General features: G+C 68.8%; 212 protein-coding genes, 4 tRNA genes and 2 pseudogenes (2 of these 218 only partly in view). 133 read left to right on the top strand and 85 right to left on the bottom strand.

The window, feature by feature from the left end; genetic code table 11:
- The 8 genes from ACQUQF_RS12300 to ACQUQF_RS12265 form a co-directional block, all read left to right on the top strand.
- Positions 1–721, top strand: partial view of a type II/IV secretion system ATPase subunit gene (locus ACQUQF_RS12300; RefSeq protein WP_435179189.1) — the final stretch only. 938 nt of this gene lie to the left of the window's left edge; the window shows 721 of its 1659 coding nt (coding positions 939–1659); the start codon falls outside the window, past its left edge; the stop codon is at positions 719–721.
- Positions 721–2862 carry a type II secretion system F family protein gene (locus ACQUQF_RS12295; protein ID WP_435179187.1) on the top strand — a complete coding sequence of 714 codons (2142 nt, stop codon included), beginning with the start codon at positions 721–723 and terminating at the stop codon, positions 2860–2862. The genes ACQUQF_RS12300 and ACQUQF_RS12295 overlap by 1 nt, the downstream gene beginning before the upstream one ends.
- A 441-nt stretch (positions 2863–3303) precedes the next feature.
- Entirely contained in the window at positions 3304–3993 is a 690-nt protein-coding gene (locus tag ACQUQF_RS12290; protein WP_435179185.1) for a class I SAM-dependent methyltransferase, read from the top strand.
- A gap of 158 nt (positions 3994–4151) precedes the next feature.
- Positions 4152–4222, top strand: a tRNA-Gly gene (locus tag ACQUQF_RS12285).
- Positions 4223–4558: 336 nt separating this feature from the next.
- Entirely contained in the window at positions 4559–5107 is a 549-nt protein-coding gene (locus ACQUQF_RS12280; protein ID WP_435179183.1) for an iron transporter, read from the top strand.
- A 172-nt stretch (positions 5108–5279) separates the two neighbouring features.
- On the top strand, positions 5280–8306 hold the full coding sequence (locus tag ACQUQF_RS12275; RefSeq protein ID WP_435179181.1) for a PAS domain S-box protein: 3027 nt from the start codon (positions 5280–5282) through the stop codon (positions 8304–8306).
- Positions 8307–8467: 161 nt separating this feature from the next.
- Positions 8468–8758 (top strand): HalOD1 output domain-containing protein, encoded by a 291-nt coding sequence (locus tag ACQUQF_RS12270; RefSeq protein ID WP_435179179.1) that lies wholly within the window; start codon positions 8468–8470, stop codon positions 8756–8758.
- Between the two features lie 110 nt (positions 8759–8868).
- Complete coding sequence (locus tag ACQUQF_RS12265; RefSeq protein ID WP_435179177.1) at positions 8869–9027, top strand: DUF7576 family protein; 159 nt, start codon at positions 8869–8871, stop codon at positions 9025–9027.
- A gap of 148 nt (positions 9028–9175) precedes the next feature.
- On the opposite strand, the gene ACQUQF_RS12260 is transcribed toward ACQUQF_RS12265, so the two are convergent.
- Positions 9176–11554 carry a DUF2298 domain-containing protein gene (locus ACQUQF_RS12260; RefSeq protein ID WP_435179175.1) on the bottom strand — a complete coding sequence of 793 codons (2379 nt, stop codon included), beginning with the start codon at positions 11552–11554 and terminating at the stop codon, positions 9176–9178.
- 290 nt (positions 11555–11844) lie between these two features.
- Here ACQUQF_RS12260 and ACQUQF_RS12255 point away from each other — a divergent pair.
- From ACQUQF_RS12255 to ACQUQF_RS12190, 14 genes are all read left to right on the top strand, one after another.
- A tRNA-Met gene (locus ACQUQF_RS12255) sits at positions 11845–11919 on the top strand.
- A 332-nt stretch (positions 11920–12251) separates the two neighbouring features.
- Positions 12252–12947 carry a type 1 glutamine amidotransferase domain-containing protein gene (locus ACQUQF_RS12250; RefSeq protein WP_435179173.1) on the top strand — a complete coding sequence of 232 codons (696 nt, stop codon included), beginning with the start codon at positions 12252–12254 and terminating at the stop codon, positions 12945–12947.
- A gap of 236 nt (positions 12948–13183) precedes the next feature.
- Positions 13184–15097 carry an ABC transporter substrate-binding protein gene (locus ACQUQF_RS12245; RefSeq protein WP_435179170.1) on the top strand — a complete coding sequence of 638 codons (1914 nt, stop codon included), beginning with the start codon at positions 13184–13186 and terminating at the stop codon, positions 15095–15097.
- A 58-nt stretch (positions 15098–15155) separates the two neighbouring features.
- Positions 15156–16130 (top strand): ABC transporter permease, encoded by a 975-nt coding sequence (locus tag ACQUQF_RS12240; protein ID WP_435179168.1) that lies wholly within the window; start codon positions 15156–15158, stop codon positions 16128–16130.
- Positions 16130–17323, top strand: a complete 1194-nt coding sequence (locus ACQUQF_RS12235; RefSeq protein WP_435179166.1) for an ABC transporter permease — start codon at positions 16130–16132, stop codon at positions 17321–17323. The genes ACQUQF_RS12240 and ACQUQF_RS12235 overlap by 1 nt, the downstream gene beginning before the upstream one ends.
- A gap of 2 nt (positions 17324–17325) precedes the next feature.
- Positions 17326–18375, top strand: coding sequence for an ABC transporter ATP-binding protein (locus tag ACQUQF_RS12230; protein WP_435179164.1), 1050 nt, complete (start codon positions 17326–17328; stop codon positions 18373–18375).
- Positions 18368–19735 carry an ABC transporter ATP-binding protein gene (locus tag ACQUQF_RS12225; protein WP_435179162.1) on the top strand — a complete coding sequence of 456 codons (1368 nt, stop codon included), beginning with the start codon at positions 18368–18370 and terminating at the stop codon, positions 19733–19735. The genes ACQUQF_RS12230 and ACQUQF_RS12225 overlap by 8 nt, the downstream gene beginning before the upstream one ends.
- Positions 19736–20093: 358 nt before the next feature.
- A complete protein-coding gene (locus ACQUQF_RS12220; RefSeq protein ID WP_435179160.1) occupies positions 20094–24344 on the top strand; it encodes an ATPase, T2SS/T4P/T4SS family in 4251 nt (1416 codons plus the stop codon).
- Positions 24341–26365 (top strand): type II secretion system F family protein, encoded by a 2025-nt coding sequence (locus ACQUQF_RS12215; protein ID WP_435179158.1) that lies wholly within the window; start codon positions 24341–24343, stop codon positions 26363–26365. Before ACQUQF_RS12220 ends, ACQUQF_RS12215 begins: the two co-directional genes overlap by 4 nt.
- 2 nt (positions 26366–26367) lie before the next feature.
- Entirely contained in the window at positions 26368–26907 is a 540-nt protein-coding gene (locus tag ACQUQF_RS12210) for a DUF7287 family protein (protein ID WP_435179156.1), read from the top strand.
- Positions 26904–27512, top strand: coding sequence for a DUF7288 family protein (locus tag ACQUQF_RS12205; RefSeq protein ID WP_435179154.1), 609 nt, complete (start codon positions 26904–26906; stop codon positions 27510–27512). The genes ACQUQF_RS12210 and ACQUQF_RS12205 overlap by 4 nt, the downstream gene beginning before the upstream one ends.
- Positions 27500–28891: a DUF7261 family protein gene (locus tag ACQUQF_RS12200; protein WP_435179152.1), complete on the top strand. Its 1392-nt coding sequence runs from the start codon at positions 27500–27502 to the stop codon at positions 28889–28891. Before ACQUQF_RS12205 ends, ACQUQF_RS12200 begins: the two co-directional genes overlap by 13 nt.
- Positions 28888–29391, top strand: coding sequence for a DUF7266 family protein (locus tag ACQUQF_RS12195; RefSeq protein WP_435179150.1), 504 nt, complete (start codon positions 28888–28890; stop codon positions 29389–29391). The genes ACQUQF_RS12200 and ACQUQF_RS12195 overlap by 4 nt, the downstream gene beginning before the upstream one ends.
- Positions 29384–30187 (top strand): DUF7289 family protein, encoded by an 804-nt coding sequence (locus ACQUQF_RS12190; protein WP_435179148.1) that lies wholly within the window; start codon positions 29384–29386, stop codon positions 30185–30187. Before ACQUQF_RS12195 ends, ACQUQF_RS12190 begins: the two co-directional genes overlap by 8 nt.
- A 218-nt stretch (positions 30188–30405) precedes the next feature.
- Here ACQUQF_RS12190 and ACQUQF_RS12185 read toward each other — a convergent pair whose 3' ends face one another.
- The gene (locus tag ACQUQF_RS12185) at positions 30406–31950 is read right to left on the bottom strand and encodes a DUF7289 family protein (RefSeq protein WP_435179146.1); all 1545 of its coding nucleotides are present in this window, start codon (positions 31948–31950) and stop codon (positions 30406–30408) included.
- Between the two features lie 267 nt (positions 31951–32217).
- Here ACQUQF_RS12185 and ACQUQF_RS12180 point away from each other — a divergent pair, with 267 nt between their 5' ends.
- Both ACQUQF_RS12180 and ACQUQF_RS12175 read left to right on the top strand, forming a co-directional pair.
- Positions 32218–32547 (top strand): HalOD1 output domain-containing protein, encoded by a 330-nt coding sequence (locus ACQUQF_RS12180; RefSeq protein ID WP_435179144.1) that lies wholly within the window; start codon positions 32218–32220, stop codon positions 32545–32547.
- A gap of 57 nt (positions 32548–32604) precedes the next feature.
- Positions 32605–32793 (top strand): hypothetical protein, encoded by a 189-nt coding sequence (locus tag ACQUQF_RS12175; RefSeq protein WP_435179142.1) that lies wholly within the window; start codon positions 32605–32607, stop codon positions 32791–32793.
- Positions 32794–32859: 66 nt separating this feature from the next.
- Here the strand turns inward: ACQUQF_RS12175 and ACQUQF_RS12170 are convergent, their stop codons facing one another.
- Positions 32860–34011, bottom strand: coding sequence for an FAD binding domain-containing protein (locus ACQUQF_RS12170; protein ID WP_435179140.1), 1152 nt, complete (start codon positions 34009–34011; stop codon positions 32860–32862).
- A gap of 117 nt (positions 34012–34128) precedes the next feature.
- Between ACQUQF_RS12170 and eif1A the strand changes: the two genes are divergently transcribed.
- The 10 genes from eif1A to ACQUQF_RS12120 all read left to right on the top strand — a co-directional run bounded on the left by eif1A (position 34129) and on the right by ACQUQF_RS12120 (position 44707).
- Positions 34129–34416, top strand: coding sequence for a translation initiation factor eIF-1A (gene eif1A / locus ACQUQF_RS12165; RefSeq protein WP_115795556.1), 288 nt, complete (start codon positions 34129–34131; stop codon positions 34414–34416).
- A 289-nt stretch (positions 34417–34705) separates the two neighbouring features.
- Entirely contained in the window at positions 34706–35545 is an 840-nt protein-coding gene (cobA, locus tag ACQUQF_RS12160; protein WP_435179137.1) for a uroporphyrinogen-III C-methyltransferase, read from the top strand.
- A gap of 406 nt (positions 35546–35951) precedes the next feature.
- Positions 35952–37718 (top strand): nitrite/sulfite reductase, encoded by a 1767-nt coding sequence (locus ACQUQF_RS12155; protein WP_435179135.1) that lies wholly within the window; start codon positions 35952–35954, stop codon positions 37716–37718.
- Between the two features lie 2 nt (positions 37719–37720).
- Positions 37721–38017 carry a DUF6360 family protein gene (locus tag ACQUQF_RS12150; RefSeq protein ID WP_435179133.1) on the top strand — a complete coding sequence of 99 codons (297 nt, stop codon included), beginning with the start codon at positions 37721–37723 and terminating at the stop codon, positions 38015–38017.
- Between the two features lie 114 nt (positions 38018–38131).
- The gene (gene nasA, locus ACQUQF_RS12145; protein WP_435179131.1) at positions 38132–40222 is read left to right on the top strand and encodes an assimilatory nitrate reductase NasA; all 2091 of its coding nucleotides are present in this window, start codon (positions 38132–38134) and stop codon (positions 40220–40222) included.
- Complete coding sequence (locus ACQUQF_RS12140) at positions 40219–41556, top strand: MFS transporter (RefSeq protein WP_435179129.1); 1338 nt, start codon at positions 40219–40221, stop codon at positions 41554–41556. Before nasA ends, ACQUQF_RS12140 begins: the two co-directional genes overlap by 4 nt.
- Positions 41556–41684, top strand: coding sequence for a hypothetical protein (locus ACQUQF_RS12135; RefSeq protein ID WP_435179127.1), 129 nt, complete (start codon positions 41556–41558; stop codon positions 41682–41684). Before ACQUQF_RS12140 ends, ACQUQF_RS12135 begins: the two co-directional genes overlap by 1 nt.
- A gap of 43 nt (positions 41685–41727) precedes the next feature.
- Positions 41728–42369 carry a molybdenum cofactor guanylyltransferase gene (locus ACQUQF_RS12130; RefSeq protein ID WP_435179125.1) on the top strand — a complete coding sequence of 214 codons (642 nt, stop codon included), beginning with the start codon at positions 41728–41730 and terminating at the stop codon, positions 42367–42369.
- Positions 42370–42553: 184 nt separating this feature from the next.
- Positions 42554–44092 carry an FAD-dependent oxidoreductase gene (locus ACQUQF_RS12125; protein ID WP_435179123.1) on the top strand — a complete coding sequence of 513 codons (1539 nt, stop codon included), beginning with the start codon at positions 42554–42556 and terminating at the stop codon, positions 44090–44092.
- A 150-nt stretch (positions 44093–44242) separates the two neighbouring features.
- Positions 44243–44707, top strand: coding sequence for a DUF3592 domain-containing protein (locus ACQUQF_RS12120; protein WP_435179121.1), 465 nt, complete (start codon positions 44243–44245; stop codon positions 44705–44707).
- 108 nt (positions 44708–44815) lie between these two features.
- On the opposite strand, the gene ACQUQF_RS12115 is transcribed toward ACQUQF_RS12120, so the two are convergent.
- Positions 44816–44887: transfer RNA gene (locus ACQUQF_RS12115), tRNA-Ala, on the bottom strand.
- Between the two features lie 315 nt (positions 44888–45202).
- Between ACQUQF_RS12115 and ACQUQF_RS12110 the strand changes: the two genes are divergently transcribed.
- Genes ACQUQF_RS12110 through ACQUQF_RS12095 form a run of 4 tightly spaced genes read left to right on the top strand, consistent with a single transcriptional unit; the run spans position 45203 to position 47861 of the window.
- Positions 45203–45667 (top strand): 30S ribosomal protein S15, encoded by a 465-nt coding sequence (locus tag ACQUQF_RS12110; protein ID WP_435179119.1) that lies wholly within the window; start codon positions 45203–45205, stop codon positions 45665–45667.
- Positions 45668–46918: an exonuclease RecJ gene (locus tag ACQUQF_RS12105; RefSeq protein ID WP_435179117.1), complete on the top strand. Its 1251-nt coding sequence runs from the start codon at positions 45668–45670 to the stop codon at positions 46916–46918. It abuts the gene before it with no gap.
- Positions 46915–47229, top strand: a complete 315-nt coding sequence (locus ACQUQF_RS12100) for a KEOPS complex subunit Pcc1 (RefSeq protein WP_435179116.1) — start codon at positions 46915–46917, stop codon at positions 47227–47229. The genes ACQUQF_RS12105 and ACQUQF_RS12100 overlap by 4 nt, the downstream gene beginning before the upstream one ends.
- A complete protein-coding gene (locus ACQUQF_RS12095; protein ID WP_435179114.1) occupies positions 47226–47861 on the top strand; it encodes a 30S ribosomal protein S3ae in 636 nt (211 codons plus the stop codon). Before ACQUQF_RS12100 ends, ACQUQF_RS12095 begins: the two co-directional genes overlap by 4 nt.
- 99 nt (positions 47862–47960) lie before the next feature.
- On the opposite strand, the gene ACQUQF_RS12090 is transcribed toward ACQUQF_RS12095, so the two are convergent.
- Positions 47961–48386, bottom strand: coding sequence for a plastocyanin/azurin family copper-binding protein (locus tag ACQUQF_RS12090; protein WP_435179112.1), 426 nt, complete (start codon positions 48384–48386; stop codon positions 47961–47963).
- Positions 48387–48526: 140 nt separating this feature from the next.
- Here ACQUQF_RS12090 and ACQUQF_RS12085 point away from each other — a divergent pair, with 140 nt between their 5' ends.
- From ACQUQF_RS12085 to ACQUQF_RS12075, 3 genes are all read left to right on the top strand, one after another.
- On the top strand, positions 48527–49273 hold the full coding sequence (locus ACQUQF_RS12085) for a protein sorting system archaetidylserine synthase (RefSeq protein ID WP_435179110.1): 747 nt from the start codon (positions 48527–48529) through the stop codon (positions 49271–49273).
- Between the two features lie 57 nt (positions 49274–49330).
- Positions 49331–50617 carry a HEAT repeat domain-containing protein gene (locus tag ACQUQF_RS12080; RefSeq protein WP_435179108.1) on the top strand — a complete coding sequence of 429 codons (1287 nt, stop codon included), beginning with the start codon at positions 49331–49333 and terminating at the stop codon, positions 50615–50617.
- A 136-nt stretch (positions 50618–50753) separates the two neighbouring features.
- Positions 50754–50906 (top strand): hypothetical protein, encoded by a 153-nt coding sequence (locus ACQUQF_RS12075; RefSeq protein WP_162829376.1) that lies wholly within the window; start codon positions 50754–50756, stop codon positions 50904–50906.
- Here the strand turns inward: ACQUQF_RS12075 and ACQUQF_RS12070 are convergent.
- The gene (locus ACQUQF_RS12070) at positions 50895–51137 is read right to left on the bottom strand and encodes a hypothetical protein (protein WP_435179106.1); all 243 of its coding nucleotides are present in this window, start codon (positions 51135–51137) and stop codon (positions 50895–50897) included. The two genes, ACQUQF_RS12075 and ACQUQF_RS12070, sit on opposite strands and share 12 nt — an antisense overlap.
- Before the next feature lie 79 nt (positions 51138–51216).
- Here ACQUQF_RS12070 and ACQUQF_RS12065 point away from each other — a divergent pair, with 79 nt between their 5' ends.
- Positions 51217–53052 carry a phospholipase D-like domain-containing protein gene (locus ACQUQF_RS12065; protein ID WP_435179105.1) on the top strand — a complete coding sequence of 612 codons (1836 nt, stop codon included), beginning with the start codon at positions 51217–51219 and terminating at the stop codon, positions 53050–53052.
- Positions 53053–53084: 32 nt separating this feature from the next.
- Here ACQUQF_RS12065 and ACQUQF_RS12060 read toward each other — a convergent pair whose 3' ends face one another.
- Positions 53085–55028 carry a DHH family phosphoesterase gene (locus ACQUQF_RS12060; RefSeq protein ID WP_435179103.1) on the bottom strand — a complete coding sequence of 648 codons (1944 nt, stop codon included), beginning with the start codon at positions 55026–55028 and terminating at the stop codon, positions 53085–53087.
- Positions 55029–55631: 603 nt separating this feature from the next.
- On the opposite strand from ACQUQF_RS12060, the gene ACQUQF_RS12055 reads away from it, so the two are divergent.
- The 3 genes from ACQUQF_RS12055 (at position 55632) to ACQUQF_RS12045 (ending at position 57208) form a co-directional block, all read left to right on the top strand.
- Positions 55632–56138, top strand: a complete 507-nt coding sequence (locus ACQUQF_RS12055) for a Mov34/MPN/PAD-1 family protein (protein ID WP_435179101.1) — start codon at positions 55632–55634, stop codon at positions 56136–56138.
- A 63-nt stretch (positions 56139–56201) separates the two neighbouring features.
- The gene (locus tag ACQUQF_RS12050) at positions 56202–56636 is read left to right on the top strand and encodes an adenylyltransferase/cytidyltransferase family protein (RefSeq protein ID WP_435179099.1); all 435 of its coding nucleotides are present in this window, start codon (positions 56202–56204) and stop codon (positions 56634–56636) included.
- Positions 56637–56818: 182 nt separating this feature from the next.
- A complete protein-coding gene (locus ACQUQF_RS12045; protein ID WP_435179097.1) occupies positions 56819–57208 on the top strand; it encodes a DUF4383 domain-containing protein in 390 nt (129 codons plus the stop codon).
- A gap of 177 nt (positions 57209–57385) precedes the next feature.
- On the opposite strand, the gene ACQUQF_RS12040 is transcribed toward ACQUQF_RS12045, so the two are convergent.
- From ACQUQF_RS12040 to ACQUQF_RS12030, 3 genes are all read right to left on the bottom strand, one after another.
- The gene (locus ACQUQF_RS12040) at positions 57386–58012 is read right to left on the bottom strand and encodes a trimeric intracellular cation channel family protein (RefSeq protein WP_435179528.1); all 627 of its coding nucleotides are present in this window, start codon (positions 58010–58012) and stop codon (positions 57386–57388) included.
- Positions 58013–58264: 252 nt separating this feature from the next.
- Positions 58265–59434 carry an NAD(P)/FAD-dependent oxidoreductase gene (locus ACQUQF_RS12035; protein ID WP_435179095.1) on the bottom strand — a complete coding sequence of 390 codons (1170 nt, stop codon included), beginning with the start codon at positions 59432–59434 and terminating at the stop codon, positions 58265–58267.
- 171 nt (positions 59435–59605) lie between these two features.
- Entirely contained in the window at positions 59606–60139 is a 534-nt protein-coding gene (locus ACQUQF_RS12030) for an Rrf2 family transcriptional regulator (RefSeq protein WP_435179093.1), read from the bottom strand.
- Positions 60140–60328: 189 nt separating this feature from the next.
- Between ACQUQF_RS12030 and ACQUQF_RS12025 the strand changes: the two genes are divergently transcribed.
- The 3 genes and pseudogenes from ACQUQF_RS12025 (at position 60329) to ACQUQF_RS12015 (ending at position 63211) form a co-directional block, all read left to right on the top strand.
- Entirely contained in the window at positions 60329–61249 is a 921-nt protein-coding gene (locus ACQUQF_RS12025; RefSeq protein ID WP_435179091.1) for an NAD-dependent epimerase/dehydratase family protein, read from the top strand.
- 136 nt (positions 61250–61385) lie between these two features.
- On the top strand, positions 61386–62309 hold the full coding sequence (gene rocF, locus ACQUQF_RS12020) for an arginase (RefSeq protein ID WP_435179088.1): 924 nt from the start codon (positions 61386–61388) through the stop codon (positions 62307–62309).
- A gap of 237 nt (positions 62310–62546) precedes the next feature.
- A pseudogene (locus tag ACQUQF_RS12015) lies at positions 62547–63211 on the top strand (HAD family hydrolase).
- 66 nt (positions 63212–63277) lie between these two features.
- On the opposite strand, the gene gyrA reads toward ACQUQF_RS12015, so the two are convergent.
- Both gyrA and gyrB read right to left on the bottom strand, forming a co-directional pair.
- Entirely contained in the window at positions 63278–65767 is a 2490-nt protein-coding gene (gyrA, locus tag ACQUQF_RS12010) for a DNA gyrase subunit A (protein ID WP_435179086.1), read from the bottom strand.
- 1 nt (position 65768) lies between these two features.
- Entirely contained in the window at positions 65769–67685 is a 1917-nt protein-coding gene (gene gyrB / locus ACQUQF_RS12005) for a DNA topoisomerase (ATP-hydrolyzing) subunit B (RefSeq protein WP_435179084.1), read from the bottom strand.
- A 438-nt stretch (positions 67686–68123) separates the two neighbouring features.
- Here gyrB and ACQUQF_RS12000 point away from each other — a divergent pair, with 438 nt between their 5' ends.
- Positions 68124–69104 (top strand): twin-arginine translocation signal domain-containing protein, encoded by a 981-nt coding sequence (locus tag ACQUQF_RS12000; RefSeq protein WP_435179082.1) that lies wholly within the window; start codon positions 68124–68126, stop codon positions 69102–69104.
- A gap of 1 nt (position 69105) precedes the next feature.
- On the top strand, positions 69106–71202 hold the full coding sequence (locus ACQUQF_RS11995) for a PQQ-binding-like beta-propeller repeat protein (protein WP_435179080.1): 2097 nt from the start codon (positions 69106–69108) through the stop codon (positions 71200–71202).
- A 77-nt stretch (positions 71203–71279) separates the two neighbouring features.
- Here ACQUQF_RS11995 and ACQUQF_RS11990 read toward each other — a convergent pair whose 3' ends face one another.
- Positions 71280–72089 (bottom strand): hypothetical protein, encoded by an 810-nt coding sequence (locus tag ACQUQF_RS11990; RefSeq protein WP_435179078.1) that lies wholly within the window; start codon positions 72087–72089, stop codon positions 71280–71282.
- Between the two features lie 269 nt (positions 72090–72358).
- Between ACQUQF_RS11990 and ACQUQF_RS11985 the strand changes: the two genes are divergently transcribed.
- From ACQUQF_RS11985 to ACQUQF_RS11975, 3 genes are all read left to right on the top strand, one after another.
- Positions 72359–73420: a hypothetical protein gene (locus ACQUQF_RS11985; protein WP_435179076.1), complete on the top strand. Its 1062-nt coding sequence runs from the start codon at positions 72359–72361 to the stop codon at positions 73418–73420.
- Between the two features lie 135 nt (positions 73421–73555).
- Complete coding sequence (locus ACQUQF_RS11980) at positions 73556–74752, top strand: ABC transporter substrate-binding protein (RefSeq protein WP_435179074.1); 1197 nt, start codon at positions 73556–73558, stop codon at positions 74750–74752.
- A complete protein-coding gene (locus ACQUQF_RS11975; RefSeq protein ID WP_435179072.1) occupies positions 74752–75612 on the top strand; it encodes an ABC transporter permease in 861 nt (286 codons plus the stop codon). The genes ACQUQF_RS11980 and ACQUQF_RS11975 overlap by 1 nt, the downstream gene beginning before the upstream one ends.
- Positions 75613–75637: 25 nt before the next feature.
- Here ACQUQF_RS11975 and ACQUQF_RS11970 read toward each other — a convergent pair whose 3' ends face one another.
- Both ACQUQF_RS11970 and ACQUQF_RS11965 read right to left on the bottom strand, forming a co-directional pair.
- Positions 75638–76393 carry an ABC transporter permease gene (locus ACQUQF_RS11970; RefSeq protein ID WP_435179070.1) on the bottom strand — a complete coding sequence of 252 codons (756 nt, stop codon included), beginning with the start codon at positions 76391–76393 and terminating at the stop codon, positions 75638–75640.
- A gap of 43 nt (positions 76394–76436) precedes the next feature.
- Positions 76437–77249 carry an ABC transporter ATP-binding protein gene (locus ACQUQF_RS11965; protein ID WP_435179068.1) on the bottom strand — a complete coding sequence of 271 codons (813 nt, stop codon included), beginning with the start codon at positions 77247–77249 and terminating at the stop codon, positions 76437–76439.
- A gap of 395 nt (positions 77250–77644) precedes the next feature.
- Between ACQUQF_RS11965 and ACQUQF_RS11960 the strand changes: the two genes are divergently transcribed.
- Positions 77645–78343, top strand: coding sequence for a DJ-1/PfpI family protein (locus ACQUQF_RS11960; protein ID WP_435179066.1), 699 nt, complete (start codon positions 77645–77647; stop codon positions 78341–78343).
- A 36-nt stretch (positions 78344–78379) separates the two neighbouring features.
- Here the strand turns inward: ACQUQF_RS11960 and ACQUQF_RS11955 are convergent, their stop codons facing one another.
- Entirely contained in the window at positions 78380–79117 is a 738-nt protein-coding gene (locus tag ACQUQF_RS11955; protein ID WP_435179064.1) for a YqjF family protein, read from the bottom strand.
- 5 nt (positions 79118–79122) lie between these two features.
- Positions 79123–79344 (bottom strand): hypothetical protein, encoded by a 222-nt coding sequence (locus tag ACQUQF_RS11950; RefSeq protein WP_435179062.1) that lies wholly within the window; start codon positions 79342–79344, stop codon positions 79123–79125.
- Positions 79345–79779: 435 nt separating this feature from the next.
- On the opposite strand from ACQUQF_RS11950, the gene ACQUQF_RS11945 reads away from it, so the two are divergent.
- The 3 genes from ACQUQF_RS11945 to ACQUQF_RS11935 all read left to right on the top strand — a co-directional run bounded on the left by ACQUQF_RS11945 (position 79780) and on the right by ACQUQF_RS11935 (position 83596).
- The gene (locus tag ACQUQF_RS11945; protein WP_435179060.1) at positions 79780–82188 is read left to right on the top strand and encodes a DNA topoisomerase VI subunit B; all 2409 of its coding nucleotides are present in this window, start codon (positions 79780–79782) and stop codon (positions 82186–82188) included.
- Positions 82185–83276 (top strand): DNA topoisomerase IV subunit A, encoded by a 1092-nt coding sequence (locus ACQUQF_RS11940; RefSeq protein ID WP_435179058.1) that lies wholly within the window; start codon positions 82185–82187, stop codon positions 83274–83276. Before ACQUQF_RS11945 ends, ACQUQF_RS11940 begins: the two co-directional genes overlap by 4 nt.
- Positions 83277–83386: 110 nt before the next feature.
- Positions 83387–83596 carry a TOBE domain-containing protein gene (locus ACQUQF_RS11935; RefSeq protein WP_435179056.1) on the top strand — a complete coding sequence of 70 codons (210 nt, stop codon included), beginning with the start codon at positions 83387–83389 and terminating at the stop codon, positions 83594–83596.
- A gap of 77 nt (positions 83597–83673) precedes the next feature.
- Here ACQUQF_RS11935 and ACQUQF_RS11930 read toward each other — a convergent pair whose 3' ends face one another.
- The 5 genes from ACQUQF_RS11930 to ACQUQF_RS11910 form a co-directional block, all read right to left on the bottom strand.
- Complete coding sequence (locus ACQUQF_RS11930) at positions 83674–84717, bottom strand: zinc ribbon domain-containing protein (RefSeq protein ID WP_435179054.1); 1044 nt, start codon at positions 84715–84717, stop codon at positions 83674–83676.
- Positions 84718–84862: 145 nt separating this feature from the next.
- Positions 84863–85309, bottom strand: coding sequence for a hypothetical protein (locus ACQUQF_RS11925; protein ID WP_435179052.1), 447 nt, complete (start codon positions 85307–85309; stop codon positions 84863–84865).
- Positions 85310–85379: 70 nt separating this feature from the next.
- Positions 85380–85718: a hypothetical protein gene (locus tag ACQUQF_RS11920; protein ID WP_435179049.1), complete on the bottom strand. Its 339-nt coding sequence runs from the start codon at positions 85716–85718 to the stop codon at positions 85380–85382.
- 64 nt (positions 85719–85782) lie between these two features.
- Entirely contained in the window at positions 85783–86544 is a 762-nt protein-coding gene (locus ACQUQF_RS11915) for an MBL fold metallo-hydrolase (RefSeq protein WP_435179047.1), read from the bottom strand.
- Positions 86545–86668: 124 nt separating this feature from the next.
- On the bottom strand, positions 86669–87463 hold the full coding sequence (locus tag ACQUQF_RS11910) for a methyltransferase domain-containing protein (RefSeq protein WP_435179045.1): 795 nt from the start codon (positions 87461–87463) through the stop codon (positions 86669–86671).
- Between the two features lie 90 nt (positions 87464–87553).
- Between ACQUQF_RS11910 and ACQUQF_RS11905 the strand changes: the two genes are divergently transcribed.
- Complete coding sequence (locus tag ACQUQF_RS11905) at positions 87554–88630, top strand: sodium:calcium antiporter (protein ID WP_435179043.1); 1077 nt, start codon at positions 87554–87556, stop codon at positions 88628–88630.
- A gap of 25 nt (positions 88631–88655) precedes the next feature.
- On the opposite strand, the gene ACQUQF_RS11900 is transcribed toward ACQUQF_RS11905, so the two are convergent.
- Both ACQUQF_RS11900 and ligA read right to left on the bottom strand, forming a co-directional pair.
- On the bottom strand, positions 88656–89255 hold the full coding sequence (locus tag ACQUQF_RS11900) for a hypothetical protein (protein ID WP_435179041.1): 600 nt from the start codon (positions 89253–89255) through the stop codon (positions 88656–88658).
- An 89-nt stretch (positions 89256–89344) separates the two neighbouring features.
- Positions 89345–91123 (bottom strand): ATP-dependent DNA ligase LigA, encoded by a 1779-nt coding sequence (gene ligA / locus ACQUQF_RS11895; RefSeq protein WP_435179039.1) that lies wholly within the window; start codon positions 91121–91123, stop codon positions 89345–89347.
- A 382-nt stretch (positions 91124–91505) separates the two neighbouring features.
- On the opposite strand from ligA, the gene ACQUQF_RS11890 reads away from it, so the two are divergent.
- The 5 genes from ACQUQF_RS11890 to ACQUQF_RS11870 all read left to right on the top strand — a co-directional run bounded on the left by ACQUQF_RS11890 (position 91506) and on the right by ACQUQF_RS11870 (position 96284).
- Positions 91506–92462 (top strand): hypothetical protein, encoded by a 957-nt coding sequence (locus ACQUQF_RS11890; RefSeq protein WP_435179038.1) that lies wholly within the window; start codon positions 91506–91508, stop codon positions 92460–92462.
- Positions 92463–92609, top strand: coding sequence for a hypothetical protein (locus ACQUQF_RS11885; RefSeq protein ID WP_435179036.1), 147 nt, complete (start codon positions 92463–92465; stop codon positions 92607–92609).
- Between the two features lie 49 nt (positions 92610–92658).
- Positions 92659–94206 (top strand): hypothetical protein, encoded by a 1548-nt coding sequence (locus ACQUQF_RS11880; protein WP_435179034.1) that lies wholly within the window; start codon positions 92659–92661, stop codon positions 94204–94206.
- A 69-nt stretch (positions 94207–94275) separates the two neighbouring features.
- Positions 94276–95520: a PQQ-binding-like beta-propeller repeat protein gene (locus ACQUQF_RS11875; RefSeq protein ID WP_435179032.1), complete on the top strand. Its 1245-nt coding sequence runs from the start codon at positions 94276–94278 to the stop codon at positions 95518–95520.
- A complete protein-coding gene (locus tag ACQUQF_RS11870; RefSeq protein WP_435179030.1) occupies positions 95517–96284 on the top strand; it encodes a hypothetical protein in 768 nt (255 codons plus the stop codon). The genes ACQUQF_RS11875 and ACQUQF_RS11870 overlap by 4 nt, the downstream gene beginning before the upstream one ends.
- Positions 96285–96443: 159 nt before the next feature.
- Here ACQUQF_RS11870 and psmB read toward each other — a convergent pair whose 3' ends face one another.
- The gene (gene psmB / locus ACQUQF_RS11865) at positions 96444–97160 is read right to left on the bottom strand and encodes an archaeal proteasome endopeptidase complex subunit beta (RefSeq protein ID WP_435179028.1); all 717 of its coding nucleotides are present in this window, start codon (positions 97158–97160) and stop codon (positions 96444–96446) included.
- Between the two features lie 117 nt (positions 97161–97277).
- Complete coding sequence (locus ACQUQF_RS11860) at positions 97278–97445, bottom strand: hypothetical protein (protein WP_435179026.1); 168 nt, start codon at positions 97443–97445, stop codon at positions 97278–97280.
- A 373-nt stretch (positions 97446–97818) separates the two neighbouring features.
- Between ACQUQF_RS11860 and ACQUQF_RS11855 the strand changes: the two genes are divergently transcribed.
- Together ACQUQF_RS11855 and ACQUQF_RS11850 are read left to right on the top strand one after the other, a co-directional pair.
- Positions 97819–98196, top strand: a complete 378-nt coding sequence (locus tag ACQUQF_RS11855) for a DUF555 domain-containing protein (protein WP_435179024.1) — start codon at positions 97819–97821, stop codon at positions 98194–98196.
- A 38-nt stretch (positions 98197–98234) separates the two neighbouring features.
- The gene (locus ACQUQF_RS11850) at positions 98235–98774 is read left to right on the top strand and encodes a CBS domain-containing protein (protein WP_435179022.1); all 540 of its coding nucleotides are present in this window, start codon (positions 98235–98237) and stop codon (positions 98772–98774) included.
- Between the two features lie 176 nt (positions 98775–98950).
- Here the strand turns inward: ACQUQF_RS11850 and ACQUQF_RS11845 are convergent, their stop codons facing one another.
- Positions 98951–99937: a calcium/sodium antiporter gene (locus ACQUQF_RS11845; protein WP_435179020.1), complete on the bottom strand. Its 987-nt coding sequence runs from the start codon at positions 99935–99937 to the stop codon at positions 98951–98953.
- A gap of 271 nt (positions 99938–100208) precedes the next feature.
- Between ACQUQF_RS11845 and ACQUQF_RS11840 the strand changes: the two genes are divergently transcribed.
- The 5 genes from ACQUQF_RS11840 (at position 100209) to ACQUQF_RS11820 (ending at position 105350) form a co-directional block, all read left to right on the top strand.
- Complete coding sequence (locus ACQUQF_RS11840; protein WP_435179018.1) at positions 100209–101330, top strand: pyridoxal phosphate-dependent aminotransferase; 1122 nt, start codon at positions 100209–100211, stop codon at positions 101328–101330.
- Positions 101331–101498: 168 nt separating this feature from the next.
- Positions 101499–102350 (top strand): UbiA family prenyltransferase, encoded by an 852-nt coding sequence (locus tag ACQUQF_RS11835; RefSeq protein WP_435179016.1) that lies wholly within the window; start codon positions 101499–101501, stop codon positions 102348–102350.
- A gap of 200 nt (positions 102351–102550) precedes the next feature.
- Entirely contained in the window at positions 102551–103333 is a 783-nt protein-coding gene (locus ACQUQF_RS11830; RefSeq protein ID WP_435179014.1) for a class I SAM-dependent methyltransferase, read from the top strand.
- 239 nt (positions 103334–103572) lie between these two features.
- Positions 103573–104289 carry a DUF7282 domain-containing protein gene (locus ACQUQF_RS11825; protein WP_435179013.1) on the top strand — a complete coding sequence of 239 codons (717 nt, stop codon included), beginning with the start codon at positions 103573–103575 and terminating at the stop codon, positions 104287–104289.
- Between the two features lie 116 nt (positions 104290–104405).
- Complete coding sequence (locus ACQUQF_RS11820) at positions 104406–105350, top strand: alpha/beta fold hydrolase (RefSeq protein ID WP_435179010.1); 945 nt, start codon at positions 104406–104408, stop codon at positions 105348–105350.
- A gap of 37 nt (positions 105351–105387) precedes the next feature.
- On the opposite strand, the gene ACQUQF_RS11815 is transcribed toward ACQUQF_RS11820, so the two are convergent.
- The 3 genes from ACQUQF_RS11815 to ACQUQF_RS11805 form a co-directional block, all read right to left on the bottom strand.
- A complete protein-coding gene (locus ACQUQF_RS11815) occupies positions 105388–105933 on the bottom strand; it encodes a hypothetical protein (RefSeq protein WP_435179008.1) in 546 nt (181 codons plus the stop codon).
- A 121-nt stretch (positions 105934–106054) separates the two neighbouring features.
- Positions 106055–106972 (bottom strand): M48 family metallopeptidase, encoded by a 918-nt coding sequence (locus ACQUQF_RS11810; protein ID WP_435179006.1) that lies wholly within the window; start codon positions 106970–106972, stop codon positions 106055–106057.
- A gap of 139 nt (positions 106973–107111) precedes the next feature.
- The gene (locus tag ACQUQF_RS11805; protein ID WP_435179004.1) at positions 107112–108293 is read right to left on the bottom strand and encodes a redox-regulated ATPase YchF; all 1182 of its coding nucleotides are present in this window, start codon (positions 108291–108293) and stop codon (positions 107112–107114) included.
- Positions 108294–108459: 166 nt separating this feature from the next.
- On the opposite strand from ACQUQF_RS11805, the gene ACQUQF_RS11800 reads away from it, so the two are divergent.
- Positions 108460–108684: a dodecin family protein gene (locus ACQUQF_RS11800; protein WP_435179002.1), complete on the top strand. Its 225-nt coding sequence runs from the start codon at positions 108460–108462 to the stop codon at positions 108682–108684.
- Between the two features lie 156 nt (positions 108685–108840).
- Here ACQUQF_RS11800 and ACQUQF_RS11795 read toward each other — a convergent pair whose 3' ends face one another.
- From ACQUQF_RS11795 to ACQUQF_RS11785, 3 genes are all read right to left on the bottom strand, one after another.
- Positions 108841–111084, bottom strand: a complete 2244-nt coding sequence (locus ACQUQF_RS11795) for an alkaline phosphatase PhoX (protein ID WP_435179000.1) — start codon at positions 111082–111084, stop codon at positions 108841–108843.
- A 114-nt stretch (positions 111085–111198) separates the two neighbouring features.
- Positions 111199–111624: a hypothetical protein gene (locus tag ACQUQF_RS11790; protein WP_435178998.1), complete on the bottom strand. Its 426-nt coding sequence runs from the start codon at positions 111622–111624 to the stop codon at positions 111199–111201.
- 95 nt (positions 111625–111719) lie between these two features.
- Positions 111720–112451 carry a GNAT family N-acetyltransferase gene (locus ACQUQF_RS11785; RefSeq protein ID WP_435178996.1) on the bottom strand — a complete coding sequence of 244 codons (732 nt, stop codon included), beginning with the start codon at positions 112449–112451 and terminating at the stop codon, positions 111720–111722.
- A 133-nt stretch (positions 112452–112584) separates the two neighbouring features.
- On the opposite strand from ACQUQF_RS11785, the gene ACQUQF_RS11780 reads away from it, so the two are divergent.
- Positions 112585–113010 carry a DUF2267 domain-containing protein gene (locus ACQUQF_RS11780; protein WP_435178994.1) on the top strand — a complete coding sequence of 142 codons (426 nt, stop codon included), beginning with the start codon at positions 112585–112587 and terminating at the stop codon, positions 113008–113010.
- A 46-nt stretch (positions 113011–113056) separates the two neighbouring features.
- Here the strand turns inward: ACQUQF_RS11780 and ACQUQF_RS11775 are convergent, their stop codons facing one another.
- The 5 genes from ACQUQF_RS11775 to ACQUQF_RS11755 all read right to left on the bottom strand — a co-directional run bounded on the left by ACQUQF_RS11775 (position 113057) and on the right by ACQUQF_RS11755 (position 119055).
- Positions 113057–113437: a hypothetical protein gene (locus ACQUQF_RS11775; protein ID WP_435178992.1), complete on the bottom strand. Its 381-nt coding sequence runs from the start codon at positions 113435–113437 to the stop codon at positions 113057–113059.
- Between the two features lie 41 nt (positions 113438–113478).
- On the bottom strand, positions 113479–115146 hold the full coding sequence (locus ACQUQF_RS11770) for an FAD-dependent oxidoreductase (RefSeq protein ID WP_435178990.1): 1668 nt from the start codon (positions 115144–115146) through the stop codon (positions 113479–113481).
- Positions 115147–115196: 50 nt separating this feature from the next.
- Positions 115197–116780 carry an FAD-binding protein gene (locus tag ACQUQF_RS11765; RefSeq protein WP_435178988.1) on the bottom strand — a complete coding sequence of 528 codons (1584 nt, stop codon included), beginning with the start codon at positions 116778–116780 and terminating at the stop codon, positions 115197–115199.
- Between the two features lie 2 nt (positions 116781–116782).
- Positions 116783–117634 (bottom strand): electron transfer flavoprotein subunit beta/FixA family protein, encoded by an 852-nt coding sequence (locus ACQUQF_RS11760; protein WP_435178986.1) that lies wholly within the window; start codon positions 117632–117634, stop codon positions 116783–116785.
- A 215-nt stretch (positions 117635–117849) separates the two neighbouring features.
- Positions 117850–119055, bottom strand: a complete 1206-nt coding sequence (locus ACQUQF_RS11755; RefSeq protein ID WP_435178984.1) for a polymer-forming cytoskeletal protein — start codon at positions 119053–119055, stop codon at positions 117850–117852.
- A gap of 114 nt (positions 119056–119169) precedes the next feature.
- Here ACQUQF_RS11755 and ACQUQF_RS11750 point away from each other — a divergent pair, with 114 nt between their 5' ends.
- The 4 genes from ACQUQF_RS11750 to ACQUQF_RS11735 all read left to right on the top strand — a co-directional run bounded on the left by ACQUQF_RS11750 (position 119170) and on the right by ACQUQF_RS11735 (position 122058).
- Positions 119170–119367 (top strand): DUF5800 family protein, encoded by a 198-nt coding sequence (locus ACQUQF_RS11750; protein ID WP_435178982.1) that lies wholly within the window; start codon positions 119170–119172, stop codon positions 119365–119367.
- 70 nt (positions 119368–119437) lie between these two features.
- Positions 119438–119578, top strand: a complete 141-nt coding sequence (locus tag ACQUQF_RS11745; RefSeq protein WP_435178980.1) for a hypothetical protein — start codon at positions 119438–119440, stop codon at positions 119576–119578.
- 66 nt (positions 119579–119644) lie between these two features.
- Positions 119645–120889 carry a lamin tail domain-containing protein gene (locus tag ACQUQF_RS11740; protein WP_435178978.1) on the top strand — a complete coding sequence of 415 codons (1245 nt, stop codon included), beginning with the start codon at positions 119645–119647 and terminating at the stop codon, positions 120887–120889.
- A 164-nt stretch (positions 120890–121053) separates the two neighbouring features.
- Positions 121054–122058, top strand: coding sequence for a bile acid:sodium symporter family protein (locus ACQUQF_RS11735; RefSeq protein ID WP_435178976.1), 1005 nt, complete (start codon positions 121054–121056; stop codon positions 122056–122058).
- Between the two features lie 146 nt (positions 122059–122204).
- On the opposite strand, the gene pan1 is transcribed toward ACQUQF_RS11735, so the two are convergent.
- On the bottom strand, positions 122205–123419 hold the full coding sequence (gene pan1 / locus ACQUQF_RS11730; protein WP_435178974.1) for a proteasome-activating nucleotidase Pan1: 1215 nt from the start codon (positions 123417–123419) through the stop codon (positions 122205–122207).
- 171 nt (positions 123420–123590) lie between these two features.
- Between pan1 and ACQUQF_RS11725 the strand changes: the two genes are divergently transcribed.
- The gene (locus ACQUQF_RS11725; protein ID WP_435178972.1) at positions 123591–123866 is read left to right on the top strand and encodes a MarR family transcriptional regulator; all 276 of its coding nucleotides are present in this window, start codon (positions 123591–123593) and stop codon (positions 123864–123866) included.
- A gap of 214 nt (positions 123867–124080) precedes the next feature.
- On the opposite strand, the gene ACQUQF_RS11720 is transcribed toward ACQUQF_RS11725, so the two are convergent.
- The gene (locus ACQUQF_RS11720; protein WP_435178970.1) at positions 124081–124524 is read right to left on the bottom strand and encodes a hypothetical protein; all 444 of its coding nucleotides are present in this window, start codon (positions 124522–124524) and stop codon (positions 124081–124083) included.
- A gap of 121 nt (positions 124525–124645) precedes the next feature.
- On the opposite strand from ACQUQF_RS11720, the gene ACQUQF_RS11715 reads away from it, so the two are divergent.
- The 4 genes from ACQUQF_RS11715 to ACQUQF_RS11700 all read left to right on the top strand — a co-directional run bounded on the left by ACQUQF_RS11715 (position 124646) and on the right by ACQUQF_RS11700 (position 125968).
- Positions 124646–124942 (top strand): hypothetical protein, encoded by a 297-nt coding sequence (locus ACQUQF_RS11715; RefSeq protein ID WP_435178968.1) that lies wholly within the window; start codon positions 124646–124648, stop codon positions 124940–124942.
- Positions 124943–125062: 120 nt separating this feature from the next.
- Positions 125063–125422, top strand: a complete 360-nt coding sequence (locus tag ACQUQF_RS11710) for a HalOD1 output domain-containing protein (RefSeq protein WP_435178966.1) — start codon at positions 125063–125065, stop codon at positions 125420–125422.
- Positions 125419–125613, top strand: a complete 195-nt coding sequence (locus ACQUQF_RS11705) for a hypothetical protein (RefSeq protein ID WP_435178964.1) — start codon at positions 125419–125421, stop codon at positions 125611–125613. The genes ACQUQF_RS11710 and ACQUQF_RS11705 overlap by 4 nt, the downstream gene beginning before the upstream one ends.
- A gap of 100 nt (positions 125614–125713) precedes the next feature.
- Positions 125714–125968 carry a BolA family protein gene (locus ACQUQF_RS11700; protein ID WP_435178962.1) on the top strand — a complete coding sequence of 85 codons (255 nt, stop codon included), beginning with the start codon at positions 125714–125716 and terminating at the stop codon, positions 125966–125968.
- Here ACQUQF_RS11700 and ACQUQF_RS11695 read toward each other — a convergent pair.
- Complete coding sequence (locus ACQUQF_RS11695) at positions 125932–127164, bottom strand: AGE family epimerase/isomerase (protein WP_435178960.1); 1233 nt, start codon at positions 127162–127164, stop codon at positions 125932–125934. The genes ACQUQF_RS11700 and ACQUQF_RS11695 overlap by 37 nt on opposite strands.
- 398 nt (positions 127165–127562) lie before the next feature.
- Here ACQUQF_RS11695 and ACQUQF_RS11690 point away from each other — a divergent pair, with 398 nt between their 5' ends.
- From ACQUQF_RS11690 to ACQUQF_RS11665, 6 genes are all read left to right on the top strand, one after another.
- Entirely contained in the window at positions 127563–128468 is a 906-nt protein-coding gene (locus ACQUQF_RS11690) for a DUF4129 domain-containing protein (RefSeq protein ID WP_435178958.1), read from the top strand.
- A complete protein-coding gene (locus tag ACQUQF_RS11685; protein ID WP_435178956.1) occupies positions 128465–129088 on the top strand; it encodes a DUF7269 family protein in 624 nt (207 codons plus the stop codon). Before ACQUQF_RS11690 ends, ACQUQF_RS11685 begins: the two co-directional genes overlap by 4 nt.
- A complete protein-coding gene (locus ACQUQF_RS11680) occupies positions 129085–130347 on the top strand; it encodes a DUF58 domain-containing protein (RefSeq protein ID WP_435178954.1) in 1263 nt (420 codons plus the stop codon). The genes ACQUQF_RS11685 and ACQUQF_RS11680 overlap by 4 nt, the downstream gene beginning before the upstream one ends.
- Entirely contained in the window at positions 130347–131177 is an 831-nt protein-coding gene (locus tag ACQUQF_RS11675) for a DUF7519 family protein (RefSeq protein WP_435178952.1), read from the top strand. The genes ACQUQF_RS11680 and ACQUQF_RS11675 overlap by 1 nt, the downstream gene beginning before the upstream one ends.
- 116 nt (positions 131178–131293) lie before the next feature.
- Positions 131294–134554 carry a right-handed parallel beta-helix repeat-containing protein gene (locus ACQUQF_RS11670; protein WP_435178950.1) on the top strand — a complete coding sequence of 1087 codons (3261 nt, stop codon included), beginning with the start codon at positions 131294–131296 and terminating at the stop codon, positions 134552–134554.
- A gap of 241 nt (positions 134555–134795) precedes the next feature.
- Entirely contained in the window at positions 134796–135344 is a 549-nt protein-coding gene (locus tag ACQUQF_RS11665) for a hypothetical protein (protein ID WP_435178948.1), read from the top strand.
- 38 nt (positions 135345–135382) lie between these two features.
- Here ACQUQF_RS11665 and ACQUQF_RS11660 read toward each other — a convergent pair whose 3' ends face one another.
- The 5 genes from ACQUQF_RS11660 to ACQUQF_RS11640 all read right to left on the bottom strand — a co-directional run bounded on the left by ACQUQF_RS11660 (position 135383) and on the right by ACQUQF_RS11640 (position 141326).
- Positions 135383–136564, bottom strand: coding sequence for a carbon-nitrogen hydrolase family protein (locus tag ACQUQF_RS11660; protein WP_435178946.1), 1182 nt, complete (start codon positions 136562–136564; stop codon positions 135383–135385).
- Between the two features lie 125 nt (positions 136565–136689).
- A complete protein-coding gene (locus ACQUQF_RS11655; protein WP_435178944.1) occupies positions 136690–137853 on the bottom strand; it encodes an ABC transporter ATP-binding protein in 1164 nt (387 codons plus the stop codon).
- Positions 137854–137902: 49 nt separating this feature from the next.
- Positions 137903–138841, bottom strand: coding sequence for a carbohydrate ABC transporter permease (locus ACQUQF_RS11650; RefSeq protein WP_435178942.1), 939 nt, complete (start codon positions 138839–138841; stop codon positions 137903–137905).
- Between the two features lie 28 nt (positions 138842–138869).
- Positions 138870–139916, bottom strand: a complete 1047-nt coding sequence (locus ACQUQF_RS11645; RefSeq protein WP_435178940.1) for a carbohydrate ABC transporter permease — start codon at positions 139914–139916, stop codon at positions 138870–138872.
- A 27-nt stretch (positions 139917–139943) separates the two neighbouring features.
- Positions 139944–141326 carry an ABC transporter substrate-binding protein gene (locus tag ACQUQF_RS11640; protein ID WP_435178938.1) on the bottom strand — a complete coding sequence of 461 codons (1383 nt, stop codon included), beginning with the start codon at positions 141324–141326 and terminating at the stop codon, positions 139944–139946.
- 313 nt (positions 141327–141639) lie between these two features.
- Between ACQUQF_RS11640 and ACQUQF_RS11635 the strand changes: the two genes are divergently transcribed.
- Both ACQUQF_RS11635 and ACQUQF_RS11630 read left to right on the top strand, forming a co-directional pair.
- On the top strand, positions 141640–143055 hold the full coding sequence (locus ACQUQF_RS11635) for a class II fumarate hydratase (RefSeq protein ID WP_435178934.1): 1416 nt from the start codon (positions 141640–141642) through the stop codon (positions 143053–143055).
- A 247-nt stretch (positions 143056–143302) separates the two neighbouring features.
- Positions 143303–143701: a hypothetical protein gene (locus ACQUQF_RS11630; RefSeq protein WP_435178932.1), complete on the top strand. Its 399-nt coding sequence runs from the start codon at positions 143303–143305 to the stop codon at positions 143699–143701.
- A 22-nt stretch (positions 143702–143723) separates the two neighbouring features.
- Here the strand turns inward: ACQUQF_RS11630 and ACQUQF_RS11625 are convergent, their stop codons facing one another.
- Both ACQUQF_RS11625 and ACQUQF_RS11620 read right to left on the bottom strand, forming a co-directional pair.
- The gene (locus ACQUQF_RS11625; protein WP_435178930.1) at positions 143724–144425 is read right to left on the bottom strand and encodes a TMEM165/GDT1 family protein; all 702 of its coding nucleotides are present in this window, start codon (positions 144423–144425) and stop codon (positions 143724–143726) included.
- A gap of 165 nt (positions 144426–144590) precedes the next feature.
- Complete coding sequence (locus tag ACQUQF_RS11620; RefSeq protein WP_435178928.1) at positions 144591–145652, bottom strand: hypothetical protein; 1062 nt, start codon at positions 145650–145652, stop codon at positions 144591–144593.
- Between the two features lie 263 nt (positions 145653–145915).
- Here ACQUQF_RS11620 and ACQUQF_RS11615 point away from each other — a divergent pair, with 263 nt between their 5' ends.
- The 7 genes from ACQUQF_RS11615 (at position 145916) to fdhF (ending at position 156060) form a co-directional block, all read left to right on the top strand.
- Positions 145916–146380 carry a PH domain-containing protein gene (locus tag ACQUQF_RS11615; RefSeq protein ID WP_435178926.1) on the top strand — a complete coding sequence of 155 codons (465 nt, stop codon included), beginning with the start codon at positions 145916–145918 and terminating at the stop codon, positions 146378–146380.
- Complete coding sequence (locus tag ACQUQF_RS11610; RefSeq protein WP_435178924.1) at positions 146377–148038, top strand: PH domain-containing protein; 1662 nt, start codon at positions 146377–146379, stop codon at positions 148036–148038. The genes ACQUQF_RS11615 and ACQUQF_RS11610 overlap by 4 nt, the downstream gene beginning before the upstream one ends.
- 36 nt (positions 148039–148074) lie before the next feature.
- Entirely contained in the window at positions 148075–149952 is a 1878-nt protein-coding gene (gene gatE / locus ACQUQF_RS11605) for a Glu-tRNA(Gln) amidotransferase subunit GatE (RefSeq protein WP_435178922.1), read from the top strand.
- 87 nt (positions 149953–150039) lie between these two features.
- Positions 150040–150657 (top strand): TorD/DmsD family molecular chaperone, encoded by a 618-nt coding sequence (locus ACQUQF_RS11600; protein WP_435178920.1) that lies wholly within the window; start codon positions 150040–150042, stop codon positions 150655–150657.
- 64 nt (positions 150658–150721) lie between these two features.
- The gene (locus ACQUQF_RS11595; protein ID WP_435178918.1) at positions 150722–151021 is read left to right on the top strand and encodes a hypothetical protein; all 300 of its coding nucleotides are present in this window, start codon (positions 150722–150724) and stop codon (positions 151019–151021) included.
- Positions 151022–151132: 111 nt separating this feature from the next.
- Positions 151133–152728: an NADH-ubiquinone oxidoreductase-F iron-sulfur binding region domain-containing protein gene (locus ACQUQF_RS11590; RefSeq protein WP_435178916.1), complete on the top strand. Its 1596-nt coding sequence runs from the start codon at positions 151133–151135 to the stop codon at positions 152726–152728.
- Positions 152728–156060 (top strand): formate dehydrogenase subunit alpha, encoded by a 3333-nt coding sequence (gene fdhF, locus ACQUQF_RS11585; protein ID WP_435178914.1) that lies wholly within the window; start codon positions 152728–152730, stop codon positions 156058–156060. The genes ACQUQF_RS11590 and fdhF overlap by 1 nt, the downstream gene beginning before the upstream one ends.
- 55 nt (positions 156061–156115) lie before the next feature.
- Here fdhF and ACQUQF_RS11580 read toward each other — a convergent pair whose 3' ends face one another.
- The 5 genes from ACQUQF_RS11580 to ACQUQF_RS11560 all read right to left on the bottom strand — a co-directional run bounded on the left by ACQUQF_RS11580 (position 156116) and on the right by ACQUQF_RS11560 (position 161168).
- Positions 156116–156523 (bottom strand): hypothetical protein, encoded by a 408-nt coding sequence (locus tag ACQUQF_RS11580; RefSeq protein WP_435178912.1) that lies wholly within the window; start codon positions 156521–156523, stop codon positions 156116–156118.
- Positions 156524–156602: 79 nt separating this feature from the next.
- A complete protein-coding gene (locus tag ACQUQF_RS11575) occupies positions 156603–157424 on the bottom strand; it encodes a phosphatase PAP2 family protein (protein WP_435178910.1) in 822 nt (273 codons plus the stop codon).
- Between the two features lie 207 nt (positions 157425–157631).
- Positions 157632–158357, bottom strand: coding sequence for an RNA methyltransferase (locus ACQUQF_RS11570; RefSeq protein WP_435178908.1), 726 nt, complete (start codon positions 158355–158357; stop codon positions 157632–157634).
- Positions 158354–158941 (bottom strand): hypothetical protein, encoded by a 588-nt coding sequence (locus tag ACQUQF_RS11565; protein ID WP_435178906.1) that lies wholly within the window; start codon positions 158939–158941, stop codon positions 158354–158356. Before ACQUQF_RS11565 ends, ACQUQF_RS11570 begins: the two co-directional genes overlap by 4 nt.
- 82 nt (positions 158942–159023) lie before the next feature.
- Positions 159024–161168, bottom strand: coding sequence for an NERD domain-containing protein (locus tag ACQUQF_RS11560; RefSeq protein WP_435178904.1), 2145 nt, complete (start codon positions 161166–161168; stop codon positions 159024–159026).
- 299 nt (positions 161169–161467) lie between these two features.
- Between ACQUQF_RS11560 and ACQUQF_RS11555 the strand changes: the two genes are divergently transcribed.
- The 3 genes from ACQUQF_RS11555 to ACQUQF_RS11545 all read left to right on the top strand — a co-directional run bounded on the left by ACQUQF_RS11555 (position 161468) and on the right by ACQUQF_RS11545 (position 164010).
- Complete coding sequence (locus ACQUQF_RS11555) at positions 161468–162022, top strand: hypothetical protein (RefSeq protein ID WP_435178902.1); 555 nt, start codon at positions 161468–161470, stop codon at positions 162020–162022.
- 50 nt (positions 162023–162072) lie between these two features.
- Entirely contained in the window at positions 162073–163215 is a 1143-nt protein-coding gene (gene folP / locus ACQUQF_RS11550; RefSeq protein WP_435178900.1) for a dihydropteroate synthase, read from the top strand.
- A gap of 102 nt (positions 163216–163317) precedes the next feature.
- Positions 163318–164010 (top strand): 6-hydroxymethylpterin diphosphokinase MptE-like protein, encoded by a 693-nt coding sequence (locus tag ACQUQF_RS11545; protein ID WP_435178898.1) that lies wholly within the window; start codon positions 163318–163320, stop codon positions 164008–164010.
- Positions 164011–164040: 30 nt separating this feature from the next.
- Here the strand turns inward: ACQUQF_RS11545 and ACQUQF_RS11540 are convergent, their stop codons facing one another.
- The 5 genes from ACQUQF_RS11540 to ACQUQF_RS11520 form a co-directional block, all read right to left on the bottom strand.
- On the bottom strand, positions 164041–165012 hold the full coding sequence (locus ACQUQF_RS11540; protein ID WP_435178896.1) for a quinone oxidoreductase family protein: 972 nt from the start codon (positions 165010–165012) through the stop codon (positions 164041–164043).
- A 100-nt stretch (positions 165013–165112) separates the two neighbouring features.
- On the bottom strand, positions 165113–165694 hold the full coding sequence (locus tag ACQUQF_RS11535) for a metal-dependent hydrolase (RefSeq protein WP_435178894.1): 582 nt from the start codon (positions 165692–165694) through the stop codon (positions 165113–165115).
- A gap of 58 nt (positions 165695–165752) precedes the next feature.
- The gene (locus ACQUQF_RS11530; RefSeq protein ID WP_435178892.1) at positions 165753–166232 is read right to left on the bottom strand and encodes a VOC family protein; all 480 of its coding nucleotides are present in this window, start codon (positions 166230–166232) and stop codon (positions 165753–165755) included.
- 84 nt (positions 166233–166316) lie between these two features.
- Positions 166317–166502: an HVO_2922 family protein gene (locus ACQUQF_RS11525; RefSeq protein ID WP_435178890.1), complete on the bottom strand. Its 186-nt coding sequence runs from the start codon at positions 166500–166502 to the stop codon at positions 166317–166319.
- 123 nt (positions 166503–166625) lie between these two features.
- Positions 166626–167630, bottom strand: a complete 1005-nt coding sequence (locus tag ACQUQF_RS11520) for a TIGR04024 family LLM class F420-dependent oxidoreductase (RefSeq protein WP_435178888.1) — start codon at positions 167628–167630, stop codon at positions 166626–166628.
- Between the two features lie 217 nt (positions 167631–167847).
- Here ACQUQF_RS11520 and ACQUQF_RS11515 point away from each other — a divergent pair, with 217 nt between their 5' ends.
- From ACQUQF_RS11515 to ACQUQF_RS11505, 3 genes are all read left to right on the top strand, one after another.
- Complete coding sequence (locus tag ACQUQF_RS11515; RefSeq protein ID WP_435178886.1) at positions 167848–168483, top strand: S26 family signal peptidase; 636 nt, start codon at positions 167848–167850, stop codon at positions 168481–168483.
- Positions 168484–168583: 100 nt separating this feature from the next.
- Positions 168584–169717: a putative sulfate/molybdate transporter gene (locus tag ACQUQF_RS11510; protein ID WP_435178884.1), complete on the top strand. Its 1134-nt coding sequence runs from the start codon at positions 168584–168586 to the stop codon at positions 169715–169717.
- 54 nt (positions 169718–169771) lie between these two features.
- Positions 169772–170998 (top strand): alpha-hydroxy-acid oxidizing protein, encoded by a 1227-nt coding sequence (locus ACQUQF_RS11505; protein ID WP_435178882.1) that lies wholly within the window; start codon positions 169772–169774, stop codon positions 170996–170998.
- A gap of 12 nt (positions 170999–171010) precedes the next feature.
- Here the strand turns inward: ACQUQF_RS11505 and ACQUQF_RS11500 are convergent, their stop codons facing one another.
- Positions 171011–171139, bottom strand: coding sequence for a hypothetical protein (locus ACQUQF_RS11500; RefSeq protein WP_435178880.1), 129 nt, complete (start codon positions 171137–171139; stop codon positions 171011–171013).
- A gap of 305 nt (positions 171140–171444) precedes the next feature.
- On the opposite strand from ACQUQF_RS11500, the gene ACQUQF_RS11495 reads away from it, so the two are divergent.
- The 3 genes from ACQUQF_RS11495 to ACQUQF_RS11485 are packed head-to-tail and all read left to right on the top strand — an operon-like array spanning position 171445 to position 174625.
- Entirely contained in the window at positions 171445–172035 is a 591-nt protein-coding gene (locus ACQUQF_RS11495) for a hypothetical protein (protein WP_435178878.1), read from the top strand.
- Positions 172036–172055: 20 nt separating this feature from the next.
- Positions 172056–173843, top strand: coding sequence for an ABC transporter ATP-binding protein (locus tag ACQUQF_RS11490; RefSeq protein WP_435178876.1), 1788 nt, complete (start codon positions 172056–172058; stop codon positions 173841–173843).
- Positions 173840–174625: an energy-coupling factor transporter transmembrane component T family protein gene (locus ACQUQF_RS11485; RefSeq protein WP_435178874.1), complete on the top strand. Its 786-nt coding sequence runs from the start codon at positions 173840–173842 to the stop codon at positions 174623–174625. The genes ACQUQF_RS11490 and ACQUQF_RS11485 overlap by 4 nt, the downstream gene beginning before the upstream one ends.
- A gap of 32 nt (positions 174626–174657) precedes the next feature.
- Here the strand turns inward: ACQUQF_RS11485 and ACQUQF_RS11480 are convergent, their stop codons facing one another.
- On the bottom strand, positions 174658–175068 hold the full coding sequence (locus ACQUQF_RS11480) for a hypothetical protein (protein ID WP_435178872.1): 411 nt from the start codon (positions 175066–175068) through the stop codon (positions 174658–174660).
- 103 nt (positions 175069–175171) lie between these two features.
- On the opposite strand from ACQUQF_RS11480, the gene ACQUQF_RS11475 reads away from it, so the two are divergent.
- A complete protein-coding gene (locus tag ACQUQF_RS11475) occupies positions 175172–176632 on the top strand; it encodes a cryptochrome/photolyase family protein (protein WP_435178870.1) in 1461 nt (486 codons plus the stop codon).
- Between the two features lie 15 nt (positions 176633–176647).
- Here ACQUQF_RS11475 and ACQUQF_RS11470 read toward each other — a convergent pair whose 3' ends face one another.
- Positions 176648–177034: a cupin domain-containing protein gene (locus ACQUQF_RS11470; RefSeq protein ID WP_435178868.1), complete on the bottom strand. Its 387-nt coding sequence runs from the start codon at positions 177032–177034 to the stop codon at positions 176648–176650.
- A gap of 238 nt (positions 177035–177272) precedes the next feature.
- Positions 177273–177755 carry a peroxiredoxin family protein gene (locus ACQUQF_RS11465; RefSeq protein ID WP_435178866.1) on the bottom strand — a complete coding sequence of 161 codons (483 nt, stop codon included), beginning with the start codon at positions 177753–177755 and terminating at the stop codon, positions 177273–177275.
- A 165-nt stretch (positions 177756–177920) separates the two neighbouring features.
- Here ACQUQF_RS11465 and ACQUQF_RS11460 point away from each other — a divergent pair, with 165 nt between their 5' ends.
- From ACQUQF_RS11460 to ACQUQF_RS11450, 3 genes are all read left to right on the top strand, one after another.
- The gene (locus tag ACQUQF_RS11460) at positions 177921–178553 is read left to right on the top strand and encodes a superoxide dismutase (protein WP_435178864.1); all 633 of its coding nucleotides are present in this window, start codon (positions 177921–177923) and stop codon (positions 178551–178553) included.
- A gap of 188 nt (positions 178554–178741) precedes the next feature.
- Positions 178742–179353 (top strand): superoxide dismutase, encoded by a 612-nt coding sequence (sod, locus tag ACQUQF_RS11455; RefSeq protein ID WP_435178862.1) that lies wholly within the window; start codon positions 178742–178744, stop codon positions 179351–179353.
- A 309-nt stretch (positions 179354–179662) separates the two neighbouring features.
- Positions 179663–180757 (top strand): PstS family phosphate ABC transporter substrate-binding protein, encoded by a 1095-nt coding sequence (locus tag ACQUQF_RS11450; RefSeq protein ID WP_435178859.1) that lies wholly within the window; start codon positions 179663–179665, stop codon positions 180755–180757.
- A 96-nt stretch (positions 180758–180853) separates the two neighbouring features.
- On the opposite strand, the gene ACQUQF_RS11445 is transcribed toward ACQUQF_RS11450, so the two are convergent.
- Positions 180854–181285, bottom strand: a complete 432-nt coding sequence (locus ACQUQF_RS11445; protein ID WP_435178857.1) for a DUF7522 family protein — start codon at positions 181283–181285, stop codon at positions 180854–180856.
- A 170-nt stretch (positions 181286–181455) separates the two neighbouring features.
- Between ACQUQF_RS11445 and ACQUQF_RS11440 the strand changes: the two genes are divergently transcribed.
- Both ACQUQF_RS11440 and ACQUQF_RS11435 read left to right on the top strand, forming a co-directional pair.
- Positions 181456–181734, top strand: a complete 279-nt coding sequence (locus tag ACQUQF_RS11440; protein WP_435178855.1) for a DUF5827 family protein — start codon at positions 181456–181458, stop codon at positions 181732–181734.
- A complete protein-coding gene (locus ACQUQF_RS11435) occupies positions 181731–182549 on the top strand; it encodes an ATPase (protein ID WP_435178853.1) in 819 nt (272 codons plus the stop codon). Before ACQUQF_RS11440 ends, ACQUQF_RS11435 begins: the two co-directional genes overlap by 4 nt.
- 3 nt (positions 182550–182552) lie before the next feature.
- Here ACQUQF_RS11435 and ACQUQF_RS11430 read toward each other — a convergent pair whose 3' ends face one another.
- A complete protein-coding gene (locus ACQUQF_RS11430) occupies positions 182553–183113 on the bottom strand; it encodes a Rieske (2Fe-2S) protein (RefSeq protein WP_435178851.1) in 561 nt (186 codons plus the stop codon).
- A gap of 60 nt (positions 183114–183173) precedes the next feature.
- The gene (locus ACQUQF_RS11425; protein ID WP_435178849.1) at positions 183174–183752 is read right to left on the bottom strand and encodes an MBL fold metallo-hydrolase; all 579 of its coding nucleotides are present in this window, start codon (positions 183750–183752) and stop codon (positions 183174–183176) included.
- Positions 183753–183844: 92 nt separating this feature from the next.
- Between ACQUQF_RS11425 and ACQUQF_RS11420 the strand changes: the two genes are divergently transcribed.
- The 3 genes from ACQUQF_RS11420 to ACQUQF_RS11410 are packed head-to-tail and all read left to right on the top strand — an operon-like array spanning position 183845 to position 186156.
- Entirely contained in the window at positions 183845–184609 is a 765-nt protein-coding gene (locus ACQUQF_RS11420) for a hypothetical protein (protein ID WP_435178847.1), read from the top strand.
- Between the two features lie 5 nt (positions 184610–184614).
- Positions 184615–185358 carry an FAD-dependent thymidylate synthase gene (gene thyX, locus ACQUQF_RS11415; protein WP_435178844.1) on the top strand — a complete coding sequence of 248 codons (744 nt, stop codon included), beginning with the start codon at positions 184615–184617 and terminating at the stop codon, positions 185356–185358.
- Positions 185359–185409: 51 nt separating this feature from the next.
- A complete protein-coding gene (locus ACQUQF_RS11410; RefSeq protein WP_435178842.1) occupies positions 185410–186156 on the top strand; it encodes a hypothetical protein in 747 nt (248 codons plus the stop codon).
- A gap of 17 nt (positions 186157–186173) precedes the next feature.
- Here ACQUQF_RS11410 and ACQUQF_RS11405 read toward each other — a convergent pair whose 3' ends face one another.
- Positions 186174–186659, bottom strand: a complete 486-nt coding sequence (locus ACQUQF_RS11405; protein ID WP_435178839.1) for an Lrp/AsnC family transcriptional regulator — start codon at positions 186657–186659, stop codon at positions 186174–186176.
- Positions 186660–186919: 260 nt separating this feature from the next.
- Here ACQUQF_RS11405 and ACQUQF_RS11400 point away from each other — a divergent pair, with 260 nt between their 5' ends.
- Both ACQUQF_RS11400 and ACQUQF_RS11395 read left to right on the top strand, forming a co-directional pair.
- Positions 186920–187939 (top strand): DMT family transporter, encoded by a 1020-nt coding sequence (locus ACQUQF_RS11400; protein ID WP_435178837.1) that lies wholly within the window; start codon positions 186920–186922, stop codon positions 187937–187939.
- A 112-nt stretch (positions 187940–188051) separates the two neighbouring features.
- On the top strand, positions 188052–191222 hold the full coding sequence (locus ACQUQF_RS11395; RefSeq protein ID WP_435178835.1) for an FAD-binding and (Fe-S)-binding domain-containing protein: 3171 nt from the start codon (positions 188052–188054) through the stop codon (positions 191220–191222).
- Here the strand turns inward: ACQUQF_RS11395 and ACQUQF_RS11390 are convergent.
- Complete coding sequence (locus ACQUQF_RS11390) at positions 191197–192099, bottom strand: hypothetical protein (protein WP_435179532.1); 903 nt, start codon at positions 192097–192099, stop codon at positions 191197–191199. The two genes, ACQUQF_RS11395 and ACQUQF_RS11390, sit on opposite strands and share 26 nt — an antisense overlap.
- Positions 192100–192274: 175 nt before the next feature.
- Positions 192275–193243, bottom strand: a complete 969-nt coding sequence (locus ACQUQF_RS11385; RefSeq protein ID WP_435178833.1) for a cupredoxin domain-containing protein — start codon at positions 193241–193243, stop codon at positions 192275–192277.
- Between the two features lie 42 nt (positions 193244–193285).
- Here ACQUQF_RS11385 and ACQUQF_RS11380 point away from each other — a divergent pair, with 42 nt between their 5' ends.
- Positions 193286–193660 (top strand): winged helix-turn-helix transcriptional regulator, encoded by a 375-nt coding sequence (locus tag ACQUQF_RS11380; RefSeq protein ID WP_435178831.1) that lies wholly within the window; start codon positions 193286–193288, stop codon positions 193658–193660.
- Between the two features lie 2 nt (positions 193661–193662).
- On the opposite strand, the gene ACQUQF_RS11375 is transcribed toward ACQUQF_RS11380, so the two are convergent.
- The 3 genes from ACQUQF_RS11375 to ACQUQF_RS11365 form a co-directional block, all read right to left on the bottom strand.
- Complete coding sequence (locus ACQUQF_RS11375) at positions 193663–193938, bottom strand: hypothetical protein (protein WP_435178829.1); 276 nt, start codon at positions 193936–193938, stop codon at positions 193663–193665.
- 178 nt (positions 193939–194116) lie between these two features.
- Positions 194117–194968, bottom strand: a complete 852-nt coding sequence (locus ACQUQF_RS11370; RefSeq protein ID WP_435178827.1) for an alpha/beta fold hydrolase — start codon at positions 194966–194968, stop codon at positions 194117–194119.
- 71 nt (positions 194969–195039) lie between these two features.
- Positions 195040–195780: an SDR family oxidoreductase gene (locus ACQUQF_RS11365; protein WP_435178824.1), complete on the bottom strand. Its 741-nt coding sequence runs from the start codon at positions 195778–195780 to the stop codon at positions 195040–195042.
- Positions 195781–196076: 296 nt separating this feature from the next.
- On the opposite strand from ACQUQF_RS11365, the gene ACQUQF_RS11360 reads away from it, so the two are divergent.
- From ACQUQF_RS11360 to ACQUQF_RS11350, 3 genes are all read left to right on the top strand, one after another.
- Entirely contained in the window at positions 196077–197231 is a 1155-nt protein-coding gene (locus ACQUQF_RS11360; protein ID WP_435178822.1) for an amidohydrolase family protein, read from the top strand.
- 51 nt (positions 197232–197282) lie between these two features.
- Positions 197283–198539, top strand: coding sequence for a helix-turn-helix transcriptional regulator (locus ACQUQF_RS11355; protein WP_435178820.1), 1257 nt, complete (start codon positions 197283–197285; stop codon positions 198537–198539).
- Between the two features lie 363 nt (positions 198540–198902).
- Positions 198903–198977: transfer RNA gene (locus ACQUQF_RS11350), tRNA-Glu, on the top strand.
- 86 nt (positions 198978–199063) lie between these two features.
- On the opposite strand, the gene ACQUQF_RS11345 is transcribed toward ACQUQF_RS11350, so the two are convergent.
- Positions 199064–199507 carry an HNH endonuclease gene (locus ACQUQF_RS11345; protein WP_435179527.1) on the bottom strand — a complete coding sequence of 148 codons (444 nt, stop codon included), beginning with the start codon at positions 199505–199507 and terminating at the stop codon, positions 199064–199066.
- A 1536-nt stretch (positions 199508–201043) separates the two neighbouring features.
- Here ACQUQF_RS11345 and ACQUQF_RS11340 point away from each other — a divergent pair.
- Positions 201044–201774: pseudogene (locus tag ACQUQF_RS11340) on the top strand (NAD(P)H-hydrate epimerase).
- A 46-nt stretch (positions 201775–201820) separates the two neighbouring features.
- Here the strand turns inward: ACQUQF_RS11340 and ACQUQF_RS11335 are convergent.
- Positions 201821–202894, bottom strand: coding sequence for a hypothetical protein (locus tag ACQUQF_RS11335; protein ID WP_435178818.1), 1074 nt, complete (start codon positions 202892–202894; stop codon positions 201821–201823).
- 334 nt (positions 202895–203228) lie between these two features.
- Positions 203229–203717, bottom strand: a complete 489-nt coding sequence (locus ACQUQF_RS11330; protein ID WP_435178816.1) for a histidine kinase — start codon at positions 203715–203717, stop codon at positions 203229–203231.
- 203 nt (positions 203718–203920) lie between these two features.
- Between ACQUQF_RS11330 and ACQUQF_RS11325 the strand changes: the two genes are divergently transcribed.
- Positions 203921–204982, top strand: coding sequence for a DUF3179 domain-containing protein (locus ACQUQF_RS11325; protein WP_435178814.1), 1062 nt, complete (start codon positions 203921–203923; stop codon positions 204980–204982).
- 124 nt (positions 204983–205106) lie between these two features.
- Positions 205107–205592 carry a hypothetical protein gene (locus ACQUQF_RS11320; protein ID WP_435178812.1) on the top strand — a complete coding sequence of 162 codons (486 nt, stop codon included), beginning with the start codon at positions 205107–205109 and terminating at the stop codon, positions 205590–205592.
- A gap of 272 nt (positions 205593–205864) precedes the next feature.
- Here the strand turns inward: ACQUQF_RS11320 and ACQUQF_RS11315 are convergent, their stop codons facing one another.
- Positions 205865–206887 (bottom strand): succinylglutamate desuccinylase/aspartoacylase family protein, encoded by a 1023-nt coding sequence (locus ACQUQF_RS11315; protein WP_435178810.1) that lies wholly within the window; start codon positions 206885–206887, stop codon positions 205865–205867.
- A 172-nt stretch (positions 206888–207059) separates the two neighbouring features.
- On the opposite strand from ACQUQF_RS11315, the gene ACQUQF_RS11310 reads away from it, so the two are divergent.
- The 3 genes from ACQUQF_RS11310 (at position 207060) to ACQUQF_RS11300 (ending at position 209454) form a co-directional block, all read left to right on the top strand.
- Positions 207060–208388, top strand: coding sequence for a RimK/LysX family protein (locus tag ACQUQF_RS11310; protein ID WP_435178808.1), 1329 nt, complete (start codon positions 207060–207062; stop codon positions 208386–208388).
- 138 nt (positions 208389–208526) lie between these two features.
- Positions 208527–208799 (top strand): hypothetical protein, encoded by a 273-nt coding sequence (locus ACQUQF_RS11305; RefSeq protein ID WP_435178806.1) that lies wholly within the window; start codon positions 208527–208529, stop codon positions 208797–208799.
- Positions 208800–208857: 58 nt separating this feature from the next.
- The gene (locus ACQUQF_RS11300) at positions 208858–209454 is read left to right on the top strand and encodes a helix-turn-helix domain-containing protein (protein WP_435178804.1); all 597 of its coding nucleotides are present in this window, start codon (positions 208858–208860) and stop codon (positions 209452–209454) included.
- A 27-nt stretch (positions 209455–209481) separates the two neighbouring features.
- Here ACQUQF_RS11300 and ACQUQF_RS11295 read toward each other — a convergent pair whose 3' ends face one another.
- The 3 genes from ACQUQF_RS11295 to ACQUQF_RS11285 all read right to left on the bottom strand — a co-directional run bounded on the left by ACQUQF_RS11295 (position 209482) and on the right by ACQUQF_RS11285 (position 212623).
- A complete protein-coding gene (locus ACQUQF_RS11295) occupies positions 209482–210891 on the bottom strand; it encodes an FAD-dependent oxidoreductase (RefSeq protein WP_435178802.1) in 1410 nt (469 codons plus the stop codon).
- A gap of 258 nt (positions 210892–211149) precedes the next feature.
- Positions 211150–212139 carry a sulfite exporter TauE/SafE family protein gene (locus ACQUQF_RS11290; protein WP_435178800.1) on the bottom strand — a complete coding sequence of 330 codons (990 nt, stop codon included), beginning with the start codon at positions 212137–212139 and terminating at the stop codon, positions 211150–211152.
- A gap of 58 nt (positions 212140–212197) precedes the next feature.
- A complete protein-coding gene (locus ACQUQF_RS11285) occupies positions 212198–212623 on the bottom strand; it encodes a hypothetical protein (protein ID WP_435178798.1) in 426 nt (141 codons plus the stop codon).
- A gap of 183 nt (positions 212624–212806) precedes the next feature.
- Between ACQUQF_RS11285 and ACQUQF_RS11280 the strand changes: the two genes are divergently transcribed.
- Complete coding sequence (locus tag ACQUQF_RS11280; protein ID WP_435178796.1) at positions 212807–213829, top strand: NAD(P)/FAD-dependent oxidoreductase; 1023 nt, start codon at positions 212807–212809, stop codon at positions 213827–213829.
- A gap of 100 nt (positions 213830–213929) precedes the next feature.
- On the opposite strand, the gene ACQUQF_RS11275 is transcribed toward ACQUQF_RS11280, so the two are convergent.
- A complete protein-coding gene (locus ACQUQF_RS11275; RefSeq protein ID WP_435178795.1) occupies positions 213930–214445 on the bottom strand; it encodes a redoxin domain-containing protein in 516 nt (171 codons plus the stop codon).
- 103 nt (positions 214446–214548) lie between these two features.
- Here ACQUQF_RS11275 and ACQUQF_RS11270 point away from each other — a divergent pair, with 103 nt between their 5' ends.
- Positions 214549–215301, top strand: coding sequence for a proteasome assembly chaperone family protein (locus tag ACQUQF_RS11270; protein WP_435178793.1), 753 nt, complete (start codon positions 214549–214551; stop codon positions 215299–215301).
- 85 nt (positions 215302–215386) lie between these two features.
- Here ACQUQF_RS11270 and ACQUQF_RS11265 read toward each other — a convergent pair whose 3' ends face one another.
- Complete coding sequence (locus ACQUQF_RS11265) at positions 215387–215884, bottom strand: hypothetical protein (RefSeq protein WP_435178791.1); 498 nt, start codon at positions 215882–215884, stop codon at positions 215387–215389.
- 361 nt (positions 215885–216245) lie between these two features.
- Here ACQUQF_RS11265 and ACQUQF_RS11260 point away from each other — a divergent pair, with 361 nt between their 5' ends.
- Together ACQUQF_RS11260 and ACQUQF_RS11255 are read left to right on the top strand one after the other, a co-directional pair.
- On the top strand, positions 216246–218234 hold the full coding sequence (locus ACQUQF_RS11260; protein WP_435178789.1) for a cupredoxin domain-containing protein: 1989 nt from the start codon (positions 216246–216248) through the stop codon (positions 218232–218234).
- Between the two features lie 66 nt (positions 218235–218300).
- Entirely contained in the window at positions 218301–218810 is a 510-nt protein-coding gene (locus ACQUQF_RS11255; protein WP_435178787.1) for a cupin domain-containing protein, read from the top strand.
- Positions 218811–219275: 465 nt separating this feature from the next.
- Here ACQUQF_RS11255 and ACQUQF_RS11250 read toward each other — a convergent pair whose 3' ends face one another.
- The 3 genes from ACQUQF_RS11250 to ACQUQF_RS11240 form a co-directional block, all read right to left on the bottom strand.
- Entirely contained in the window at positions 219276–219482 is a 207-nt protein-coding gene (locus ACQUQF_RS11250; RefSeq protein WP_435178785.1) for a hypothetical protein, read from the bottom strand.
- A 177-nt stretch (positions 219483–219659) separates the two neighbouring features.
- Complete coding sequence (locus ACQUQF_RS11245; RefSeq protein WP_435178783.1) at positions 219660–221531, bottom strand: glycoside hydrolase family 15 protein; 1872 nt, start codon at positions 221529–221531, stop codon at positions 219660–219662.
- Positions 221532–221535: 4 nt separating this feature from the next.
- The gene (locus tag ACQUQF_RS11240) at positions 221536–222906 is read right to left on the bottom strand and encodes a dihydrolipoyl dehydrogenase (RefSeq protein WP_435178781.1); all 1371 of its coding nucleotides are present in this window, start codon (positions 222904–222906) and stop codon (positions 221536–221538) included.
- A gap of 109 nt (positions 222907–223015) precedes the next feature.
- On the opposite strand from ACQUQF_RS11240, the gene ACQUQF_RS11235 reads away from it, so the two are divergent.
- From ACQUQF_RS11235 to ACQUQF_RS11225, 3 genes are all read left to right on the top strand, one after another.
- Complete coding sequence (locus tag ACQUQF_RS11235) at positions 223016–223114, top strand: C2H2-type zinc finger protein (RefSeq protein WP_254270522.1); 99 nt, start codon at positions 223016–223018, stop codon at positions 223112–223114.
- A gap of 158 nt (positions 223115–223272) precedes the next feature.
- Complete coding sequence (locus ACQUQF_RS11230) at positions 223273–223419, top strand: hypothetical protein (RefSeq protein WP_435178779.1); 147 nt, start codon at positions 223273–223275, stop codon at positions 223417–223419.
- Positions 223420–223443: 24 nt separating this feature from the next.
- Entirely contained in the window at positions 223444–223707 is a 264-nt protein-coding gene (locus ACQUQF_RS11225) for a hypothetical protein (RefSeq protein ID WP_435178777.1), read from the top strand.
- A gap of 156 nt (positions 223708–223863) precedes the next feature.
- Here the strand turns inward: ACQUQF_RS11225 and ACQUQF_RS11220 are convergent, their stop codons facing one another.
- Both ACQUQF_RS11220 and ACQUQF_RS11215 read right to left on the bottom strand, forming a co-directional pair.
- On the bottom strand, positions 223864–225606 hold the full coding sequence (locus ACQUQF_RS11220) for a pyrroloquinoline quinone-dependent dehydrogenase (protein ID WP_435178775.1): 1743 nt from the start codon (positions 225604–225606) through the stop codon (positions 223864–223866).
- On the bottom strand, positions 225603–226255 hold the 3' portion of the coding sequence (locus tag ACQUQF_RS11215) for a hypothetical protein (protein ID WP_435178773.1). 295 nt of this gene lie beyond the right edge of the window; only the last 653 of its 948 coding nucleotides appear in the window; the start codon falls outside the window, past its right edge; the stop codon is at positions 225603–225605. Before ACQUQF_RS11215 ends, ACQUQF_RS11220 begins: the two co-directional genes overlap by 4 nt.

Raw genomic sequence — 226255 nt, 5'->3', positions numbered from 1 at the left:
CATCTCGATGTTCATCCCGCCGCGCTCGAAGGTGCTGACCATCGAGGACACCCGCGAGCTGGCGCTGTACCACGACAACTGGCTGTCGTCGGTCACCCGCGAGCGGCGGGGCGAGGGCGCCGACATCACGATGTACGACCTGCTGCGGTCGGCGCTGCGCCACCGGCCCGAGTACATCGTGGTCGGGGAGGTCCGCGGCGAGGAGGCGATGACGCTGTTCCAGGCGATGAACACGGGCCACACCACCTACTCGACGATGCACGCCGACTCGGTCCAGACGGTCATCAACCGGCTGGAGAACGACCCCATCAACGTCCCGCGCGCGATGATCCAGAGCCTGGACATCCTCTCGGTCCAGACGCTGACCTACGTCGGCGACGAGCGGGTCCGCCGGAACCGGGTGCTGGCCGAGATCGAGGGCATCGACCAGCGGACCGGCGACCTCGACTACTCGACCGCGTTCTCGTGGAACGCCGGCGACGACAGCTTCCGGCGGAACGACAGCGGCGTCCTCGACGAGATCCAGGACGAGCGGGGCTGGTCGCGGAGCGAGCTCCTCCGGGAGCTGCGGGACCGCGCCCGCGTCCTCCAGTACCTCCGCGAGCGGGACGTCTCGGACTACCGGCGGTTCACCGCGATGATAAACGAGTACTACGCCCACCCGGACCGCGTGCTGGACGCAATCGACCTCGACGCCGAGGTCTCGACCGGCTTCGAGTGATGCTCGGGTTCCTGCCGCTCACGCTGGTCGTCGGCCTGGTCGCGCCGTTCGCGGCCGCCCCGGTCTCGCGGCGGGTCGACCGGGCGGTCGCCCGCCTCGCGCTGGCGGCGTTCGGCGACTGGGTCGGCGACCGCGGCCGGCGGCGCGCGCGCCGGCGGCGACTGCTCCAGGCGGTCCACGTCGGCGAGACCTACCGGACCTACGCCGCGAAGGGCCTGCTGTACGCCGGCGTCGCGGGGCTCGCCGGCAGCGTCCTGGGCGTCTACCTCGCGGCGGGCGGGCTGGCGGTCCTCCGCGTCTCCCCCGCGGCGATGCGTGCCTCGCTGCCGGCCCGACTGGACTTCCTGGCGGGGCTGCTGGCCCTCCCGGCCCTGTCGCTCGGCCAGCTGTTCGCGCTGCTGCTGGCCAGCAGCGCGACCGTCGGCGTGGCGTCGGGCGGCCTGACCTACTGGCTCCGGTGGGAGACCCTCTCGTACCGGGCCAACGCCCGCGAGCGCAGGATCGACGAGAGCCTCCCCCGGACCGTGGCGTTCGTCTACGCGCTCTCCCGGAGCGGGATGGCGTTCCCGGAGATCCTGCGGACGCTCGCCCGGAACCGGGCGGTGTACGGCGAGGCCGCCGAGGAGTTCGGCGTCGCGGTCAAGGCGATGGACTACGCGGGCCTCGACGTGCTGACCGCCATCGAGCGCCTCGCCGACCAGACACCGAGTCAGAAGTTCGGCGAGTTCGCCGACAACCTCGCCAGCGTGCTCCGGAGCGGCCAGAAGGTCTCGGGCTACCTCGACGACCAGTACCGGCGCTACCGGGAGGACGCCGAGGCCCAGCAGGAGTCGTTCCTCGAACTGCTCGCCACGCTCGCGGAGGCGTACGTCTCGGTGTTCGTGGTCGCGCCGCTGCTGTTCGTCACCATCCTCGTCATCATGGGGCTGATGGCGCTGGGCGAGACACTCCCGGTGCTCCGGTTCCTGATCTACGCCGCGGTTCCGCTCGCGAACGCCGGGTTCGTGGTGTACCTCGACAGCATCACCGAGTCGCTCCGGGCGAGCCGGGAGGCCCGGGAGGTCGACCTCTCGTCGGCGGCGCTCGCCGGCGTCCGGCGCACGGACGACCCCACCGCCGAGCGGACCGGCGTCGAGCGACCGGACCGCGATGGCGACGGCGTCGCCGCGACCGGGGCGGTGCGCAGCGACGGCGGCCAACCCGGCGACGCCGTGATCCCGAATTTCGAGCGCCTCCGGGCCTTCGAGGACGTGCGCCGGCTCCGGGAGGCGCTGGCCGACCCGGTCGCGACGCTCCGGGACGACCCGACGGTCGCGCTGTACGCCGGGGTGCCGCTGGGCCTGCTGTCGGTCCTGCTCCGGTCCTGGCCACACCTCGCCGCCGGGACGCTCACGCTCCGGGTCGTCGACGACTTCGTCGTCCAGGCCGCGCTGGTCGTCGTCGCCGCCTTCGCCGTCGTCCAGGAGCTCCACCGCCGGCGGATCGCGGCCATCGAGGCCGCGGTGCCCGACTTCCTCGACCGGCTCGCCAGCGTCAACGAGGCGGGGATGTCGGTGGTCGAGGGCCTCGAACGGGTCGCGCGGAGCGACCTCGGCGCGCTCGACGCGGAGGTCCGCCGGCTCTGGACCGACATCGAGTGGGGCGTCGACGCCGAGACCGCCCTCTACCGGTTCGAGGACCGGGTGGACGCGCCGACCATCACCCGGGTCGTCTCGCTCGTCGCCAACGCGATGGCCGCCAGCGGCGACGTCGCGCGGGTGCTCCGGATCGCGGCCGACGACGCCCAGGCCACCCGCCGGCTCAAGCGCCAGCGCCGCCAGGAGATGGTGACCTACGTGGTCATCATCTACCTCTCGTTCGCGGTGTTCCTGGTCATCGTGGCCGCGCTCGACGCCATCCTGATCCCGAACCTGCCGACCGACGCGGCCGCCGCGACCGGCGGGTCGGTCGGCGGGCCGCTCTCGGACATCACCAGCGTCGACACCGACGCCTACACCCTGCTGTTCTTCCACGCCGCGCTGGTCCAGGCGGTCTGCTCGGGGCTGGTCGCCGGTCAGATGGGCGAGGGGAGCGTCCGGAACGGCGCCAAGCACGCCGCGGTCATGCTCGCCGTCGCCTACGGTGCGTTCCTGGTGCTCTGAGGGCTGACGTACTTCGGGTCTGACCCACGACGTTCGGCCAATTACCGGTCGGCGCGCGCTGGCGCGGCCACCGTGCCGCGCCAAGCGTGTGAGGTCTGCGTGAGCGAAGCGAACGTAGGCTCGTCAGAGCGTGCTCTGACGGTGGAGGCGGCCGGATCTGCGCAAGCGAAGTGCGAGCAGGCTCGTCGGACGCGGTTCGTCCGACGGCGTTCGGGCGGCCGCCGAGGTTGGGGAGGTGTGAGGTCCTCGGTCGCAGTGCGGTTGCGGGACATATGTGACGGCAGGAGCTTGCCTCTCACTCGCCGTCGAGGCTGTAGTACTGCCCGCCACCGATCACCCCCACTGAATCGAGCGACCGTAAACGCCCGCGGCGAGGATACCCAGGGGTTCACTTCTCGCCGTTTCGGAGCCGTTTTCACGCCCTGTCACCCACGGAGCCACATGGACGAGGCGGACCGCGACCCCGACGACGCCACCGGTCCGAACCCGCGCGCCGAGGTCCGGGCGACTTACGACTACATCGCCGACCACTTCGCGGAGACCCGCGAGTACGCCTGGCCGGAGGTCGAGGCGTTCGTCGCCGAGCTCGACGACCCCGGAACGGCGCTCGACCTCGGCTGCGGCAACGGGCGCCACGCCGAACTCCTGGCGGAGCGCGCCGACCGCGTGATCGGCGCGGACGCCAGCCGTGGGCTGCTCGACACCGCCAGTGAGCGCGCGACCGACCGGGGGTTCGACGTCGACCTGGTTCAGGCCGACGCCGCCCGCCTCCCGCTCCGCGACGGAACCGTCGACGCGGCGGTGTACGTCGCCACGCTCCACCACCTCCCGACCCGCGCGGCCCGAATCGCCAGTCTGGACGAGCTCGCCCGCGTCCTCGCGCCCGGGGGACGCGCGCTCGTCAGCGCGTGGAGCACCGCCCACGACCGATTCGACCGGCCCGACGCCGAGACGGGGTTCGACACCACCGTCGACTGGACCCTGCCGGGCGGCGAGACTGTCGAGCGGTTCTACCACATCTACGCGCCGGCGGAGTTCCGGGCCGACGTGGCCGAGAGCGCCCTGGGACTGGTCGCGTTCGAGATGTCGAGCGGGAACTGCTACGGCGTCGTCAGCGCGCCGAAACAGTAAGGCCCTTATTGCCGGGTGGCGAATTTCGAGACGCCACGACGCGCGCCGGCGGTCAGGCGGACCTCGTCCGTCGATGCTCGGCGCGCGCGAGCGCCGGTGGTGAGCAAATCCGGAGGATTTGCGAACCTCGGCGCACAAGTGAGCGAAGCGAACGCCGTGCGCCGGTGGTCTAGTGGTATGACTATGGCCTTCCAAGCCATCGACCCGGGTTCAAGTCCCGGCCGGCGCATCTTCTGTCGAGCGAAGCGAGACGAAACTCGCCAGCGGGAGTTGAACTACGCGAGGTGAGCGGAGCGAGCCTCGCCATCGAGTTCACGTCCCGGCCGGCGCAGTCCTGCGGTGACCACGTCGACGAGCAGTCACCCGCTCGTCAGTCACGGACTGCCGCATCACCTGTCACTCGTAAGCCGTCGGATGGATCGCCACCCGTGAGCCGACCGATTCACCGTTACCCGAGCTGGCGAATCACCCGTCACCCCTGCGCTGTCGGGCGATCCGACGGGGCAGGGCGTCACTCCCCGCCACAACCCTTAATCGCGTACTTGTTGTGTCTCTTACGATTGCTATGCCCGACAATCCAGGCAAGCAGACGAGCGAGGAGGTAGACCAGCAACAGCTCGACCTCGCCCAGAAGGCGGGCGACGCCTACCAGGAGGCGCTCGAGTACATGGCCAACGAGGTCGCCGAGGCCGGCGGCAAGCGGGAGGTCGGCGAGTACGTCGTCGGGTTCGCCCAGGAGAAGGCCGAGGGGATGTACGTCCTGCAGGACGAGGGGCAGTTCGCGTGGGTGGAGCCCGGCGACGAGAACTGCCACCTCGAGGTGGCGGTCTGCGACGCCGAGGACGGTCGGCTCGTCCCGGAGTGCACCGTCATCGCCTCGCTGGTCGACGAGAGCGGCGAGTGGGTCGGCCCGACCCGGCTCCCGCTGCTCTGGCACCCGGGGCTCTACCACTACGGGAAGAACCTCGCGGTGCCCGGCGAGGGGACCTACGACATCGAGGTGCGGGTCGAGCCGCCGGAGTTCAAGCGCCACGACGAGAAGAACGGCGACCGGTACGGCGAGTCGGTCACCGTGACGTTCGAGGGCGTCGAGATCAAGACGGGGCAGGGGTAGTTGTCGCCGCGGGGTCTCGTCCGAACCGGTCCCGTCAGAACCGGTCTCGTCCGGCCGAGGGACTTTTTTGGATCTGGCCCCTTGGTTTCTGCGTCAGAGTCACACCTGTGGACGTACGCGTACTCGCAGTGAAACAAACCCGACGCCGACCGGGGAGGGAGGCCTCCGAGCGATGACCGGTCGGCGACCGCACGCGGAACGGGCCGCCGACCCGGCCCGGATTCCGCTCGCGGCCGGCGTCGAGTCGACCGGCGAGGCCGTCGCCGACGGCGGCGTCGGGGGCGAGCACTTCCGGGCGCTCGCCGAGGAGCTGTCGGACGCGGTGCTCGTCATCGACACCGACAGCGTCGTCCGCTACGCCAACTCCGCGGTCGAGGAGCTGTTCGGCTACGCGCCCGACGAGCTCGTCGGCGAGCCCCTGACGACGCTCATGTCGCCGGAGCTGGCCGAGCGCCACCGCGAGGGCGTCCGGCGCTACCTGCGGGAGGGCGAGCGCCACGTCGACTGGCGCTACGTCGAACTCCCCGGGCGCCGCCGGGACGGCACCGAGATCCCACTGGGCGTCTCGTTCAGCGAGTTCGTCTCCGACGGGGAGCGCCGGTTCACCGGCATCGTCCGGGACATCTCCGAGCGCAAGCGCCGGGAGTCCGAGCTGCGCGACAGGGTCGCCCAGCAGGAGGCGCTCGCGGCGTTCTCCCGGCGCGCGCTCGGCGACGAGTCGCTGACCGACCTGATGGACCTGGCGGTCGAACTCGTCGCCGACGTGCTCGACAACGACTACTGCAAGGTGCTGGAGCTCCGGCCCGAACGCGACGACCTGCTGCTCCGGGCGGGCGTCGGCTGGCGGGAGGGGCTGGTCGGCTCGGCGACCGTCGGCACCGAGTGCGACTCCCAGGCGGGGTACACGCTGCTGTCGGCCGAGCCGGTCGTGGTCGCGGACCTCGAGACCGAGGACCGGTTCTCCGGACCGGCGCTGCTCACGTCCCACGGCGTACGCAGCGGCGTCTCGACGGTCATCGGCTCGCCCGACGACCCCTGGGGAATCCTAGGCACCCACGACACCGCGCCCGGGTCCTACGACGACCACGAGGTGCAGTTCGTCCAGAGCGTGGCCCACATCCTCGCGACGGTCGTCCAGCGCCGCGAGCGCGAGCGCCGGCTGGAGCGGTCCGAGGCGATGCTCGACGCGGTCGGCGACGGGGTGTACGCGCTCGACGCCGACTCCCGGTTCGTCGCCGTCAACGACGCCTACGTCGAGCTCACGGGGTACGACCGCGAGGAGCTGCTCGGGGCGCCCGCGTCGATGGTCATCGGCGACGACCTCGTCGCGGAGAGCAGGCGCGTGCAGGCGACCCTCGAGCGGGACGGCGGCGTGGTGTCGATGGAGGGAGACCTGCCAACCGCCGACGGGGAGACGGTCCCCGTGGAGGCCCGGATCGCGCCCCTCGACCTCGGCGACGAACTGGGTCGGGTCGGCGTCGTCCGGGACGTCTCCGACCGCAAGCGCCGCGAGGAGAAGCTCGCCTCGCTCAACGAGATGCTGCAGTCGCTGGCCGAGGCCGAGGGCCGGACCGACATCTGCGACCTCGGCGTCGACGCGGCGGTCGAGGTGCTGGGGTTCCCGAACGCCGCGGTGGCGCTGTACGACGGCGACGGCGGCAACCTCTCGTCTACGGTGCAGCGGTGGAACGGCGACGTCGACGACGCGCTCCTCGGGGACCCCGGCGGCGTCGCGTGGCGGGCGTTCGTCGAGAGCGAGACGAAGTCGTTCGACGACCTCCCCGCGGCGGTCGACGGCGACGCCGAGACGGGGAGCGCGCTGGTCGTCCCGCTCGGCAGGTACGGCGTGTTCGCGGCTGGGTCGCCCGACCGCGCGGCGTTCGACGCGACCGACCGGTCGCTGGCCGACGTGCTGTGCTCGAACGTCCGGTCCGCGCTCGACCGGGCCGACCGGGAGGCCACGCTGCGCGAGCAGCGCAACGACCTCCGCACCAAGAACCGCGAGCTTGAGCGGGTCAACCGACTCAACAGCGTGATCCGCGAGATAATCAAGGCGCTGACCCGGGCGTCGTCCCGGGAGGACGTGATGCAGGCGGTCTGCGACCGGCTGACCGACGCCGGCCCCTACCGGTTCGCGTGGTTCGGGACCCACGACAGGGCCACCGGCAGCGTCACGCCCGAGGCGTCGGCGGGGGTCGAGGACGGCTACCTCGACGCCGTCACCGTGAACGCCGATTCCAGGGACGCCCACGGCCGGGGCCCCTCCGGTCGGGCGGTCCGGACCGAGGAGGTCCAGGTCCAGAACGACCTGCTGGGCGACCCGCCGTTCGACCCCTGGCGCGAGGAGGCGCTCAAGCGGGGCTACCGGTCGAGCGCGTCGGTGCCGGTCGTCTACGGCGGGACGCTCCGGGGCGTCCTCAACCTCTACGCCGGCGAGACCGACGTGTTCGACGACCTCGAGCGGACGGTGCTGTCGGAGCTGGGCGAGACCATCGGCTACGCGCTCAACGCCATCGAACAGAGGCAGGCGCTGGTGAGCGAGCGGTCGGTCGAGCTCGACTTCCGCATCCGCGGCACCGGCAACCCCGTCCTGGCGTTCGTGGCCGAGACCGGCGCCGAGTTCGAGTTCGAGAACGTCGTCCAGCGGTCCGACGGCCGCCTCCACGCCTACTTCACCGTCCGGGAGGCGCCGCCCGACCGGGCGCTCGGGTTCGCCGAGGACGTGTCGTGGGTCGAGGACGTCCGGCTGATCGCAGAGCGCGACGGCGACTTCCTCTTCGAGGCCGTGCTGACCGACGAGTCGTTCCTCCGGTCGCTGATCGACCGCGGCGCGATGCCCCGGAACATCACGGCCACGCCCGACGAGGGTCGGTTCGTCGTCCGGATCCCCCGGAGCGCGAACGTCCGGACGTTCGTGGACCTGTTTGAGGAGTACTACGACGAGGCCCAACTGGTCGCCCGTCGCGAGCGCGACGAGCCGGTGATGACCCAACAGGACTTCGAGTCGGAGGTGGCCGCCCGGCTCACCGAGCGACAGGCCGAGGTGCTCCGGACGGCGTACTTCGGCGGCTTCTTCGAGTGGCCCCGCGAGAGCACGGCCCAGGAGATCGCCGACGCGCTCGGGGTGTCACAGCCGACCGTCAGCCGACACGTCCGCGGCGCCGAGCGGACGCTGTTCGGCCTGCTGTTCGAGGACTGAGACCGCGTGGGCGCACCGAGGGACGTGCACCGCTGCCATTCGGAGGGGCGTCAGCATCGCACGGCGGCGATTTAGATACATAACCTCGCCGGGGCCGGCGCGCGTATGCATCTATCGTCAAGTGCTATCCCTCTATCGCGCTATAGAACCGTGTATAGAACATGAGTCAGAGCATCAGCGGGGACACCTTCGGAAAGCAGTCGATAAGCCAGCGCGTCATCGACGCCGTCGCCGAGGAGACCGACAGCGACGCGACCGAGGTCGGACCGCTCTACCACGTCATCGACCCGGACGCGCTCGACCGGCTGTTCTCCGCGACCGGCGCGGGCGCCCGGAACCGGGGCCGCGTCGAGTTCGCGTTCGCCGGCTGCGACGTCGTCGTCCGCGGCAGCGGCGACGTGGAGGTGACCGAGCGCTCGGTCGCGACCGAGCTCGCCGACGAGACCCGGTGAGCACGCCGAGGCGATGACGACTACCCGACACCGCCGACGGAGGACCGGTGCTGCGTAGCCGTGACCCGGCCCAGCACGCGGCAGGCGACGGAACGAGGAACGGCCGCGCCATGACCGACGAGTGCGCGCGATGCGGGGCCGCGGTGCCGGCCGACGAGTGGCACCCCGTCGCGACCGTCCGCGACGACGACGGTACGGTCGAGATCTACGACTTCTGCTCGGAGGCGTGCCGCTCGGCGTGGGTCGGCCGCGAGGACGCCGACGACTGACAGGGTCGCGGAGGCTTCGCGCGGCAGAACAGTTCGCGGTTCGGCCGATTCCACAGCTCTTCTACTACTCGCGCGACGAAGTGGCCGCGGCGAACTCTGCGTTCGTCCGGCCGTCTCGCTGCGCCACTGTCCCGAAGCCGACACCGGTTCAGAGCTTCGACTGGTCGACGCGGTAGATGACGACGTCGCCCTCGTCGAAGACGGGCTCTATGCCGGGGTACTGGCCGAACTGGAGGTTCTCTGCGGCGTACCGGTCGCGGGCCCGCGGGCCGACGTAGATGTACTGCACGTCGTACTTCTGGAGCAGTTCGGCCCGGTCGGCCCACGTCCCCGTGTAGATGAGGTCGACCTCCTCGGCCCGGAACTCCGCGGTGTCGTGACCGCGGTAGATGCCCTCGTGGTACACCCAGCCGATGACCGTCGGCACGCCGGTCAGCGACGAGGCGGGACTGGTCCACGAGTACACCTGGCGGCCGGGCGGCGAGACGATGTGGGGCTGGCCCTCCCTGGCGTCGAGCCACGCGATGGCGGGCGCCTCGCCCGGGTGGCGGTCCTCGACGAACGCCTTGCCGGCCAGCGTGGGGTTCTCCGTGCGGTGGCCCTCCGCGGTGAAGTGACCGCTCAGCGCCAGTCCGCCGTAGAGCGCGGTCGAGACCACCAGCACCGCGGCGAACCCGCCCATGACCGTCGACCGGTCGACCCCGACCCGGGGCAGCGTCCAGTCGGTCGGGCCGGCCGAGCCGACCAGCGACGCCAGCGCGGCGCCCGCGGCGGTCGCCCAGAGCACCCACACCTGCATGTACACCTTGAACACGGTGTTGAACCGGCCGCCCGCGGCGCTGTCCTTCACGTAGACGAACTCCACCAGCGTGACGAGGCCGGCGCCCGCGACCAGCAGCACCGTCTCGTAGCCGACGCCGCCCGAACCGAGGGCGTCGCCGGTCGCCCGGAGCAGCAGCCAGCCGACCGCGAGCAGCGGAACGACCAGCACCAGCACCGGGTAGTTCACGACCCAGGCCCACCCGACCAGCGCCGCGGCCAGCAGTCCGAACCGGACGGGGTCGACGTCGAACGCCACCGTCGCCCGCGGCCAGAGGTACGCCGCGAACACCGCGAGGAACGCGCCGTGGACCAGCAGCAGGCCGACCGCGCTCGACTGCTCGGGCAGGAACGCGATGCTCCGGTTACCGGTCGAGCGCAGCAGGATGCCGAACACGAACGGGGCGACCCACGCGACGGCGGCGACCGCCACCGCCGCGGTGGCGGCGAACGCGGCGCCGACCCGGCGCGCCTCCGCGAGCAGCGCGAGGTCGACTCCGCTCGCCGCCCCGTCACCTGCGTTCGCGCCCGCACCGCCGTCGGTGACCGGCTCGGCGGCCTCGTCGGCGGCAACGCCGGGGAACAGCGTCAGCGGGTCGGCGGGCGCGAACACGACCGCGAGCCACACCACGCCGAGGCCGGTCGGGAAGCTCCAGACGTTGACGAGGCCGAGCAGCCCAACCACGACCGGGAGGGCGCCGAACGCGAGCGCCTGTCGGCGCCGGAGCGCGCCGGGCCGGGTCCGGTAGTAGGCGAACCCGAGCGCGGCGACCAACAGCAGGAAGGGCGTGCTGACCATGTGGGCGTGGAGGTCGCCGTTGAGGAACGAGAACAGCGGGAACTCGTTGATGGTGCCGGGGATCACCCGGCTCGGCGCCCAGTAGCCGAACGAGTCCAGCCCGCCGGTCACGAGACCGCTCGACGACGAGTCGCCGAGGGGCTCGGCGAGCCAGCCGGCTACCTTCCGCGCCGTCGGGTCGGGAAGCAGCCAGACGAGCCCGGTGACCGCAGTCACCAGGTTGGCCGCGAAGCCGACGAAGAACGCGCCGAACGCGCCCGCGGTCCGCCGTGGAGCGCCCCGGGCGTCGGCCAGCGCGGCCGCCAGGCCGTAGGCCGCCGTGACCAGCGTCGCGTAGAACCCCGAGAGCGCGAGGTTGTAGGCGAACTCCCCCTCGGTGCCCGTGAGCTGGGCGAGCAGGGCGGCCATGAGGTGGCCGCCGTAGTAGTAGAGGACGTGCTCGCCGGCCCACCACATGTCCTGGGGCGGCAAGACGTCGGCCCGCAGCAGCGACTTCATGATGCCGAAGTCGAGGAACTTCTCGCCGCCGCCGGGGTGGATCGACGGGTCGACGGCCCGGACGGCAACCAGGAGCGCGAACGCGACGCCGAAGACGATTACAGTTTCACCGTACGCGCGCACGTCTACCGGCGGGACGGCGTCCTCCCCGGATCTGAGCGACCGGTCGCTCCACAGAACGACCCCCGAGAGCGCGGCGACGGCGCCGACGCCGAGGAACGCGGTCCACCGACCGAACGCGAGGTGGCCGACCCAGTAGGCGACGACGGTCGCGACGACCAGCGCCACCGGGAGGGCGAACGCCGCGCCCCGGTCGGGGAAGCCGGGGAACACCCGGGCGGCGAGCGGCAGCGCGACGAACGCGAGCGCCTGGAAGGCGACGAACCACAGCAGGACGAGCGCGTACTCCATTCGGTACGTAGTCGTGCGACCGAGCGATAAACGTCTTGGGGTTCGTCTCACGGGCGCTGCGGCCGTTCGCGCCGGCAGGCCGGCCGTAACCCGTCGAGGAACGCTCGGTGCGGGTGGCGCGTCTGAATCCATATCGGACCATCTCGCGGACGTATCGAACCGGGCCGTGCCCCCTCGCGGTCGCCAGCGGCGATGGTCACCGCGGTCGCCCGGGGCGGCGCCACCGGCAAAAATTCGCATACGACGACCGAATCACAATCCTTATCTGTCGGTCGGCGCTACGAAATGGTAGCGGGATGGGATAGCCAGGAGATTCCGGCGGGCTCATAACCCGCAGATCGGTAGTTCAAATCTACCTCCCGCTATGTTTTTGCCGAACTCACACCGCGAGGCCCCTCATCGCCGATTTGATCCGGAGTTCGGAACCCGTGCACGGAGTAGATTCGAATAAGGCAGCACGCGCAACGAAGTGAGCACGTCCTGGCGTAGTTCAAATCTACCTCCCGCTACTTTCTCAGCGAACTCACACCGCGAAGCGTTTCATCGCTAGCCGAGGCTGGGTCCGGATTCAGACCTGTTCTGTACGGCAAGCACGCCGAACTATCGCCGCCGAGACGTCCGGCGTAACCCGCCGAAGGGCCGGCCACGACGGCCGGTAAGCCACGTTTTATTGGTCGCCAGCCACTACGACCACCCGATGACATCCGTACTGTTCGTCGTGAGCGAGGAGGGGTACTGGGGCGAAGAGTGCGTCGACCCGCTGGAGACGCTCTCGGAGACCGAGGCCAGCATCGACGTCGCGACGCCGACCGGCGGCAAGCCGGTGGTCGACGACCGCTCAGTCGACCCGGAGAACGTCGGCGAGGAGACCGCCGAGCGGGTCAAGGAGGTCCACGAGTCCGACGAGCGCCTCCAGAACCCGATGCCCCTCGCCGCCGCGGACGCCGACCAGTACGACGCGGTGGTGTTCCCCGGCGGCCACGGGACCGAGTGGGACGTCAATCAGGACAAGCACGCCCGACAGCTGCTGCGCGAGACGGTCGAGGGCGACGACGACCGGAAGGCGCTGGTCGTCTGTCACGCGGTCGGGCTGCTCGCGTTCACCCGCGACAGCGACGGCGGGTTCCTCGTCGAGGGCCGGGACGTGACCGGCTTCCCCAACGAGTGGGAGGAGAACATCGTCGACGACCACGACCTGATGCCCGACGGCCGCAAGCTCCCCTACTGGGTCGAGGACGAGGTCGAGGCCGCCGGCGGCAACTGGGACGCCGAACTCGACGCCGACGAGAGCGTCACCGTCGACGGCGACCTCATCACGGCCCGGGGGCCGGAGTCCTCGCACGCCGCAGCGACGGCGCTCATCGAGGCGCTCGGCGTGACCCGACCGGCGTAACCTGCCGGTCCGCGGCCGAGCGTCTCGGCGCTCTTTCTACTTCATAATCCTGTGGGCCGTATCTGTGCCCATTATTGATCACATTCGTCCATTTTGGGATTCGCGCAGGGAACGGTTTACGTTCCCCGTAAAATATCCACTGAGAGAGCACGTTCATGGGAAGAACGCACCCGGTGGAATCGGAACGAATCGAACGAACCGACACATATATAGGTAGCTAGCATTAGGTAAAGGATATGCCATCTGGCAACAACGGCTTTGATACCACAGACCACGGCAGTCCCGGGATGAACCGGCGGAAATGGCTCGCGGCGCTCGGCATGGCCGGTACCGCCGGTCTCGCCGGTTGCCAGGGGTCGGACAGCCCGCAGGACAGCACCACCGCAACGACGACCGACGACGTCAACTTCGGTGAGGGAACCACCCAGGGGACGACCACCGAGGGCGGCGAACTCCCCGAAGTCGGCGGGACCTACACGCAGGCGGTCTCCTCCAGCTTCGACTCCCTCAACCTGATCTACAACACGGAGGACACCACGGGGAACCACATCATGTACACGCTGGACTCCTCGTACACCTTCAAGCCGGGACAGAAGATGTTCCCGCGGTGGCTCGAGCTCACCACCGACGACAAGCGGGTCTACACGGCGAAGCTCCGGGAGAACCTCCACTGGAGCGAGCCCTACGGCCAACTGACCGCCGAGGACTACGTCTACCTGATCAAGAAGGTCCACCAGACCGACTGGGCCGGCAGCGCGGACAAGTCCTACTGGCACACCGACGACGGCAAGCCGATTCCGGTCGAGAAGACCGGCAAGTACTCCTTCGAGATCCGGCTTCCCGAGGTCGACCCCGCGTACCCCAAGCGGCCGAACATGTGGGCGACGCTGACCGCCCCGAAGAAGCTCATCAAGCCCTACGTCGACAAGCAGGACGCCAAGGGGCTGAAGCAGGACAAGGAGCTGAACAACCTGTCGTTCACCGGGAACCTCGGTCCGTACAAGCTCAAGGAGTGGCAGCGCCAGAAGAAGATGGTCTTCGAGCGGAACGACGAGTACTACCTGCGCGAGGCCGACGACGTCAAGGACGCCTTCTCGAAGGCCCCGTACTTCGACACCCTCGAGACCCAGATCATCAAGGAGAGCAGTTCGCGGCTCTCCGCCCTCAAGACGGGCGAGATCGACGACGCCCAGATCCCGCCGAACAAGGCGTCGAACTTCAAGCAGCAGAAGGACGTCTACCTCAACGTCTCGCCCCAGCCGTACAACGTCCCGCTGTTCTACAACCAGCGCGCCAACGGCTGGAAGCCGTTCCGCAAACAGGGCGTCCGGCAGGCGCTGGGCTGCGCCATCGACAAGAAGAAGTTCGTGAAGGGCGTGTTCCGGAACTACGCCGAGCCCGAGTTCACCTGGCAGCCCAAGTGGTCGCCGTGGTACGACGACAGCAAGGTCGTCAAGTACGGCGTCGGCGACCTCTACGGGCCGGAGGCGACCCGTTCGCGGATGGAGAAGGCGCTCAAGGACACCGAGTACAGCTACGACGGCGACACGCTGGTCGACGGCAACGGCGAACAGGTCGAGCTGACGCTGATGTACCAGTCGAGTCAGCAGACCGAGGTCGCGACCGCCCAGTTCGTCAAGCAGGAGTTCGCGAAGAACGCCGGCATCAAGGTCAAGCTCAACGGCGTCGGCGCCACCAAGTTCGTCCGCGACTACTGGCAGAACCAGGTGCCGGAGAACGCCGACCAGTTCGAGTGGAGCCACGGCGCGTACAACGCCGGCCCGCGCGACAAGGCGACCAGCAAGAAGGGCTGGGACATGGCCCGCGTCTACGGGCTCAACACCTACCCGATGACGCCGACCACGAACGAGGTCTTCTTCAAGAAGGACGGCACGTACAACCCGTACGGCTACTACCCGACCTACGACTTCGGGAAGCTGTTCAACGAGGCCAAGAAGGAGACCGACCCGAAGAAGCGCAAGGAGATCCTCAGCGAGATCTTCGGCAAGCTGTCGAAGGACCAGCCGATGGGCATGCTGGCGCTCAACTCGGACATCTACGGTTACCGCAACGGCATCGAGGGCCCCATCGAGAACTTCTTCAACGAGTGGGACTTCTCGACGTGGCATCGTAGCTCCGACAGCCAGTAAGCGCGTCGCCGACCGAACTCCCTTCCGATTTCAGTACTTCGATACGAGACTACCAACAATGGGCATGAGATGGTACGTGGCTCGCAGGTTGATGTGGACGTTCGTGGTGGCGTTTATCATCATCTCCATCACCTGGGGGCTGCTCGCGGCAGCACCGGACAAGGACATCATCGAGGCAAAGCAGAAAGCCGCACAGCAGGGACAGAGCGGCGAAGCGGCGGCCGAGCGACTCAAGAAGCTGCGCGGCTACGACCGGCCGCTCTGGCAGCGGTACACCGACTACATGGTCGACACGTTCACCCTACAGTGGGGGTGGTCGTCCAGCAGGGGCCAACCCGTGACGGACGCGATACTGACGTCGCTGTACTACACGGCGCAGTACTCCATCCCGTGGACGATACTGACCATGCTCATCGGCGCGGGCGTCGGGCTGTACTCGGCGGTCAACCAGTACACGAAGAAGGACCACATCGCGACCTTCTTCGCGTTCTTCGGGATGTCGATCCCGAACTTCTGGTTCGGCATCATGCTGCTGCTGGTGTTCGCGGTCCACCTCGGCTGGGTGCCCGTGATCTACAACAGCGACGTCCCCGTGTTCAGCTGGGCGAACGTCAGGCAGCTCATCCTGCCGGTGTTCGTGCTGGTGACCGGCTCGATCGGCACGTACATGCGGGTCACCCGCAACGAGGCGGCGGAGTATCTCAACACCGACTTCGTCAAGACCGCGCGCGCGAAGGGCGCCGACAACACCCGCATCCTGACGCGGCACATCCTCCGGCCCGCGTCGGTGCCGATGTCGACCACGTTCGTGGGGTCGATGATCGCGCTGTTCATCGGCTCGTCGTACCTGGTCGAGGTGGTGTTCGGCATCCCCGGGCTCGGCCTGCTGACGATCGAGGCGATCCGGTCCCAGGACACCGCGCTGGTGATCGGGACCTCGTTCATCGGCATCTTCGCCTCGGTCGTCGGCAACCTCCTGCAGGACATCGTGTACACGCTGCTCGACCCCAGAATCGGGTACGGTGATCGGTGATGGCGACCCAGAACACTCCGAACGACACGTTCGAGGACGTCGACTGGGACGAGGAGACGAGCGGCGGCGGACTCTCGCTGTCGACCTCCGACAAAGGCCTGGTGGCCGTACTCGCGGTGCTTACCGGGCTGTTCCTGTACGACGCGTTCGTGGTTCCCGACGGGGAGCCCACGTTCGGCGCCGTCGGCTGGTCGTACAGCGTCTCCCAACTCGACTGGCTGTTCGCGCTCACCCTGGTCGCGCTGTTCTTCTACGGGGTCGTCCCGATGTACCAGAACCCGCGGATGACGCGGTACTACTGGGACGAGTTCAAGAAGAACCGGCCGGCCATGGTGAGCCTGGGCTACCTCATCGCCATCTTCGTGATCGGCATCGTCGGGCCGCTGTTCATCAGCAAGCCCGAGCTGTCGCTGCTGAACAAGTACCAGCCGCCGGCGTTCACGGCGGTCGACTCGTCGTACGTCATTCAGTGCGCCGGCCAGGTGTCGAACGGGATGTGCCACGGCACGCTGAAGTACCCGCTGGGCACGACCGGCAACGGCAAGAGCATCTTCAAGATCGTCGTCTACGGGATGCAGGTCAGCATGAAGATCGGGCTCATCTCCGCGCTGCTGGTGATGGTCATCGGCAGCGTCGTCGGCACCGTCGCGGCGTACGCCGGCGGCCTGGTCGACGAGGTGCTGATGCGGTACGTCGACATCCAGATGGTCTTCCCGACCTTCATCGCGTACCTGCTCATCACCTACATGTACGAGCCGAGCCTCTTCCTGTTCGTGCTGATGTTCGGCGGCCTCACCTGGGGCAACAACGCGCGGTACGTGCGCTCGAACGCACTCCAGAAGACCGAGGAGGAGTACATCAAGGCCGCCAAGACCAGCGGCGCGAGCACGTGGCACATCATCCGTCGCCACCTCATCCCGAACACCGCCAGCAGCATCATCACCGACCTGACGCTGCTCATCCCGACGTTCATCCTGTTCGAGGCGTCGCTGTCGTTCCTCGGCCTGGGCGACCCGACGGTCCCGTCGTGGGGCCAGGTCATCGCGGCCGGGCGGAGCGACCTCTCGTTCGCGTGGTGGATCTCGACGATCCCGGGGGTCTTCCTGTTCTTCACGATCCTCGCGTACAACTTCCTCGGCGACGCGCTGCTGGACGCGCTCAACCCGCAGGCCGACTCGGAGTCCGACACGTAACCATGACTGGAACCGAACCACTACTCTCAGTTCGCGACCTCACGACGACGTTCACGACCGACGAGGGCGTCGTCCGGGCGGTCGACGGTATCGACTTCGACATCCACGAGGGCGAGACGGTCTGCATCGTCGGCGAGTCCGGCTCCGGCAAGACCGTCGCCAGCGAGTCCATCACCAGGATCATCAACACGCCGCCGGGCGAGATCGACGGCGAGATCCGGTTCAAGGGCCGGGACATCAACGAGATGGGCGACGAGGAACTCCGGGAGGTCCGGGGCAGCAACATCGCCCACATCTTCCAGAACCCGCAGGACGCGCTCAACCACTGCTACACGGTCGGCTGGCAGATCGTCGAGGCCATCCAGCTCCACGACGACCTCTCGAAGGCCGAGGCCCGCGAGAAGGCCATCGACCTGCTCGACCAGGTCGGCATCCCGGAGGCGACCGCGCGGTTCGACGACTACCCCCACCAGTTCTCCGGCGGGATGAAACAGCGGGTCATGATCGCGATGGCGCTGGCGACCGAGCCCGACCTGCTCATCGCCGACGAGCCCACCACCGCGCTCGACGTCACCATCCAGGCCCAGATCCTCCGGCTGCTCAACGACCTCCAGGACGAGCTCGGGATGAGCATCCTGCTCATCACCCACGACCTGGGCGTCGTGGCCGAGGTCGCCGACCGGGTCATCGTGATGTACTCCGGCAAGGTGATGGAGACCGGCGACGTCTACGACCTGTTCGAGAACCCGGCCCACCCCTACACCCAGGCGCTCATGGAGTGTCTGCCGGGCCGGGGCGACGAGACCACCGGGATTCCGGGGTCGCTGCCCGACCCCACGAACCCGCCGGACGGCTGTCGGTTCGCCGAGCGGTGTCCCCACGCGATCGACGACTGCCGGGAGGGCGACCAGCCGCCGCTGGTGGCGACCGACGCCGAGGACCACCGCGCCTCGTGCATCTACTACCAGCCGACGTACGACGAGTCGGTGGTCTCCGGGACCGACGCGAGCGACGCATCGGCCGGCTTCAAGGGAGGTGCCGACGATGACTGACGGCGAGCCCCTGCTGTCGGTCCGCAACCTCAAGAAGCACTACCCCATCACCGAGGGCATCCTCTCGCGGGAGGTCGGCCGGGTCCGGGCGGTCGACGGCATCAGCTTCGACATCGCGCGCGGCGAGACGCTGGGACTGGTCGGCGAGTCGGGCTGCGGCAAGTCGACCGCGGCCTCCTCGATCATCCAGCTCGAGGAGCCCACCGAGGGCGAGGTCATCTTCAACAGCGAGAAGTACGACCCCGTGACCGACCCCGACGCCGACCCGCACCCCAACGACGTCACGGAGTTCGACGACCGCCAGCTCAAGGAGTTCCGCCGCCAGGCCCAGATGATCTACCAGGACCCCTCCTCGAGCTTCGACCCGCGGATGACCATCGGCGAGTCGGTCGCCGAGCCGCTGCGGGTCCACGGCCTCGACGACAAGGAGCGCCGGCGGGCCATCGTGCAGGACCTGCTCGAGCGAGTCGGACTCTCGGCCGACGACTACCACCGGTACCCCCACGAGTTCTCCGGCGGACAGAAGCAGCGCGTCGGGCTCGCGCGGGCGCTGGTGCTGAACCCGGAGCTCATCATCGCCGACGAGCCGGTCTCGGCGCTCGACGTGAGCGTGCAGGCCGAGGTGCTCTCGCTGATGAACGACATCAAGGAGGAGTTCGGGCTGTCGATGCTGTTCATCAGCCACGACCTCGGCGTCGTCCGGGAGGTGTGCGACCGGGTGGCCGTGATGTACCTCGGCGAGATCGTCGAGCTCGGTCCGACCGAGCAGCTGTTCGAGGACCCCCAGCACCCCTACACCCAGGCGCTGCTGTCGTCGATCCCGGTGCCCGACCCCCGCCAGCGCGGGATGGGCGTCGAGCTGTCGGGCGACGTCCCGTCGCCGTCGGACCCGCCGAGCGGCTGTCGCTTCCACACCCGGTGTCCCAAGGTCATCCAGCCCGAGGGCTACGACTTCGAGCAGGAGCACTGGCGGTCGGTGATGGATCTCCGGGAGCGGGTCGGCAAGCGCTCGATCGACGTCGACGCGGTCCGGGAGTACGTCGTCGCCGAACGCGACGGCGAGATCGACGAGGAGGCGGTGACGACCGACCAGATGGACGCGGTCATCCGCGAGGAGTTCGACGTCCCCGACCCGCTGCCCGACGCCGACGCGGAGGCCGTCCTCGCCGAGGCGCTCGAGTACGTCGCGCGGGGCGACTTCGAGAGCGCCGACGACCTGCTCTCGACCGAGTTCGAGACGGTTTGCGAGACCCGGAAGCCGACGTACACCGAGACCCGGCCCGGTCACAAGGCGAGCTGTCTGCTCCACGAGACCGAGGCCGGCGACGAGTTCGAGCGCTCGGCCTCGCTGTCGGACTGACCTCGCCGCCCGCCTTCCGACCGCGTCGACGTGACGGTCGCAAGCGGGTACGGGGTCACAGGCATCGCTCTCACGTGCGACGAGAGGCGCACCGAACGAATCTATTGTACTGCAGACAACACGTAACTCAGCAGTCCGGATTCCGACGTCGGCTACTGTAATCTCTGTACCACTTTAGCGAGCGCGTCGGTGGCAGCTGGACGTGTCCGTCCGGAAATCGCGCGTCTCCAAGTATCAATTCAGCGTCCACTCGGCCACAATTTTCATTACCCCTGCCTTGAGCATATATCGTAAGTATGAGGACGTATCTCTTCTCTGTTACGAGGACTTTTGCGGTCTCAGTCGAGGGGAACAGCCAATGAGCGACGAACGGGACGCGGACGACGAGGACCGTCGCCGGCGAGGCGACCCGTCGACCGACGACACAGACGCCGACGCGGGCAGGAGCGACGGAGACGGACCCGACGAGCGCGAGACGGACGCCGAGCCGACGCCGGCGGAGACCGGGTCCGACTCGGATTCGGACGACGCCGAGGTATCGTTCCGGGCCGGCTCGGACGACGATGCGCGTGAAGACTCGGGCGACGACGAGATCTCGTTCCCCTCCAGCGCGGACGAGAGAGACGAAGGTACGGACGAGAGAGGTGAAGGCGCGGACGACGGCACCGGGGACGCGGACGATTCGAACGAGCGTGCGACCGGGACCGATGCGGACCGCGGCGAGACGGACGAGTCCGCGGACGGAGACACTGATAGCTCGTCCGAGCACGAGGGGAACGCGGCCGAGACCGATCCCGATTCGGTCGGGACCGACGGTGAGCACGACGAGGACTCGTCGTCGGACGAGGAGACCGCGCCGGGGGACGAGGAGGCCCAGTCGGCGGGCGACACTGACCCGTCCGAGGGCGACGACGGTTCGCTCGAGGAGGACGAGGGCTCCCCGGAGAGCGACGCCGGTCCGGGACCGCTCGACATCAGCGACGACGAGCTGGCCAGCGCGGCGGTCACCGTCGGCGAGTACGACTGGGAGGCGTTCAAGGAGGAGTTCTTCTACGAGGACGGGAGCCCCCCGACCAACTGGCGGGGCAAGCCCTACCCCTTCGAGCCCGAGGAGCACCTGGGTCACGACCCCGACGAGACCGGCGACCGGGTCGCGGACGCCGCCGAGACCGCGGCGGGGCTGAGCGCCTACTTCGAGGACTTCCTCGACCCCGAGGCGACGCCGGTGTCGCTCGGGGAGTACCTCTGGGAGCACTTCCGGTACGAGTACTACTACGACGAGGACGACGACGGGGTCGCGCGTCCGCGGGACGACGACGGCGAGGTGATCCCGTTCGACCGCAGCGAGTGGACCGGCCACGACGACGTCCCCGACAGCGTCTTCGAGGGGGGCGCGGCGGTCACCGACCTCAGCGCGTCGTTCGAGGAGTGGCTCGACCCCGCGACCACGCCCGTCACCAAGGGCGAGTACTACTGGGAGCACTTCAAGTACGAGTACTACTACGAGGACACGAGCGTCACCGCGCCGGAGCGTCCCCGCGACGAGGCGGGCGAGATCGAGCGCTTCGAGAAGGAGGAGTGGCTCGGCTTCCCCGAGGAGGACCTCGAGGAGCTGCTGGCCGAGGGCGCCCACGACGCCCGGAAGCTCCGAAAGATCGAGGACGAGCGCACGCTCGACGTCCCCGAGGAGCTCGACGAGGACGCGTTCTTCTCGACGGTCGAGGGCCACACCACGGTGGTCAACCGCTACGACCTCGAGAAGGAGGTCGACCTGCCGAAGAAGCAGCACTTCCGGGAGGTCGACCGCTACTGGGTCAACAAGCCCTACTCGTTCGTGGTCGTCTTCCACAGCGAGAAGGAGAACGAGACCAAGTACTACCTGGTCGAGCCGTACTGCACCCCCATCGAGGACGACCTCACCGAGTTCCTGACCGGGAAGCTCCGCTCCTCGATCAAGTACTCCAGCGAGGACGTGGTGGTCGAGGCCGAGGAGGAGGAGCGCGAGGAGGTCATCGAGCGCGAGACCCTCCGACTGCTGGCCCGCTACGACCTCTACGCCGAGAACACCGGCGAGCGCGCCCGCCAGCTCCGGGAGCTGCTCGACCGCTACGACGACGCCAGGGACGCGGTCTCGGCGTACGTCGACCGGCTCCGCGAGGAGACCGACGCCGCGGTCGAACCCCTCCGGGAGGCCATCGAGGAGCGCCGTCAGCGAAGCGCGACCGAGGCCGAGGACGATGGCGACGTCGACGGCGAAGCGGACGTCGACGAGGACGCAGTGTCCGAAGTCGAAGCCGACACCGAATCCGAACCGACGCCGGACGCCGACGGAGAGACGGACGAGGTCGTCGCGGACGGCGGAGCGGTGGGCGACGACTCGTCCGTGGACGCTGATACCCCGGCAGATGCAGTCGAGGAACCGGAGTCGCCCGAGTCACCTGGCGCGTCCGCAGACGCCGAGGAAGGCGAAGACGCCGACCTGCCGGCCGCGCGGGACGACGCCGACCTCCCCGAGACGGACGACGACGCCGACGGACCCCGAATCCGGCTCGACGAGTACCTCGACCTCGACTTCGAGGCCGACGGGTCGCTGCGCGAGCAGGTCCGGGCCGCGGTCGAGGCCAAGATCGAGGCGCTCGAACCCGACGACGAGGGCGGCCTCGACGGGATCATGGTCCGGCCCGAGCCGGTGCTCATCGAGGAGGACGACGAGACCCTCTCGGAGTACCAGGCCGAGAAGCTGCTGTACTACCTCCGGCGGGACTTCATCGGCTACGAGCGCATCGACGGCATCAAGCACGACATCAACGTCGAGGACATCTCGGTCGACGGGTACAACTCCCCGGTGTTCGTCTACCACACCGACTACGAGCAGGTCATCACCAACGTCTACCACGGCGAGGACGAACTCGACGACTTCGTGGTCAAGATGGCCCAGCGGTCGGGCAAGGGCATCTCGAAGCGCCAGCCCCAGGTCGACGCCACGCTGCCCGACGGCTCCCGGGCCCAGCTCACGCTCGGCCGCGAGGTGAGCGACCACGGCACCAACTACACCATCCGGCAGTTCAAGGACGTCCCGTTCACGCCGGTCGACCTGGTGAACTGGAACACCTTCTCGCTGGAGGAGATGGCGTTCATGTGGCTCGCCATCGAGAACCACAAGTCGCTCATCTTCGCCGGGGGCACCGCGTCCGGGAAGACCACCAGCCTGAACGCGGTGTCGCTGTTCATCCCGAGCAACTCGAAGATCGTCTCCATCGAGGACACACGGGAGGTCGAGCTTCCCCAGCGCAACTGGATCGCCAGCGTCACCCGCCCGTCGTTCTCGGACGACGACAAGGGCGACGTCGACGAGTTCGACCTGCTGGAGGCCGCGCTCCGCCAGCGGCCCGACTACATCGTGATGGGCGAGATCCGCGGCGAGGAGGGCCGCACGCTGTTCCAGGTCATGTCGACCGGCCACACGACCTACACCACCTTCCACGCCGACACGGTCGGCGAGGTGCTCAAGCGGTTCACCACCGAGCCCATCAACGTCAGCAAGACCCTGTTCACCGCGCTCGACCTCGTCTCGATCCAGACCCAGACCCGGGTCCAGGGCAGCAAGGTGCGCCGGAACAAGTCGCTCACCGAGATCAACGAGTACAACGCCGAGAACGACGAGATCAACGTCCAGGACATCTTCCAGTGGCGCGCCGAGGACGACGAGTTCATGCGCCTGTCGGGTTCGAACACCATGGAGGAGATCATGTTCGATCGCGGGTGGGACCGCGACCAGCTCGAGCGCGAGATCCTCAAGCGCCGGGTCATCCTGGCGTACCTCATCAAGAACGGGCTCAACGAGTACACCCAGGTCGCCGCCACCGTCCAGGCGTTCATCAACGACCCCGACACCATCCTGACCCTCGTCGCCAACGGGAAGCTGGAGGAGAGCCTCGAGGACCTCCGGGAGATGGAGAGCGTCTCGATCGACGTCGACCCCAAGAAGGAGGAGATGGTCCCCAGACCCGACCCCAGCCGGGAGACCTACGAGCTCTCGAAGGGCATCCTCGCGGAGGCCGAGGACCGGCTGCTCGACGACTACCGCGGCGCCGACGCCGACGTCGAGGGGCTGGCGGTCGCGCTCGCGGAGTCGGCCGAGCCCACCGACGCGCCCGCCGAGATCGAGGCCGAACCCGGCGCGGGCGACGGACCGTCTCCGGACGAGCCGTCGGACGCGTCGACGAACGACGCCGACGCGCCGTTCGGCGGGGACCTGCTGAACTCCGAGCCGGGCGACGGCGGGCGGTTTCAGGACACCGAGTCGGTCGGCCCCGAGGACAGCGTCCGGAACGTCAACGACGCCGGCGAGCTCGGGAAGTTCCCCGAGGTCTACAACGAGGCCGACGAGGAGGTCGAGGACGCCGACGGCGGTGACGGTCCGCTGGGCGATACCGACGGCGGCGACGGCCCGCTGGACGACACCGACGACGGCGCCGACGCGTTCGGCGACTTCGAGGCCGCCTTCGACGACACCGGGGAGAGCAGTTCCGACGACGGCGAGGAGCCCGGCTCGACGAGCGACTCCCGCTCCGCAGGCGACGCCGACGACGGGGAGGCCGGTCGATGAGCACCGGGAGCGCCGCCTCCCCGGACCGGTCGGCCGACTCGCTGGCCGACGCGTTCTACCCGCTGTTCGACTACCTGTTCGACGCCGACGGGGACTTCGTCGACGACGTCGAGACCAAGCTCGCCGAGGCGCGGATGCCCGACACCGCCGAGCTCTACCTCTCGCGGGGGCTGGCGGTCGGCGTGCTCGCCGGGGTCGTGCTCTGGCTGCTCGGCACGTTCGTCGGCTACGTCCTCTTCGTGACAGGCGTGGTCGAGGTGGGCGTGCTCATCGGCGTGCCGGTCCCGAACCAGTACGTCGCCTGGATCATCAAGACGTTCAAGATCCCGTCGCTGGTCGCGGTCAGCGGCCTCGTCTTCGGGGCCATCGGCTTCGGTATCGGGTTCGGCATCATCGTCGGCATCCCCTACATGCGGGCCAGCGAGCGCGAGCGGGAGATCAACATGCTGCTGCCCGACGCCATCTCGTTCATGTACGCGCTGTCGGTCGGCGGGCTCAACCAGCTCGAGATCCTGGAGGCGATGGCGAAGGCCGACGACACCTACGGCGAGGTCTCCCGGGAGTTCCAGTCGATCGTCCAGGAGACCGAGTACTTCGACACCGACTATCGGACCGCCATCCGCAAGCGGTCGCTGGAGACCCCCAGCGACGAGCTGGGGCAGTTCCTGACCGACATGCTCTCGATCGTCAACTCCGGCGGGGACATGAGCGACTTCCTCGACGACAAGAAGGACAAGCACATGCGGACCGCCAAGCAGCAACAGGAGATGACATTAGAGACCCTCGAACTGTTCGGCGAGATGTACATGACCCTCTCGCTGTTCCCGCTGCTGCTCATCATCATCCTGGTCATCATGTCGATGCTCGGCCAGGCCCAGAAGTCGATGCTGTACGCGACGGTGTACGGGCTGATCCCCCTGACCGGTGTCGGCTTCCTCGTATTGGTCTCGACGGTCAAGCAGGACGACCCCGGCGACGGCTACCTCAACCCCGCGGACGGCGGCGACCGGCTCGAGGCCACGACCGGCGCGGGGCTGCTCCACCTCGGGCTTGTCGAGCAGTACGTCGGGGAGTTCTCGGTGTTCGACCGGATCAAGAGCCGCGAGGGGACGTTCGAGACCATCTCGCTGCTGAAGCGGCCCCACGTCTTCTTCCGGGAGCACCCCCTGTTCGTCCTCGGGCTCACGATCCCGGCGTCGCTGGTGCTGGTCGGCAACGCGGTCTGGACCGGCGTCGCTCCGCGGAGCCTCGACGGGATGATCGCCAACCCGGTCTGGGGGACGTTCATCTACGTGTACGTCCCGGTGTACGTCAACTTCCTCCCGCTGGCGATCTTCCACACCTGGAACGTCCGGTCCCGCAACAGGGTCGTCGACAAGCTCTCGGACAACCTCCGGAAGCTGTCGTCGGCCAACGACACCGGCCTCACGCTGCTGGAGTCGATCCGGACGGTCGCCGACACCTCCTCCGGGAAGCTGGCCGACGAGTTCGACGTCATCCACGCCAAGGTCGAGTACGGGATGAGCCTGAAGGCCGCGCTCATCGAGTTCAACAACCGGTACCACATCCCGCGGCTCGCCCGGACGGTCAAGCTGGTCTCGAAGGCCCAGGAGGCATCCAGCCAGATCAGCGCGGTGCTCTCGACCGCGGCCCAGGCCAGCGAGAACCAGGACGACATCGCCCGCGAGCGCAAGTCCCGGTCCCGGATGCAGGTCGTCATCATCATCATGACCTACCTCACCCTGCTGGCGGTGATGGCCATCCTGAAGGTGAAGTTCCTCGACGTGATGGCCGGCCTGGCCGGCCAGGCCGCCTCGTCGGGCGGCGGGTCGGGCGCGACCCAGTTCGGGGGCGGCATCGACACCAACCTGCTGTCGATGCTGTTCTTCCACGCGGTGACCCTCCAGGCGGTGCTGTCGGGGTTCATCGCGGGCTACATCCGGGACGCCTCGCTGCTGTCGGGCGTGAAGTTCGCCGTCGTGCTGCCGACCGTCGCGCTCGTCGTCTTCTCGTTCATCTAACCATGCGCGCACAGACCACCCTGGACTTCGCCGTCGGGATGAGCGTCTTCCTGCTGACGGTCGCGTTCGTCGTCAGCTTCCTCCCGTCGATGTTCCAGCCGTTCGAGGGCGGCGACGGCCCCGAGGTCGTCGCCGCCGACCGGGTCGCCGACCAGCTCGCCCGCCGACTGCTGATCGCGGGCGCCGAGCCGTTCGTCCTCGACGCGCCGTGCACCGCCGAGTTCTTCGGCGGGCCGGACGTCGGCTGCGGGTTCGCCGGCGATCCTCTCCGTGAAGACGTGGGGCTGTCGGCCGACGCGAACGTCAACGTCCGTCTCCTGGGCGAGGACGCCGACGGCGACGGCGACCCCGACCTGCTCTGCTCGGACGGGGACGCCGACGGCGACGGCGACATCGTCGTCGACGAGGAGAGCCAGCAGTCCTGTGCCACCACGTTCGCGGCGGGCGAGACCCCGCCCGACGACACCGGGTCGGTCGTGGTCGCCCGCAGGACCGTCTCGATACAGCACCGCGACGCGACGCTGCTCGTGAGGATGTGGTGACCGTGCGGGCCCAGGCTCACACCCTCGAAGGCGTCGTCGCGGGCATCCTGCTGATCAGCGCGCTGGTGTTCGCCTACCAGGTGACGGCGGTCACCCCGCTGTCGGGGAGCACGTCGAGCCAGCACATCGAGAACCAGCAGCGGGCCACCGCCGAGGGCGTCCTCCGAACCGCCGAGGAGTCCGGCGCGCTCCGGAGCGCCGTCCTCTTCTGGGACGCGACCGATATGAAGTTCCGCGGCGCGGACAACGGCCAGCACTACACCAACACCGAGACGCCGCCCAACCGGTTCCTCGACGTCCTGTCCCGGGCGTTCGAGGACCGCGGGGTCTCGGTCAACGTCCACGTCGTGTACGTCGACGAGAACGGCCGGCGCCAGCGCCAGCGGATGGTCTACCGGGGCGAGCCCAGCGACAACGCGGCGACCGCCACGACCGCGCTGACGCTGTACGACGACGACGTGCTCCGGGACGACCCGGACGGCGACGGCGTCGCCGACCCGACCGGGAGCGAACTGGCGAGCAGCTCGTTCTACGCGCCGGACGCGGGGACGAGCAGCGGCGTCTACAACGTCGTCGTGGTGGAGGTGACCGTATGGCGCCAGTGACCGACCCCGCCGGACGCGACCGGGCTCAGATCGTGCTGATCGGCGCGCTCACGCTCGCGGTGTCGCTCGTCGCGGTGGCGGTCGTGCTCAACTCCGCCATCTACACCGAGAACCTGGCCAGCCGGAGCGGCGACGCTGGCGTCGGCGCGGGGGTCGACGCCAGGGAGAGCGTCCGCGACGGCGTCGGCGGCCTGACCGACCGCGTGAACGAGAACCACGCGGGCGACGACTACGCCGCCCTCTACGGGACCGGGCTCCCGACCGCGCTCGCCGACTGGCGACCGATGGCGGTCCGCCACCAGGTGGTCGCCGGCCGGACGTTCCGGGTGACCCGCGCGGGCGGGATGGAGGGGACCAGGATCGCCCAGGACGGCGTCGGGGAGTTCACGCCGCGGACGTCGGGGGCGAACCCGCTGGGCTACGGCGCCCCCAACTGGCTGGTGGCTGCGCCGGTCGAGGTCCGCCAGTTCCGGCTGGCCGACGTCTCGGCGGCGGACCTCACGGGGACGACCCCGGTTTCGGACCCGACGGCGACCGCCGACGTGTTCGTCGTCGACGTCAGGGACGCGGCCGATTCGGACCGGTGGCAGGTCGGCGTGTACCGCAACACCAACGACGGCGACATCGAACTGACCGTCTGGGACGCCGACTCCGGTTCCCACGTCGGGTCGTGCGCGACGTCCGACTCGACCGCCTCCGTGGACCTCACCGGCGCCACCCTCGACGGCGAGCACTGCGACGCGCTCGGCTTCCTCGGGGAGCTCGACGGGCCGGCCCGGATATTCTACGCGAACGGCGACGCGATCCGGGGCACGTACGAGCTCACCGTCGACCGGGCAGGCCACCGGACCGACGCCCCGCTGAAGGACCGCGTCGACGCGGTCAACTACGGCCGCCACTGCGCGGGGCCGACCTACGCCGACGGCCCGGGGAGCGAGCCCTACGCCGCGGCGGCCGTCTACTCGGCGACGGTGGAGTTCCGGTACGTCAGCGAGTCGGTGACCTACGAGACCGACGTGCGGGCCGCGCGCGGCGAACCCGGGCCCGGGGCGACCCGTCCGGTCGTCACCGACTTCGAGGTGTCCGACCCGACCGCGGACGACGGCGCGTTCACCGTCGACTGGGCGGTCGCCGACCCGAACGGCGACCTGGCCAGCCTGGAGATCGAGCTTCTCGACACCGGGGGCGACGTCGTGGCGTCGGCGACCCAGAGCCTGAGCGGCGCCGAGGCCGGCCCCGGTTCCGCGACGCTCACCGACACGGGCAGCGTCGACGCGACCTACGACGTGCGCATCACGGTCACCGACGCGGCCGGCCACGAGCGCGGAGCGACCGAACGCCACGACGACGACGGCGACGAGTCGGGGTGTCCGCCGTGAGGGGGAGCGCACTCGACCGGTTCGGCCGGGACGACCGCGGCGTCTCCACGGCGCTGGGCTACGTGCTGAACCTCACCGTGGCGACGCTGGTCGTCACCGGGCTGCTGGTCGCCAGCGGCGGCGTGGTCGAGGACCAGCGACAGCAGACGGTCCGCTCGGAGCTGCGGGTCGTCGGCCAGCAGTTCGCGGCCGACCTCGCGGCGGCCGACGAGCTCGCGGCGACCGCGGAACCCGGCGACACCGTCCGGATCGAGAGACAGCTCCCGCGGGAGGTCGCCGGCCGGACGTACACCGTCGACCTGGTCGAACCGGCGGACCAGCCCTGCCCGGGCGAGGCGTGCCTGGTGCTGTCGGCGACCGGCTCGGACGTGACCGTCCAGGTGGCGCTCGCGCTGGAGACGCCGGTCGCGGCGTCGTCGGTCAACGGCGGTCCGGTCCGTGTCCGGTACGCCGACCCCGACGGCGACTCGACCTACGAGCTGGAGGTGACGGATGGCTGAGCGCGGGGTCAGCGACGTGGTCGGGTTCGTGCTGGTGTTCGCGCTGGTCACCTCGACCGCGGCCATCGTCTACACCGTCGGGTTCTCGGGCCTCCAGGACACCAGGGAGGAGGAGCGGCTCTCGAACGCCGAGCGGGTGTTCGACATCCTGGCGGACAACGTCGCCGACCTCCACTACCGCGGCGCGCCCAGCCGGGCGACCGAGATCAAGCTCGCGGACGCGACGCTGGGGTTCGGCCAGGAGACGTCGCTACGCGTCGAGGTCACCAACATGCCCTCCTCGTCGCCGAGCTACGGGACGAACCTGGACCCCATCGTGTACGCTCCCACCGGCTCGCCGGTGCAGCTGGTCTACGAGAACGGGGCCGTCCTCCGCGAGCGGCGGAACGCGGGCAGCGTCCTCACCGAGCGGCCGGACGCGGTGTTCCGCGTCGACGGGACGACGAAGACCGCGGTGATCCCGTTCGTCCAGACCCGCCGGACCCGGTCGTCGGGCGTCGGCGGCTCCTCGACCGTCCGCATCCGGACCGAGCGGTCGGGCTCGGAGGTGCTCGGCGTGCTCGCGTCGCCCTCGGACGCCGACTCGGACCCCGACGGCGACGGCAGCGACGAGTACCGGGTCGTCTACGCGGTCGAGACGACCGAGAACCGTGCGCCGCGCTGGGAGGCGTCGCTGGAGGAACAGATCTCCTGGCGCTCGGACGCCTGCTCGGTCTCGGGCGGCACCGTCACCTGCGCCTTCGGCGTCGAGCGGCTCTACGTGACCGCGACCCGCGTCGACGTCTCGTTCAGCTAGTCGGGCGCCAGAACCGGCCCGTCGGTTCGACCGGTCCGTCGGTTCGACCGGTCCGTCGACTCGACCGGTCCGTCGACTCGACCGGTCCGTCGACCGGGCTGGCTTCCCGACCCGGTCGACCCGATCTCTCGGCCGATTCTATCGTCTCGGTCCATCTGATTGTCACGGACAGCTCGTTCGCCCGGCAGAGCTGGACGTCGACACCGCGACCCCGCGCGTTATCCGTCCGTTTCGACGCGGATGTCGTTCTCCGTGACGTGGAGGTAGGTGATGTACTTCCCGCCGCCGCCGTACTCGATGGAGCCGTAGGAGGCGCCCTCGTTGACGGTGTTGCTGTTCTTGTCGTCGACGGTGAGGTCGAACCCGCCCATCTCCGAGCCGTAGTGGTTGACGACCCGGTCGAGCGTCTCCCGGTCGCCGCTGCCCTGTTGGTAGTCCTTCGGCTCCCAGCTCACCGACCCGGCGTGACCGTCCAGAGACACCGGGTCCGGCACGCTCCCGTCGGGCTTGAACGACATTAGCTGGCTGTTCGAGAGGTCGACGTACTCCAGCTCCGGGTCGGTGGACTCGGCGTCGTGGACGCTGCCGTCGCCGTCGTCGTCGTCCACGAAGCCGGCCACCAGCCGAATCTCGTCGTCGCCGTCGCCGTCGAAGTCGCCGCACTCGGTCTCGAAGGCGTCGGCGTCGTACCACCCGTGCTCGGTGGCGCCGTCGTCAGGCGAGTAGTACACCGTCGCCGAGACCACGGCGTCACAGCCGCTCCCGCCGCTCTGTCGGAGGTGGAGCTCGAACTCGGTGGTCCCCCTGTCGACGTACATCGACCACTTGAGGTTCGCGAAGTTCGCGCTGTCGGTGTCGTCGGGCCGGAGGCTGACCTCGAAGTCGGTCATGCCGTGGCCCGCGATGCCCCGGACGCCGACCGAGCTGTCCTCGCCCGGCATCTCGAACCGGCCCGTGTTGCCGGTGCTGATGAGCTCCACGGTCACCTTCTCGGCGGCGTCGTCCACCACGACGTTGGCGTTCGTCCGCTCGCGGAAGTAGGCGGCCCACCCCTCGTAGTACTCGCTCTCGACGACCACCTCGACCCGCCCGTGCTCGGAGGGGTTCTCGTAGGGCTTGTCGGAGGGCTCGTCGTCGTTGGCGTCGCCGTCGCCGTCGTCGTCGACCCCGTCGTCGTAGCGCTCGTCGGCGTCGGGGAAGACGTGTTCGAGGTCGCCGGACGAGGTCACCCGGACCTTCGACCCCGTCGCGCCGCCGCCGGAACCGGTCACCCGCACGAGCGGGAGCGTCAGGGTCGACCCGAGGTAGTGGAACTCCGGCGGCGAGACCATCGACACCCCGCCGTTGGCGTCGCGTCGCCAGACGCCCCCGCCCTGGTAGACCAGCCGGGTGTCGCCGCTCTCGTAGACCAGCGACCCCAGGGTGTTCTGGTAGATGATCTCGTCGTCGCCGCTCCCGTCGTAGTTGATGTGCCGGATGGTGATGCGCCCCTCGCCGGGCTCGGCGTGGACGGTGCCGGTCGTCCCCCCGAAGTCGACCGTCTGGACGTCGGAGTCGCCGAGCGCCACCTTGGCGGCCCGCGAGTCGAAGACGGTCATGGCGAGTTCGGCCTGCCGGACCTCGGCCGACGAGCGGGTGTCCTCGAGCGTGGTCCCGCCGTACCCGAGGATGAGGCCGGTCCCGGCGAGGGTGATGGCGAGCAGCAGCACCACCCCGAGCGTCTCCGTCTGGCCCCGCTCCGACCCACCGCCGACTCGCGACATGTTTCCGGTTCGTTTCGAGGCGGATAGCTTAAATCTGATGGGCAAACGCGCGTAGAATCCGCCGGCAGACGCCCGTCCGATCCCCTTCGGATTCCCAGCATCCGTCTCCAGCGGACGGGTGGCGACGCCCGCGTCCCGACCGGCCCGCGGACCCCTTCCGACCGCCCACCGCGACGACCGCGCGAACGGATTATCCCGGCGCAGTCGCGCGTTTTGGACTATCGGTAGACCTTTGTACGACCCACCCTGAGAGGGTATAGCTATCGAATGAGTATGTCGAGAAACAACATCGAACCCGTGGAGATCGAGTCCGCATCTGAGGACGGCGGCGTCACGTCCACCTTCGTGCTGGACATCAGCGATCACATGCTCGCGGGTGAAGTGTGCACCGGTCTGGCGATGGCGCTCTCCGAGATCCTGGAGCGCGACCCGGCCCGGATGACGCCCCTGAGTTCGGTCGTGGACTGCGACGCCCTCCAGATGCTCTTCCACACTCGGCGGTACGGCGATCTGCGCGACGACGTCTCGGTGTCGTTCCCGTACGACATCTACGAGGTCACCGTCTACTCCAGCGGTCGCGTCGTCGTCCGGGGGTAGGTCGCCCGCCGCGCGGACCGCCAACAGTGATGTGGCCGGGTCGCGTACTCCCGACGGATGCGCCACCTGCTCGGCCCGACCTACCGCAACCTCGCCGCGCTGGCGGTCCTCGCCGCGGTGCTCGGCGTCGCGTACCTCGTCGCGGACCCGCTGGTCCGGTACGGCGCCGGCCTGGTCGCGTTCGCGGTGTGGATGGCGTGGTTCGTGACCGTCGCCCGCGAGTGGATCTCCCGGGCCGACTTCTGAGCTACCCGGGCAGGACTGTCACCTGAACTCCGGTCCGGACCGGCTTCACAGCTTCATCCGGCCCGGCTACCCGAGTCCGAGCCGCCGCTCGCCCATCTCTCTGCCGCGCTCGACGAGCCGCCGCCCGGCGTCGAGCCTGGTCGCCTCCCACTCCCGGAGGGCGGTCTGCACGCCGTCGTTCGCCCGGAGCGAGTCCGCGAGCGCGGCGGCGTCGGCGGCGGCCTTCGCGGTGCCCGCCGCGGTGTGGGGCCGCGCCGCGAAGGCGGCGTCGCCGAGCAGCGCGGTCCGGTCGAACGCCATCTGCGGGACCGAGAGGTCGTAGATCGCCTGGACGAACGGCCGGTCGGTGGCGGCCACGACCCGGGAGAAGACGTCCGGGAGCGCGTCGTCGGCCCGGGTCCGCTGTCGCCGCTCGATCGGCTCGCGGACCGCGCCCGGCGGGACGGTGACCGTCCGCTCGACGCCGTCCGCGTCGGTCAAAAGCGCCGAGCGCGACGGGTCGTCGCCGACCGCGTCGTACCAGACCCAGTTGAGCCGCCGGTCGCCCGGGTCGGTCCCGCCGTCGGGCCCGGGGATCAGGTAGCCCAGTATCAGGAGGTCCGGACCCTGGTAGAACGTGAACGCCGCCTCGAACTGGTCGCGGATCGCGCCGGGGACCTCTCGCTCGCGGACGACGCCCCGCCAGGCGACGTAGTCGGCGAACTCCGGGGCGACGTCGGGGAGCAACTGCTCGCGGGTCGCCGACCGCCCGCCCTCGGCGACAGCCGCGAGGTCCGGCCGGACCGTCGACCCGTCGGCGAACTCGACCGCGGGGGCCTCCGGGTCGGGCCGCACGCCGGTCACCTCCCGGCCCTCGCGGTAGCGGTCGTCCGGGAACGCCGACCGGAGGTTGCGGTACACCGCGTCCCACGCGGTGAACGCCATCGACTCGGGCCGGCTCGCGTCGACGCTACCGTCGCGGGCGAGGTACTCCCGGCGGTCGACGATGGTGACGATCCGCTCGGGGTCGACGATCCCGTGGCGGTCGAGGAAGCGCCGGACGGCCGACTGGGCGACGATGCCGGCCCCGCGGCTCTCGAGGTCGCCGGTCGACCGCTCGTAGACGGTCGGGTCGTGGCCCGCCCGGTCGAGGCCGACGCCGGCGAACAGGCCGGCCATCGACCCGCCGGAGACGGTCACGTCGAGCGCGTCGTGGGTCTCGGGCTCCGAATCGCTCACGTCGGCACGAGGGGCGCCAGCCTTGAAGGTCGCACGGGCGGGCGATTCGGGCCCCGTGACCTCGTCACGTGGTCGCACGATGGAACCATTTAAACACCCTCGCCACCTATCACGGTTGTGAGTGAAGAATCTGGGCGACGGAACCTCCGCATGCCCGACGACGACGAGCAGTTCGCCATCGTGACCGAGATGCTCGGCAAGAACCGCGTGCGCCTGCGCTGCAACGACGGCGTCGAGCGCATGGGCCGGATTCCGGGCCGGATGCGCAAGCGCATCTGGATCCGGCGCGACGACATCGTGCTGTGCGAGCCGTGGGACTGGCAGGACGAGAAGGCCGACATCGAGTGGCGCTACGACGGCTCCGCGCAGGACCAGCTCCGGCGCGAAGGTCACATCAACGTCTGATACGACTGTCTTCTGCTGACCTCTGCGAGAGACCGAGTAGCCGATAGCTTCGGTCGAACTCACGTCGCCTCTCGGCCGGATGGCCAGGATACCAAATGTCCAAGTTCACAACGTCTTTGGACAATACATGGATTATAATCGTCTAAAATGTGTATCGTGAAGCACCAGAAGGCGATATAACTGCACGTACACGAAATCTTTTACTGCTGCTCAGTGATGCCAGGACGATGACTACCCCAGCACGCCTTCACAGCGCCACGGCGACCGACGGACCCGCGGAGGGAGCGAGGTGAGCCGCGCGAGCGACGGCACGGTGTACCTCGTCGGCGCGGGACCGGGCGACCCCGAACTGCTGACCGTCAGGGCCCGGCGCCTGCTCGACGCGGCCGACGTCGTCCTCCACGACAGGCTGGTGAGCGACGACATCCTCGACGCGTGTCCCGATTCGGCGGCCGTCGTCGACGTGGGCAAGCGGCCCGGACCAGACGGCGAGCGGACCACCCAGGAGGAGATCGACGCCCTGCTGGTCCGGGAGGCCCGGGCCGGCCGCGACGTCGTCCGGCTCAAGGGCGGCGACCCCACCGTGTTCGGCCGCGGCGGCGAGGAGAGCGAGCACCTCGCGGCCGCCGGCGTCGACTTCGAGGTGGTCCCCGGGGTCACGAGCGCGGTCGCCGCACCGGCGGTGGCGGGCATCCCGCCGACCCACCGCGACCGCGCGTCGAGCCTGACCGTGGTCACGGGTCACGAGGACCCGACCAAGGCCGAGAGCGCGCTCGACTGGGCGTCGCTGGCGGGCAACGTCGCGGCCGGGGGCACGCTGGTCGTCCTGATGGGCGTCGGCCGGCTCCCGGACAACGTCGCGGCGCTGCGCGGGCACGGGCTGGACGCCGACACGCCGGCGGCGATGGTCGAGAACGCGACTCGCGAGGCGGAGTACACCGTCACCGGGACCCTCGACACCATCGTCGAGCGCGCCCGCCGGGTCGGCATCGACCCGCCCGCGGTCGCGGTGGTCGGCGACGTGGTCGAGGTGCGCGACCGGGTCGCGGAGTACCTGCGCGGGGCGGGAGCGACCGGCGCCGTCGGCGGGTCGGAGCGTCGCGTCTCCGACAACCGGGGCGTCGAGTGACGGGCCACGGCGACGGCGGCGACTCGGCGCGCTTGACCTGCTCCGGCGCGAACCGGGCCGGGCGCGAGCCGGCGGGTGGAGAACGCCGGTACAGGAGCGGGTAGCACCTGCTCCGTGGCGGTCCTCGGCTGGAGGTTCGAATCGGAAGAACGCCGTCCGGCGAGGGGTGCCAGTGCGACAGCGGGGCAAGGAGCAAACCATATTCTGAAATAATACGCCTATTTCTACCGCGGCTATCAACTACGACCGTTTCTTCGTATTCACTCTTCACGTGAGAAAGGAGAATATTAGGACGTAATAGCAGTAGCCTTTAGGAAGCGTTCGTTTTTGTCCTTGATCGTGAATACGTGGACATTCGAACAGTCGAAAGCACAGCACCCGGACGATTGTAGCATGGGGGCCGGATATGACTCATAAAAAGGAAGAGTACAAGAGCGAGCTGTACGGCGACGAGGTCCGGGAGAAGATCGAGGAGTTCGCCGAGCGGGGCTGGGACGCCATCCCGGAGGACGAGAAGGACGCGTGGTTCTCCCGGTTCAAGTTCTGGGGCGTCTTCCACCAGCGCGGCGGCCAGGAGAGCTACTTCATGATGCGGCTGACCAACTGCGGCGGGGTGCTCGAACCCGGACAGCTCCGCGCCATCGGCGAGGTGGCCCGCGAGTACGCCGCCGGTCCCGTGGAGAACCCCGAGTTCGGCGACGCGTGGATCGACCTCACCACGCGCCAGTCGATCCAGCTCCACTGGATCAAGCTGGAGGACGTCCCCGCCATCTGGAAGCGGCTGGAGGCGGTCGGCGTGAGTTCGCGGTCGGCCGGCGGCGACACCATGCGCAACATCTCGGGCTGCCCGGTCGCGGGCAAGGCCGAGGAGTACGTCGAGACCCGCGACCTGCTCGACGAGATCCAGGAGGGAATCCGGGGCGACGACGCGCTCTGCAACATGCCCCGGAAGTTCAACATCTCGGTGACGGGGTGTCGCCAGGGCTGCGCCCAGGACTCGATCAACGACGTCGGGCTCGAACCCGCCCACAAGTTCGTCGAGGGAGAGGAGGTCAAGGGGTTCAACGTCCGGGTCGGCGGCGGCCTCGGCGGGCGCGAGCCCCGCCGGGCGCGGTCGCTCGACCTGTTCGTCCGACCCGAGAGAGCCTACGAGACGGTCCGGGCGTTCGTCGAGCTCTACCACGACGAGGGGAACCGCCAGAACCGCTCGAAGAACCGGGCGCGGTTCTTCGTCGACGAGCGGGGCACCGACGCGATCCGCGAGGCGCTCGCCGACCGCCTCGACTTCGAACTGGAGCGGGCCGGCACCGACTTCCGCGGCGAGTACACCTACAACGCCGGCCGGCCCGCCGAGCGGGGCGCCCACGACCACGTCGGCGTCTACGACCAGACGGACGGGCGCAACTACGTCGGCCTCTCGGTGCCCGTGGGTCGACTGCCGGCAGAGGAGGCCATCGAGCTCGCGGACCTCGCCGACGCGTACGGCTCCGGGGAGGTGCGGCTGACCCGGCGCCAGAACCCCCTCATCGTGGACGTGCCCGACGGGAACCTCGCGAACCTGCTGAACGAGCCGCTGCTGGAGAAGTACAGGCCGGAACCGAACCCCTTCACCCGCGGCGCGATGGCCTGCACCGGCACGGAGTTCTGCTCGCTCGCGCTGACCGAGACCAAGGCCCGGATGGCCCGGACCCTGCGGTGGCTCCGGGACAACGTCGACCTCCCGGCCGACGTCGACCGCATCAAAATGCACTACTCGGGCTGCACCGCCGACTGCGGCCAGGCGATGACCGCCGACATCGGCATCCAGGGGATGCGGGGCCGGAAGGACGGCGAGATGGTCGAGGCGCTCGACGTCGGCGTCGGCGGCGGCATCGGCGCGGAGCCGACGTTCATCGAGTGGGTCCGCCAGCGCGTCCCCGCCGACGAGGTGCCGGGGATGATCCGCAACCTGGTCGAGGCGTTCGCCGCGCTCCGCGAGGAGGGCCAGACCTTCCGGGAGTGGGTCGACGCCACCGGCCACGAGACCATCGTCGAACTCGCCGAGCCCGAGGAGGTCTCCGGGTACGAGGACCCGTGCCTCCACGACGCCAAGCAGTCGTGGTACCCGTTCGACGACGGCGCGAGCCCCGCGCCCACCGCGCCCGACGGGACGCCCGTCGAGGGAGGCGACTGACGATGGCCGGACGCGTCCTCGACGTGACCGCGTACACCACCCTCGACCTCGTCGAGGCGGCGACCCGCGGCGACGGCTGGCGCGAGGAGGGGTGCGCCGTCCTCGACGTGCGGTCGCTGGCGGACGACCCCGACACCGTGGTCCTCGACTTCGAGCCCGACCCGACGTCGGTCGACCGGGTCGAACCCCACGCCCACAGCGTCTCGCTCACCGCCGACCAGGCCCGGTCCCTCGTCGAAGCGCTCGAAGACGCGATCGAGGCCGAGGGGAGCGACCGCCCCCGCCGGCTGCGGAGCTGACCGGAGGAGACGAATGACGACACCACAGTACCCGACTCTGACAGCGGCCGGTGGACGGCCCCCTTCACGGGCCAGTGGGGACCGACTACACTCCGCTCGGGAGGTCGTCCGGGCGTGACCGAGTGGACCTCCACGACCTGCATGCGCTGCGCCGTCGGGTGCGGCCACGTCCAGCGCGGCGTCGACGTCGGCTACGGCCTCGACGCGGTCCGGGGCGACCCGGCCCACCCGGTGAACCGCGGGCTGGCCTGCCGGCGGGGCGTGCGCGAGACCGCCGACCCCGACGGCGAGTGGCTCACCCAGCCCCTCGTCCGGCGGGACGGCGAGCTCCGGAAGACCACCTGGGACCTCGCGCTGGCCCGCATCGTCGAGCGGTTCGGCCGGATCCTGGAGCGCGACCGGGACGGAATCGCCGTGCTCGGCAGCGGCCAGCAGACCAACGAGGCCGCCTACGCGCTGGGCAAGCTGGCGCGGGGTGGCCTGGGCACCCGGTACTACGACGCTAACACCACCCTCTGCATGGCGAGCGCGGTGACCGCCTACTACGACGCGTTCGGCAGCGACGCCCCGCCGCCGACCTACGACGACGTCCCCGAGGCCGACCGTCACGTCGTCTGGGGCGCGAACCCGGCGGTCGCACACCCCGTCATGTTCCGGTGGATCGACGACAGCGCCGACCAGGACGGCGGCGAACTGATCGTCGTCGACCCCGTCGAGACCGAGACTGCGGCGGTCGCCGACGCCCACGTCTCCCTCGAACCCGGCGGCGACCTCGACCTGGCACGCGCGGTCCTCGCCCGCGTCGTCGAGACCGGCCGCGTCGACGAGGCGTTCGTCGACGAGGCCACCGTCGGTTTCGAAGAGCTGCGTGCCGGCCTGCCCGACCCGGAGGCGGCGGCCGAGCGCGCGGGGGTCGACTCCGCGGCGGTCGAGACGCTGGCGGCCGCCTTCGAGGAGCCGGCGCTTGTCTACTGGGGGATGGGCGTCAACCAGAGCACCCGGGGCACCGACACCGCCGGCGCGCTGATCGACCTCTGCCTCGCGACCGGGAACCTCGGGCCGGGCAGCGGCCCGTTCTCGCTGACCGGGCAGGCCAACTCCATGGGAACGCGGGTCTGCTCATCGAAGGGGACCTGGCCCGGTCACCGGGACTTCGGCGACCCCGGGGCCAGGGAGGCCGTCGCGGCCACCTGGGGCGTCCCGGTCGAGCGCCTGCCCGACTCGTCGGGCCCGGGCCCCGTCGGCACCCTCGACGCCGTCGATGACGGCCCGGTCGAGGCGGTGTACGCCGTGGCGACGAACCCCGTCGCGGGCATGCCCGACGCCTCGGCCGCGGCGGCGAAGCTCGACGACGCCTTCCTGGTGGTCCAGGACGCGTTCCGGACCGAGACCACCGAACTCGCGGACGTCGTTCTGCCGGCCGCGACCTGGGGCGAGTCCGACGGGACCGCGATGAACATGGAGCGGACCGTCTCGCGGGTCCGGCCCGCGACCGACCTCCCGAGCGGCGTCCGGACCGACCTCGACGTCATCGCGACGGTCGGGAACGCGCTGGCCGACGGGCTGTTCGACGCGGACCCCGACCCCGGATCGGTGTTCGAGGAGTTCGCCGCCCTGACCGCGGGGACGCCCGCGGACTGCTCGGGCATCGACTACGACCGGCTGGACGCCGAACTCGCGGTCCGGTGGCCCGCGCCCGACTCGGAGACGAGCGCGGGCTACCGCTACCGCGACGGCGGCGGGTGGTCGTTCCCGACGCCCTCCGGGAGGGCGCGGTTCGCGGGCGGTACCGGTCGGGCGCTCCCCGAGCCGCCCGACGAGGCGTACCCGCTCACCCTCACGACCGCGCGAGAGGCCGACGGCTACAACACGGGCGTCCGGAGCCGGGAGTCGCCCGACGACCCCGGACCGCCGGTCGCCCGGATCCACCCCGAGACGGTGAGAGAGCACCTCGACGGGGCCGACGGGGACGAGGCCGTCAGCATCGAATCCCGGCGCGGGAGTGTCCGGGCCCGGATCGAGGCCGACGACGCGGTCCGGCCCGGTCTGGTCTGGCTGCCCGTCCACCACCCGTCGACGAACGAGCTGACGGTGCCGGCGACCGACCCGCGGTCCGACGAGCCGAACTTCAAGCAGTGCGCGGTGCGGCTGGTCGCCGCCCGCGATGCGGCCGCGGTCGAGACCGCCGGGAGTGAGCTCGCGTGACGAACAAGATCGAGCAGCTGGTGATCGCGACGGTCGGGTTCTTCTGGGCGTTCCTGCTGTGGTTCTCGACCGCCGCCTTCAGTCCGAGCATCGGCGCGTTCTACGGTCTGACCACCGGCCAGCTCGCGCTGCTGGCGAGCTCCGCGATCTGGCTCGCGCCGCCGGGCCGGGTGTTCGCCGGATGGGCGGCCGACCGGCTCGGCGCTCACAACGTCTTCGCGGTCATTCTGGCGTACTCCGGGCTGATGAGCATCGCCTCGTCGTTCGCGACCTCCTACGAGGTGCTGTTCGTCGAGCGCCTCGTCGTCGCGTCGGCGGGCGTCGGCTTCGTCGTCGGCATCCAGCACGTCGCCCAGTGGTTCGACGAGCACGAGATCGGCACCGCCGAGGGGCTGTACGCCGGCACCGGCAACGCCGGAGCGGGCGTCGGCGCCCTGGTGCTGCCCCGGGTGTACGGGACCAACTTCTCGGACGCGTTCCTCCACCTGGGCGTCGTGGCGCTGCTCATCGCGGTCGTCTACAAGTGGCGGGGCGAGCCCGCCCGCGACGCCGAGACCGCCGCGACCGCCAGGCGGAACGCCTCGCTGGGCGACACGCTGTTCGTCTGGACGCGCTACGCCGCCATCGGGCTGATGCTGGCCTACGCGATGTCGTTCGGCCTGGAGATCGCGATGAACTCCTGGCTGCCGAGCTACTACGCCGAGGGCTTCGACGGCGCGATCGGCGACCTCGGGTTCGCCGGGACCGCGGCCGTCCAGACCGCGGCCGGCACCTTCGCGGCGGTCCAGTCGTTCAACGCCTCGCTGTTCCGTCCGTTCTCGGGCTACGTCTCGGACCTCTGGCAGCGCAAGGGGTGGACGCCGTACCCGTTCCTCGCGACGGAACGGGCGTACTCCCCGCGGGTCCACTGGCTGCTGACCGCGCTGGTGCTCATCGTGCTCGCGATGGCGTCGCTGACCCTCGCGGGCCTGGCGGGGGTGTTGCCGGTCTCGGTCGTCGTGCTCGCGGCCTTCGGCATCACCGTCAGCTTCGGGACCGGCGGCGTCTTCGCCATCGTCCCCGTGCTGTTCGACGAGCGGCCCGGCACCGCCTCCGGGTTCATCGGCGGCGTCTCGACCAGCGGCGGCATCGTCTACCCGCTGGTGTACGGCTACGTCCCGAACATCCACACCGGCTACGCGGTGGTCGCCGCGGTCTTCTTCGTCCCGTTCGTCCTGTTCTTCGTCTGGGCGATGCGCCGCGAGGGCGACCCCCGCGAGCACGGCATCGGCTCGGCCAGCCGGTGGCTCTCGGACGACGGCCAGTCGCCGTCGCCCGCGGGAGGTGACGACTGATGGCCGAGCACGGCGACTGGTACCGGTGGGGCAAGGCGGTGCTCTACGCCGAGATGGTCCTCGCGATCCTGCTCACGGTGTTCGCCCTCTACATGGCGTTCACCGGGCGCGCGGGGTTCCTGACGTGACCGCGCCGACCGGCGACCCGACGACGCGGGCGGCGGTGTCGCGATGACGGCGCGCTCGGGCGTGGTGGTCGCCGGCGGCCGGTCGACGCGGTTCGGCGACCGCGAGAAGGCCCTCGCGGAGTTCGAGGGCGACCCGCTGCTGCGCCGGGTCGCCGACCGGGTGGTCCGGGTCGTCGACGAACTCGTCGTGAACTGCCGGGCAGACCAGGTCGGCCCCTTCCGGCGCGCCCTGGCGGACGCTCCCTGCGAGCCGCGCTTCGCGGTCGACGAGGCGCCCGACCGCGGCCCGGTGGCCGGGCTGCTGACTGGCCTCCGGGCGGCGGACGCGCCCGTCGCGGTCGCGACGGCCTGCGACATGCCGACGCTCGATCCGGGGTTGCTGGACTCGCTGTTCGCCGACGCCCGCGGCGAGACGGGCGCCGTGCCGACGTTCGACGGCCGCCCGCAGCCGCTCGCGGCGGTCTACCGGGTCGAGCCGGCCGTCGCGGCGTGCGCCGCGGCGCTCGACCCGGACGCCGACGAGGCCTGCGGGTTCGGCGGCGTTCTGGACCGCCTCGATCCGGTTGTGCTTCCGGAGCGGACGGTCCGGGAGCGCGCGGACGCCGCCGCGTTCCGGAACGTGAACGCGCCCGGCGACCTCCGTGCGGGCGAGGCGTCGGAGGCGTGTGGGTCACACCTCCCGTAGGGTCCCGGGCCGCACTAAAGCGGGGCGGTCCCCGGCGAGTCCGGCGGTCGATCGGAGCCCGGCCCCGCGGTCGACGTCCGGAACGGGTCGGCGGGGACCGCCGTCGCGGCGCCGCCCGCCGTGGAGGCCGTTCTGCCCACCCGTCGAAGGTATTATTGCCCGGGGATGCCCCACTCTGGTAACAATGAACGCGACGGTAGACGACGTGACCATCGTCGGCGGAGGTGACGTCGGGTTACTGACGGCGCTGGCCGTCCGGCGGCTGAACCCGTCCGTGGACGTGTCGGTGGTCGACGACTTCCAGCAGGAGATTCCCCAGGTCGGCAAGAGCACCTACCGGGAGATACAGACCATCCTCCACGGGTCGCTCGGCATCGACGAACCGCGGTTCGTCTCCGAGGTCAAGCCCATCTGGAAGGCGTCGGTGTACTTCCGGGACTGGTGTGACTCCCCCGCGTTCCAGTACCCGTTCGACCCGCCGGACAAGTACCCCGACGCCGACACCCCGAACGCGGTCGAGCACTACTACCACCACTACGCCGAGCTCTACGACAGCCCCGACCACCTGACGAAGTGCGAGCAGCTGGTCGCGCAGGGCAAGTCGCCGTGGTACTACGGGCCGAACGGCGACCTCGACCGCTACGACAAGGTCGCCTACCACCTCGACACCCAGCGGTTCAACGCCTTCCTGCGGGAGCTCTGCCGGGAGCGGGGCGTCTCGCTGATCGACGACGAGATCGTCGCGGTCGAGACCACCGGGTCGCGCGTCGACCGCGTGCGGAGCAAGCAGCAGTCCTACGAGGCCGACCTGTTCGTCGACGCGACCGGGTTCAACCGCGTGCTCCGGCGCGAGCAGGACGCGGCGTTCCGGGACTTCGGGTTCCCGCTGGACGCGGCGCTCAACGTCCGGGTCCCGCTGTCGCTCGACGACGTCGTGCCGGCGACCGTCATCGAGACCGGCGACCACGGGTGGTTCTGGCAGATCGACACCTACGACGACCGCGACCTGGGGTACGTCTTCGGCTCGGAGTACGCCGACGACGAGGCGGCGCTCGCGGAGTTCCGCGAGTTCGTCGCCTCGGTGGCACCGGACGGCGTCGACCCGGACGTCTCCGCCGAAGACGTCGACCGGTACGAGTTCTCGTCGGGCTACTACGAGCGGGCCTGGGTCGACAACTGCCTGGCCATCGGGAACGCCCAGGGGTTCGTCGAACCGCTCCAGTCGACCGCGCTCACCGCCAACGCCTCGCTGGCGGTCCAGTTCGCCAACCTGCTGTCCTCGCACGGCCGCGTCGCCGACGACGCGCTCCGCGACGCGTTCAACGCGTCGGTCGCCCGCACCTGGGAGTCCATCCACGACTTCGTCGGCGTCCACTACGAGTACGCCTCGGGCGACACCGCGTTCTGGGAGGACGTCCAGTCGGCGGTGGGCAGCCCCCGGACCGCCCGGATCGCCGACGAGTTCGACCGGTACGGGTACGACTGGACCGTCGACACCGCGGACGCCTCCGACCTGGCGGCGCTCAAGATCTTCGCGCTGCCGGACTTCTACACGGTCATGCGGAACATGGGTGCCACCTCGGAGTTCTACGAGTCCCACGACTTCGACGTGAGCGAGGAGGTCGTGCGGGAGCGCGACGAGTTCTACGAGAACGTCCGGGAGGACGTCGAGCGGAACCACCTGACGGTGAAGCAACTGTACAGGGGCGTCATGGACTTCTGAGGCGCCACCCGGAGTCCTGGGTTCCGCTTCCCGCGGGCTCCTGTTCGACCGGGGTCGGGGCCGGACCCTCGGTGTCGGCGCTTCGCGACCGGCGAGTGTTGAATATCCTGAATGTCCAACCTATATAAGACGCACATATGTAGGGCCCGTATGGAAGTCAACGGTCCCTCGGGAACCCTCCAGATCGCCCTGACGATACTCGTCGGGCTCGCGACGATCGGATACGGTGCGTACAGCTACAGCGAACAGTCCTCGGCGCTGGACTCCGCGGTGGAGGTCGACGCCACCATCACCGCCACGTCGGTCACGGAGGATTCGGCCGGGAAGGGTGTCCACTACGAGGCGCACGCGACGTTCAACTACACCTACGAGGGGGAGACCTATACCTCCTCGAACGTCTACCCCGGGACGCTCCCGAGGGAGTTCGACACCCGAGAGGAGGCCAAATCGCAACTGGAGGGGTACGAACCGGGCGACACCGTGACGGCCTACGTTCCCCCGGACTCGCCCGGCAACGCGTACCTCAAGCACGAGAGCAGCAACAAGCCGTTCTTCGTGATCGGGTTCGGCGCCCTGTTCGTCTTGGTTGGGGTTCGCTCGGCTTTCAAGGACTAACGGGACTCGCTAATTGGTCAAAATTGACTCGCCGGGACTGAGCGAACGCTTCGCGTTCGCGAAGGTCGGCGAGTCCGCTGACTGACCGAGTGAAACGAGGGAAGGAAGTGGACTCGCCGGGATTTGAACCCGGGGCCTCTCCCATGCCAAGGGAGTGATCTACCGCTGATCTACGAGCCCTCGAACGCATCTCTACGTTGTCCGGGGGTATTGATAAACCTCTCGGAATCCGGCCACCCGGGCAGGGTGTCCCACCCACGGCAGAATCTTACCATTTAACTACCTGCGCCAACTTCGTACTCGATACGGGAACAGCACAGCCGCAAATCTGACTCGCCGGAGGCTCGCGGGCGTCACCCGCTCGCGACCGAGGCGCTTGGCGCCTCGCTATTGCCCGGCTCGGGATTGCGGACGTGCGCCGCGTCTCACCGACGCATCAGCGCGCAACTCTCTGCGTCAGCGACGAGCGGCCTGTGCAGTTCCAATCCGACAACCATGGCACGAATGCACACCCGCCGCCGCGGGTCGTCCGACTCGGACAAGCCCGTGGCAGACGAACCGCCGGAGTGGAGCGACGTAGACGAGGACGCCATCGAGGACCGCGTGGTCGAGCTGGCCGAGCAGGGCCACAGCCCGAGCGAGATCGGCCTGAAGCTGCGCGACGAGGGCGTGAAGGGCACGCCGGTCCCCGACGTGAAGCTGGCGACCGGCAAGAAGGTCACCGAGATCTTAGAGGAGAACGACGCCGACGGCGAGCTGCCGGAGGACCTCCGCAACCTGATGGAGCGGGCCGTCCGCCTGCGCGAGCACATGGACGAGCACCCCCAGGACGCCCAGAACAAGCGGGCGCTCCAGAACACCCAGTCGAAGGTCCGCCGGCTCGTCGACTACTACCGCGGCGACGAGCTCGACGCGGACTTCACGTACTCCTACGAGACCGCCAAGGAACTCTTAGAGTAGATGTCCACCTCGGGTCGACGCGGAACCGACGGGCCAGCCCCCTCCGCCGGCGACGTGGCCGCGGGCCTGCGCGAGGCCGACTTCGCGCGGGTCCTCGCCCGCGCCGACGGCGACTGCCTCGCGGCAGCGGGGCTGCTGGCTGACGCCCTCGCCGAGCGCGGCGTCCCCTACCAGATCCGGGTCGGTCGCTTCGGCGAGACGCTGGCCCGGCCCGGCGAGGACGGTGCGGGCGAGCAGAGCGACGACCCCGGCGGAGTCACCGACCCCAACGCCGACGCCGGCGACACCACGGTCGGTATCGGACTCGACGACGCCGCTGACGTCCGGCTGCCCGGCGAGGCGACGCCGGCGAGCGTGACCGCGTTCGACGCGGCCCGCGAACTCGGCGCGTCGCCCGACCCCGCGCTGGCGCTGGCCGGCGCGGTCGCGGCGGGCCGTCCCGCAGGGGCAGGCGGGAGCGCCCACGTCCTCGAACAGGCGAGCGAGTCCCGGATCGAGCGCCGGCCCGGCGTCGGCGTGCCGACCGACGACCTCGCCGACGGCCTGGCCCACTCGACGCTCGCGCACGCCGACTACTCGGGCGACCGCGAGGCCGCCCAGGCCGCGCTGGCCGAGCTCGGCCTGCCCGCCGAACTCGACGACTCGGCTCACCGCCGGGTCGCCTCCGAGTACGCGCTGGCGGCCGCCGGCGCCGAGGACGCGACCGACCGCGCCGCGGAGGCGGTCGAGCGCGCGCTCCGCCCCCACGCCATCGCGGGTGACGGGTCCGACGACCGAGGCCCCGACGCCCCGTTCGCGACGGTCGAGGGCTACGCCGACGTGCTCGACGCGGTCGCCCGGGAGCGCCCGGGCACCGGCGTCGCGCTGGCGCTGGGCCACGACGCGCGGCCCGACGCGCTCGACGCGTGGCGCGACCACGCCGCGCGAGCACACCGGGTCCTCCGCGAGGGGACGACCGGCCGGTACGACGGCCTGTTCGCGCTCCGGACGGAGGAGGCTCCGGTCGAGACGGTCGCCCGTCTCCTCCGGAACTTCCGGTCGCCCGAACCCGTCGCGCTCGTCGTGAGCGACCGCGAGGCCGCGGCGGCCGCCATCGAGGACGCGAACGCGGCCGTCGGTGCGGCGATGACCGAGGCGGCGCGCGCGGTCGGCGGCACCGGCGGCGGGACGTCCACGCGCGGCTACGCCCGCTTCGACCCCGAGACGGACGCCACCGAGTTCCTGACCGCGTTCCGGGAGGCCCGACCGTGACCGGTCGGCAAGCCGATTCCGAGGCGTCTGCCGGCCGACTCGACGCCGACGGCCAGACGGGTCGCTCGGCGACGATCCGGACCGAACTCGACGACGCCGCGGTGCTGGCGGCGTCGGTCCGGCCGGACAACACGCCCCAGATCGACACCCACGCGACGGACGGCGTCGTCGAGACGACCGTCGAGCGCGGGACGACCGGCGGCCTCCGGACCACGGTCGACGACTACGTCGTGAACCTCGCGGTGGCGCAGGAAGTCGTACAGGCAGCGAAACGATTCGACGCAGACCACACAGACGAAACCCAATCATGAGCGAACGATCCGTATCCAAGCAGAAGCAGGAGAAGCGGTGGTACACCATCCACGCTCCCCAGCAGTTCGACCGACAGGAGCTCGGTGGCACCCCCGCCGACGAACCGGAGAAGGTGCTCGGCCGCAACGTCGAGACCACGCTGGGCGAGCTCCAGGGCGACGCCAGCGAGAACAACACCAAGCTCACGTTCAAGATCAACGACGTGGGCAGCGACGCGGCGTACACCGAGTTCATCAAGCACGAGCTCACCCGCGACTACCTGCGGAGCCTCGTGCGCCGCGGCGCCTCGAAGATCGAGGCGTACGTCACGGTCCTGACGACCGACGACTACCGCGTCCAGGTCCAGCCGGTCGCGTTCACGACCAAGGACGCCGACGCGAGCCAGGAGAAGGCCATCCGCGAGACGATGGTCGACATCGTCGAGGACGCCGCCGAGGACCGCACCTTCGAGGACCTCATCGACAGCGTGGTCGAGGGGCGGCTCTCGTCGGCCATCTACGGCGAGGCCAAGACCATCTACCCGCTGCGCCGCGTCGAGATCCAGAAGGCGACGCTCGAAGCGCGTCCCGAGGAGGTCGCCGCCGAGGAGGAGACCTCCGTCGACGTCGACGAGGAAGAGGTCGAGGTCTGAGCGCGGACGTCCGGACCCGATTCCGAACCCGCACGCCGACGCGATCCGATTCTCGTTTTATCCGACCGCCGAGTCGCGACGCCGTCGCACCGGCGGGGCCTACTCCGTCACCACGACCGTCCCGACCATCCCGGTCGGCTCGTGGGGGATGCAGAAGTAGTGGTACTCGCCGGGCACCTCGAACGTGTGCTCGAAGGTCGCGCCCGCGTTGATGCGGCCCTCGAACCCGTCCATCCAGCCGTCGCGGGCGGCCTGCTCCGAATCGAAGCCGCCGGAGGCGAAGTACGCCGCCTCCTCGGGGATCTGGTTCTCGTAGGCCGTGACGGTGTGGCGCCGGTTGCCCGTGTTCGCCCAGACGACCGTCTCGCCCGCTTTCACTTCGAGCTTCGAGGGGCGGAAGAACGCCGCCCCCATGCCGACGTCGTAGTCGCTCGGCGCGTCGGCCCCGCTCCCGAGGGCGGTGCAGCCGGCCAGCCCCAGCGACCCGACGCTCGCGGCCCCGGCGAGGAACGTTCGGCGGTCCATGCCCGACACTCCGGACGCGAGCGATTTAGGTCATGCGGAACCCGCCGCCGGACGAGACAGCCGGGCCGTCGGACCTGTCCGCCGGCCGAGAGTCGGCCGGATATAAAGACGTATGAACGGCCGTCGCACACGCGACACGTATGGAACCCCGGTTCGTGGGTCGGCTCGGACTCGCCGACGCGGTGACGGTCGCCAACGCGGCGGTCGGCTTCCTCGCGGCCGCCGTCGCGACCGTCGACCCGGGGCTGGCGGCCCAGCTCGTGCTGCTGGCGGCGGTCGCCGACGGCCTCGACGGCGTGGTCGCCCGGAAGGTGGGCTCGACCCCCGCGGGCGAGTACCTCGACTCGCTGGCCGACGTCGCGTCGTTCGGCGTCGCGCCCGCCATGGTGGTGTTCGAGGTCGCCCGCGGGCGGTGGGGGCTGGCCGACCCCTCGCCGCTGGCGGTCGCGGCGTTCTGCGTGCCCGCCGTCTTCGTGGCGATGGCGGTGGTCCGCCTGGGGCTGTACACCGCCTACGACGTGGGCAACGGCCACACCGAGGGCGTGCCGAGCACCCTCGCCGCGACCGTGCTGTCGGCCGCGGTGCTGTCGGGCGTCGCCGACGCGGCGATTCTGGTCGCGGCGATGGCCGTCTTCGCGTACCTGATGGTGACCCGCGTGACCTACCCGGACCTGTTCGCCCGCGACGCGGTCGCGATGGGCGGGGTGCAGGCGCTGGCCATCCTCGCGCCCGCCGCGTTCGACCGGGCCTTCCCCAGGCTGTTGCTCGCCGCCGCGCTGGCGTACCTGCTGCTCGGCCCGCGGTACTACTGGCGTGACGTCGGCCCCGATACGGACCTGGGGGAACGCGAGGTCGGGACCCGCGAAGTGGAAGGGAAACGCTCTTGAGGTGTACGCACCCAGTTTCCACCATATGAGTCCGGTAAGCCTTGCGGGGTGGGTCGAATGAGCGACGAGGAAGCCGAGAACGGGGCCGAGGAACCGGAAACCGAGGAGACGGCAGTCGAGCCGACGATCGGCGAGGAGGAGCTGGAGGCGGAACTGGACGCGGCCGAGGAGGACCTCGAGGCCGCCGAGACCGAGGCGGACCTCGACGCTGTCGAGGCCGAACTCGACGACATCGAGGCCGACCTCGAGCGGGCCGACCTCCCCGAACCCGACGAGGACGACGAGGACGCGGAGGACCCCCGCGAGCGGTTCGAGGACCGCCTGGCCGACCTCCGCAGCGACCTCGAGGAGGCCCGTGGCCCCTACGCCGAGGACGTCGTCGAGGACGTCACCGCGGCGGGCACCACCGTCGAGGACACCGAGTGGACCGACACCGGCCGCGAGGAGCTGGCCGACGTCGTCGACGAGTTCCTGGTCGCCGTCGAGGAGATCCTCGGCACCGACGTCGACGCGACCGTCTCGCCCGCGGTCGAGGACCTGGTGGACGCGCTCGAGGAGGCCGCGGTCGTCGTCGGCGAGGCCGGACTTGACCCCGACGACGACGCCGAGACCATCGCAGAACTGGTCGAGGCCGCGGCCGACCTGGAGGCGGGCGTCGAGGACGCCGAGGAGTGGGACGACCTCGAGACCCGCGAGAAGCTCCAGGCCCAGGGGTTCTACGAGGCGCTCGAGCACCGCAAGGACTACCCGCCGGAGTGGCACGCGCTGAAGGTCTGGGAGAAGCGCGGCCGGGCCGACATGATCCTGCTCGGCCTCGAGAACTTCCAGTCGAACTTCATGGAGGAGCACTGCCTGGAGGCGCTCGAGCGGATGGGCCACCCCGACGCGCTCGACGCCATGGTCGAGCGCGCCGGCCGCCGCGACGAGGCGGCCATCCGCATCCTCGGCAAGATCGGCAGCGAGGAGGGCCTCGACGCGGTGCTCGACTACGTCGACTCCGACCCCGGACTGGCCAAGCCCGCGCTGAAGGCGGCCGGCGAGATCGGCAGCGAGGAGGCGACCCAGCCCGTGGCCGACCGGCTCGCGGCCGACGACGCCTCGGTCCGGAGCCAGGCCGCCCGGGCGCTCGGCCTCATCGGCGACACCCGGGCCATCGACCCGCTGGCGGACGTCCTCGCGGACGACGAGGCCGACGAGGTCCGGGCCAGCGCGGCCTGGGCGCTCAACCAGATCGGCACCGAGCGCGCGCTCGAGGCGGTCCGGCCCTACGCCGACGACCGGGCGTACCTCGTGCAGGTCGAGGCCGAGAAGGCGGCCGACGGCCGGTCCGAGACCCCCGCGTAATCGCACCGTACCGCGTTTTCAGTACTACATTACTCGCCGCGTTCGCGGCGTAGTACGACGATACCGCTTCTCACCGCCCAGTAGCCACACCATAACAAAGCCACCCCTTTTCGTCGTATTACGTAGGCGAACTATGGTGTTCGATACGCAAACGCTCGGACTCTGCCCGAACTGCGGTGAAGCCATCACCAGCGACTACCTCCTCATCGAGTACGAGTCCGAGGGCCGGCCCGCACGCTTCGCGGAGTGTCCCGACTGCCGGGACGTGGTCCACCCGTCAGCCGAGTAGCACGGCGACGAACTGAACCGCGAACGCGACGATGAGCAGGAACGCGCCGATGCGACCGATCCAGGTGTGCTCGGTCACCTCCATCGGCGAGATGTCGACGCTGTAGTCGTTGTACTCCTCGCTGTACTCGACGTAGCTCGGCAACTGGAAGAACTCGAAGAAGAGCAGCGCCGCGCCGAGCGCTCCCAGCGCGTACCCCGACAGTTCGAGTGCCGACACGAGGTCCACCATACCCACACCGCCGAACCTGTCGAGCAAAAAGCCACCGGTCGCCGAGGGTTTAAGTCCGAAGCCGAGACGAACCCCGGCCGTGTCCCTCCCCGAGTCCGAGTGGCCGGTGGTCGCCGCCGTGCTGCTCGCTGTCGTCGCGCCGACGACGGTCGCGTCGGCAGTCGCCGCAGGCCCGACCCCGGCCGTGGCCCCGGTTCCGACCCCGGGCGTAGACGGGAGCGCGACGACCCCGGGGGTCACCCCGACCGCCGCAACCCGGCCCGGCGCCACGACGCCCGCCATCGTCGCGGTCTACCCCAACCCCGCGACCGACGGGGATACCGGGGAGTTCGTCGTCCTGCGAGTCAGCGGCCGGACGAACCTCGCGAACTGGTCGCTCGCCGACGGCGAATCGGCGGTCGGACTGCCGAACCGGACCGTCTCCGGGCGAGTCGCCGTCTCGGCCGACCCCGACGCCGCCCGGAACCTGACCGAGGCGCCGGTGCTCGCTCCGGCTGGTGACCTCTCGCTGGCGAACGACGGCGAGACCGTCCGGCTGGTCAGGAACCGATCGACCGCAGAAGCGTCTGACAGCCGCGTAAACGCGACTCTCGCCGCGTCGGTCACCTACGAGGACGCGCCCGAGGGCGAGCGCTGGCACCGCATCGAAGACCCGAAACCTGCACCGGGACGCCAGGCCGACGGTACTGGACGCCCGGCCAATCGAACCGGGTCCGACGCCGACTGGCGGTGGACGCCCCTGGGCGCGACCGATTTCGAGGTCCTCAGGACCGGCCGGACCGCGGCCCGCGCGTTCGTCCTCCCCGACTCGCCGGGCGTCCCGGTCGAGACCCTTCGGCGGGCCGACCGGCGCATCCTGCTGGCGGGCTACACCGTCACCTCCCGACGGATCGCCGACGCCCTCGCCGCAGCGAGTCGGCGGGGCGCGACGGTCCGGGTGCTCGTGGACGCCGCACCCGTCGGCGGGCTACCGCGACGCGAGGCCCGGCTCCTCGACTCGCTGGTCGCCAGGGGCGTCGCCGTCCGGGTGCTCGGCGGGTCGCGGGCCCGCTACGACTTCCACCACGCGAAGTACGCCGTCGCCGACGACCGGGCGCTCGTCACGACCGAGAACTGGAAGCCCGCCGGCACCGGCGGCCGCTCCAGCCGGGGCTGGGGCGCGGTCGTCCGCAGCGAAGTGGTCGCCGGACGCCTGGCGGCGGTGTTCGAGGCCGACGCCGGGTGGCGCGGCGCGACGCCCTGGTCGGAGTTCCGGCGGGGGACGGTCTTCGACCCCGCGGAGGCCGGACCGGCGGACGGGACGTACCCGTCCCGGATCGCGCCGACCGTCGTGAACACCTCGTCGACCAGCGTGCTCGTCGCGCCGGACAACGCGGAGGCGGCTCTCCTCGACCTGCTCGGCGACGCGGACGAGTCGATCAGGGTCCAGCAGGTCTCGCTCGGCGGCCGACGCCACTCGCTGCTGCGAGCGACGCTCAGGGCGGCACGGCGAGGCGTCGAGGTCCGGATCCTCCTGAGCAGCGCGTGGTACGTCGAGGAGGACAACCGGGCGCTGGTCGAATGGCTCAACCGGCGCGCGGAAGCCGAGGATCTCCCGTTGAAGGCCCGGATGGCGAAGCCCCGCGGTCGATACGAGAAGATCCACGCCAAGGGCGTCGTCGTGGACGGCAGGGCCGCCGTCGTCGGCAGCTTGAACTGGAACAACCACTCTGCGCGGGCGAACCGTGAGGTGGCGGTCGTATTACGCGGCCGGGAGGCGGGCGGCTTCTACGCCGACGCGTTCGACGCCGACTGGCGGGCGAGCGCCGGCGGTCGCGGGAGCGGCCGGGTGCCGGTCGGCCTGCTCGCTGCGGTGGCTGTCGGGGCGCTGGTCGCGATACTCTACGCGAGACGGGAGGTGTCGTTCGAGAAGTAGTCGCCGTGCGGGCGCGGTTGTCTCTGACCGCCTCAGTCGTCCTGCTCGTGGCCGACGGTCGTGCTCTGGAGCTCCTCGTCGATCTCGGCGTCGGCCATCTTCTCGACCAGTGCGTCGAGCACCTCCTCGCGCATGCCGGGGACGAACTTGATGGAGCCGACGACGAGGTGGCCGCCGCCCGAGACGCCGCCGCCGACGACCTCCTCGTTGAGCTCCGAGACCATCTCGGGGATGTCGAGCCGGACGCCGTCCGAGCGCAGGACCGCGAAGTCGGGCCCGTAACCGATGGTGATGACCGGCTCGCCGGTCTCCTCGACCTTCCGGTCGTGGATCTCGCCGGTGGTCTTGCCCGGCGCGGGGTAGGTGAACCGGTGGGCGTGGTTCTCGACGTCGATGCGGTAGAGGTGGGCGTCGCTGTCGAGGCGCTCGTGCTCGACGTGGGGCATGGCGGCGTCGAGCTGGTCGTCGACCTCCGCCTCGGCGGTCTCCGAGAGGAACGAGACGAGCTCGCGGTGGCGCTCGTCGGCCTCGTCGGACGACGACCCGTCGCTCGCCGCGGTCGGCTGGACGGTGTTGCCCACGTTCAGCACGTCGTTGATGAGGTTGCGGCCCGCGTCGTACTTGAGCCAGTGGGCCTCGTAGTCGAGCGCCTCGCCGATCTCCCGGAGGAACGACTCCTCGTAGCCCTCCTCCTCGGCGAGCTCGACGTAGTCGGTCATCGCGTCGGCCTTCGACCGGTCGCAGACGCCCGCGACGGCCGGGACGTGGCGGAGCTCGTCGGTGATCGGCGGCCAGATCATCCGGGCGAGCTCGACGCACATCATCCCGGTCGTGATGCGGTAGTCCTCGTCGTAGAGGTACGGGTTGACGTGGTTGTCGACGTAGGGCTCGACCGCCTCGGGGTCGGGGTGGTGGTGGTCGACCACGACGATGGGGATGTCGTAGTGCGCGAGGTTCTTGTAGGCGGGGACGTCCTCGGCGGTGCTCCCGTTGTCGAGCATCAGCAGCAGCGGGAGCTTCTGGCCGTGGCGGGCCTGGTCCTCCAGCGCGAAGTTGAGGTCGCGGGTGACGTCCTCCATCTCGTAGAACGGCGCCTTGCTCGGCAGGCGCTTGAACAGGTGGCGCTTGGCCTCGGGGTCCTGGTGGGTCTCCTCGATGAACCGCTCGAGGGCGTACTGGACCGGGATCGAGGCGCACATCCCGTCGCCGTCGGCGTGGTGGCGCACCCGGATCGGCCGGCTCTCGAGGACGGTCCGGCGGAGCCGCTTGGCGACCGCCTCGAGGTCGGGGAACATCTGGGTGAGCGCCGGCCACTCGACGAGGGGCTCGGTCTCGTGGGGCTCGGCCCGCTCCTCGAGGGCGGCCTCGAGGCGCTCGCGGACGTCGGCGGCGTCCTCGTCGGTCAGCACGTCGAGGTTGTCGACCTCGACCTGGAGGGAGTTGTCCCGCTCCTCGACCAGCCCGGTGATGCGGACCACGTCGTCGATCTCGACGTCGGGGTAGGCCCGGACGCCGGCCTCCTCGAACGCGGCGCAGGGGACGACGCCGGTCTCGTCGCTGACGTGGAAGATGGTCGGGCCGCCGGTCTGCTTGATCTGGACGACCTCGCCCTCGAGGTGGACGGTGTCGCCGACGGCGCCGCCGAGCTCGCCCGCGTCGGAGATGTCGTAGTCGTGGTCGACCGCGACGGTCTCGTACTCGTCGAGCTCGACCGGGTCGAAGCTCAGGTCGCCGTTCTCCAGGATCTCGGTCAGCTCGACCACGAGGTCGTCGCCGACCTCGTAGCTGCCCTCGTAGCTGGACTCGTGGGCGAGCCCGGAGACCGATTCGGAGAGGTCGACGAACACGCCGTAGTCGACCACGCCGTTGACGGTGGCGTGGTAGTAGTTACCCTCTTCGACGTCCTCGAGGGTGCAGTCCGGGTCGAGGTCGTAGACGACGGGGTCGGCCTCGCCGGAGGTGTCGGTAGATGCCATTCTTGGGCGTGGTTTCGGTTCGGCCGATTTTAAGGGTTTGCAACTACGTCTCCGAGGGGGCGAAATCAACTCGGAGGCGACTAGCGTTGATTTCGGAGATGGCGTCCTTCTCGTAACCGACGACCGAATCGCCACGGAGTCGTCCTCGAAAGCCCCGCCCGGCGGTGGTCGTTCGTTCGGTCGGCGCTCGGTGGACGTTCCACTAGGCGCGCGCTGGCGCGACCTCGTGTCGCGCCCTCATTGTGCGAGGGACGAGCGGGCACAGCGAGCGAGGAGGCTGGGGAGGAGTGAGGCCCGCGGTCGCGGTGGCGGTGCTGTGGTCGGACTGGAAGGGCCTGTCCGGTCGCGTTCACGTGGTCGTCTGGTCGGGCAACTATTCGCGGCGGGCTGTGCGGAGAGCCGCGAATATCCCGTCCAGCGACCGCGACCGGAGAGGGGCTTCCGAGGAGAACACCACCCCGATTCCGGATTCGACCCCGGCAGCAGTTCGAGCCGACCGAACGGGACATCCCGAAGCAGGGACACCGCCCCGGCATAAGCAGTACGACCCCCGTCGCCCACCGGTTCGCAACCTTTAGAACGCGCCCGCCCGGAGTCTCCACCATGCGGTTGTTCCGGTCGAGCGAGATACTCGGCATCGCCGAGGACGCCCTCCAGTTCGCCCTGGCGGCGTCCGAGGACGCCCACCCCCACGAGTACATGGGCTTCCTCCGGGGCGAGGACGCCCGGTCGCTCGGGCTCGAACGGAAGGGGACGGTCATCACCGACGTGCTGGTCATCCCCGGCACCGAGTCCAACCCCGTCAGCGCCACGGTCAAGACCAGCATGATCCCCAACGACTTCAACTCGGTCGGGTCGGTCCACTCACACCCGAACGGCGTGCTGAAGCCGAGCAAGGAGGACCTCGCCACGTTCGGCAAGGGGAAGGTCCACGTCATCATCGGCTACCCCTACGGCGACGACGACTGGCGGGCGTTCGACCGGGAGGGCGAGCCCACGGACCTGGACGTCCTCGACGTCTCGCTGCCCGAGGGCGAGTCGTTCTTCGACTTCACCCAGGCCGACATCGACGCCGAACTCGACTACGACCTCTACGAGGACTCCGAATGACCCGGCCCGGTTCCCGACCCGGAACGACCGACCAGACCACAGCATGACCGACGAGGACTCACCATGACGCACGTCATCGCACAGGGCACCTTCGACCTCCTCCACCCCGGCCACGTCCACTACCTCCGGGACGCCGCCGCGTTCGGCGACCGGCTCACCGTCATCGTCGCCCGACGGGAGAACGTCACCCACAAGGAGCCGCCGATCCTGCCGAACCGCCAGCGCCGGGACGTCGTCGCCGCGGTCGACGCGGTCGACGACGCCATCGTGGGCCACCCCGAGGACATCTTCGCGCCCATCGAGGAGCTCGACCCCGACGTCATCGTGCTGGGCCACGACCAGCACCACGACGAGGCCGCCATCGAGGACGAGCTCGCCCGCCGGGGCGTCGACTGCGAGGTCCGGCGCGCCAGCCCCCGCGAGCCCGAGTACGACGGCGAACTGCTCTCGACCGGCCGCATCATCGACCGGATTCTGGAGGAACGGGGCGACCGCTGACTGCGGGGACGCGACTGCGCTCCTCGGCGTCGAACTGCACCGACCGACGAGCGACGCCTGCGACGCGGCCCACAGACACTCCCGTCTCCACGACCGACGTCCACAGCATGGCACAGACTCGAACTCGATCCGGCGAAGACCCACAGACTGAAACGGGGCAGTCGCCGACCGCGGCGGGCTCGGTGCGGCGCTTCGCCGTCGTCTACGTGGTCGCCGGCCTGCTCGGACTCGTCGGTCCCCTCGTGTGGGGCAACGACGACGACGGCCTCGTCAACACCGAGTCCGGACTGTTCCTGGGCGAGATCGCGGTCAACGGCCCCCACGCGCTGTTCCACGTGGTGTGGGGGCTGCTCGCGCTGGGCGCCAGCGACGACGAGGCGTCGGCCCGGCGTCACGCGGGGCTGAGCGCAGCCGTCTTCGGCGCCCTCGCCGCGGTCGGTTTTCGGCGGTTCGGCTTCGAGCGCGGCGTCCACCGCATCGGCGCGTTCGCGGTCGACGGCTGGGGCAACCTCGGGCACGCCGTCGTCTCGGCGCTGGGGCTGCGCACCGTGCTGCGGTCGCGCAGACGGTAGTTCCCGCACGTCGTGGTCGTTACGGTCCCGCGGTCGTCGCTGCCGACGGCAGTTTCGTCACCGTGTTTGATACGGTTTCGTCACCGCGGCTGGTACGCAGTTCCCCGTTCAGGACGGTGCACGGCGAGAGAACAGCGGATTCGGTAGGGCCGTCGTGCGAACCGCACGCGGGTCCGTCTACTGTCTGCTATCCGGACGGTCGCTCAGTCGGCCGAGGTTCTGTACCGTCGGGAGGCTCCAGTCGTAAGTGACCGCGGCTAACCGAGTCGCGACGGTCACTGCCGCACACGCCGCCGCTGCCGTACTCCCGGCGACCCCGACCGCCCCCGCGACCAAGTACGCGCTCGCCCCCAGGACCGCACAGCTCGCGTAGAAGTCCTCGAAGAGGATGAACGGGGCCCGGTCGAGGAGGATGTCGGCGAACGCACCGCCGCCGACGGCGTTGATCGTCGCGATCGCGACCACTCCGAACACTGATACACCCGCCTCAGTCGCGACGATGGCACCAGTCGTAGTGAAGGCGGCGAGCCCGATAGCGTCCGAGAGGAGAGCGACGGGATGTGTCTCCGGAGACGGCAGAACGACGCTCAGCGCGATCGCCAGGCCGACTCCGAGGAGTCCGAGACCGACCTCGATCGGCGACTGGAGCGCCAACGGGACTCGCACAACGAGGAGGTCGCGCGTCGCGCCACCCACGAACGCCATCGCCAGTCCGACGATGGTGATCCCGAACAGGTCGAACTCCTCACGGATCGCCTTCGATGCGCCGACGAGTGCGAACGCGACCAGTCCGATCGTGTTCATGACGGCGAACGGATCGCCGAACAGCCCTCCGATGACGTTCTGACTCACTGTCTCCGGCTATGGGGGTGAATCTCTTGAGTGCTGCGTATCAACTAGTCTCTCGCTTCTGCTCACGCCGATCGCCGAGGAGGAGACGCGGTAACTGTGTCCGGTGCTCGGCGTAGATTCCTGCGCGGTCCCGGGTAAAGGAGTCCCGCTGTCACTACTGATACCGGGAGGAACGGAATCGCAGTAACGCGTGCGGCGCCGACTCTACAGCGAGTCCCACGCCTTCAGCGCGCGGGGGACCGACGTGAGGTCGGCGATCCAGCGGGCCGCGACGGCCTTCTTGAGGAACTGGGCGGGGTAGGAGTTGAACGTCCGGACCGGGACCGACACGCCGCCGGCCTTCACGTCGTGGGCGACCGCCTTCTCGCCGATGGAGATGAGCGTCCCCTTGTCCTCGTAGGTCCAGGTCTCGAGCGGCTGGTCGTTGATGGCCCGAGCGACGTTCTGACCCGCGACCTCGGCGGCCTGCCAGGCGGCCTGGGCGGTCGGCGGCGCGGGGTCGTCGCCCTGGTCGACGATGGCCGAGTCGCCGATGGCGAACACCCGGTCGTCGCTGGTCCGGAAGTCCGACTCGCAGGTGACCCGGTTGTGCTCGTTGTCGAGGTTACAGCCGTCGAGCGCGTCCTGGCCGGTGATGCCGCCGGTCCAGACGAACACGTCGTGGTCCAGCGGGTCGCCCTCGTCGAAGTGGATGGCGTCCTCGGTGGCCTCGGTGATGGGGTCGTCGGTCATGATCTCGACGTCGGCCTCCTCGAGGTGGCGCCGGACCGTCCCCTGGAGCTCGGAGTCCTGGCCGGGCATGATCTCCTCTAAGGCCTCCACGAGGTAGATGTCGATCGGCGCGCGGTGCTCGTCGCGGAACTCCGCGACCTCGCCCGCGCTCTGGATGCCCGACAGGCCGGCGCCGCCGATGACGACCTGGGCGGGGTCGTTGCGCGAGGCCGTCGAGGCGGCCTCCTTCACCTGCTCGTGGATCTCGTGGGCGTCGTCGAGGCTCTTGAGGGTCAGCGCGTGGTCCTCCATCCCGGGGATGCCGTAGTAGGCGGTCTGGCTCCCGAGCGCGACGAGCAGGTAGTCGTAGTCGACCGTCTCGTCGGTGTCGAGTTCGACGGTCCGCTCGTCGGTGTCGACGCCCTCGACGCGGGCCTGCACGAACTCGGTGCTCGGGGCGGCGATGTCGCCGACCGGGATGGTGATGTCGTCCTCGACGCTCGGGTCGCTGATGACCCGGTGGGCCTCGTGGAGGACGAGGTGGTAGTTGTGCTCCGATATCCACGTCAGCTCGGCGTCCGCGTGCTCGAGTTCGTCTTCGAGTCGTTGGACTGCGCCGGCACCGGCGTAACCCGCGCCGAGCACGACGACCTTCTCAGTCATATCGAAACCTGCGAAGTCCTCGGATACAAAGGCTTTGAAAGAGGATACCGGATGAGTGTTAGTGTCTCCCAATAGCGGCGGGAGGGCGGCGGGAGCCGAGACGGACGGCGAAGAGAGCGCGATCCAGTGGGTAGAGCGGGTCCAGACGGCTGTCCGGTGTCCGACCGCGAGCTAGTGCTCCGGCTCCTCGGCGGGCGCCTCCATCGAGTCGATCTTCAGGATGACGATGTTGTTGGTGTCGTCCTTGCCGTCGACCGTCCCGTCGACGACGAGCTTCGACAGCGGCGTGGGCCCGACCCGGACCGAGTCGCCCTCGTGGAACTCCCGGACCGACCCGCGGACGTGGATCTCCGCGCGGCAGAGCTCGGGGTGGTGGACGCTCGCGAGGTCGATCTCCTCGACGTTTGCCTCGTCGACCTCCTCGCCCTCGAGGAACAGCGGCACCTCGGCCTCCTGGTCCATGTCCTGGACGCCGAGCGCGTCGAAGGCGTTGGCGGTCGGCTTGTACCCCCCTTTCGGGCCCGGCACGCCCTCGACCAACTGGAGGGCCTTCAGGCTCTGCATCTGGTTCCGGATGGTGCCGGGGTTGCGGTCGACCTCCTCGGCGATGTCCTCGCCCTTGACGGCGTCCTCGGTCTCCCGGTGGAGGTCTACGAGCGCGCGGAGAATCTTCTTCTGGCTCGCGGTCAGTTCGATTGACGACATTGATTAAAGGTTGGCAACTGACCGCCTTAAATGCGGCGGACCGGATGAAACAGCCGCCCGAACGTACAGTTCCGGTGTCCTCCAGTTGACGCTTCTCAACTCACCGACGGGGCGAAACCGGGTCGGCCGCGACCCCGACCGCGCCGACGGAGCGATACCGATTTGACGGTGGCGCCGGTGGGACGACGTATGCAGGACAAACGCGTCCTCGTGACCGGCGGCGCAGGATTCATCGGGTCCAACCTGGCGAACCACCTCGCCGCGGACAACGACGTGATCGCGGTCGACGACCTCTACCTCGGCACGCCGGAGAACCTGGACGACGCGGTCGAGTTCCGCGACGTCAGCGTGCTCGACGACGACCTCCCGACCGAGGGCGTCGACGTCCTCTTCCACCTCGCGGCGCTGTCGTCGTACCCGATGCACGAGGAGGACCCCGCCAAGGGCGCGCGGGTCAACGTCGAGGGGTTCGTGAACACGGTCGAGCAGGTCCGGAACGACGGCTGCGACACGGTCGTGTACGCCTCGACGTCGTCGATCTACGGCGACAGGACCGAGCCCTCGCCCGAGGACATGGACGTGACGGCCCGCACGGGCTACGAAGCGTCGAAGCTCTCCCGCGAGCGCTACGGTGAGTACTTCTCGTATCACTACGACATGTCGGTGGCGGGGATGCGCTTCTTCAGCGTCTACGAGGGCTTCGGCGGGGCGGAGGAGCACAAGGACGAGTTCGCGAACCTCATCGCGCAGTTCGCCGACGACATCGCCAACGGCGAGTCGCCGGTCATCTACGGCGACGGCACTCAGACCCGGGACTTCACCCACGTCGACGACGTCGTCCGCGGCCTCGAACTCGCTGCCGACCACGAGCTCGACGACATCTACAACCTCGGCACGGGCGAGAGCTACAGCCTCAACACGCTCGTCGAGCGGCTGAACGAGGAGCTCGGCGCCGACGTGGAACCGGAGTACGTCGAGAACCCCATCCCGGAGAAGGTGTACGTCCACGACACGATGGCCGACTCCTCGAAGATGCGGGAGGCCACCGGCTGGGAGCCCGAGATCAGCTTCGAGGAGGGTCTGAAGGAGGTCTGTTCGTACTACCAGTAACCGTCCGTCGGCGGGCGAGCCGAGGTCTCGGCTCGCTCCGTCCCCTCGCCCGGTGTCGCGACCGGTCCCCACCTCGCAAATCTCGCGCCGAACCGAAATCACGCCTTCTTTACCGTCGGTCGCAGAACGTCCGCCCATGAACCGACAGGTGCGGATCATCGGCGCGCCGATGGACCTCGGCGCGAACCGACGCGGCGTCGACATGGGACCGTCGGCCATCCGGTACGCGGGCCTCGCGGCCGAACTCGACGCGGCGAGCGTGGCGGGGACGACCGACGCGGGCGACCTGCCGGTCCCGCGCGCCGAGGAGCGGGACCCGGACGCCGAGCAGCCCAGCGAGGGGTCGGCCAAGTTCCTGCGCGAGACCGCCGACGTCTGCGACCGGCTCGCCGACGAGGTGGCCGACGCGCTCGACGCCGGCGCCTTCCCGCTGGTGCTGGGCGGGGACCACTCCATCGCCATCGGGACGGTCCGCGGGGCGGCCCGCGACGCCGACCTCGGGACGGTCTGGTTCGACGCCCACGGCGACTTCAACACGCCCAAGACCTCGCCGTCGGGCAACGTCCACGGGATGCCCCTGGCGGCGGTGCTGGGCATCGGCGACTTCGCGGACACCGAGTGGGCCAACGCCCCGAACCTCCGGGAGGAGAACGTCGCCATCGTCGGCCTCCGGAGCCTCGACGGCGCCGAGCGCGAGGCCATCCGGGAGAGCGAGGTGACCGCGTTCACCATGTCGGACATCGACGAGCGCGGGGTCGCCCCGGTGGTCGAGGACGCGCTCGACGTCGCGACCGACGGCACCGACGGCATCCACGTCAGCCTCGACATGGACTGGCTCGACCCCAAGGAGGCGCCCGGCGTCGGGACGCCGGTCCGGGGCGGCGTCTCCTACCGGGAGGCCCACACCGCGCTGGAGATGGTCGGCGAGCGCGACGCGACCGAGGACGTCCTCCGGTCGCTGGAGGTCGTGGAGGTGAACCCGATCCTGGACGAGCACAACGTGACCGCCGAACTGGCGACCGAACTCGCGGCCAGCGGGCTGGGGAAGCGCATTCTGTAAAACCACCTTTTTACGCCTCGGGTATCCTCACGCCCTCGCTTCGCTCGGGCGTTGCGGGTACCGCTCGGCGTAAAAATCCGGACCAAAAAGACCCGCTCGCTCGTCACTTCGTTCCTCGCTCGCGGTGAAACAGCGCTCTGCGCCGTATGCTGGTGGTCGGTAGAACGCTGGTGGAGCGCGAGCCGAACTCCCGCCGAACCGACACGCCGAAGTTCCCGCCCTGCGCGCGTCCCGGTGATGACCGAGTACGACGCGGTGCTGTTCGACAACGACGGCATGCTGGTCGAACCGCCCTCCGACGAGGCCCTGCGGGCCGCGGCCGAGTCCGCCTTCGCGGCGGTCGGGGTCGAGCGTCCCGACGAGGACCACCTCGCCGAGATCATCCGGGGCGTCACCCCCGACAGCCTGCGAGAGGTCTGTTCGGTCTACGACCCGACCCCCACGAGTTCTGGGCGGCCCGCGACCGCCACGCCTCGGAGGCCCAGGTCGCGGAGTTCCGGGACGGCGACCGCGACCGCTACCCCGACGTGGCGGCCATCGAGGCGCTTCCCCACGACTTCGGCGTCGTGAGCTCGAACCAGCACGAGACCGTCGAGTTCATCCTCGACTTCTACGAGATGGGCGAGTGGTTCGACACCTACTACGGCCGCGGACTGGGCGTCGAGGACCTCGAACGCAAGAAGCCCGACCCCCACTTCCTCGACCGGGCGCTCGACGACCTCGGGGCCGAGACCGCGCTGTTCGTCGGCGACAGCGAGAGCGACGTCGCGGCCGCCCGGAACGCGGGGCTCGACTCGGTGTTCGTCCGGCGCGACCACTGCGCGGACGTCGAGCTGTCGGTCGAACCGGACTACGAGGTCACCGACCTCCACGGCCTCGCCGAAATCGCGCGAACAAGGTAGCGACCGTTGACGGTCGGCGTCTCAGCGTACTCGAAACAACGGAAAACCGCAGAACGGTGCGTTCGGCTACTCCTCGGCGGGTTCGTCGCCGGTCGCGTCCTCGGGTTCGCGGCCCGGGATCACGTCGACGCTGGCGACGGTGTCGGGGGCCTCGACCTCCATCACGGTCACGCCCATCGTGTTCCGGCCGACCGCCGAGATGTCGGCCGCCCGGATGCGCATGATCTGGCCGCCGTCGCTCATGATGATGAGCTCGTCGTCGGGACCGACCGCCTTGACCGACGTGACCGGGCCGTTCCGGTCGCCGGTCTTGATGTCGACCAGCCCCTTGCCGTTGCGCGACTGCTTGCGGTACTCCGAGAGCGGCGTGCGCTTGCCGTAGCCGTTCTCGGTCACGGTCAGCAGGTCCTGCTCGGCGTCGTCGGTGACCGCGACCATCCCGGCGACCTCGTCGTCGCCCTCGAGCTCGATGCCGCGGACGCCGCGGGCGTTCCGGCCCATCTCGCGGGCCTCGTCCTCGTCGAACCGGATGGCCATGCCGTCGCGAGTCGCGACCAGCAGGTCGGTCTCGCCGTCGGTCACCTTCACGTCCACGAGCTCGTCGCCGTCCTCGAGCTTGGCGGCGATGATGCCGGTCGAGAGGATGTTGTCGAACTCGGTGGCCGCGGTCCGCTTGACGTAGCCGTCGCGGGTGACCATGCTGAGACACTCGTCGTCCTCGAAGTCGTCGGTGTTGACGACCGCGGTGATCTCCTCGCCCTCGTCTAAGTCGAGGAGGTTGACTGCCGACTTGCCCCGGGCGGTCCGGGACATCTCGGGGATCTCGTAGGCCTTCAGCCGGTAGACCTGCCCCTGGTTGGTAAAGCACAGCAGGTAGTCGTGGGTGTTCGCCCGGAACACCTTCGACACCCGGTCGCCCTCCTTGATGTCGCCGCCGATGATGCCCTTGCCGCCGCGGTTCTGGGCGTCGAACTGGGCGACGGGCATCCGCTTGACGTAGTCCTGCTCGGTCACGACCACGACCACGTCCTCCTCGGCGATGAGGTCCTCGCGGGTCACCTCGTCGGTGTCCTCGATGAACGAGGTCCGGCGCTCGTCGGCGTACTCGTCCTTCACTTCCAGCAGCTCCTCCTTGATGACGGAGAGGAGTTCGGACTCGTTACCCAGAATCGTCTCGAGCCGCTCGATGCGGGCCTGGACGTCCTCGTACTCGTCCTCGATCTCGGCGGCCTCCATCGAGGTGAGGCTGCCAAGCTGCATCCGGACGATGTGGTCGACCTGCTCGTCCGAGAAGTCGTACGCGGCCTGGAGGTCGGCCTTGGCCTCGTCGCGGTCCTCGGCGTCCTGGATGATGTCGACCACGTCGTCGGCGTGCTCGAGCGCGGTGAGCCGGCCCTCGAGGATGTGGGCACGGTCCTCCTTCTCGTCGAGCTCGTACTGGCTCCGGCGCCGGACGACCTCCTTGCGGTGGTCGAGGTAGTGCTCCAGCGTCTCCTTGAGCGACAGCACCTTGGGCTCGCCGTCGACAAGCGCGAGGTTGATGACGCCGAACGTCTTCTCGAGGAAGCTCTCGAGCAGCTGGTTCTTGACGACCTCCACCATCGCGTTCTGCTTGAGTTCGACCACGATGCGGATGCCGTCACGGTCCGACTCGTCGCGGAGGTCACGGATGCCCTCGATGGAGCCGTCGTTGACGGCGTCGGCGATCTTCTCGACCATCCGGGCCTTGTTGGTCTGGAACGGGAGCTCGGTGATGACGATGCGGTCGCTGCCGTTCTCGCGCTCCTCGACCTCGTACTCGGCCCGGACCCGGATGCGGCCCCGGCCGGACTCGTAGGCCGCGTGGACCGCGTTGCGGCCCACGATGTTGGCGCCGGTCGGGAAGTCCGGTCCCTTGACGTGCTCCATCAGGTCCTCGACGGTCGCGCCGGGGTTCTCGATGAGCTCGACCGTCGCGTCGATGACCTCGCCGAGGTTGTGCGGCGGGATGTTGGTGCTCATCCCGACCGCGATGCCCGACGAGCCGTTGACCAGCAGGTTCGGGAACGCCGAGGGCAGCACCTCGGGCTCCTGGAGCCGGTCGTCGTAGTTCGAGTCCCAGTCGACCGTGTCCATGTCGATGTCGGCTAAAAGCTCCTCTGCGATGGGGGCCATCCGGGCCTCGGTGTACCGCATCGCGGCCGGCGGGTCGCCGTCCACCGACCCGAAGTTGCCCTGGCCGTCGATGAGGGGGTACCGCATCGAGAAGTCCTGGGCCATCCGGGCCAGCGCGTCGTAGATCGACTGGTCGCCGTGGGGGTGGAAGTCGCCCATCGTGTCCCCGACGATGTTCGAGGACTTCCGGTGGCTCGCGCCGCTGGTGACGCCGGCCCGGTGCATCGCGTAGAGGATGCGGCGGTGGACGGGCTTGAGCCCGTCCCGGACGTCGGGCAGCGCCCGGCCCGCGATGACCGACATCGCGTAGTCGATGTAGCTCTGCTCCATCTCGTCCTCGACGCGGACGTTCCGTACTCGCTCTGCGACCTCGTTGGGGAGGTCAGATGCGTCCGAACTCATGTCAGATGTCAACCCAGTCTGCTTCCGTGGCGTGTTCCTTGATGAACTGCTTGCGGGGTTCGACGGTGTCGCCCATCAGCACCGAGAACATCTTGTCCGCCGCGGCGGCGTCCTCGATGGTGATCTGCTTCAGGATGCGGTTCTCGGGGTTCATGGTGGTGTCCCACAGCTGCTCGGGGTTCATCTCGCCGAGCCCCTTGAACCGCTGGACCTGCGAGGGCTCGCCGCCGCACTGCTCCTCGATGATGCGGTCGCGCTCCTCCTCGGTCATCGCGTCGTACGTCTCGCCGCGGTGGCGGATGCGGTACAGCGGGGGCTGGGCGGCGTAGACGTAGCCGGCCTCCAGCAGCGGCCGCATGTAGCGGTAGAGCAGCGTGAGGTAGAGGGTCCGGATGTGGGCCCCGTCGACGTCGGCGTCGGTCATGATGATGATCTTCTCGTAGCGCGCGTCGTCGATGTCGAACTCCTCGCCGACGCCCGTGCCGACCGCCGTGATGAAGTGCCGTATCTTGTCGTTCTCCAGCACCCGGTCGAGCCGGTGCTTCTCGACGTTGAGCACCTTGCCGAACAGCGGGAGGATTGCCTGGAACTCCCGGTCGCGGGCCTGCTTGGCCGACCCGCCCGCGGAGTCGCCCTCAACGACGAACAGCTCGGCCTCGCTGGGGTCGCGGGTCTGGCAGTCGGCCAACTTGCCGGGGAGCGCGGTCGATTCGAGCGCGTTCTTCCGGCGGGTGAGCTCCTCGGCCTTCTTGGCGGCCTTGCGGGCCTTCGCGGCCTCGACCGCCTTCGAGACGAGCGCCTCGGCGGTGTCGGGGTGCTCCTCGAAGTAGGTGGCGAGCCCCTCGTGCATCGCCGACTCGACGATGCCCCGGACCTCGCTGTTGCCCAGCTTGGTCTTGGTCTGGCCCTCGAACTGGGGGTCGGGGTGCTTGACCGAGATGACCGCGGTCAGCCCCTCGCGGACGTCCTCGCCCTTGAGGTTCTCGTCCAGGTCGGCCAGCAGGTTGTTCTCGTTGGCGTAGTCGTTGACCACCCGGGTCAGGGCGGTCTTGAACCCGGTGAGGTGGGTGCCGCCCTCGCGGGTGTTGATGTTGTTGGCGAACGCGTGGATCGAGCCCTGGAGCTCGTCGGTGGCCTGCATCGCCACCTCGACCTGGATGTCCTCGGCCTCGTCCTCGAAGTAGATGACCTCCTGGTGGAGCGGCGTCTTGGTCTCGTTGAGGTACTCGACGAACTCCCGGATGCCGCCCTCGTACTCGAACCGGTCCGAGCGGTCCGCCTCGCGCTCGTCGGTCAGCGAGATGTAGACCCCGGAGTTGAGGAAGGCGAGCTCGCGCAGCCGGCTCTCCAGCGTCGAGTAGGCGAACTCGGTGGTCTCGAAGATGTCGCCGTCGGGCCAGAACCGGATCTCGGTGCCCGTCTCCTCGTCGGCATCGAGGCCGCGGACCCGCTCGAGCGAGGTGGTGGGCTCGCCGCGCTCGAACTCCTGGCGCCAGAGCGCGCCGTCGCGCTTGACCTCGACTTGGAAGCGCTCGGAGAGGGCGTTGACGACCGAGACGCCGACGCCGTGGAGGCCGCCGGAGACCTGGTAGGACTTGTTGTCGAACTTGCCGCCGGCGTGGAGGACGGTCAGGATGACCTCGACGGCGGGCTTGTCGTACTCCTCGTGGGTGTCCACGGGGATGCCCCGGCCGTCGTCGGCGATGGCGACCGAGCCGTCGTCGCGGATGCTCACGTCAATCGAGTCACAGTAACCGGCGAGCGCCTCGTCGATAGAGTTGTCAACGACTTCGAACACGAGGTGGTGCAACCCTCGCGCGTCGGTAGAACCGATGTACATCGCCGGGCGTTTCCGCACCGCTTGGAGGCCTTCGAGGACCTGAATCTGCCCGGCCCCGTATTCGCTTTCCTGACTCATAAAACCTGATTCAGGGTAGCCGCTCCGTCCTGATAAATCCCTCGCACGCGCGCGCGTGTTCCGCCTCAGTTATCCGAGACGTCCGGCGGAATCGTGACCGATTTCCGGTTGCACGTCCGCCGACAGGACCGGCGCCGACCGCCGTGGCGAGTCGGTCCGGCGCGAGCGATTCCGACCGCTCGGGTCGGCCGAGACCGGCGGGAGAGCCCGGAAATGCGTTCCGGCCGAAACGGCCGATTACCGCCGGCCGAGCCACCTGCCGTGCCGCAGCGGTCCCGGCGGCTCCGCCGGAGCCGGCCGTAGGGACGAGCTAACGCGCTCCGGCCGAATCCCGCCGGCGGAGAATCGGCCGCGCCCCGCCGAACGAGAGCTTGAAGCCTGCAATCGTGGGCAACGGAATCGGCCCCTTATCCCCGTCGGACCCGCCAGTTGCGACGCATGGTACACGGACATCGCGAGCGGAGTATCTCCGACGAGCAGCGCCGGGAGTTCCTCAAGGCGCTCGGCGTCGGCGGCGCGGTCGCCGCCGGGGGTGCGACGCTGGACGACGTGCGCGAGGCGGTCGGCACCGGAGCGTCAGACGAACTCGCGTCGGTGGGCGAGGCGATACGGAGCGACCTCGCCGGCGAACTCGACGCGGACCTGCTGGCGAGCGGCCACGAGGACGTCGCGGCCGCGGCGTCCGGCCTCACCGCGGTCCCCGACCGGGGCCTCCCCGGAATGGACGAGGGGCCCCGCGAGGAGTTCGCCGCGGTCGCCGAGGCGGCCCGGCCCGTCTACGACCACCTCGCCGAGGTCGGCTTCTTCGAGAGCACGACCGAGCGGCTGCCGGAGTTCACGCCGTCGTACATCGAGGACAGCGTCCGGCGGTTCGTCGTGAGCGAGGGGCTGGCCGGCTCGCTGTCGGACCTCGGGTTCGACCAGGCGGAGCTGGTCGACCTGCTGGCTACGACGGTCGCCCACCGCGAGCGCATCGGCGACCGCCACTGGGTCTCGACCGACGAGCTGCCACGCGAGCAGATGGAGTTCGCCGAGTACGTCCCGCCGATGACGAGGGCCGCGGCGGGCGGCGTCCTGCTGTGGCTCGAGGACCTGGACGAGCACGTCTGGACGAACGCGGTCCTCATCACCGACGACATCCTGGCCGACGCGACGTGGGACGCCCGCGCCATGGCGGCCGGGTTCGACCTGATGGTCGACGGCGCCCGCCGGGTCGCGGAGAGCGAGGCGCAGGGCGCCGCGGCGAGCCGAGCGGAAGGTCCGCGGGGCGAGGCGACGAGCGACGACGAGCTCGCCGGCCTGCTGTCCAGCGGGTTCGCCCTGCAGGCCATCGCGCAGAACCTGCTGCCCGAGGACGCCTACTGGATCGACGAGGAGGCCCGCGCGGAGCGCGACAACGACCTGGAGATCCCCAACTGACATGTCCGCCGATATCGACCCCGAGACCGAGGAGATCGAACCGGAGGAGCGACCACACTACATCGACACCGGGCCGGAGGCCCGCGGCGAGGACGAACACGTCAACTACATGCAGGAGTACGACACCGAGTTCGTGTTCGGCGGCGGCATCTCCGGCTGGCACGCCCGACAGCCCCAGCGGATCCAGGGCAAGACAAACCCCACCCTGAACCTGGAGGCGGGCAACCGCTACCGGGTCCGGTGGGAGAACATCGACGGCGCGCCCCACAACTTCGTCATCCAGGACGCCGACGGTAACCGCGTCGTCGGGACCGAGGTGTACTCCTCCCAGGGCGCGACGGCCACCCTGGTGTTCACGGCGACCGAGGAGATGGCCCAGTACATCTGCACCATCCACCCGAACTCGATGGTGGGCGACATCAAGGTCGCGGGCGAAGGGCCGAGCCCCGGGGACCAGCAGCCGATCCAGCAGCCGCCCGGGCCGGGCGCCGCGGAGGGCGACATCCCCAAGATGTCGGTGACGACGAACATGCTCCGGGAGGACGGCGAGCGCCGCGACTCGTGGCTGGTCTACGACAAGGGGCTTGGCCAGCGCGGCTACACGCCCGTCGACCGGCTCGACGCCGACAACGTCGCCAGCCTCGAGCAGGAGTACACCATCCCGACCGACAGCGCGGGCCTCGAGACGAACCCGATAATCGTCCCGACCGACCCGCCGGTGATGTACTACACCACGAGCAACCTCTCGGTCGTCGCCGCGAACGCCAGGAACGGGAAGAAGTACTGGAAGTTCAAGTACGCGCTGCCCGAGGACGCGGTCGGCCAGACCGGCCGCAACCGGGGCGTGGCGGTCTGGAAGGACAAGGTGTACTTCGCCACGACCGACTCGTACCTGGTGGCGCTCGACCGGTACACCGGCGAGAAGGAGTGGGAGACCAACATGCTGACCGAGCGCCAGCAGCGCGAGATGGAGTACCCCAAGCGGATGTCCATCAGCCAGGCCCCCATCGCCTACGACGGCCGGATACTCGTGGGCATGAGCGGCGACTTCGGCGGCTGGTGCGTCGCCTCCTCGGTCGACGCCGAGTCGGGTGACGTCCAGTGGACGGTCAACATGGCGCCCCAGGACGCCTGGGTCGAGGACAGCTGGCGGTTCGCCAGCGACGCCCCGTGGATGAGCCCCGCGGTCGACCCCGAGACGAACACGGTCTTCTACGCGGTCGGCAACCCGTGCCCGATGATGAACGGGCTCGTCCGGCCCGGGCCGAACCACCACTCCAACTCCATCGTCGCGGTCGACCTCGACTCGGGGAACATCAACTGGGCCAGCCAGCAGATCCCCCACGAGCTCTGGGACTACGACAGCCACGCCACCCCGACCGTCTTCGACCTGGAGGTCGACGGCGAGACCCGGCGGGCGGTCTCGACCGACCAGAAGGCCGGGTGGACCTACGTCTACGACGCCGAGACCGGCCGGCTGCTGGAGCGCACCGCGCCCTGGACCAAGCAGGACCACGAGTGGGCCGAGCACTTCCTCGCGCTCCCGCCGCGGGGCAAGGAGAACGCCGCGACCGCCTGGCCGGGCACCATCGGCGCGACCGAGTGGCCGCCGTGCGCCTACGACCCCGACACCGGCATGCGGTACGTCGCCGCGGTCGAGGCGGCCCAGCGGGTGTCCTACGACCCCGACTGGGAGTACGTGACCGAGGGCGACATCACGCTCGCGGAGGGCGGCTCGCGGCTCGCCTCCGATGACACCACCCACAACGCGTACGTCCAGGCGGTCGACCCCGCCAGCGGCGACCTCGCGTGGCGGACCGAGCTCCCGGACGTCAGCCCCGAGTGGTCCCACTGGCGCATCTGGCCGGGCGGCACGACCGCCACCGCGGGCGGCGTGCTGTTCGTCGCCTCGTCGGGCGGGCACCTCTACGCGCTCGACGCCGAGACCGGCGAGCGCGTCTGGAGCGCCCCGACCGACGCCGACCGCATCACCCCCGCACCGGTGGTGTGGGAGGACCCGACCGAGCAGACCCAGTACGTCGCCGTCGCGGCCGACGACGAGATAACGGTCTGGTCGTCGGGCGGATTCGAGGAGTAACGTCGCGCGGCGCTCTTCTCCGCTTCCGGCGTCTCGACGCCGACTTCAGAATTTCGCGACGGGAGTGCGCCGACGAGTTACGCCGATCCCGCGGTCGTCTCGGCGCCCGTCCCCGTCGGCGCGGTCGCTGCGGTGGTCGCGGTCGCGTTCGCCCCGTCCGTTCGGTCTGTCGCGTTGCCGGCGGGCCGCTCGGCGAGCGAGACCCGGAACGCCCGGACCTCGCTCACGGTCGCGTTACCGACCGTGATCGCCGGCGAGGAGACGTTCACCGCGGCGTCGCCCCCGACGTTCGCCGGGTTCGAGAGATTGATCCCGGCGACCGACCGCACCGTCACGCTCTCGATGACGACGCCCTCGACCGTCCGATTCCGGATGCTCACGCGCTCGACCGACCGGTTCGTCACGTTGAACCCGCCGCCGAAGGGGACGCCGAACGCCGAGAGCAGCTTCCGGCTCCGGATTCTGCCGTCGTGGATACGGACCCCCGAGAGGTTGGCCCGCGCGACGGCGATACGTTCGAGCGACACGTTCGCGAGCGTCACGTTCCGGCGCTGGCCCATCTCCCGGACCGTCAGGTTCCGCACCACCACGTCGGTGGCCGTGACGTTGCGGAGCACCACCGTCTCGGCCGAGAGGTTCCGCACGCCGACACCCTGCCCGGCCTGGGTCCGCGCGCCGGGGGCGTCGACCGCCGGCACGGTCGCCGAGGGGGCACCGCGTGGCGTCTCGCCGGGCGACTCGCGGTGCGGGGCGTCCTGGCTCGCGGGCGGTGGCGACCGGTCGTGCGGCGCGGCCGGGACGGCGACCCCGGCGCCGGCCGCGACCGGCGCGACGACTGCCAGCGCGATAGCCGCGACTACAAACTCGGGACACTCGGTGTCGAACATCCACGGGTAACCCCACGCAGACGCCCTTAAATCGCCGCCATCGTTGCGTCGGTCCGGTCCCGGCGGGCCGGCGGTAGTGAGTCGTTCCCCGGCGACCGGGGACTCGCCCTCGCGGCCCGCCCGAGGGCGGTCGAGGCCGTTAACCCCGGTGTAACGACCCGCCCCGAATCGAAACGCGGCTGTAATTCGAAACAGTGCGGAAAGCCAGTGTCCGGTCGCCAGAACGGTCTCGGTCGTTTATCCGGGGGCTCGGCGTACCGGGTCGCGGAATGAACGACACACTGGCGATACTGGTAGCACTGGTGCTCGCGCTCACCGGCGGGGTGGCCGGGTTCCTCGGCGGTGCCGGCCCCGCCCAGTCGGGAGCGGGAACCGGCGACGCGGCCCTGCAGGAGACGACCACACAGGCGGAGACGACTGCGTCGGAGACCGAGACCACGAAGGCCGAGGCCCGCAGCGGGGCGACCGACGAGGGCACGGCCACCGCGGCCCGGCAGACGCCGGCAGCGAACGGGACCCAGCAGGCCCGGGGCGCGAACGAAACCCAGGCCCAGGGGGCGAATGCGACCCAGCAGGCCGCCGACGGGACGCAGGGGACCGGGGCCCACGTGGAGGCCCGGAACGTCACCGTCGAGCAGCTCACGCTGCGCAACGTCACGGTGCTGAACGCCCGGTTCGACCGGCTGACGCTGGTGAACGCGTCGGGCGAGAACGCGACCAACCGGACCTACAGCGACGTGGCGGTCCGGCGCATCGCGGCGACCGGGTTCGTGACCGACCTGACGGTCGAGAACGTCACCATCCGGAACGACTCGCTCGCGCGGGCGCTCATCGAGGAGAGCGGCCGCGTCCGCATCGAGACCCGGCTCGTGATCGACGAGGCGGTGCTCCGGAACCGCACGATCAACGGTCTCAGCGTCCAGAACGCGACCGTCCACGTCGGCGCGGCGGAGAGCGTCGCGGTCTCGCGGGACGGCGCGAACGCGACCGGCGGGGCGGCCGAGTCGGGCGACCGGCCCGCGCTGGCGGCCGAGACCGCGGTGGTCCAGAACTACACGCTGACCCGGGTCCGGCTGTCGGGGCTGTCGCTCGGTCGGAACGGGACCGCCGAGACGACGGCCGCGGCCGGGCAGACCGGCGACGCGGCGGACCGGGAGACGACGACCCAGCGGACGGCGGCGGCCCAGCAGACGACCGCGACCGGCGAGGCCCAGACCACGGCCGCCGGGCAGACCACCGGCCCGGCCGAGACCACGAAGGCGGAGGCCCGCAGCGGCGCGACCGACGAGGGGACGACCACCGCGGCCGAGGGGACCCAGACCGGGGGATGACGAGTCGCTGACTGGACTCGCCGGCGCGTGCCGGCGCAGTTCAGGCCGCGACGACAGCGGGGGTCGCCGGGCGCGCCGGCCCGTCGACCGCCCGAACCATTATACGGCTGATAGCCGAACCCCCTGTGGGACAACATGGGGGAGACACGACGACAGTTCCTTCGAGCGACGGGTGCTTCGGCGGTCGGACTGGCGGGCGCGGTCGGCGGGGCGGCCGGCCAGTCGGACGGCGTCAGCCTGCTGCTGAACTGGAAGCCGAACGGGCTCCACGTCCCCTACTACGCCGCGAAGGCGCGGGGGTACTACGAGGAGCAGGGCGTCAACCTGACCCAGATCAAGAGCGGGCAGGGGTCGGACTTCGCGGCCAAGCAGGTCGGCCTCGGCAACGCCCCGCTGGCGGTCACCAGCGCCGACCAGATACTCAACGTCAACACGCGGGGGCTCTCCCCGCAGTCGGTCGCGGTCGTGATGCAGCGCAGCCCGGTCGTGGTGTTCACGACCGGCGACACCTTCGGCGGGGAGCTGACGAGCGTCGACCAGCTCGCGGGCAAGACGGTCGGCACCGGCCCGGGGATGGTCCGGATACTGACGAAGCTCCTCCTGGAGCGCAAGGGCGTGCTCTCGGAGGTCGAACTCGTCGACACCGGGTTCGACACGGTCCAGCAGCTGCTCGGCGGGAAGATCGACGCCGCCGGCGGCGTGTTCGCCGACGCGGTGGTCGCCCGCCAGAAGGCCGGGTCGGTCTCGTCGATCCCGGTCGCGGAGACCATCCCCTCGTACGGTCACGTGATCGGCGCGAACCCCGAGTTCGCCGGCAGCAACCCCGAGGCGGTACGGGGCTTCCTGCGGGCGACCGCCCGGGGCGCGGCGTGGGCGACCGACAATCCCCGGAAGGCCACCCGGCACCTGGTCGAGGCGAACCCGGCCATCTCCCAGACCGCCGACACCCAGCGCGCCAAGTGGGTCGAGATGGCCAGCGACTACGTGCTCTCGGAGACGGTCCACCGGCGCGGGTGGGGGTGGAGCAGCGAGACGCCGTGGCAGACCATGTACGAGGCGCTCCGCGACGGCGACCTCCTCGGCGGCCAGACCGATCCGGCCGGAGTCTGGACGAACGACTACCTCGACACCGACTACGGGTACATCGGGCAGTACGCCTCGCGGGTCACGCCGCCGGCGTCGACCGCCACCGGCGGGACGACCACAGACGGCGGGGCGTCCGGAACAACCGGAACCGCCTCGGGCGCGTCCGGCACGACCACCGGTAGCGCCGCCGGACCGACGCCGACCGGCACCTCCGAGCCGACGACCGCCGCGACCCACTCGAACTGATGGGCGGATCGGGGCCGCGGGCGTCCGGGTCGCGCTCGTCCGCGCCGGGGACGGCCACTTCCGGCGCGCAGTCGCCTCGCTCCGACGCGCGAGCCCGGGCGTCCGTCACCGCCCGGGCCTCGGCGCTCGCCGCCCGCGCCGCCCCGCCGGTCGCCGTGGCCGCGCTCGCGGTGGTCGCGTGGTGGGCCGCCGCCCGGACCGCCGCGGTGCCCGACGTCGTCTTTCCGGGCCCGGTCGACGTGGGCGCGGCGCTCGCGGCCCACTGGCGGACGCTGCTCGAGGCCGCGGCCGTCACGGCGCTCACCGCGGGCCTGGGCGTCGTCGCCGGGGCGCTCGCTGGCGGGGCGCTCGCCGTGGCGATGGCGGCCTCCGAGACGACCCGGGCGGTGGTCCGGCCCTACGTGGTCGCGCTCCGGGTCGTCCCGCTGGTCGCGGTCGCGCCGCTGCTGTTCCGGTGGTTCGGCGACGGCGTGGGGGCCCGGGCCGCGCTGGCGGCAACGCTGGCGGTGTTCCCGGTGACCATCGCGACCTACCAGGGGCTGGCCGCGACGCCCGACGAGTTCGTGGCGCTCGCGCGGTCGGTCGGCGCCTCGCCCGCGACCCGGTACCTCCGGGTCCGGCTCCCGGCGGCCGCCCCGCAGGCGTTCGCCGGCCTGAAGGTCGCGGCCGCCGCGAGCGTGGTCGGCGCGGTGGTCGCGGAGTTCCTGACCCTGACCGCGGGCGTCGGCTACCGGGTGTTCCGGGCGTCGACCCGGCTCCAGACCGCCCGGATGCTCGCCGCGCTCGGGGTGCTGGCGCTGCTCGGCGTGGGGTTCTACCTGGTGCCGGCGCTGGTCGAGCGCCGCCTCGACTGGGGGTAGCGGGTTCGGCGTTGCGGCCCGACACTCACCGCCAGTCGACCCGGCGCTCGACCGCCACCACCGCGCCGTACACCGCCATCCCCTCGGCGAAGAGGACGACCACCGCGGCCAGCACCACGTCGGTCTGGACGTTCTCGGCGCCGACGAGGACGAGGTAGCCCAGCCCCTCGTCGGTCAGGATCCACTCGGCGACCACCGCGCCGACCGTCGCGAGCGCGGCCGACTGCTTGAGGCCCGCGAACACCGAGGGGAGCGCGGCCGGCACCCGGACGAACAGGAACGACCGGACCGGGCCGGCGTCGACCGACCGGAGCAGGTCGAGGTACTCCTCGGGGGTCCCGTCGAGCCCCGACGCCGAGCTCACGTACGTCGGGAAGAAGGCGATGAGCGCGACGAACCAGAGCGCGGTACCGGGGCCGGTCCCCAGGTAGACCAGCAGCAGCGGCGCGACCGCGATCTTCGGCAGCACGCGGGCGGTGACCAGGTAGGGGTAGAGCGCCCGCCGGAGCAGCGTCGAGTGGACCGTCACCGCGGCCGCGCCGAACCCCGCGAGCACGCCGGCCGCACCGCCCGTCAGAACGGTCCGGAGCGTGACGAGTCCGTTGCGCGCGTAGAGGCCGGGCCGGGAGACGAGCCGGTCGGCGACCGCGACCGGCGAGGGCAGCAGGTACGCCGGCACCCCGAGCAGCGAGACGACCGCCCACCAGACCAGGACGCCGACGGCCAGCCCGCCCGCCGGCAGCGAGACCCGCGCGGCCGGAATCCGGTCGGCGTAGCTCATCGGCGGGCGCACCTCCCGGTCCCCGCCGTCGGCGCCACGGCCGTCATCGGAGCTCGTACCCCTCGTGGAGCGCGGTCCGGACCCGCGCGACCTGCTCCTGGAACGCCGCGGTGCCGTACACCGACTCGTCGCGGGGCCGGGGCAGTTCGACGTCGAACACCCCCGCGATCTCGCCGGGCTGGTCGCTCATCACGACGCACCGGTCGGCGAGGAACACCGCCTCGGGCACGCTGTGGGTGACGAACAGCACCGTCTTGCGCTCCTCGCGCCACACCCGCCGGACCTCGACGCCCATCTCCTCGCGGGTGAGCTCGTCGAGTTCGCCGAACGGCTCGTCCATCAGCAGCACCGAGGCCCCCAGGTGGAGCGCCCGGGCGATGGCGACCCGCTGGCGCATCCCGCCCGAGAGCTCGGCCGGCCGGGCGTCCTCGAACCCCGAGAGCCCGACCGTCTCCAGCAGGTCGCGGGCCCGGTCGCGGTCGGCCGACTCGCCGGCCATCCGCCGGAGGAAGGTCACGTTGTCGAGCGCCGACTTCCAGGGCAGCAAGGCGTGGCGCTGGAAGACGAAGCCGAACTCCCCCGCCTCGCGGGCGGCGTCGGGCGGCCGGCCGGCCACCCTGACCTCGCCCGCGGTGGGCTCCTGGAGGCCGCCGACCGTCCGGAGCAGCGTGGTCTTGCCGCAGCCCGACGGGCCGATGACCGTGACGAACTCCCCCTCGCCCACCCGGAGGTCGACGTCCGCCAGGGCGCGCACGGCGTCGAACTTGACCGTCACGCCGTCGAGCCGGATGACGTCGTCGCCTCGCTTCCCGGTCGCCTCGCCCGCCGCGCGCACGCCGGTCTCGTCGTCCACCATCGAGTTCAGGGAACGTAACGGCGCCGAGACATAGGTGGTTTTCGCCCGGCCGGGTCGCCCGCGGTGACGGGGACGACGGTCGGACCGTCGACTCGAACCCTCCGGACAGACGTGTACGGTCCGGATCACGTCCGGTATCGACGCACCGCCACCACCGCGGCCGTCCCGGGTGCGAGTCCGCCGGGCGGCTGCGGTCAGGTGTGAGCGCCCAGTACCGGCCGGTCGACGGCCATCGCGAGCGGTATCAGGGCGAGCGGTCGGAACCGCCGGTTCGCCACCCGGCGGCGTTTAAGTACCGATAGCGACGCAATTCGCTCTCCGCCGGCCGACTTCCCAAGACAGTATATAAGTCGATTGCCAAAGCGGGTTTACGTGGGACGCCCCAACCTCTCACCGTGCCTTCTGCACTGTTCGTCGTGAGCGAGGAGGGGTACTGGGGAGAGGAGTGCGTCGAGCCGCTGCAGACCCTCGACGGTGAGGGGTTCGACATCACGGTCGCCACGCCGAGCGGGTCGCCGCCGGTCATCGACCCGACCTCGACCGACCCGGACGCGTCGTTCGTCGACGAGGAGACCGCCGAGCGGGTCCGCGACGCCCACGAGAACGACGACCGACTCAACAACCCGGCGCCGGTCGCGACGCAGGACGCCGCCGACTACGACGTCGTGGTGTTCCCCGGCGGCCACGGGACCGAGTGGGACGTCAACCAGGACAAGCACGCCCGACAGCTCCTCCGAGAGACCGTCTCGGGGGACGACGGCAAGGCGCTGGTGCTCTGTCACGCGGTCGCGCTGCTCGCCTTCGCCCGGAACGAGGACGGCGAGCCCGTCGCGGCGGGCCGGGACGTGACCGGGTTCCCGAACGAGTGGGACGAGGACATCGTCGACGACAACGACGTGCTGCCCGACGGTCGCAAGATGCCCTACTGGGTCGAGGACGAGGTCAGAGCCGCAGGCGGCAACTGGGACGCCGAGGTCGATTCGGACACGAGCGTGACCGTGGACGGCGACCTCGTGACGGCCAGGGGTCCGGAGTCCTCGCGCGACGCCGCGGCGACGCTGCTCGACGAACTCGGCGTCGAGACCTCGGCCTGAGGAAGCCGCCCGCGGCGTCACGGCTCGGCGGCCGCCTCAGCGCTCGGCGTCGAGCCGCCGACTCGGCGAGGCCGTCACGTCCACGCCCGAACTGTAGTAGCAGACCGGGTCGCTCTCGGGGTGGGCGAACCCGTCGGCACGGAACAGCGTGTTCTCCGCGACGTCCATCTTTGCCTCCGCGAGCGGCCAGCTCGGGTGGTCGACCGCGGTGTACCGGAGCGCGCCCGACCGATCCTCGGTGTACAGCCGGTAGCGCTCGGTCAGGAACGCCGCCAGCGAGTCGGGGTCGGACCGGAACGGCTCGCCGGTCGGCCCGTAGGTCGCCGCGAAGCGGGCCGGTCGCGCGCCGGGATGACGCCGGCGGCTCCGGAACCGGACCGCGTCGCCCGAGGCGGTGCAGTCGACGTCGGCGAGGTAGTACGGCAGGGCGTGGAGCAGCCGCCCGCCCAGCACCGCGGCCGGGCCGACGCCGGGCAGACCGCCGGCGTCGAGGTTGAAGAAGTAGACGCCGGGCGTCCGGTCGTCGAACCGCGACGCGTCGGGCCGGACGTACGTCCTGAGGTTGAGTTCGGGGAGACGGAACCCGAGCCCCTCGGGGACGAACCCGGGACGCACGTCCACGTTGACGAACGGGATCACCGAGAGGTAGGCCCGGCCGTCGCGGGTGTCAACCTCGAGCGACTCGGGGATCCGCGGTTCGACGAGCGCCGGGTCGACCGGCCAGTTGGCGAACAGCACGTCGCGCCACCCTATCGCGAGCGGGACCGAGAGCATGCGCGTCACACGCTCCCCGCAGTGGATTTCGCCGGTCCGGCGTCGGCCGCGGTCGCCCGGCGGTCGTCCGGCTCGGCGACGCCGGAGGCGACCCAGCTCGCGACGCCGGCGACGGTTACCGGTCCCGCCCGGAGGCCTGTCAAGCGGTCGCGCGTCCTGGACTCGACGAGGGACGCGACGGCGAACGAACTCAGCCGGCTCGGGACCGCGCTCGCGGCTCTGCTCATGCGGATACTTCGGGAGGGACGGCCAAAAGGGTACTTCTCGCCCGTGTGGGGTCTCGGTCAGCGTCTCCCTGCGGCGTCACCGCCGACCCGGTTTCCGTCCTGACACCCCCGGGGTTCGACCCGGCGGAGGGCGCTCCACGCACTTGACGCCCCCTCGGCGTCGATGGGCCGGACCGGTCGCGTGAGCCAACTGCTAGCGGCCGGCATCGCTCGCGGCGGGGTCTGCAGTACCGCGTCCGTTTGTGGGATTACTGTTCTCGCCCTTCAAACGCCATCTCCGGCCGTCAAAGGCCGCCTCGCGGCGGAGTAGACGTGTTACCTGTGCGGCCGAACCGGGATAATTTCGTATATCCAAAGGCGGTTTGTTAACGGTTTTTACTTCCGCTCTGGCACCGAGAAGCCTTTAACATCCACGCGGCTACGGGGAACCACAGAATGCCATCTATCCAGTCGACGCTCGGCGAGGAGGAGGGGATCGCCGAGGAACTGGCCGAGAGCCAGCGCCAGATCTCCATCGCCGAGTTCTTCGAGAAGAACAAGCACATGCTCGGGTTCGACAGCGGGGCCCGGGCACTGGTTACCGCAGTGAAGGAGGCGGTGGACAACGCGCTGGACGCGACCGAGGAGGCCGGCATCAAGCCCGACATCTACATCGAGATCGACGACACGGGCGACTACTACACGCTCGTCGTCGAGGACAACGGGCCCGGCATCACCAAGGAACAGGTCCCCAAGGTGTTCGGGAAGCTGCTGTACGGGTCGCGGTTCCACGCCCGCGAGCAGTCCCGTGGTCAGCAGGGTATCGGCATCTCGGCGGCGGTCCTCTACTCGCAGCTCACCTCCGGCAAGCCCGCCAAGATCACGAGCAAGACCGAAGGGGGGTCCGAGCAGTACTTCGAGCTCATCATCGACACCGACGAGAACGAGCCCGAGATAAAGGACGAGTCGGACACCCCGCCCGCGGGCAAGCACGTCAACGACACCCACGGGACCCGCATCGAACTCGAGATGGAGGCCAACATGCGGGCCCGCCAGCAGCTCCAGCGGTACGTCAAGCACACCGCGGTCGTCAACCCCCACGCCCGCATCGAGTACCGCGAACCCGGCATGGACGAGCCCCAGCAGTTCCGGCGGGCCGAGGGCGCCGAGCTCCCGGCCGAGACCGAGGAGATCCGCCCGCACCCCCACGGGGTGGAGCTCGGGACGGTGCTGAAGATGCTGGCGAGCACCGACTCCCACAGCGTCTCGGGGTTCGTCCAGGAGGAGTTCACCCGCGTGGGTCGCAAGACCGCCGACTCCATCCTCGACAACTTCCGTGATCTCCACTTCGGCCGGGAGGCGTCGTGGCGCCCGCCCCAGAGCCACGAGAAGTCCGACCTGGCCCGTGCGGTGGCGGACGCGGTCTCGAACAAGGGCAAGGACGCGACCGCGGCGTTCGGCGACGCGGTGGCCGAGGCGGTCGTCGCCCGCGACCGGGTCGCCCACCACGAGCTCGTCGAGATCGTGGCCGAGACGGCCGACGAGGTCGGCGCGGACCGCGGCGCGACGTTCGGCGACACGGTCCAGGAGAAGGCCGTCGCGGCCGCGTGGGCCGAGCTCACCGACGACCGGACCAGCGACCTCTACCGGCTGGTCGACAGGGCGACCAGCACCCGGAAGGACGACGAGACCGTCCACGGCCTGGCCGAGCGGCTGGCGAAGCGGTTCGAGAAGGGCCGCGAGCGCGACCGGGCGACCCACGACGAGCTCCGCGAGTACGTCGACCGGGCGGCCGACCAGACAGAGGAGTACGACGACGCGACCGTCGGCGACACCGCCCGCGAGAACGTCGTGATGGAGGTCTGGAACACGATGGTCACGGTCCCGGACGCCGTCCCGAAGGTCCGGGAGTTCGTCGACGACCGCGACATGGCCAGCGACCTGCTGGCGGCGATGACCGAGACCGACATCATCGCGCCGCCGACCAACTGCCTGTCGCCCATCACCGACGAGCTCGTCGAGGCCGGGCTCCGGAAGGAGTACGACGCCGACTTCTACGCGGCCTCGACCCGGGACGCCGACGTCCACGGCGGCGACCCCTTCATCGTGGAGGCCGGCATCGCCTACGGCGGCGAGCTCGAGGCCGACGGTCAGGCCGAGGTGCTCCGGTTCGCCAACCGGGTCCCGTTGGTGTACCAGCGCGGGGCCTGCGCGACCACCGACGTCGTGAAGTCCATCGGCTGGCGCAACTACAACCTCGACCAGCCCGGCGGCTCGGGCATCCCGAACGGGCCGGCGGTCATCATGGTCCACGTCGCCTCCACGAACGTCCCGTTCACCAGCGAGAGCAAGGACGCGGTGGCAAACGTCCCCGCTATCGAGGACGAGATCGAGCTGGCCATCCGGGAGGCGGCCCGCGAGCTGAAGTCGTACCTCAACAAGCGCAAGTCGCTCCAGAAGCGCAAGAAGAAGCAGAACGTCATCGCCGCCATCCTGCCGGAGATGGCCGAGAAGCTCTCGGACGTGACCGGTCAGGAGACGCCCACCTACGAGGACGCGCTGGCCCGCATCATGAACAACGTCCTCGTCGAGCGCGAAGTGGAGAACGGCACGGTCCGGCTCACGGTCGAGAACAACTCCGGGACGAACGAGTCGCCGGAGATCACCGATATCGTCACCGCCGAGCCGCGCAACCTCTCGGACGGCGCGACCGCGGTGGACATGGACGGCGAGTGGTTCGTCAAGTGGTCGCCGACCGTCGACAGCGGCGACGAGGCGACGCTCGAGTACGAAGTCGACGACGAGGCAGAGTTCGACGTCAGCGTCGAAGGAATCGAGGACCCCAAACTCACCATCAACCAATGAGCGCAGACAACGAAGCGGAAGCCCAGGAGAAGCTCGTCGACCTCGCATCGGAGTTCTACGACCAGTTCGAGCGGGGCGAGATCCCCAGCATGTCCGTCCCCACGCGGACCAAGAGCAACATCGTCTTCGACGAGGACGAGAACGTGTGGGTGTACGGCGACCGAGAGAGCACCCGGAGCGCCAACAGCGTCCGGGGCGCCCGTAAACTGCTGAAGGCGATATACACTATCGACTTCCTGTCCGAGCAGCTCGACCAGGACCGGTCGTCGACCCTGCGTGAGCTCTACTACCTCAGCGAGAGCTGGGACGCCGAGGAGGCCCAGTTCTCCTCGCAGGACGAGTCGAACCAGCTGGTCGAGGACTTAGAGATCGTCTCGGAGGTCACCCGCGAGGACTTCCACATGCGCCCCGAGGAGTCGGGCGCGACCATCATGGGGCCGCTGCACCTCCGGGAGCAGACCCGTCGCGGCGAGCGGGACATCCACTGCCAGGAGGACGTCGGCGAGGGCGGCTACCAGATCCCCAACAACCCCGACACCATCGAGTTCCTCGACAACGACGCCGACTTCATCCTCGCGGTGGAGACCGGCGGCATGCGCGACCGGCTGGTCGAGAACGGGTTCGACGAGGAGTACAACGCCCTCATCGTCCACCTCAAGGGCCAGCCCGCCCGGGCGACCCGGCGGATCACCAAGCGGCTCCACGACGAGCTCGGTCTGCCGGTCACGGTGTTCACCGACGGCGACCCGTGGTCGTACCGCATCTTCGGGTCGGTGTCGTACGGGTCGATCAAGTCGGCCCACCTCAGCGAGTACCTCGCGACCCCGGAGGCCCGGTTCATCGGCATCCAGCCCGAGGACATCGTGGAGTACGACCTGCCGACCGACCCCCTGAGCGACTCCGACGTCAACGCGCTCGAATCGGAGCTGGAGGACCCCCGCTTCCAGACCGACTACTGGGAGGAGCAGATCGAGATCCAGCTCGACATCGAGAAGAAGTCCGAGCAGCAGTCGCTGGCCTCCCACGGCCTGGACTTCGTGACCGAGACGTACCTCCCCGAGCGCCTCGACGAGATGGGCGTCCTCTAGGCGCGCATCGAGACGGTGTTCGGGTCGATGCCGCCCGAGCGCCCCGACGGGATGGGCGTACTGCAAACGCGGCCGCGACTCTTTTCTGCCGGTTCGTCGTACCCCGCCCGATGGCACTCAGCGCGCGCAACCGGCTCGCGGGGACGGTCGAATCGGTCGAGAAGGAGGGCCTGATGGCTGAGGTCGCGATCGAGGTCGCGGACGGCCAGACGGTCACGGCGGTCATCACCAGCAACTCCGCCGAGCGCCTGGGACTGGAGGAGGGCGCGGAGGTCGACGCGGTCGTCAAGGCGACCGAGGTGATGGTCGAGAACCAGTAGATCGCGACCGGATTCGACTTCTACCTCCTGGCTCGCCGCCGGTTCGAGGCTCGCCCCTAGTAGAGGGGCCGGCGCCCTTACAGCTCTCGCTCGACTTCGTCGGTCGCACTGCCGCCGCGGGACTCCTCGAACGCGAAGTCGTCGGTGAAGGGGTCGCCCTGCGCGCACGACCGGCAGTAGCAGTTCTCCCCCTGCTCGTCGACCGCGACGGGCACGCCCGCCACGAACAGCTTCTCCGAGAACGTCCGCCTGACGCCGGTCCCGACCGGGCGGGAGCAGGCCGTGCACGGCACGTCGGGCGCGTCGACGACCGCCTCGTCGGTCGTGCGGACCCGGCCGAACGTGGTGACCGACTTCCGGTCCGCCAGACGCTTCCGGACCGGCGGCAGCACGAGCAGCGCCCCCGCGAGCAGCGCGAGGCCGACGAGGAAGCCCGCGATCCCCTCCGCGTCGCCCATGAGCCCGATTCCCATGAGCCCGAAGACGACGCTGGCCACGAGGACGCCGGGGTTCGCCGTGAGCGAGTCGTCGGACCGGCTGTCACCGGTGGCCGTCGCCCGGTAGTACGCGTCGTCGGCGCCCGCGTCGCGACCAGGGTCCCAGTTCACGTCGAAGCGCCGCTCGTCCGACACGTACCGGGCGGTACCGTCGTCGCGCAGCTCGACGCGGTCGGCGCCCGGCGAGTAGTTGTACCAGGCGTAGACGGCGTTGCCGAACCCCCACGTGAGGAACAGCAGCACCGCGTGGACGCCGAACGACCCGAACCCGCGGTCGACCATCACGACCCGGTCGCCGTAGTCGCGCTCGAGCTCCCAGCCCTCGACGGCCATCTCCTCGATGCGGCGCTGGAACGCCGAGCGGCTCCGGCCGGCGGACGGACCGCCGACCGAGCCGGTACGGTGGGACGGCCCGGTCGTCCCGGCGGTCCGGTCGGTCGCTCCCGCGGCGGAGTCAGCTTCTCCGTCGGACCGCCCGGTCGCCCCGGCGGTGGCACCCCCTCTCGCGGCGCCGGTCGCCGTCGCGTCACCGACGGCCGCGCCGCATTGCGAGCAGAACGCGTCGTCGGGCGACAGCGACGACCCGCACTGCGGACAGAAGTTCGGAGCTGTGCGAGGACCCATACTGGAACCTACGTCGCGGAGGCCAAGTAGGTTGTGCCGAGCGGGAGACCCCGCGGGTCGAGGCCTCGCCGTCGGCCGGATTCCCCGGCAGACGCGCGCTTCCCGGGCAGTCCGGGAACCGGCTACCGCCAGATCGCGTCCGACCTCACCCGTCGGCGAACCACGCGTCGAGCAGCGACTCGACCGCCTCGTCCTGGGAGCGGACGTGCTCGCGCTCGGGGTCGCTCCGGAACTCCAGCGGGCGGAGGTCCCGGACCGCCGCGCGCTCGGCGTCGAGCCGCGCGGCCGCCGCGACCTTCTCGTCGTCAAGCGCGAACGGTCGGCCCGGTTCGCCGCGGCCCTCGTGCGCCACGAGCGTTCGGGCGTCCTCCAGGGCGTCGACGCCGTCCTCCCAGCAGTCCCGGCAGCACCGGAACGCGAGGGTGCCGGTCCGGTCGCCGACTTCGGACGGCGCGGGCCCGCCGCGCATCGCCGCGCCCCAGACCAGGCCCAGCGAGTCGACCACGACCGACCGGTCGTCGTCGCTTCCGCAGGCCGCGCAGACGGAGGGCTCGTCGGCGTAGGGCCAGTCGTCGGGCGGTTCGACGTCCATGGGTGACGGTTCCGGCCGACGTGATGAAAAAGCTACCTGTCCCGCGCGTCGTGCCCGGCCGGCGGCTCGGTCACCCCAGCAGCACCGCGAGTCCGGCCAGCGGCCAGACGACCAGGCCGAGCCCGTAGAACAGCAGCTTCGCCCGGAGCGAGTAGTTCGACCCCGACCCGGGCACGAGCTGCATCCCCTCGGCCGTGGTTCCCACGTCGGCGTCCTCGGCCGCCTCGACGCCCGCGGCAGGGGCCGCGCCGGCCTCGCCGGCCCCGAGCACGACCAGGAGGACGCCCGCGCCCGCCAGCAGGAGCAGGGTGAGTCCGGAACTGAAGGCGAGGTACGCCGCGCCGACGGTCAGCACCGCACCGAGGAGGGTGTACCGGAGGAGCGGAGCGGCCAGGGCGTGCCAGTCCATGCACTCACCTTCACTGCAGGTGACACATAAAGGTTCGCGTCGGAGGAGCGCGGCCGGGCAGAACCTACTCGTCCAGCACGACCGGCACGCCGCGACCGGCGACGTCGGCGGCGAACGCGCCCGAATCGGCCTCCAGCGCCTCGAAGGTGTTGTAGTGGATCGGCAGCACGAGGTCGGGGTCCATCGCCGCGGCCAGGTCGGCGGCCTCCCGGCGGTCCATCGTGAACGACCCGCCGATGGGCGGGCAGAACAGCGAGACGTCGAGTTCGGCGTGGCCCTCGAGCGCGTCGGAGTCGCCGGGCCAGAACACCGTCACGTCCCCGGCGTTCCGGCCCGGGAGCGTGAGGTGGTAGCCGACGCCGGACCCCTCGGGGTGGTACGGGTCGCCGGTCGCGTCGGTGTGGGGGCCGTCGGGTTCGTTGTAGGCCGGAATCGAGCGGACGATCGCGTCGCCGAACAGCCGGTCGTCGTCCTCGCCGACCCGGACGACCTCGTACGGGAGGTCGTCTAAGTCCTCGACGTCGCGGTCGATCTCCGGCGGGTACACCGCCTCGTAGACCACCAGCGTGGCCGCCTCCCCGGCCACGCGCCGGACGCCGTCGGAGTCGTAGTGGTGGTCGTGGGTCACCAGCACCAGGTCGCCGTCCTCGGGCCGGTAGTCCCGCGCCTCGGGGTGGCCGACGCCGGGCGAGTCGGGACGCCACTCGCCGGTGAGGGTGCCGTACCGGCCGGGGTCGACGTAGACCACGGTGCCGTCAGGCGATTCGAGCCGGAGCCCGGCGTAGCCGAGCCACTCGACGCGGAGCCCGTCGTGTCGGATGGTCATACTCCGGGGTAGACCACCCCCTGTCCTAAACGGTTCGGCTTCGGGCGCGAGGTGGTCCGGAGCGGCGCGGGGGCGGGTGGTGGGGCGCGAGGCGGGGACGTTCGACCGCGGAAGCGCGGGTCGGTCAGTCCTCGCGGCGGAACGCCCGGACCGTGTCGCGCTCGGTCGCCCGGCGCTCGACCTCCGCGAACCCCCGCTCGGTGAAGATGCGGTTCCAGTTCCGGTAGTACAGCGGGAACTCGCCGTGGACGTAGTTGACGCCCCGGCGGGCCGCGGGTTCGTCGCGGTCCTCGTCCCCGTCGGCGGGGTGTCCACCCTCCGTGTCCGGGTCGCCGTCGGGCGGCGAACCGGTCGGGTCGGGGGAGTCGGTCGTATCGGGCGAGTCGGTCGAATCGGGCGAGTCGGCCTGGTCCGCCGAATCGTCTCGGTCGGCCGGCGCGGGCGAGCCGGTCGGCTCCCCGTCCCGGTCCTCGTTCTCGACGGTTACCAGCAGGTCGTCGGTGATGCGGGCGAGCTCGCCGAACACCGCCGCGGAGTCGGGGTGGACGTGCTGGAGCGTCTCGACCGAGAACACCGCGTCGAACCGGCCGTCCTCGAACTCCCCGACGACCTCCTCGATGGCGGCGTGGTGGAAGGTCCCGGTCGCCGCGAGCTCGGGGTAGGCGTCGGCCATCACGTCGAAGGCCTCGGCGTTGATCTCGACGCCGTGGAGGTCCTCGTAGCCGCGGTCGCGGAGGTGCGCGAGGTGTCGCCCCGAACTGCAGCCCAGCTCCAGCACGGTCGCGTCCGGCCCGACGTACGAGTCGAGCAGCTCCGCGAGCAGGTCGCTGGTCTCGTCCGGGCCGTAGTAGGCGTAGTAGCGCGGCGAGTAGGCGCCCGACCGGTCGGCCCACCGTCGACGGACTTCGTCAGAATTCACTGGTGTCGAGACGAACCCCGCACCTAAAGGTCCACTGGCCTCGGCCGCGGCCGGGACCGGGCCAACAGGGACCGGGGAGCGAACCCGGCGGTGACCGCGCACGGCGCTCCGGGCGTCGTCGGACGAACGGTCGCGAGCCCGGCCCCGACGACCACCGGTCTTATCACCGTCGCCGTCGAATTCCAGCGGGACATGGTCGCCTCGCCGCTGATTCCGGTGGTGGTGTTCCTGGTCGGCATCGGGCTGGTGGTCTGGAGCGTCGAGGAGTTCGTCGAGCACGTCGCCGAGGCGGCGACCGGCATCGGGGTCTCGACCTTCCTGCTGACCGTGCTGCTCGCGGGCATCGACCTGGAGAACGCGGTGCTCGGCATCGCGGCCGCCGCGGGCGACCTGCCCGACGTGGCGCTGGGCACCGTCTTCGGCGAGGCGCTGTTCATCCTCGGCGCGGCGGTCGGCCTCGCGGGCGTGCTGGTCCCCTTCGAGGAGGCGACGCCTCGGGAGTACCTCGCGCTGACCGCGGTCTCGCCCGTACTGCTCGGCGCGCTCTCGCTCGACGGGCGGCTCTCGCGGGTCGACGGGCTCGTCCTGCTGGTCGGCTTCGCGCCGCTGCTCTGGGCGGTCTACCGGTGGGAGGCCGACCGGTCGACCCGGTACCTGGAGGCCGAGGACGCCGACGAGATCCAGGCGGAGGCCGCGGAGCCGGCCGGCGACGACGAGGACGACCGCGACCTGGTCGAGCTGGGCCTCGTGCTGCTCGCGGTGGTCGGCATGACCGCGGGGTCGGAGCTGGCGGTGATGGGCGCCCGGGACGTGCTCGACGCCTTCGACCTCCGGGGACTCGCGTTCGGCGCGACCGTGATGAGCTTCATCGCGAGCTTGGAGGAGATACTGCTTACGGTCGAGCCGGTCCGCGAGGGCCGGCCCGCGGTCGGCATCGGCAACGTCGTCGGGAGCATGCTGTTCTTCGTCACGGCCAACGCGGGCGTCGTCGCGCTGGTCCACCCGGTGTCCCTCTCCGGGGCGGTGTTCGCGGTCCACTGGCCGTTCTTCCTCGCGGCGCTGGCGCTGGTGCTCGCGTTCCTGCTCCGCGGGTCGGTGGGTCGCGCCGAGGGCGCGGTCCTGCTCGCGGTGTACGCCGGCTACTGGGCGGCCATCTACGCGTGGTGACCGGGCGCACCGAGCGCACCCCGCGCTACCATTCCGGGACGCTCGCCCCGTCGTCGACGGTCTCGACCGGCACGCCGCGCTCCCGGAGGAGCCGCGTCGCGGCCTCGAACTCCCGGTCGGCGTAGGAGAGCGCCCGCGAGGGCATGAGGACGTACCGGCGCTTGACGGTGCCGCCCCGCCGGTAGCGGACGACGAGCCGCGGCGGCGAGAACCGGCGCTCGCCCGGGTAGGCCTCGACCGCCTCGACGTCGTACAGCGGGATTCTGTTCTCTCGGGTGATGCCCCGGCGGTCCTTGAACCTCCGCCCGGCGATCAGCACCGCCGCGACCGCGACCGCTCCGAACGCGAGCGCGTCCCAGTCGCCCCGGGCGAGCACCCGGCCGGCGCCGACCGCCAGCGCGGCGTAGAGCGCGAGGTAGGCCGCGAGCAGCGGGCGGTTGCCCTCCCAGTAGCGCCGGCCGTGACCGACCGGCCCCGACTCGACGCGGAGCTCCCCGTCGGTCAGCACGCACCGGCCGCGCCGCGTCCGGAAGCTCGTCGCCGGGCCGGGGCCGTCGTCCGGGGCCCGGCCGACTCCGCCCGGGGCTTCCGGGCCTCCATCGGCGGGGTCGGGGCGTCCGTCCACGGTCTCGTGACCTCCACGGCGACCGTGGATCCGGCGGGTGAAGAACCCTCTGCCGGCGCCGGTCCCCGCGACTCGGCCGGACGAACAGCTTACTGCTGCTCCGCCAGGCGCTCGACGCGGGCCAGCGAGTCGGCGTCCTCGGGGTCCTTGTCCTCCCGGACGCCGAGGAACCGGGGGAACCGCAGCGCGTAGCCCGACGAGTAGGTCGGCGACCGCTGGATCTCCTCGTAGCCCACCTCGAAGACGACCGACGGCGCGATGTCGACCTCCTGGCCGTCCTGGGCCCGGACGTGGGGTTCGAGCAGTTCGGTCAGCTCCGCGAGCTCCTCGTCGGTGATGCCGGTCGCGACCTTGCCGAGCGTCTCGAACTCGTCGGCGTCCGACCCCTCGTCGTCGACGCGGGCCGACAGCAGGAACGTCCCGAGGAAGCTCGCCCGCCGGCCCTCGCCCCACTCGGCGCCGGTGACCACCAGGTCGAGGGTCTCGACGTCGGGCTTGCGCTTGAGCCAGTGCTTGCCCCGGCGGCCGGGCGAGTAGGTCGACTCGGGGTCCTTGAGCATGATGCCCTCGTGGCCGGCTTCGAGCGCCTCGGCCTCGATCTCGGCGATCTCCTCGGCGTCGCCGGTGACCCAGAGCGACGAGACGCCGTCTTCGAGCACCGATTCCAGCCGCTCGTGGCGCTCGGTCAGGGGCGACTGGAGCAGGTCGTCGCCCTCGGCGTGGAGGCAGTCGAACGCGAACAGGTCGAGGGCGACCTCCTCGCGGGCGGCCTCGACGTCGTGCTTCCGGCGGAACCGCCGCAGCACCTCCTGGAACGGCAGGGGCTCGCCGTCCTCGGTGGCGACCACCTCGCCGTCGAGGATCGCGGGCGCGTCGAGGTGGGTCTCGACGTGCTCGACGACCTCGGGGAGCGCGTCGGTCACGTCCTCCATGTTGCGCGAGAAGACGGCGACCTCGCGGGCGTCGCTGTCGTCGCCGGCGGTGTCGGCGGCCGCCGACTGTCCGCCCGTCCCCGCGGTCGCCTCGCCGCCGGCCCAGGCGAGGCCGTCGGGGTCGTGGTGGATCTGGACCCGAGCGCCGTCGTACTTCCACTCGACGGCGACCCGGTCCCAGTCGTCGAGCGCGTCGCTCACGGTGCCGGCCTGGGCGAGCATCGCCTGGACCGGCCGGCCGAGTTCGAGGTCCATCGCGTCCAGGCCAGCCTCGCCCTCGTCGCGGGCGACCCGGGCGACCTCGCCGTAGTCGTTCGACACCTGGAGCGCGCGCTCGACCGACTCGACCGGCACGTCGAACGCCTTCGCGGTGGCGTCCCTGACGGTGCCCTCGCCGACGCCGATGCGCATCTCCGAGAGGACCAGGCGGGCGAGGTACCGGGCCTCCTCCCCGCTCGCGCGGTTGAACAGGGCGAACAGGATGTCGATCTTCTTGTCCTGGCTGCCCGAGCCCTCGGCGGCCGCCAGCGCGTCGAGCTCGTCGGCGACCTCGGCGACGGTGAGGTCGTTCCCGCCGCCTGCTCCGCCGTCTCCGCCTCCGCCGCCGGTGAACGCGCCGAGCCCCTGCTGGCCGCCGAAGTCGTAGCTCGCGGCCACCTCGCCGATGTCGCCCACGTCGGCCAGGCGGGCCTCCACGTCGTCGGCCGAGACGTTGGTCCCGGCGGCCCGCGCGATGGCCTCGTAGCAGTAGCTCGGCCCGATGTCGAGCGTCCGGGAGGACCACGCCGGGAACACCCGGCCCTGGACGAACCGGGCCAGCACGGGGAGGTCGTCGTTGGCGTTCTCGAGGAGCGTCGTCACTCGCTCGACGATGTCGGTGTCGGCGCTCAGCTCCTCGATCTCGGCGGCCGCGTCGGCGAACTCCCCGAACTCCATCGGGCGAAGGTAGTCGACACCCCGAATTAAACGGTTCGGGTTGGAGTGACAGGTCCGGCACGCGGGATTCACGCGAATCTGTGACCGTCAAGGGGTTCGGGGAGTTGAGAACAGGAAGATCACCGAAGACCCGAGCACGGTTAGACCCGGCGAGCAGCTAGCTACAGCCGTCACCTCTGTCACCGCAACCGCACAGCACCGCACCGCGACAGCCTCACGCCTCCCCAGCCTCCTCGTTCACGCGTCCCTCGCGCGCCTGACGGACCACGAGGGTCCGCCAGCACGCGCCGACGAACCTCAATCCGGGAGAGCACAGAGACGTCCCCGCCAGAGTTCTCCGGAGGACAACACTTTTCGCGCCGGCGTGAGCCAGTCACGGGCGATGCCCTCCCCAACCGACGCGCCCGAGACCCCGCGGAACTCCCGGTCGTTCGGCACCCGGCTCCAGGTCGCCTGGGAGCGGGCGACCGACAACCTCCCGCTGGCGCTCGTCCCGCTGCTGTCGAGCCTGCTCGCGCCCGACGACGTCCGTCGGGTGCTGGCGGCCGAGGACCTGAACTTCGGCATCGCGTTCAGGTTCCCGGCGGCGCTGCCCGACCTCTGGTCGTTCGTGAGCCTGCCGAGCCAGCCGGCCGGCGTGCACGTCTCGCCGACGCTCTGGCTGCTTCCCGTCGCGGTGCTGGTCCGCGCCGGGCTGGTCGCCGGCCTGCTCGGGAGCGCCTGGGAGGCGGTCGAGACCGGCCGGTACGACTTCGCCGCGAACGCCCGGCAGCACTTCGTCCCCGTGCTGGTCTTCGTCGCGCTCGTCCGCGTCGTCGGGGTCGGAGCGGTCGCGCTCGCCGCGACCGCGCCCCTCCTCGTCCTCCTCGCCGTCCCGCTCTTCCTGCTGCTGTCGTACCTCTTCTACGCGACGCCGTACCTGCTGGTGGTCGCCGAGGACTCGGTGGGCGAGGCGCTGGCCCGGAGCTACGACTGGGCGGTCGGTGGCGGCCCGTACCTCTCCTACGCCGGCGGCTACCTGCTCGCGGTCGTCGCCGTCTCCGTGTTCGTCTCGGCGTTCGTCGTGAACCTCGGCGTCGTCGGCGTCGCGGTCGGCGCCGCGGTCACCGCGCCGGTCGCGCTGGCGCTGACGTTCGCCACCACCGAGTTCGTCGCGGACCTCGCCGGCGAGCGCGGGGCCGGCGCAGGCGACCCTCGCGGTCCCGGTGCCGGAGGTCGGGGCCCGGTCGCCGAGGACCGCCGGAGCGCCGACGCGGACCCCGGCGAGGACTTCGACTCTGCCGCCGATTCCGACGAGCGCGGCGACGCCGACTACCGTGACCGCCGGGAGGACGTGTAGGTGCTGGCGGTCCGCCTGCTCCACGTGCTCGCGATGGGGCTTGCGCTCGGCGGCGCAGCCCTCGACCTCGCGCTGTTCCGACTCGCGCGGGCCGTCTCGACCGGCGTCGCGTCCCCGGATTCCGGCAGTCCCGACGACGCGACCTGACGGTCGTCGAGCCCGTGGATTCAAGGGATTCCCGTGTGTCGTTCCCCGTATGCCCGAGTCGGACCTCGCCGCGCAGGTCGACGACGTGCTGTCGGTCGACCCCGACGAGTTCCAGTCGCAGGTGGAAGCCGACGCCGAGGTCATCGTCGAGGAGGTCGACGACGGAACCTTCGACAACCCGCAGGCCATCATCGGCTTCGAGTACGAGTTCTACGCGGTCGACGCCGAGACGACCGCGCTCCGGCGGGTTCCCCGGCGGCTGCTCGAGCTCATCGGCTTCGAGAAGGAACTGGGGCTGCACAACGCCGAGATGTCGACCAGCCCGCAGCCGCTGAACCCCCACGGGCTCGCGGCCCAGGAGGCCGAGGTCAAGGCCCGGCTCTCGGCCGCGGAGGACCGGACCGCCGCCGAGGGGATGCGGCTGGTCAGCGACGCGATGTGGACCATCCCGCCGGAGGGCGAGTCGGCCCGGGAGTACCTCACCGACAGCGTCGAGGACCGCGGAGTCCGGATCGCGTCGAACATGAGCGACTCGGTGCGGTACCACGCGATGGCCAACTCGCCGGCGAGCGCCGGGATGAGGCTCGAGGCCCCGCACGTCGATCTGGAGGCCGACACGGTGATGCCCGAGAGCCTCATCACCTCCATCCAGCCCCACTACCAGGTGCCCCACGCCAGGGACCTGCCGACCTACTTCCAGTACGCCGTCCGCGTCGCCGGCCCGCTGCTGGCGCTCGGGGTCAACTCCCCGTTCTTCCCGCCGGACCTCTACGAGGACGGCGCCGACCCCGAGGCCATCCTGGCCGACGGCTGGGACGAGCACCGCATCAGCGTCTTCGAGACGGTGCTCAACCGCGACGCCGACGACCCCGACAAGGTGCGGTTCCCCCGCGACCTCGGGAGCGTCGAGGAGGCGGTCGAGCGGATCGCCGAGGACCGCACCATCGTCCCGATGCCGGTCGAGACCAGCGACCGGTTCGACGACGAGTTCGCCCACTTCCGGCTGAAGCACGGCACTTTCTGGCGGTGGGTCCGGCCGGTGTTCGGCGGGGCCACCAGGTCGGACGCCAACGCCCGCATCGAGTTCCGGCCGATCGCGGCCCAGCCCACGGTCAGAGACTCCATCGCGTTCCAGGCCGCGTTCGCCGGCCTCGTCGAGTCGATGTTCCGGCGCGAGCACCCGGTCCGGCACCTCGACTGGGTCATCGCCAGGGACAACTTCTACGACGCGATGCGCGAGGGGCTCGACGCCGACCTCTACTGGATCACCAACGCCGGCGAGGAGACAACCGACTACGAGGCGGTGTACGAGGACCTGTTCGCCCACGCGAAGGACGGCCTCCAGTCCCGCGGGCTCAGCGACGAGCAGGCCGCCAAGTACCTCTACCCGCTCCGCCAGCGCGCCCGCCACCGGCTGACGCCCGCGAGCTGGAAGCGCGAGCGGGTCCGCGAGCGCCTCGACGACGGCGAGTCGTTCGCCGACGCGGTCCACGGGATGCAGGCCGAGTACGTCGAACGCCAGGCCGAGACGCTCATCGACGGGACGTTCGCCGACTGGGTCGGCCGCGGCGACACCGAGCTCGAGCGCGAGGAGTGAGTCCGGTCCGGGGACACCGACCCCCGGACGAAGCGGGAGTTTCTTGTCGGCCAGCTACCACTCGACGGTATGGTCTCCGACTCCGCCAGGCGGTCCGCCCTCCGCGGCCTGGGCTGCGGACTCGTCGGTCTCGGGTCCGGCGTCGTCGCGTCGGGCGCCTCGCGCCTCGGCGCCGCTGCGGGCGCACAGCCCCCGGACGCCGACGACGCCGGCGCCGCCGGCCCCGACTGGCCGATGGCGCGGTACGACGCGGCCGGCACCGGTTACAACCCGCGGGCGTCCGGTCCGAAGGACGCCGTCCGCGAGAGATGGGTCCGGGAGCCGGACGGCTTCTCGGGCGGCACCGGGTCGCCGATCCTGCTGGACGGGACGCTCTCCGCGACCGGGCAGGTCCTGCTCGCGCTCGACGCCGCCACGGGCGAGACCCGGTTCGCCCACGAGGGGTCGTACCGGTCGAGTCCGGCCAGGGCCGCGGCCGAGGCGTACGCGACCGACACGCTGGCGGTCACCGCGCCGGCGGGCGTCTCCGGCCTGAACGCGGGTGGGGGTCTCAGTCTCCTCGGTCGACAGTTCGGCGTCGAGCGGTGGCACGGTCCGGGCGGCGAACCCGACGTCAGCGTGTTCGGAGCGCCGACCGCCACCCCGCCGGTGGCGGTCGACGGGACGGTGTACGCGGCGATCCCCCGCACCGAGCACGTCGTCGCGCTCGACGCAAGCAGCGGCCGGGAGCGCTGGCGCGCCTCGCCGGGCGACGAGCTCCACCGGCCGGCGGTCCGGGACGGCCGGCTGTACGCGGTCAACTGGCCCCACCGGGCGACCGCCTACGACGCCGGAGACGGCGGTCAGCTCTGGCAGACCGACCTCGTCGACCAGATGGTGCTCCCGCCGACCGCGACCCCGGGCGGCGTCGTGGTCCCCCAGCGGACCGGCATCAGCGCCCTCGACGCCGAAGACGGGAGCGTCCGGTGGCGGTTCGACCACGACGGGAACGCGACCGAGGGCGCCGCCGCGGTCGCCGAGGGGACGGTGTACGTCCAGTCGGACCGCGAGGACGGGACCCTCCACGCGCTCGACCTCGAAACCGGCGACGAGCGCTGGTCGGCCCCGATCTCCGGTGACGCGACACCAGTGGTCGCCGACGGGGTCGTCTACGCCCGTGCCTACAGCGACCTCGTCGCGGTCGACGCGAGCGACGGGACGGTCCGCTGGCGGTACGACTCGAAGCTGCCGCTCTCGACGCCCGCGGTCGGCGACGGGGTGGTGTACGCCGTGTCGCACGGACGGGTTCTCGCGCTGGCGGAGGGCGAGCGATGAGCGCGGACGCGCCCGCCGAGAACGTCGACCGCGACCGGCTTCCGGGCACGTCGGTGGCCGGCGTCCTCCGGGAGTCGGTCGACCGCATCGGCGCCGACCCGGCGCTCGTGTTCCCGTTCGCCGTCGCGGGACTCATGCTCTCGGCGGTGGACCGGCTCAGGCTCCGCGATCCGGTTCCGACGACGACAGCCCCGCAGATCGGGGACGTGACCGTCCGTATCGCCTACCAGTTCTATCCCGCGGGGGTCCGCGGGACGGGCACCCGACCCGCCGCGCTGGTGGACCTCGAACTCCCGTACCTCGCGCGGACGGTCGGGACGGAGCTCGCGGCGTTCCTCGCGGTGGCCGTCGCGGGCTGGGTCGTCGTCTCGCGGGCGCTCGACGCCGAGCGCACCCCCGGCTCGCTGGCCCGGTATCTCGGATTCGCGGTCGGCGCCCACCTCCTGCTCGGCCTGTTCGCGCTGTTCGACGGGCTCGGCTGGCTGGCGCTGCTCGCGCTGGTGGCGTACCTCTCGGTGGCGGTCAGGCTGTTCGCCGCGCCGGCGCTGGTGGTCGCCGGGCGCGACCTCCGGACCGCGGTCCGCGAGAGCGTCCGCCGTTCCCGGGGCGAGACGGCGACGGTGGTCGGACTGGTCGTCCTCGTCGGGCTCGCGGCGTGGCTGCTCGGGAGCGTCCCGGTCGTCGGGGCGCTGCTGAGCACCGCGCTCGTCGCGCCGGTTCACGCGGTGGCCGTCGTCGCGTTCGCCGAATCGACGGCGGGGTGACGGGGCCGACAGCAACGTTCGCGGGGCTGTCGCGTCCGAACGCGGTCGGTCCGGCGGCTGGTCCCGAACGCGAGCGGTCGCTGGCGAGTCGAAAACGCGGGCGCGGAGCGCCCGAGGAATCTGCGAGAAGCGGGGTGCGTCTCGATCGACTGCGGCCGTCTACAGCGCCTCGTCGTAGTCCTCGTAGTCCGAGATCTCGACGCCCTCGGCGTCGATCTCGGCGAGCCACATGCCGTTGCCCGAGGCGGTGTCGCGCTCGACCGCGCTCTTGAGCGCGCGGACCGCGACCTCGCGGGCCTCGTCCTGGCCCATGTCCTCGTGGTAGTCCTGCTCGAGGACGCCGAGCGCGAACTGCGACCCGGACCCGGAGACGCTGTAGGTCTCCTCGGTCACGCCGCCGAGCGCGTCGTAGGAGTAGATGTGGCCGCCCTCCTCGTCGACGCCGCCGAGCACCGGCACCACGATGAGGAACGCGCCCGAGCGCAGGAGGTTGCTGGTCAGCGTCGAGAGCGCCTCCATGCTCATGTCCTCGCCGCGACGGGTCTCGTAGAGGTTGGTCTCGATCTCGAGCGTCTGGATGAGCGACTGGGCCGCCGAGACCGAACCCGCGATGGTGAGCGCGCCGGTCGGGTGGACCTCCTCTACCTTCTGGGCGGTCTTCGAGGAGACCATGTTGCCGAGGCTGGCCCGCTTGTCGGTGACCATCACGACGCCGTCGGCGGTCGTCAGGCCGATGGTCGTCGTCCCGGTCTTGAGCTCCTCGACGTCGGAGGTGTCGACCGTCCGGTCCGGGAGGGAGCCGAGTTCGGGCTCGTAGGGGTTCGTGCGGTCGGGTTCGAGACGGGCGGCTGTCTGGGAGAATTCGGAACCGTGCATTGGGTTACGCATTACCCGTCCGTAGTTCGCCTGCACTGATAAAACCAACTCTTCAGGCGAGCGCGCGACGGTACCGACCCCGGGAGACGTCCCGGGGACGAAGGAAGGCGTTCGTCGTTACGACGTCATCTCGTAGGCCCGCTCCAGCCGCTTGACGAGCCGGTGGGCGGGCAGCGTCAGACCGACCTGTCGGGTGAGGACTGCGAGCGGCAGCAGCAGGATGCTGGCCGCGACGCTGAGCTGGTACAGGGCGAACAGTGTGGCGCGGTGTAGCCGTGTGGCCATCGGAGTTCGTACCTCAGGCGAGGCTCGGCCGACCGCTTATAAAAAGCTTGCTGAAATCGACATTTCATAACGATTTATAATTCCGAAGGAGGTCGCCGCCGTCTTGCGATACAACTCCAGTTGGGTTACGTCCAACGCCGTCGAGATCCCGGGCCGCGCAGGCGTAGGCGGGGGCTTGGCGACGGCGGGCGTACGCATAACTTATGAGGATAATGCGGTTCACGTGCGCGGTCGGCGCGCGGTCGACCGGAGCCACAGCGCTTCGCCGGTCGTGTCGCGGGTGGCGTCACACCGGCCGAGCGGCCGTGGCGACCCGGCGCCCCGCCCGTTCGAAAACCGAAAGACACGAACCATCAGGGCACGACTCCCCGGTATGAGCAACTATCTCGTTGCGATGGAGGCGGCGTGGCTGGTCCGCGACGTGGAGGACATCGACGACGCCATCGGCGTCGCGGTCAGCGAGGCCGGCAAGCGACTCAACGACCAGAGCATGGACTACGTCGAGGTCGAGGTCGGCGCGACGACCTGCCCGGCCTGCGGCGAGCCGTTCGACTCGGCGTTCATCGCGGCCGGCACCGCGCTCGTGGGGCTGCTGCTGGAGATGAAGGTGTTCAACGCCGACAGCGAGGAGCACGCCCAGCGCATCGCCAAGAGCGAGGTCGGCGGCGCGCTCCGGGACGTCCCGCTGGAGGTCGTCGAGACCATCGAGTACGAGGAGGACGAGGAGATCCAGCTCGGCACCGACGAGTAGACCGAACCTTTATCTATAACCCGTAGTTATCACCCCACATGGAACTCCCGACGCCCCAGGACCTCCGGGAGCGCCGAACCGAACTCGGCCTGACCCAGAGCGAGCTGGCCGACCGCGCGGGCGTCTCCCAGCCGCTCATCGCCCGCATCGAGGGGGGCGACGTCGACCCGCGGCTCTCGACGCTCCGCCACATCGTCGACGCGCTGGAGGAGTCCGAGGGCGACATCGTCCGCGCGGGCGACCTGATGCACAGGGACGTCGTCAGCGTCGGCCCCGACGACCCGGTGAGCACGGCGGTCTCGCGCATGCAGGAGGAGGGGTTCTCGCAACTGCCCGTCATCGAGGACGGCGTCCCGGTCGGCTCCATCAGCTTCGAGGACCTGATGAACGTCGGCGAGGCCGACCGCGACCGGCCGGTCTCCGAGTTCATGGGCGAGAGCTTCCCCACCAAGTCGAAGAACGCGACGCTCGACGAACTCAGCACCGACCTCGGCCACAACAAGGCGGTCGTCGTGACCGAGCGCGGCAACACGGTCGGCATCATCACCGAGGCCGACATCGCGGCGCGGCTTTCGTAGTCGTCGGTACGCGGTTCTCTCTGCGGAGGAAAGCACGAACCCCCGTAGAATCCTCTGCGAACCGATCGCGGAATGTCCTCTCCGTTACTGGTAGTGCCGTGGATCGTGTGACGTATCGGGAGTGGCTCCGTCGGCGTAGAAATCGTAGTTCGCTCTCTGAGCCGGGCCGACACGGCTTATCCGCCGACTCCGAGAATACCCAGAACCCAGCGAACCAGCTCCGAGACGGCGAACACGCCCCCTTCTATCCGGGAGAGCACGCGTCCCGTCCACAGGGCAGCGACCATCAGCAGGGAGATTCCGGCCAGCCACGCCAGCGACTCTATCGCGGTGCCACTCATCGCGAGTGGACGCAGGACCGCTGCAAGCCCCAGGATCCCGGTAATATTGTAGATGTTGCTCCCGACGACGTTCCCGACAGAGACCCCGAGGCTCCCTCGCCGGACGGCGACCAGCGAGACGGCGAACTCCGGCGTCGAGGTCCCGGCCGCGACGATCGTCCCCCCGATGACCCACTCCGAGATGCCGACACCGCGGGCCAGCTCCGAGGCGGCCACGACCATGTAGTCGCCGCTCACAAGTACCAACGCCAGGCCCCCGACGAGGAACGCGGCGTCTCGACCGCGGAAGGCCGCTCGCTCGGTCACCGGGCGGACGACGGCCTCGTCGGTCGGTGATCGCTCGGTGTTCGGCTCCGGTTCCGTCCGGCTCGCCCGGAGCAGCGAGGCGGTATACGCGACGAACGACCCCGCCAGGAGGAGCCCTTCGAGTCTCGTGAGCCGAAGGTCGAGGATGGCGATGCCGCCGAGGAGCGTGCTCGCCAACAGCGCGAGGCCGTCGCGCCGAACGAGCGATTCGGCGATCGGGATCACCTTCAACAGCGAGATCACTCCCAGGATGAAGGCCAGGTTGTAGATGTTCGACCCGAGGACGTTCGCGACCGCGATATCGCCCAGTCCCTTGAGCGCGGCGTCGATCGACACCGTGAGCTCCGGCGTGGACGTCCCCATCGCCACGACCGTCAGTCCGATGGTCAGGTCGGAGAGCCCGAACCGCCGAGCCAGTCGGACGACGGCATCGACCAGGAGTCGGGCACCGATCCACAGCCCTACCACGGAGAGGATGATCACGCCGATCTGAACGACGGGGCCACCTCGAACCATCGTTCGGAGCGACAGTCGGCTGGTCAATCAATGTTCGTCCCGCGCCGTCTCCGAGCGGTCGCTCTTCGCCGCCGCAACCGACGCGCGCCTCTAACCGCCACGGTGTTAATGTCGGAAATAGGAGAGTAGGCGACGCCGGTGCAAGAAGTACGCACCGAATCCCTGCGTTCGCAGAGCCGGTACTGGAAGCGGGGACCCGAACGGTGCCTGCCGGGAGCGCGGTCCCACGAGACCACCAACAATTATCGTCCGCGGTGACACAGGGGGACACATGACGGACTTCTCCGAGCGAGTCGAGCAGGTGTCGATCAGCGGCATCCGCGAGGTGTTCGAGGCGGCGGGCGACGACGCCATCAACCTCGGGCTGGGCCAGCCCGACTTCCCGACGCCCGAGCACGCCCGGCGGGCCGCGGTCGAGGCCATCGAGGCCGGCGAGGTCGACGCCTACACCTCCAACAAGGGGACCCTCGAGCTCCGGGAGGCCATCAGCGCGAAGCACGACCGGGACAACGAGTTCTCGGTCCCGCCGGAGAACCTCATCGCCACCTCCGGCGGCAGCGAGGCGCTCCACGTCGCGATCGAGGCCCACGTCGACCCCGGCGAGGAGGTGATCTTCCCCGACCCCGGGTTCGTCTCCTACGACGCGCTGACCCGCATCGCCGGCGGCGAGCCGAGGCCGGTCGCGCTGCGCGAGGACCTGACCCTGGACCCCGCGGCGGTCGAGGACGCGATCACCGACGACACCGCGGCGTTCGTCGTCAACAGCCCCTCGAATCCCACCGGCGCGGTCCAGAGCGAAGAGGACGTGCGGGAGTTCGCCCGCATCGCCGACGAGCACGACGTGCTGTGCATCTCCGACGAGGTGTACGAACACATCGTCTTCGACGAGGAGCACCACTCGCCGATGGCGTACGCCGAGTCTGACAACGTGGTCGTGGTCAACGCCTGCTCGAAGACCTACTCGATGACCGGCTGGCGGCTGGGCTGGGTCGCCGCCAGCGAGCGCCGCATCGAGCGGATGCTCCGGGTCCACCAGTACGCCCAGGCCTGCGCCAGCGCCCCGGCGCAGTTCGCGGCCGAGGCCGCGCTCACCGGCCCGCAGGACCCGGTCGAGGAGATGGTCGCCGCCTTCGAGGAGCGCCGCGACGTCCTGCTCGACGGGCTGGCCGACATGGGCCTGGAGACCCCGACGCCCCGCGGCGCGTTCTACGCCATGCCGGAGGTGCCCGACGGCTGGGTCGACGCGGTGCTCGACCGCGGCGTCGTGGTCGTGCCCGGCGGCGCCTTCGGCGAGCACGGCAAGGGCTACGCCCGCATCTCCTACGCGACCGACACGGAGACGCTGAAGGAGGCCATCGAGGTCATGCGCGAGGCGACGAACGCGGTCCAGTGACGACCGGCGAGGTATCCCCTCGTTTCTTCGATTCACAACCCCCTTTCACGCGGCTCGCGTGTCTACTCCGGTGGACCCGTCGGACCGCGACCTCGGCGCGCCGGCCCCGCGCTACAAGTCCTCGTTACGCCTGAGATTTTATGCGTCTCGCTCACGTGTGCTGGTACCATGCCCGTATCGCGCCGGGAGTCCGGCGTCGTCCCCGCGGTCCGCGCGCTCGCGTCGCAGGTCCACCCCGTGTTCATGCTCCCGCCGGTGTCGTGCTCGCTGTTCGGCGGCGTGCTGGCGGGCGCCTTCGACCCGTCGGCCGGGGCGCTCCACGCGACGGCCGTCTTCGCGGCGGTGTACACCGCCCACGTCAAGGACGGCTACGTCGACTTCTACGTCCGCGACGAGGACGACGACCACCCCCTCTCGGAGCGGGGATGCAGGGCGGCGCTCGCGGGGTCGACCGCGCTGTTCTTCGCCTGCCTGGTGGGGCTGTGGGCCGTCGCCGGCGTCGGGACGGCACTGCTGACCCTGCCGACGTGGCTCATCGCCTACCACCACGCCCCGCAGCTCGACACCAACCCCGTGACCGCGACGACCGGCTACCCCCTCGGCATCGCGCTCGCCATCCTCGGGGGCTACCACGCCCAGGCCGGGACGCTGACGGCGGTGCCGATCGCGTTCGCGGCGGTGTTCCTCGTGCTGCTCTCGGGCGTGAAGGTCATCGACGACGCCCAGGACTTCGACTACGATCGGTCCATCCGGAAGCGCACGGTCGCGGTGACGGTCGGCCCCGAGCGGGCCCGGACCGCGGCGTACGCGCTGATGGCGACCGCGCTCCTGCTGGTGGTCGCGCTCGCGGCCCTGGCGGTGTTCCCGCCGAGCAGCGTCGCCGCGGTCGCCGGGTTCGGCGCGGTGGCCGGGATCGCCCGCCGGGCCGACCCGGAGATAGCGACGATGCTGCTGGTCCGCGGGTCGTACGTCTTCCTCGCGCTGCTGCTCGTGGCGGTGTGGTTCCGACCGCTGGGATGAGTTACTTGGACAACTGACCGCCTCGCCAGCGCCGGCGGTGGGACTACGATGGCTTCGAAAGCCCCCGCGGCGGCCCCGTTCAGTCCCGCCCGACGTGGTTTGGCCGAGGTCTCGCGCGGTGATGGACCGGATGAGCGCGCACCGATTCGGATCCGCTTGCGCCCTGAACAGTTTTGCCTCGGGCCTCCGATACCGACGGCATGGCCGACTGGCTCGAAGACGCCGACGTCCTCGCCGAGCAGTACGCCGACGCGGAGAACCTCAACGACCGCATCGCCCTCCACGAGCGATACAGCGTCGCCGAGCGCGACTTCCGGGCGTGGCAGTTCGACCAGTTCGACCTCCCGGCGGACGCCCGGGTGCTGGGCGTGGGCGTCGGCCCGGCCGAGCTCTGGGTCGCGAACCGCGACCGGGTGCCCGACGGCTGGGACGTGGTCCTCACCGACTTCTCGCCGGGGATGGCCGCGGAGGCGCGGCGGAATCTGGGTGACGCGGGGTCCGGCGACCGGTTCGACTTCGGCGTGGCTGACGCGGCCTCGCTGCCCTTCGCCGACGACTCGTTCGACGCCGCGACCGCACACCACATGCTCTACCACGTCCCGGACCGGGAGGCGGCGCTGGCCGAGTTTCGGCGGGTCCTGCGACCCGGCGGGCGCCTCTACGCCACCACGAACGGGGAGGACAACATGGCTGCGGTCTACGACGTGCTGGAGTCCGTGACCGGCGAGCGACCCGGCCGCGGCACCGGGTTCCGGCTGGAGAACGGCCGCGAGCAGCTGGCGGCGGTGTTCGACGACGCGACGCTCCGGGAGTACGACGACGCCCTGGAGGTGACCGACCCCGACGCGCTGGTCGCCTACGCGCTCTCCCGCGACGACGTCGACGAGTCGCTGGCGCCCGAACTGCGCGAGGCGTTCGCCGACCGGTTCGAGGACGGGTCGCTCCGCGTCGAGAAGTCGGTGGGGATGTTCGTCGCCCGGTGACGCCGAGCGACCCGCGCGCGGAAAGCAGCGTTTTCGGGGACGAGGCCGCGACGCGTCGCGGTCGTCGCCGCGCGATACGATCCCCGCACGACCCGTCCGTCGGCGGTTGCGCCCCGTTACGGACGGTCTACCGAACCGCAACCTCCCGTGGAGTCGAGTCCGAGACGGGGTATCCGGTCGTTCCGCGGTGAACGATTGATACGCTCTTCACTCCGAGCGGCTTGCGTCCCGCCGGAGCCATGACACGCAAGACAGCAGTCCTGGCGGTAGTCGCACTGGTCGTCGCGGGGACGTCGGCCGCGCTGGCCGCGACCGGCGGGCCGGCGACCGGCGACGCGGCGGTCGCCCAGGAGACGACGACGGCGATGGGCGGCCAGGAGACGACGACGGCGGACAACGAGACCGCGGCCGAGACGACGGTGGCCGAAGGGCAGGTCGGACCCGAATCGGCGCGGCTCACCTTCCTGAACCAGAGCGCCGGCTTTACCTTCACCGAAGGGGTGCCCAACGAGACGACGGTGCTGATCGAGCGCGTCGTCGTCCCCGACGGCGGCTTCGTCGTCATCCACGAGGCCGGGACGCCGGCCGGCGAGTACGCCACCGAGGGCCAGGTACAGGTCGGCGCGGTCGTCGGCAACTCGACGTACCTCGAACCCGGCGTCCACCGGAACGTGGTCGTCGCGCTCAACAAGTCGGTCAACCAGAGCCAGACGCTGGTCGCGATGGCCCACCGCGACACCAACAACAACCGGCAGTACGACTTCCCCGGGGCCGACGGGCCGTACACCCGCAACGGGTCGCCGGTCATCGACACCGGGTACGTCATCGTCAACTACGACGTGATCAACGCCGAGTTCGGGAACCGGGCGGCGACCGGCAACGAGACGACCACCGAGGAGGGCGCCCGGACCGGGACCGAGACGACCACCGCCGCGGAGACCACGGTCGCGGCCTGACGCGGGTCGTCCCCTCCCGGGCAGCGACCGATAGCGCGAATCCGACTTTTATCGTCGGCCGAGGAGCGATTCGCGCCCGCCTCAAGGCTTAATCGCGTGGCCGGTCCACGTCCGGTATGGCAACCGAGCGCTCGCGGGGTCAGGGCACCGCCGGGGAACCGACCGTCGACGTCGAGGGGCCGTGGCGCCACGAGCAGGCCGTGGTCGACGACCTCCGCCTCCACTACGTCGCGGCCGGCGACGAGGACGACCCGCTCGTCGTCCTGCTCCACGGCTTCCCGGAGTTCTGGTACTCGTGGCGGCACCAGCTCCCGGCGCTGGCCGACGCGGGATTCCGGGCGGTGGCGGTCGACATGCGGGGGTACAACCGCTCGGAGAAGCCCCGCGGGCTCGACAGCTACCGGACGGACGAACTGGTCGGGGACGTGGCGGGCCTGGTCGAGCACTTCGGACGGGAGCGGTCACACGTCGTCGGCCACGACTGGGGCGGGCTGGTAGCGTGGGAGACCGCGCTGCGCCGACCCGAACTGGTCGACCGGCTGGCGGTCCTCAACGCGCCCCACCCGGCGGCCTACCGGCGGGAGCTGGGGCGCAACCCCGAGCAGTGGCGCCGGTCGTGGTACGTGCTCTGGTTCCAGGTGCCGGCGCTGCCCGAGGCGTTCCTCGGCGCGCGCGACGCCGCCGGGGTGGGCCGGCTGCTGCGCGAGTCGGCGGCCCCCGGCACCTTCAGCGACGCCGACGTCCGGCGCTACCGGGCGGCGGCCTCGCGGCCGGGCGCGCTCGCTTCGGCCCTGAACTACTACCGGGCGGCCTTCCGCGAGAGCCTGGGCGACGAGCTCCGGCGCGCGCTCGGTCGACGGGACCGCACCGACCGGGTCCGGGCGCCGACGCTGCTGGTCTGGGGCGAGCGCGACCCCGCGCTCGGCGTCGAACTCACCGAGGGGCTCGACCGGTGGGTGCCCGACCTGCGGGTCGAGCGCCTCCCCGACGCGACCCACTGGGTCCAGAACGACCGGCCGGACGAGGTGAGCGACCTGCTGGTCGACCACTTCGAGGGGTGAGCCGCCCGGCCGCCGGCCCGTCGGCGGCCCCGTCGACTCACTCGTCGTGCTCCTCGGGGAGGCGGACGATCTCCTCGGGGTTCTGGAACGCCCAGAGGACGACCCGGCCCTCGAGCCGCTGGGACCGCAGGAGGCGGTAGGCCTCGCTCCGGTCCATCCCCGCGATGATCTCGACCGCGGTCAGCAGGTCGTCCTGGGCGACGCCGAGGTCGCTCCGGTCGACCTCGACGCCCTCGGGGGTGCGGACGCTCTCGAGCATCACCTCGACGAACTTCGAGAGGTCCGTCGTGTCCGCGAGCTGCTCGTGCCACGAGGGAGGGTAGATGCTGATGTTGCCGTCGACCCGGTAGAGCCGGTCGCCGGGCTGCCAGGTCCGGGCGTCGGTGAGCCGGTCCTCGAGCGACTCCTCGAACCGCTCCGTGTCGTACTCGAGCTCCTCGGCGTAGGCCTCCACGAGGTCGCGGGGGACGCCCGGCCCCTCGACGGGGTGGTGGCGTTCGAGGTACCGGACGAGCTCGCGGGCGGTGTAGTACTCGTCGTGGCGGGACAACTGGGTCACGAGGTCAGAATCCACGGCGGTCATGGTGTCACTCCGACGGGGACGAGGAAAAACGCCGCGTAAGATTTCGGAGGTGTCGGCCGCGAGACGGACGCCTCCGGCGCTGTCGCGGCCCGGACCGCTCCGAACGTCGCGGGTCCGGCCGCTACCCGTCGCGGTGCGGGCGGGAGGGCCGGACCCACGCCGGGAGCTCGCAGCCCAGCGCCTCGGCCCTGGACTCGACGGACGGGTGGGTCGCGAACGCCGCGACGAGCGGCGACCGGTCGGCGTCCCACGGCATCGGTCCGGCGACGTCCTCGTCGTTGTCGCCGGTGGCGATCGCGGCGATCCGGTAGAGCGCCTCGGTCAGGTCGGCGGCCGAGACCACGCGGGCGGCGTAGGCGTCGGCCCGGTACTCCTCGAGCCGGTTCGCGTACCGGCTCGCGGCCAGCGCCAGCGGTTCGACGCCGAGGCCCAGCGCGTACCGTATCGCGGCGGCCCGGCGGTCCGAGACGGACGCCAGCGCGAGGAACGCGGCGCTGCCCAGCGACGCGACGGTCGGCCCCCGGCCCGCGAGCAGCGCCGACCAGTACGCCGCGAAGCCGACGACCTGGGGCAGGTAGAGCCGGACGGCGTCGGTGTGGAGGTCCCGGCCGAAGTGACCGAGTTCGTGGGCGAAGATGGCCCGGAGGCCGGCGGGGCCGACGACCGCGGGGAGCCGGTGGTCCACCGCCAGGAGGGGCGCCCCGTCGTCGTAGCCGACCTTCGCGCCCGGCACGTCCATCCTGACGAGGACGGTCGCCGGGACGGGTCGGCCGGCACGCGCACAGACCGCGAGCAGCGCGGCCCGTATCTCGGGAGCGTCCGTCAGGTCCCGGCCGTCGGTCGCCAGCAGGTCGGCCTCGACGTCGAATCGACCGCCAGCGTAGTACGCCTGGAGCGAGACGTACGCCAGGAACAGGACGCCGGCCCCCACGTAGAGCCGGGGCGCGCCGGTCCGGACCAGCGCCCCGACGGCGACCGCGGCCGCGATCAGCAGCGCCGCGGTGACCCCCCAGACGCGGACCGCGAGCGAAGGTGTCATGCCGGCCAGCGCGAATCCCGGGCGGAAAAGTGTTACCTTCCTCAGGTGTCGCGGGGGTCCGGACCGGGCGCGACGACTGGCGACGACCGCCGCGCCGCACCGGCGGCTCATCGGTGGAGGCGTTCGCCGCGTCGCACCGTCAGCTCGCGGTGCTCACGATCTTGATGACGTCGCCCTCCTCCAGTTCGTAGTCGTCGCTGATGTCGCGGTTCGTCTTGGCGTTGACCGCGTGGAGGTAGCCCTCCCCGATGTCGGAGTGGACCGCGTGGGCGAGGTCGACCGGCGTCGACCCCCGCGGCAGCAGGAAGGCGTCGGGCAGGACGTTGCCCTTCGCGTCGGTCCACTTGGTCTCGTTCTGGACCGGGTAGGCTGTGATCCGGTCGAGCAGGTCGTACACCGCGGCGTTCATCGCCGCCTGGACGCCGGTCCCGCCCCACTCGGCCATGACTTCCCGGATCTTCTCCAGGCCCGCCTCCTGCTCGTCGGAGAGGTCGCCGACCACCTCGAAGTCGTCGTCGCCGGGGTCGTAGTCGACGACGCCGGCCTGTTCGGCCTGCCGGAGCGCGAGCTCGCCCTCCGCGGTCGCCGGGATCACGGGCTTGCCGGTCTCGCGCAGCCGCTCGATGTTCTCGGGCGGCGCGACGTCGGCCTTGTTCGCGACGAGGATGATGGGCTTGGTCCGGGCGCGGACGTCGCGGGCCAGCGCCTCGCGGTGGTCGTCGGTCCACTGGATGGGGTCGGCGGGGTAGTCGAGCTCGCGCAGGCTGGCCGCGACGTCGGCCTCGGTCGCGCCGAACCCGGTCAGCATGTCGGCCAGCGCGTCGTCGATGTCGAAGTCGGGCGACCGGGACTTGCGCTCGACGCTCTCCCAGTTGCGGTCGATGATGCCGGTGAGCCACTGGTCCATCTCCTCCTCGATGAAGTCGACCTCGTCGACCGGGTCGTAGCTGCCGATTTCGACGGGTTCGCCCTCCTCGTTGGTCCCGCCGGAGGCGTCGACCACGTTGACGATGGCGTCGGCGTTCGTGAGCTCGTCGAGGAACTGGTTGCCCAGCCCGCGGCCCTCGTGGGCGCCCGGGACGAGGCCGGCCACGTCGAGCAGCTCGACGGGGACGTAGCGCTTGCCGCCGCGGCAGTTGTCGTCGCCGCAGCGCTCGTCGCGCTCCAGGCAGGGGCACTCCGTCCGGACGTGGCTCACCCCGCGGTTGGCGTCGATGGTCGTGAACGGGTAGTTCGCCACGTCCACGTCGGCCATCGTCGCGGCCTTGTAGAAGGTGGACTTGCCCGCGTTGGGCTTGCCCGCCAGCGCGATGGAGATCATGCGAGAGTCTACCGGCGTTCGGGGGAACTGCCTTTCGGTTCGGGGAATCGCGGGCGAGGCGTCGTCCCGGTCCCCGGGGCCGCGACGACCTCGCGTGGCGTAGTGGGATGCGAACCCGCCCCACGGCCACAAGAGGCTACACCGGTCGCGTCGTACCGCCTGTGGCATGACCGCAGTGAAAATCGTCAAGATAACCGGGTCGGCCGAGGAGTCGTGGCAGGCCGCCGCAGAGGAGGCGTTCAGGGAGGCCAGCAAGACCATCGACGACATCTCCGGCGTCGAGGTCGAGGACTGGACCGCACAGGTCGAGGACGGCGAGATAACCGAGTACCGGGCCACTGTCGAGGTCGCGTTCCCGGTCCACGATCAGCAGCGCCAGCAGAACCAGTAACCGCAACCGCCATTTCTCGCCCGGGGCGCGGCCGGCCCGTCCGCGGGCCCCTCGCCGCCCTGGGGACCGACGACTTCGCGGACGGGACTCCCGCGCCGGAGCGCGGTTCGCCGGCGGGACCGTCCGGCAGTCGACCGGGAATCGGTCCGGCGGTCACTACTCGGTCGTCGTAGTCGTCTCGTCGTCGGCCGCCGCGGTCGTGGTCCCCTGGTCGGCGGCGGTCGTCTCAGCCTCGGCGGTCGTCGCCGTCGCCTCGTCGGCGGTCGCGGTCGTCCCCTCGCCGTCGGCCGTCGTCCCGGTCGCGGCCGCGCCGTCTTCGGCGGTCGTCCGGGCGTCACCGTCGCCGGTTTCGGTGCCGGTTTCGGTCGCGCCGCTCGTCAGTTCGGCCGGCGTGTAGACGTACATGCAGTCGTTGGGGAACGACCGGCCGTACTGGTCGGCGTCCTCGCAGCAGAGGACCCGGCCGTCGTTCATCACGAACACGTTGTCGATGTTCAGCAGGGCGTCGTTGGCGACGTCCGCCGGGTCGGTCGCGTCCGGACCGACGATGACCGGTTCGAGCGTCGAGATGTTGTAGTCCTGTTCGAGTGTCGCCCGGTAGACGAGGCCCCCGTCGACGCGGTCGACGTTGATGTCACCTTCGCTGTCGGACATCCCGTCGTTGACCTCCGAGATGCCGACGTAGACGTAGTCGCCGGGCTGTGCGCCGTCCCTGCTGTCGATGCCCTCGCTCTTGCGGAACTCGACGGTGGCGTCGATCTCCTTGGCGGCCGCCCGGGTCTCGAGGAACGGGACACGCCGCAACTCCTCGTCGACGTTGCCGGGTCCGCGCTGGTCGTACTGACGGGCCCACTTCACGATGTCCCGGTCGGAGATGTAGTTCTGGTTGCCCTGCTTGACGACGGTTCTGTCGGCCTCCTCCAGGGCCTGCTGGATATCCTGCTTCCAGTCGGTTTCGGCGTGGGTCTCGAGGTAGTCGACCTGGTTGACGTCGTCGTACTCGGCGATCCAGGACTCGACTTCGCGGTTGGTCGCGTGGCCCATCTCCAGCCACTCGATTTCGAGCGGGACCTCGGCGGGCGGGTTGTCCGCGGCGGCCTGCTGGTTGGTAACCTTCGCCGCGTAGAGGGTGCCCGCCACGTCCGTCGGGTCGTCGTAGCTCGGAATCGGCCGGTCCGCGACGAACTTGTACAGCCCCTTGTTGTCGCCGTCCGAGGTGAGGTACACCGTCTTCTCGTCGCTTTGGACGTCGGGACACTCCCACGCGGCCCGGCCCATCGCGTGGTACTTCACCGGCTGGGGCGTCTCGGCCGCGGGCTGGCGGAAGTCGACGATGTGGCCGTACCGGTACGGGTTGGGGTACGGGCTCCCGAGGGGACGCAGGTTCGTCTTCGGGTCGACGTCCGACGAGAGGTCCTGGTTCTCGTCGACCGCCTCGGCGCCCAGGTAGTACGCCTGGATTTCGAGGCCAGCGAGCGCCCAGTACCCCTGGACGAACCAGGCGTTGTCGCCGTAGTACCTGTCGACGGCCTCCTGGATGCTGCTGGGGTTCGGTCGGTTGTAGAACTGGGCGGCGCCCCGATGGTCCGGCCCCTTCGAGTCGCCGACCACGTCGCTGACTTTCGTCGTCAGCGCGACCCGCGGGTGGGCGTAGTCCTCCTCGGCCGAGAGGTACGTGCCCCACGGGCTGATGTCGCCGTAGCAGTTGATGCGGGTGCCGCCGATGCTGCGCAGCGCCTCGGTGTTGGCGAGGTTCGCCGCGTTCCGGAGGTCGGCCTCCCACCGACCCTTGCCCTTCCGGCTGACGGGGATCCGGGTCACGTTGCCCGGGCTCTCCTCCCAGTTGGTGAACAGGTACCCCCGCGTCTCGGCCTCGTTGGTCGGGATGAGCCGGTTGCAGTCGGGGTTGTACCCGAAGTTGCCGTACCGGGCGCCCGGGTACTCCTCGACCGCCAGGTTGTCGGGCGTGACGGGCATCCCGAGCGTCTCGTTGCCCCCGATATTGTCGCCCTCCTGGGCGAGCAGTTCGTAGCTCCCGCCCGCGACCCGGACCCGCCCCTGGGCCTCGTTGGAGGAGGGTACGCCGAGCGCATCGAACTCGCTGCCCTCCGTGAACTCGTACCCCCGAACGTAGCCGATGCCGGCCTTGTTGTACGGCGCCGGGTTCTTCCGGCTGGGGTGCTGCAGGCTGAAGAACAGCGTCCCGTTCGCGCTGACCTCCGGCCCGGTGACTTCCGCCCCCAGCGCGGTCGTCGCGAATCGTTTTATCTCCCCCTTCACCGACGGCGCCTTCGGCGTGTCCGCGTCCTCGTCCTGCAGCGCTCCCGAGGCGGACACGCTGGCGCCCAGCGTCGCTGCGACCGACGTGGCCATCAGCTGTCGTCGAGTGAACTCGACCATGCGGCGTCAACTCTCAACGTCACATTGAAAATAGTTTTCTAGTAGCAATCTATACCTCTCCCGGAAAAATGAACCCTCAGTAGCGCTACTGGCGACAGTCGCCGCGATCGGACGTCACTCCAGGTCTCGTTCGGCGACGCCCTCCCGTATCTCCTCGGCCCGGTCGCGGACCCACGAGACGTACCGGTCTATCTTCGTCGGCTTGACGCCGTAGAACGACGCCATCCAGTTGCGGTCGACCCCGGGCCGCGTCAGGAAGTACGCCGCCATCGTGTCCTTGCCGGCCTGGATGACCTCCGGCGGGACGCCCCGCTCGCCCGTGCCCTCCTCCTGGAACCCGTTGACGTCGAAGTACACGTCGGCGTACAGCTCGGCGGTCTCCGGATCGTCGAACTCCGCGCCGACGTGTTGGGGGGCCTCGAACCGGTATTGAGAACCGTTCCCGTTCGAGCGCCGGACCTCCACGATCCGTACGTCCAGCACGTAGTCCCTGTGCACCGATTCGTCCCCCTCCGTGGCGTTCGGTTCGGAAGTTTCCATGGTTGAACTGCCTGCGAACGACGGAAGTTGAGTCGACGGGTCGCCGGAAAAGCGTTTGGTCGTCGCCCGTGCACCGAATCGGTCCGGGCGGTCGCCTACAGCTCCACCGCCATCATCACCTCGTCGACGTACTCGCCGTCGATGCGGTAGTGGTCCTCGCGGACCGCCTCGGTCTCCCAGCCGTGGCCCTCCAGGAACCCGATGGCGTCCTCGTTGGTCGAGGGGACGCTCTGGTACACCTTCTCGTAGCCGTTCGAGGCCGCCCACTCCAGGCCGCGCTCGAGCAGGTGGCTCCCGACGCCGTGGCCGCGGTACGACTCCAGGACGCCCACCGTCAGCTCGGCGGTGTGGGCCAGCTTGTCGAGCTCCGGCGCGTAGAGGTGGACCCAGCCGACCACCTCCTCGCCCACCGTGGCGACGAAGAACATCCGGGACTCGATCTCGTTGTGCCGGAGCAGCGCCTCGTCGTGGTCGATCTCGTCGGCGACGCTCTCGGCGACGATGTAGCTGCCCTGCTCGGCGACCTGCCGGATGGCGCCCACGATGCCCGACAGGTCCTCCTGACGGGCGGGCCGGATGACGAACGACAGCTCGTCGGTGTCGTACTCTTCGGCCGCGCCCTCGTCGAAGGCGGCCCGGAGCTTCCCGTCGCGCTCTTCGAGGTAGCCGTCGCGCTTCAGGATGGCGACGTGGTGCCGGAACCCGCCGGGGTCGACGCGGAGCCGGTCGCGGGCGTCGGCGGCGTCGACCTCGCCGCGGCTCTCGACGTACTCGAAGATGCGCTTGCGGTCCTCGTGGTCGAACTCCAGGGTCTCGGAGAACTGCATGTTCAATGGTAACACACTTCCCGCGGACTTAACTCTTCCCGTCGACCCGACACGAGCGCTCGTCCCGCGGCGCCGACACGAGGCCGTCAGACGTTTCCACGCCGTGCCGGCTAGGGTCTAGTCGGGGGAAACGATGAACTTCGACGACTTCACCGGCGACGTTCAGCACCGCCTCGAGTTCGGAACCACGGGCGAGACGGTCCGGGCCGTGCGCGCGACGCTGACGACGCTCGGCGAGCGGGTCCAGGCGGGCGAGGCGTCGGACCTCGCCGGCCCGCTCCCGGTGGACCTCGACTGGTACCTCGAGGCCGCCGAGTCGGGCCAGCGGTTCGACTTCGACGAGTTCGTCGGCCGGGTCGCCGAGCGCGAGAACATGGACCCCGAGGACGACGACGACCGGTCGGACGCGGCCTACCACGCCCAGGTCGTGGTGGCCACCCTCGCCGAAGTGGTGCCCGAGAGCGAGCTCGACCAGGTCCGCGACCAGTTCCCCGACGACGGGGACTGGGACGAACTGTTCGAGTTGGTCGACGCCGAGGAGCCGTTCGCCGATCAGTAGACGCGCCGCTGCGGCCTCGACGACCGGCGCGACCCGGCCGCGGCCCTCAGTCCGTGGCCGCCCGGTCGCGCCCGGGGACTCCGGTGTGGATCTGGGCCGCGTCGACGAGGTCGTAGGTGTCCATCACCACGGTCTCGGCGACCGCCCGGACCGGCACCTCGGGGTCGATCTCCTCGCCGTGGCAGCGCGCGTACAGCGCCAGCCAGTCGTCGAGCGCCCGCTCTAGCCCGTCCATCTCCTCGCCGTCGAGCGGGGCGAACTCGCCGGTCCGGGCCTCGACGTACACCGAGACGACCTCGCCGACGCCGTCCCGGAGGTACGCCACGGCGCGCTCCTCGTCCGGCGGGTCGGCGGGCGGGTCGAACGCCCGGCGGTCCGCCCGGGCGCGGGCCGCGAGGTCGTCGATGCGGTCGCGGTAGTCGCTCATACGGAGTCGAATCGGTGAGGTGGATACGGTGGCCGCCGGCCCTACCCCCGCTTGAACTCGACGCCCTTCCCGCCGCGTGGGTGCTCCCACTCGGTGTCGGCGATGACCGCGCAGGTGCCACACTCCACGCAGGGCTGGGTGTCGAGGCTGACCCGCTTCTCCTCGGTCCCGTTGGTCTCGACGGTCTCCTCGCGGTAGCAGCCCCCGCCGAAGTCCCGGGCGCTGACCGGACAGGCGTACACCGCGGCGCCGCTGGCCTCGACCGAGGCGTCCCGGAGCTCGATGTGGGGGTTGCCCACGTCGGTGTCGTAGGTCAGGTCGCCGATGCGGGTCGCGAGGTCCTTCGGCTCGTAGCCGGCCTCCCCGGTGACCCGGTCGCCGAGCTCCTCGGCGATGACGGTCGGCAGGGTGACGTACGGCGTCCGGGTGTCGGGCACCAGCATCGAGAGCCGCGGCGAGGAGTAGAGCCGCTCCAAGGTGCCGCCGAACAGCGACACCGCGGTCCGGCCGAGGCTCGACGTGAGCACCGAGTCGGCCAGGTTCGTCACGGCGTCGCGCTCGCCGAGCGCGCTGACCGCCCGGTAGCCGGCCGGCCGGAGCTTGTCCATCACGCCCTCGTCGCGCAGCTTCTTCTCGTAGAGCCGGCCGGCCTTCTCGGGACTGTCCCGGAGCCGGGCCTCGGCGAACGCCTCGCCCGCGAGTCCGCCCGCGCTCACGGCGTGGTTCATCCCCTTGATGATGGGGCCCTGGGCCTGCATCTGGCCCGCGGCGTCGCCGACCACGAGCAGCCGGCCCTGGTGGGGCGAGGGGTGGGCGGCCTTCTTCGAGTCGGGCACCAGCTTCGCGCTGTACTCGACCTCGTCGTAGTGGCCCTCCAGCCAGTCGGCCAGCAGCGGGTGTGTCAGCAGGTTGTCGAGTAGTTGGTGGGGTTCGGCCTCCTCCTCGACGATGCTGTCGAGGTGGAACACCGACCCGACCGACAGCGAGTCCTCGTTGGTGTAGAGGAACCCGCCGCCCCGGACGCCCTCGAACAGGTCGCCCGAGAACAGGTGGGCCGCGCCCTCGTCGTCGGCCACGCCGAACCGGTCGGCGATGACGTCGCTCGGCACGTCGATGACGGCCTTGACGCCCTGGAACCACTCGTCGGGCTCCTCCCAGTCCATCAGGCCGGCGTCGCGGGCGAGTTCCGAGTTGACGCCGTCGGCCGCGATGACCACGTCGGCCCGGATGGGGTCGAGCTCGTCGCAGGTCACGCCCGCGATCTCGCCGTCCTCCCGGAGCAGCCCGTTGACCCGGACGTCGGTCAGCAGCCCGCCGCCGGTCTCGCTGGTCAGCTCGTGGACGCGGTCGGCGGTCCACGAGTCCATCTTCCGGCGGAGCACCGCGTCGGCCCACTCGGTGTCGTGCTCGTGGAGGTCGGTGATGTCGAACGTCTCGACCTTCTCGCCGGCGACGTTGTGGAGGAGGTAGTCGGTGACCGGCCGCTCGGTCGCCGCCTCGCGGAAGTCGGGAAAGAGCCCGTCGACCGTGTAGGGGGCCGACTCCTCGGCGTAGATGAGCCCGCCGGTCACGTTCTTCGAGCCGGCCTCGACCCCGCGCTCGAGCACCAGGGTCTCCACGTCGTTGCGCGCCAGTACGGCTGCGGCGGCGGCGCCGCCGGGACCCGCCCCGACGACGACCGCCTCGTAGTGTTCGTAGTCGTCAGTCATCGTTGTCCTCCGCGTACCTCGTCAGTCATCGTTGTCCTCCGCGTCCCTCGTCAGTCATCGCTCGCCTCCGCTTTCATCGTCAGTTCGCCCGCCTCGACCGACTCGGTGAGGCGGGGGAGCACCTCGAACAGGTCGCCCTCGACGAAGTAGTCGCTGAAGTCCCGGATGCGGGCGTCGGGGTCGGTGTTGATCGCCACGATGGTGTCGGACTCGTCCATCCCGACCTTGTGCTGGACCGCGCCCGAGATGCCGGCCGCGACGTACAGCGTGGGCTGGACCACCTGGCCGGTCTCGCCGATCTGGCGCTCCTCGGCCACGTAGTCGGCGACGTGGCCGTCCACGTCGTAGGAGGCCGTGACGACCCCGCGCGAGAGGCCGAGGTCGGCGTCCTCGAAGGCGTCGACCAGGTCGAGGCCGAGTTCGATGCCCCGCGTCGGGTCGTCGCCGATGCCCCGGCCCAGCGCCACGATGACCTCGTGGCCGGTGAGGTCGACCCCCTCGTCGAGGCGGTCGAACTCGGTCACGTCGACCCGGAACCAGTCGTCGGGCAGGTCGAGGTCGTGTCCGATGACCTCGCCCTCCTTCTCGTAGTCGGGGTCGATCGCGTCGAAGCTGCCCGGGATGACCGAGCAGCCCTGCGGGTGGAACTCCCGGCCGGGGTTGTCGAGGCACAGGATGGTCGAGTACTCGAACCCGGAGAAGTCCGGCCGCTTCATGTGGAGGACGCGCTCGAACTCCACCTTCTCGCCGGGTTCGCCCGTCTTCACGGGGTTCGAGACCAGCTCCTCCTCGATGGTCAGCCCCGAGCAGTCGCTGGCCAGCCCGGAGTCGAGCTCGCCCTGGACCTGCGCCGAGAGGTCCCGGCCGTTGTTGGTCGCCGGGAACAGGAAGTACCGGGGCTTGTCGTAGTCGCGCCACCCGGCGGTGGGCTCGGTGCCGGGGTCGCCGGTCTCCCAGTTCGGGGGCTCGGCGCCGCCCCGAGCCATGTCCGAGACGATCTCGGTGTAGGGCTTGTGGCGGAACCGCTCCAGTCGGTCGTCCTCGTGGTAGATTGCCACGTCCGCGCCGTAGGCGATGACTTCGTCGGTGAGGTCGGTGACCGTCTCGTCGCCCACGAGCACGCCGACGACGCGCTCGTCGCTGTCGTACTCGTCGTTGTAGGTGTCCATCAGCTCGCGGGCCTTCCCGAGCATCTCCTTCGAGACGTCGAGGAGTTCGCCCTGCTGGGTCTCGCAGTAGACCCACATGTCCTCGTACGTCCCGCCCTTCAGCGCCCGGACGTGCTTCTTGTCCTTCGTCCTGTTCTCGACCTCGTAGCTGACCTCGCCGGCGTCGTCTTCCGCGTCGGGCGCGGCCTCGCCCTGGTCGGCCTCCCCGGCCGCCTCGGGCGCGTCGGTCCCGCCCTCGTCAGCGTACTCCTCCTCGTGGTCGGTGTCGGCGGGCTCGCCGCCCGTCTCCGCCTCCAGTTCGTCGATGCGCGACTGGATGGCCTCCCTGGCGGTCTTGCGGTCGTCGCCTTCCCGTTCGGCCGCGAGGACGGCGTCGAGTTCCGCGGGGTCCTCGACCGCCGCGAGTTTGTCTTCGAGTTCGTCGACCGTGTACTCGGTCGGGTCGAGGTCGACGTCGTCGGCCACGGTCAGTCACCCCCTGCCAGCGGCCGCATCTCGTCGAGCACCTGCTCCATCCCCTCCGGGTCGTCGGGGGTGACCATCGTGGCCTCGCGCTCGGAGGGCGCCTTCGGGATGGGGTCGACGCCCGAGACGATGGTCGGCGAGCCGTCGAGCCCGATGAAGTCGGGGTCGAGGTCGAGGTCCTCGGCGCTCCACGTCGTCAGGTGGTCCTCGTACTCCTCGACGCGCTCCTCGGTCTCGGCCCGGAGCCGCTTGTGCCGGAGCCGGTGCTCGGCCCGGCGGTACGAGGGCTCGAACTCGGGGTCCGTCACCACGAACGCGGGCAGGGGCGCCTCGACGGTCTCGATCTCGTCGACGTCGCCCTCCACCAGGCGCTTGGCCCGGAGCCGGCCCGCGTCCTCGTCGACCTCCATCGAGATGACGTGGGTCACGATGGGCCGGTCGAGACACCAGCAGGTCTGCGGACCGGTCTGGCCGGTCTCGCCGTCGGCGGTCTTGAAGCCCGCGAACACGACGTCGGGCTCCTCGTCAAGCTTCTCGATGCCCGCCGACAGCGTGATGGACGTCGACCAGGTGTCGGCCGCGGCCATCTCGCGGTCCGACAGCAGGTAGAGGTCGTCGGCGTAGACCCCCATCGCCTCCTCCAGCACGCTCTCGTAGCCCGGCGGCCCCATGCTCATCACGCTCACCGTGCCGCCGCGCTTGACCTTGGTCTGGAGCGCCGCCTCCAGCGCGTACTCGTCGTTGGGGTTCATCACGGTGGGGGTCGCACCGCGCTCGAGGTGGCCGTCCTCGTCGAACGACACCTGGCCCTCCCGGAAGTCGGGCACGCCCTTCGTCAGCACTACGGAGTGCATCGGTACCACCTCACACGGGTGAGTCTCTCTCCCATGAGTCATGGGGTATTCAGCCTCAACGTTTATTATATTATCCCCGACACTGCCGGGCCACGCAAGTGGCGAGAACGGGCGACTCGTCGCCGGAGGACCGCGAATCCCCGGTCGGTACCGTCCCGTAGAACGCCGGCGCCGCGGCTAAGCACCCTGGAGCGGCGGCCGCAGAACGGTGGAACTCACTCGGAATCGGACTCGCCGGACGAGTCGGCGTCGGCGCCCGACTCGTCCCCGGCGTCGGCGTCGTTGGCCGCCCCGGCGTCGGCGTCGCTGGCCGAATCGCTCCCGGTCGCGGAATCGACGTCTGCGTCGGAATCAGGGCCGCCGTCGTCCGCGTCGCCGCCGAAGTCGACGTCGAAATCGGCCCCCGAATCGGTCTCGGCGGGGTCCGACTCGCTCTCGGCGGCGTCGGACGCCCCGTCGCCCGCGGCGTCAGCGGTCGCGGCCGCGGTATCGTCGTCGCTACCGCCCGCGGAGTCGGTTCCGCCGTCGTCGCCGTGGAACCGCTTGCGGCCGCCGTCGCCGTCGGCCGCGATGCGCTCGTGGGTCCCGCCCTGGACCATCGACATCTCGCCGCTGGCGCGCATCGTCCCGTCGACGACGGCGCCGTCGTGGAAGTGGAGGTCCTCGCAGGAGACGTCGCCGCGGATCTCGACGTCGTCGGCGAGCTCGACCGTCCCGCTCCGGGTGGTCACGTCGCCGTGGATGACCGTCCCCTCGTCGACAGAGATGTCGCCGCGGGCACGGAGGCTGCCGAACACGTCGTTGCGCTCGCCGACCTCGATGGACTCGGCGCGGATGTTGCCGTGGAGCCGGCAGTCGTCGCCGATGGTCGCGGGGGTCGACACGCGCCAGGAGTCGTCCGAGACGTGGCCGTTCCGCGGGACGACCACGGGGTCGGCCTCGACGTCCTCGTTCTCCATGAGCTCGGAGACGACCTCCTGGGCGGCCTCCTCCTCGCCGATCCGGAGCAGCTGCTGGAGGTAGACGAAGACGAACACGATGGTCGGCATGGGGTTGCGGATGACGATCCAGCCGTTGGCCTCGAACCCCTCCTCGATGTCGACGTCGTCGCCGATGTCGAGGTCGCCGCTCACCATCAGGCGGCCGCCGATGTGGACGCGCTCGCCGAGGTAGGCGTCGCGGCCCACCAGCACGTTGTCCTGGACGTCGGACCACATGTCGAGCCGGCAGTCGGCCTCGGCCTCGATGTGGCCGCCGAACTGCACGCGCTCGCCCGCGATGACGTTGTGTCCCCGGACGCCGAACTCGACCGTGCTCTGGCCGCCGACGATGACGTCGCCGTCGGTCACCAGGTCGTGCTCCTCGACGGTCGTTCCGTCCGGAATCGCGAGCTCGTCCAGTGGGTCCGATCCAAGCGGCACACCGGTTGCTTTCGGTTCGACCCTAATAAACTTCCGTCAGACAACCCGGCGGAGACTTGCACCGACCGAGGCGGTACGGATGGGTTTTTGAGCGGCGGGGCCAAACGCGGGGGTATGACGACGCTCGCGTTCGACGAGGACGGCGTGGACGTGGTGTACCAGGGGACGGAGTTCCGGCTCTCGAAGGACCTCATCGAGGGCGCGACCGGCAAGTCCTACTTCGACGTGACCGACCACGAGGTGCTGCGCATCGTCGAGGAGAGCCCGGAGCTCTCCGGCCAGGCCCGGCGCATCGGCGACATCATCCGGTAGACGGCGGGACGCCCGCGACTTGCCGCCGGCTTCAGGTAGCGTTAAGGGGCGCCCGGCCCTCGCATCGACCATGAACCTGCCCGCCGACCACGACCACCCCTCGTGGACGACCGCGCTCGGGACGTTCGCCGGTTACGGCCTCATCCTGCTCGCGATGTTCGTCGCGCTCTTCCTGCTGCCGTACGCGGTGTTCGTCGCGCTCGGGGCGTAGCCCCGTTGCGCGACCCGCCCGAATAGCTAAGCAGCGTGGCGTCGCCTCTGGGTCGGGGGAGTGCAAGTGACCGACGACCACCCGTGGACGACCAGGACGACGACCGACCGCGAGACGATCCGGGAGTGGGTCGAGGCCCGCGAGGCCGACCCGGCTCACGTGAAGGGGACCGGCGAGGGCGGGGACCTCGGCGTCCTCCGCATCGACTTCCCGGAGCCCGAGCCCGACGCGAACCTCGAACCGGTCTCCTGGGACGACTTCTTCGCGAAGTTCGAGGCGGCCGGCCTGGCGTTCCGGTACCAGGACGAGAAGAAGAACGGCGAGCGGAGCTACTTCCACCGGTTCGTCCGGCGCGAGGCCGCGCCGGCGGCGACCGGCGTCACCACCGACCGCGACACGATCCGGGAGTGGGCGGAGTCGCGCGGCGCGGAACCGGCCCACGTGCCGGTGACCGGCGACGACGAACCGGGCGCGCTCCGACTCGACTTCGCATCCGAAGAGACCGAGGAGCTGGAGGGCCTCGTCTGGGACGCCTTCTTCGAGAAGTTCGACCGGGAGAACCTCGCGTTCGAGTTCGCTCGTGCGCTGGAGTACGACAGCGACGAGGACGCGGACGGGGACGTCGGCGAGCGCGACGAAGTACCCGCGGAGACCGGCGAACGACCACCGGCGGAGTACCACCGGTTCGTCCACCGCGAGGAGACCGGTGTCGCCGACGCTCCGGAGACGGACGCGTCGGTGGTCGCCGTCGGGACGTCGGCGCCGCCGACTGACCCCGACACCGAGGAGTCGGAAGCCGCATCGGCCGAGACCGAAGCGACGATGGCTGCGGAGTCCGAGGCCGGCGCTTCCGAGAACGCGGGGTCCGAGGCGAACGCCGACAGCGAGGCGCCGGACCGCCCCGAGATGGAGTCGGCCTCCGGGATGAACACCCGGTCGCCGGCCGAGGCGGACGGACCCGCTCGGCGTCCCGAACTCACCGCCGGGCTCGTCGTCGACGAGATCCACGAGGACGCCCGGGGCTACGACGACTGGAACAGGAACGACGAGTACCTCGTCTTCCGCAACGACGGCGAGGAACCGCTCGACCTCACCGGGTGGCGCGTCGAGAACGCCGACGGGAGGACCTACGAGTTCCCCGAGGAGTTCGTCCTCGAGCCCGGTCGGTCGGTCACGGTCCACACCGGGTCGGGCGAGGACACCGACGAGGACCTCTACTGGGGCTCGGACCGGGCCGTCTGGAAGAACACCGGCGACACCCTGACCGTCAGGGACGCCGAGGACCGCCGCGTGATCCGGGTGTCGTACTGACCGGCGGCCGACCGATCCGCGGTCGGGTGGCCGTGGGCTCGCCGCTCCGCCCGCGGCCGAATTACTGCCGCGAACTGTCCGACCGGTAGACCTATCACTTCCGATTCGAAGGCCACGAACGAGATGCAATCGCAAGACACGATCCGATTCGGGAGTGGTCCGGCGTGAGCGCCCTCGACGCGCTCCGCCGCGCCAGCGACGTCGCGAACCGCTACTTCGTGGTCTGGGTGGTGGCCGCCTCGGGGCTGGCGCTTCTCGCCCCGTCGGCGTTCACCTGGATCGAGCCGTACATCACGCCGCTGCTGGGGATCATCATGCTCGGGATGGGGCTGACCCTCCGGCCCGAGGACTTCCGGCGGCTGGTCGAGCGGCCCCGCGACGTCGCCATCGGCGCGGTCACCCAGTGGGTGGTCATGCCGATCGCGGCGTACGCGCTGGTCGTCGCGCTGTCGCTGCCGACCGGACTCGCGGTCGGCGTGATCCTGGTCGGCGCCGCGCCCGGCGGCACCGCCTCGAACGTGATGACCTACCTCGGCAAGGGCGACGTGGCGCTGTCGGTGGCCATCACCACCGTCACGACGCTGGCCGCACCGATTGTGATGCCCGCGTGGGTCGTCTTCCTCGCCGGCGAGCAGCTGAGCGTCACGTTCGCCCAGATGTTCACCAGCATCGTCCAGATCGTCATCGTCCCGGTCGTGGCCGGCTTCGCGCTCCGGTACGTCCTCGACCGGAAGGCGCCCGCGGTCGCCGAGGCCGGCCTCGACGTGTTCCCGGCGGTCAGCGTGGTCGCCATCGTCGCCATCGTCGCGGCGGTCGTCGGCCTGAGCAAGGGGACCATCCTGTCGGCGGGCGCCGCGGCCGCGGTGGCGGTCGTCGCCCACAACGGCATCGGCCTCGGGACGGGCTACGGCGTGGGGCGGCTCACCGGCATGCCGGAGGACCGCGCCCGGACCTGCGCGTTCGAGGTCGGCCTCCAGAACAGCGGGCTCGCGGTGGCGCTGGCCACCTCGTTCTTCTCGCCGGCCGCGGCGCTGCCGCCCGCGCTGTTCAGCGTCTGGCACAACGTGACCGGCCCGGCGCTGGCGTCGTACTTCTCGCGCAACGAACCGGCCGGCGCGGGCGAGTCGGCGACGGGCGCGGGCCGGCCCGGTTCGTCGGCCGACGACTGACGCGCTCTTTCTTTCGGTCGCGGCGTGCCTTCGATGACGAGCTGAGGCCGCACAGCCACCGCTCTCCGGTTCGTTGCGGTTCCGAAAAACGAGCGAAGTAGCGAAACGAAGTACGACGAGGTCGCGCCGTCAGCAGGTCCGTCCGATCAGGCGAACGTCTTCGAGATCTCCTCGTCCTCGTCCTCGGCGTCGATCTTGGCCTTCGCGTTCTCGAAGTCCTCCATCGTGATCTCGGTCCGGTCGTCCCGGATGGCGAACATCCCGGCCTCGGTGCAGATGGCCTTGATGTCCGCGCCGGAGGCGTCCTCGGCCTCCTTGGCCAGCTTGTCGAAGTCGACGTCGTCGGAGACGTTCATGTCGCGGGTGTGGATGCGGAAGATCTTCTCGCGGCCCTCGAGGTTCGGCTTGGGCACCTCGATGAGGCGGTCGAACCGGCCGGGCCGGAGGATGGCGCGGTCGAGCATGTCGAACCGGTTGGTCGCGGCGATGATGCGGATCTCGCCCCGCTCCTCGAAGCCGTCCATCTCGGAGAGGAGCTGCATCATGGTGCGCTGGACCTCGGCGTCGCCCGAGGTCTTCGAGTCGGTCCGCTTGGCCGCGATGGCGTCGATCTCGTCGATGAACAGCACCGCGGGCTCGTGCTGGCGGGCGACCTCGAAGAGGTCCCGGACCAGCTTTGCGCCCTCGCCGATGAACTTGTGGACCAGCTCGGAGCCGGCCATCTTGATGAAGGTGGCGTCGGTCTGGTTCGCGACCGCCTTCGCCAGCATCGTCTTGCCGGTCCCCGGCGGGCCGTAGAGCAGCACGCCGCTCGGCGGCTCGATGCCGACCTCGCCGAACATCTCGGGGTTCTCGAGGGGCATCTCGACCGTCTCGCGGACCTCCTTCATCTGCTCTTCGAGGCCGCCGATGTCGTCGTAGTTCACCTCGGGGCTCTCCTCGACCTGCATGACGCGGGCCCGGACGTCGGTCTCGTTCTCCAGCGTCTTCACGATGGACAGCGAGTTGTTGACCGCGACGCGGTCGTCGGGCTCGAGGTCCTCGCGCATCTCGTTGGTGACCTCGGTCACGGCCTCCTGGTTGTTGCCGTGCTGCTTGATGATGACGCCGTCGTCGGTGAGCTCCTGGACGGTCGCCACGAACAGCGGGGACTGCTTGAGCTTCTTGTTCTCGTGGGTCAGGCGCTCGAGCTTCTGCTGGTACTTGTTGTTCTCCGCGTTGGCGTCGAGGAGCTTGTCGCGCATCTCCTCGTTCTGCGACTCCAGAACTTCCAGCCGCTCCTGAAGGGCTTCGATCTTGTCCTGCTGGGACGCGCTCTCCTCGTCGTAGGGGAGGTCGACGTCTTCCACAGTGTCGGTCATCACGACGCTCTAGGTCCCACCCTCATAAGAGGCTTCGGGTGAGTGTGACACCTGTCGGACACCCCCGAATCCGGCGTCGAACGCCGGCCCGGCGCGGACCGTCCGATTCCCGGCGGTAATATCTTTGAATGGGAAATATTATTACGCTGTATCCAAAAGAGGGGTAGTACCATGAGCGCTTCAGAGACAGCCCGACCCGAGAAAGGTCGCCTGACGGGGGAGAACGCCACCGAGGAGATCCGGGACCTGCCGCCCAGCGCCAAGCTGGTCGCGAAGGTCCTCGAGTACAACGACACGATGACCCAGAGCCAGATCGCCGAGGAGTCGCTGCTGCCCGACCGGACGGTCCGCTACGCGCTGAACCGGCTCGACGACGAGGGCATCGTCAGCTCCCGGTTCTCGTTCTCGGACGCCCGCAAGCGGCTCTACACGCTGGACCTCGACTGAGCGTCCCCGCGACCGGGGACCGGTCGCCGCAGCGGCGACCCCTCCGAGCTTCCCGGCGATTCCGGACTTCGCGCCGGTGTCCGTTCGGCGCGGTCGACCCGTTTTTTCGGTATCGGACGTTACGCGCCCGACGCCGAGCTTCAGGTGCTCGCTGAAGGCGGCAAGTCCTCGCTGAAGGGTACTTCCCGTACCGCAATCGGCTGCTAGTTCCGCGTCACGAGTCCGATTCGGGCGCCAGCCCGTGCCACACCACCGACCAGTCGGCCGGGCTGAGCAGGCCGCACGCGGTCGCCGCGACGAGCACGGCGGTACCGGCGTGATCGCCGGCCGCGATGGGGTTCGCGAGCACGCCGGCCGCGACCAGTCCGAACGGGAGCGCCAGCGCGAGCGGGAGGAGCGCGGCGGCGCGCACGACCCACTCGGGCGTGGACTGCGGGACGTGGGTGACCTCCACCCGGACGAGGCTGCCCGAGAGGACGTTCTGGAGCCTCGGCCGGCCGGCCGCCGACGCGGCGTCGGTCGGCAGGACGGTGACCGAGTAGCTGGCGTCGGCGAAGTGGAGCGGGATCAGGTGGAGCAGTTCGTGGACGCAGATACCGACCGCGAGCGTCGCGAGGAAGAGGGCGCCGAGCGCGGTCCCGTGGACGACGGAGTGCATCGACGTGGCGCAGTGTTCGTCCGGGGGACTCAACTGTTACGATAACCCCCGGGCGACCGGACCGACCCGCGGGCGGTGAGTGGCCGAAGTCTTGAGGGGCGGGGACGCCGTCCAGTGCGACGTGACGACCGATCAGCTCGAGCCGAACGACCTCGAGGAGGGACGGCGCGTCCGCGTCGAGTGGTCGCCCCAAGGCGGTCGCGGTCCGGGCGGCGACGCGACCGGCGAAGTCACCCGCGTCTGGCGGCCCGAGGACGACGTCGCGGAGTTCACGGTCGAGCTCGACGACGGCGCCGTCAACGTCTACACCGACTACCGCAACCCCGTGGTCGAGCGCGTGGAGGGCGGCCTCGACGACGGAGAGCCCGAGACCGAGACCGTGGGCCGCCTCGACCGCATCGTGCCCCGCGGGGAGTAATCCCCGTTACCGCGGGCCGCACCGGTAGCGGTCGGGCTTACTCATCGTTAAATAATCAATTAGTCGCTGGCAAAAACATTGACCAGGGTCAGCGCGCTACTGCATCGCGGGGGAAGACCTATGGGGACCACCGAACCCGAGACCGGGGTCACGTTCGACCCCGAGACCGACACGTATCACCTGGACCACGACTGGCGGAGCGACGAGTCGGTCAGCGCCGCCGTCGTCAGGGGCGTCGCGGCGGTGACCGACACCGCGCCGACCGACCTCGAACCGCTGTTCGCGACGCTCGACCCCGACGCGCTCGACCAGCTCTACCGGTCGGCGGCCGGCGACCCCGGCCGCGGCGACTGCCTGGTGTCGTTCTCCTACAGCGACTGCGCGGTGACCGTCGCCGCGTCCGGCAGGATAACCGTCCGACCCGACGCGGAGGCCGGACCCGTCTCGGCCGGCGTGCCGCGGGGCCTCAGGGACCGATGAAGCGGATCCTGAACGAGCACACCGGCACGCTCCACCGGCTCCGGCCGGGGTCGACCGGCGGGGCGACCGCCTGCGGCGCCCTGCGGCACGTCCCCCGCCGGTACGTCACCACCGTCGGAAGCGACGAGGTCCGGCTCGGCGAGGACGTCGACCGCTGCGGTCGGTGCTTCGACGACGCGGGCGGCTACTGAGCGGCGCCCCCGCTCGCCCTCCCGACCGCCTCCGGGGCCGTCACGGACCGGGGTGGCGCGTATCCACACGCATTTGACCTCCGGGCCCGTACGGCCGCCCATGAACGCCGAAGACGTCGCGGAACTCATCGAGGAGAACATCGAGGACGCCGAGGCGACGGTCACCTACCCGCGGGGCCCGGAGGACGAGGACCACCTCGCGGCCGTCGTGGTCTCGCCCGCGTTCGAGGGCGAACTGCTCGTCGACCAGCACGAGATGGTGTACGACGCGCTGGGCGACCACATGACCGAGGACATCCACGCGCTCGAACTCCAGACCTACACCCCCGAGGAGTACGAGGAGTACGGGGAGTAAGCCCCCGAATCGCCCCGGCGCTCGAACGACTCCATCGCCACGACCGCGTTGTTCAGCGGGTGGTAGCCCGGCTCGACCGCGGTGCCGCGGTTCGGCCCGTCGCGCTCGTTCTCCCGGGAGAGCCGCTCGTACCAGTTGCCGTACTTCGGGTTGACGAAGTGCTCGTCGGCGTACGCCCAGAGCCGGTCGTACCACGCCAGGTAGTCGTCGTCGCGCTCCGAGAGCAGCGCGGCCGCCCCGATCGCCTCGGCGACCGCCCAGCCGTACTTGTCGGCCACGACCGGCTCGCCGTCGGCCTCGACCGTGTAGTAGAAGCCGCCGAACTCGTCGTCCCACCAGTCGGTCGCGGCGTCGAACAGCTCCCGGGCGCGCTCGGCCGGCCAGTCCTCGGACCGGTGGCGGTCGAGCACCAGCAGGAGCTTCGCCCACTCGGCGTGGTGGCCGGGCTGGTACCCCCAGGGCCGGAACTGGTGGCGGGGCTCGTCGCGGTTGTACGACAGGTCGGGCTCCCAGTCCTCGGTGTAGTGCTCCCAGAGCAGCCCGTCGGTCTGGGCCGCCACGTCCCGGACGAACGAGTCGGCGATGCGGTACGCCCGGTCGAGGAACGCCGCCTCGCCGGTCGCCTCGTAGCCGGCCAGCATCGCTTCGCAGGTGTGCATGTTGGCGTTCTGTCCTCGATAGGTGGCGAGTGTCTCCCAGCCGCCGTCGGCGCGGTCCGCGCACAGCCCCCGGTCGGGCTCCCAGAAGCGCTCGTCGATGACCCCGAACGCGCGGTCGAGCTCCGCGCGGGCGCCGGGAATCCCGGCCTCGACGGCGCGGGCGGCCGCGAGCAGGACGAACGCGTGGCCGTAGCAGTACCGGGTGTCGTCGGCGGTCTCGCGGCCCTCGAGCACCCAGTCGTACCCCTCGCGGTCGGCGTCCCAGTGGGCGTTCGCGAGGAAGGTCAGCCCGCGCTCGGCGGCGGGGCGACACCAGTCGGGCCCGCCCAGCGCCGCCCCCACGCCGAAGTTGTGGACCGCCCGCGCGGTCGCGACCAGGTGCTTGGTCTCGCCGTCGTAGACGTGGCCGGTCCGCTCGTCGAGCTGGGCGACGTAGCCGCCGAACCGGTCGTCGAGGCAGTCGGGGTAGTAGAAGTTCAGCACGTCCCGGACCTGCCGCCACAGCATCGCGGGGCGCCGGTAGACGGTCGCGCGCATACCTCCACGTGGCCGGGCCGGCGGTTAAATCCCGGCGGTCGTGCCGGCGGCGACTGACGGTCGTCCCACATCGCGGCGGCCCGACACGCCGGTCGCACCGCCAGCGCGGCGGTCGTCCAGCCGACGCGGCGGTCGCCACCGCCCTTCGAGCCGAGTTTCCAACAGTCGTAGCCGGTGCTTACCGCGGTTACCGCCCGACTACGGTCGGCCCGGAGTGTCCGCGCCGACGCCGTCAATCCGAGCGCGACCCGGAGACGGCGGCGCGACGGCGGTCGTTATCGCCGGCCTACGAGGGCTTAAGCGCCACATAACTTTCTCCGACCGTCCCCAGCGACCGGACGAGAGATGTATCGCACCGCACGCCGAGCGACGCACCGTCGGGCCGGGCCGCCGTGAGGATGGACGCCGACACGGTCCTCACGGCGGTCGTCGGCCTGTGCTGCGTGCTCGCCATCGGCGCGACCTCGACCACGCTCGACTCGACGGTCGCGACCGACCCCGAGGAGGCCACCGACTTCAACTACGACAAGGTCCCCATCGGGACCGGGCCGGCCCAGGCGCTCGACGACGCGCTCGACAGCGGCCGCTCGGACGGCGCCGAGTCCGGGTCGTCCCCGTCCGGCAGTCCGAGCGAGAGCGGCGACTCCGGCTCGGAGGGCGTCGCGTCGAAACCCGCCGCGGACGGCGACCGGACCGGCCAGGCCTCGAAGTCCGGCGGGGGCCAGCAGCAGAACCAGGCCAGCGGGAGCGGCGACGGCCAGCAGAGCGGGAGCAGCGGCGGGGGCGACGACCGGAACAGCGCGAGCGGCAGCAGTAACTCGAAGCGGGACCAGTCGGGCGACGGGACCCGGCTCGCCGAGCCGAGCCTGCTCGACCGGCTGCTGTGGCTGCTCCAGGACCTGTTCGACCTCCTGCTGGCGGCGCTGCCGTGGATCGTGCTGGCGGCGGTGATCGCCGTCGCGTACCGGTACCGCGACCGCCTCCTCGGCCGCGGGGTCTCGACCGACCCCGACGACGGGGACGGCGACGCGCCGCCGCCGCCGGACCCGAGCCCCGACAACGCCGTCGCGTCGGCGTGGTTCGAGATGGTCGAGCGCCTCGACCTCGCGCACCGCCGGGACCTCACCCCGCGGGAGTGCGCCGCGGCCGCCAGCGACCGGGGCGTCGACCCCGACGCGGCCCGGTCGCTGACCGCGCTGTTCGAGGAGGTCCGGTACGGCGGCGCCCGCGTGACCGACGAGCGGCGCCGCCGGGCCGAGGAGACGCTCAGCGAGGTCCGGTCCCAGCTGGAGGGTCCCCAGTGAAGCGGTACCGCGTCGCCTCGGGCGCCGGCGGCGTCGTCGCGCTCGCCGCCGCGCTCGCGCTCGGCGGGAACCCGGCCGGCGGGGCGGTCGCGGCGCTGGTGACCGCGCTCGGCAACGACTACTTCGTGGTGGCGTCGTTCGCCGGGGCGGGCCTGCTGGTGGCCGCCTCGGCGCTGGCGTCCCGGGAGCGCAGCGGCCTGCGCCAGACCGAGACGCCGACCCCCGAGCGCCCCGTGACCGCGCCCCCGGCGGGCGACGCCGTCGACGAGGCGCTGGCCAGCCGCACCGCGCTGCTGCCGGTGGTCGGCCGGGAGCGCCGCGAGGAACTGCGCGAGCGGCTCCGGACCGCCGCGGTCGAGACCCGGGTCCGGCGCGGCGAGTGCGGCCCGGAGGAGGCCCGCCGGCGCCTCGACGAGGGGAGCTGGACCGACGACCCCGAGGCGGCGGCGTTCCTGGCCGGCCGGGACCCGGGCACCGACGCCCGACTCGAAGCGCTGCTACGCCTCGAACCCTGGAGTCGCCGCGGCGCCCGCCGGGCGGTGCGGGCCATCGCGGACGAAGGGGGAGCTGCGACCGACGTAGCCGCGACCGACGCCACCCGTCGGGAGGGAGAACGGTGACCGAGACCCGTCGGTGGCGCGGCGTCGTCGCGGTGGCGCTGCTCGTGGGCGGGGTCGGAGTCATCGCCGACCGCGCGGACCTGGTCCTGGTGTCGGTTGTCGGGGTCGCGTTCGCGGTCTACCCCCGGCTCTCGCCCGCGCCGCCGTCGGCGCCCGACCTCGAGATCGAGCGCCGGCTGAGCGACCACGCGCCCGACCCCGGCAGCGAGGTCGAGGTGGGCGTCACCGTCCGCAACGTCGGCGACGACGCGCTGGCCGACGCCCGCATCGTCGACGGCGTCCCGCCCGCGCTGACCGTCACCGACGGCTCGCCCCGGTACGGCGGCCCGCTCCGGCCCGGCGACGAGGTCTCGTTCGACTACGCCGTCCGGGCCGAGGAGGGCAAGCACGGCTTCGAGCCGGCGACGGTCGTCGTCCGCGACGTGAGCGGCGCCCGCGAGGTCGAGAGCCGGGTGGAGGCCGAGACCGAGATCGACTGCACCGCGGCGCGCGAGACCCCGCCCAAGCGCGACCTCGCGGTCAGGGACGCCGGCGAGCTGCTCACCGACACCGGCGGCGCGGGCATCGAGTTCCACCAGACCCGCGAGTACCGGGCGGGCGACGCGATGAGCCGCATCGACTGGAAGCGGTTCGCCCGGGTCGGCGAGCTCACCACCGTCGAGTACCGCGAGGAGCGCAGCGCGGCGGTCGTGCTGGTCGTCGACGCCCGCGCGCCGGCCTACCGCGCCGCGAGCGACGGACCCCACGCGGTCGTCCGGAGCGTCGCCGCGGCCCAGCGGCTGGTCGGCGCGCTGCTGGGCGAGCGCAACCGGGTCGGCGTGGCCGCGCTCGGCCGCGAGGACTGCTGGCTCGCGCCCGGCGCCGGCTCCGAGCACCGCGCCCGGGCGGAGCGGCTGCTGGCGACCCACCCGGCGTTCGCCGCCGCGCCGCCCGGCGAGGACGACTGCCCGCCGGTCGAGGACCAGGTGACCCGGCTCCGGCGCCAGCTGCCGGGCGACGCCCAGGTGCTGCTGTTGACGCCGCTGTGCGACGACGGCGCGGTGACGGCCGCCAGCACCCTCGAGGCCCACGGCCACCGCGTGACCGTCGTGAGCCCGGACGCGACCGACGACGCGACGCCCGGCCGGCGGCTCGCGGCGACCGAGCGGGACAACCGGGTCGCGTCGCTCCGCCGGCGCCGGATCCCGGTGGTCGACTGGGCCGACGACGAGGGGCTGGTCGCCGCGGTCGCCAGGACCGGCGACAGGGGGGTGCCCTGATGGCCGGCGGCGTCGGCGAGGCGGTCGACGGGAATCGGGGGACGGGCGACCGGGACGCGGACCAGACGCTCGGTTCCGGTACCGCGGCGACCGAGACCGGGACCGATTCCGGCGGAACGACCGCGATCGACGGCGAAGCGGTCGAGGAGGGCGTCGCGGTCGGGAAGCGGCCGACCCGCCCCAGCGCCGCGCTCGGGGCGCTCGCCCTCGCGGCGGGGACACTCCTCGTCTCGGGGCCGGGCGGGAGCGCGGTCGGGCTGGTGCTGGTGGGCCTCGCCGCGATGGCGGTCGGCGACGAGCTCCGGTCGCGCGGCCGCCGGGCGGAGTCGATGGCCGCGCTCGCTGCGGGGGCCGCCGTCGGCCTGCTCGGGGTCGCCGGCGGTGCGGTGCTGGCCGACAGTTTCCCCGCCACCCTGCGGGTCCTGCCCGGGCTGCTCGGCGTCCTCCTGTTCGGTGCCGGCGTGGCCCCGCTCCGGGGACGGGGGTCGCGGACCCTGGTGAAGCTCGGGGCGGGCTTCGTCCTGATCGGCGTGCTGATCTCGGGCGTGTTCGACGCGTTGCCGGCCGGGACGCTGGTCGCCGGGGCGACCGCCGCGGTGGTCGGCTGGGACCTCGGCGAGAACGCCGTCAACGTCGGCGAGCAGCTGGGGCGGGCGGCCTCGACCTGGCGGACCGAGGGGGTCCACGCCGCCGGTGCGATGCTCGTCGGCGTCGCCGCGATCCTGACCGCGGAGCTCGTCGACGGCATCGGGTCGAGCGGCCTGTCGCTGCCCGCGCTCGCGCTGCTGCTCGTCGCGGTCGTCCTCTTCAGTATCGCGCTCTACGAGTAGACCGGCCTCGCTCCGGACAGCCTCTCTCGGCGTCCCCGACCGCGGACCCCGGGCTGCACGATAACAGACAGGTCAGAAGGGGAATGCTTTATGGCTCCGGTCTCTGAACGGCCACCGTGCAACGCGCGTCGACCCGGACGCTCCTCGTCGTGCTCGTCGTCGGTCTCGGTGCCTCGTCGGCCTGTCTCGCGGCGGTCGGCCCGCCGGCAGCGGTCGCCGCGGGAGACGGCGCCCCGGGCCCGACCTACGTCGAGGACGACGTCACCGAGAACACGACCTGGACCGCCGCTGGCGGTCCGTACCGCGTCGTCGCGGACGTGACCGTCGCGGCGGGCGCGACGCTGCGGATCGAACCCGGCACCCGCGTCCAGATGGCCGAGGACGTCGAACTCCGCGTCGAGGGGAACCTCTCCGCCGAGGGGACCGCGGCAGACCCCGTCTCGTTCGCGACCGCACCGGGGGCGCCCGACCGCATCCGGTGGGCGACCATCCGGTACGCGGGCGGGTCGAACTCCCGCCTCTCGCTGTCCCACGCCGCGGTCGAGCGGGCCCGGAACGGGCTCACCGTGAGCAGCGCCGCCGGCGCCGTCGAGGTCTCGGACGTGACGTTCCGGGACATTTCGAGCGACGGCGTCCGGGTCGTCGACACGAGGCGCACGCCCCGGCTGACGGTCGCGCGCTCGACGTTCGCCGACGTCGGGCGGCGCGGGGTCTCGGTCGCGCCCGGGACCGGCGCGGTCACCCGGGCCGACGTCGTCTCGAACACCAGCGCGCTCGGCCGCCGGGCGACCCACCGGGCGGCGGTCAGGCTCGGCGCCGACACGGCGGTCGACACCGTCCGTGTGTCGTACCGCGGGCACGGCGACGCGGGCGACGTCGACCGGGAGTCGCTCGTGCGGTTCGGGCTCGACCTGGACGGCGACGGGAGCGTCGACCGCCGGCTGACGCCCTTCGTCGAGGGCGTCGACCACCCGACCGGCAACGGGTTCGAGCTCCGGCTGAACCGGTCGGTCACCGTGCCGGCGGGCGCCTCGGTGGTCGCGGTCTACCGGGACGTGGTCAACCCCCGGACCTACGGGACGTACCCGGTCGCGGTGCGGCTCCGGGCCCGCGGCGTCGAGCAGGCCGCGACCGCGACGCTGCCGCTCGACCTGCGCTCGTCGGGCGGGAGCGGCCGCGGCGCGGGGTCGACCGCCGAGAGCCGGGCCGCCGGCTTCTCGGTCACTGGGTCGACTTTCGAGTCGGTCGGCGGCCAGGGCGTGTTCGTCGCCGCCGACGCGGCCCGGGACTTCCGGGTCGCCGACAACTCGTTCGCCGGCGTGCGGGGGTCGGCCGTCAGCGTCCGCGGCCCGGTCGTCCGGTCGGCGGTCGTCGCGGGCAACCGCGTCGACTCGCCGGGCCCGGGCGCCGACGGCGTCCGGATCGCGGCGAAGCTGGCGACCGACTCGGCGATCCGGGGGAACCGGATCTCGGGCGCGGACGCCGGCATCGCCCTCTCCACGCGCCACCGGACGGTCGAGGGAGTCCGGATCGCCGGCAACACCGTCACCCGGAGCGCGACCGGGCTCCGCGTCCGGCACGTGCCCGAGTACCGGTCCCACACCCTCTCGCTGACGGTGGTCGACAACAACTTCTCGCGGAACGCCCGGCAGGGGGCGCTCGTCCGGGCGCCGACCGCGAAGCTCGTCGGGGTCACCGTCCGGGGTAACGAACTCGTCGGGAACGGCCGGGCCGTGGGCGACGGCGGGCCGACGCCCCGCGCGACGGCCGGCGACGGCCCCGCCGCCACCGACGGCTGGCCGGGCCTCGAGCTGGTCGCCCGGCAGGTGCGGGACAGTCGCATCGCGGACAACCGCTTCGCGGACAACCGGGGCCACGGCCTCTCGGTCCGGACGAGCACCGCCGTCGACGACCTCACCGTGGCGGAGAACCGCGCGCTCGACAACGCCGGCGTCGGCCTGAACCTCGACAACGCGTTGACCCACGCCGGCAGCCTGAACGTCACCCGGAACGTCGCGGCCGCGAACGCCTACGGCGTCCGGGTCGCCGGCTCGGTCGGCGCGCGCATCGCGAACAACACGGTCGTCTTCAACACCTACGGCGGCCGGCCGGTCGGGCTCGCGAGGGCCGCGCCGGGGACCGGCATCGTCGTGGCGGGCGGCGACGCGGGCGCGATCTTCCGCCGGGGCGCCGTCCGCGAGGAGCTCCGGGCGCTGCTCGACGACCCCCAGGTCGAGGCCGAGCTCCCCGACCGGGGCGACCGGACGGAGTACACCGTCGTCCTCCGCCCGGGCGCCGAGGGCGAGGTGTGGCAGGCCAGCCCGACCGCGCTCACGGTCCGGGCGGTCTCCGGGGACATCCCGACCGGCGTCACGCTGTCGGAGGGCGAGGCGCGCACGGGCGTCGTCGTCCGGGGCAACGACGTCTACGGCCAGGCCCGCGGGATGGTGGTGGACGTCGCGACGCTGGTCGACGCCAACACCTCCACGCGCCTGCTGGTCGACGCGACCCGGACCGTCGACGCCGAGCGCAACTACTGGGGCGCGCCCGACGGGCCGACCCACGCCTCGATCCGCCCGGAGGGCACCGGCGACCGCGTCGTCACCCGCCGGGGCTGGGTCGACTTCCTCCCCTTCTCGGAGTCGCCGCACGGAGAGCGCCGCTCCCGGCCGGTCGCGAACGTGACGGCCGCGCCGAACCCGGTCGCGGTCGGCGAGCGGGTCGTCGTCTCGGGGCGGAACTCGACCGACCGCGACGGCCGGGTCGTCGCCTACCGGTTCGCGGTCGACCGCGCACCGCGGGACGGTTCCGGGGCGTCCCGGGGCCGGAACGTCACCGTCGGGTCGTCGCCCGCGCTGTCCGCCGCGTTCGGCGCGCCGGGCAACTACACGGTCTCGCTGGTCGCGACCGACGACTGGGGCGTCGAGAGCGCCCCGGCGACCGCGACCGTCGACGTGCGACCCGCGAACTGGACCCCGGCGGGGCTCCGGGCGACAACCACGACGGCCGCGACCCCCGACGGGTCGACCGCCACGGCGACCGGCGGGCGCGAGCCCACGACCGCCGGGGCGACGGACGACGCCGGGTCCCTCCCCGCGTCGACCCTGCTCGGGACACTCGGGGGACTGCTCGGCCTCGGGCTCTACGGCGCGGGGCTGGCGCTCGGCGCGTTCGGGACGGTCCAGACGCTCCGGAGCGCGGGCGTCCCGGTGAGCGGGCCGACCATCAACGGGCTGGCGGCGGCCGGCGTGGGGGTCTGGGCGGTGGCCGGCCTGCTCGGGACCGACGGGCTGCTCGCGGTCGGCCTCGGCAGCGGCGCCGTCTGGCTCGCGGGGGTCGTCCTCCTGTGGGCGGTGACGCGGGTGCTGTACGACTGAGCCCGGACCGGCCGGGCGGCGCCGGGACCCCGGCGCCGGGCGTCGCCGACAGTAAGCATAAGTGGACTTCACGTGAATCGTGAGGCGATGACCGACTCGGACTCGCGGCCGGCCGGCGGGCGCCCGGGCGACGGGCGCCGACCCGCCGGCACCGACCGCAACGCGGTTCTCCGCCTTCGCCGCCCGCCTCGACGGGCGCGACGACCAGCACGCTCCAACCCGGCCGCGGCCACCACCTCCCATGCCCACGTTCGTTGAGTCGGTGCAGGCGGTCGAGGATGACAACGTCGCGGCGTTCGGCCGGCGGCTGGCCGACCGGGTCGAGACGCTCGGCGAGGCGCTGGACCTGCTTGAGGAGTGGACCGCGTCGAGCCGGGACGCCGGCACCGAGCTCTCCTCGAAGTACGAGACCGCCAAGCGGCTCGCCCGCGACGAGATCCGGGACGCGGAGGACGGGGACGCCGACGACGTCCCGGCCGAGGACCTGCTCGACCACCCCGCGGTGAGCGACCAGACCAAAGAGCGGCTCCGGGAGTTCAGCACCAAGCTCCACGTCTTCCTCGACGAGGAGCGGTCGTACGGCGAGGCCCGGTCGGCGCTGGCCCGGTCGCTCGACGCCGAACTCGACCTCTACAAGGAGCTGCTCGCGGAGCTCCAGTCCGGCGACACCGGCGTGGACGACGCGAGGCAGGCGATCGCCCGGTTCGCGCGAGAGGACGCGCTCGGGGCGCCGAACCGGACCGCGGCCGACGTGCTGCTCGAGGCGGCCGGCGACGGCGAGGGGTCGTAGGCCGCGGCGCTCGGGAGGACCGCTTTCTCTTCCTGTACTCAGTCACGCCCTCGAAGCGCCGCGGCGACGTCCTCTATCGCGTCGACCGGGACGTCGTGCTCGTCGGCGATGTCGGCCGCCTCGGCCGGCGAGAGCTGGTCCGCGTTCGACGGTCCGCTCCGCCGCCGTGCTCCGTTTGCCTTCGCCCCGTCGCGCGTTCCGTTCGCGGCCGGCGCTTCGTAACGGCCGTCCCACGCGGTGCCGTCGTGAGCGTGGCGGTGGACCGGCTCCAGCACCTCGTCGCTGATCTCGAGGTTGACCGCGTCCCACCGCGAGTAGTGGCCCATCGCGTCGAAGTACGCCTTCGTGGCCCGGCGCTCGTCCCGGTCGAACTCGGCGGTCAGCAGCGCCTCCTCGCCGACCACCGGCCCGGCCTTCACGACGCCGGCCGGGTTGATCAGCATGCTCCCGCCGGCGCCGAGGTCGTAGCCGAGCTCGTCCTCGTATCCCTCGGGCGGGTCGCCCATGTAGGCCGAGCACGACACCACGAACGACTGGGTCTCGAAGGCGTACTCTCGCACCGCGGGGTAGATGTCGCAGGTGTCGACGTCCTCGGCCGACTCGGCCCGAGACTTGTCGCCGGGGTGGCCGTTCTGTCGCCAGAACCCCGGCCACACCGCGGCGTGGATCTCCTCGCCCATCGTCGCCAGCGCGGCCTTCGAGAGGGTCATGTGGTTCTCGTAGCAGACGAGTCCGCCCAGGGTGCCCAGGTCGGTGTCGTGGGTCGCCAGGCTCGCCGGATCGCCCCGGCCCCAGATGGAGCGCTCGCCGTGGGTCGGCATGAGCTTGCGGTGGCGCCGGACCAGGTCGCCCGACCGGTCGAACCAGAACACCGAGTTGTACAGCGTCTCGCTCCCGGCACGGTCGTCCAGTTCGTTCGCGCCGAGCGCGACGTGGAGGTCGGCCTCGCGTATCGCGTCGCCCAGCACGTCCAGCGCGTCGTCGCCGACCGAGAGGCTGTTCTGCTGGAGTTCGACCATCAGCTCGGTCCACCGCGGGATGGACACCGAGCGCCGCCAGTACGGGTACCCGGGGAAGTACGTCTCGGGGAAGACCAGCAGGTCGACGTCCTGCTCGCCCGCCCGCTCGATCCACTCGCACGTCCGGTCGAGCGTCGCTTCCTTGTCGTGGTAGACGGGTTCGACCTGTGCGGCCGCGAGCGTGAACGATTCGGCTGGCATCGTGACCGAGTGGCACGCGAGGGGGGATAGCTTTCGGGGTCGAATGACGGGTGGAAGCGGCGCTCGTCGAGGGAAAGTCCGAAGAAGGTTCGACGGGGGCTCGGCGCGGAACGCTCGCTCGGCGCTCAGAAGTTGGCCTGCGCGACCTCGGTCCGCTCGAGCTCGCGGTTGTGCAGCGCCTCGCCGGTGTCGCGGTCGAAGACGTGGATCGCCTCCTCGGGGATCCGGGCGACGACCTCCTGGCCGCTCGCGACGTTGCGCATGCCCGAGACGGTGGCGACGAACGTCTCGACCTCCTCGCCCGACGCGTCGACGCGTTCGGCGCCGGCGAACGTGAGGTAGACGTTGTTCTCGTCGCCCATCGGCTCGACCACGTCGACCAGCGTCCGGAAGTCGTGGCGTTCGTCGCCCTCGCCGGTGAGTTCGATGTCCTCGGGCCGGATGCCGAGCACGAGCCGGTCGCGGCCCTCGACGTCGGCCAGCGTCTCGTCGGACAGCGCGTACTCGAAGTCGTCGGCGACGAGCGCCCCGTCCTCGAGGTCGACGTCGAAGAAGTTCATCGACGGTTCGCCGATGAACCCGGCGACGAAGACGTTGCGGGGCTCGTGGTAGCACTCCAGGGGCGTACCGACCTGCTGGAGCTCGCCGTCGTTGAGGATGGCGATGCGGTCGCCCATCGTCATCGCCTCGGTCTGGTCGTGGGTGACGTACACCGTGGTGACGCCCAGGTCCTCCTGGAGCCGCTGGAGCTCGGTCCGCATCTGCGACCGGAGCTTGGCGTCGAGGTTGCTGAGCGGCTCGTCCATCAGGAACACCTCGGGGTCCCGGACGATGGCGCGGCCGAGCGCGACCCGCTGCTGCTGGCCGCCGGACAGCTCCCGGGGCTTGCGGTCGAGCAGGTCGGCGATGCCCATCATCTCGGCGGTCTGCTCGACCTGGGCGGCGATCTCGTCGTCGGGCATGTCGGTCGACTCCTCCAGCCCGAAGCTCATGTTCTCCCGCACGGTCATGTGGGGGTAGAGCGCGTACGACTGGAACACCATCGCGATGTCCCGGGTGGTGGGCGGCTCGTCGGTGATCGACCGGCCGCCGAGCCGGATGTCGCCCCGCGAGACCGTCTCGAGGCCGGCGATCATCCGCAGCGTCGTCGACTTGCCGCAGCCCGAGGGGCCGACCAGCACGAGGAACTCGCCGTCCTCGATGTCGACGTTCGCGTCGTCGACCGCGACGATGCGGTCGCCGTCGTCGTCGAACCACTTGGTGACACCGTCGAGCGTCAGTTCCGCCATCGTACTGTCCTCCGTCGTAGACCGGTGTAAATGTTTGTCGCACTCATGGTTACGAACCCGCAACTCCTTCCGCGAACTGTTCGCCGAACAGGACGTACACCAGCAGCGTCGGCAGGGCCGCGACGAACGCGCCCGCCATCTGGGTGTTGAACGACTGGATGATGCCGCCGGTGAGGCTGTTGAGCGCCACGGTCACCGGGGCGGCCGCCCCGCCGCCGGCCGGCAGGATGACCAGCGCGAACAGCAGGTCGTTCCAGATCTGGGTGAACTGGTAGATCAGCGTCACCGCGAACATCGAGGTCGACAGCGGCAGCACGATGTTGCGGTAGATACTGAAGACGCTCGCGCCGTCGAGCCGCGCGGCCTCGATCATCTCGTCCGACAGCGTCCGGTAGTACCCCCGGAACAGCAGGAACGTGATGGGGATGCCGTACGCGACGTGCGTGATGATGAGGTTGATGATGCTGGCGTAGTGGTCGTGCATCAGCGGCAGCCCCCACAGGAACGACAGCAGCTCCTGGGTGTTCACGATGGCGAACAGCCGCGAGAGGGGCACCAGCACCGCCTGGTACGGGATGAAGATGCCCGCGACGAACAGCGCGACGATGGGCATCTGGTACTTCCAGTCGATGGTCGTCAGCCCGTAGGCCGCGATCGAGCCCAGCCCCGCCGACAGGACGGTCGCCGGGACCGCCAGCAGCATGCTGTTGATGAGCGAGTTCGCCATCTCGTTGAAGGCGATCACCCACGGCTCGACGGTGAACCCGCCGAAGATCGGCGGGAGGAACGGCGGCGTCTTGTTGAACGCCTCGGTCGACTTGAACGCGGTCATCAGCCCCGCCTCGAGGGGTGCGAGGTAGAACCCCACGAGGCCGAACAGGACGACGTAGAGGCCGACCCGTCGCCTGCCGGCGTTCCGGATCGCGTTCGCTATCTCCTCGCGGCGGGTGCGGTTCTCCGGCGCGGGCGCGGCTGGCGGACTGCTCATGGCTCACCTCGTCGGTTCAGTCGGTCGGTCATAGCTCTCCCCTCCGGTACTCGCTGTAGAGGTACGGGGTGACCACCGCCAGCGCCATGCCGAACAGCACGATGGCGATGGCCGACCCGTACGCCCAGTTGTTCGACCCGAACGCCTCGCGGAACATCATCGTCGCGAGGATGTCGGCGGCCGGGCCGGGGTTGTTGCCGAACATCACGTAGAGGAAGTCGAAGGCCTTCAGCGCGAACACCATCAGCACCACCGCGGCGCTCATGGTCGAGGCCCGCAGCTGGGGCAGGATGACCCGCCAGTACATCTTGAGGGTGCTCGCGCCGTCGACCTTCGCGGCCTCGTAGTGGGCGGTCGGGATCGCCCGCAGGCCCGCGAGGTAGACCACCATCGCGTAGCCGGAGAACTGCCAGATGAGCGCGAAGATGACCGCCGCCAGCTTCGTCTCGGGGTTCGATATCCACTGGGTCGTCAGGAAGCCCAGCCCGAGCTGGCGGAGCGTGACGTTGATGAGCCCGATCTCGGGGTTGTACATCCACGCCCAGAACTTCGCCGTCACGACGAACGACAGGCTCATCGGCAGCAGGTAGATCGTTCGGAAGGTGTTCTCGAACCTGATGTCCTGGTCGACCAGGATGGCCAGCAGCAGGCCGAACAGCAGGCAGACGGTGGTGAACGCCACCAGCAGGACCAGCGTGTTCCGGGCCGCGGTCCAGAACGACGGGTCCGAGAACGCCTGTCGGTACATCTCGAGGTCGAACTCCGAAATCGCGTACTCCGGCAGGATGAGCCCGCTGAAGTCGGTCAGCGAGATGACGAGGTTCCAGCCGATGGCGCCGTAGACGAAAAAGCCCATCAGCAAGAACGGCGGCAGCCAGAACGGGATGGACTGCACGAAGTCGCTCGACGTGAGCGACCGGAGCGTCCCCGTCTCGGACTCGGCGCGCTCGCCGGTGACGGTGGCCCCGCCGTCGGGCCGAACCTCGGGCGCGTCGTCCGACTCGCCGCGGTCCGTTCCCGCCACCCCTCCGCCGCCGGGGGTTACCCGTCGGAGTACGTCTGTGAGTCGTTGCATGTGAAAAACGAACAGGGGGAGACGACTTCAGTTGAACGCCTGTTTCAGCTGCTTGTAGGTCTTGTCGACGTTCCAGCTTGAGGTGAACGTGGACATCGCGTCGCCGAAGCCGTTCAGCGGCTCCGGGGGGATGGCGAGGCCGTGCTGGATGGACGGGACCTGCGCGTCCGAGTTGGCGAAGTCGTCCATCTGCCGGCTGAGGAACGGTCCGAAGTTGTCCTTGGGCACGTCGGTCCGAGGCGGAATCGACCCCTTCTTCGGGTTGAACCGCTTCTGGGCGTCGACCGACCCGCAGTACTGCAGGAACTTCTTGGTCGCCTCGGGCGAGGGGTTGTTCTTCGGGAAGGGGAACGAGTCCATGTTGAGCGCGTAGACGCCCTCGGTCCCCGGGAACGGAACCTGGTCCCAGTGGGTTCCGAACTCGAAGCCGTCCTGGCCCCGGTACATGCCCGCGGCCCAGTCACCCTGGTGGAAGAACGCGGCCTTGCCGTTGATGATGTTCTTGTTGGCCTCGGTCCAGGTGATGGAGCCGGCGTCGCTGTTGAAGTGGTTCTTGTAGTCCTTGACGATCTGGAGCGAGTCCTTGATGGCCGCCTTGTTGGCCTCGACCTTCCCCTCGGTGAAGGCCGTGTACGTCTCTTCGCCGTGCTCGCCGAGCAGGACCTGCGCCCAGAGCTGACCCGTGGACCACGCCGACTTGGTCTGGTGGGCCATGCCGACCGCGTCGGTCTTCTCCTCGACCGTCTTCATCGCGGCGACGAGGTCGCTGGGCTTGCTGATCGACGAGGGGTCGACGCCCGCCTGCTCGACGACCTCCACGTTGTAGAAGAGGTTGTTGAGCCGGTGGATGTTGATGGGGACGGTCACGAACTTACCGCCGGGCTTGGCGGCGTCCTTCGGCCCCTGCAGGTAGGCGTCCTTCATCCCGTTGGCCGACCAGACCGACTCGCCGATGTCCTTCAGCTTGTTCGCCCGGACGTACGGCTGGAGGTTCTTCCCCGGCCACGCCTGCCACGAACTCGGCGGGTTGTTGTTCAGCACCCGCTTCTTGATGACCGTCTTGAGGTTCTGGCCGGCGCCCCCGGAGACGGGGTTCTGATTGACCTCGATCTCCGGGTACTTCTGCTTGAAGCCCTCGAACAGCGCCTGGACCGCCTTGGCGCCGTCGCCGCCGGTCCACCAGTGCTGGACCTCCAGCGTGTTGTAGTTCGACGAGGAGTCGCCCTCGGTGGTCGTGTCCCCGCCGGAGTCGCCGCCCTCGGTCGTGGTGTCGCCGGCGGTGGTCGTCGACTCGCCGTCACCGCCGCCGCCCATGCAGCCCGCGAGGCCGGTCACGCCGATGGTACCCGCACCGGCGGCTTTCAGATAGTCGCGCCGAGAAACGTCGGAACCTTCGTTGGCATCTGTCATACTGAAGCCTAGGGAGTGCATCAGCCACCAGCTACTTAAACGTTGTTGAAATTAATGCAGGACCGAGTAAATTGACAACCAGTAACACGCCCCGTGATGGACGGGGACATCCCGCCGCAGTGTGTCGATTCTCCGCCGGGAAATCGTGTCAGCCGTCATCTATCTTCTACATTTGACGGCGGATTATCAACTCCCGCGCAGTTGAATGGTCGTTCGGCCGAAGTTTCCGTCCGCCGGCGCCGGCGGACGGTCCGTCTCGGGGCGGGAGCGTTCCGGAGGGTTTTACGCCCGCTGGGGACGAACCCCCGGCCGTATGAGCGACGACGAGGACTACCGGATCGAGCAGGACAGCCTCGGAGAGATGCAGGTGCCGGCCGACGCCTACTGGGGCGCCCAGACCCAGCGCGCGCTCCAGAACTTCCCCATCTCGGGCATCACCTTCGGCCGGCGGTTCGTGCGGGCCCTGGGCGTCGTCAAGAAGGCGGCCGCCGAGGCCAACCGGGACCTCGAACTGGTTCCCGGGGACAAGGCCGATGCCATCGTCGAGGCCGCCGACGAGGTCATCGCGGGCGAGCACGACGACCAGTTCCCCGTCGACGTGTTCCAGACCGGGTCGGGCACCTCGACCAACATGAACGCCAACGAGGTCATCGCCAACCGCGCGACCGAGATCTACGGCGGTGAGGTCGGCACCCGCGAGATCCACCCGAACGACCACGTCAACTTCGGCCAGTCGAGCAACGACGTCATCCCGACCGCGATGCACGTCGCCTCCCTGGAGGCCGTCGAGAAGGACCTGCTGCCCGCGCTCGACCAGCTCCGCGAGGCGCTCGAAGCCAAGGAGGAGGAGTTCGACGGCGTCGTCAAGACCGGCCGGACCCACCTCCAGGACGCCACGCCGGTCCGCCTGGGCCAGGAGTTCGGCGGCTACCGCACGCAGGTCGAGAAGGGGCTGGCGCGGCTCGACCACGTCAGGGACCACCTCTCGGAGCTCGCGCTCGGCGGCACCGCGGTCGGCACCGGCCTCAACACCCACCCCGACTTCCCGGAGAAGGCCGCCGCGTACATCTCCGAGGAGACCGGCATCGAGTTCCGCGAGGCCGACAACCACTTCGAGGCCCAGGCCGCCCACGACGCGATGAGCGAGGCCCACGGCGCGCTCCGGACCATCGCTGGCTCGCTCAACAAGATCGCCAATGACCTCCGGCTGCTGGCCTCCGGCCCGCGCAACGGCCTGGGCGAGATCGAGCAGCCCGAGAACCAGCCCGGCAGCTCCATCATGCCCGGCAAGATCAACCCGGTCGTCGCCGAGGCGGTCAACCAGGTCCACAAGCAGGTCGTCGGCAACGACGCCGCCGTGAGCGCGGGCGCCGCCGAGGGCCAGCTCGACCTCAACCTCTACAAGCCGGTGCTGGCGTACAACTTCCTCCAGTCGGCCGAACTGCTCGCGAACGGCTCCGAGGTGTTCGCCGAGAAGTTCGTCCGGAAGCTTGAGGCCAACGAGGAGCACGTCGAGAAGCAGGTCGAGCAGAGCATGGCGCTGGCGACCGCGCTCAACCCCCACATCGGCTACGACAAGGCCAGCGACGCGGCCAAGACCGCGCTCAAGGAGGGCAAGACGGTCAAGCAGGTCGTCGTCGAGAAGGGCTACCTCAGCGAGGAGGAGGCCGACGAGGTCATCGACCCCGAGGCGATGACCCACCGCGGCATCCTCGGCAGCGACGACTGAGGTCGGGGCCGTAGTTACCTAGTTTTCCGTGCTGGCTCTGTTCCAGAGCCAATCTCCTCCTGCGCTCGGTGCCCCAGCCTACGGTTCGGGTGGATGAAAGGGGCCGTCCTGTCGCGGTCACGCGAGCGAAGCGATCGTGACCGCGGGAGAGGCGGTTTGTCTCCCGGCGGCCGAAGACCGCGACCGGGGGCTCTCTGAGACGAAACGCCCACCAGTCGTTTCAGGCAGGCTACCGTCACTCTATGGTATGTCTGAGCGAGACACCGCCACCTTCGACATGTCGCGCAACGAGGCCCGGGTCGTCATCGCCGCGCTGTCCGACGAGGAGATGACCGCCTCGGGCGACCGGGGGATGCGGATCCAGAACATCCAGGACCACCTCGCCGCCGAGTTCGACTTCGACGAGCACCGGGGCGTCGAGAAGGGCGAGATGGCGGCCGGCGACGACACGGGCTGGCTCGACAACGACGCCATCTTCGGCGACAACGACCCCGACGATACCGAGGAGATCGAGCTCTCGCGGGGCGAGGCCGACGTCGTGACGGACGCGCTCGCCGATTTCGAACTGGACGAGACCCACGAGAACGCCGGAACCGCCGAGGACGTCCGGAAGCGCATCGCAGACGCCTTCGACGACGAGCGGTAGGCGGGTCGTCGTCCGGACCTACTCAGAACGGGAGCGCGGCCGTGATCGCGCCGGCGACGGCGCCGACGGCGGTCTCCCAGATCGAGAACCCCGTGAAGACCTGGAGGACGGCGTCCAGCCCGAAGAACGCGAACAGCGCCGCGCCGGCGTAGTGGGCCTTCCGGACGTCGAACGAGCTGGAGAACCTGTGGAAGAAGAAGGCGTTGGCGATGCTGACCGGGATGATCGCCAGCATCTCGCCGGCCCAGATGGCGGGCGACGCCCCGTACTGGACCGCCAGCCCGATGGTGACGAGCTGGGTCTTGTCGCCGAACTCACCGGCCGCCATCATGGCGAAGATGGGGAGGAACCCGCCGAAGGGGCTCGGCACCTCCCGGCCGAACACCGACACGTCGGGGTCCCCGGCGCTCATCACGCCGCCGTCGGTCTCGGCTGGCGCCGCGCCCGCTTCCGGGGCCGACCGGAGGAGGAGGGCGGCGAACGCCAGGAACAGCACCGCGGTGAACGCCTCCAGGACGACCGGCGGGAGCGCCCCCTTCAGCGCGCTGCCGAACCAGACCTCCAGCGCGGTCCAGCCGGCGAACGCGCTCCCGGCGGCCGCGACCACGACCCGGGGGTCGTACCGCGTCGCGAGCCCGGCGATGATGAACTGGACCTTCTCGCCGGGGAGGACGGCGAGCTGGGCGGTGAACGCCACGACGAGGATCTCGAGCCAGCCGGTCATCGACGGACCACCTCCGGCGCGGAGACCGTGAGAAGAGCCCGAGAGCGGCAACCGACTGTAGATAGCATGGTTGGCAGATTTTAGATTCGTCTAAACCAAAAAGGTTGTTGCTCTAAACACGTCGATGGGGACTCCCCGGCCTCGGAACCGACGCGGTCCGCCGACTCACCAGTTCCTGCTGCTCTCGAGGTAGAGGTGCGCGAGCGCGAGGCCGAACACCGGGAACAGGACCGCGCCCGCGACGGCACCGACGACCGCGGGCGCGACGTCGTAGGGGCCGCCGAACGCGGCCGAGACGTAGTCCGACCCGAGCACGACGAGCAGGTAGGCGACCGCCACGGCGAACACCTTCCCGGCGTTCTCGCCGGTCGCGCGCCACCCGGCCCGGACGCTGGCGAGCGGCCCCGTCCGGTCGACCACGCAGGCCTGGAACGCGAGCAGGAGGCGGTCGAGGACGTAGACCGGGACCAGGAGGGCCAGGAGTCCCAGGGAGTACCGCCCGCTCTCTATCGCACCGTAGGCCGGTAGCCCGGCGAGTCCGAGCAGGAGCGCCACCGCGATCCCGGTGCCGACAAGCGCGGGGAGGCGCCGGACCGCGGCGACGACTCGGGCGCGGAGGGGACGGGCCTCGGCGGTCAGCGTCTCGCTCGCCACCGCGTCGGCGGCGGTCAGCGAGAACACGCCGGCGGCGACCGCGGCGCAGAGCAACTGGGCGAGGTACGCCGGGAGCACCCAGTCGGCGATCTCGAGGTCGGCGGTCGGCGAGGGCCGCGTGACGCCCGCTACCGCGGCGACGGCCGGGAGGCCGGCGGCGAGCGCGACTCCGAATAGTTCACGGCGGTGGCGCGCGACGCCCCACGACCACCGGAGGGTGTCGAGCACGTCGAGCTTCCGGACGTGGACGCACGGCGGCCGGTCCGCCGGGCGGTCCGCCGCGCCGTCATCGTCGGCTGGAGGGTCCCCCGCGTCAGGGTCGCCAGCACAGCGGTGCTCCGCGTCACGGTCGCCCACGGTGCGCTCGGCGGCGTCACGGTCGACGGCATTTTGGTCGGCGGTACCGGTACCGGTCGCGCGTCCATCGGCCCGGTCGGTTTCGGGGCGCCGCTCGCGCTCGCCGGGTTCGCGCTCACCCTCGTCCGAGTCGGGCGTCACGTTTCCCTCCTCGGATTCCGAAGTCGCGTCTTCCCCGTGAGCTCCGGACTCCGCGTCGTCCCGCCGGCCGTCCATGCCGCGTCGTTCACAAACGGCTGATATAAAGGCCGCGGAGGCGGGGAAGTACGGGCGGAGCGGACCGGGCGACCCAGCGGTCAGTCGGGGTTCCGGGTCGGAGCGGCGTCGATTCAGTCCATCGGTCCGCCGGCGCCCGCGCCTTCGCCGAACCGAACGAACGGCTGCATCAATAGATGGGCTACCTCCTCGCGGTGGTCCTCGACGTCTCCGCCCCGGCCCCAGACGGGGGACTTATCGGCGGCGAGGTACTTCACCCGGTCATGGAAGCGTTGAACCCGCGCGTCCGCCTCGCCTGGGGCGTCGGTGCGGTCACGACCGCCGTCGTGCTCGGCGTCGTCGTCGCCGCGCTCGACCGGTTCGCCCTCGGAATCGGCCTCTGGGTCGCGGTCGCGGTCGCCGCGGCGGCGCTCGTCCTCGGCGTCGCGTTCGCCGTGCTCAGGTACCGCACCTGGCGGTTCGAGGTGCGCGAGGACGACCTCTACCTCGAGCGCGGCGTCCTGACCCGGGTCAACACGGTCGTCCCCTTCGTCCGGGTCCAGCACGTCGACACCCAGCGCGGACCGGTCGAGCGCGCGCTCGGCCTGGCCAGCGTCGTGGTGTACACCGCCGGGTCGCGGGGCGCCGACGTGCGCGTGCCGGGGCTGACCCCCGAGCGGGCCGACGACCTCCAGGAGCGGCTCCGCCGCCTCGCCATCGAGAGCGAGAGCGACGCCGACGCGGTATGAAGCTCCACCCGTTCTCCGTCCCGCTCCGGGCCGCCTCGCGCGGCATCAGCATCGGGCTCATGCTGTTCTTCCTCGGCCAGTCGGTGGCCGGGACCGACGCGCTCCCGTTCCCGCTGGCCGGTCCGCTGCTGATCGCGCTCGCGGGGCTCGGCGTGCTCGCGGCGGCGCTCTGGCAGGTGGCCTACTACCGCCGGTTCGAGTACGACCTCACCGGCGAGGGGCTCGAGATCGCCTCCGGCGTGCTCTCGCGGCGCCACCGCGAGATCCCGCTCGGCCGGGTCCAGAACGTCGACATCTCGCGGAACGCGGTCGAGCGGGCGCTCGGCGTCGCCGCCGTCGACGTCGAGACCGCCGGCGGCGGCGCGACCGAGGCCAGCCTCCGGTACGTCGGCTACGACGAGGCCAAGCGGCTCCAGCGGGAGATCCAGCGGCTCAAGCGCGGCGCGACCGACGCGGACGCCGACGGCGAACCGCGAGAGGAGGCCGAGGAGCTGCTCTTCGCGCTCCGGACCGAGGAGCTGGCCCTGCTCAGCCTGCTGTCGTTCGACTTCCGGTACCTCTCGCTGCTGGCGTTCGGGCCGGCCGCGCTCCCGTTCGTGCCGGGCGTCGCGGAGCTGGCGGTGCTGGGCGGGGTCGTGCTGGTGGCGGTGCTGGTCGCGGCGCTGTGGGGACTCAGCGCCGCGCTCACGTTCGCCCGGTACTACGGCTTCCGGCTGGCCCGGGTCGGCGACGAACTGCGGTACGAGCGCGGGCTGGTCCAGCGCTACGACGGCTCAATCCCGCTCTCGAAGGTCCAGACGCTCACGCTGGAGGCCAACGTCCTGATGCGGCGGTTCGGCTACGCCACGCTCGCGGTCGAGACCGCGGGCTACGGGCCGGGCCAGGCGCCCTCGCAGGGGTCGGAGGCCGCGGTGCCGCTGGCGACCCGCGAGCGGGTGCTCGACCTCGCCCGGGAGGTCGAGGACTTCGAGCTGCCGGCGTTCGAGCGCCCGCCGAAGCGCGCCCGGACCAGGTACGCGGTCCGCTACGCGCTCGCGCTGGTCGGCATCGCCGCGGCGCTGTACGTCCTCGAACTCGTCGTGGAACCGCCGGCGCCGGTCCCGCTCGCCGGGATTCCGCTCGGGCTCGTGGTCCTCGCGCCGGTCGCGGCCCACCTCGCGTGGCGCAACCGGGGGTACGCGACGGGCGAGGACCACGCGTTCACCCGCAACGGCTTCTGGACCCGGACGACCAAGGTGGTGCCGTACTACCGGGTCCAGACGGTCATCCAGACGGCGACGGTGTTCCAGCGCCGGCGCCGGCTCGCGAGCGTGGTCATCGACACCGCGAGCTCGGCCGGCGGGGCCGCGGCGGCGGTCGACCTCGACGCGGACGACGCCGCGCGACTCCGGGAGTCCGTGGCCGAGCGGCTGCAGGCGAGCCTGGCGGACCGGGCGCGGACCGGCGAGGCGGCCCGGGCTCCCGACGCGACCGCCGACTCTGATTCGACGGCCGGCCGCAGTGCCGACCCGGATTCGGACGGTGACACAAATTCGACAGCCGACCCGGGTTCGACAGCCGATTCGGATTCGACAGCCGACTCGGATTCGACTGCCGACTCGGACTCGACGACTGGCCCGGACGCCGACCGCGACCGGGACTCCCCTCGTCGAGACTGAACGGTTTTTTACCCTTCGCGGTCCGAGTGGCGGGTAATGACCGACTACGACCACGACTACGAGGAGCTCGGCCTCGTCGCGGGACTGGAGATCCACCAGCAGCTCGACACCGAGACCAAGCTGTTCTGCGAGTGCCCGACCGACCTCCGCGAGCCCGAGGAGTCGACCCGCCGGTTCACCCGGTTCCTCCACCCGACCAAGAGCGAGCTCGGCGAGCTCGACCAGGCCGCCGTCGAGGAGAGCCGGGTCGACCGCGAGTTCGAGTACCTGGCCTACGACTCGACCTGCCTGGTCGAGGCCGACGACGAGCCGCCCCACCGGCTCGACGAGGAGGCCCAGGAGGTCGTCCTGGAGATCGCCCAGCTGCTCGACATGGAGCCGGTCGACCAGGCCCACGTGATGCGCAAGATCGTCGTCGACGGGTCGAACACCTCCGGCTTCCAGCGGTCGGCCCTGATGGCGACCGACGGCGAGATCGAGACCGGCGACGGCCCGGTCGGCATCGAGGACCTGATGCTCGAAGAGGAGTCGGCCCAGCGCGTCGCGGAGACCGACGAGGGCGTCCGGTACAGCCTCGACCGCCTGGGCATCCCGCTCGTGGAGATCGGCACCCGGCCCGACATCCGGTCGCCCGAGCAGGCCCGCGAGGCGGCCGAGACCATCGGGATGTTGCTGCGCTCGACCGGCAAGGTCAAGCGCGGGCTGGGCACCATCCGCCAGGACGTCAACATCTCCATCGCCGAGGGCGCCCGGGTCGAGGTCAAGGGCGTCCAGAGCCTCGACGACATCGACGACCTGGTCGCGAACGAGGTCCACCGCCAGGTCCGGCTGCTCGAACTCCGCGACGAGCTCCGCGAGCGCGACGCCGAGGTGGGCGACGTCGTCGACGTGACCGACACCTTCGCCGACACCGAGTCGGGCGTCATCGAGTCCGCCATCGAGTCCGGCGGCAAGGTCACGGCGGTCCCGCTCTACGGCTTCGACGGCGTCGTCGGCGCCGAGCTCCAGCCCGACCGCCGGCTGGGCACCGAGCTGTCGGACCACGCCAAGCGCCACGGCGCGGGCGGCATCTTCCACACCGACGAGCTGCCGGCCTACGGCGTGACCGAGGAGGAGGTCGCGGCGCTCCGCGACGCGGTCGGCGCGGGCGACGACGACGCGGTCGCCATCGTCGCGGCCGACCCCGAGACCGCCGACCTCGCTATCGAGGCCGCCGCGGAGCGGGCCGAGACCGCCCTGGAGGGCGTGCCCGAGGAGACCCGCGGCGCCAACGAGGACGGCACGACCCGGTACCTCCGCCCGCTGCCCGGCGCGGCCCGGATGTACCCCGAGACCGACGTGCCCCCGGTCGAGCCCGACGCCAGCGAGGTCGAGACCCCCGAACTCCTGACCGAGAAGGTCGAGCGCTACCAGGACGAGTACGGCCTCGACGCCGGCCTGGCCGAGCAGGTCGCCTACGGCGAGCGCATGCCCCTGTTCGAGCGGGCGGTCGAGGAGCTGGGGTCGGACCCGACGCTCGCGGCCCAGACCGTCGAGAGCACCGTGACGGAGCTCCGGCGCGACGGCGTGCCGGTCGAGAACCTGACCGAGGACCACTTCCTCGGGACGCTCGAACTGGTCGCCGCGGGCGAGACCGCGAAGGGCAACGTCGGCGAGATTCTGACCGCGCTCGCCGAGAGCCCCGACCTGACCGCCGCCGAGGCCGTCGAGCGGGAGGGCCTGGGGAGCGCCGACGAGGACGAGGTCCGCGAGGCCATCGTCGACGTGGTCGAGCGCAACGAGGGCCAGGTCGAGGAGCAGGGGATGCAGGCGTTCTCGGCCCTGATGGGCGAGGCGATGGGCGCGCTCGGCGGGAGCGCCGACGGCGACCAGGTGAGCCAGCTGCTCCGCGAGGAGATCCAGAAGCGGGCCTGAGCGGCGACCGCCGCCGACGCGACGGCAGACTGTTTTCGCGCGCGACGGGCCGAGCCTTGAACACCGACGGCGCCGTAGGCGGGTCCCATGTCAGTTCCCGAGTCGGTCGTGCGGACCCGCCTGCAACTGCTCGACTTCCTGCTCCACGCGCTGGCCGACGCGCCCGCCGAGGCGTTCGCGACGGAGCTGTTCGCCGACGAGGCGACGCTGCCGGACGCCGAGATCAACGACCCGCTCGACGACGGGTTCGAGCGGCTCCGCGAGTTCTACGCGGCGAACCGCGACCGACCGAGCGAGGAGGTCTGGCGGGATCTCGTCACCGAGTACGCCCGGCTCTTCGAGAGCGAGGACCCGGCGGTGGCGACGACCGAGAGCGCGCATCGCCCGGCTGAGGAGGTGGAAGAAAGCGACGTCGCGGAGCGCTACGAGGCGGCGGGCTGGTCGCCGCCCGCCGACGCCCCGGCCGACGCGCTCTGGGTCGAACTCGCGTTCGTCCGGCACCTCGTCGCCCGCCAGCGCGAGGACGACGCTGCGCTCGACGCCGAACGCCGGTTCCTCGACGACCACCTGCTGCGGTGGGCCGACGACGTCGCCGAGGCCCTCGCCGACGCCACCGAGTCGACGTTCTACCGCGCGATAGCAGCAGTGCTGCTCGGCGTGACGACGTTCGAGGCCGCCTTCGTCACCGAGCGGGCGGCGGAGTGACGCGGTCGACGACGCCCGGCCCGTCGGCCCCCAGCGTTTACCGATTTCGCGCCGTGGAGCCGGTATGACCGCCGACTCCGAACGACCTGCCGCCGCCGACAGAGAAGCCGCCGACGTCGGACCGGAGGGGACCGGCCCGGCCGAATCGCGGTCGGAGTCCGGCCGCGCCGCGTCCCGCCGACACCTCGCGGTCGGCGCCGCCCTCGGACTCGCCGCGGCCGCCGGCGTCGCGTCGTGGCGCCGCAGCAAACACGCGCCCGCCGGCTACGTCACCTGGAGCCGGCGCGAGGAGACGCCGGCGCCCGACTCGCTCGTGTACATCTGGCGCCGGAAAAATCTCGGCGACATCGCACCGCCGTTCTAGGAGAGCGCACGTAAGCGCCGAACCGAGACGCCGCCGTCTGCCGGTCGCCCACCACGCCTTTCCCGCTGGCCGGCGTCGTCGGTGCCATCATTCCATGGGGGGAGACAGACCGTGAGCCCGACAGCCGACTCCGGGGCACCGACGCTGCGGGTGACGAACGCGGGCGCCCCGGTCGCCGACGAGGTCGTGCGGGCGGCCCGGACCGCCGCCGACGACGTCCGGGTCGTCGAGACCGGACCGACGGGGATCGAGCGCCTCTCGCCGCTCGCGCTCGCCACGGTCGACGGGACGACCGCGTTCCACGCGAACGCGACCACCGACACCGTCGCGGCCGTCGTCCCGTCGCTCGAGGCCGGTCAACTCCACCGGAACGACGCCGACGCCGTGGTCGACCACGACCCCGCGACTACCCGGCTCCCGGTTCCGGAGACGGGACCGCTCTCGGTCGGACGGCGGCGCGCGCTCGGGCGATGCGGGTGGCTCGACCCCACCCACCCCGACGCCGACCGGGAGACTGCCGGACCTGTCGCCGGACGCGTCGCCGACGATCCCGACGGAGCGCTGGCGACGCTCCGGACCGTCGGGCTCCGGGGTCGTGGGCGCGGCGACGCCGTCGCGGACGACCCGGTGGCCGACGCCTGGGAGACGGCGCGCGACGCCGCCGGCGACCCCGTGGTCGTCGTCAACGCCAACGAGGCCGACCCCCGGGCCCGGATGGACGCGACGCTGCTCGAGGGCGACCCGGCCGGCGTCGTCGACGGCGCGCTGGCGGTCGCGGCCGTCGTCGGAGCGACCGACGTCGTGTTCTACGTCAGCGAGACCGCCGACCTCGCCCGGCGTCGGGTCCAGGCGGCCGCGACCGGCCCGGGCGACGCGCTCGGGGTCGACGCCGCGCTCCACGTCGCGGTCGGCCCCGACGAGTACACCGCGGGCGAGCCCACGATGGCCCTGGAGTCGCTGGAGGGCGCCGACCGCATCGAGGCGCGGCGTCGACCGCCCGGCCCGGCCGAGTACGGCCTCTACGGGCGGCCGACGCTGGTCCACACGCCCCGGACGCTCGCACAGATTCGGGAGCTGCTGGGTGACAACGATGCCGGCGCCTTCGACCCGGACGCGTCCGACCCCGGAACCCGCGTCGTCACCGTGACCGGCGACGTGGACGCCCGGGCCACGCTCGAACTCCCGACCGGCGGGTCGCTCGCGGACGCGCTCGACGCCGCGGAGCCGACCGGCCGAGTCAAGGCCGCCTGCGTCGGCGGGCGGTTCGGCGGGCTGACGACCGACCTCGACGTCCCGCCGAGCGCCGGCGCGCTCCGGGGCAGCGACCTCGGGACGAACGGCGTGATCGAGGTGTGCGACGAGGACACCTGCGTGGTCGCGCTGGCCGGCCAGCGCGCCAGCTTCGCCAGCGCCGAGAACTGCGGCCGGTGCTACCCCGGCCGGGAGGGAACCAAGCAGCTGACCGGCCTGTTGCGGGACATCTACGGCGGCGAGTACAAGGACGACATGCTCCGGGAGCTGACGAGCGTGATGGCGTCGTCGAGCCTCTGCGCGTTCGGGCGGAACGCCCAGCGCCCGGCCCGGACCGCCATGGACCGGTTCGAGACCGAGTTCGTCGCCCACAGCCGGGGCCGGTGCCCGGCCGGCACCTGCGAGGTCTCGGCGCAGGCGGCCCGGTCCGAGGGCGCCGGGGGAGGAGCCGACTGATGAGCAGCGACGACCCCACGCCGCACGTCCCGGACGAGGGCGGAACCCGGGACCCCGCATCTGTCGACCGGGGCGGCTCCGACGTCGACGAGCGGCGCGTCCCCGACGTCGCGGACCCCCAGCCGAGGACGCCGTTCACCGCCGACATCGAGACGGGGACGGCCAACGACCCGCCGGCGGGCACGACCGGCGACCAGCCGACGACCGTCGAGGTCGACGGCCAGTCGGTGTCGCTGCCGCCGGGCTCGACCCTGCTCGACGCGATCGAGGCGGTCGAGCCGGGCGACGAGGTCCAGGCGCTCTGCTCGTACGAGCGGGAGGACCGCGTCGGACCGCGGGGGACCTGCCGGACCTGCATGGTCGAGACCGACGAGCACGGGCTGGTCGCCTCGTGCCACTTCCCGGCCGAGGACGGCCTCTCGGTGTCGACCGACGCGCCCGACGCCCAGGACGCCCGGGACGTCAACCTCGACCTGGTGCTGGCCGACCACAACCTGCGGTGCTCGACCTGCGGGCAGAACGGCCGGTGCGAGCTCCAGGACACCTCCATCGAGCACAACGTCGACCATCCCCGGTACGGCGTCTTCGACGACCGCGACGAGTACGTGCCCATCGACGACTCCTCGTCGGTCATCCAGCTCGACCGCAACAAGTGCATCCTCTGCAACCGGTGCGTCGAGGCGTGCAACGACGTCCAGGCCGCGGGCGTGCTCCGGATGGAGGGGTCGGGCGACGACACCCACATCGGCTTCCAGAAGCCGGGCGCCGAGACCTGGGACGAGTCGACCTGCATCTCCTGCGGCCACTGCGTGACGCTGTGTCCGACCGGCTCGCTGGTCGAGAAGGGGCTGGTCGGCAGCTCGTCGCTCCCGCTGCCCGGGTTCACCCAGAAGAACTCCATCGGCGAGGTGATCGAGCACGAGCCGGCCGAGACCGCCGAGACCGCCGAAGCGCCCAACCGGAACGTCCCGGGCTTCCCCGACGACCTGTTCGCCGAGGACCGGGCGGTCCAGCAGACGATGGGCGCGCCACGGAAGTCCGGGCTGGCGAACGCGATGGCGAAGATGCGCGACCGGGCCGACCGCGCGGTGAGCGACGCGACCGACGCGGTGCTCGAATCGGTCGAGCACACCGCCGAGAAGTTCACCGAGCACACCGTCTCCATCGGCACGCTGTTCGACGTCTCGACCGCGCTGGCCGACGTCCGGCTCGCGCGGGTCAACGTCGCCGACACCACCTGCGGCTACTGCGCGGTGGGCTGCCGGTTCGACGTGTACGGCAAGGACAGGGGCGAGGACCGGGAGATCCTGGGGGTGCGGGCGACCGACCCCGAGAAGGCGCCGGTGAACAACATCTCGACCTGCGTGAAGGGGAAGTTCGGCTACGACTTCGTCGACAGCGACGAGCGCCTGGAGACGCCGCTGGTCAGGGAAGGCGACGGGTTCCGCGAGGCCACCTGGGACGAGGCGCTCTCGCGGGTGGTCGAGGCGTTCGCGGACATCCGCGAGGCCCACTCGCCCGACGCGCTCGCGATGACCTCCTCGTCGAAGGCGACCAACGAGGAGAACTACCTCGCCCAGAAGTTCGCCCGACAGGTGCTCGGGACCAAGCACATCGACAACTGCACCCGGCTGTGCCACTCCTCGACGGTGGCCGCGCTCAAGCAGACCGTCGGGTACGGCGCGATGACCAACCGCATCAACGAGGACATCGGCGAGACCGACTGCTACCTCATCACGGGCGCGAACGTCACGTCGAGCCATCCGGTGCTGTCGACCCGCATCATCCAGAACGCGAACGACGGCGCCGACCTCGTGGTGTTCGACCCCCGGAAGATCCACCTCGCCGACCACGCCACCCAGTACACCCGCACCGAAGCGGGGACCGACGTGGCCTGGATCAACGGGATGATCCGGTACGTCATCGAGCACGACCTCCACGACGAGGCGTTCGTCGAAGAGCGGACGACCGGGTTCGAGCAGGTGCGCGAGAAGGTCCAGCCGTTCACGCCCGCGAAGGTCGAGGAGCTGTCGGGCGTGCCCCCCGAGGAACTCCGGAGCGCCGCCGAGACCGTCGCCACCGCCGACACCTGCGTGTTCGGGTGGGCGATGGGGCTCTCCCAGCACACCTACGGCACCAGCACCGTGCTGGCGCTGGCCGACCTCGCGCTCATCACCGGCCACGTGGGCGAGCCCCGGTCGGGGCTGTCGCCGTTCCGGGGCCAGAACAACGTCCAGGGCGGGGGCGGCGACATGGGCCCGATCCCCGACAACCTGCCGGGCTACCAGGACCTGACCGACGACGCGGTGCTCGACAAGTTCGAGGCGGCGTGGGGCGTCCGGCCGCCCGACGAGGTCGGCCTGCGCGTGACCGAGATGTTCGAGGAGATCAACGAGGGCAACGTCCGCGGGATGTACGTCGTCGGCGAGAACCCCGCGCTCTCCGAGCCCGACGTCGAGGACCCGCGTCGGGCGCTCCGGGAGATCGACTTCCTCGTCGTCCAGGACATCTTCATGACCGAGACCGCGAAGTTCGCCGACGTGGTGCTGCCGGCCTCGACGTTCGCCGAGAAGCGCGGCACGTTCACCAACACCGAGCGCCGCGTCCAGCTGGTCAACCCGGTCGTCTCGCCGCCGGGCGACGCCCGCTCGGACATGGACATCCTGACGGACCTGGCGAGTCGGATGGGGTTCGACTGGGACTACGACGGCCCGGCCGACGTGATGGACGAGGTCAACGACCTCGTGCCCATCTACGGCGGCGTGACCCACGAGCGACTGGAGGAGCGGGGCGACGGCCTCCAGTGGCCGGTCTGGGACGAGGACCACCCGGGCACGCCGTACCTCTACGACGAGGCGTTCAACACGCCCGACGGGAAGGCCAGGCTGGTCCCGGCGGACTTCGGCCGGCCGCCAGAGCTGCCCTCGGAGGAGTACCCGTTCACGCTCACGACCGGCCGGGTGCTCTACCACTGGCACACCGGGTCGCTCACCCGCCGGGTCGAGGCGCTGATGAGCCAGATCGGCGAGAGCTTCGTCGAGCTCCACCCGAGGACCGCGGCCGAACTCGGCGTCGCCGACGGGGAGTACGTCCGGGTCTCCTCGGCGCGGGGCTCCATCGTCGTGAAGGCGACGCTCACCGACCGGGTCGACCCCGGGACGGTGTTCATCCCGATGCACTTCGTCCACGGTGCGGTCAACCAGCTGACGATGAACGAGCTCGACCCGACCAGCTACATCCCGGGCTACAAGGTCACGAGCGTCGACGTCGCGCCGCTCGGGCCGGACCCCGACGCCGAGCCGCTGTCGCCGCCCGCGCCGGGCGACGACTGAGCGCAGCGACCGCGGCCGAACTCGGGATCGGCGACCGCGAGTCCCCGCGGGTCAGTCACCCCCGCAGGTCCATCGACTCGGCGCGCTCGACCGCGAGCTCGGCGATCTCCTCGACGCTGGACGCCGACTGGTCGGCCAGCACGCAGGTCAGCATCCCGAGCTGCTCGGCGGCCGCGCGCCTGAGCTCCGCCTCGTCGACGTCGTTGCCGAAGTAGTACTCGTCGGCCCCCTCCGCGCGGATTAGCCCGACGTACACCGACGTCAGGTCGGGGTCGGCCTCGCGGACGGCGTCGGCCGCCCGGGCCCGCACCCGGTCGAACTCGTCTGTTCCGGCGTCGGTGGCGTCACTTCCGGCGTCGGTGGTGTCGTTGCCCGGACCGGCGTCGGTGGCGTCGTCCTCTAGGGCGTCAGTGTCGGTGGCGTCGTTCGCGTCGGAGCCAGCGGTGTCGGCTTCGTCTGCCATGTTCTCTCGCGGTACCACTCCCGGACACAAAACTCGCGCGGCGCCGGAGTCGGTCCGGCGGCGGCGCGACGCCGCCCGACTACAGCGGCGTGCGCCGCCGGACCCCGGAGACGAACTCCCGGGTGACGACCGACCAGCGGGGGTCGCTGACCCGCTGGGAGAGCCTGTAGGCCACCCACACCAGCAGGACTGCGAACGCGGCGTCGGTCACCCAGTGGACGCCGAGGTACAGCGTCGAGAACACGATGGCGACCGCGAGCACCGTCGCGGTGTAAGCGTACCGGGTGTCGGCCTTCTGGGCGTAGAGCGCCGCCAGCACCGACAGCCCGGTGTGGAGGCTCGGGAACGCCTTCACGAGCGTGTCGGTCGAGAAGATGCCGTACTGGATGGCCGGGCTGAGCTCGTACATCAGCGGCTCGACCGTCGAGAGGTACAGCGACGACACCTTCACCGGGAACAGCAGGAAGAACGGCACCGCCGCCACGACCACCATGATGTACGCCAGCGCGTAGCGGTGGGCCTCCTCCTCGTCGTGGGCCTTCAGCTTGAAGTACGTGAACAGCACGACGAACGGGAACCCGACGAGGTAGACGCCGGTCGCCAGCACCGTCAGCGGCGTGGCCGTCACCGCCTGGAACGCCGCGACGGTCGCGCCCTCGATGGCGTAGATGGCGCCCGTGAAGGTCCGGGCGACGTGGAAGTGCAGCGCCAGCGTGTTCACGACCTCGGTGACCACCCAGGCGACCCCGAGGTACTTCCAGTCGGTCTTCAGGAAGTCGACGAGCAGCGTCCGGAACCGCTCGTCCGGGAGGAAGAGCCGCTTGCCGACCAGCATGGCCGCGATGCTCGGGACCGCGACGAGGAGGGTGAACTGCGTACCGAGCGGGAGGGAGGCAAACATAGTACTGGGTAGTTACGCACCTGTCTGATAAAAGATTTGACTATCTGTCCGTCGCCGTGCGAACTGCACTCTAAGCACCTGTGACATTGAACGAACCCCCACTACCGCCTACCTGACGTTCGCGGGCGAGTCGGAAAAGCCGTTCGGGCGACGGACTACGGCGCAGGTCGAAGCTGTCCGGAGCCGTGCCTTCGCCGGTGCTCGGGGTCAGCTGTCGTCCCCGGCGTGGTAGATGGCGCGCCGGAGCACCCCGCGGAGGGTCCGGACCTCCCGGCCGGTCGGGTGGGCCCGACCCAGGAGCCGCCGGACCAGCCGGAGCGTCTTGGCCCGCTTCTCCTCGGGGTGGTCGATCGCGGCCAGGAACTCGGCGAAGTGGTCGTAGAACCCCTCGATCTCGGCCTCGTCGGCCCGCTCGCGCTCGACGTCCGGGAGCTGGGTCTCCTCCAGGGTGAGCTCCCGGAGCTCGTAGAGGGTGACCGTGGCGGCCTGCCCCAGGTTGAGCGACGAGTAGGCGGCGCTCGCGGGGATCGAGCACACCCGGTCGACCCGCGCCATCTCGTCGTTGGTCAGGCCGTTGTCCTCGCGGCCGAAGACGAGGCAGGTGTCGGCCTCGACGCCCCGGAGGTCGTCGGCCAGCTCGTCGACCGTCACGAACGGGAACCGGCGGTGCTTGCGGGCGTCCTCGTTGGTCTTGCCGGTCAGCCCCACGGTGTGGTAGTTCTCCACGAGGTGGTCGAACGTCACCTCGTCGTAGTTCGGCAGCACGTCCTCGCGGGCCTGGCCGGCGAAGCCGTAGGCCTCGCTGTCGCGGTGGAGGTCGGGCGGGTCGACTATCTTGAGGTCGGACAGCCCGAAGTTCTTCATCGCCCGCGCGATGGTCCCGACGTTGCCGGGGGTCTTCGGCTCGACGACGGCGACGGCGGGCGGGTTCATGACGAGGGGTAGTCCCGCCCGAGGTCGAGGTCGTCCGCGTCGTCCTCGTCGATCGGTTCGCCGCTCGACTCGTCGCCCTCCGCGTCCATGTTCCGGAGGTCGATGCGCTCGCGCTCCTCCTCGGGGAGCTCGACGTTCAGCGCCTCCTGGTCGGCCTCGGGCGGCTCGGGCACGTCCTCGGGGTCGGTCTCGACGTGCTCGACGCCGCCGTACCCCTCGGGGGCGCGCCCGCCGTCGGCGAACCACTCGTGGAACTCGTCCTGGAGCTCCTGCTGGCCCTTGAACCGGCTGCCGCCCGCCTCCGAGAACCAGTAGAGGAAGTCGGGTTCGTGCTCCGAGCAGAGCACGACCTCGCCCAGCGCCTCGCCGTAGACGACCTCCGCGACGTTGCACTCGTGGACCTCCTCGTCGCCGTGGATGAGCCAACACGCGTCGCAGGGCGCGTTGACCAGCGCCTGGAGCCGGACCAGCCGCTTGCGGGGCTCCTTCGGGATCTCGTCCATCGGTCGGAACTCCCCGTCCTCGGTGAACACCTCCTCCTCGTCGAACCGCCAGCCGCGAAGCCCGATGCTGACCTTGCCCATTTGCTCGACGGTTGGCGTTCGGGCGTGAAAAAGAGCCCGTTTGCCCGCGCCGCGTCGGCCGCCGCCCGATCCGCTGTCCGGGCTAGTCCGCGAACTGGTCGATGGTCGTGGCCCGCGACCCCTCGTCCATCTCGCGTTCGAGGTCGTCGGGGCGGGGCGCGGGGAACGTCAGGGCCGGGTCGAACCACGAGACCTGGCGGTTGATGTCCTCGATCTCGTGGAAGATGGGCTCGTCGTCGCCCGTGCCGGTGACCGTGCACCACGCCTCGGTCCGGGTGAGCGCGACGAACGCCTCGTTGCGCCGCTGGACCAGGTCGGCCCGCCGGCTGTCGTCCTCGACGTGCTCGACGCCGACGACGTACACCGTCGCGGCCTGGTTGCCCTTCGCCCGGTTGACCCGCGAGACGGTGACCGCGCCGTCCTCGGCGAACACGTCCTTGCTGCCCTCCCAGACCAGGTTGGGGGTCACGCCCCGCGCTTCGAGTTCGTCGGCGAGTCGCTCGCCCGTCTCCCTGGAGGGCCAGTACTCACCGAGCGGGACGACCAGGATCTGCTCGGGCGCGAGGCCGTGGTCGGTCACGTCGGCCGCGACGCGGTCGGCCACCCACTCGATCTCGTCGTCCTTGGTCGCGAACGACTGGAACGCCGCGAACGGGGTGGCGGCCGTCTCGTCGGCCAGCGGGTGGGGCGAGTGCTCGGCCGGCCGCGTCAGCTCGACCGGTTCGCCGAACTTCCGGAAGTCGCCCGACGCGACCTCGTAGCCGATCGACTCCCAGCCGTCCTGGGTCGTGATGGCCTGGACCGCGCCGCCGTCCCGCACCAGCCCCATCCCGAGCGCGTGGGCCAGCATCAGCACCGACCGCGGGGTGCGGTAGGCCTTCCGCATGATCTGGCTCTTCTGGACGCCGCCCTCGTAGGTGCCCCGCAGGTCGACCACCGGCTCGCCGGACTCGTCGGTCCCGAAGACGTTGGTCGGGCTCGGCGCGGTCAGCGTCTGGAGGTTCTGGGCCTCGTCGTACGCCCAGATAAGCCGCTTCGGCGGGCGGAGCGCGGCCCGGCAGAGCCTGTAGAACCCCGGGTCGAAGTCCTGGGCCTCGTCGATGAGGATCGCGTCGTACGACTCCTGGACGTGACCCTCCTCCAGCACCTCCAGGCAACAGGAGTGGAGCAGGTTGCCGTCCGCCTCGTCGAACGCGTCCCTGGCGTCGCCGTAGGTCCGGGGCGAGACGCCCGCTTCCTGGGCGATGCGGTAGTAGAGCCCCTGGCGCTCCCGGCCGCCCCAGCCGTGGAGGATGTTGAGCTTGTTCCAGTCCGGTTCGGCGTCCTCGGAGGTGAAGAAGGCGTAGTAGCGCCGGACCTTCTCGGTGATGGTGTCGTAGAGGCTCCGGGTCTGGAACGTGAGCGCGACGTCCCACTCGGGGCGGGCGGCGTGCATCCGGGCGGCCTTCTTGGCCATCAGCACGGTCTTGCCCGACCCCGCGATGCCCCGGACCTGCTGGGGGCCGTCGGGGATCTGGAGACCGACCTCCTCCTGCTTCTCGTCGAGCCTGTTCAGCCCCTTCTGAAGGCGCTCGTAGAGGCCGGCCTTCGTCTGGCCGTCTTCGAGCTGTGGACTGCGCTCGCCGCTGATCGGCTGGCCGCCGCTCAGCACCGCCCGGGCGGCCTCGTACTCCTCGGTGGAGAGCCGCTCGCCGGGCAGCGACTCGATCCGGCGGCGCAGCGCGGCCGGCGTGAGGTCGTCGGCGGTCAGCACCGGCGGCGCGGCCGGCCCCTCGTGGAACCCGCGGGCCTCCCACTCCTCCCGGGAGATGTTGGGGAGCGCGACGAGGGGGTTCATCGACACCTTGTGGTTGTGGCGCTCGTCCATCAGGTCGGGCTCCTTCGTGAAGTGCGAGAGCAGCTTGAACCCCTGGTCGCGGGCCTGGGAGTACGGCGCGGCGCTCGACTGGGCGGTCCCCCGCAGCACCCACTTGTCGCCCTCGATGGCCCGGATGTGGTCGATCTGGTAGCCCTTGCACTCGATGACCACCGCGCCGGCCTCCCGGAGGAACAGGAGGAAGTCCATCTCCCGGTCGTACTCCCCGGCGGTCCGGTCCACGATGGGGTACCGGTGGTAGGCGACGCCGGCGTCGTCCGGCCCGAACGCCGACTTGAGCCGGTCCCAGACCGCCCGCTCGGCGTCGGCCCCGGAGTGGTCGGCCCAGTGACCCGACGAGACGAAGTTCATGTCACATCCCCTGTGGAAGGACGATTTAAACCTTAGGTTTGCGCCGGCGGGTGGTTTCGGTCCGAGTGTTCTGGGGGACCGTGGTGACAACCAACGGAATCGGACCACGTGGTTTCGAAAGCCCCCGCCCGCTCGCGGTCGCTGGCCGACATATCCTCGGCTCCCTCCGGTCGCCTCGGACAGGGGTCGGCCAGACGACCAGGTAAACGCGAGCGGGCGGCCCCTTTCATCCACCCAATCTGCAGGTGTGTTCCGAGCGCCTCCGAACGCTTAGGCACCCTACGGTCGTAGCGGTCTGCATGACCGACCGCGGTCGCGCCGACTCCGTCTCGGTCGAGGGCGACGTCGACCCGCCCGCCGGGACCGAGTACCGGCCGGATGAACACGCGATTCGATACGTGGCCCGCATTCGGGCCGGCGACGAGGATCCGCCAGAGCGCGAGTCAGCCTACGAGACCCGACCCTTCGAGGACTGGGCGACGACCGAGGGGGCAAAACTCGGTCGGGACCGCATCGCCGGGGTGGTCGAGTCGCGACTCGACAAGAGCCGAGGAGTCAGCATCGCGTGGGGGCTGCACCCCGACGAGGACGCCGCAGGCGACGACCGAACCGACGACGGTCGGGACAGCAGGGACCGAACCGACAGTTGTGAACGCCACGGGCTCGCGGTGACGGTCGATCGCTGGACCGGACGTGACCGAGACGGAAAGGTCGTCTCGGAAGCTGACGTCGGGTACGACGACTTGCGCGACGCGACTCCCGAGTCGGTGACCGCGACGGTTCGCTTCTCGGGGCGGACCCACACCGAGACGTTCCCGGTCGTGGTGAGAGAGGAGACGGACCAGTCCCTGTAATCGCTGCCGAAACGACCCGCTTTTTACCTCTCGGGTCCCGCCGTCCCGACATGCAGAACGTCACCGCCGCGGGGCTGGGCATCGGCGACGACTACCCGCCGCGGATCATGGGCGTCCTCAACGTCAGCGAGGAGTCGCCCTACGACCCGAGCGTCTACGACGACCCGGGCGAGGCCGCCGCGTACGTCGACGAGGAGCTCATCGGCGAGGGCGCCGACATCGTCGACGTCGGCCTCGAGTCCGCCAACAAGCGCTTCGAGGTGCTGTCGGCCGAGCAGGAGCTCGACCGGCTCGACACCGCGGTCGAGGCCATCGAGAGCGTGTCGGGCGACGCCGTCTTCTCCATCGAGACCCGGTATGCCGAGGTGGCAGACGAGGCGCTCTCGCGGGGCTTCGACATGGTCAACGACATCTGCGGGTTCGCCGACCCCGCGATGCCCGACGTGTGCCGCGAGCGCGACGCCGCGGTCGTCAAGATGGCGAGTCCGCCCGACCTGAAGCGGCCGGGCGCGGTGGAGAAGCCCGACGACATCTACGAGGCTCTGAAACGTGAGGGGCTGACCGACAAGACCATCGTCGACCCGGCGTTCGGCGGGTGGTCCGAGGAGAAGACCCTCGAGGACGACCGCGAGACGTTCCGCCGCCTCCGGGAGTTCCGCGGGCTCGGCCGGCCCATCCTGGTCTCGATCAACCGGAAGAACTTCCTCCGGGACGTCGCCGGCCGGAGCACCGAGGCGGCCCTCCCGGTGTCGCTGGCCGCCACCTCGATGGCGGTCGAGCGCGGCGCCCACGTCGTCCGGACCCACGACGTGGCCGAGACCGCCGACGCCGCGAAGATCGGCGCGGCGTTCGCCCGCGACCGGGTGGCCGAGGACGTCGACGGAATCGGCGTCGAGGAACTCGACGTGACCGTCGCCGGCGAGGCGGCCCGCCACCTCGACCGCCTCGGCGCCGACGCGGACCTGGCGGACGAGATGGCGACGCAGGTCTTCGAGCTCTCGGGGCTCTCGACCGACGAGCGCGAGGCTCTCGGCGCAGCCGCCCCGGACGCCGGTGCCGTCGTCGCGCCCGGCGAGTCGGGCGTCTTGGTCGCGGGATCGCCGGCCGAGCTCGGCCGGCTCCGGACCCTCGTCGACGGGGCCGCAGACCGCCTGCGCGCGGCGCTCGAAAGCGTCGGCGAGCCGAAACGCTAAGAGAAAACTTATGCCGGGGGAGCCAGAACCACCGCTCGGGAAGCCGGAAGGGCGCTCGCGGGTAGGGGTACTTGCCAGCGAACTTCCGGCTCGACGGTTCTTATGAACTATCAGACCTGGAGACCCGTCTACGAGCTGATACTCGACGACTTCGGCTTCGCCCGGTCGGCCGACGAGCGCGCCCGCGACGCGCTGGCCGACCTGGCCCGGCCGTTCGACCTCGACCGCCTCGACGCGACCGGCCTCACAGTCGCCGTGGCGGGCGCCGGCCCCTCGCTGACCGACGCGGACCAACTGGACCGCGCACGCGACGCCGACGCCGTGTTCGCGGCCTCGACCGCGGCCGACGACCTCCGGGACGCTGGTATCGCGGTCGACTGCATGGTCACGGACCTCGACAAGAACCCCGCCACCGCCCGCGAGCTGACCCGGGACGGGATTCCGGTCGCGGCCCACGCCCACGGCGACAACCTGGCCGCGCTCCGCGAGTGGGTGCCCCGGTTCGACCTCGACCACGTCCTTGCGACGACGCAGGCCCGGCCGGTCGGGCCCGTCCGGAACTTCGGGGGCTTCACCGACGGCGACCGGGCGGCGTTCCTCGCCGACCACCTCAGCGCCGACCGCCTGGTGTTCGTCGGCTGGGACCTCGACGACCCCGACGTCGACGCGACGAAGGCGAAGAAACTTCGGTGGGCCGAGCGCCTGTTGCGCTGGCTGGAGCTGCGTCGCGGCGAGGAGTTCGACGTGCTGGACGGTCGCCGGGGGGAAATCGACGTGAGCGAGTTCCCGGGCTGAGCGTCTCCGGCCATCTCGGCGGGACCCTGCTCAGGGCTCCAGCACGACCTTCCCCACGGTCTCGCGGTTCTCGATGGCCTCGTGGGCCTCGGCCGCGGCCTCGAGGGGGAACCGCTCGCCGACCACGACCTCCAGTTCGCCCGACGCCAGCAGCTCCTGGAGCTCGGGCACCGCCTTCAGGATGCGCTGGGGGTCGCGCTGGAGCGCGTTCCCGAGGTGGAAACCGAGTACGGACTTGTTCTCGAAGAGCAGTCGCGTGGTGTCGACCTCGCCGGGTTCGCCGCTGGCCGCGCCGTAGGCCACGACCCGGCCGAAGTGCGAGAGCGCGTCGATGCTCCGCGCGAACGTCTCGCCGCCCACGCCGTCGAGCACGAGGTCGACGCCCTCGTCGTCAGTCCGGTCCGCGACGACCTCTCTGAAGTCTGATTCCTCGTAGTTGATCGGGTGGTCGCAGCCGAGCCGTTCGGCCAGGTCGAGCTTCTCGTCGGTGCTGGCGGTGCCGAACACCTCGGCGCCGGCCGCGCTGGCCAGCTGGACCGCCGCGGTGCCGACGCCGCCCGCGGCGGCGTGGACCAGGACGCGCTCACCGTCTTCCAGTTTGCCCCACTCGTGGAGGACCGCGTGGGCGGTCAGGAACTGGACCGGGAACCCGGCGGCCTCGGCGAATGACATCGGCTCGGGCACCTCGAACAGCGAGTCGGCGTCGGCCAGCGCGTAGTCGGCGTAGCCGCCCCGGCCGGTCATGGCGACCACCCGGTCGCCCTCCTCGTATTCGACACCGTCGCCGACGGCGTCGATCGCGCCCGCGGCCTCCATCCCGGGCACGTAGGTCGGGTCGGGCCCGCCGACGTAGTGGCCCCGGCGCTGCATGATGTCCGCGAAGTTGACGCCCGCGGCCTCGACCTTGATGCGGACCTGCCCGGGCCCGGGCTCGGGCGTCTCGGCCTCGGTCACGTCCAGTGCGTCGCTACCGCCGAACTCGGTCACTTCGACGCGTCGCATGCCCCGGGCTTCGACCCGGGCGCCGATAAACTTTCATGGAGTGGTTCGTTTCTCCGGTCCGAGCGCCCGCGGGTCGGCCCGGCAGCGACCCCGACGGGGGTCACCGCGAGCGATTCGAATCGCCGGACGGGGTCGATCGGACCGCGGACGTCCGGTCCCGAGTGCGGCGGACGACGACGGTCAGGACGAGGAGCTGTGCGGCGATTCCGGCGGCCAGCAGCCCGTAGTTCCACGCCGGGTCGGCGGGGTGGACCAGCCCGAGCGCGACCGGCCGGTTCGACAGCGGCCAGAGGGGCTCGACCGGGTTGTCGGCGATGGGGATCATCAGCAGGTCGGCGAACAGGTGGCTGGCGAGGCCGGCGAGCGCGCCGCCGAACCCGAGCGCGAACGCCGCCCGCGGCCGGAACTCGGGCACGCTGTCGACGCGACGGGCGAGCCACAGGAGGTTCACCGAGACGAACGCCAGGGCGAGTCCGAAGGCGAGGCTGGCCGCGAGCGCGAACAGCACGGTGTGCGGACCGCCGTGGTGGTGCGAGAAGGGAACCTTCCCGTCGAGGTCCGGCAGGAGCGCGGTGGCCAGCGCCAGCACCAGCACCGGCGGGTACCGGCGCTTCCGGTCGAGCAGGAGCGCGATGGGCGCGGCGAACAGGAGGGCCATCCCGACGTGGCCCAGCGGAAACATGCCGGTCGTAGCGCTCGCACGGCATTAAGCGCGACGGGCGAACGGGGTCCCCGAACCGCTACTCCGAGAGCTTCTTCCCGCCGATGTAGAGTCGCTCGGAGCCGGGCCGCCCGTCCTCGAAGGGCTCGCGGTACTCCATCAGCTGGAACAGCACGCCGGTCGGGTTCCGGGGCGAGACGAACGCCTCCGACCACTCGTCGTAGTCGGTCCGGTCGACGACGCGGACACCCCCGGCGTCGAGCGCGTCGACCGCCGCGTCCATGTCCGCGACCTCCAGGGTGACGTGGTGCATCCCCGGCCCGCGCTCGGCGAGGAAGTCGGTGAGGAACGACTCCTCCCCGTCCACGGGCTCTATCAGTTCGACCCGCGAGGCGTCGCCGAGCCGGTAGTAGGCCCACCGGAACGCGCCGGTCGGGTCCGTCTCGTGGACGAGTTTCTCGGCGCCGAGCAGTTCCAGCAGGGGTTCGGCGTCGGCCACGGACTCGACCGCGATGCCGACGTGGTCGACGCGGACGTCGGATAGTTCGGTCTCGGTCATGCGTCCGGTGTCGGCCGCGACCGGAATAGGTGTTCCCCGCGTCGCCGGAACCAAACGGAGAACCGGCCGCGCGGCGATGTCGACTCAGTCGGCGACGACGACGTCGGCGTCGGCGGCGTTCGCCTTCACGCTCTCGATGCCCTGCTCGGCCTTCTGCTTCGTCGCGTACCCCTCCCCGGAGTCGGCGATGATGTTGCCGTTGTCGTGGACGAGTCGCCAGCGCCAGTTCTCGGATCGGTCCTCGTACAGCTCGAACGTCGATCTACTCATTGTGCGTCCGGATCTCCTCAGACCCGCGACAAAAGGCTTCGGTGGGTAGCCCTCCCCACCGCTACGAAGGCGTCCGGAGCTCTCCAGAGCCGCCTCTGGGCCGTTCCGGCGGGGAGTCCGCGCTCACCGATTCGGCGCGAGCGCCTCCAGGGTCGCCGCCAGTTCGTCCTGCTCGGCGCCACGGGGGAACGACACCGCGACCCGGTCGACGCCGTCGATGGCCTCGAACCGCTCGATCTGCTCGCGGGCGCGCTCGGGCGTGCCGACCGCCCCGAGGTCGTCTAGCAGGTCGTCGCCGATGGCGTCGAGCGCGGCCTGCCGGTCGCCGTTGCCCCAGGCCGAGGCGACGGTCTCGGCGGTCTCCTCGTAGCCCTGCCGGGCGAGCGCGTTCCGGTAGAACGTCCCCATCGCGCCGACGTAGAACGCGAGGTGCTGGCGCGCGAGGGTTCGGGCGCGCTCGCCGTCCTCCGAGACCGCGCAGGTGATCGAGAGCGTGACCCGGACGTCGTCGGGGTCGCGGTCGCCGAGGTCGGCGCCCCGCCGGAGGTCTTCCATCCGGTCGCGCACCCCGTCGGGCGTGAGCATCAGCGCGTGCCAGCCGTCGGCGAACCGGCCGGCGAGTTCGACCGACTTCGGGCCCATCCCGGCGGCGTCGACCGCTACGGGGGTCTCCGGCGGGTCGCACCGCAGCCGGAAGCCCCCGAGGGTGAAGACGTCGCCGGCGTAGTTGACCGTCTCGCCCGAGAGCACCTGCCGGACGATTTCTATGTACTCGCGGGTCCGCCGGAGGGGCTCGTCGAAGGACTGGCCGTGCCAGCCCTCGATGACGGCGGGCCCCGAGGGGCCGAGGCCGAGGCGGAACCGCCCGCCCGACAGCTCCTGGAGCGTCGCGGCGGTCTGGCCGACGAGCGCGGGCGATCGGGAGTAGACGTTGAGGATCGAGGGGCCGATGCCGATGTCGTCGGTGCGCTCGGCGACGGTCGCGAGCACGGTCGCGGCGTCCCGGCCCCAGGTCTCCGGGAGCCACGCCCGGCGGTAGCCGGTCTCCTCGGCCAGCCGGGCCAGCGAGACCACGTCGTCGATGCTCGGTCGGGCCGCCACCGGCAGGTGGACGGTTCGGTGGGTCATGGCCGACACCACGCAGGCGCCCACCATAGTTCCCGTGCCAACGCCGAGGACCGGGAACGCGGTTCATCCGGCGTCGCGTTGGCGGTCGCCGCCCCACTCACTCGCCGGCGGTCGCAGGGGGCAGGCCGACAGCGACGCCTCGCGAACCCGCCAGAAGAGGCGACACTCCGCGGACCCGGCAGAAGATTAACGGGACCGCCCGGAGACGTCAGAGTCGATGAGCGACGACACGCCGACCGAGCGGGTGCGCGAGGCGGTGACCCGGTTCCGCGAGAGCGACCACGCCGCGGTCGCGCTCCTCCGGGACACCGCCCAGAGCCTCCTCGTCGTCGGATTGGTCGCCCTAGTGCTGTTCGGCGTCAGCGGGGTGTGGCCGCCGATGGTCGCGGTCGAGAGCGGGAGCATGGAGCCCCACATGGAGCGGGGCGACCTCGTGTTCGTGATGGACGAGCACCGGCTGGCGCCCGGCGCCGCGACCGACGGGACCGGCGTCGTGACCCACCGGGCCGGGGAGACGACGGGCTACCGGAAGCTCGGCGACCACGGGGACGTGATCGTCTTCCGGCCCGACGGCAGCAGGTCGGAGACGCCAATCATCCACCGGGCGCGGTTCTGGGTGAACGACTCGGAGAACTGGTACGACGAGGCCGACCCCGAGTACCTCCCGGGCGACAGCTGCGCCGAGATCCGGAACTGCCCGGCCCCGAACGCCGGGTTCGTGACGCTGGGCGACGCCAACCCCTACTACGACCAGGCGGTCGGTCGGAGCCGACCGGTCCGCCCCTCGTGGGTCCGGGGCACCGCCGAGGTGCGCGTGCCGTTCCTCGGCCACCTCCGGCTCGCGCTGAGCTGACAGGCCGGGAAGTGTAACCGATGTCGGTTACGCCAGACTCGCTCACAGCCGATTCCGGTTTCTGAGTAAACCTAAGTCGATTACGACCGACCCTTCGGACATGGACGTCCCGGTCGTGAACTGGGGGACGCGGCGGGTCGAACTCTCCGCCGGCGAGGTGACCGGCGCGGTCGGCGACTCGGTGACGGTGCTCCCGATCGTGGTCGCCGTATCGGCGCTGACCGACCTCAGCCTGCCGGTGCTGCTGCTCTGGTTCGGCGCGTTCCAGGTGGTCTGGGGGCTGCGGTACGGCGCGCCGGTCTCGGTCGAACCCATGAAGGCGCTGGCTGCGCTCGTGGTCGCCGGGTCGCTGACGGTCCCGGAGCTCGCGGCTGCGGGGACGCTCGCCGGCGGCGTCCTGCTCGCGCTCGGCGCGGCGGGCGCGCTCGGCGCGCTCGCCGACCGCATCGACGCGGCCGTCATCCGCGGGGTCCAGCTGGCGGTCGCGCTCGTGCTGGCCCGGACCGGGCTCGAACTCGGCGCCGGCGCACCGGAGATCGCGCTCGCGGCCGGAGCCGTGGGAGTCTCGGTCATCGCACTGGGCTACCGGCGGGCGAGCGCGCTGGCCGTCCTCGGGTTCGGGGTCGCGCTCGCCGGGCTGGAGACGGGCGCGCCGGGCCTCGCCGTGCCGGCCCTGGGCGTCGCGGGTCTCGGGGCCGGTGCCGGTGCTGGCGGATTCGGCCCGCTCCCGGCCGACTTCGCACTGACCCGGGACGCCCTCGCCGCGACCGGCGCGCAGCTCGCGATGACCGTGGGCAACGCCGCGGTCGCGACCTCGCTGCTCCTCGGCGACCTCTACGACGCCGACGTCTCGCCCGACGAACTCGCGACGAGCATGGGCGCGATGAACCTGCTGGCGGTGCCGCTCGGCGCGCTCCCGATGTGCCACGGCAGCGGCGGCGTCGCGGGCAAGCACGCCTTCGGCGCGCGGACCGCGGGCGCGAACCTGGTGCTGGGGGCGCTCTACGCCGCGGCGGCGCTCGGCGCGGCCGACCTGGTCGCGGCGTTCCCGATGGCGGCGCTCGGGGTCGTGCTCGCGCTGGTCAGCGTCGAACTGGGCCGGGCGAGCCTCGACACCGACTCGCTGGCGCTGACCGCGGGCGTCGGCGTCCTCGGCGTCGCGACCAACGTGGGGCTGGCGTTCGTCGCCGGCGTGGCTGCCTCGGCGGTGCTGGCGCGGGCCGGCGGCGAGTGATGCCGGCCCGCTTCCGGACCAAGCTATAACACCCCACACCGCCTCCGAGGGACCATGGACGACCCGTCCGAGCCCTACGGCCCGAATCGACAGCGCGAGGTGTACGCCGGCGGGATGCTCGCCGACCAGCACCCCGACCTGCCCGTCGATCCCGACGCCCTCCGCGAGGCGGCCACGGACGCCCTCTCGGCGGAGGCCTGCGCCTACGTCGTCGGGAGCGCGGGCGGCGAGGACACGGCCGACCGGAACCGCGAGGCGTTCCGGCGGTGGCGCATCGTCCCGCGGATGTTGCAGGACGTCGCGGAGCGGGACCTCTCGGTCGAACTCCTCGGCCGGGAGCTCCCCGTCCCGGTGCTGCTCGCGCCGGTCGGCGTCCAGTCGATCATCCACGAGGGCGGCGAGTTGGCGAGCGCGCGGGCCGCCGCCGACGTCGGCGTCCCGTTCGTCTCCAGTTCGGCCGCCTCGGCGACCATGGAGGACGTCGCTGCCGAACTCGGCGACGCTACGGGGTGGTTCCAGCTCTACCCGAGCCAGAACCCGGACGTGATCGCCAGCTTCGTGGACCGCGCGGAGGAGGCGGGCTACGAGGCCATCGTCGTCACGCTCGACACGCCGACGATGGGGTGGCGCGAGCGCGACGTGGCCAACGCCTACCTCCCGTTCCTCGACGGCGAGGGCGTGGCGAACTACCTCGCCGACCCGGCGTTCCGCGACTCGCTCGACGCCCCGCCCGAGGAGGACGAACGGACCGCCCTCTGGCAGTTCATCGAGCAGTTCGGCGACCTCTCGATGGACTGGGCGACCGTCGACGCGGTCGTCGAGCGGACCGACCTCCCGGTGCTGCTGAAGGGCATCCTCCACCCCGAGGACGCCCGCGAGGCGGTCCGCCGTGGCGTCGACGGGGTCGTGGTCTCGAACCACGGCGGCCGGCAGGTCGACGGCGCGATCGCGGCCATCGAGGCGCTTCCGGACGTCGTGGAGGCAGTGGCCGACGAGCGCGCGCTGGCTGACGAGGGGGACGACTTCGCCATCCTCTTCGACAGCGGTATCCGCCGGGGCGCGGACGCGATCAAGGCGCTCGCGCTCGGTGCGGACGCCGTGCTGCTCGGTCGCCCCTACGTCTACGGGCTGGCCATCGACGGCGAGGACGGCGTCCGGGCGGTCGTCCGGAACTTCCTCGCGGACCTCGACCTGACGCTGGCGCTGTCGGGGCGCGACTCCGTCGCTGACCTCGACGAGTCGGTGCTGGCGGACGGGAGCGGGAACGCGAGCCTCCGGTGACGGCCCCGGGACTCACTCGGGGCGGTCGGGCGCCTCGAACTCGTCGACCGACACCATCGCGTCCACGATGCGGTCGGCGAACGCGACGGTCCCGAGCACCGCGAGGACGAGGAGGGCTCCGGAGGCGGCGGGCGGTAGCATGGGGACCGCGATACGCCGTCGACGCCAATAAAATTTGGTCGTCGTTCGCGCGGTTCGCCGACCGCGGACGACTCTTACCGGCTACGGTCGCCTGCGAAGGGAGTGATTGAGGGGACTGATCCGACTATGTCTGGATGCCGATGCATTCGATGATTCCGTCACCACGAACCGTGATCGTCTCAAACCGGGAGACGGAGGCGGATTTCGGCATTGGTATATATCACTATGAGGCGTTCCGAGCGCCCGTTACTGCCAAATATGTATCATAGTAGATGTTTTGAGGGGTAGTTCCGATTTCACGCCTGATGTCGCAGGGCGCAACCGGCAAACGACGCTTCACGACCGACGCTAGCATAGGGAACCTGATAGTGATCGCGGGGCTCACGGCGGTCCTGTTCGCGGGCGGACTGGCCATCGCGGAGGGGGTCGGGGAGTTCGGCCCCGACATCGACTGGAAGCCGTTCTTCGTCGTCTACACGGTCATCGTCTTCGTGCCGTGGGGGACGCCGACCATCGCGGCCGCGGTCGGCGCGACGCTCGCGGAGGGCATCCTCGACTTCTTCGAGGGCCTCGAACCCGACGAGCCGTTCGGCTGGGCGGGTTACCTCGTCGGGTTCACGATCGCCGGCTGGGTCATGGGCGACGACACCGACGACGTCATGCGGCTGGCGACCGGCGCGGTGCTCGGCGGCTTCGTCCAGTTCGCCATCGAGGGGCTGGTATTCCTGGTCATCGAGGGCGACTCCATCAACGTCTACCTCACGGCGCTCGCGGGGAACACGGTCACCCACGGCATCATCCTCGGCGCCATCCCGCTGATCCCGATGGTGAACTACCTCAAGGGCCGGGCCGACCGGCTGTTCCCGGCCGCCGCGGACGGCCAGGTCGCGAACTGAACGGAGACCCTTTTTCGTACATGAACCGAAGTGCACGCGACGGGAGCGGGAGCGCGATAGCTGTCGACGACCTCACGTTCACGTACCCGACGGGGGACGGTCCGGCGCTCGACGACGTCTCGTTCGGGGCGGACGAGGGCGAGGTACTGGGTGTGCTCGGGCCGGTCGAGGCCGGGAAGACGACGCTCTCGATGGCGCTGGCCGGGTTCGTGCCGGAGATCACCGGCGGTCGGATCGAGGGCGGGCTCTCGGTCGCGGGCCGCGACCCGCGGTCGGCCGACGACGACCGGGTGGCGATGGTGTTCGAGGACTACAGCGCCCAGCTCACCCAGATCCGGGCGCTCGACGAGGTGGTCGCCCCGCTGACCAACGCCGGCCGCTCGCGGGAGGCCGCCGAGTCGCGGGCGCTCGACCTGCTCGACCGGGTGCGGCTCCGGGACGTCGCCGAGAAGTTCACCTGGGAGCTGTCGGGCGGCCAGCAGCAGCGGCTCGCCATCGCGGCCGCGCTCGCCGTCGACCCCGAGGTGCTCGTGTTCGACACCGCGACCGACATGCTCGACCCCGAGGGCCGGCGGAGCGTGGCCGACCTCGTGGCGTCGCTGGCCGGCGAGACCACGCTCGTCGTCACGGCCAACGACCCCGACGAACTGGTCGGCATCGCCGACCGGGTCGTCGTGCTCGACGGCGGCGAGGTCGTCGCTTCCGGGCCCACCCGGGAGGTGCTGACGGACGCCGCGCTGCTGTCGGACGTCGGGGTCGACCCGCCGGTCGCGCTCGACGTGGCCCGGCGGGTCGGGCTCGACGCCTCGCCGCTGACCGCCGACGAGTTCGCGCGCGCCGTCTCGGCCGACGGGCGGCGGACGCCCGTGGCCCCCGACGGCGCCGGGCGAACCGGGTCGGCCGGTGGTGCGGGCGACTCCGGAGCGGCGTCGCGAGACGGAGACGACGCGGTCCTCTCGGTCGAGGGCTGCACCTACGAGTACCCGGACGGGACGGTCGCGCTCTCGGGCGTCGACCTGTCGGTCGGCGCGGGCGAGGTCCACGCGATCCTCGGCGGCAACGGCGCGGGCAAGACCACGCTCAGCAAGCTCCTCGTGGGGCTCCAGCGCCCCACGTCCGGACGGGTGGTCGCCGCCGGGACCGACACCGCCGAGGCCACGGCGCGGGACCTGGCCGAGGACGTCGGCATCGCGCTGCAGAACCCCGACGAGCAGCTGAACCGACAGACCGTCGTCGACGAGATCCGGTATCCGCTGGAGAAGCGCCGGTACGAGCGGCGCGGCCCGCTCGGCCTCCTCGGCAGGCGGGAGCGGTACGACGAGGCGTTCGTCGACGAGCGCGTCGAGACCGTCGTCGACCTGCTCGGGCTCGGCGACGTGCGCGAGGCCGACCCGGTCTTCCTGCCGCAGGGCGAGCGGCGCCTGGTCACCATGGCCGCCGCGCTGGCGACCGACCCGGCGGCCGTGGTGCTGGACGAACCCGCGGCGGGCGTCGACGCCGCCTCCCAGCGGGTCATCGAGGACGCCATCCGGCGGCTCCGCGACGACGGGACGGCGGTCGTCGTCATCGACCACGACATGGCGTTCGTCTGCGAGATCGCCGACCGGGTGACGGTCCTCGACGACGGCGAGGTCGCGATGCAGGGGCCGGTCCGCGAGGTGTTCGCGCCGGAGAACCGGGACCGGCTCGCCGATCGGTACCTCCGGCCGCCGAAGGCCGCGCGGCTGGCCCGGCGGGTCGGGGTCGACGCGCTGACCCGCGACGACCTGGTCGAGGCGCTGGCGGCCGAGGGAGGTGTCTCGGCGTGAAGCGCCGCGTCCCGGTCGTCTACAACGACGTCGACAGTCCGCTCCACCGCCGGGACCCCCGCGCGAAGCTGGCGCTGTTCGCGCTGCTCGTGTCGCTGATCTACGTCGCGCCGACGTGGCACTGGATCCTCGGGCTCGCGGTGCTGGGCCTCGGGATGGCCGCGGTCGCCCGGGTGCCGGTGAAGTGGGTGGCGGTGCTGCTGGCCCTCCAGGTGCCCCAGGCGCTGAGCTTCCTGGCGTTCCCCGCGTTAGAGCGGATGGCGGCCGGCCAGCCGGCGTTCGGCGGGTCGTTCGACTACGCCCTGAAGATCACCCTCTCGTGGCCGGCCGCGCTGTTCCTGAGCGCGAGCATCTTCACCACGATGGAGCTGACCGAGCTCACCGACGCCCTCCGGGCGCTGGGCGTCCCGGAGGTCGCGGTGTTCACCGTCGAGTACGTCTTCCTGCTGTTCTACGTCACCATCAGCGACCTCTACCGCGTCCTCGACGCGATGAAGGTCAAGGGCCTCGAGATCGAGACGAGGAACCCGATCACGCTGGCGCGCAACCTCCCCGGCGTGGGCATCCCGATGTTCCTGACGGTGCTCAGGCGCTCGAACACGATGATGGCGGTGATGAAGATGCGGGGCTACTCGTTCACCGGCGACCGCGAGCTCCGGACCGAGCTGGAGTTCGGCGTCGGCGACGCGGTCCTCGTGCTACTCGGCGTGGCCGTGCTCGCGACCAGCGCGGCCGTCCGGGTGGGGTGGGCGACGGTGCCTGTTCTCCCTGCTGCGGGATGACGGTCCGTCTCGCCGCGGGACGGGGGCGGCCCTCATTCCGCGGTGACCGACTCGGACTCCGCCGCCAGCTCGCCGAGGTACTCCGCCTGGAGGCCGCGGTGGACCATCCCCAGGCCGATGCCGGCGACCGCGAGCGCCCAGTAGTAGCTCCCGTCGCCGGCGCCGTGGCGGGTGTAGACGACGTTGGCGAGGAACGCCACGACCACGACGGCGAGCGCGACCCAGGAGGCGACGAGCCGACGGCGCTCGCGCTCCGAGACGGGGAGGTCGGCGTAGTGGCGCAGCTTGCCGACCGTGTTCAGCCCGAACGCGGCCGCGACCACCGCGAGGCAGCCCCACGCCAGCGCGGGGACGCCCAGGTAGGTGGCTGCGGCGAGGCCGAGGACTCCGACGAACAGTGCCAGTCTGCTCCCGCCGACCGCGCGGCCAGGCTCGACGTGCATCGTTCGGGTCAGGCCGCGGCACCGCCTTAGGTATTTCGTCGCCGACAGGAACCGCCGGGCGCCGACCCCTGGTTTGAGGACGCCCCGGTCCCACGACACCGACATGCGACTCCACTGGCACCGCCGGGACCTCCGAGTCGCGGACAACCGCGCGCTGGCCGCGGCCGCCGGCGACGGCGAGACCGTGCTGCCGGTCTTCGTCCTCGACCCGGCCGTGCTCGCCAACGCCGGACCGCCCCGCGCGGCGTTCCTGCTCGACGCGCTCCGGTCGCTGCGCGCGGACTACCGGGGGCTCGGCGGCGACCTGCTCGTGACTCGGGGCGACCCCCGCGAGGAACTGCCGCGGATCGCCGACGAGTACGGCGCCGACGCCGTCTACTGGAACCGCGACTACTCCGGGTTGGCGCGGGAGCGCGACGGCGAGGTCCGGCTCGCGCTCGACGACGCCGGGGTCTCGCGGGCTGCGTACCACGACGAACTGCTCCACGAACCGGGCTCCGTCCGGACGAATCAGGGCGAGCACTACTCGGTGTTCAGCTACTTCTGGCGGAAGTGGCGCGACCGCGAGACGGACGCGCCGGTCGACCCGCCGGCGGAGGGCGAGGTCGTCGACGCGGGCCGCATCGCCGGGACCGACGTCCCGGCGCTCGCCGACCTGGGCGTCGACAAACCCGAGGCCGAGATCCCCGCGGCGGGGACCGCGGCCGCCCGCGAGCGGCTCCGGGCGTTCTGCGGGGACGACGTCTTCCGGTACGCCGCGGACCGCGACTACCCCGCCAGGGAGGGCACCTCGCGGCTCTCGGTCCACCTCAAGTGGGGCACCGTCGGGATCCGGGAGGTCTGGCGAGCGACGGAGGAGGCGATGGCGCGGGCGGACGGCGACCCCGACGAGGACGCGAGCGACGGCGATGGCGGAGAAGCCGAGGAGCCCGGCGAGGCGGCGTCGGTCCGCGAGTTCCAGCGCCAGCTCGCGTGGCGGGAGTTCTACGCCCACGTGCTCGCGGCCAGACCGGACGTCGTCAGTCGGAACTACCGGGAGTACGAGAGCGAGGTCGAGTGGCGCGAGGACGAGGCCGCCCTGCGGGCGTGGAAGGACGGCGAGACCGGCTACCCCATCGTGGACGCGGGGATGCGCCAGCTCCGGGCGGAGGCCTGGATGCACAACCGGCTCCGGATGGTCGTCGCCTCGTTCCTCACGAAGGACCTGCTGATCGACTGGCGCGAGGGCTACGCCTGGTTCCGCGAGAAGCTGGCGGACCACGACCCCGCGAACGACGCCGGCGGCTGGCAGTGGGCCGCCTCGACCGGCACCGACGCCCAGCCGTACTTCCGGGTGTTCAACCCGACGACCCAGGGCGAGCGCTACGACCCCGACGCGGAGTTCGTCCGCGAGCACGTCCCGGAGCTCCGGGACGCGAGCGCGGAGCAGATTCACGGCTGGCACGAACTCGATCCGGCCGAGCGCGAGCGGATCGCGCCCGACTACCCGGCGCCGATCGTCGACCACGCCGAGCGCCGCGAGGCCGCCATCGCGATGTTCGAGCGAGCGCGGGGCGAGGAGTGAATCACGGGCCGAGGCTCAACGACTCTTCAGCTCGACCCGGATCGCGTGGTAGGGCACCGTATCGACGTTCTCGACCCCGTGCGGCCCCTCCGGCGCCATCCACTCGGTCTCCGGCGGGGACGCCTCGGCCACCTCGCCGTCTCCACGTTCAGGTGACTCGTAGGCCACCTCACCCTCCCCGTCGTAGTACCGGATTCGGGCGGCCCGGTCGACCAGCACGACGCCGGGCCAGCGGTGGGTGTGGACCGGTTCGCGCTCCCCGGGCGGGATGGCGACCTCGACGACGCGGACCCGGTCGTTCTCCAGGAGGACCTCGTGGGACTCGGGCGCCGCCTCGGCGGCGTCGAGCGACTCCGGCCACGGCCAGTCTGACGGTTCGGTCGGGTCGGACGAGTCGGTCATGGCGTGTGGTGGTCCCGCGGTCTCCGGACCGTTCGTTACCGGCGGGATGGACACGGGGCGGGACAACCGGCGATGAACACGCTAAAACACGTCACTCTTGTCCTCTAGCACCAGGATCGGGCTCTCGTCACGCCTGTACTACGACTTCCCCAGCCCTCCGATCAGTCGACGGAGCCTTCACCCACGTTCGGTTAACGGGCAGCACTGACAGAAAGAATACGGCCGACCGGGGCCGCCCTTACTCGCCGAAGGGGTCCTCGAAGTCGTTGCGAATGAAGTACCGGACCCAGTTGCCGTAGGTGCGGTCGTCGACCGAGTCGGCAATCTGCTCGTAGCGGACCTGCCCGTCCGTGTCGACGACGTAGGTCCCCGCGATACCGGTCAGCCCGTGGCTGGTCTGCTCGGTCCCGCTGTACTGGTCGGCGACCTCCCCGTCGGGGTCGGCGAGCAGCTGGAAGTCGTAGTCGAACCGGTCGCGCATCTCGACCAGCTTCGGCAGCTCGCTCGTCACCACGGGGAGGACGTTCACGCCCTCGTTGAATCTGAGGTCCTCGTACACCCTGCTGAACGTCGCCAGCTGTTCGGCACAGAAGCTGCACCAGTGGCCGCGGTTGACGAGGACGATTGTCGGCCCGGAGTCGAGCGTCTCTTCGAGCGATACCTCGCCGCCGGACGTGCTTTCGAGGCTGAAGTCGGGCGCCGCTGAGCCTTCGAGTGTCACGGTTGGTCCGAGGGGAGCCGCTTCAAAGCGACTTGCGGCCACGGCGAGACCGGCCGGCGTCCCGGCCCGGCGGCGCGGGTGTCCGCGAACCCGCATATCGGGCGTTCGACCACTCGCTTAAAGCTTAACCCGGTGGCCGTTGCCCCGGGAGACGGGGGAGACAGAATGGCTACTTACGAACTACCTGAACTGCCGTACGACTACGACGCGCTCGAACCGGCCATCGACCAGCGCATCATGGAACTGCACCACGACAAGCACCACCAGGGGTACGTCGACGGCGCGAACGCCGCGCTCGACAAACTGGAGGAGATGCGCGGCTCCGACGACTGGGGCGACGTCCGGTCGGTCAAGCGCAGCCTCGCGTTCAACCTCTCGGGCCACGTCAACCACACCGTCTTCTGGCAGAACATGCACCCCGACGGCGGCGGCGAACCCGGCGGCGACCTCGCCGACGCCCTCGACGAGCACTTCGGCGGCTACGACCAGTTCAAGTCGGACTTCTCGCAGGCTGCCAAGGGCGTCGAGGGCTCCGGATGGGGCATGCTGGTGTACGACCACATCGCGGACAAGCCCATCGTGGCCGCGGCCGAGAACCACCAGAACCAGCACCCGCAGGGCGCGACCCCGCTGCTGGTCTGCGACGTCTGGGAGCACGCCTACTACCTCCAGTACGAGAACAACCGGGGCGAGTACGTCGACAACTTCTGGGACGTGGTGAACTGGGACGACGTCGAGCAGCGCTACCAGCAGGCACAGCAGGCCGACACGATTCCCAAGCAGACCCAGACCCGGTAGGCGGGCGAGGCGGTCGATGGCCGGCGGAACCATCACTGAACTTACTTTAATCGAGTTCACCGGTTGGCGGCCGAACACCGCAGAGAGAGCCTGAGGTCTGTCTTTGGCCCGTACCTAGAGATGTGTTATCAGTCGACTTCTCAAGGTTTAACACCGTGAAGTGATATCTATCTACTGGAGGTTCAATTATGCCCGAGCGATCCAACCCCGAACTGCCACCGCTTCCGTACGACTACGACGCACTCGAGCCCCACATCAGCGAGCAGGTGCTCACCTGGCACCACGACACCCACCACCAGGGGTACGTCAACGGGCTCGAGAGCGCCGAGGAGACGCTGGCCGAGAACCGCGAGAGCGGCGACTACGGCGGCACCGCGGGCGCGCTCGGCGACGTGACCCACAACGGCTCGGGTCACTACCTGCACACGCTGTTCTGGGAGAACATGTCCCCGAACGGCGGCGGCGAGCCCGAGGGCGAGCTGCGCGACCGCATCGAGGAGGACTTCGGCTCCTACGAGGGCTGGAAGGGCGAGTTCGAGACCGCCGCGAGCGCCGCCGGCGGCTGGGCGCTCCTGGTCTACGACCCCGTCGCCAAGCAGCTCCGCAACCTCGCGGTCGACAAGCACGACAACGGCGCGCTGTGGGGCGCCCACCCCATCCTGGCGCTGGACGTCTGGGAGCACTCGTACTACTACGACTACGGACCGGACCGCGGCGACTTCGTCGACAACTTCTTCGAGGTCGTCGACTGGGACAACGTCGCCGAGCAGTACGAGAAGACGGTCGGCAACCACGAGTAAGCTCCCGAGCTACCGTTTTTCTTCGGGTCGCCACTTCGAGTAGCGAGGCGGCTCGCGGGTAATCATCACCGCCGAGACGAGGTCTCGTAGCCCCTGTCGGGCGAATATCGCACTCGCTGTCGTTCCCGCGTCCACGCCGAAGAACCGGCTGACTGACCGCTCCGCATTCGGACAGATACGGCTGCGAACAGTTCCCAAACCGTTCCGTTCCCTCGTGAAACGGTCTCAATGGAGACCAATATATAGATACCGAGAAAATATATATTTTCTTCGGAGGGTTTATGAGACAGACGACGGAAGGCTCGGGTGATGACAGGGAAGTCGAGTCGGCGGAAGTTCGTGAGCGCGGCAGGAGCGAGCGGCGTCCTCGCGCTCGCCGGCTGTATCGGCGGCACCGGCGGTTCCGGAACGAACCAGAACGGAAAGCAGGGCGACTCCGAGGCGAGCGGTCAGTCCGGCGGACCGACGGAGCTGAAGGCCGGCGGCTCCTCGACGGTCTACCCCATCACGAGCAAGGCCGGGTCGGTCTGGTCGTCCAACCCGCCGGCGAGCGACAAGGAGTACTGGGGGCCGAGCCAGTACGGCATCGACACCGACGAGCGCCTCGCCGATTACTGGGCCGGCCTCTACGGCTTCGAGTCCGGCGACGGCGCCTCCCCGCCGTTCTCCGTCTCCGTCGGCCTGAGCCACTCCGGGACGGGCCTGGAGAAGCTGAAGAAGGGCCTCGTCGACATCGGCAACTCCAGCGCCCCGGTCAAGGCCGAACTCTCGGACGCCAGCAAGTCCGAGCTCGAGAAGTACAAGGACCACGTGGTCGGGGTCGACGCCCAGCCCATCGTCGTCAGCAAGGAGGTCTACGAGGCGGGCGTCACCAAGCTCACCGCCGAGCAGGTCCGCAAGATCTACACGGGCGAGATCACGAACTGGAACCAGATCGACTCCTACAGCGGCGAGGAGAAGGAGATCCAGGCGGTCGGTCGCTCGGTCGGCTCCGGCACCGACACCGCGTTCCGGCTCAACATGCTCGGGTCGGCCGACGCGAAGATGCCCGGCGTCGACGTCCGGAAGGGCCAGAACCAGCAGGTCAAGACGCTGGTCGGCAAGTCCGACAACGCCATCGCCTACATGGCGCTGGCGTTCGTCACCGACGAGGTCCCGGCCATCAAGCTGTCGTTCGACGGGAAGGTGTACGAGCCCGGCAAGAACCTCGCCGACGAGAACTACCCGCTGTCGCGGGACCTCCACTGCTACACCTACGAGGGGACTTCGAAGAAGGAGGCGGCCTTCCTCCGGATGATACTCAGCGACTTCGGCCAGGAGAACTTCGTCAAGCCCGCGGGCTACGCCGCGCTGACCGACGACCGCCAGAAGGAGGAGCTGGGGAAGCTCCCCGACACCCAGTAAGTCGTCGGCCCGCCGAGTCCGTATCTCGTTTTCGCCGGTCGGTAGGTCCGGCGTCGAGGAGAGGGCGCCGCCGCGGTCGACTCCGCGGCCGCTCGGTCACTCCGGCGCGAAGGCCGCGGGCGGGTGGTCGGCCACCACGTCCTCGATGGCGTCGTGCAGGGCGCCGAAGTCGTAGCCGCCCTCGCGGCGGTCGAAGCTGGCGAACACGCCGACCCTCGCGTCGGCGCAGTCGAGGAAGGTCCGGAACTGCTCGTAGCCGTCGAACCCCCGGACGGTGTACTCGTAGGAGGCGTAGTGGAGGTCGCTGTAGGTGTCGCGGGTGACGTAACCGTACCGCTCGTTGTCGACGTACCGCGAGACGTCGACGTCGGTGATCTTGTCGCACACGTCCTCGCGGACGTACAGCTCCTCGTGGTCCCGCTGGTCGAACAGCCACACGTCGCGGAGGGCGTCGCCCTCGAATATCGAGAACGCGTCGACGAGCGCCGCCTTGGCGTCCCGCCTACGCTCCTCGGTAGCGTCTCCCATCAGTACGGAACCCTGAGAAGGCACCACGCATAAAAACTAGGACTTCGGCCGTCGGAACGTGCCCATATCTGAGGTCTGACAACCGTCGTTGGCTACCGGCCGCCAGAAGAGGGCACGAACGGTCGTCGAGAGACGAACGTTTTACGCCGCGCTCGGCCGTACGCCCGGCCATGCCCCGACCCAAGTCCGACTTCGAACAGCTCCACCCCTGCGACTTCTACACCGCCGACGAACTGCTCGACGCCGACGCGATGTACACCGTCTACGAGATCGCCCGCCTGCTCCAGGGCCTCGACCCGGACGCCGAGATCGACGCCGAGACCGAGGACATCCTGCTCGACTGGGCCATCCCGTGGGTGATGAACAACGCCGACGACCTGGTCATCGCCGAGCCCGAGAGCGACGACGAGCCGGGCTACTACGGCCTGAAGACCGACGACGAACGATGAGGATACTCGTCGCTGGCGGCGACCGGGTCGACGCCGGCAAGACCACGTTCTCCACCGGCCTGCTCGACCGCCTCGACGGCGTCGGGTTCAAGCCCCGCGCGGGCAACGACTACTGGTTCGACCACGACGACTACCACCGGGCGGTCGCGGACGGCCGGCTCTACGGCAAGGACGCCAAGCGCCTCGCGGCGGCCAGCGCCGGCGAGTACGACCCCGAGGACGTCAATCCGGTCCATCGGCTCTGGCGGCCCTCGCCCGGTCCCGACACGGGTCTGGTCGGACAGGCCCACCGGGAGTTCGTGCTCGACCGGGTCGGCGAGTCGTTCGTCGTGAACGCCGGCGCCGACGTCCCCGAGTCGGCCCGTCGAGAGCTCCCGCTCGACGACGCGCCCGCGGTCGAATCGGTCGAGCAGCTGGACCAGATAACCAGGAAACTGCATCTACCGATGTTCGAGGGATTCGCCGACCGCATCCGGGACGTCGAGGCCCAGACGGGTCGCCCGACCGTCGTGGAGTCGTACGCCGACGTGGCGCTCCCGATTCGGGGTCTCGACTTCGACGCGGTCGCGGTGGTCGAGCCCGGCCGGATGCGGGCCTACGACGGCGACCGGTTCCTGAAGGCCTGCGAGGTCGCCGGCGGGAGCCCCAGGGACGGCCAGCTGGAGGTCCACACCACGGACGTGACCGAACTCGCGGAGCCGAAGGCGACCGCCCGGCTGTCGGCGCTGCCCGACGACGACCGGCGCGACCCCGCCGCGGTCGCCCGAGCCTACGAGGGGGCTTACGCCGACCTCCTGGCAGTCGCGGAGAACTGAGCCTCAGAAGCCGATGTGGGAGGTCGAACTCGGCATGTCGTCATCGTCGTCCTCGTCGCTCTCCCCCTCGTCTCTCTCATCCGTACCCGCGTCGTTCACGTCGCTCTCTCCGTCTTCGATACTGCCCTCGTGGACGAAGTCGTAGTCCTCGTCGGTGAGGTAGACCGCGCCGTCCTCGACGGCGACCTCGACCGAGACCAGCGTCGTGTCGGCGGCCTCGCCGTTGTCGCAGTAGCCCGAGCAGGCGTCGAACATCGAGCCGTGCTTCGGGCAGACGACCTGGCCGTCGCGAATCGCCGCGCCGAACCCGCGGTCGAGCCGCTGGGCCTCGTGGGTGCACCGGTTGACCCACGCCTCCACGCCGCGGTCGGTCGGGTCGCCGTCCCCGGTGGCCGCGCCGCCGTCGCTCCGGGCGCCGTCGTCTCCGCGAACCGGCTCCTCGTCGTCCTCGCACGGCACGAGGATGACCTCGTCGCGTTCGTCGTACGGGTCCCGCACCGTGAACAGCCACGAGCCCGCTTCGTAGACGGTCTCCGTCGTGGTCAGTCGCGCACCGTCGGCCATAGCGGGAGTGACGTCCGCGGAGAGTTAAACGTTCTGAGGGGTCGTGGACGCCGTCGTGGGCTATCCCATCCGGGCGGCCTGTCCGGCCAGTTCCACGTGCCGGTACGGGTCGGTGGTGACGCTCGGGCCGTGGCCGACGTGCAGTTCGGCCAGCGACTCGTCGACCGTCTCGCGCACCCGGTCGATGCTCTGGATGAGCCGCCGCCGGTCGCCCTCCGTGAGGTCGGTCCGGCCGAACCCGCCGTTCTGGAAGATGAGGTCGCCCGCGAACAGCACGCCGGCGTCCGCCGCGTAGAAGCAGAGGTGGTCGTTCTTGTGCCCCGGCGTGTGGAGCGAGACGTAGTCGTGGTCGCCGAGTCGGACCGTCTCCTCGTCGGCGATGGCGTTGTCGACGCCCGACTGGTCGGGGTCGAAGCCCCAGGTCTCGACGCCGAACGCCTCGGTCACCGACCCGAGGTTGCCGACGTGGTCGTGGTGGGTGTGGGTCAGGACGACGGCGTCGAGGTCGGCGCCGCGGTCGCGGATCTTCCCGACCGCGTCGAAGTTCGACCCGGTGTCGACCAGCACGGTGCGGTCGCCCTCCACGAGGAACGCGTTGCTCGTGAACGCCTGGACGTCGCGGGCGAGATTGGTTATCATGACCGAGAGTTGGAGCGGCGGGGGTTTGTGGGTGTCGTTACTGCTGTCTTCCGGTAGTTTCTTGTGACCAAATTAACTAAATTGTCGATGGTATGGGTGTCGGATCATGTCCCCGCTGCGGCGCAGAGTATGAGCGACTCGCCCAACATTGGGCGATGTCGAGTAGGTGTTCTTACCCTCCGATTCCGGGTTCGGTGAAACAACTCCTCGTCGGAGTTCTCATGGGTGACGGGACAATTCACAGCCCATCGTCTACGAAGAACGTCCGATTGGAGGTCACGAACATCAATAAAACGTTCCTTGAGTGGCTAGACGAGAAATTATCGTGGCTATCGAACGGTGTCGCTCTGAAACGAACGGCGATGCAGATACGGGAGGAGAACAGGAAGTCAAATTATGACCGATTCTCCTCGCTCAACTACGAAATTCGGGATCAGTACGTACTGACGACGGCTCGGCATCCAGAGCTAAACGAATTCGAGGAGTGGTACACGAATCAGCAGAAACGATTTCCCGACAAACTACGTCTTTCACCGCGAATTCTAAAGGCGTGGTACGTGTGCGACGGGAATCTCATCTGGGGAAACAAGGGACACACCCGTCCACAAGTGTGGATTTCCGTCGAGAACGAATCAGATCGTCCAGGATACGTAAACTCGTTGTTCGAACCCACACCAATCGATCCGAAGTTCAACGGAGGACGGTTGATGTTAACGAGCGACGAAACGGAGTGGTTCTTCGACTACGTCGGTGCTCCACCATCTGGGTTCGAGTACAAGTTCGTGACGGGAAGTAAGGAGGAGTATCAATCGTCGAAAAGAGAGTTTTATACGAACAGTACGACACAGACCAAGTAACGACCATGGAAGTCAAACTGCTCGAAGCGACCGAGAATCCAGAGGAGGTCATCTGCTCGGCGGCGCGCAACGATTACATGGAGGAGTTCGTGGGGGACAGATCGTTCGAAGAAATCATGGCGACGGTCGAAGGAGAAGACATCGAGGAGAAGAAGGAGACGCTCATCGGCCACCTCCTCAGCCACGGCCATTTCGGGCCGTTCGAGCACGCGCAAGCGACTTTTGCGGTGAAGGGAATCAGCCGGTCCTGCATGGCCCAGATCACCCGTCACCGCCACGTGAGTTTCGACGTGCGCAGTATGCGTTACGTCTCCTTCGACGAGGTCGACCCCGAGGACGTCGGCGAGGGCGAGATGGTCGTCACGCCGCCGTCGGCGAACGACCCGGACTGGGTCGGCCGCAACCAGAAGACCGGCGCGGTCGACGAGGAGACCGTCGAGAAGCGCGAGGCCGTCTTCCGGGAGTCGGTCAAGCGTTCGGTCGAGGACTACCAGGAACTGCTCGACCTCGGGATGCCGCCCGAGGACGCCCGGTTCGTCCTCCCCATCGGGACCGAGGTCAACATGGTGATGTCGATGAACGCCCGGATGCTAATGCACGTGGCGGATTTACGGGCGGCGGCGGACAGTCAATGGGAGATTCGGGACATGACAGAACGTGTTCTTGATCTGGCAAAGGAGTGGTGCCCCATCACCTTCGAGTACTACGAGGAGAACATGAAGAATCGGAAGAACCGATTGGCGCCGTAGGTCAGTATCCTAACCTGATGTTTTTATAATATTACGCCACGATAGTCGGATGTGACTACCGGCGAAACCTGTCCGTCGTGTGGCGATCAGTTCGATCGTTTGGGAACCCACTGGGCCCGGTCAGACTGCGAATACCCGACTCCGACTTCGGAAACAGACGAAATTCTCACGGGAATTCTCATGGGTGATGGAAGTTTGGCCTCCCACGACAGTGAGAACCCGTACATGCGATGGAACAACGTGAACAGGCGCTTCATGGAGTTCGTTCACGAGAAACTGAAACCGATAACTACTAGCCTAAAGGTAACAAGGACAGTGAGGGAGTCCTACAGATACAACGAAAAAAGAGAAGACAGAGACTGGCCTGTCCATCCCGAAGAATATAACGATATCTACATAATTCGGACCCGTCGTCTACCATATTTTCAACGGTTTAAGAATTGGTACACGGAAGACGGAAAGCGATTCCCCGACGATTTAGAGTTGACTCCTGTTATTGCGAAGTACTGGTACGTCTGTGATGGGACAGTGAACTGGATGCGTGATTATAGCGCCAAAATTCAGTTCACTAGTAGGAACGAGTCTGGTAGAGAGGAATTCGTTACTGAACTCTTTGAGCGAGCAGGGTTCAGCATCAAGAGAAATCGGCATATGTACTATCTCAGCGTCGATGAGTCGAAATCAATGCTAGAATGGATGGGAAGTCCACTACCGGGATTTGAATATAAGTGGGAGATAGGATCAAGAAGTAGCTACGAGAGAAAGAAGAAACGTGCACACCGTCAAAGATTTCACTGACTACTGACCCGAATCTTCTACTCGTCGGCCAACTCCTCGATCAGCGTCTCCAGGCTGTAGCTCTCCAGGGGGTTGTCGGTGTCTCGCAGCGTCGAGATGACGAACGTCGAGTTGGTGCGCTCGACGCCGTCGATGGCCTCGAACTCGCTGATGAGCCGTTCGACCGCGTCGCTGTCGGGGAGTCGGGCGACCAGGATGAAGTCGGTCTCGCCCATGGCGAAGTACGCCTGGGTGACCCCCTCGACGTCGAGCAGCTTCTGGCCGAACTCCTCGTAGGAGTCGCTGTAGTCGGCCAGCACCTCCACCAGCACCGTGACGCCCAGGCCGGCCTTCTCGAGGTTGATGTCGTAGAGGTCGTTCTCGATGATGCCCTCCTCCCGGAGGTTGTTCAGCCGGTAGTGGATGGTCGAGACCGGGATGTCGGTCTCCTCGCTGAGCCGCTCCGGGCTGCCGGTGCCGAGGTCCGCGATGGCCTTCAGGATGGTCACGTCGCGCTCGTCCATTGACGGTCACATTGCGCCCCGCCTACTTAACGGCAGGTCCCTCGCCGCGACGGGCCCGAGAACCCTAATATAATCATCATCCAACAACGACTCTCGGCCGGTTTGCGAACGATAGTTCCTAACTACGTCCTGATTTTCGACTCTGTTTCAATCTATAGCGCAGTCTGTTGTAGAAGGATTTAAGCACGACCGTCTTCGACGTTTGTAACAGAGACATGATTTCGCGAGATATTGGGAGTCGACTCCCACTTCTACCGCTGATGTTCGTACTGCTCGCCACGCTCTGGGGCGGGTCGTTCACCGCCATCGAGGTCGGCCTCCACTACTTCCCGCCGCTGGCGTTCGCCGGGGTCCGGTACGCGATCGCCGGCGCGGTCATCCTGGGCTACGCGGCGTACGCGACCGACCGCTGGCGGCCCCGGACCCGCGAGGAGTACCTCGCGGTCGGGGTCGTCGGCGCGCTCGTCATCGCGGGCTACCACGGCCTGCTCTACCTCGGCGAGCGCCGCGTCTCGGGCGCGATCGCGGCCGTCGTGGTCAGTCTCGCGCCGGTCCTGACCGCCGGCTTCGCGGCCGCGGTGCTGGACGAGCGCCTGGGTCTCACCGAGGGCCTGGGCTTCGCGCTCGGGATCGCGGGCGTGGCGGTCGTCGCCGGCTTCGACCCGACGAGCGCGCTCTCGACCAGCGTGGTGGGGGTCGGGCTGGTCCTGCTGGGCGCGGCCTGCTTCGCGCTCGGCGGGGTCCTGACCCGGCCGCTCCGGACCGACCTGCCGGCCGCCGCGCTCCAGGCGTGGTCGATGCTCGGCGGGGCGGCGCTGCTGCTGGGCTGGGGCGCACTCCGCGGCGAGTCGCTCTCGGCGATCCGGCCGACCCCGACCGCGCTGGCGTCGCTGGCCTACCTGACGCTGCTCTCGGGCGTCGTGGCCTTCCTGCTGTACTTCCGGCTGCTCGACAGGATCGGGCCGACGAAGCTCCACCTCGTCGGCTACCTCGAACCGGTCGTGGCGACGCTCGCGGGCTGGGCGGTGCTGGGCGAGGTGGTGTCGGCCTCGACGGTCGCCGGCTTCGCCGCCATCTTCGCCGGATTCGCCGTGCTCCACCGCGACGCGATGCGGTCGCTCGCGGCGTCGGTCCGCCCGACCGCGCTCGCCGCGTCGCTGCGCCGGTCGGCGCTGGCGGCCGCGTCGGATCGTCCACTCGGTCGCGACGGTTCCGGCGACGAGGAGTCGGAACCGACGGAGGGCGCGTGGTCCTCGTCGGCCGGGCACGCCGACGACTGACGCGGCGGTCTTCTCGGCAGTTCGCCCAGAGGGGCCACCGACCGGGGTCCGCGTCGCGGCGACGCCCACGAACGAGCGCACCACTTTTCGGGGTGCCGTCCGTACTCGCGGTATGGCTACCCACGACGCGCAGGACCCGGCGCTGGACGCCCGCGCGGACTACGACTACGAGTCCGACGGCTCCGTCCGGCCCGGACTGGTCTCGGACCTGTCGGCCCGGGTCGACGGCGACGTGCGCTTCGACAGCTACTCCCGGCAGCTCTACGCCACCGACGCCAGCGCCTACGAGATGACCCCCATCGGCGTCGTCTTCCCCACCGACACCGACGACGTGGCGGCGGTGATGGAGTACTGCGCCGACCGCGAAGTCCCGGTCCTGCCGCGCGGTGGGGGTACCAGCCTCGCGGGCCAGGCGGTCAACGAGGCGGTCGTGCTCGACTTCACCCGGCACATGGACGCCGTGCTCGACGTCAGTCCCGACGACGAGCCCCCGACCGCCAGGGCCCAGCCGGGCGCGGTGCTGGGCGAACTCAACGAGGAGCTCGCGCCCCACGGGCTGAAGTTCGCGCCCGACCCGGCGTGGGGCGACAAGTCGGCGCTCGGCGGCGCCATCGGCAACAACTCGACCGGCTCGCACTCGCTGAAGTACGGCAAGACAGACGCCTACGTCGAGGAGTGCGAGGTCGTGCTCGCCGACGGGACCGTGACCACGTTCGGCGAGGTGGCCGTCGACGACCTCCGCGAGCGCGGCGACCCGGAGGGCGACCTCGAGGAGCGCATCTACGCCGAAGTCGCCCGGATTCTGGACGAGGAGACCGAGGCCATCGAGGACGTCTACCCGCAGCTCAAGCGCAACGTCTCGGGGTACAATCTGGACAGGCTCGCGGACGAGGCGGAGGACGGCACGGTCAACCTCGCCCGACTGCTCGCGGGCAGCGAGGGGACGCTGGCCACCATCACCGAGGCGGAGGTGAGCCTCGAGCCCGTCCCGGAGACCAAGTCGATGGCCCTGCTGGCCTACGGCGACCTGCTCGACGCGATGGAGGACGTGGCCGCCATCCTGGAGCACGACCCCTCTGCCGTCGAGGTGCTCGACGACGTGCTCATCGACCTCGCCCGCGACACCGAGGAGTTCGCCGACGTGGTCGGGATGCTCCCCGAGGGGACGAACTCGGTGCTGCTCGTGGAGTTCTACGCCGAGGACGACGAGGACGGGAAGGAGAAGGTCGCGGACCTGCTCGCCGACCGGGAGGGCGACCTGGCGTTCGAGGCGCTGGAGGCCCACGACGAGGCCGAGCGCGCCCGGTTCTGGAAGCTCCGGAAGTCCGGGCTCCCCATCCTGCTGTCGCGGACCTCCGACGCCAAGCACATCTCGTTCATCGAGGACGCCGCGGTGCCCCCCGAGAACCTGGCGGAGTACGTCGCCGACTTCCGGCAGGTGCTCGAGGACAACGACACCTTCGCCAGCTTCTACGCCCACGCCGGTCCGGGCTGCCTCCACATCCGGCCGCTGATCAACACCAAGTCGCCCGCCGGCATCAACCAGATGGAGTCGATCGCCGACGCCGCGACCGACCTCGTGGTCGAGTACGGCGGAAGCGTCTCGGGCGAGCACGGCGACGGCCGGGCCCGGACCCAGTGGAACAGGAAGCTCTACGGCGAGCACGTCTGGAACGTCTTCCGGGACCTCAAGTCGGCGTTCGACCCCGACTGGCTGCTGAATCCGGGCAACGTCTGCGGCGACCACGACATGACCGAGCACCTCCGGTTCGACCCCGACTACGAGTTCTCGGCCGGATTCGCGCCCGAACTGAACTGGGCGAACGAGAACGGCTTCCAGGGGATGGTCGAGCTCTGCCACGGCTGCGGCGGCTGTCGCGGCGGCCAGGACACCACCGGGGGCGTGATGTGTCCGACCTACCGGGCGGCCGACGAGGAGATCACGGCCACCCGCGGCCGGGCCAACCTGCTCCGGCAGGCCATGTCGGGCGACCTCCCCGAGGGCGAGCAGTTCGACGTCGAGTTCATGGCCGAGGTGATGGACCTCTGCATCGGCTGCAAGGGCTGCGCCCGCGACTGCCCCAGCGAGGTCGACATGGCCAAGCTCAAGGCCGAGATCGAACACGAGCACCACCAGCGACACGGCGCGAGCCTCCGCGAGCGCCTGTTCGCCGAGATCGGCACGCTCTCGAAGGTCGGGAGCGCGCTCGCGCCGCTCTCGAACTGGGCGAGCGCGGTGCCCGGCGCCCGGACCGCGATGGAGAAGGCCCTCGGCATCGCCGGCGAGCGCTCGCTGCCGACGTTCCACCGCGAGACGCTCGAGGACTGGTTCGCGGCCCGCGGCGGCCCGCAGGTCCCGGAGTCGGAGGCGACCCGGAAGGTCGCGCTGTTCCCCGACACCTACACCAACCACAACCACCCGGAGGCGGGCAAGGCCGCGGTCCGGGTCCTTGAGGCCGCGGGGGTCCGCGTCCGGCTGCCCGCCGGCGTGACCGACAGCGGCCGGCCAGCCCACTCGAAGGGATTCCTCGACAAGTCCCGCGAGCGCGCCCGGACCAACGTCGAGGCGCTCGCGCCCAAGGTCCGGGACGGCTGGGACGTGGTCGTGGTCGAGCCCTCCGACGCGGTGATGCTCCAATCGGACTACCTCGACCTGCTCGGCGCGGGCGAGAGCCCCGAGGCGAGTCGCTCCGGCGGGCAGTACACCGAGCCTCGGACGGCCGACCCCGAGGCCGGGGTGGCTGATTCTGAAGAGGGAGTGGCCGGCGACGGCGGCTGGGGCGACGACGGTGGAATCGCGGGCGACTCCGCGAGCGAGGCGAGCGACCCCGCGAACGAGGAGGACCTCGCGACCGCGGCCGAGCGGGTTGCCGCCAACACCTACGGCGTCTGCGAGTACCTCGACAGCTTCGACCTCGACCTGTCGTTCGACGCGCCCGCCGAGACGCTGACCTACCACGGTCACTGCCACCAGAAGGCGACCAAGAAGGACGTCCACGCCGCCAACGTGCTCCGCGAGGCGGGCTACGAGGTCGACGCGCTCGACTCGGGCTGCTGCGGGATGGCCGGGTCGTTCGGCTACGAGGCCGAGCACTACTCGATGAGCCGGAAGATCGGCGAGATCCTCTTTGAGCAGGTCGCCGACAGCGGCGGCGAGACGGTGGTCGCGCCCGGCGCGTCCTGCCGGTCGCAGCTCGGCGACTGGGAGGGGCTCCGGGGCGAGCCGCCCCACCCCATCGAGAAGGTCGCCGAGGCGGTCACGGAACGTTCTGGGGCGCCCTGAACGGGATAATCTCCGCGGTTCGTTGAGCCACTATCGCGATGCGGACGACGAACGCGAACAGGACGGCCAGCGGTGCGAACCCGACCGTCACTGCGACCGGAATGGCCGCGGGGGGAACCGTAGTCGGTAGTGCGGTGCCGGTGGTGCTGGCGAACACGAGGAACCCCACCGCCAACAACGCCTCGGACGGAAGCCCGACGTAGAGGAGTACGCGCGACAGGTAGGCCAGCTCCTTCTGGAAGAACATCGTCTTGAAGTAGTTTCTGGTGACGTATATCTGCTCCAGCGCCTCTATGAGGTCGTCGACGCACTCGACGACGTCGGGCGAGAGCTCCGTCTCGCGGGTCGCTCGTATTCGTCGCGCCCGGTGAAGGGGTCTCTCGTAGTCCGTGGTGAGGGCCGCGAACAGGACCTCGAACGGTTTCACTTCCGACCGTTCGAGCAGTCGATTCACCCGTTCGGTGTTCTCGGTAACGTGCGTTACGAGGTGGTCTACCTCGTCTCGGAGTTGGGGGTCACCCGCATGCGCGGTCAGTCCCCCGAGTCGCTGCGCCCGCTGTCGCGTCGCCTGGACGAGCAGTCGGAGGAATTTCGGCGGTTCGAGCGGTGTCACGCTTCGACCGGCCGTTTCGGCGACGGTACGACGGTAGTCGGCCACGTTCTCGACCTCCTCGCGTAACGGACCGGGCGATTCCAGTTCGCGCGAGAGGACGAGCTGGTTGATCGACAGTACGACGGTTATCAGGGTGAGGTTACCGCCGACGAGCGTGCTGAACAGGTAGTACAGTGGCGTCGTTACACGCAGTCTCAGGAGGTCGAGCAGTTCGAGGAGTTGGAAGACGAGTAACAGGAGTGCCAGCAGGAGTCCGGCGACCACCAATCGGTCTCCGGTAACGAGAAACCAGATCAAGGGGCGATTCGTTGCCCTTCGTAGCCTTCGAGGGATGTCCCGAAGCATCTCGGAGTCGTTTCAGGTACGACACGACGCCGTATATAGCTGTGAGACCCACGGTACCCGGTCGCGGCTCTCGCAGCATGGTCGACGGCGCCCTTCAGTTTCCGGTTCCGCCGATCTTCGCGGGGTCGACGACCGGTCTACCCCGGGGCGTGAAGTACGGCCAGTCGGCCTGCGCGCCCGAGTCGATGAAGTCGTACTGCTGGTTCTCGTCGGTGTCGCGGTGGTTCATCGCGATCAGTTTCCTGTATTTGCTCGCGTCGTACTCGGCTCCTCTCCCTTCTATGGGGACTGTCACGTTCTCGTGGGTACCCGGTTCGAGATAGTCCGACCAGCCCACGATGCTTTTGAACACGTCCTGGATCGTTCTCGGACGCTTCTTCAGTCGTGGCGTGTGGACGACGACGAAGCCGCCCTCCGGGAGCGTCGTCGATTCGACGGTGACTGCCTTCCCGGTCACCTCCTTCTCCTCGAACGTGACCGACGACTTCGCTCTGACCGGACTGAGGTCGTCGGGAACCGTCGCGTTCGCCCCCTTATCGGTCCGTCCCGCGACGTTGATGTTCCCGCGCATCTGGACGGGATGGACCGTACAGTAGTACGACACCATCTCCTCGGTCGCGGTGAACGTGAACGACTTCGTGGTTCCGGTCCCGAAGCCCATCTCCGTTCCCGCGACCCAGTCGCCGTTCCGGTTGCGGATGATGAAATCGTGACCCACACCGTCTCCGTTAGTCCACTGGAGTTCGTACCGCGTGCCGGCCTCCAGCTCCAGCGTCGGATTCCGCGTTCGGGCGAGATTCTCACCCGACGTCGGGAACCACCCCGAAAGGTACGCTCCGAGCTTGATGGTTTCCGACGAAGGTCGGGCGGCGACTGACCCCGTGGCTCCGACAGCGATACCGCCGATGGTGCTCGCAGTCTTGAGAAAACTTCGGCGCGACGTGTGCTCTCTCATCTGGTGTTTCCCCACGTCTCGTGTAGTGGCCGGTCGCCCGTAAATGGACGCCGAGTTCAACGTAAACCGGTTACCCGATGGTAACCGCCAGCCGAGCGGGAACTTCACGCAGGCCACTACCTTTAGGCGTGCAAATGACCTCGGTAGGGTGTGTCCGACCAAGACGCCTGTTCCGCAGGTTGGTGCGCAGGCGAGGAATGGTGTCCCGTCACGTGTACGGCCGACCTCCTCGGGCGGAAGTGGCACCCCGTGGTCGTCCACCGGTTGCTCGTCCACGACTCGCTGAGATTCAGCGAGTTGCGGGAAGAAATCGGTGGCGTGACCGGAAAGGTCATCTCGGACACCCTCGATGACATGGAGGAGAAGGACTTGGTGGAACGAAGCGTGGTAGACGAGAAGCCGGTCCAGGTCGAGTACGCCCTCTCCGAACGGGGCGAATCGCTCGCGCCGATCATCGAGGCGATGGACGAGTGGGGCCGCGACCACCTCGTGTCCGTCGACGCTGTCGAGACACCGTCGGCGTAGACTCAGAACCGCGGGAACTCGTGGCGCTGGTAGACGTCGAGTCCGCCGCTCGTCGGCTTCTCCCGTCGATCCGCGACCGCGGTGGCCTCGGCGACCTCCTCGGGTTCGGTGACCTCGCCCTCGCCGAACCGCTCGGCGAACGTCTCGCCGCGGCTGGCCCGAACTCCGAGTGGACCTCCGAGGGGTCGACCACCGTCACCGTCACGCCGTCCTCGCCCATGTTCCCTTCGTGGCTGTGGGCGAACCTGCGGACTCGCCACTTCGGGGGCCTCTGCCACGTCGAGTTCTGCGACGGTAATGTGGTCGGTTCTCGTTCGCCGACTCCGCCGATTTCCGGACTACGCGGGGCGTTCGCCGGACGAGTACGTCCACTCGTGTCCACGTATCGCCACTGCCGAAAGGAAGGTCGCTCCACTTCCGTAGCTACGAACCGATACGCCCGCCGACAGCTGTCTCCTACTCGGCCTCCTCGGCGAGCAGGAACTGCCTGAGCTCCTCGGTGTATCGGTCCGGGCTGTCTTCGACGACCCAGTGGTTGGCGCCGTCTATTCCGACGACCCGCGACGACTCGATATCGCCGTCCAGTCGCTCCGCGGAGGAGATGGGTTGGAACTCGTCGTCGGCGCCCCACAGCAACAGGGTGTCGGCCGTGACCTCGCTCGGGTCGATTTCGGTCGTGTGGTTGGTGTTCGTCGCGGCCGCGTTCCGGACGAGCGAAACGACCCCCTCCTCGGAGTTCCAGGGAGCCTTCATCCCCTCGACGAACTCGTCGCTCGGATCGTCGGACGCCAGGCTCTCGCGGAACATCCCGTCGAGCAGTTCCTGTACGTCCCCGACGCTCTTTTCCTTCGCGGTGGACGGGAGACCGAGGTTCACGATGGGTTCGACGGGCCACGCGTCGTAGGCGACCGCGTTCGACAGGACGAGTCGGTCCACGGCGTCGGGCCGATGGACCGCGTACCGGAGTCCGACCCCGCCGCCCAGGTCGTGACCGACGAACGAGACGGTGTCGAGACCCAGGCCGTCGAGCAGGTCGGCGACCGCCTGCTCCTGGGCGCGTATCGAGCGGTCGAACTCGTCGCGCATCGACGAGTTGCCGTAACCCACCATGTCCGGAACGATGACGCGCCGCTCGTCGCTCAGCGCGTCGGCGACGTCCCGCCAGAGGAACGACCACGTCGGGATGCCGTGGAGCAGGACGACCGGGTCGCCCTCGCCCTCGTCGTAGTATGCCATCTCCAGTTCGTTTCCGTCCACCGAGACGGACTCGGTCTCCTGCGCGTCGGCCCAGTCGTCGGGGTTCGTCACGTTCGATTCCTCGCCGCGAACGGCAATAGGCTCTGTCGCCGCTGACTGAAACGAACCGCCGGCCGAGACGCTCAGAACCCGGCGAGCTTGTCGCGCCGGTAGAGGTCGAGTTCGCTGACCGTCGAGTTCTCCTGGCGGGCCGCGAACGCGATGGCCTCGGCGACCTCCTCGGGTTCGGTGACCTCGCCCTCGTCGAACCGCTCGGCGAACGACTCGCCGTACGCCGACCCGAACTCCGTGCGGACCTCCGAGGGGTTGACCACCGTCACGGCCACGCCGTCCTCGCCGACGTTGCCCTCCAGGCTGTGGGCGAACCCGCGGAGCCACCACTTCGTGGCGGCGTACACCGGGTTGAACGGCCGGGGGAACTTGCCGGCGAAGCTCCCGACGAAGATGAGGTTGCCCTCGGTCTCCCGGAGGTGCTGGACCGCGGCCCGGGCGGCGTAGAACGCGCCGTCGACGTTCGTCTCCATCATCGTGTCGTACTCGCCCGTGGTCATGTCCTCGACCGAGTCGCCCCGGGCCAGCCCCGCGTTGTTCACCAGCACGTCGAGCTGTCCGAACTCCTCGACGGTCCTCTCGACCGACCCCTCGACCGAGTCCTCGTCCCGGACGTTGGTCGGGACCACCAGCGTCTCGGCGCCGTGCTCGTCCTCGGCTTCTCGGGCCACCGCCGAGAGGGCCTTCTCGCGGCGGGACGCCAGCGCGACCTTCGCGCCGGCCCGGGCCAGCGCGTGGACCGCGGCCTCGCCGATGCCCGAACTCGCGCCCGTGACCAGTGCCGCCTTCCCGTCGAGGGGGTCGTCTGCCATACCCGGTGGTGCGACTGCGAGGACGTTGGTTCTTTCGTCGACGGGGCGTTTTGCGACGAACTGCGGGCGCCGGAGGGGCACCCTACCGGGCCGGATCGCGGCGCGGTCCAGCACTGTTACGACTTCTGCGAGTCAGTCTGTACAACGACGGCGCCGTCTGTACACCGTCGGCGGGCGGAGTCCTCGCCGACCCCCGCCTCGTCGGCCGCTTAGGTCGAGGCTAACGTCGGCAGGACCCGCCGAGCGGCCGTTGCCGGGACCACGGAGTTTAGGGGCCGGCGTGCGAAGGCAGTGGCATGCTCGTACTTCGAGGCGGGACCGTGGTGGACGTCCACGGGCGGCGCGAGGCCGACGTTGCGGTCGAGGGCGGCGACGTCGTGTCGGTCGGCGACGCGCCGGACGACGCCGACGAGGAGATCGACGCCCACGGCCGGTTCGTCGCGCCGGGGCTGGTCGACGCCCACGTCCACCTCACGATGGACGGGCGGCCCGACCCCGCGACCGCGAAGGACGACTCGGAGGCCGCGCTGGCCTACCGGGCGGCGGCCAACCTCCGGGACGCGCTCGACGCCGGCGTGACGACGGTCCGGGACCTCGGCGCCGCGGGGACCGTGGCGCTCGACGCCGGCCGCGCCGTCGAGCGGGGGCGCCTGGAGGGGCCGCGGGTGCTGGCCTGCGGCGAGAACGTCGTGATGACCGGGGGCCACGGCCACTGGTTCGGCCGGGAGGCCGACGGCGTCGCCGAGGTCAAGAAGGCGGTCCGCGAGCAGCTCAAGCGCGGCGCCGACGTCGTCAAGTGCATGGCGACCGGCGGCGTCCTGACAGAGGGCGCGCTGACCGGCGCGCCCGAACTCGACGAGGAGGAGCTTGCGGCCATCGTGGCCGCCGCCGACGCCAAGCGCGTGCCGACCGCGGCCCACGCCCACGGCACCGCCGGCATCAAGCACGCGGTCCGGGCCGGGGTCGCCAGCGTCGAACACGGGACGTTCATGGACCGCGAGGCGGCCGAGCTGATGGCCGACCGGGGCACCTACTGGGTGCCGACCGGCAAGGCGCTGTACGGCATCGTCGACGCCGGTACCGAGGCCGGCATCCCGGAGTTCGCCGTCGAGAAGGCCGAGGCCGCCAGGGAGGCGTGGGCCGAGTCGTTCGACCACGCGCTCGACGCCGGCGTCGACGTCGCGATGGGAACCGACGCCGGGACACCGTTCAACTACCACGGCGACATCCCCGAGGAGCTGGCGCTGCTGGTCGACCATGGGCTCTCGGAGCGCGAGGCGCTCGAAGCCGCGACGGTCAACGCCGCCGACCTCCTTGGCCTCGACGACGTCGGCACGGTCACGGAGGGCGCTCGCGCCGACCTCGTGGTGCTGGAGGACGACCCCCTGGAGGACGTGACGGCCTGGCAGTCGCCGGCCCGGGTCGTGCGGCGTGGAACCACGGTCCGGTGACAGGCCCACGTCAAAAGGTCTTTTATACCGGGCAATGGAGGGTTAAGGTACATGAGACGGCTGCTGGCTGTCGCCCTTGTCGTCGTGTTACTCGTCGGGACGGCCCCCGTAGCGACGGTATCGGGCAGTCACTCCGCGCGCGAACCGACCGCCGCCCCGCAGACGGTGGGCACCGCCTCGAACGCGGTTGCCGGCGCCCCACAGACGCTCGTCGCGACCGACAACTTCGACAGCGTCGAGTTCCACATCACCGTCTACGAGAACGGCACCGCGGAGTGGACGTTCACCTACCAGCGGCGGCTCGACAACGAGACCGAGCGCCAGCAGTTCCGACGGTTCGCCGACGAGTTCAACAACAACTCGACGGAGCTGTTCACCGAGTTCAAGCGGCAGGCCCGCCAGCTGACCAGCGCCGGCCACAACAGCACCGACCGCGTGATGTCGGCCGAGGCCTTCTCGAAGACGGCCGACGTCGGCGGGCTCAACGACAACCTCGGCATCGTGAAGATGTCGTTCCAGTGGACCGGGTTCGGCTACTCGACCGACAACAGCGACAACATCAAGATCGGGGACGTGTTCGAGGGCGGGCTCTACATCGGACCGAACCAGTCGCTGGTGGTCCACGCCGGACCGGGGCTCAAGTTCGTGGCGGTCAAGCCGGCGGCGTCCGCCCAACCCTCGGGTAGCACCCTGGCGGCGAGCGACACGGTGACCTGGCAGGGCGAGCGCGATTTCATCGACCAGCGGCCGCAGGTGACGTTCAAACCGGTGAAGGGAACCACCACTGTGACCACGACGACGAACGAGTCGGCCGGCGGCGGGGCGGAGGACCCGGACGGTACCACCGCGCCCAACGCGAGCCAGCCGCCCGCGGACGGCGACGGCTGGCCGCCGCTGATGATGTTCGTCGCCGCCGTGGTCGTCCTCCTCGGACTGGCCGCCGCGTTCGCATGGCGGCAGGGCGACTTCGGGTCGTTCGCGGCCGAGACCGACGACCCCGGCAACGACGACGGCGGGGCCGCCGCGTCCCGGAACGGGGGCGCGGCGCCCACTGAGCCGTCGGTCAGCGACGAGGAACTGCTCACCGACGAGGCCCGGGTGAAGAAACTGCTCGACGAGAACGGCGGCCGGATGAAGCAGGTCAACATCGTCGACGAGACCGGCTGGTCGAAGTCGAAGGTGAGCATGCTCCTCTCGGAGATGGAGGAGGACGGCGACATCAGCAAGCTCCGGGTCGGCCGCGAGAACATCATCAGCCTCGAAGGCCACGAACCCGACGCCGCCGGTTCGCCGCTCGAAGGCGAGTAGTCCGCACCGGTTGGGGCTCTCCCGCGTCGATTCCGTTTTTCTGCGGCTGAATCGTGCGCGTCACCACCGTGACGGCCGGATTACGGGGTGCGGACGGGAGACTGCGGGTCTCCGGCCATCGTTCATCTCCGTTTTTGCTGACTGGTAACTCGGCGTGCCGGGACGGTGACGGACGGAAAGCCGCGGTTTCGTTCGGATGAACAGTTCACGGCCGGGACGGGCGTGTGGAACCGGAACACGGCGGCCCGAAAGCGCAACTGTTAAACAGTCCGTCCGACTACGAAAGAGTGCAGACGCGAGGTACGCTCCGGTGTTGAGACGGACCGCGTCCGTCGATGCTCGGAGCGTGAAGTGAAACGGAACGCTCCGTTGGTGTAGTCCGGCCAATCATCTTGCCCTCTCACGGCAAGGACCAGGGTTCAAATCCCTGACGGAGCACTCCAAATTTCTTTCGTTTCCAAACAGATTATAGGAATTTTTCTAGGTTCCGTAGACTCTGTTCTCGGAGGGTTTGTTGTAGTTCGTCAGTCTAGGCTGAGGCTTGCGGTACCTCGCTCGACGGTGAGGTGGCACGCTCGGCAGAGACAGACGAGATTATCGAGTGTGTGGGCGTCACGGGGATCGTCGAACGTTCGTACTGGTTGTATGTGATGGACGTCGGGGTTTTGGCCGAGGTCCGCTTTCGTAGCATTACACCGCTGGCAGGTATGGTCGTCACGTTCGAGGGTCCGTCGACGGGCCTGCGGCCACCCTTCGCCGTACAATTCGGTTGTACTTACACCGCCGTTCCAGTTGGGGATATCTGCTCCACTCCACTTTCCTTGGGCCTGTTGGGCTGTGGATAGCCATTCGCGGTAACAGGCGCGGTCGCAGAAGTGATGAGTTTGTTCGATGGCCTCAGTGGGAAACACAGATTGATGGTCGCCACAGTTCGCACAGGAGACCGATACCTGCTCTGAGGACTGCATGTGAACAGTGCAATCAACATCGTCGTCGGCGACACACTCTGGACAGTAGTGCCCCTCTTTCTCGGAGGGGTAGTACTGGAACGTCGTCTCACAGACGAGGCAAGTCCCGGTCGTGTTTCCGCGTGTCGGATCACGTTGCCCTTGCAGTGTGGTTGTCCAGTCGTCACAGCGGGTCCAATCTCCGTTGGGAGCGAAAAACGCAGTCTCACAATCAGTACACTGCCGGTTAGGGAGATGTTCGCCGTGGACGGTCGTGTGATGGAAACGCACTCCGCGTACGGAGGCGAACTCACGGTTACACGTCGGACAGACGTTGCTTTCAGGAAGTGTATCGACTGAGGACATGGCCCTCACGCTTCAGGGCCAGAAAAAATGTTAATTCGTAGTTGGGACACCAGTATGCTAATTTGCAGCCAACGGAGAACCCGTCACATCCGTAATGTCCTACTGAGTGCCCAGTTACACCCCGTTGATTCGACTATGTCCTGTCAAGGATTCTTCTCGGGTTCCTCAAAGGCAGGTTACAATCAACTGGTGTTCCGGGAGTGATGGCGTGAGAAGGGGTGTAAATTTGCATTACGCAGGCTGGGGTCAATGGGGTAATTTCTCAACCAAGGCTACTGGTTCGCGATCTGGACTTCTCCATGCTAAAAGAGGTTTTCACGTAATATCAGGGATACTCGTTGGTCTCTGTTCTCCCCATTACGTTGCTGTCGATTCAGTCAATCATCGCTAAAGTTGGATTCCCCGGTACATCCAGGGTTTTGATGTAGAATTCAGGCGTTTCGGCCGCAGTGAAATCCAGTTCATCTACGCTCCTAATTCATTCCGTAAATGGCGTGTAGAGGAACAGAGTGGCCACAGAACAGTCGATTCGGTCAGGTAGTACGGGTTTCTAGACTTCAATCTCAGGAATTACGATAGCGCAAATCGACGGAGTACACCCCGTTTCTAACGTGAGATCAGCGTTTAACCTCAAATAATAATCTAAATTTCATGAGCAAGAACGCCTGTCTCAGAGCCTCTCTACCTCGTTCCTCTGGACGCGATGATTTATTCGCTTAGCTCAAAGTGAGTGACGGCCCAACTAGATTCTACACCCCGCTGTTTGGGGTGTTCTTTCGGGAAATATACCGATTGTAGACTTTGGCAAAAGGCTTTATTTTCTCTCTCCTAGTTTTTCCACCCGTTTCTCCTCATTAGACACTGTGTATCTCAGCAGTACATCACAGATATAACCCCAAAATTAGAATTAGGGGAGTGTAGAAACTAATCCATGACGGAGCATCCTTCCTTACGCCATCTCCCGTTTTGAGCTGTGGTACAGGAGAATCACCATCCCACCACAGGGCAATCACGAAACTCAGGTATCGACATCACCACGCCGCACAGCATTTCTAGTGAGTAATCCTTCATGTTGATTCGCCGGACAAAGGCCGCTTGATTTGACGCATCTGTCCGAGGTTAGTGCGGACTGGATCAAGTTCCTGTCGAGGATCGTCAGGACACTCTTGACCCTATGGGCTGATACCACCGATGGTGAACGAACCGATGAGCGAAACTACATTCAAGACGATGGCTGGTGTTCCCGTGCCTGCGGTTACCGCAGACGAGATGCGTGAGATAGACCGCGTTACCGTCGATGATATCGGTCTGAAACTACTTCAGATGATGGAAAACGCCGGCCGGAACCTCACAGTTCGCGTTCTTAAACGTGGCCCTGATCAGGTAGTTGTCCTCGCCGGAAACGGTGGAAACGGTGGAGGGGGTTTGGCCTGCGCACGACACCTTGCAAATCGCGACGTGTCCGTTACTATCGTCTTGGACCGCTCATCCGATGCGTTAGACGGTGCCACCGCAACCCAGTATCTGATCCTCAATGAAATGAACGTCGCTGTCACTACTTCGGACGGTTCCGACCTCTGTACCGACGCGGACATCATCGTCGATTCGCTCATCGGCTACGGCCTCCAGGGCGAACCGCGTGGACGGACTCGGAACCTCATCGACAGCTGTAACGATACCCAGCCCCCGTCGTGTCACTCGACGTTCCATCGGGGCTCAACGCGACGACCGGCGAGCGTCCCGGTTCAGTAGTCGAACCAGATGAGATACTCACGTTGGCATTGCCGAAGATAGGGCTTCAGGAAACAGAGTGTCCGCTCTATCTCGCGGATATCAGTATCCCATCTGTGGTGTACGACCGAGTCGGCGTCGACTATCACACACCATTCGAGGAATCCTACTGCGTCGCGCTTGACCGTTAGACGTTTCTATCGATATCCGTAGAGCTGGCATTACAAAACGGATTATCTACAGTCGATGCCCGCAGGCACAGTTTCCGATGCAGTAGGTCGTCCCCGCCTCGGAGAGGTCAACCCCGAGGCCCGCAATCGTTCCCAACACGTTCGCAGCGACGTCCTCTCCGGGACGAACTGATCCGGCCGTCGCGCCATAGGGTTTCGCCCCGACGGGAATCGTCTCGGCGATTTTGCCGCTTGCGTGGTCGATGACTTTCACCTCGTCGCTCGTTTGCACCGGCACGTAGAGGCGTTCGCGGCTCGGTCCCCACGTCCCGACGAAGGCCGATCCCCCGAGGTCGATGCAATCTGTCACCCCACCGGCGTCGAGGTCGATTACGGTGATGTCGTTCGAACCGGGAGTGAACACGTAGCCAGTCCGTGAATCGGGGCCGATTTCGCTCGTGAGCGGGCGCTTCCCGAGTCCGTCGTCGCTCGTCAATCGCACCTTCTCCGTGGGAGCCGCCGGGTCGCTGATATCCCAGATACTCTCGGTGCCGGTCGCGCCCTCGTTGTTCTCCACGAGCATCACCTCGCCGTTCCAGGCCGCCGTCCCCATCCACGGTCGGGCGGCGTCGGTGTTCCCAGTCGGCGTAACCGATACCTGGGCCACGAGTTCGAACGCTTCGATGTCGATGACCGACAGGGTATCCCCGAAGATGTCCGGCACGTAGGCGTACTCGCCGTCGGGATGGATAGTGACGTCACAGGGACCCGGCCCGTTTCTGTCACCGCGACCGCCTTCGTCAGTCCGGTCCAGTTGGGCGGTCACCTCACCGAACGATTCGGACGCTGGGTCGGCGTCGATTCGATACTGCGCGTGGACCGGTTCGCGGGCGCTCACGACGAGCTGGTTCCCGTCCGGCGTGAGTTCCTGCCAGTTCGCACCCGATTCGGTGTCGACAGCTGCGACCTCCGACAACGACCCGACTTCCAAAGCCCGCACACCACGGTCGACGTTGAGCCACAGTGAATCGGTCGGAGCATCGGTCAGCTTCGGTGCAAACTGGTTCGACGGAAACGATGCCGTCACACCTAGATGAGGGGTAGCGACGACTTCGTCGCTCGCAGTGTCGATGATACTCACGGTCTTATCGCCGGTATTAAATACGAAAACTGTCTCTTCGAGAGATTCCGTCTGGCTCCTGCTGGTCGACGTACCGGCACATCCAGCAGTCATGGCAGTGCCAGCGGCTACGGAACCGGATAACAGGCGACGACGTGAGACGCTCGTTTTCCGTAGTTGTCGGTCCCGATTCGGGTAGAGGTGAGTTTTCTCGGAGTTGTCGCTCATCCCTGTTCACAGTACCACGTCACAAGCTCACATTAGGGTACTGTTCACGTCAGTCCCCGCCGTCACAACCTTCAGTGTACGAAGCTTCCCTCATCTCGAATTTCAATCCCTCTGATCGGAGAATCAACTACAGACGGTTAACCAGTGGGAACAGACTGCCGAGAACTACTCCATAGATGCCGTGCCAGATGAGCAGCGGAACGGTGACGTTCGGAATCGAAGGGGGCGTCGGAAAGCCAGCCAACCCGAACCAGATAGGCATGATAATTCCCGCACCGATGATAGCGAGTACTAACCCGTATACGACACCCGCGACGACTGTTTTCGAGAACGAGTCGCTGACACGATAGAGTCCGGGGTCAGCCATCAGGCCCGCGAAGATCACTCCGAAGAGGGAACCATGTACGAGGTGTGCAATCCAACCGGCCACCAGACTCCCCTCAAATCCGTAGAGACCCGCAATCGCGATCTGAAGCGTCGAAAGCTGGACAACACTGATGGCGAGTCCCATCGCGAACGTCGCAATCAATCCTGCGGTGGCGCCACCCTTCCAAGCCCATTTCACTTCGAATGGTGATACTGCTTCACCTCGTTCAGTGTCGCTTTGAGTTGTCATACACTTCCCCCGAACCTCTGTGTTTAGAACGTCAGAACAATCGACTGTCGGCGTAAAAACACTTGATCGGTTACGCATACAACCTGCACAACCGTGCCAACAAGTACCGTACCCGTGCATATTCTGAGACGTCACTAATCTGGATGTGCTCTAGACGGACACACCCGTGGTGGAGTTAACCTTCCTCAACCCCGAGTACCGATATGGCTCGCATCTCGCGGCGGACGTTCCTGCTGGGGGCAGGGGGTTCTGTTGTGACCATGGCCGCAGCAAGTAGTCGGCCCGTATCAACTCGGCTGCAAGACGGCGGAAAGATACCGCTTGCTGACGAGAGGCTCCTGGTTGAGTACGGACTGAAGGAACTCCAGAACGAGGTTGTATCCGGCGGCCCGCCAAAAGATGGGATTCCATCGATCGACGAGCCCAAATTCACCGGCGCCGCCGAAGCCGACGAGCGACTGCAACCGGGCGATATCGTGTTCGGCGTCGCGAAAGGGAAGGACGTCAAGGCCTATCCGCAGTACATCCTCGTCTGGCACGAAATAGCGAACGACACCCTCGACGGAACGCCGGTGAGTGTCACCTACTGTCCGCTCACCGGAACCGCGATGGGATTCAAGCGGGGCGAGACGACCCTCGGCGTCTCTGGAGACCTGCTCAACAACAATCTCGTGATGTACGACCGGGCGACTGACAGCCGCTGGCCGCAGATGTTGGCCACCGCCATCGAAGGAACGCACGAAGGGAAGTCGCTCCAGGAGTTCCGGCTCGTCTGGACCACCTGGAAGCAGTGGAAGCAACGCCACCCCGACACGGAGGTGCTCTCCGAGGACACCGGGTACATCCGGGACTACGGCCGCGATCCCTACGGAACGTACAATCCGCGAGGAGGCTACTATGCGAGCAGTAACACGTTGTTCGATCGACTCCAGGACGACAACCGGTATCCGCTCAAGAAAGTGGTTATCGGCGTTCGAACACCCACTGACGCCACAGCGTTTGTGAAGGATTCACTCCGTAAGAAGGGCGTCATCACGGGGACTCTCGGCAACGCACCGGTCGCCGCGGTGTACGATTCCACCCTCGACACCGGCTACGTCTACCGCGTTCCCGACGCTGCTTCGGTAAATTACGATGACGGAGATGTCGTGGCGGACGGGGCTGTGTATCCGCCCGCAGACCTCCCGTTCGACCGCGTGTACGGGTACGATGCCATGTGGTTCGCCTGGGTGGGAATGTACCCGAATACGGGAGTCCATGACTAGGCAGACATCCATCGGCGAGGAGGGGCGGAGTCTCCGCCGTCGATTGAGTGCAACAATCTCACGTACCCGTTTTGCAATCGGGATGGCCTTTCGACGGCGTGACTCGGGTCTGGTCTTACTCGTAGTGGCGGTCCTCTACCTTATCGCCTATCTGGTTGCAGTGGGTCACCTAACGCTTGGTGGGAGCGGTTTCAACTTGCTTGTTGTAGACCAACCCCTGTCTCGGGCGTTCGAACCCATCGGTTACGGTCAATTCGAGCCGATCGCTCGACTTGAACTTCCGATTGCAACCTTCCTGTTCTCCCCAGTGAATACGGCGATTGGACTCGGCCTTGCGGGGTTAGTCGGCATAAATCTCGCGCTCACATATCTGGCGTGGAGGCAACCACAGGCGTGCGGGCTCGCCTCCTCTTCAACGGGAGCGTTGGCGGGTCTCCCGGCACTGCTCTCCGGCGCAGCGTGCTGTGGACCCGTCGTATTGCTAGTACTCGGGATTCAGGCGTCGGGAGTACTACTGACTGCGTTCAACGCCTTACTCCCGATCGCTGCACTACTGCTAATCGGGAGCCTCCTATGGGTTAGCCGGAAAATCGACCCGGCAACGATTTAACAGAAAGAACGTGTCGGTTCTGTTCCAGTCTATCCAGAACGTGTTAGTTATAGCTGATCTAGTAGGTGAAACCCATCGTCGACATTTACAGCGTACTTGACTGTGACATCGCTGGCGAAGACGAACAACCGTGAGGAAACTGTGGAAAATGGTGCAAAAAGGCAGTAGAACACGCCGAATCTATATCGTCCGCCTGTAATCTGACCAAAGTGAACACGTATTTTGTCCGTGACTCGAGGCGAATACAGTCACAGGAAAATGGTGGAGTAAAGTCATTTATGGAGCATTCCGGTCTGGGCCTCGATAATTCGTTCCTGCATTTTGCCGATTTTAATGAAATGACAAAGCGGATTTCCGGGATATGCGACCGGATTTTCGAGTATTCCAACGAGAAGCCCCGTAAATGGTGCCTCAACCGTTATTTCATCGGTCTTAAACGGATTCGTAATTCGACAAATCGTCTCGCCCTCGTGAACGAGGTCCCCTCGTTCGTTGTGCATTTCGACGATTCCTCCTGCATCCGCTCGTAGCCACGTCTTTTCGCTCCAGCCCTCAATGACGGTGCGCCACCCCGGCCAGCGGACCGTCTCCTGCTCGTAGATACCGTACTCAGCGAAGACGCTTCGGACCCCGTCAAGCGCGTGATCAATCAATTTTCTCTCGAAGCGGTGGGCCTCGCCCATTTCGAGGGTGATCGTCGGAATCCCGTCTTCCGTTGCCTCACGGCGCAGCATCCCCGACGACCCTTCGCCGGCCATTATGAGGTTTGTTCCGAACGCGCGGGCGAGTCTGGCGGTCTCCTCGTCATCCATATCGGCACGGACGTGAAACATGTTCGTCCGTCCTCTTGTCGACGTATGGAAGTCGAGTCCGAAGTCGCAGGGTTCGATGAAGTTCTGATAAATCTGGTAGGCGATTCGGTTTGAACTGGTACTGTTCTGTTTTCCTGGGAAGGCTCGGTTGAGATCGCGCTCGTAAATCGGCAGATATCGCTCCTGGGCGACGAACCCCTGTACATTCAATACTGGTAGACAGACGATTGTCCCGCAGACATCTGTGTGATTCCATTCCTGTGCGACTTCCCGTACGACTTCAATGCCGTTCAGTTCGTCACCGTGAATGGCAGCCGAGAGAAATGCGGTCGGCCCAGGCCGTGGCCCGTTAATAATCGTGACTGGAATGCGAACAGGGTCGCCGAGATAGGTTTCGCTTACCGGATAGCGGAACTCCTCAGTTTCCTCGGGGTCTACTCGGCCGCCATCAAATGTGAACGCCTCTGCCTGTCGAGCGGTCATCAGTCCCCAGATGAAGAATCCTATCGAGTTAAATCGAAAGAGCGGTTGTAACGGGGTTACACGCTCGCAGAACCCGTAATGACTGCAACCTCCAATACGAACAAGAGCGACGCTAATGACTGTCTCTTCCAATTCGTCCAAGTCGGAGGACGCAACTGACTCGGCGCGGTCTGTGAGCGTCGATAGTTCTCAGACGGTAACTGAGACACAACGCGTCGGCGTATTGAGCACCCACAACAGTAAGGAGACAAAAGCGATCCTGAATGCGGTTCGGGTACTGGGGTACGACCCCGTTTGGATTCGTGACGAGAACGTGACCTCGTGGATTGAGGACGGCGATGTCCAGCTTTCGCCGCGCGTCGATGTCCTCGTGAATCGAATGCTCTTCACGAAAAGCGACCACCAGCTCGAAGACCTCCAACTGGCTGCACTCTACGAGGAGACGACACCCGTCGTGAACTCACCTCAGGCCGTCGCGAACACTCTCCATAAGTATCGGGCCGGGGCGAAACTCGCCGTGGCCGATCTCCCCGTTCCGGACGCCTATTTCGGACGCTCGCCTCGAACCTTCGAAGAGTGGCCGAAGTATCTTCCGGACGACGCCGCACACAAGCATACCATCGGGACGAACGGGCAGCAGATGTCAATCGTCTCGCCGAACGACCCCGTCAGTCCGATGATCAACGACGAACACTCGTTCGTCCAGGAATTCCTCGAGGATACCGATGGCCGCCCGTCCGACGTTCGTGTGTACGTGGTCGGTGGAGAAATCGTCGGTGCGATGCGGCGCTACGCTCCCGACGGCGACTGGCGCACAAATGTCGCCCTCGGTGGCGACGTCGAAGGAGTGACTGACGAACTCGGTGACCGTCCCCGTCGTCTGGCAAAAGAGGCGACGGATGTCCTCGGATTAGACATAGCCGGAGTCGACTTGATGCCTATCGACGGCGAGTGGTTCATCCTCGAAGTCAACGCCACTGCTGGATTCAAGGGATTGTTCTCCGCGACGGGCGTTTCGGCGGCCCCGCATATCGCCCGCCTCGCTATCGAACGCGCTGGGGGTGGCGTTGAGACATCACAGATTCTCGAACTGGAATCGACGCTTGACGATTCCGTACCCGATTGCAAACCGCCACTCGCGCAGGACGAGGGCGACGACGGCGTCCTCGGTTACACGACCCGGATACGGATCAACGGCCGCGATGGAGCAGAGGAGATAATCGTGAAGTCCGACACAGGGGCCAAGCGAACGAGCATCGATACTGACCTCGCAGGTCGAATCGGTGCCGGCCCACTCGTCGGTACCACGCAAGTGCGGTCAGGGACGGGAAGTGATAGAGAGACACGGCCACTCGTCAACGTTGACCTCTGTCTGAACGGCCGGTGGCGAACGGTCACAGCCAGTATCACCGATCGGTCAGAGATGACCTATCCGGTGCTCCTCGGTCGCGACGTTCTCGAAGCGTACACGCTTGATATTAGCCGAACGGTCGAAGAGTAGCTGATATACGTGCAATTCAATCTACAACACACTGCCAAAGTACTGAACCGTCGCCAGTAGTAAGTCTCAATCAGAGTGTCAGAGAATGTCACAGACACAGGTATCGGTTTTGTCGGATTGGGTCACCCTACGAGTAGAATGCCCGTAACCAGACGAACTGTCCTCGAAGAACTCGCTGCGTTGAGTGACGCTGAACGCCAGGAGACGACGACCGTCGAAGCGCTTTCGTCTGCACTCGAGGCCGACGAACATGCAGTCGAAGCGCATCTAAACGGACTGGAAGCCTGTGAACTGGCTCGAATTGATTCCGATGGAAGAGCGCGGGTGACGATTACTGGTGAAGAGCTTTTGGAACTCGATACCGATGGAATGGCAGTCATCGACCCAACTACTCCGGATGCGGAGAGATGAGGGTGTGGTATTTATTGGCAATCGGCCTGATTATCCATCAAATGGAGATCGATAGCTAATGGCAGAGGACCAAGCGAACGCATCGACAGCGGACCTCGAAGCGGTGCAGTACGATCCCACGTCGAGTCGATACAACCTTTTCGAATGCCCCGACTGTGATAACGTCGTCCTCGCACTCGGGCGTGACGAGCCCCCGATGTCCTGTCACGACAAACCGATGGAGCGCGTGACAGACGTGGAGATGAGCGTCCAACCGCCGGACGTCAAACAGGTTCTCCTCCAGGCGTTCGGCCTTCCGAAGGCGGGACTCGATATTTGCCTGTGTGTCATCGGTGAAGGACCGCTGTCGGCGAATGACGTCGCCAAGGCGTTGGGATACGACCGCAGTACTGTAACCCGCTATCTAAATACACTCGTGGAGCTAGGTTTGCTTCGGCAATCCGAGTTGAACCGCGAAGAGGGCGGCGTGGTCAACGTGTATCACTCGGTCGACCTCGAACGGATGCGGCGTGAGACGTTGATCGGATTCTATATCTGGGCCGGTGAAGCAGCCGCACTCATCGAGGATGCTAATCTGACGAAACAGGACTATCTTGAGGAGAACCCCGACCAAGAGCTGCCGGACGTGTTCTGGGACTCGTTCCGCGACGATTAATCACACGACTACCGTCTATCAGGCAATTCACCGTTTGCCCTCAACTACTTTCGCAGCGGTCAGAACAGGGTCCCACGTCGTATTGAATGGCGGTGCATACGCGAGATCGTAGTTGGAGAGGTCGTCGACAGTGGTGGCTTCGATCACTGCACCGACGAGCGCGTGACTTCGATGGACAGCACCTTCTCCGTACTCGGACGTGAGACTGCCACCTAGGACACGCCCGGAGGGCCGGTCGACGGTGAGCGTCACCTGTACGGTCCCACCTTCGGGATAGTAGCCGGCGCGGGATTTCGCCTCGACGGTTTCGGTCATCGGCTTGAAACCGGCCTCACGGGCCCTCTCGTGATCGAGGATACCGGTGCGGGCGGCCTCCATCTCGAACGCCTTAACTGCCGCCGTCGCTGCGATACCGCCGCCTTCGGTCGGGTCACCCGCGACGGTCTGTCCGATCGCTCGTCCGTGGCGGTTCGCAGTCAGCGCCAAGGGAACGTACGCTGGCTCTCCAGTGACGACGTGTTCGGCCTCGGCACAGTCACCCGCCGCATACACGTCCGGAAGGTTCGTTTCCCGATAGGCGTCGGTCGTGATAGCCCCCGTTTCGCCCAGCTGGACGCCCGCATCCTCGGCGAGCTCTGTTCGTGGACGGACACCCGTTCCGACGAGTACCATCTCGACCGGGACGCGATCATCGTCGGTGACGACTGTTTTGACCCGGCCATCACCTGAAACTTCGTTTACCTCTGCTCCGAGGTAGACTGCGACGTCTTGGTCATCCAGATGGTCGAGAACGGCTTCGCTCGTGTTTTCGCTAAATTGTTTCAGGATGCGGTCGCCGCGTTGGAAGAGATGCACCTCGAACCCGTTAGCGGCGAGTGCTTCTGCCATCTCGACACCGATATATCCAGCTCCGACGATGCCGATCGGTCCGTTACACGTCTCCAAGAACTGGCACGCGGGACCGCGGTCGGACTGTTGGAGGTCACCATCAGCACGTGCTCGCCCGACGTACTCTCTGAGGTCCTTTCCGTCCGACATCGAACCGAGCGTATAGACTCCCGTGCGACCTAGCCCATCGATTGGCGGCGTGACTGCCTCCGCACCGGTCGCGATGAGTAGGTGGTCGTACTCCTGAGTCACCTCACCGTCGTCATTTCGTGCCGTGACCACGCGATTCGAGGGGTCGATATCGACGACCTCGTGCCCGGTTCGGAGATCGATATCTCGCTCTTGACGGAACTGTTCGGGCGTAACTGATACGAGATCCTCGAGTGACTGGATCTCTCCTTTGATATAATAGGGGAGCCCGCAAGCACCGTACGAAACCCATTCTCCTTGTTCAAACACGACGACATCGAGGTCGGGGTCGTCGCGCTTCGCTTTGCTCGCGGCCGACATCCCGGCGGCATCGCCGCCGACGATAACGAACGTTGACACGGCAACCACTTCGGATAGTCGGATTATAAAACCGGGTCGGGTGTGCGATTCAATTTCACGGCGAGCAGCGGACGGTGGTATCCCCGCAATTCCTCACACTATCCTCACCGAACCACACATTGCCGCGTGGGGTCGACTGAGGACGAACACGACGAAGACACGTCTATCAAACGATGAGAAAGACAATCGAGGCTCCGTATAGGGAATTTTCACCGTAGGGGAATCACCTAATTGACGACCTGACAGACGGATGTCGTGTCACGCCAGAAGCTCACTCGCGAGGACGACGACGCCGACGACCCCAAACACGACGCCGAGCGCTGGCTCCATGATCTCGCTCGGGACGTACTTCCCCACGCGCGTGCCGATGGTACCACCAATCAGAACGCCGGGAACGGACCACGCGATAATATACCACACGGGCGTCGCAGCCAGCGCGTGAACGACGGCGCCCGCGATTGCAGCGATGGCGAGGACGAACACGCTCGTCGCAACCGCGACCCGCGGTGGAAGCCGACATCGGACGATCAACTGCGTCGTCGTCACTTCGGGGAGACCAGCGCTGATGAGGCCTGTGATGAACCCACCAGCAGTCGCCAAACCGACGCCAGGAGGTCGCCAGCAGGTGTCGTAGGTGTACGTCTCACCGTCCGCCGTCTCGATGGTGGTCTCCCCACGACCGGTGTTCTTCTGTTTGAGATACTCGCCTTCGCATTCACCCGGGATGCACTCCTCAGGAGGATCATAATAAACCAAAAAACCGCCCAGAACGAGAAGTCCAGCTCCGAAGGCGAGTTTCAGCAACGACGTCGGAACGTAGTGGGCGGTGAACGCGCCGATTACGACCGCTGGGACTGCACCGAGCAAGAGCCACTTCGCAGTCTGGTAGTCGACAACTCGTTGGCGGACGTAGTTCAATAGTCCGTTCCCCATCCCGAACACCTCCGTCAGGAGACCGGCGCCGATCGCCTGTGATGGCGAGAGGCCGACGATCAACATGAAGAACGGACTGAAAAACAGCGCTCCCGAGACGCCGGATGCGAGGGCGACCAGCGAAAAGAGAACCGACGCGGGAAACACCCACCAATGGGCGAGGAACTGATTCACCGGAAAGCTAGCCGGAACGGGAAGCGATTGCAGTACGGGGGTCACGAGGGACAGCGTCGTCGCCTCGACTGGAGTCGGTATGACGAACAGGCCGCTGAAGAAGACGAAGCCACTGAATGCGACGGAGCGGTTGCGGATCATGAGACTGTGTCGTGCGGAAAACTCTGTGTGTCGAATGGACGAGTTGCTGTCGGCGCGCTTACGCGAGGATGCCAGTCCCGAAGAAGGCACCTAAGACAATACCGTAGACGACATGGACCGTCCCGAACATCGTCATCGTGTCTCGGTCGGGCTCCATCCCGATTACCATCCGCATCCAGAATACCATCCCGCCGATCATGAGGATGATACCATAGACGAGACCGAGGCCGACTGCCACGGCAATTGATTCGAGATTCAGGCCCATCAACGGGACGCCCACAGCGAAGACCGCTCCAGCGAGGACGCCATAAATCAAATGCAATATCATGCCAGGCATCTCGTAGTCCTCGGGGGTACCGTCTGCGAACTTCGCCACGAGTGCTGCCGTCGGCGGTGGGCCGCCGTCGCCTATCACCATCATCAGGATAGTCATGACGATCGTTGCAACGAGGCCGCCTGCCAGACCGGCGATAATTGATGCCATAGGTTCCGTTCTATCAGATGCAGGATGGGTACTAAACCACGACGCGGTCGTTGAACGGAGTCACACACCCGCACAAACGGCTGATACGAACACGATGCTGTGTGATTTCCCGGATTAAGAGAATATTCAAGATGCAATCCATGCAGGCATAGCTATTTGCTGGATGCTCCGGTTTTGATGAGTATGAGCGAGGAGATAGAGAGCTACGAGTACGAAGTCGTCGTGGTAGGCGGCGGCCCGGCGGGAATGACGGCAGCGCTGTACAGCACGCGACTCGGTCACGACACGGCTGTCGTCAACCGCGGTGGCGGACGTGCGGCGATGATGCAGGAAGTCCACAACCTGCTGGGTGTCAAAGAGGAGACGAGCGGACCGGAGTTTCTCAGCGTCGGTCAGGAGCAACTCGAAGCGTACGGCTGTGACATCCATCGCGACATGGTTACGTCCTGTTCTCGGTCCGATTCGGATCGAATCCGACTGTCGGGAAACAGCACGGAGTACGAAGCAGACCGGGTCGTTCTGGCGACCGGATTTAACGACGTTCGGCCGGAGCCGCCGCTTCCGCGGACAGGTAGAGGACTCCATTACTGCCTGCACTGTGACGCCCACATGTTCGTCGACGAGTCGGTGTACGTGATGGGGCATGCCGAAAGCGCCGCCCACGTCGCCGCAATCATGCTCAACTTCACCGACGAGGTCGACCTGCTTACTCGCGGTAACGACCCCGAGTGGAGCGAGAAAACAGCTGAGATGATCGAGAATCATCCTATCGACGTCGTACACGAGGATGTCACTGGTATCCAGAACGGCGAAGATGGCTGGTTGAAAGCGCTCGAGTTCGAGGACGGAAGCGTGCGAGAGTATAAAGGCGGGTTTGCGATGTACGGTGCCGAATACAACAACGGCCTCGCTCGGGAACTCGGCTGTGACATTAACGACGATGGCACGATCGAAGTCGGCGATCACGGCCAGACATCCGTCAAGGATGTCTACGCAGTCGGTGACTGTACCCCCGGCCACAATCAGATCCCGGTGGCCCTTGGCCAGGGCGCGAAGGCCGGTATCGACGTCCACTTCCAGCTCCGTGACTTCCCGCGCGATCCCGATCTCCTCGACGAACAGGGACCTGTCCGGTCCGAGGAGGTCCCGGGTATTCCTGACGAACTACTCGAACAGGCGGTCGACTTCCACACCTATGGAGAGTGACGAACGCTGCTCACGAAAACATCAAAGACGCGGCCCTAGCTTCGAAGGGGATACCAGCTACGGAAGCGGAAGACCATCCGTTTACTCGTTGTCGGAAGCGTCAGGCCGACCCGTCTTGCTCCTTGACGGTACACTGGTCGCCGCGGCAGTTCGTCGCCTTCCGTAGTGCGTCGAAATCGGGTTGGTCTTCCGGACTGCGGGCTGACCACGCAAATTGGACGATTCGATCAGGGTCAATAACAAACGTCGCCCGGCCCGGTACATCACGGTGCCCCTCAAATTCCTCGGTCAAAACGCCGTACGCTCGGCTAACCCGTCCATCTGTGTCTGACAAGAGCGGAAACTGGATGTTGTTCTTGTCTGCATACTCGCGGTGGGCGTAGGCTCCGTCCGCTCCTACCCCAAGGACGACAACATCGTCAAGTAGCGTAAGCCAATCGGCGTCTCGCAGCGAACACCACTGTTCGGTACAGGCGGGGTGGAAATCGAAGGGATAGAAGACGAGAATCACCGTCCAGTCCCGGTCCGAGTACTCGGAGAGTCCGTGCGTTTCGACTGTCCCGGCTGACGCTCCGGGAAGCGTGAAGTCCGGTGCCCTCTGTCCCCTCCGTATCATGTGGGATGATAGCATCTCTACCGACTTTATATGCGGGGAGTCGTGCAAGACGTTTGCACAGAGGCGAAAACAAAATTACTGTCGTCGCAGTCAGTGCTAGGGTATGTCTCACGGAGTAATTCATGACGAGCAGATTCGACTTCAAAATCCGATTTTCGTGGATGGATCACCGGGGCTGGGGCTCGTCGGGACGATCACCACCGACCATTTAATCGACGAGTTCGAGATGACGTACTTTGCGAGTATAGAGTGCCCCAGTCTTCCTCCAGTTATCGCGTACAACAAAGATACCACTGCGGTCTTGCCACCAGTCCGGATCTACGCTGACGAAAAACGAGACCTGCTTGCACTCCAGAGTGACGTTCCTGTCTCACCGACAAGGGTCGCCGACTTTGGAAACTGTCTCAGTCAACTGCTTGCGGATTTCAACGCGCTCCCCCTGTACGTGAGTGGGCTCAGCTGGACGGGCGAGAAGAACGCTAACGAAGAACGGGCGTTGTACGGGATTGGGACTGGGAACGCCGAGCAGATACTGCAACGACACGCAATTGAACCGCCGGACGAGGACGGAGTGTGGAGCGGTCCAACAGGTGCACTACTGAACGTAGCCCGAAAAGCTGGAATGAACGCACTGGGTCTGGTCGTCGAAAGTGACCCGGAATTTCCGGATCCTGAAGCTGCGTGTCTACTCATTGAACGAGTAATCGAACCAATCGCAGATATCACCGTCAACGTAGAAGCGTTACGAGACCAAGCAGAGGCAATCCGGGAAGAGAAGAAAGGGTTCGCCGAACAAATGGAGTATCCCGAACAGGACGAGAGTTCGAGGGCTGAATCGCTTCGAATGTATCAATAACCTCATTTGACGGGAGTCATTCTCGTAAGGCCACCAACAAAGATATTCGTACGCCAATCCCATCTTCTGTCCCTCTAGAGTCCACTCAGTTTTCAGCGACGAATGCGTACGCCACTGCAACCGGAATGGCGTATACGATGTGACCGATGAGGCTCACGACCGTGCCAGGAATCGCGACGTTCGGGAACGGGGGAGCGGCAGCGAAACCAACTGTTGATAGCCAAATCGGCATCACGAGCACCGCGAGAACGAGCGTCGTGAGAACGCCGTACCCGATGCCGAGAGCGACACTACCACCGATTCGACGCGCTGGCGATCGAAATGGTTCCAACTGGACGATTGCGACGTACGCCAGTCCAAGAACGACACCGTGGAACTGATGGAGCGCCCAGCCGGCGGCCAGAGCAGGCCCTTCGATTCCGTACATCGCGGGAATGACGACTTCCAGTAACGGAGCCGGCATGACGTACTGCATTATCAAGCCGAACAGGATGCTTCCGAGGAATCCGCCGGCCGCTCCGGCGATCCATTCGTTTGCACGTACCGGTCTGGAATCAACGGCAGTTTCAGTTCTTGTCGACATTTGCTAGTTACCTCTAGTAACCCACTACACGCCGGTTACCTTAACCGTAATCTAACCCCCGAGTTAGCCGGTTACGAGGAGGAAACCCGGCTTTCCACTAAGAGTCCTTACGCGCAAGCTGTACCCGCCGGTAGACACTACGAGAGGAGTACGGTGCCGATTACTAGAAACCGTATGTGATTGCGGACAACGTGGGTTGGGAAAAAGCGACCCCGGTCGTGTTTTGTTGTGCACATCCGCGTGTGCTTTATTGACGGAGATATGGTGGAGTATACCCGGTTGAAACGGTCACACTGCTTTCCTCGATGTGGTTTGGGGCGGTGTACCCGGGCGAGACCAGCTATGGCCGACAACAAGAACCATGAATTACGGAAACTCATCGTACGAGAAAAGGCATTCAGTTCCGCGTCGAGCATTTTTGAAGACGGCAGCGGGGGTAGCAGGAATCGGTGCTATCGGCGGCGTCGGGAACGCACAGCCGCAGACATACCGACTCGGAGGAGAGGTAGGGGGGTGGCAGGGCCGCGAGCCGGCGACTATAGAGGGGCAGACCAATCCGACATTGACATTCCAACCCGGAACTGAGTACGAGGTCATCTGGGAGAACCTTGACGGAGCGCCCCACAACTTCACTATCAAAGATGCGAACGGGAACAACATCGTAAGTACGGAAACGATGTCCAACCAGGGAGAGACCCGGTCGCTTACGTTCACCGCATCCGAGGAGATGACCCAGTACATCTGTACGGTCCATCCCTCCACCATGGTGGGCGAAATCCAAACTGGGAGTGGGACCACGCAAACGACGCAAGCATCACAACAGGCGGCCTACGATTGGCAGGAAGCAACGTGGGACTCCTACTGGTACTCGCTGTACAACATGAACACCACCATCGCGGTGAGCGGCGTGGGCGTCCTCTTCCCGCACAACGAACAGCAACAGCAGATGTTCACGCACCGACTGGAGGGGATATTGAAGAACGCCGACGTCAAGCGGCCGCCGATAAAGAACCCGAACCTGAACGTGGCTCCGTTCACTGAGGGTGACCCACATTTCACCCAGAAGCCCGTCGCGCCGTTTAGTGCTGACGTCGAGCGCATCAACGCAAGTACGATGGCGTGGGATCAGTCGGAGATGTCGGGCGTGGTGAGTCCGGCGTCGGTGGCGTGGACTCACCTCAAGGGGGTGACGTGGGCGAAGAATTTCCAGGCGCACTTCGACGTACTGCCCTCGGATATGGCGCCGAAGTTCCGGTCGCAACTGTTGGCGACGGTGGCACAACTGTCGATAAAAACGACGCTCGTCGACGGAGGTCCAGACGGCAACGGCGCGCTCACGAAAGGCGATGACAGTCTCCTGCTCGTTTCCGGGTTCAATCCGAAGCAGGGCGAGGTCGTCGACGATACCGCGCGACCGAACCAGCACGCCGCGATGCTGTGGTTCCTCTCGGACATGACCAGCCTCGCCAACGGCGGCTGGTACGGCTACGTCAACCCCGAACCCCTCATCCCGGCACAGAAGATCCAGCAACTTACCGATGGCATGTCGAAGACGACGATGAACGCGTTTCCGCCCGAAAAAATACTGGAGATGGGAACGACCCGCGACCTCGGTGTGATGCTCGGTGCGGTCGGCTGGTACGGCACCCACGCCGGGAGCGAACAACTCCGATCACGAGCGACGGAATACGCGAACGCCCTCGCGAACACGGTCGAAGATAACCTCGCTGACGATGGGATGCTTCAGGCCGGATCGAAGAATCAGGCTGCAACCCAGGGCGTAGTCGGGCAGGGCCTGCTTTGGGCGTCACAGCTATCGAACGTGAACTACGAGGAGATGGCCCGTTCTATCTTGACGTACCTGCTCGAGGACCTCTGGGACGACGACGCCGGGACGTTCGCGGACGGTACAGATGACGGGACCTACACCATCACTGCGCGGGACGCCGGGGACATAACCGGCGGTGTCAACGCAGCAGACGCCGTGCTCGACATCGAGGGTGCTCAGGAGAAATATGCGAGCTTCTACAACCAGACGTTCAACCGCGGGCGGCTCCAGCGCGCCGAGCGCCCGCCATCGCGAAGCGAGGACGCCGAGTTCACCCTGCCGCTCCCGCAGAACGCCGGCGGAGAATTCGGACAGGCCGCGGTGTACAACACCGAAGTCACCTACGATACCAACGCTGATGAGTGGTCAGTGTCCAACGACCGATTCACCACGGCTCAGGCACTCTATACTGCGAACCAGGATATTTGGATTAGCCAGTGGAGTGGCGATTTCTTCGAGGGACGAGGTGTTCCCGGAACGAACGACTCGCCGTCGGGCAATCAACAGACGACCACCAAATAGCATCAACTTCCGGATACTTGTTCACTTACCCTATCTTCTTTTAACCACACTCGTATCACGGTGTGTATGGAGAAAGTCGCTATCGACGATGTGGAGAACTCACTCCAACCTGCGGCGGTAATGCGCCACCTGACGGAACCGCTGGGACTGGCTGACTTCGCGATGAACTACTACGAGCTCGAACCCGGAGACAGCTTCGCGTTCGCGTATCACCGACACGAAGTGCAGGAAGAGGTGTTCTACGTCCAGTCGGGGACCGCGACCTTCCAAACAGAAGCGGGTGAGATTGAGGTTAGTTCTGGCGAGATTGTTCGGTTTGCGCCCGGGGAGTTCCAGCGAGGGTGGAACCGGGGAGACGAACAGGTGATCGCGCTCGCGTTCGGGGCTCCGTTGAAGTACGGCGAACAGGTGAAGCTCCGCGAATGTCCCACCTGTGGGGAGGCTACTGACAATGAGATAGAACGACGGTCGGCCGCCGACGCTTCTGGTGGAGAAGTCGCAGTCACGATTTGCAAGAACTGTGGGACGGAAACAGGTAAATGGACGAAGGGGTCCATGTCTGGCGAAGTACCGTAGTCGAATCATCGAAACGAGTCCTCTAAGTCACGGCCGGCTACACGACTGACACCGACGGCATCGGCCTTGGACTGACGTTCGTCGGGCAGTTGGCCGCGACCTACGAATGGGATGTGTCGATTACGGAGAGCGCGGCGGGCGGCGCACGGTTCGAGTTTCGAGACGTCAAATGCATTCCCGAGTACTGATGCTCTGACGACGACCTGTCGGCGATGAGACTGTAGGCCAAGCGTCAGAACCCGTTTTCTGAATCTAGCCTCCTATACCGGACGACGAGTATCGAGTTAGCTTATGAGGGAAGTACAGTACACTGTATTCAGACGGCTTCTCAACTCGACCACCGCTTACAACAAGATCACTCACCAATAGCACGATTGGCCGTACCTCTCTTACAAGACGGTGGTCGGATATCGCCGTAGTAAGGTATTGAGGGCCATATTGGCGATGTGTTATGGCTCTCGAAATTTATTCGGGAGACCACTCGCACGCTTCGCCCGCAGTCAGGTTGTTTTCATCGATGTGTGTCGACAGACAGGCGTAATTGCAGAAAAAGAGGGGTGAACCGCAGTCGTCAGTGCAGTCGCGGACGCAAACGGGGTCGTGGTCGAAGATACGTGAGCCACAGTACGCGCAGGTCTCGTCCGCGTTCGGTTTCGTGACGGTTGTGGACATACTCGTAGTACGGGTACACCCGAAGAAAGCGTTTCGTCCGCGGATATTTCGGACTCTTTTCGAGGAGGGTAGACGTGCCAGATATTTTCAGTAAGGCAAACAGACCGAATTTAGATGGTGCTTCTATCGGGGCTATCTTACTGCACGAATATCTTCGGCGTGTCAATCAGCCTTGCTCTATCCCGAGCCTCCGAGGGAGTGGCCGTCCCCGAGCCGAATCCCCATGGGCTCTGTGGCGGACTCGCCACTGTCCTTCGCATGGGCCAGATACAGCGCACTGTTGATGAGACCGATATGGGAGAATCCCTGCGGAAAGTTACCGAGGTGGGCACCAGTCTCGGAATCAATTTCCTCGGCGAGTAGCCCGACGTGATTGACGGCCCCGGTGAGCGTCGTGAACACGTCTTCGGCCTTCTCGACGCGACCGGATAGCGCGAGGGCATCGACTAGCCAGAACGAACACCAGAGGAACGCCCCTTCCTCGCCCGGGAGACCGTCCTCGCCGTCGTAGCGTCTGACGAGACCGTCATCGGACGTCAACCGGGCCTGTATCGCGTCAATAGTGTTCTGCACGCGGTCGTCGTCGACAGGGAGAAAGCCGACGATGGGGATGAGGAGACCCGTCGCGTCGATGGTATCTTCGTCTTCGAACGCCTGAAGGAAGTACCCCGCTTCTTCGTCGTATCCCTCCTCCAAGACGGTCGACTTGATTCGATGGCGGACGTCGCGCCATCGGTCAGTCGGCGCGTCGAATCCGTTCTCCGCCGTCATGGCGATGCCGCGGTCGAGTGCGACCCAGCACATCACCTTCGAGAAGACGAAGTGTTTCGGGCCGTCGCGGACCTCCCAGATACCGGCGTCTTTCTCCTCCCAGACGTCGCAGACGTAGTCGACGATGCCTCGCAGGGCCTCCCAATCGTCCTCGGAAAAGATATCTGCGAACCGGGCGGTTTCGGAAATCGCGAGTAACAATTCCCCATACGTGTCGAGCTGGCGCTGTTCGACGGCTCCGTTTCCGATACGGACCGGCTTCGACCCCCGATAGCCGTCGAGGTGGTCGAGTTCCTCCTCGGGAAGTTCGGTCTCGCCGTGGAGGCCGTATAGTGGTTGCATCTCGGCGGGTTCGTTGGCGTGACACCGTTCGAGGAACCAGTTGATGTAGCGCATCGCCTCGTAGGTGTGGCCGAGATTGACCAGCGCTTGTACCGTGAATGCCGCATCTCGAATCCAGTTATACCGGTAGTCCCAGTTGCGGACGCCGCCGATGTCCTCCGGTAGCGATGTCGTCGGCGCGGCACAAATACCGCCCGTGCCGTCGTGGGTGAGAAGCTTGAGCGTGAGTCCAGACCGAACTGCGAGATCGTGCCACGCCCCTTCGAAGATACACTCCGTGATATCGCAAGTGTGCACCCAGTCGTGCCAGAACGCGACGGTATTCTCCAGCACCTGTTCGGACGGGGCGTAATTTCCGTCGGTGTCTGGATTGAACCTCGCGACAAGCCAGTGGGCGTCTGCGGGGGTGAGCGTTGTTGTTACTCTCGCTTCGGCATCTGCCACGTGGAAGTCCAGCGACGTAGAGACTACTAATCGGTCACCGGTCTTCTCAGAAGTAGCGACGATATCTCCGTCTCGAACGGTTATCGTCGGTTTTGCCCGACCGTAATCGAATCGCGGCTGGAATGCCACTTCTATGGGTACCGTCCCTTTCCGTCCTTCTACTTTCCGGTAGATGGCACGTTCACCATCTGCGCCGACATCACCCTTAGTAGGAACCATGAAGTCCGTAAGCTGGACTTCTCCGCTTGGGGTGGTGAACACTGTTTGCAAAATATTCGTACGGTCGATGTAGGACTGTTCGGCGTCGAACTCCGCTTCAGGAGCCACCGTGAAGTGGCCGCCTCGTTCGGCGTCAAGGATACTGGCGAAGACCGATGGCGATTCGACACCGGGGAAGGGACACCAGTCGACGGTTCCCTCGCGACTGACGAGCGCGCACGTCTGGAGATCACCGATAAGACCGTGTGCCTCGATGGGAGGATACTCGCTCATACGCTCACTCAGAGACGTTTTCGAACGCACCCTCGACGACCTCGCTCAGTGCTGGGTGGATGTGTATCGTATCCTTGATGTCGGCGACTGTTCCACTGCCGGCGGTTACCGCAACTGCCACCTCGTGGACGAGTGTCGATGCGTCGGGACCGAGGACGTGACACCCGAGTATCTCGCCGTCGTCGGAGTCAGCAAGCACCTTCACGAAGCCGTCCTCGTCCTTTAGCGCCATTCCCATAGCGACCTCACCGTACTCTTTGCGACCGGTCACATAGTCGCGGCCCTCCTCTTCGAGTTCCTGCTCTGTCTGGCCTAATGACGCAACTTCAGGTGAACTGAAGATGGCGTGGCCGTTGCCGGTATAATCGATGGCCTGTCGCTGGTCTCGGATGGCATTCCGGAAGACGACCTGTGCTTCGTGATTCGCGGTGTGTCGAAATAGTGGGTCTCCAATGGCATCCCCGAATGCCCAGACGTTCTCGGCCGAGGTTTCGAGGTACTCGTTCGTCTCGACGAATCCCCGATCGTCGATTTCGATGCCGCCAGCTTCCACGTTCGTGACGTCCGTGTTCGGAACGCGACCCGTGGCGACGAGCAACTCGTCGCCAGTCACGGAGACTTCGTCGCCGTCATCCGACTCCGCACGGACGGTGATCTCGCTCTCGTCCTCCTCAGCGGCCGTCGCCTCGTGGCTCGTATAGACGTTATACCGTTCAGCGAATAGGTCGGTGAACGTCTCACTGACGTCTGTATTCTCGTCAGAGATTAGCTGGTCACTCCGTCCAATGATAGTCACCTCCGCCCCCATTGCGCCGTAGAAATAGCCGAGTTCCGCGGCCACATATCCACCCCCGACGACCACGAGATGATTCGGTCGTTCGTCGAGTCGAAGCGCTTCATCGCTCGTGATGTACTCGACCTCGTCAATTCCATCGATGGAAGACGGAATCATCGGACGAGCGCCGACAGCAACGATCACCTTCTCGGCGGTGATTCGCTCACCATCGACTTCGAGTGTCCGCTTGTCGACGAACCGCCCCTCCGCTTTATACAACGTGAAGCCGTCGATATTCCGCAAGTTCTCTTCGATGCGTTCAGCCTTCTCCTCGAAGGGACGGTTGCTCTCGTCGATGATACGGTCGAAGTCTATCCCCTGTACGTTGGCGTCGATACCGAATTCATTAGAACCGTGTATCTGTTCGACGATGTCGGCCCGGTGGAGCAGCGTCTTCGACGGGTCACAACCGCGAGTCAGACACGCCCCGCCCAACGGTCCCTTCTCGACGAGCCCCACGTCCAATCCCCGACGCGATGCGGCCATAGCGAGATTATTCCCAGCGCCACCACCGATCACTAACAAGTCATGAGTCGTCATATTCCCCCGACGGCTTACGGTAAATCTGGATAAAAATGTGCGCCGTATGTTCGACCGGCTTGCACACTAGCACCAGCGTTTTAGGGAACTATGTGGTACACGGTTTCGCATGGCAGACGAATACGAGTGCGACATGTGCGGCGCAACGTTCGACGATCAAGAGGAACTCGAGGAACACGCACGCGAGGAACACGGAAAGGAAATGTGAGTCTGTAACTGGACGTGATGGTGGTGACCTACTTCGGCGTGTCGCTAGTCGAGATCGCCCAGAGAAGGCCCAGGTAGGTCATCGGGGCTTGCCCGAACAGATAGAGGACGAATCGGTGTACTCAACAAAGGATGTTCTTGGCCGGAATTTTGGATTCGATGGGAATCACGCGATACCTCTTCGTCTCGCTCGGTGTACCGGGGCTGTTCGCCGTTGCGTTCCTCGAATCCTTCCTCCTCCCCATTCCGCCTGATCTTGCACTTATTCCGCTGGTCATGGCTAATCCGGAGTTCGCGCTTCTATAGGCCTTCACCGCCACAGCGGAGTCGGTGGCCGCAGGGCTCATCGGTTTCGCCGTTGGTAGGAAGGGCGGTCGGCCTGCGCTCGAGACCCGGTTCGCTTGCGAACGCGTCGAGCGCGCAGAGAGGTACTTCGAACGCTACGCGTCGGTGGCGATCGGTGTTGGGGCGTTCGCCACTATTCCTGAAGGATACGAACTCCTGTCGATCGCGTCGGGCGTCCTCGGTCTCGACTTCCAGCTCGTTTCGCGTGAAACTGCCCATGAGAACCGGTCCGCGTTGAGTCCTCGCTGACCGAGTACGGGGAATCACTAGAGTCCATTATCAGAGAAATTCGGGGCTAGGGGTGGAGTGGTTAGGACCTCCGCAAGAAAAGGAGAGGTCAACAGCGTTATCGACCGAATATCTATTCGGCGTATTCCGGTTAGCTATCTTCTTATCAAAGTATCATTACTGTCCTCCGTAGTCGAGCGCGTAGGTTTGGAGGTAATCGTTCGCGAACACCGAGACGTACACCTTGCCCACCTCGCTGTCCTCCCAGACCACCGGACTAGGCAAGATACGCTGGCCGGTCTTTGCCTCCCAGAGTTTCTCACCGTTCGTCGCGTCGAGCGCGATCAGTTGGCCCGACGACGAAGCGTGGAAGACGACGTTCCCGCCGGTCGCGGTCGTCCCGCCCGTGAACATCTTGACCATCGGGAGCTTCGAGTTCACGTCGTCCAGTTCGTGCTTCCAGACTACGTCGCCGGACTGCGGGTCGACCGCGGCGACGTGGGCGCTGTGACCGTTATGCCGGAGCTTCTGGTAGCCGCCGCCGACCAGCGACCCCTTCTTCTTGGCGTCGTAACTCCAGTTCTTGGCACGCCAGATGTCGTTGGCGGCGTTGTTCCCGCCGAGGTAGTGCAGGCCTGTGACCGGACTGTACGAGTCCGGCGGCCACTCGGTCGCCCCGGAGAAGCCCGGCCACGCCTCACCCTTGTTCTCCTTGGTGAGCGGTGGCAGCGAGAGGAACGCGTCGGCCCACATGTGGTCCTGCTTGGCCCACGGCTCCGACCGCGTGAGCAATCGACCCGACTCGGCGTCGATGACGTACGACCACCCGGTCTTGTGGTCGGCCATCACCACTCGCCGCGTCTCGCCGTCGACCTCCATGTCGAAGAGATACGGCGTGTTGTGAGCGTCGTAGTCCCACACGTCGGCCGGCAGAATCTGGTGTTCCCACTTTAGCTCACCCGAGTTGATGTCGAGCGCGATTATCGAGTCCGTGTACTTGTTCGGACCGGGACGCGCGGCAGGGAAGAACCACGGCGTCGGGTTCGCAATCGACCAGAACACCGTTTCGGTCTCGGGGTCGACGGTGGCGGTGAGCCACGGCGCGCCGCTGCCGTACTGCCAGGAGTTCTCGACCCACTGCTCTTCGGGGACGGTCTTTTTCTGCCAGACCGGCTCGCCGGTCTTGGCGTCGAGCGCAGACATCACGCAGTAGCCGCCGAAGTCCCCGCTCTGGCCGATGAATATCTTGTTATCGTAGACCACCGGCGCCTGCGTGACCGACACCTGATTCGGCTTCTCCAGCACGTTCTTCTGCTCGTCGGTGAAGTACTCCTTGCGCCAGAGTTTCTCGCCGGTGTAGCGGTCGAGTGCCAGCACCGTGACGTCCGGTAGCGCGACGTACACCCGGTTCTCGTAGACGGCCGCCCCCCGGTGCCAACCGAAGATGCCGCCTGGGTTGTCCGGGAACGCGGGCTGGTGGACCCAGTACTCGTCGCCCGTGCGAGCGTTGACCGCGTGGACGGTGCCGTCGCCCTCGGTGAAATACAGCACCGGCGGATTGGTCGGCACGATGATCGGGTTCGAGCGCGGCTCCTTGGGCTTGAAGAAGTAGCCCTCTTTGTCCTTGCCGGGTTCGGTTTCGGGAATTCGCCACGCCTCTTCGAGTTGGTCGACGTTCTCGGGCGTTATCTCCTCCGTCGGCGCGAAGCCGGTTTCTTCGAGACCCTTGTTCCACGTCAGCCACGACTCCGCGCTATTGACGTCCTCGCCGAGCAGTTCGTCGTCGACCGCGAGCTTCGGGATGTCCTCGACCTGTTCGGACTGGACGTGTTTCTGTTCGCGGGGAAAGTCGTAATCGAGTCGCTCGTGCTGTTCCTCGGGCGAACCGCTCTCCTCGACGTTGATGTCTTCGAAGCTCATAGTGAGTCACCTCCGGGCAGCGCGATGTCCTCGTGAGTTCTGTCCGCCCGCTTCTCCTCGGTGAGCCAGTACGCATCCTCCCGCAGCAGGTTCTGCGCGACGGCCTGAAGGGCGTATCCGGAGGAGAGCACTCCGGCCAGTTCGTCGTCGGCGAACGTCTCGGACTGCTCTGCGATGTGGCGTGCACCTTCGGTCACGAGCTGGATACCGGCGGCCATCGCTCGGGCGTCCCAGGTCGCGTCGGCGAGTATGTCGTCGGTCAACAGGAGCGCCTTCTGCCAGAGGTGATGGTCCAGGTCCTCCAACCAGAGAAGAGCACCGCCCGTGGCCGCCTTCGTCATCGGCGGGACCTCTTCGGCGAACTGCACGTCCCCGCGTTTGAGTTTGTCCGTGGTGACCCAGTGGCGGTCGCCGATGCGCTCGCGATGGCTTGCAACCGTCGCCAACAAATCAACCTGTTCCTGCTTAGAGAAGCCGAGTTCCTCGAGGTTTGCCACGGAATCTGTCGCGACAAACCGCCGAACGCTCTCTTCGATGTACGCCGGGGTGAACTCCGGCAAGTTCTCTGAGGTACTCTCGAAGAAACCTACGTCGACGAGGTGATCGTATGCGGGCTGAACCGCCTCAGCGAGGGGCGTGAATTCTTCGC

Origin of the sequence: Halorussus sp. AFM4 (assembly GCF_051194995.1) — an archaeon.
Lineage (GTDB): Archaea > Halobacteriota > Halobacteria > Halobacteriales > Haladaptataceae > Halorussus.
Note: the sequence above shows the minus strand (reverse complement) of the source record. Positions and strands in the feature narration are given on the sequence as shown.

Coding starts and splice junctions, on each gene's coding strand:
- ACQUQF_RS12295 (WP_435179187.1), top strand. CDS start 721: ATGCTCGGGTTCCTGCCGCTCACGCTGGTCGTCGGCCTGGTCGCGCCG.
- ACQUQF_RS12290 (WP_435179185.1), top strand. CDS start 3,304: ATGGACGAGGCGGACCGCGACCCCGACGACGCCACCGGTCCGAACCCG.
- ACQUQF_RS12280 (WP_435179183.1), top strand. CDS start 4,559: ATGCCCGACAATCCAGGCAAGCAGACGAGCGAGGAGGTAGACCAGCAA.
- ACQUQF_RS12275 (WP_435179181.1), top strand. CDS start 5,280: ATGACCGGTCGGCGACCGCACGCGGAACGGGCCGCCGACCCGGCCCGG.
- ACQUQF_RS12270 (WP_435179179.1), top strand. CDS start 8,468: ATGAGTCAGAGCATCAGCGGGGACACCTTCGGAAAGCAGTCGATAAGC.
- ACQUQF_RS12265 (WP_435179177.1), top strand. CDS start 8,869: ATGACCGACGAGTGCGCGCGATGCGGGGCCGCGGTGCCGGCCGACGAG.
- ACQUQF_RS12260 (WP_435179175.1), bottom strand. CDS start 11,554: ATGGAGTACGCGCTCGTCCTGCTGTGGTTCGTCGCCTTCCAGGCGCTC.
- ACQUQF_RS12250 (WP_435179173.1), top strand. CDS start 12,252: ATGACATCCGTACTGTTCGTCGTGAGCGAGGAGGGGTACTGGGGCGAA.
- ACQUQF_RS12245 (WP_435179170.1), top strand. CDS start 13,184: ATGCCATCTGGCAACAACGGCTTTGATACCACAGACCACGGCAGTCCC.
- ACQUQF_RS12240 (WP_435179168.1), top strand. CDS start 15,156: ATGGGCATGAGATGGTACGTGGCTCGCAGGTTGATGTGGACGTTCGTG.
- ACQUQF_RS12235 (WP_435179166.1), top strand. CDS start 16,130: ATGGCGACCCAGAACACTCCGAACGACACGTTCGAGGACGTCGACTGG.
- ACQUQF_RS12230 (WP_435179164.1), top strand. CDS start 17,326: ATGACTGGAACCGAACCACTACTCTCAGTTCGCGACCTCACGACGACG.
- ACQUQF_RS12225 (WP_435179162.1), top strand. CDS start 18,368: ATGACTGACGGCGAGCCCCTGCTGTCGGTCCGCAACCTCAAGAAGCAC.
- ACQUQF_RS12220 (WP_435179160.1), top strand. CDS start 20,094: ATGAGCGACGAACGGGACGCGGACGACGAGGACCGTCGCCGGCGAGGC.
- ACQUQF_RS12215 (WP_435179158.1), top strand. CDS start 24,341: ATGAGCACCGGGAGCGCCGCCTCCCCGGACCGGTCGGCCGACTCGCTG.
- ACQUQF_RS12210 (WP_435179156.1), top strand. CDS start 26,368: ATGCGCGCACAGACCACCCTGGACTTCGCCGTCGGGATGAGCGTCTTC.
- ACQUQF_RS12200 (WP_435179152.1), top strand. CDS start 27,500: ATGGCGCCAGTGACCGACCCCGCCGGACGCGACCGGGCTCAGATCGTG.
- ACQUQF_RS12190 (WP_435179148.1), top strand. CDS start 29,384: ATGGCTGAGCGCGGGGTCAGCGACGTGGTCGGGTTCGTGCTGGTGTTC.
- ACQUQF_RS12185 (WP_435179146.1), bottom strand. CDS start 31,950: ATGTCGCGAGTCGGCGGTGGGTCGGAGCGGGGCCAGACGGAGACGCTC.
- ACQUQF_RS12180 (WP_435179144.1), top strand. CDS start 32,218: ATGAGTATGTCGAGAAACAACATCGAACCCGTGGAGATCGAGTCCGCA.
- ACQUQF_RS12175 (WP_435179142.1), top strand. CDS start 32,605: ATGCGCCACCTGCTCGGCCCGACCTACCGCAACCTCGCCGCGCTGGCG.
- ACQUQF_RS12155 (WP_435179135.1), top strand. CDS start 35,952: ATGACTCATAAAAAGGAAGAGTACAAGAGCGAGCTGTACGGCGACGAG.
- ACQUQF_RS12150 (WP_435179133.1), top strand. CDS start 37,721: ATGGCCGGACGCGTCCTCGACGTGACCGCGTACACCACCCTCGACCTC.
- ACQUQF_RS12135 (WP_435179127.1), top strand. CDS start 41,556: ATGGCCGAGCACGGCGACTGGTACCGGTGGGGCAAGGCGGTGCTCTAC.
- ACQUQF_RS12130 (WP_435179125.1), top strand. CDS start 41,728: ATGACGGCGCGCTCGGGCGTGGTGGTCGCCGGCGGCCGGTCGACGCGG.
- ACQUQF_RS12125 (WP_435179123.1), top strand. CDS start 42,554: ATGAACGCGACGGTAGACGACGTGACCATCGTCGGCGGAGGTGACGTC.
- ACQUQF_RS12120 (WP_435179121.1), top strand. CDS start 44,243: ATGGAAGTCAACGGTCCCTCGGGAACCCTCCAGATCGCCCTGACGATA.
- ACQUQF_RS12110 (WP_435179119.1), top strand. CDS start 45,203: ATGGCACGAATGCACACCCGCCGCCGCGGGTCGTCCGACTCGGACAAG.
- ACQUQF_RS12105 (WP_435179117.1), top strand. CDS start 45,668: ATGTCCACCTCGGGTCGACGCGGAACCGACGGGCCAGCCCCCTCCGCC.
- ACQUQF_RS12095 (WP_435179114.1), top strand. CDS start 47,226: ATGAGCGAACGATCCGTATCCAAGCAGAAGCAGGAGAAGCGGTGGTAC.
- ACQUQF_RS12090 (WP_435179112.1), bottom strand. CDS start 48,386: ATGGACCGCCGAACGTTCCTCGCCGGGGCCGCGAGCGTCGGGTCGCTG.
- ACQUQF_RS12085 (WP_435179110.1), top strand. CDS start 48,527: ATGGAACCCCGGTTCGTGGGTCGGCTCGGACTCGCCGACGCGGTGACG.
- ACQUQF_RS12080 (WP_435179108.1), top strand. CDS start 49,331: ATGAGCGACGAGGAAGCCGAGAACGGGGCCGAGGAACCGGAAACCGAG.
- ACQUQF_RS12070 (WP_435179106.1), bottom strand. CDS start 51,137: ATGGTGGACCTCGTGTCGGCACTCGAACTGTCGGGGTACGCGCTGGGA.
- ACQUQF_RS12060 (WP_435179103.1), bottom strand. CDS start 55,028: ATGGCATCTACCGACACCTCCGGCGAGGCCGACCCCGTCGTCTACGAC.
- ACQUQF_RS12055 (WP_435179101.1), top strand. CDS start 55,632: ATGCGGTTGTTCCGGTCGAGCGAGATACTCGGCATCGCCGAGGACGCC.
- ACQUQF_RS12050 (WP_435179099.1), top strand. CDS start 56,202: ATGACGCACGTCATCGCACAGGGCACCTTCGACCTCCTCCACCCCGGC.
- ACQUQF_RS12040 (WP_435179528.1), bottom strand. CDS start 58,012: ATGAACACGATCGGACTGGTCGCGTTCGCACTCGTCGGCGCATCGAAG.
- ACQUQF_RS12035 (WP_435179095.1), bottom strand. CDS start 59,434: ATGACTGAGAAGGTCGTCGTGCTCGGCGCGGGTTACGCCGGTGCCGGC.
- ACQUQF_RS12030 (WP_435179093.1), bottom strand. CDS start 60,139: ATGTCGTCAATCGAACTGACCGCGAGCCAGAAGAAGATTCTCCGCGCG.
- ACQUQF_RS12025 (WP_435179091.1), top strand. CDS start 60,329: ATGCAGGACAAACGCGTCCTCGTGACCGGCGGCGCAGGATTCATCGGG.
- rocF (WP_435179088.1), top strand. CDS start 61,386: ATGAACCGACAGGTGCGGATCATCGGCGCGCCGATGGACCTCGGCGCG.
- gyrA (WP_435179086.1), bottom strand. CDS start 65,767: ATGAGTTCGGACGCATCTGACCTCCCCAACGAGGTCGCAGAGCGAGTA.
- gyrB (WP_435179084.1), bottom strand. CDS start 67,685: ATGAGTCAGGAAAGCGAATACGGGGCCGGGCAGATTCAGGTCCTCGAA.
- ACQUQF_RS12000 (WP_435179082.1), top strand. CDS start 68,124: ATGGTACACGGACATCGCGAGCGGAGTATCTCCGACGAGCAGCGCCGG.
- ACQUQF_RS11995 (WP_435179080.1), top strand. CDS start 69,106: ATGTCCGCCGATATCGACCCCGAGACCGAGGAGATCGAACCGGAGGAG.
- ACQUQF_RS11990 (WP_435179078.1), bottom strand. CDS start 72,089: ATGTTCGACACCGAGTGTCCCGAGTTTGTAGTCGCGGCTATCGCGCTG.
- ACQUQF_RS11985 (WP_435179076.1), top strand. CDS start 72,359: ATGAACGACACACTGGCGATACTGGTAGCACTGGTGCTCGCGCTCACC.
- ACQUQF_RS11980 (WP_435179074.1), top strand. CDS start 73,556: ATGGGGGAGACACGACGACAGTTCCTTCGAGCGACGGGTGCTTCGGCG.
- ACQUQF_RS11975 (WP_435179072.1), top strand. CDS start 74,752: ATGGGCGGATCGGGGCCGCGGGCGTCCGGGTCGCGCTCGTCCGCGCCG.
- ACQUQF_RS11970 (WP_435179070.1), bottom strand. CDS start 76,393: ATGAGCTACGCCGACCGGATTCCGGCCGCGCGGGTCTCGCTGCCGGCG.
- ACQUQF_RS11965 (WP_435179068.1), bottom strand. CDS start 77,249: ATGGTGGACGACGAGACCGGCGTGCGCGCGGCGGGCGAGGCGACCGGG.
- ACQUQF_RS11955 (WP_435179064.1), bottom strand. CDS start 79,117: ATGCTCTCGGTCCCGCTCGCGATAGGGTGGCGCGACGTGCTGTTCGCC.
- ACQUQF_RS11950 (WP_435179062.1), bottom strand. CDS start 79,344: ATGAGCAGAGCCGCGAGCGCGGTCCCGAGCCGGCTGAGTTCGTTCGCC.
- ACQUQF_RS11945 (WP_435179060.1), top strand. CDS start 79,780: ATGCCATCTATCCAGTCGACGCTCGGCGAGGAGGAGGGGATCGCCGAG.
- ACQUQF_RS11940 (WP_435179058.1), top strand. CDS start 82,185: ATGAGCGCAGACAACGAAGCGGAAGCCCAGGAGAAGCTCGTCGACCTC.
- ACQUQF_RS11935 (WP_435179056.1), top strand. CDS start 83,387: ATGGCACTCAGCGCGCGCAACCGGCTCGCGGGGACGGTCGAATCGGTC.
- ACQUQF_RS11930 (WP_435179054.1), bottom strand. CDS start 84,717: ATGGGTCCTCGCACAGCTCCGAACTTCTGTCCGCAGTGCGGGTCGTCG.
- ACQUQF_RS11925 (WP_435179052.1), bottom strand. CDS start 85,309: ATGGACGTCGAACCGCCCGACGACTGGCCCTACGCCGACGAGCCCTCC.
- ACQUQF_RS11920 (WP_435179049.1), bottom strand. CDS start 85,718: ATGGACTGGCACGCCCTGGCCGCTCCGCTCCTCCGGTACACCCTCCTC.
- ACQUQF_RS11915 (WP_435179047.1), bottom strand. CDS start 86,544: ATGACCATCCGACACGACGGGCTCCGCGTCGAGTGGCTCGGCTACGCC.
- ligA (WP_435179039.1), bottom strand. CDS start 91,123: ATGGAGTTCGGGGAGTTCGCCGACGCGGCCGCCGAGATCGAGGAGCTG.
- ACQUQF_RS11890 (WP_435179038.1), top strand. CDS start 91,506: ATGCCCTCCCCAACCGACGCGCCCGAGACCCCGCGGAACTCCCGGTCG.
- ACQUQF_RS11880 (WP_435179034.1), top strand. CDS start 92,659: ATGCCCGAGTCGGACCTCGCCGCGCAGGTCGACGACGTGCTGTCGGTC.
- ACQUQF_RS11875 (WP_435179032.1), top strand. CDS start 94,276: ATGGTCTCCGACTCCGCCAGGCGGTCCGCCCTCCGCGGCCTGGGCTGC.
- ACQUQF_RS11870 (WP_435179030.1), top strand. CDS start 95,517: ATGAGCGCGGACGCGCCCGCCGAGAACGTCGACCGCGACCGGCTTCCG.
- psmB (WP_435179028.1), bottom strand. CDS start 97,160: ATGCACGGTTCCGAATTCTCCCAGACAGCCGCCCGTCTCGAACCCGAC.
- ACQUQF_RS11860 (WP_435179026.1), bottom strand. CDS start 97,445: ATGGCCACACGGCTACACCGCGCCACACTGTTCGCCCTGTACCAGCTC.
- ACQUQF_RS11855 (WP_435179024.1), top strand. CDS start 97,819: ATGAGCAACTATCTCGTTGCGATGGAGGCGGCGTGGCTGGTCCGCGAC.
- ACQUQF_RS11850 (WP_435179022.1), top strand. CDS start 98,235: ATGGAACTCCCGACGCCCCAGGACCTCCGGGAGCGCCGAACCGAACTC.
- ACQUQF_RS11845 (WP_435179020.1), bottom strand. CDS start 99,937: ATGGTTCGAGGTGGCCCCGTCGTTCAGATCGGCGTGATCATCCTCTCC.
- ACQUQF_RS11840 (WP_435179018.1), top strand. CDS start 100,209: ATGACGGACTTCTCCGAGCGAGTCGAGCAGGTGTCGATCAGCGGCATC.
- ACQUQF_RS11835 (WP_435179016.1), top strand. CDS start 101,499: ATGCCCGTATCGCGCCGGGAGTCCGGCGTCGTCCCCGCGGTCCGCGCG.
- ACQUQF_RS11830 (WP_435179014.1), top strand. CDS start 102,551: ATGGCCGACTGGCTCGAAGACGCCGACGTCCTCGCCGAGCAGTACGCC.
- ACQUQF_RS11825 (WP_435179013.1), top strand. CDS start 103,573: ATGACACGCAAGACAGCAGTCCTGGCGGTAGTCGCACTGGTCGTCGCG.
- ACQUQF_RS11820 (WP_435179010.1), top strand. CDS start 104,406: ATGGCAACCGAGCGCTCGCGGGGTCAGGGCACCGCCGGGGAACCGACC.
- ACQUQF_RS11815 (WP_435179008.1), bottom strand. CDS start 105,933: ATGACCGCCGTGGATTCTGACCTCGTGACCCAGTTGTCCCGCCACGAC.
- ACQUQF_RS11810 (WP_435179006.1), bottom strand. CDS start 106,972: ATGACACCTTCGCTCGCGGTCCGCGTCTGGGGGGTCACCGCGGCGCTG.
- ACQUQF_RS11805 (WP_435179004.1), bottom strand. CDS start 108,293: ATGATCTCCATCGCGCTGGCGGGCAAGCCCAACGCGGGCAAGTCCACC.
- ACQUQF_RS11800 (WP_435179002.1), top strand. CDS start 108,460: ATGACCGCAGTGAAAATCGTCAAGATAACCGGGTCGGCCGAGGAGTCG.
- ACQUQF_RS11795 (WP_435179000.1), bottom strand. CDS start 111,084: ATGGTCGAGTTCACTCGACGACAGCTGATGGCCACGTCGGTCGCAGCG.
- ACQUQF_RS11790 (WP_435178998.1), bottom strand. CDS start 111,624: ATGGAAACTTCCGAACCGAACGCCACGGAGGGGGACGAATCGGTGCAC.
- ACQUQF_RS11785 (WP_435178996.1), bottom strand. CDS start 112,451: ATGCAGTTCTCCGAGACCCTGGAGTTCGACCACGAGGACCGCAAGCGC.
- ACQUQF_RS11780 (WP_435178994.1), top strand. CDS start 112,585: ATGAACTTCGACGACTTCACCGGCGACGTTCAGCACCGCCTCGAGTTC.
- ACQUQF_RS11775 (WP_435178992.1), bottom strand. CDS start 113,437: ATGAGCGACTACCGCGACCGCATCGACGACCTCGCGGCCCGCGCCCGG.
- ACQUQF_RS11770 (WP_435178990.1), bottom strand. CDS start 115,146: ATGACTGACGACTACGAACACTACGAGGCGGTCGTCGTCGGGGCGGGT.
- ACQUQF_RS11760 (WP_435178986.1), bottom strand. CDS start 117,634: ATGCACTCCGTAGTGCTGACGAAGGGCGTGCCCGACTTCCGGGAGGGC.
- ACQUQF_RS11750 (WP_435178982.1), top strand. CDS start 119,170: ATGACGACGCTCGCGTTCGACGAGGACGGCGTGGACGTGGTGTACCAG.
- ACQUQF_RS11745 (WP_435178980.1), top strand. CDS start 119,438: ATGAACCTGCCCGCCGACCACGACCACCCCTCGTGGACGACCGCGCTC.
- pan1 (WP_435178974.1), bottom strand. CDS start 123,419: ATGACCGACACTGTGGAAGACGTCGACCTCCCCTACGACGAGGAGAGC.
- ACQUQF_RS11725 (WP_435178972.1), top strand. CDS start 123,591: ATGAGCGCTTCAGAGACAGCCCGACCCGAGAAAGGTCGCCTGACGGGG.
- ACQUQF_RS11720 (WP_435178970.1), bottom strand. CDS start 124,524: ATGCACTCCGTCGTCCACGGGACCGCGCTCGGCGCCCTCTTCCTCGCG.
- ACQUQF_RS11710 (WP_435178966.1), top strand. CDS start 125,063: ATGGGGACCACCGAACCCGAGACCGGGGTCACGTTCGACCCCGAGACC.
- ACQUQF_RS11705 (WP_435178964.1), top strand. CDS start 125,419: ATGAAGCGGATCCTGAACGAGCACACCGGCACGCTCCACCGGCTCCGG.
- ACQUQF_RS11700 (WP_435178962.1), top strand. CDS start 125,714: ATGAACGCCGAAGACGTCGCGGAACTCATCGAGGAGAACATCGAGGAC.
- ACQUQF_RS11695 (WP_435178960.1), bottom strand. CDS start 127,164: ATGCGCGCGACCGTCTACCGGCGCCCCGCGATGCTGTGGCGGCAGGTC.
- ACQUQF_RS11690 (WP_435178958.1), top strand. CDS start 127,563: ATGGACGCCGACACGGTCCTCACGGCGGTCGTCGGCCTGTGCTGCGTG.
- ACQUQF_RS11675 (WP_435178952.1), top strand. CDS start 130,347: ATGGCCGGCGGCGTCGGCGAGGCGGTCGACGGGAATCGGGGGACGGGC.
- ACQUQF_RS11665 (WP_435178948.1), top strand. CDS start 134,796: ATGCCCACGTTCGTTGAGTCGGTGCAGGCGGTCGAGGATGACAACGTC.
- ACQUQF_RS11660 (WP_435178946.1), bottom strand. CDS start 136,564: ATGCCAGCCGAATCGTTCACGCTCGCGGCCGCACAGGTCGAACCCGTC.
- ACQUQF_RS11655 (WP_435178944.1), bottom strand. CDS start 137,853: ATGGCGGAACTGACGCTCGACGGTGTCACCAAGTGGTTCGACGACGAC.
- ACQUQF_RS11650 (WP_435178942.1), bottom strand. CDS start 138,841: ATGAGCAGTCCGCCAGCCGCGCCCGCGCCGGAGAACCGCACCCGCCGC.
- ACQUQF_RS11645 (WP_435178940.1), bottom strand. CDS start 139,916: ATGCAACGACTCACAGACGTACTCCGACGGGTAACCCCCGGCGGCGGA.
- ACQUQF_RS11640 (WP_435178938.1), bottom strand. CDS start 141,326: ATGACAGATGCCAACGAAGGTTCCGACGTTTCTCGGCGCGACTATCTG.
- ACQUQF_RS11635 (WP_435178934.1), top strand. CDS start 141,640: ATGAGCGACGACGAGGACTACCGGATCGAGCAGGACAGCCTCGGAGAG.
- ACQUQF_RS11630 (WP_435178932.1), top strand. CDS start 143,303: ATGTCTGAGCGAGACACCGCCACCTTCGACATGTCGCGCAACGAGGCC.
- ACQUQF_RS11625 (WP_435178930.1), bottom strand. CDS start 144,425: ATGACCGGCTGGCTCGAGATCCTCGTCGTGGCGTTCACCGCCCAGCTC.
- ACQUQF_RS11620 (WP_435178928.1), bottom strand. CDS start 145,652: ATGGACGGCCGGCGGGACGACGCGGAGTCCGGAGCTCACGGGGAAGAC.
- ACQUQF_RS11615 (WP_435178926.1), top strand. CDS start 145,916: ATGGAAGCGTTGAACCCGCGCGTCCGCCTCGCCTGGGGCGTCGGTGCG.
- ACQUQF_RS11610 (WP_435178924.1), top strand. CDS start 146,377: ATGAAGCTCCACCCGTTCTCCGTCCCGCTCCGGGCCGCCTCGCGCGGC.
- gatE (WP_435178922.1), top strand. CDS start 148,075: ATGACCGACTACGACCACGACTACGAGGAGCTCGGCCTCGTCGCGGGA.
- ACQUQF_RS11600 (WP_435178920.1), top strand. CDS start 150,040: ATGTCAGTTCCCGAGTCGGTCGTGCGGACCCGCCTGCAACTGCTCGAC.
- ACQUQF_RS11595 (WP_435178918.1), top strand. CDS start 150,722: ATGACCGCCGACTCCGAACGACCTGCCGCCGCCGACAGAGAAGCCGCC.
- fdhF (WP_435178914.1), top strand. CDS start 152,728: ATGAGCAGCGACGACCCCACGCCGCACGTCCCGGACGAGGGCGGAACC.
- ACQUQF_RS11580 (WP_435178912.1), bottom strand. CDS start 156,523: ATGGCAGACGAAGCCGACACCGCTGGCTCCGACGCGAACGACGCCACC.
- ACQUQF_RS11575 (WP_435178910.1), bottom strand. CDS start 157,424: ATGTTTGCCTCCCTCCCGCTCGGTACGCAGTTCACCCTCCTCGTCGCG.
- ACQUQF_RS11570 (WP_435178908.1), bottom strand. CDS start 158,357: ATGAACCCGCCCGCCGTCGCCGTCGTCGAGCCGAAGACCCCCGGCAAC.
- ACQUQF_RS11565 (WP_435178906.1), bottom strand. CDS start 158,941: ATGGGCAAGGTCAGCATCGGGCTTCGCGGCTGGCGGTTCGACGAGGAG.
- ACQUQF_RS11560 (WP_435178904.1), bottom strand. CDS start 161,168: ATGAACTTCGTCTCGTCGGGTCACTGGGCCGACCACTCCGGGGCCGAC.
- ACQUQF_RS11555 (WP_435178902.1), top strand. CDS start 161,468: ATGACCGACCGCGGTCGCGCCGACTCCGTCTCGGTCGAGGGCGACGTC.
- folP (WP_435178900.1), top strand. CDS start 162,073: ATGCAGAACGTCACCGCCGCGGGGCTGGGCATCGGCGACGACTACCCG.
- ACQUQF_RS11545 (WP_435178898.1), top strand. CDS start 163,318: ATGAACTATCAGACCTGGAGACCCGTCTACGAGCTGATACTCGACGAC.
- ACQUQF_RS11540 (WP_435178896.1), bottom strand. CDS start 165,012: ATGCGACGCGTCGAAGTGACCGAGTTCGGCGGTAGCGACGCACTGGAC.
- ACQUQF_RS11535 (WP_435178894.1), bottom strand. CDS start 165,694: ATGTTTCCGCTGGGCCACGTCGGGATGGCCCTCCTGTTCGCCGCGCCC.
- ACQUQF_RS11530 (WP_435178892.1), bottom strand. CDS start 166,232: ATGACCGAGACCGAACTATCCGACGTCCGCGTCGACCACGTCGGCATC.
- ACQUQF_RS11525 (WP_435178890.1), bottom strand. CDS start 166,502: ATGAGTAGATCGACGTTCGAGCTGTACGAGGACCGATCCGAGAACTGG.
- ACQUQF_RS11520 (WP_435178888.1), bottom strand. CDS start 167,630: ATGACCCACCGAACCGTCCACCTGCCGGTGGCGGCCCGACCGAGCATC.
- ACQUQF_RS11515 (WP_435178886.1), top strand. CDS start 167,848: ATGAGCGACGACACGCCGACCGAGCGGGTGCGCGAGGCGGTGACCCGG.
- ACQUQF_RS11510 (WP_435178884.1), top strand. CDS start 168,584: ATGGACGTCCCGGTCGTGAACTGGGGGACGCGGCGGGTCGAACTCTCC.
- ACQUQF_RS11505 (WP_435178882.1), top strand. CDS start 169,772: ATGGACGACCCGTCCGAGCCCTACGGCCCGAATCGACAGCGCGAGGTG.
- ACQUQF_RS11500 (WP_435178880.1), bottom strand. CDS start 171,139: ATGCTACCGCCCGCCGCCTCCGGAGCCCTCCTCGTCCTCGCGGTGCTC.
- ACQUQF_RS11495 (WP_435178878.1), top strand. CDS start 171,445: ATGTCGCAGGGCGCAACCGGCAAACGACGCTTCACGACCGACGCTAGC.
- ACQUQF_RS11490 (WP_435178876.1), top strand. CDS start 172,056: ATGAACCGAAGTGCACGCGACGGGAGCGGGAGCGCGATAGCTGTCGAC.
- ACQUQF_RS11480 (WP_435178872.1), bottom strand. CDS start 175,068: ATGCACGTCGAGCCTGGCCGCGCGGTCGGCGGGAGCAGACTGGCACTG.
- ACQUQF_RS11475 (WP_435178870.1), top strand. CDS start 175,172: ATGCGACTCCACTGGCACCGCCGGGACCTCCGAGTCGCGGACAACCGC.
- ACQUQF_RS11470 (WP_435178868.1), bottom strand. CDS start 177,034: ATGACCGACTCGTCCGACCCGACCGAACCGTCAGACTGGCCGTGGCCG.
- ACQUQF_RS11460 (WP_435178864.1), top strand. CDS start 177,921: ATGGCTACTTACGAACTACCTGAACTGCCGTACGACTACGACGCGCTC.
- sod (WP_435178862.1), top strand. CDS start 178,742: ATGCCCGAGCGATCCAACCCCGAACTGCCACCGCTTCCGTACGACTAC.
- ACQUQF_RS11450 (WP_435178859.1), top strand. CDS start 179,663: ATGACAGGGAAGTCGAGTCGGCGGAAGTTCGTGAGCGCGGCAGGAGCG.
- ACQUQF_RS11445 (WP_435178857.1), bottom strand. CDS start 181,285: ATGGGAGACGCTACCGAGGAGCGTAGGCGGGACGCCAAGGCGGCGCTC.
- ACQUQF_RS11440 (WP_435178855.1), top strand. CDS start 181,456: ATGCCCCGACCCAAGTCCGACTTCGAACAGCTCCACCCCTGCGACTTC.
- ACQUQF_RS11435 (WP_435178853.1), top strand. CDS start 181,731: ATGAGGATACTCGTCGCTGGCGGCGACCGGGTCGACGCCGGCAAGACC.
- ACQUQF_RS11430 (WP_435178851.1), bottom strand. CDS start 183,113: ATGGCCGACGGTGCGCGACTGACCACGACGGAGACCGTCTACGAAGCG.
- ACQUQF_RS11425 (WP_435178849.1), bottom strand. CDS start 183,752: ATGATAACCAATCTCGCCCGCGACGTCCAGGCGTTCACGAGCAACGCG.
- ACQUQF_RS11420 (WP_435178847.1), top strand. CDS start 183,845: ATGGGTGTCGGATCATGTCCCCGCTGCGGCGCAGAGTATGAGCGACTC.
- thyX (WP_435178844.1), top strand. CDS start 184,615: ATGGAAGTCAAACTGCTCGAAGCGACCGAGAATCCAGAGGAGGTCATC.
- ACQUQF_RS11405 (WP_435178839.1), bottom strand. CDS start 186,659: ATGGACGAGCGCGACGTGACCATCCTGAAGGCCATCGCGGACCTCGGC.
- ACQUQF_RS11400 (WP_435178837.1), top strand. CDS start 186,920: ATGTTCGTACTGCTCGCCACGCTCTGGGGCGGGTCGTTCACCGCCATC.
- ACQUQF_RS11395 (WP_435178835.1), top strand. CDS start 188,052: ATGGCTACCCACGACGCGCAGGACCCGGCGCTGGACGCCCGCGCGGAC.
- ACQUQF_RS11365 (WP_435178824.1), bottom strand. CDS start 195,780: ATGGCAGACGACCCCCTCGACGGGAAGGCGGCACTGGTCACGGGCGCG.
- ACQUQF_RS11360 (WP_435178822.1), top strand. CDS start 196,077: ATGCTCGTACTTCGAGGCGGGACCGTGGTGGACGTCCACGGGCGGCGC.
- ACQUQF_RS11355 (WP_435178820.1), top strand. CDS start 197,283: ATGAGACGGCTGCTGGCTGTCGCCCTTGTCGTCGTGTTACTCGTCGGG.
- ACQUQF_RS11345 (WP_435179527.1), bottom strand. CDS start 199,507: ATGCAGTCCTCAGAGCAGGTATCGGTCTCCTGTGCGAACTGTGGCGAC.
- ACQUQF_RS11330 (WP_435178816.1), bottom strand. CDS start 203,717: ATGACAACTCAAAGCGACACTGAACGAGGTGAAGCAGTATCACCATTC.
- ACQUQF_RS11325 (WP_435178814.1), top strand. CDS start 203,921: ATGGCTCGCATCTCGCGGCGGACGTTCCTGCTGGGGGCAGGGGGTTCT.
- ACQUQF_RS11315 (WP_435178810.1), bottom strand. CDS start 206,887: ATGACCGCTCGACAGGCAGAGGCGTTCACATTTGATGGCGGCCGAGTA.
- ACQUQF_RS11305 (WP_435178806.1), top strand. CDS start 208,527: ATGCCCGTAACCAGACGAACTGTCCTCGAAGAACTCGCTGCGTTGAGT.
- ACQUQF_RS11300 (WP_435178804.1), top strand. CDS start 208,858: ATGGCAGAGGACCAAGCGAACGCATCGACAGCGGACCTCGAAGCGGTG.
- ACQUQF_RS11290 (WP_435178800.1), bottom strand. CDS start 212,139: ATGATCCGCAACCGCTCCGTCGCATTCAGTGGCTTCGTCTTCTTCAGC.
- ACQUQF_RS11285 (WP_435178798.1), bottom strand. CDS start 212,623: ATGGCATCAATTATCGCCGGTCTGGCAGGCGGCCTCGTTGCAACGATC.
- ACQUQF_RS11280 (WP_435178796.1), top strand. CDS start 212,807: ATGAGCGAGGAGATAGAGAGCTACGAGTACGAAGTCGTCGTGGTAGGC.
- ACQUQF_RS11275 (WP_435178795.1), bottom strand. CDS start 214,445: ATGATACGGAGGGGACAGAGGGCACCGGACTTCACGCTTCCCGGAGCG.
- ACQUQF_RS11270 (WP_435178793.1), top strand. CDS start 214,549: ATGTCTCACGGAGTAATTCATGACGAGCAGATTCGACTTCAAAATCCG.
- ACQUQF_RS11265 (WP_435178791.1), bottom strand. CDS start 215,884: ATGTCGACAAGAACTGAAACTGCCGTTGATTCCAGACCGGTACGTGCA.
- ACQUQF_RS11260 (WP_435178789.1), top strand. CDS start 216,246: ATGAATTACGGAAACTCATCGTACGAGAAAAGGCATTCAGTTCCGCGT.
- ACQUQF_RS11255 (WP_435178787.1), top strand. CDS start 218,301: ATGGAGAAAGTCGCTATCGACGATGTGGAGAACTCACTCCAACCTGCG.
- ACQUQF_RS11250 (WP_435178785.1), bottom strand. CDS start 219,482: ATGTCCACAACCGTCACGAAACCGAACGCGGACGAGACCTGCGCGTAC.
- ACQUQF_RS11245 (WP_435178783.1), bottom strand. CDS start 221,531: ATGAGCGAGTATCCTCCCATCGAGGCACACGGTCTTATCGGTGATCTC.
- ACQUQF_RS11240 (WP_435178781.1), bottom strand. CDS start 222,906: ATGACGACTCATGACTTGTTAGTGATCGGTGGTGGCGCTGGGAATAAT.
- ACQUQF_RS11235 (WP_254270522.1), top strand. CDS start 223,016: ATGGCAGACGAATACGAGTGCGACATGTGCGGCGCAACGTTCGACGAT.
- ACQUQF_RS11230 (WP_435178779.1), top strand. CDS start 223,273: ATGGGAATCACGCGATACCTCTTCGTCTCGCTCGGTGTACCGGGGCTG.
- ACQUQF_RS11220 (WP_435178775.1), bottom strand. CDS start 225,606: ATGAGCTTCGAAGACATCAACGTCGAGGAGAGCGGTTCGCCCGAGGAA.